Source organism: Pseudoxanthomonas sp. LH2527, assembly GCF_022539275.1.
In the GTDB taxonomy this organism is placed as follows: domain Bacteria; phylum Pseudomonadota; class Gammaproteobacteria; order Xanthomonadales; family Xanthomonadaceae; genus Pseudoxanthomonas_A.
Genome location: NZ_JAKZBW010000003.1, coordinates 1 through 174,301, shown reverse-complemented (window position 1 = coordinate 174,301; position 174,301 = coordinate 1). Strand labels below are relative to the sequence as shown.

At 68.5% G+C, this 174,301-nt stretch carries 169 protein-coding genes, 1 other RNA gene and 2 pseudogenes; 88 read left to right on the top strand and 84 right to left on the bottom strand.

What is annotated here, in order from left to right; all coding sequences use genetic code 11:
• Nucleotides 1-190: 190 nt before the first annotated feature.
• The 3 genes from MMG85_RS03570 (at nt 191) to MMG85_RS03560 (ending at nt 5,991) form a co-directional block, all read left to right on the top strand.
• Nucleotides 191-1,549 (top strand): DUF11 domain-containing protein, encoded by a 1,359-nt coding sequence (locus MMG85_RS03570; protein ID WP_241044762.1) that lies wholly within the window; start codon nt 191-193, stop codon nt 1,547-1,549.
• A gap of 452 nt (nt 1,550-2,001) precedes the next feature.
• Nucleotides 2,002-3,933 (top strand): DUF11 domain-containing protein, encoded by a 1,932-nt coding sequence (locus MMG85_RS03565; RefSeq protein WP_241044761.1) that lies wholly within the window; start codon nt 2,002-2,004, stop codon nt 3,931-3,933.
• Nucleotides 3,934-4,248: 315 nt separating this feature from the next.
• Nucleotides 4,249-5,991 (top strand): DUF11 domain-containing protein, encoded by a 1,743-nt coding sequence (locus MMG85_RS03560; RefSeq protein ID WP_241044760.1) that lies wholly within the window; start codon nt 4,249-4,251, stop codon nt 5,989-5,991.
• 264 nt (nt 5,992-6,255) lie between these two features.
• On the opposite strand, the gene MMG85_RS03555 is transcribed toward MMG85_RS03560, so the two are convergent.
• Nucleotides 6,256-6,453 carry a hypothetical protein gene (locus tag MMG85_RS03555; RefSeq protein ID WP_241044759.1) on the bottom strand — a complete coding sequence of 66 codons (198 nt, stop codon included), beginning with the start codon at nt 6,451-6,453 and terminating at the stop codon, nt 6,256-6,258.
• A gap of 72 nt (nt 6,454-6,525) precedes the next feature.
• Between MMG85_RS03555 and MMG85_RS03550 the strand changes: the two genes are divergently transcribed.
• Both MMG85_RS03550 and MMG85_RS03545 read left to right on the top strand, forming a co-directional pair.
• Entirely contained in the window at nt 6,526-8,985 is a 2,460-nt protein-coding gene (locus MMG85_RS03550; protein ID WP_241044758.1) for a hypothetical protein, read from the top strand.
• Nucleotides 8,986-9,192: 207 nt separating this feature from the next.
• Complete coding sequence (locus MMG85_RS03545) at nt 9,193-11,853, top strand: GEVED domain-containing protein (RefSeq protein ID WP_241044757.1); 2,661 nt, start codon at nt 9,193-9,195, stop codon at nt 11,851-11,853.
• A 148-nt stretch (nt 11,854-12,001) separates the two neighbouring features.
• Here MMG85_RS03545 and MMG85_RS03540 read toward each other — a convergent pair whose 3' ends face one another.
• On the bottom strand, nt 12,002-12,388 hold the full coding sequence (locus MMG85_RS03540) for a DUF6165 family protein (RefSeq protein ID WP_241044756.1): 387 nt from the start codon (nt 12,386-12,388) through the stop codon (nt 12,002-12,004).
• An 82-nt stretch (nt 12,389-12,470) separates the two neighbouring features.
• Between MMG85_RS03540 and MMG85_RS03535 the strand changes: the two genes are divergently transcribed.
• From MMG85_RS03535 to MMG85_RS03525, 3 genes are all read left to right on the top strand, one after another.
• Entirely contained in the window at nt 12,471-13,760 is a 1,290-nt protein-coding gene (locus MMG85_RS03535; RefSeq protein ID WP_241044755.1) for a glycoside hydrolase family 2 TIM barrel-domain containing protein, read from the top strand.
• Between the two features lie 61 nt (nt 13,761-13,821).
• Nucleotides 13,822-15,063, top strand: coding sequence for an MFS transporter (locus MMG85_RS03530; protein WP_241044754.1), 1,242 nt, complete (start codon nt 13,822-13,824; stop codon nt 15,061-15,063).
• Between the two features lie 150 nt (nt 15,064-15,213).
• Nucleotides 15,214-17,340, top strand: coding sequence for a methyl-accepting chemotaxis protein (locus tag MMG85_RS03525; protein WP_241044753.1), 2,127 nt, complete (start codon nt 15,214-15,216; stop codon nt 17,338-17,340).
• Nucleotides 17,341-17,355: 15 nt separating this feature from the next.
• On the opposite strand, the gene MMG85_RS03520 is transcribed toward MMG85_RS03525, so the two are convergent.
• Entirely contained in the window at nt 17,356-17,934 is a 579-nt protein-coding gene (locus tag MMG85_RS03520; RefSeq protein WP_241044752.1) for a mechanosensitive ion channel family protein, read from the bottom strand.
• A 316-nt stretch (nt 17,935-18,250) separates the two neighbouring features.
• Here MMG85_RS03520 and MMG85_RS03515 point away from each other — a divergent pair, with 316 nt between their 5' ends.
• Entirely contained in the window at nt 18,251-19,087 is an 837-nt protein-coding gene (locus MMG85_RS03515) for a hypothetical protein (RefSeq protein WP_241044751.1), read from the top strand.
• Nucleotides 19,088-19,176: 89 nt separating this feature from the next.
• Here MMG85_RS03515 and MMG85_RS03510 read toward each other — a convergent pair whose 3' ends face one another.
• The 3 genes from MMG85_RS03510 to MMG85_RS03500 form a co-directional block, all read right to left on the bottom strand.
• Nucleotides 19,177-19,632: a hypothetical protein gene (locus tag MMG85_RS03510; RefSeq protein ID WP_241044750.1), complete on the bottom strand. Its 456-nt coding sequence runs from the start codon at nt 19,630-19,632 to the stop codon at nt 19,177-19,179.
• A gap of 134 nt (nt 19,633-19,766) precedes the next feature.
• Complete coding sequence (locus MMG85_RS03505) at nt 19,767-20,024, bottom strand: hypothetical protein (RefSeq protein WP_241044749.1); 258 nt, start codon at nt 20,022-20,024, stop codon at nt 19,767-19,769.
• A 166-nt stretch (nt 20,025-20,190) separates the two neighbouring features.
• Complete coding sequence (locus MMG85_RS03500; protein WP_241044748.1) at nt 20,191-20,853, bottom strand: ECF-type sigma factor; 663 nt, start codon at nt 20,851-20,853, stop codon at nt 20,191-20,193.
• A gap of 270 nt (nt 20,854-21,123) precedes the next feature.
• Between MMG85_RS03500 and MMG85_RS03495 the strand changes: the two genes are divergently transcribed.
• Nucleotides 21,124-21,603, top strand: a complete 480-nt coding sequence (locus tag MMG85_RS03495) for a transposase (RefSeq protein WP_241044747.1) — start codon at nt 21,124-21,126, stop codon at nt 21,601-21,603.
• A gap of 355 nt (nt 21,604-21,958) precedes the next feature.
• Nucleotides 21,959-22,168: a hypothetical protein gene (locus MMG85_RS03490; RefSeq protein ID WP_241044746.1), complete on the top strand. Its 210-nt coding sequence runs from the start codon at nt 21,959-21,961 to the stop codon at nt 22,166-22,168.
• A 39-nt stretch (nt 22,169-22,207) separates the two neighbouring features.
• Here MMG85_RS03490 and MMG85_RS03485 read toward each other — a convergent pair whose 3' ends face one another.
• Nucleotides 22,208-22,726 (bottom strand): adenine phosphoribosyltransferase, encoded by a 519-nt coding sequence (locus MMG85_RS03485; RefSeq protein WP_241044745.1) that lies wholly within the window; start codon nt 22,724-22,726, stop codon nt 22,208-22,210.
• 159 nt (nt 22,727-22,885) lie between these two features.
• On the opposite strand from MMG85_RS03485, the gene MMG85_RS03480 reads away from it, so the two are divergent.
• Entirely contained in the window at nt 22,886-23,404 is a 519-nt protein-coding gene (locus tag MMG85_RS03480) for a DUF1993 domain-containing protein (protein WP_241044744.1), read from the top strand.
• Nucleotides 23,405-23,438: 34 nt separating this feature from the next.
• Here the strand turns inward: MMG85_RS03480 and MMG85_RS03475 are convergent, their stop codons facing one another.
• From MMG85_RS03475 to MMG85_RS03455, 5 genes are all read right to left on the bottom strand, one after another.
• Entirely contained in the window at nt 23,439-24,704 is a 1,266-nt protein-coding gene (locus MMG85_RS03475) for an RNA polymerase sigma factor (RefSeq protein ID WP_241044743.1), read from the bottom strand.
• Between the two features lie 91 nt (nt 24,705-24,795).
• On the bottom strand, nt 24,796-25,209 hold the full coding sequence (locus MMG85_RS03470; protein ID WP_241044742.1) for a VOC family protein: 414 nt from the start codon (nt 25,207-25,209) through the stop codon (nt 24,796-24,798).
• A 131-nt stretch (nt 25,210-25,340) separates the two neighbouring features.
• Nucleotides 25,341-25,727, bottom strand: a complete 387-nt coding sequence (locus tag MMG85_RS03465; protein ID WP_241044741.1) for an MmcQ/YjbR family DNA-binding protein — start codon at nt 25,725-25,727, stop codon at nt 25,341-25,343.
• Between the two features lie 171 nt (nt 25,728-25,898).
• Complete coding sequence (locus MMG85_RS03460; RefSeq protein WP_241044740.1) at nt 25,899-26,375, bottom strand: transposase; 477 nt, start codon at nt 26,373-26,375, stop codon at nt 25,899-25,901.
• Nucleotides 26,376-26,822: 447 nt separating this feature from the next.
• Complete coding sequence (locus MMG85_RS03455) at nt 26,823-27,713, bottom strand: TIGR01777 family oxidoreductase (RefSeq protein ID WP_241044739.1); 891 nt, start codon at nt 27,711-27,713, stop codon at nt 26,823-26,825.
• Between the two features lie 119 nt (nt 27,714-27,832).
• On the opposite strand from MMG85_RS03455, the gene MMG85_RS03450 reads away from it, so the two are divergent.
• The 6 genes from MMG85_RS03450 (at nt 27,833) to MMG85_RS03425 (ending at nt 31,286) form a co-directional block, all read left to right on the top strand.
• On the top strand, nt 27,833-28,531 hold the full coding sequence (locus MMG85_RS03450; RefSeq protein WP_241044738.1) for an alpha/beta hydrolase: 699 nt from the start codon (nt 27,833-27,835) through the stop codon (nt 28,529-28,531).
• A 37-nt stretch (nt 28,532-28,568) separates the two neighbouring features.
• Nucleotides 28,569-29,477, top strand: a complete 909-nt coding sequence (gnd, locus tag MMG85_RS03445; protein ID WP_241044737.1) for a phosphogluconate dehydrogenase (NAD(+)-dependent, decarboxylating) — start codon at nt 28,569-28,571, stop codon at nt 29,475-29,477.
• Between the two features lie 58 nt (nt 29,478-29,535).
• Nucleotides 29,536-30,213: a type 1 glutamine amidotransferase domain-containing protein gene (locus MMG85_RS03440; protein WP_241044736.1), complete on the top strand. Its 678-nt coding sequence runs from the start codon at nt 29,536-29,538 to the stop codon at nt 30,211-30,213.
• A gap of 62 nt (nt 30,214-30,275) precedes the next feature.
• A complete protein-coding gene (locus MMG85_RS03435; protein ID WP_055939928.1) occupies nt 30,276-30,563 on the top strand; it encodes a DUF3247 family protein in 288 nt (95 codons plus the stop codon).
• Nucleotides 30,563-30,757 carry a CPXCG motif-containing cysteine-rich protein gene (locus MMG85_RS03430; RefSeq protein ID WP_055939930.1) on the top strand — a complete coding sequence of 65 codons (195 nt, stop codon included), beginning with the start codon at nt 30,563-30,565 and terminating at the stop codon, nt 30,755-30,757. The genes MMG85_RS03435 and MMG85_RS03430 overlap by 1 nt, the downstream gene beginning before the upstream one ends.
• Nucleotides 30,758-30,845: 88 nt before the next feature.
• Nucleotides 30,846-31,286 (top strand): hypothetical protein, encoded by a 441-nt coding sequence (locus MMG85_RS03425; RefSeq protein WP_241044735.1) that lies wholly within the window; start codon nt 30,846-30,848, stop codon nt 31,284-31,286.
• 247 nt (nt 31,287-31,533) lie between these two features.
• On the opposite strand, the gene MMG85_RS03420 is transcribed toward MMG85_RS03425, so the two are convergent.
• Both MMG85_RS03420 and MMG85_RS03415 read right to left on the bottom strand, forming a co-directional pair.
• Complete coding sequence (locus MMG85_RS03420) at nt 31,534-33,381, bottom strand: ABC transporter ATP-binding protein (RefSeq protein WP_241044734.1); 1,848 nt, start codon at nt 33,379-33,381, stop codon at nt 31,534-31,536.
• Nucleotides 33,382-33,434: 53 nt separating this feature from the next.
• Complete coding sequence (locus MMG85_RS03415; protein WP_241044733.1) at nt 33,435-34,007, bottom strand: NAD(P)H-dependent oxidoreductase; 573 nt, start codon at nt 34,005-34,007, stop codon at nt 33,435-33,437.
• A gap of 66 nt (nt 34,008-34,073) precedes the next feature.
• On the opposite strand from MMG85_RS03415, the gene soxR reads away from it, so the two are divergent.
• From soxR to MMG85_RS03395, 4 genes are all read left to right on the top strand, one after another.
• Nucleotides 34,074-34,538 carry a redox-sensitive transcriptional activator SoxR gene (gene soxR, locus MMG85_RS03410; RefSeq protein WP_241044732.1) on the top strand — a complete coding sequence of 155 codons (465 nt, stop codon included), beginning with the start codon at nt 34,074-34,076 and terminating at the stop codon, nt 34,536-34,538.
• A gap of 75 nt (nt 34,539-34,613) precedes the next feature.
• Complete coding sequence (locus MMG85_RS03405; RefSeq protein WP_241044731.1) at nt 34,614-34,844, top strand: hypothetical protein; 231 nt, start codon at nt 34,614-34,616, stop codon at nt 34,842-34,844.
• 44 nt (nt 34,845-34,888) lie between these two features.
• Complete coding sequence (locus MMG85_RS03400) at nt 34,889-35,392, top strand: DUF2059 domain-containing protein (protein WP_241044730.1); 504 nt, start codon at nt 34,889-34,891, stop codon at nt 35,390-35,392.
• 10 nt (nt 35,393-35,402) lie between these two features.
• The gene (locus MMG85_RS03395) at nt 35,403-35,996 is read left to right on the top strand and encodes an HAD-IB family hydrolase (protein WP_241044729.1); all 594 of its coding nucleotides are present in this window, start codon (nt 35,403-35,405) and stop codon (nt 35,994-35,996) included.
• A gap of 146 nt (nt 35,997-36,142) precedes the next feature.
• On the opposite strand, the pseudogene MMG85_RS03390 reads toward MMG85_RS03395, so the two are convergent.
• Nucleotides 36,143-37,196: pseudogene (locus MMG85_RS03390) on the bottom strand (oxidoreductase).
• Nucleotides 37,197-37,376: 180 nt separating this feature from the next.
• Between MMG85_RS03390 and MMG85_RS03385 the strand changes: the two are divergent.
• Together MMG85_RS03385 and MMG85_RS03380 are read left to right on the top strand one after the other, a co-directional pair.
• On the top strand, nt 37,377-37,730 hold the full coding sequence (locus MMG85_RS03385) for a BON domain-containing protein (RefSeq protein WP_241044728.1): 354 nt from the start codon (nt 37,377-37,379) through the stop codon (nt 37,728-37,730).
• Nucleotides 37,731-37,848: 118 nt separating this feature from the next.
• On the top strand, nt 37,849-38,400 hold the full coding sequence (locus MMG85_RS03380) for a lipocalin family protein (protein ID WP_241044727.1): 552 nt from the start codon (nt 37,849-37,851) through the stop codon (nt 38,398-38,400).
• Between the two features lie 152 nt (nt 38,401-38,552).
• On the opposite strand, the gene MMG85_RS03375 is transcribed toward MMG85_RS03380, so the two are convergent.
• From MMG85_RS03375 to MMG85_RS03345, 7 genes are all read right to left on the bottom strand, one after another.
• Entirely contained in the window at nt 38,553-39,131 is a 579-nt protein-coding gene (locus MMG85_RS03375) for an acyloxyacyl hydrolase (RefSeq protein ID WP_241044726.1), read from the bottom strand.
• Nucleotides 39,132-39,215: 84 nt separating this feature from the next.
• Complete coding sequence (locus MMG85_RS03370; RefSeq protein WP_241044725.1) at nt 39,216-40,634, bottom strand: efflux transporter outer membrane subunit; 1,419 nt, start codon at nt 40,632-40,634, stop codon at nt 39,216-39,218.
• Nucleotides 40,628-41,377: an SDR family oxidoreductase gene (locus MMG85_RS03365; RefSeq protein ID WP_241044724.1), complete on the bottom strand. Its 750-nt coding sequence runs from the start codon at nt 41,375-41,377 to the stop codon at nt 40,628-40,630. The genes MMG85_RS03370 and MMG85_RS03365 overlap by 7 nt, the downstream gene beginning before the upstream one ends.
• Nucleotides 41,378-41,408: 31 nt before the next feature.
• Nucleotides 41,409-44,579 (bottom strand): multidrug efflux RND transporter permease subunit, encoded by a 3,171-nt coding sequence (locus MMG85_RS03360; RefSeq protein WP_241044723.1) that lies wholly within the window; start codon nt 44,577-44,579, stop codon nt 41,409-41,411.
• 180 nt (nt 44,580-44,759) lie between these two features.
• Nucleotides 44,760-45,959, bottom strand: coding sequence for an efflux RND transporter periplasmic adaptor subunit (locus MMG85_RS03355; RefSeq protein WP_241044775.1), 1,200 nt, complete (start codon nt 45,957-45,959; stop codon nt 44,760-44,762).
• A 134-nt stretch (nt 45,960-46,093) separates the two neighbouring features.
• Nucleotides 46,094-46,900 (bottom strand): SDR family NAD(P)-dependent oxidoreductase, encoded by an 807-nt coding sequence (locus MMG85_RS03350; RefSeq protein ID WP_241044722.1) that lies wholly within the window; start codon nt 46,898-46,900, stop codon nt 46,094-46,096.
• A complete protein-coding gene (locus tag MMG85_RS03345; RefSeq protein ID WP_241044721.1) occupies nt 46,897-47,364 on the bottom strand; it encodes a hypothetical protein in 468 nt (155 codons plus the stop codon). The genes MMG85_RS03350 and MMG85_RS03345 overlap by 4 nt, the downstream gene beginning before the upstream one ends.
• A gap of 355 nt (nt 47,365-47,719) precedes the next feature.
• Between MMG85_RS03345 and MMG85_RS03340 the strand changes: the two genes are divergently transcribed.
• Both MMG85_RS03340 and MMG85_RS03335 read left to right on the top strand, forming a co-directional pair.
• On the top strand, nt 47,720-48,748 hold the full coding sequence (locus MMG85_RS03340) for a LysR family transcriptional regulator (protein ID WP_055939975.1): 1,029 nt from the start codon (nt 47,720-47,722) through the stop codon (nt 48,746-48,748).
• A gap of 408 nt (nt 48,749-49,156) precedes the next feature.
• On the top strand, nt 49,157-49,699 hold the full coding sequence (locus MMG85_RS03335) for a hypothetical protein (protein WP_241044720.1): 543 nt from the start codon (nt 49,157-49,159) through the stop codon (nt 49,697-49,699).
• A gap of 226 nt (nt 49,700-49,925) precedes the next feature.
• On the opposite strand, the gene MMG85_RS03330 is transcribed toward MMG85_RS03335, so the two are convergent.
• Together MMG85_RS03330 and MMG85_RS03325 are read right to left on the bottom strand one after the other, a co-directional pair.
• On the bottom strand, nt 49,926-50,261 hold the full coding sequence (locus tag MMG85_RS03330) for an OmpA family protein (protein WP_241044774.1): 336 nt from the start codon (nt 50,259-50,261) through the stop codon (nt 49,926-49,928).
• A gap of 60 nt (nt 50,262-50,321) precedes the next feature.
• A pseudogene (locus MMG85_RS03325) lies at nt 50,322-52,349 on the bottom strand (sodium-translocating pyrophosphatase); the annotation flags it as partial.
• 260 nt (nt 52,350-52,609) lie between these two features.
• Here MMG85_RS03325 and MMG85_RS03320 point away from each other — a divergent pair.
• Nucleotides 52,610-53,131, top strand: coding sequence for a hypothetical protein (locus tag MMG85_RS03320; RefSeq protein WP_241044719.1), 522 nt, complete (start codon nt 52,610-52,612; stop codon nt 53,129-53,131).
• A 54-nt stretch (nt 53,132-53,185) separates the two neighbouring features.
• Here MMG85_RS03320 and MMG85_RS03315 read toward each other — a convergent pair whose 3' ends face one another.
• The 5 genes from MMG85_RS03315 to MMG85_RS03300 form a co-directional block, all read right to left on the bottom strand.
• Complete coding sequence (locus MMG85_RS03315; protein WP_241044718.1) at nt 53,186-53,689, bottom strand: DUF2846 domain-containing protein; 504 nt, start codon at nt 53,687-53,689, stop codon at nt 53,186-53,188.
• Between the two features lie 5 nt (nt 53,690-53,694).
• Complete coding sequence (locus tag MMG85_RS03310) at nt 53,695-54,342, bottom strand: hypothetical protein (RefSeq protein WP_241044717.1); 648 nt, start codon at nt 54,340-54,342, stop codon at nt 53,695-53,697.
• 110 nt (nt 54,343-54,452) lie between these two features.
• A complete protein-coding gene (locus tag MMG85_RS03305; RefSeq protein ID WP_241044716.1) occupies nt 54,453-54,824 on the bottom strand; it encodes a DUF4440 domain-containing protein in 372 nt (123 codons plus the stop codon).
• Nucleotides 54,825-54,867: 43 nt separating this feature from the next.
• Nucleotides 54,868-55,002 (bottom strand): hypothetical protein, encoded by a 135-nt coding sequence (locus tag MMG85_RS18410; RefSeq protein WP_277399712.1) that lies wholly within the window; start codon nt 55,000-55,002, stop codon nt 54,868-54,870.
• 117 nt (nt 55,003-55,119) lie between these two features.
• Nucleotides 55,120-56,376 (bottom strand): 6-phosphofructokinase, encoded by a 1,257-nt coding sequence (locus MMG85_RS03300; RefSeq protein ID WP_241044715.1) that lies wholly within the window; start codon nt 56,374-56,376, stop codon nt 55,120-55,122.
• A gap of 121 nt (nt 56,377-56,497) precedes the next feature.
• On the opposite strand from MMG85_RS03300, the gene MMG85_RS03295 reads away from it, so the two are divergent.
• Nucleotides 56,498-57,076, top strand: a complete 579-nt coding sequence (locus MMG85_RS03295) for an adenylate kinase (RefSeq protein WP_241044714.1) — start codon at nt 56,498-56,500, stop codon at nt 57,074-57,076.
• A 73-nt stretch (nt 57,077-57,149) separates the two neighbouring features.
• Here the strand turns inward: MMG85_RS03295 and MMG85_RS03290 are convergent, their stop codons facing one another.
• Nucleotides 57,150-58,334 carry a S1 family peptidase gene (locus MMG85_RS03290; protein ID WP_241044713.1) on the bottom strand — a complete coding sequence of 395 codons (1,185 nt, stop codon included), beginning with the start codon at nt 58,332-58,334 and terminating at the stop codon, nt 57,150-57,152.
• A 185-nt stretch (nt 58,335-58,519) separates the two neighbouring features.
• On the opposite strand from MMG85_RS03290, the gene MMG85_RS03285 reads away from it, so the two are divergent.
• The 4 genes from MMG85_RS03285 to MMG85_RS03270 all read left to right on the top strand — a co-directional run bounded on the left by MMG85_RS03285 (nt 58,520) and on the right by MMG85_RS03270 (nt 63,991).
• Nucleotides 58,520-60,229: a cellulase family glycosylhydrolase gene (locus tag MMG85_RS03285; RefSeq protein WP_241044712.1), complete on the top strand. Its 1,710-nt coding sequence runs from the start codon at nt 58,520-58,522 to the stop codon at nt 60,227-60,229.
• Nucleotides 60,230-60,314: 85 nt separating this feature from the next.
• Complete coding sequence (gene mpl / locus MMG85_RS03280; protein ID WP_277399711.1) at nt 60,315-61,682, top strand: UDP-N-acetylmuramate:L-alanyl-gamma-D-glutamyl-meso-diaminopimelate ligase; 1,368 nt, start codon at nt 60,315-60,317, stop codon at nt 61,680-61,682.
• A 239-nt stretch (nt 61,683-61,921) separates the two neighbouring features.
• Nucleotides 61,922-63,307: a S8 family serine peptidase gene (locus tag MMG85_RS03275; protein ID WP_241044711.1), complete on the top strand. Its 1,386-nt coding sequence runs from the start codon at nt 61,922-61,924 to the stop codon at nt 63,305-63,307.
• 105 nt (nt 63,308-63,412) lie between these two features.
• Complete coding sequence (locus MMG85_RS03270; RefSeq protein ID WP_241044710.1) at nt 63,413-63,991, top strand: LON peptidase substrate-binding domain-containing protein; 579 nt, start codon at nt 63,413-63,415, stop codon at nt 63,989-63,991.
• 104 nt (nt 63,992-64,095) lie between these two features.
• Here MMG85_RS03270 and MMG85_RS03265 read toward each other — a convergent pair whose 3' ends face one another.
• Entirely contained in the window at nt 64,096-66,105 is a 2,010-nt protein-coding gene (locus MMG85_RS03265) for a bifunctional DedA family/phosphatase PAP2 family protein (RefSeq protein WP_241044709.1), read from the bottom strand.
• Between the two features lie 69 nt (nt 66,106-66,174).
• Between MMG85_RS03265 and MMG85_RS03260 the strand changes: the two genes are divergently transcribed.
• The 4 genes from MMG85_RS03260 (at nt 66,175) to MMG85_RS03245 (ending at nt 68,746) form a co-directional block, all read left to right on the top strand.
• Nucleotides 66,175-66,831: a phosphotransferase gene (locus MMG85_RS03260; protein WP_277399720.1), complete on the top strand. Its 657-nt coding sequence runs from the start codon at nt 66,175-66,177 to the stop codon at nt 66,829-66,831.
• Nucleotides 66,832-66,907: 76 nt separating this feature from the next.
• Entirely contained in the window at nt 66,908-67,726 is an 819-nt protein-coding gene (locus tag MMG85_RS03255) for an NAD(P)-dependent oxidoreductase (RefSeq protein WP_241044708.1), read from the top strand.
• Between the two features lie 21 nt (nt 67,727-67,747).
• Nucleotides 67,748-68,185, top strand: coding sequence for a VOC family protein (locus tag MMG85_RS03250; RefSeq protein ID WP_241044707.1), 438 nt, complete (start codon nt 67,748-67,750; stop codon nt 68,183-68,185).
• A gap of 24 nt (nt 68,186-68,209) precedes the next feature.
• The gene (locus tag MMG85_RS03245; RefSeq protein ID WP_241044706.1) at nt 68,210-68,746 is read left to right on the top strand and encodes a cysteine hydrolase family protein; all 537 of its coding nucleotides are present in this window, start codon (nt 68,210-68,212) and stop codon (nt 68,744-68,746) included.
• A 9-nt stretch (nt 68,747-68,755) separates the two neighbouring features.
• On the opposite strand, the gene MMG85_RS03240 is transcribed toward MMG85_RS03245, so the two are convergent.
• On the bottom strand, nt 68,756-69,640 hold the full coding sequence (locus tag MMG85_RS03240; protein WP_055940005.1) for an ion transporter: 885 nt from the start codon (nt 69,638-69,640) through the stop codon (nt 68,756-68,758).
• A gap of 105 nt (nt 69,641-69,745) precedes the next feature.
• On the opposite strand from MMG85_RS03240, the gene MMG85_RS03235 reads away from it, so the two are divergent.
• On the top strand, nt 69,746-70,969 hold the full coding sequence (locus MMG85_RS03235) for an acetylornithine transaminase (RefSeq protein ID WP_241044705.1): 1,224 nt from the start codon (nt 69,746-69,748) through the stop codon (nt 70,967-70,969).
• Nucleotides 70,970-70,981: 12 nt separating this feature from the next.
• Here the strand turns inward: MMG85_RS03235 and MMG85_RS03230 are convergent, their stop codons facing one another.
• The 6 genes from MMG85_RS03230 to thiE all read right to left on the bottom strand — a co-directional run bounded on the left by MMG85_RS03230 (nt 70,982) and on the right by thiE (nt 76,797).
• On the bottom strand, nt 70,982-72,262 hold the full coding sequence (locus tag MMG85_RS03230; protein WP_241044704.1) for a HAMP domain-containing sensor histidine kinase: 1,281 nt from the start codon (nt 72,260-72,262) through the stop codon (nt 70,982-70,984).
• Complete coding sequence (locus MMG85_RS03225; RefSeq protein ID WP_241044771.1) at nt 72,259-72,933, bottom strand: response regulator transcription factor; 675 nt, start codon at nt 72,931-72,933, stop codon at nt 72,259-72,261. The genes MMG85_RS03230 and MMG85_RS03225 overlap by 4 nt, the downstream gene beginning before the upstream one ends.
• Before the next feature lie 18 nt (nt 72,934-72,951).
• Nucleotides 72,952-74,067 carry a DJ-1/PfpI family protein gene (locus tag MMG85_RS03220; protein ID WP_241044703.1) on the bottom strand — a complete coding sequence of 372 codons (1,116 nt, stop codon included), beginning with the start codon at nt 74,065-74,067 and terminating at the stop codon, nt 72,952-72,954.
• 70 nt (nt 74,068-74,137) lie between these two features.
• On the bottom strand, nt 74,138-74,767 hold the full coding sequence (locus tag MMG85_RS03215) for an HAD-IA family hydrolase (protein ID WP_241044702.1): 630 nt from the start codon (nt 74,765-74,767) through the stop codon (nt 74,138-74,140).
• The gene (gene hemL / locus MMG85_RS03210) at nt 74,764-76,056 is read right to left on the bottom strand and encodes a glutamate-1-semialdehyde 2,1-aminomutase (protein ID WP_241044701.1); all 1,293 of its coding nucleotides are present in this window, start codon (nt 76,054-76,056) and stop codon (nt 74,764-74,766) included. The genes MMG85_RS03215 and hemL overlap by 4 nt, the downstream gene beginning before the upstream one ends.
• A gap of 102 nt (nt 76,057-76,158) precedes the next feature.
• Nucleotides 76,159-76,797, bottom strand: a complete 639-nt coding sequence (thiE, locus tag MMG85_RS03205; protein WP_241044700.1) for a thiamine phosphate synthase — start codon at nt 76,795-76,797, stop codon at nt 76,159-76,161.
• 35 nt (nt 76,798-76,832) lie between these two features.
• Here thiE and MMG85_RS03200 point away from each other — a divergent pair, with 35 nt between their 5' ends.
• On the top strand, nt 76,833-77,054 hold the full coding sequence (locus tag MMG85_RS03200; RefSeq protein ID WP_241044699.1) for a rubredoxin: 222 nt from the start codon (nt 76,833-76,835) through the stop codon (nt 77,052-77,054).
• A 188-nt stretch (nt 77,055-77,242) separates the two neighbouring features.
• On the opposite strand, the gene MMG85_RS03195 is transcribed toward MMG85_RS03200, so the two are convergent.
• The 3 genes from MMG85_RS03195 to MMG85_RS03185 all read right to left on the bottom strand — a co-directional run bounded on the left by MMG85_RS03195 (nt 77,243) and on the right by MMG85_RS03185 (nt 79,072).
• On the bottom strand, nt 77,243-78,091 hold the full coding sequence (locus MMG85_RS03195) for a SirB1 family protein (protein ID WP_241044698.1): 849 nt from the start codon (nt 78,089-78,091) through the stop codon (nt 77,243-77,245).
• A gap of 38 nt (nt 78,092-78,129) precedes the next feature.
• A complete protein-coding gene (locus MMG85_RS03190; RefSeq protein WP_241044697.1) occupies nt 78,130-78,576 on the bottom strand; it encodes a DUF192 domain-containing protein in 447 nt (148 codons plus the stop codon).
• 61 nt (nt 78,577-78,637) lie between these two features.
• Nucleotides 78,638-79,072 (bottom strand): hypothetical protein, encoded by a 435-nt coding sequence (locus MMG85_RS03185; RefSeq protein WP_241044696.1) that lies wholly within the window; start codon nt 79,070-79,072, stop codon nt 78,638-78,640.
• A 149-nt stretch (nt 79,073-79,221) separates the two neighbouring features.
• Here MMG85_RS03185 and MMG85_RS03180 point away from each other — a divergent pair, with 149 nt between their 5' ends.
• A complete protein-coding gene (locus MMG85_RS03180) occupies nt 79,222-79,611 on the top strand; it encodes a hypothetical protein (protein ID WP_241044695.1) in 390 nt (129 codons plus the stop codon).
• Nucleotides 79,612-79,638: 27 nt separating this feature from the next.
• Here MMG85_RS03180 and rpiA read toward each other — a convergent pair whose 3' ends face one another.
• From rpiA to MMG85_RS03145, 7 genes are all read right to left on the bottom strand, one after another.
• Nucleotides 79,639-80,289, bottom strand: coding sequence for a ribose-5-phosphate isomerase RpiA (gene rpiA, locus MMG85_RS03175; RefSeq protein WP_241044694.1), 651 nt, complete (start codon nt 80,287-80,289; stop codon nt 79,639-79,641).
• A 114-nt stretch (nt 80,290-80,403) separates the two neighbouring features.
• Nucleotides 80,404-80,871 carry an EVE domain-containing protein gene (locus MMG85_RS03170; protein ID WP_241044693.1) on the bottom strand — a complete coding sequence of 156 codons (468 nt, stop codon included), beginning with the start codon at nt 80,869-80,871 and terminating at the stop codon, nt 80,404-80,406.
• On the bottom strand, nt 80,868-81,467 hold the full coding sequence (locus MMG85_RS03165) for a 5-formyltetrahydrofolate cyclo-ligase (RefSeq protein WP_241044692.1): 600 nt from the start codon (nt 81,465-81,467) through the stop codon (nt 80,868-80,870). The genes MMG85_RS03170 and MMG85_RS03165 overlap by 4 nt, the downstream gene beginning before the upstream one ends.
• Before the next feature lie 205 nt (nt 81,468-81,672).
• Nucleotides 81,673-81,859, bottom strand: a non-coding RNA gene (ssrS, locus tag MMG85_RS03160) — 6S RNA.
• 84 nt (nt 81,860-81,943) lie between these two features.
• Nucleotides 81,944-82,240, bottom strand: a complete 297-nt coding sequence (locus tag MMG85_RS03155; protein ID WP_055940037.1) for a cell division protein ZapA — start codon at nt 82,238-82,240, stop codon at nt 81,944-81,946.
• Complete coding sequence (locus MMG85_RS03150; protein WP_241044691.1) at nt 82,237-82,458, bottom strand: TIGR02449 family protein; 222 nt, start codon at nt 82,456-82,458, stop codon at nt 82,237-82,239. The genes MMG85_RS03155 and MMG85_RS03150 overlap by 4 nt, the downstream gene beginning before the upstream one ends.
• Nucleotides 82,459-82,622: 164 nt before the next feature.
• Nucleotides 82,623-84,881 carry a GGDEF and EAL domain-containing protein gene (locus MMG85_RS03145; RefSeq protein ID WP_241044690.1) on the bottom strand — a complete coding sequence of 753 codons (2,259 nt, stop codon included), beginning with the start codon at nt 84,879-84,881 and terminating at the stop codon, nt 82,623-82,625.
• A 136-nt stretch (nt 84,882-85,017) separates the two neighbouring features.
• On the opposite strand from MMG85_RS03145, the gene MMG85_RS03140 reads away from it, so the two are divergent.
• Genes MMG85_RS03140 through MMG85_RS03130 form a run of 3 tightly spaced genes read left to right on the top strand, consistent with a single transcriptional unit; the run spans nt 85,018 to nt 87,150 of the window.
• Complete coding sequence (locus tag MMG85_RS03140; RefSeq protein WP_241044689.1) at nt 85,018-85,560, top strand: UPF0149 family protein; 543 nt, start codon at nt 85,018-85,020, stop codon at nt 85,558-85,560.
• Nucleotides 85,560-86,882, top strand: a complete 1,323-nt coding sequence (locus MMG85_RS03135) for an aminopeptidase P N-terminal domain-containing protein (RefSeq protein ID WP_241044688.1) — start codon at nt 85,560-85,562, stop codon at nt 86,880-86,882. The genes MMG85_RS03140 and MMG85_RS03135 overlap by 1 nt, the downstream gene beginning before the upstream one ends.
• Nucleotides 86,883-86,892: 10 nt before the next feature.
• Nucleotides 86,893-87,150: a hypothetical protein gene (locus MMG85_RS03130; protein WP_241044687.1), complete on the top strand. Its 258-nt coding sequence runs from the start codon at nt 86,893-86,895 to the stop codon at nt 87,148-87,150.
• Nucleotides 87,151-87,322: 172 nt separating this feature from the next.
• Here the strand turns inward: MMG85_RS03130 and arsJ are convergent, their stop codons facing one another.
• Genes arsJ through MMG85_RS03105 form a run of 5 tightly spaced genes read right to left on the bottom strand, consistent with a single transcriptional unit; the run spans nt 87,323 to nt 91,546 of the window.
• Entirely contained in the window at nt 87,323-88,558 is a 1,236-nt protein-coding gene (gene arsJ, locus MMG85_RS03125) for an organoarsenical effux MFS transporter ArsJ (protein WP_241044686.1), read from the bottom strand.
• Between the two features lie 5 nt (nt 88,559-88,563).
• A complete protein-coding gene (locus MMG85_RS03120) occupies nt 88,564-89,568 on the bottom strand; it encodes an ArsJ-associated glyceraldehyde-3-phosphate dehydrogenase (RefSeq protein WP_241044685.1) in 1,005 nt (334 codons plus the stop codon).
• A 50-nt stretch (nt 89,569-89,618) separates the two neighbouring features.
• Nucleotides 89,619-90,113 carry an arsenate reductase ArsC gene (locus tag MMG85_RS03115; RefSeq protein ID WP_241044684.1) on the bottom strand — a complete coding sequence of 165 codons (495 nt, stop codon included), beginning with the start codon at nt 90,111-90,113 and terminating at the stop codon, nt 89,619-89,621.
• A 21-nt stretch (nt 90,114-90,134) separates the two neighbouring features.
• On the bottom strand, nt 90,135-91,160 hold the full coding sequence (gene arsB, locus MMG85_RS03110) for an ACR3 family arsenite efflux transporter (RefSeq protein ID WP_241044770.1): 1,026 nt from the start codon (nt 91,158-91,160) through the stop codon (nt 90,135-90,137).
• A gap of 47 nt (nt 91,161-91,207) precedes the next feature.
• On the bottom strand, nt 91,208-91,546 hold the full coding sequence (locus MMG85_RS03105; RefSeq protein ID WP_241044683.1) for a metalloregulator ArsR/SmtB family transcription factor: 339 nt from the start codon (nt 91,544-91,546) through the stop codon (nt 91,208-91,210).
• 41 nt (nt 91,547-91,587) lie between these two features.
• On the opposite strand from MMG85_RS03105, the gene arsH reads away from it, so the two are divergent.
• The gene (gene arsH, locus MMG85_RS03100) at nt 91,588-92,304 is read left to right on the top strand and encodes an arsenical resistance protein ArsH (RefSeq protein WP_277399710.1); all 717 of its coding nucleotides are present in this window, start codon (nt 91,588-91,590) and stop codon (nt 92,302-92,304) included.
• Between the two features lie 61 nt (nt 92,305-92,365).
• Here the strand turns inward: arsH and MMG85_RS03095 are convergent, their stop codons facing one another.
• Complete coding sequence (locus MMG85_RS03095; RefSeq protein ID WP_241044682.1) at nt 92,366-92,761, bottom strand: YciI family protein; 396 nt, start codon at nt 92,759-92,761, stop codon at nt 92,366-92,368.
• A gap of 300 nt (nt 92,762-93,061) precedes the next feature.
• On the opposite strand from MMG85_RS03095, the gene MMG85_RS03090 reads away from it, so the two are divergent.
• On the top strand, nt 93,062-93,925 hold the full coding sequence (locus MMG85_RS03090) for a hypothetical protein (protein ID WP_241044681.1): 864 nt from the start codon (nt 93,062-93,064) through the stop codon (nt 93,923-93,925).
• A gap of 83 nt (nt 93,926-94,008) precedes the next feature.
• Here the strand turns inward: MMG85_RS03090 and MMG85_RS03085 are convergent, their stop codons facing one another.
• From MMG85_RS03085 to rph, 12 genes are all read right to left on the bottom strand, one after another.
• Nucleotides 94,009-96,171 carry a M48 family metallopeptidase gene (locus MMG85_RS03085; protein ID WP_241044680.1) on the bottom strand — a complete coding sequence of 721 codons (2,163 nt, stop codon included), beginning with the start codon at nt 96,169-96,171 and terminating at the stop codon, nt 94,009-94,011.
• 271 nt (nt 96,172-96,442) lie between these two features.
• Nucleotides 96,443-96,847 (bottom strand): MAPEG family protein, encoded by a 405-nt coding sequence (locus MMG85_RS03080; protein WP_241044679.1) that lies wholly within the window; start codon nt 96,845-96,847, stop codon nt 96,443-96,445.
• A 1-nt stretch (nt 96,848) separates the two neighbouring features.
• Nucleotides 96,849-97,172 carry a hypothetical protein gene (locus MMG85_RS03075; protein ID WP_345778832.1) on the bottom strand — a complete coding sequence of 108 codons (324 nt, stop codon included), beginning with the start codon at nt 97,170-97,172 and terminating at the stop codon, nt 96,849-96,851.
• A gap of 124 nt (nt 97,173-97,296) precedes the next feature.
• Nucleotides 97,297-97,578, bottom strand: coding sequence for a hypothetical protein (locus MMG85_RS03070; RefSeq protein WP_241044678.1), 282 nt, complete (start codon nt 97,576-97,578; stop codon nt 97,297-97,299).
• A 172-nt stretch (nt 97,579-97,750) separates the two neighbouring features.
• Complete coding sequence (locus MMG85_RS03065; protein WP_241044677.1) at nt 97,751-98,305, bottom strand: hypothetical protein; 555 nt, start codon at nt 98,303-98,305, stop codon at nt 97,751-97,753.
• A gap of 36 nt (nt 98,306-98,341) precedes the next feature.
• Nucleotides 98,342-99,682 (bottom strand): Xaa-Pro dipeptidase, encoded by a 1,341-nt coding sequence (gene pepQ, locus MMG85_RS03060; protein ID WP_241044676.1) that lies wholly within the window; start codon nt 99,680-99,682, stop codon nt 98,342-98,344.
• A gap of 79 nt (nt 99,683-99,761) precedes the next feature.
• Nucleotides 99,762-100,109 carry a PilZ domain-containing protein gene (locus MMG85_RS03055; protein WP_055940066.1) on the bottom strand — a complete coding sequence of 116 codons (348 nt, stop codon included), beginning with the start codon at nt 100,107-100,109 and terminating at the stop codon, nt 99,762-99,764.
• Complete coding sequence (locus tag MMG85_RS03050) at nt 100,106-102,646, bottom strand: DUF1631 domain-containing protein (protein ID WP_241044675.1); 2,541 nt, start codon at nt 102,644-102,646, stop codon at nt 100,106-100,108. The genes MMG85_RS03055 and MMG85_RS03050 overlap by 4 nt, the downstream gene beginning before the upstream one ends.
• Nucleotides 102,647-102,736: 90 nt before the next feature.
• Nucleotides 102,737-103,891, bottom strand: coding sequence for a radical SAM family heme chaperone HemW (gene hemW, locus MMG85_RS03045; RefSeq protein ID WP_241044674.1), 1,155 nt, complete (start codon nt 103,889-103,891; stop codon nt 102,737-102,739).
• A gap of 3 nt (nt 103,892-103,894) precedes the next feature.
• On the bottom strand, nt 103,895-104,491 hold the full coding sequence (gene rdgB, locus MMG85_RS03040; protein ID WP_241044767.1) for an RdgB/HAM1 family non-canonical purine NTP pyrophosphatase: 597 nt from the start codon (nt 104,489-104,491) through the stop codon (nt 103,895-103,897).
• Nucleotides 104,492-104,494: 3 nt separating this feature from the next.
• On the bottom strand, nt 104,495-104,917 hold the full coding sequence (locus MMG85_RS03035) for a VOC family protein (protein ID WP_241044673.1): 423 nt from the start codon (nt 104,915-104,917) through the stop codon (nt 104,495-104,497).
• Between the two features lie 74 nt (nt 104,918-104,991).
• Nucleotides 104,992-105,717 carry a ribonuclease PH gene (rph, locus tag MMG85_RS03030; protein ID WP_241044672.1) on the bottom strand — a complete coding sequence of 242 codons (726 nt, stop codon included), beginning with the start codon at nt 105,715-105,717 and terminating at the stop codon, nt 104,992-104,994.
• 110 nt (nt 105,718-105,827) lie between these two features.
• On the opposite strand from rph, the gene MMG85_RS03025 reads away from it, so the two are divergent.
• The 5 genes from MMG85_RS03025 (at nt 105,828) to MMG85_RS03005 (ending at nt 110,834) form a co-directional block, all read left to right on the top strand.
• Complete coding sequence (locus MMG85_RS03025) at nt 105,828-106,688, top strand: YicC/YloC family endoribonuclease (protein WP_241044671.1); 861 nt, start codon at nt 105,828-105,830, stop codon at nt 106,686-106,688.
• 132 nt (nt 106,689-106,820) lie between these two features.
• On the top strand, nt 106,821-107,435 hold the full coding sequence (gmk, locus tag MMG85_RS03020; protein WP_241044670.1) for a guanylate kinase: 615 nt from the start codon (nt 106,821-106,823) through the stop codon (nt 107,433-107,435).
• A gap of 217 nt (nt 107,436-107,652) precedes the next feature.
• Complete coding sequence (rpoZ, locus tag MMG85_RS03015) at nt 107,653-107,952, top strand: DNA-directed RNA polymerase subunit omega (protein WP_055940079.1); 300 nt, start codon at nt 107,653-107,655, stop codon at nt 107,950-107,952.
• 125 nt (nt 107,953-108,077) lie between these two features.
• Complete coding sequence (locus tag MMG85_RS03010; RefSeq protein ID WP_055940082.1) at nt 108,078-110,249, top strand: bifunctional (p)ppGpp synthetase/guanosine-3',5'-bis(diphosphate) 3'-pyrophosphohydrolase; 2,172 nt, start codon at nt 108,078-108,080, stop codon at nt 110,247-110,249.
• A 201-nt stretch (nt 110,250-110,450) separates the two neighbouring features.
• Nucleotides 110,451-110,834: a RidA family protein gene (locus MMG85_RS03005; protein ID WP_241044669.1), complete on the top strand. Its 384-nt coding sequence runs from the start codon at nt 110,451-110,453 to the stop codon at nt 110,832-110,834.
• Between the two features lie 311 nt (nt 110,835-111,145).
• On the opposite strand, the gene MMG85_RS03000 is transcribed toward MMG85_RS03005, so the two are convergent.
• Entirely contained in the window at nt 111,146-112,183 is a 1,038-nt protein-coding gene (locus MMG85_RS03000; RefSeq protein ID WP_241044668.1) for an AraC family transcriptional regulator, read from the bottom strand.
• A gap of 117 nt (nt 112,184-112,300) precedes the next feature.
• On the opposite strand from MMG85_RS03000, the gene MMG85_RS02995 reads away from it, so the two are divergent.
• From MMG85_RS02995 to MMG85_RS02965, 7 genes are all read left to right on the top strand, one after another.
• Nucleotides 112,301-113,533 (top strand): parallel beta-helix domain-containing protein, encoded by a 1,233-nt coding sequence (locus tag MMG85_RS02995; RefSeq protein WP_241044667.1) that lies wholly within the window; start codon nt 112,301-112,303, stop codon nt 113,531-113,533.
• Nucleotides 113,534-113,542: 9 nt separating this feature from the next.
• A complete protein-coding gene (locus tag MMG85_RS02990; protein WP_241044666.1) occupies nt 113,543-114,718 on the top strand; it encodes an SO2930 family diheme c-type cytochrome in 1,176 nt (391 codons plus the stop codon).
• 35 nt (nt 114,719-114,753) lie between these two features.
• Nucleotides 114,754-117,204: a TonB-dependent receptor gene (locus tag MMG85_RS02985; RefSeq protein ID WP_241044665.1), complete on the top strand. Its 2,451-nt coding sequence runs from the start codon at nt 114,754-114,756 to the stop codon at nt 117,202-117,204.
• Nucleotides 117,205-117,290: 86 nt separating this feature from the next.
• Complete coding sequence (gene recG / locus MMG85_RS02980; protein ID WP_241044664.1) at nt 117,291-119,396, top strand: ATP-dependent DNA helicase RecG; 2,106 nt, start codon at nt 117,291-117,293, stop codon at nt 119,394-119,396.
• A gap of 137 nt (nt 119,397-119,533) precedes the next feature.
• The gene (locus tag MMG85_RS02975) at nt 119,534-120,472 is read left to right on the top strand and encodes a nucleoside hydrolase (protein ID WP_241044663.1); all 939 of its coding nucleotides are present in this window, start codon (nt 119,534-119,536) and stop codon (nt 120,470-120,472) included.
• A 74-nt stretch (nt 120,473-120,546) separates the two neighbouring features.
• On the top strand, nt 120,547-120,789 hold the full coding sequence (locus MMG85_RS02970; RefSeq protein WP_055940095.1) for a type B 50S ribosomal protein L31: 243 nt from the start codon (nt 120,547-120,549) through the stop codon (nt 120,787-120,789).
• Between the two features lie 259 nt (nt 120,790-121,048).
• The gene (locus MMG85_RS02965; RefSeq protein WP_055940097.1) at nt 121,049-122,338 is read left to right on the top strand and encodes a citrate synthase; all 1,290 of its coding nucleotides are present in this window, start codon (nt 121,049-121,051) and stop codon (nt 122,336-122,338) included.
• 52 nt (nt 122,339-122,390) lie between these two features.
• On the opposite strand, the gene MMG85_RS02960 is transcribed toward MMG85_RS02965, so the two are convergent.
• Nucleotides 122,391-122,891, bottom strand: coding sequence for an isochorismatase family protein (locus MMG85_RS02960; protein WP_241044662.1), 501 nt, complete (start codon nt 122,889-122,891; stop codon nt 122,391-122,393).
• Between the two features lie 106 nt (nt 122,892-122,997).
• On the opposite strand from MMG85_RS02960, the gene MMG85_RS02955 reads away from it, so the two are divergent.
• Nucleotides 122,998-123,402 carry an Lrp/AsnC family transcriptional regulator gene (locus tag MMG85_RS02955; protein ID WP_241044661.1) on the top strand — a complete coding sequence of 135 codons (405 nt, stop codon included), beginning with the start codon at nt 122,998-123,000 and terminating at the stop codon, nt 123,400-123,402.
• Nucleotides 123,403-123,411: 9 nt separating this feature from the next.
• Here MMG85_RS02955 and MMG85_RS02950 read toward each other — a convergent pair whose 3' ends face one another.
• On the bottom strand, nt 123,412-124,068 hold the full coding sequence (locus MMG85_RS02950) for a hypothetical protein (protein WP_055940103.1): 657 nt from the start codon (nt 124,066-124,068) through the stop codon (nt 123,412-123,414).
• Nucleotides 124,069-124,172: 104 nt separating this feature from the next.
• The gene (locus MMG85_RS02945; protein ID WP_241044660.1) at nt 124,173-126,596 is read right to left on the bottom strand and encodes a penicillin-binding protein 1A; all 2,424 of its coding nucleotides are present in this window, start codon (nt 126,594-126,596) and stop codon (nt 124,173-124,175) included.
• Between the two features lie 216 nt (nt 126,597-126,812).
• Between MMG85_RS02945 and MMG85_RS02940 the strand changes: the two genes are divergently transcribed.
• From MMG85_RS02940 to MMG85_RS18525, 14 genes are all read left to right on the top strand, one after another.
• Entirely contained in the window at nt 126,813-127,871 is a 1,059-nt protein-coding gene (locus MMG85_RS02940) for a pilus assembly protein PilM (protein WP_055940108.1), read from the top strand.
• Complete coding sequence (locus MMG85_RS02935; protein ID WP_241044659.1) at nt 127,871-128,626, top strand: PilN domain-containing protein; 756 nt, start codon at nt 127,871-127,873, stop codon at nt 128,624-128,626. Before MMG85_RS02940 ends, MMG85_RS02935 begins: the two co-directional genes overlap by 1 nt.
• Complete coding sequence (gene pilO, locus MMG85_RS02930) at nt 128,623-129,315, top strand: type 4a pilus biogenesis protein PilO (protein ID WP_241044658.1); 693 nt, start codon at nt 128,623-128,625, stop codon at nt 129,313-129,315. The genes MMG85_RS02935 and pilO overlap by 4 nt, the downstream gene beginning before the upstream one ends.
• Complete coding sequence (locus MMG85_RS02925) at nt 129,312-129,836, top strand: pilus assembly protein PilP (RefSeq protein ID WP_241044657.1); 525 nt, start codon at nt 129,312-129,314, stop codon at nt 129,834-129,836. Before pilO ends, MMG85_RS02925 begins: the two co-directional genes overlap by 4 nt.
• 14 nt (nt 129,837-129,850) lie before the next feature.
• Nucleotides 129,851-131,764, top strand: coding sequence for a type IV pilus secretin PilQ family protein (locus tag MMG85_RS02920; RefSeq protein ID WP_241044656.1), 1,914 nt, complete (start codon nt 129,851-129,853; stop codon nt 131,762-131,764).
• Between the two features lie 168 nt (nt 131,765-131,932).
• The gene (locus tag MMG85_RS02915; RefSeq protein ID WP_241044655.1) at nt 131,933-132,922 is read left to right on the top strand and encodes a MoxR family ATPase; all 990 of its coding nucleotides are present in this window, start codon (nt 131,933-131,935) and stop codon (nt 132,920-132,922) included.
• 19 nt (nt 132,923-132,941) lie between these two features.
• On the top strand, nt 132,942-133,838 hold the full coding sequence (locus tag MMG85_RS02910; RefSeq protein WP_241044654.1) for a DUF58 domain-containing protein: 897 nt from the start codon (nt 132,942-132,944) through the stop codon (nt 133,836-133,838).
• A gap of 2 nt (nt 133,839-133,840) precedes the next feature.
• Nucleotides 133,841-134,296: a DUF4381 domain-containing protein gene (locus MMG85_RS02905; protein ID WP_241044653.1), complete on the top strand. Its 456-nt coding sequence runs from the start codon at nt 133,841-133,843 to the stop codon at nt 134,294-134,296.
• Nucleotides 134,293-135,315: a VWA domain-containing protein gene (locus MMG85_RS02900; RefSeq protein WP_241044652.1), complete on the top strand. Its 1,023-nt coding sequence runs from the start codon at nt 134,293-134,295 to the stop codon at nt 135,313-135,315. Before MMG85_RS02905 ends, MMG85_RS02900 begins: the two co-directional genes overlap by 4 nt.
• Nucleotides 135,312-137,051, top strand: a complete 1,740-nt coding sequence (locus tag MMG85_RS02895; RefSeq protein WP_241044651.1) for a tetratricopeptide repeat protein — start codon at nt 135,312-135,314, stop codon at nt 137,049-137,051. Before MMG85_RS02900 ends, MMG85_RS02895 begins: the two co-directional genes overlap by 4 nt.
• Nucleotides 137,048-138,724, top strand: coding sequence for a BatD family protein (locus tag MMG85_RS02890; protein ID WP_241044650.1), 1,677 nt, complete (start codon nt 137,048-137,050; stop codon nt 138,722-138,724). The genes MMG85_RS02895 and MMG85_RS02890 overlap by 4 nt, the downstream gene beginning before the upstream one ends.
• A 58-nt stretch (nt 138,725-138,782) precedes the next feature.
• Entirely contained in the window at nt 138,783-140,096 is a 1,314-nt protein-coding gene (locus MMG85_RS02885; protein WP_241044649.1) for a dicarboxylate/amino acid:cation symporter, read from the top strand.
• 100 nt (nt 140,097-140,196) lie between these two features.
• Entirely contained in the window at nt 140,197-142,194 is a 1,998-nt protein-coding gene (gene tkt, locus MMG85_RS02880; RefSeq protein WP_241044648.1) for a transketolase, read from the top strand.
• 13 nt (nt 142,195-142,207) lie between these two features.
• Nucleotides 142,208-142,774 carry a 2OG-Fe(II) oxygenase gene (locus tag MMG85_RS18525; RefSeq protein WP_241044647.1) on the top strand — a complete coding sequence of 189 codons (567 nt, stop codon included), beginning with the start codon at nt 142,208-142,210 and terminating at the stop codon, nt 142,772-142,774.
• 24 nt (nt 142,775-142,798) lie between these two features.
• Here MMG85_RS18525 and MMG85_RS02870 read toward each other — a convergent pair whose 3' ends face one another.
• The 7 genes from MMG85_RS02870 to MMG85_RS02840 all read right to left on the bottom strand — a co-directional run bounded on the left by MMG85_RS02870 (nt 142,799) and on the right by MMG85_RS02840 (nt 149,080).
• The gene (locus MMG85_RS02870) at nt 142,799-144,745 is read right to left on the bottom strand and encodes an acetyl-CoA hydrolase/transferase C-terminal domain-containing protein (protein ID WP_241044646.1); all 1,947 of its coding nucleotides are present in this window, start codon (nt 144,743-144,745) and stop codon (nt 142,799-142,801) included.
• Nucleotides 144,746-144,789: 44 nt separating this feature from the next.
• Nucleotides 144,790-145,350 carry a flavin reductase family protein gene (locus MMG85_RS02865; protein WP_241044645.1) on the bottom strand — a complete coding sequence of 187 codons (561 nt, stop codon included), beginning with the start codon at nt 145,348-145,350 and terminating at the stop codon, nt 144,790-144,792.
• Nucleotides 145,351-145,388: 38 nt separating this feature from the next.
• Complete coding sequence (gene modC, locus MMG85_RS02860; RefSeq protein WP_241044644.1) at nt 145,389-146,006, bottom strand: molybdenum ABC transporter ATP-binding protein; 618 nt, start codon at nt 146,004-146,006, stop codon at nt 145,389-145,391.
• Nucleotides 146,006-146,707 (bottom strand): molybdate ABC transporter permease subunit, encoded by a 702-nt coding sequence (gene modB / locus MMG85_RS02855; RefSeq protein WP_241044643.1) that lies wholly within the window; start codon nt 146,705-146,707, stop codon nt 146,006-146,008. The genes modC and modB overlap by 1 nt, the downstream gene beginning before the upstream one ends.
• Before the next feature lie 7 nt (nt 146,708-146,714).
• Complete coding sequence (modA, locus tag MMG85_RS02850) at nt 146,715-147,455, bottom strand: molybdate ABC transporter substrate-binding protein (RefSeq protein WP_241044766.1); 741 nt, start codon at nt 147,453-147,455, stop codon at nt 146,715-146,717.
• A gap of 125 nt (nt 147,456-147,580) precedes the next feature.
• A complete protein-coding gene (locus MMG85_RS02845; protein ID WP_241044642.1) occupies nt 147,581-148,396 on the bottom strand; it encodes a S1/P1 nuclease in 816 nt (271 codons plus the stop codon).
• A 63-nt stretch (nt 148,397-148,459) separates the two neighbouring features.
• Entirely contained in the window at nt 148,460-149,080 is a 621-nt protein-coding gene (locus tag MMG85_RS02840; protein ID WP_241044641.1) for an OmpW family outer membrane protein, read from the bottom strand.
• Between the two features lie 165 nt (nt 149,081-149,245).
• Here MMG85_RS02840 and gap point away from each other — a divergent pair, with 165 nt between their 5' ends.
• The 12 genes from gap (at nt 149,246) to MMG85_RS02780 (ending at nt 164,021) form a co-directional block, all read left to right on the top strand.
• Complete coding sequence (gene gap, locus MMG85_RS02835) at nt 149,246-150,250, top strand: type I glyceraldehyde-3-phosphate dehydrogenase (protein WP_055940147.1); 1,005 nt, start codon at nt 149,246-149,248, stop codon at nt 150,248-150,250.
• A gap of 222 nt (nt 150,251-150,472) precedes the next feature.
• Nucleotides 150,473-153,196, top strand: a complete 2,724-nt coding sequence (locus MMG85_RS02830; protein ID WP_241044765.1) for a DUF2339 domain-containing protein — start codon at nt 150,473-150,475, stop codon at nt 153,194-153,196.
• Nucleotides 153,193-154,542 carry a DUF3999 family protein gene (locus MMG85_RS02825; protein WP_241044640.1) on the top strand — a complete coding sequence of 450 codons (1,350 nt, stop codon included), beginning with the start codon at nt 153,193-153,195 and terminating at the stop codon, nt 154,540-154,542. Before MMG85_RS02830 ends, MMG85_RS02825 begins: the two co-directional genes overlap by 4 nt.
• Before the next feature lie 70 nt (nt 154,543-154,612).
• The gene (locus MMG85_RS02820; protein ID WP_241044639.1) at nt 154,613-155,788 is read left to right on the top strand and encodes a phosphoglycerate kinase; all 1,176 of its coding nucleotides are present in this window, start codon (nt 154,613-154,615) and stop codon (nt 155,786-155,788) included.
• Nucleotides 155,785-156,426: an HAD hydrolase-like protein gene (locus tag MMG85_RS02815; protein WP_241044638.1), complete on the top strand. Its 642-nt coding sequence runs from the start codon at nt 155,785-155,787 to the stop codon at nt 156,424-156,426. The genes MMG85_RS02820 and MMG85_RS02815 overlap by 4 nt, the downstream gene beginning before the upstream one ends.
• A 277-nt stretch (nt 156,427-156,703) precedes the next feature.
• Nucleotides 156,704-158,173: a pyruvate kinase gene (gene pyk / locus MMG85_RS02810; RefSeq protein ID WP_241044637.1), complete on the top strand. Its 1,470-nt coding sequence runs from the start codon at nt 156,704-156,706 to the stop codon at nt 158,171-158,173.
• Between the two features lie 130 nt (nt 158,174-158,303).
• The gene (locus MMG85_RS02805; RefSeq protein WP_241044636.1) at nt 158,304-159,308 is read left to right on the top strand and encodes a class I fructose-bisphosphate aldolase; all 1,005 of its coding nucleotides are present in this window, start codon (nt 158,304-158,306) and stop codon (nt 159,306-159,308) included.
• Between the two features lie 342 nt (nt 159,309-159,650).
• A complete protein-coding gene (locus MMG85_RS02800) occupies nt 159,651-160,124 on the top strand; it encodes a MarR family transcriptional regulator (protein ID WP_241044635.1) in 474 nt (157 codons plus the stop codon).
• A gap of 8 nt (nt 160,125-160,132) precedes the next feature.
• A complete protein-coding gene (locus tag MMG85_RS02795; protein WP_241044634.1) occupies nt 160,133-161,224 on the top strand; it encodes an HlyD family secretion protein in 1,092 nt (363 codons plus the stop codon).
• A gap of 140 nt (nt 161,225-161,364) precedes the next feature.
• Entirely contained in the window at nt 161,365-162,921 is a 1,557-nt protein-coding gene (locus MMG85_RS02790; protein WP_241044633.1) for an MDR family MFS transporter, read from the top strand.
• Nucleotides 162,922-162,947: 26 nt separating this feature from the next.
• Nucleotides 162,948-163,334, top strand: coding sequence for a VOC family protein (locus MMG85_RS02785; RefSeq protein ID WP_241044632.1), 387 nt, complete (start codon nt 162,948-162,950; stop codon nt 163,332-163,334).
• Nucleotides 163,335-163,568: 234 nt separating this feature from the next.
• Nucleotides 163,569-164,021 (top strand): DUF6265 family protein, encoded by a 453-nt coding sequence (locus MMG85_RS02780; protein WP_241044764.1) that lies wholly within the window; start codon nt 163,569-163,571, stop codon nt 164,019-164,021.
• A gap of 6 nt (nt 164,022-164,027) precedes the next feature.
• Here MMG85_RS02780 and cysK read toward each other — a convergent pair whose 3' ends face one another.
• Nucleotides 164,028-165,002, bottom strand: coding sequence for a cysteine synthase A (gene cysK / locus MMG85_RS02775; protein WP_241044631.1), 975 nt, complete (start codon nt 165,000-165,002; stop codon nt 164,028-164,030).
• A gap of 24 nt (nt 165,003-165,026) precedes the next feature.
• Nucleotides 165,027-166,475, bottom strand: coding sequence for a siroheme synthase CysG (cysG, locus tag MMG85_RS02770; RefSeq protein ID WP_241044629.1), 1,449 nt, complete (start codon nt 166,473-166,475; stop codon nt 165,027-165,029).
• A gap of 172 nt (nt 166,476-166,647) precedes the next feature.
• On the opposite strand from cysG, the gene MMG85_RS02765 reads away from it, so the two are divergent.
• The 5 genes from MMG85_RS02765 to MMG85_RS02745 all read left to right on the top strand — a co-directional run bounded on the left by MMG85_RS02765 (nt 166,648) and on the right by MMG85_RS02745 (nt 169,104).
• Nucleotides 166,648-167,631 (top strand): LysR family transcriptional regulator, encoded by a 984-nt coding sequence (locus MMG85_RS02765; protein WP_055940176.1) that lies wholly within the window; start codon nt 166,648-166,650, stop codon nt 167,629-167,631.
• 77 nt (nt 167,632-167,708) lie between these two features.
• Nucleotides 167,709-168,056, top strand: coding sequence for a hypothetical protein (locus tag MMG85_RS02760; RefSeq protein WP_055940178.1), 348 nt, complete (start codon nt 167,709-167,711; stop codon nt 168,054-168,056).
• A complete protein-coding gene (locus MMG85_RS02755) occupies nt 168,053-168,439 on the top strand; it encodes a DUF2809 domain-containing protein (RefSeq protein WP_241044627.1) in 387 nt (128 codons plus the stop codon). The genes MMG85_RS02760 and MMG85_RS02755 overlap by 4 nt, the downstream gene beginning before the upstream one ends.
• A gap of 99 nt (nt 168,440-168,538) precedes the next feature.
• Nucleotides 168,539-168,796, top strand: coding sequence for a type II toxin-antitoxin system Phd/YefM family antitoxin (locus tag MMG85_RS02750; RefSeq protein WP_241044625.1), 258 nt, complete (start codon nt 168,539-168,541; stop codon nt 168,794-168,796).
• On the top strand, nt 168,784-169,104 hold the full coding sequence (locus tag MMG85_RS02745; protein ID WP_055940180.1) for a type II toxin-antitoxin system RelE/ParE family toxin: 321 nt from the start codon (nt 168,784-168,786) through the stop codon (nt 169,102-169,104). Before MMG85_RS02750 ends, MMG85_RS02745 begins: the two co-directional genes overlap by 13 nt.
• A gap of 39 nt (nt 169,105-169,143) precedes the next feature.
• Here MMG85_RS02745 and MMG85_RS02740 read toward each other — a convergent pair whose 3' ends face one another.
• The 5 genes from MMG85_RS02740 to cysI form a co-directional block, all read right to left on the bottom strand.
• Nucleotides 169,144-169,512, bottom strand: coding sequence for a hypothetical protein (locus MMG85_RS02740; protein WP_241044623.1), 369 nt, complete (start codon nt 169,510-169,512; stop codon nt 169,144-169,146).
• A gap of 112 nt (nt 169,513-169,624) precedes the next feature.
• Nucleotides 169,625-170,395 (bottom strand): LytTR family DNA-binding domain-containing protein, encoded by a 771-nt coding sequence (locus MMG85_RS02735; RefSeq protein ID WP_241044622.1) that lies wholly within the window; start codon nt 170,393-170,395, stop codon nt 169,625-169,627.
• Nucleotides 170,392-171,654, bottom strand: coding sequence for a histidine kinase (locus MMG85_RS02730; protein ID WP_241044763.1), 1,263 nt, complete (start codon nt 171,652-171,654; stop codon nt 170,392-170,394). The genes MMG85_RS02735 and MMG85_RS02730 overlap by 4 nt, the downstream gene beginning before the upstream one ends.
• Before the next feature lie 170 nt (nt 171,655-171,824).
• Entirely contained in the window at nt 171,825-172,538 is a 714-nt protein-coding gene (locus MMG85_RS02725; RefSeq protein WP_241044621.1) for a phosphoadenylyl-sulfate reductase, read from the bottom strand.
• Nucleotides 172,535-174,238, bottom strand: a complete 1,704-nt coding sequence (gene cysI / locus MMG85_RS02720) for an assimilatory sulfite reductase (NADPH) hemoprotein subunit (protein ID WP_241044620.1) — start codon at nt 174,236-174,238, stop codon at nt 172,535-172,537. The genes MMG85_RS02725 and cysI overlap by 4 nt, the downstream gene beginning before the upstream one ends.
• Nucleotides 174,239-174,301 lie beyond the last annotated feature (63 nt).

The following is a 174,301-nucleotide window of genomic DNA, read 5'->3' as shown; positions in this document are numbered from 1 at the left end:
GTACAGGGGCGGGGCGCCGGGCCTCGGATGTCCTGTTGTTCTCCGAAACACCGATCAAAGCCCAGATTGAAAGTCACATTTCCGCAGCGCGAGGTCGCGCCAGGAGGCACCGGTCGGTCGGATCGGCGACGCCGCTGCCGGGAACCGCAGGAACAACCGCATGCAAGGGGGAACGATGGACGCAAGATCGATGCACAGGGCCGCCGCCGCGCTGGCCATGGTGGGGATGCTGCTGGTCATGGCGCCGGCACGCGCGCAGACGTGTCCGGCTGGCGCCGTCAATCCGCTGGCGGACTATGACGGCGATGCCGGCACCAGTCAGAGCAACATCAATCTCAACAACGTCTACGTCGGCACGTCCCGCCTGCAGGTGAGCCATGCCGTCGCCGGCAGCGCCAGCATCAGCACCAACACCATCGACGATGGCCACATCACCGGCGATGTCGGTGTGCGCATCGGCCACTCCGGCAGCGCCGACGCGCCCGGCGACAACATCCGGTCGACCTACGAGTTCCGCAATCCTTCCAACCTGACGCAGTACCTGCCGGTCGCGGGCCTGACGTTCCGCCTGCACGACCTGGACGCCGGCGACCATGTGATCGTCAACGCCTACGACCAGAGCGGCGCGTTGATCAGCCTGTCCACCGCCATTTACACCCTCGACAACAGCGATGGCACGTCGGGCTTGGTGTACATGGGCGGCAACCGCTTCAATGCCAATGGCGGCGACGTGGACGACCGCCGTGGCTCGGTGAGCTTCAACTTCGGCAGCCTGCTGGTCCAGCGCGTCGAGTTGATCTACTACGACGACCGCAGCTCGGGCAGTTACACGCTGGCAGGCCTGCAGGCCTGCAATCCCACGCTGACGCTGCGCAAGACCACCCAGCTGCTGGCGGGCGGTCCGTTCGGCTTCACTCTGACCAACACCTCGCGGAACACTGGCGCGACCGTCACCACCACCGCCGTCAACACGCCGACACAAGTGGACGGCAACGCGACCACGGCGGGCGTGCAGGTGTTCAGCATCACCACGCCGAACACGGCGGTGACCATCAACGAGAGCAGCCTGCCGACCAACTGGTCGCTGGTGGGCGCGACCTGCACCAACGCGGGCGGTGCGACGATCGGCAGCCTGTCGGGGGCGACCTACACCATTCCGGGCGGCACCACCGGGCACACCTTCCCCGGTGCCGCGATCACCTGCACGTTCACCAACATCGCGCCGCGCTCCGAGGTGCAGGTCAACAAGACGGTGGCACCGAGTCCGGTGGTCAGCGGCCAGGTGGCGACCTACACCATCGTGGTGCGCAACAACGGCCCGCAACCCGTGAGCAACGTGGTGCTGGCCGACGTGGCCGGTGCCGGGCAGAACTGCAGCGCGCCCAGCACCACCGCGACCTGTGTCGCCGCGGGTGGCGCAACGTGCCCCGCCTCGCTACCGGTGGCCACGCTGCTGGCCGGCGGCGTCACCATCCCGACCCTGGGTGTCAATGCGCAGGTGACGGTGACGCTTCAGTGCACGGTGACGGCGACCGGCCTGGCGCCGTAATCCGCACGGAAAGCATGCGCATCGATGCGCATGTTCTCGTGCGTCCAGTGATGCTGCGGGCGTCGCAGCGCCGGCGATGAGGGACCGAAGCGTGTCCCTCATCGCAAGCGCAACGTGAGCGATCACCCGTTGATCGTCTTGCACAAAAAGATCGGATACCGGAAACGAGGGATCTTTTCCCTCTTCGGTTGCACGCGTGCGCCGACACCTGCCGGCTGTCCTGCGACACGCTGAAACGACGACCTAGGTGGCAAGCCGCAGTGCGTGCCTGGTTCCGCCACGTCACCGACAACCACCGGCGTCAAGGTGGAACTCGGACCATCCTCGATGAGCGCAGTCGCGGTGCGGATCCCCTCGCTCGTCACACCCTGCATGCGAGGCAACGTGTTGCGGCGAGTCCGCCGCAAGGGAAAGTCATGAGCAAGCCGTTCGCAATCACGATGCGTTGCCGAGTGCTGGCAGTCCTCTTTCTGGGCCTGCTCGGGATGCCCGTTGCGCTGGCTCAGGTCGCGTTGGAGTCGGTCGTCAACGGCACGGGTGGCGTCGCCGGCAGCGGCCCCACCACCAATGGCCCGGCTGCAGGTGACCAGGTGGTGACGCTGCGCCACAACACCAACAATCCCGCCGGCAACGCCATGGTGGCGCGCACGCCCGCCATCGACGTGACCTACCGGCTCACCAGCCAGCAGTACACCGGCCTCACCGATGCACAGGGCTATACGGCCAACACCGGCCGCAATGCGGTCTTCTTCGGCGGTGGCGCCAGTTCCAGCCCCACCATCACGCCGTCGGCCGGCGTGATCTACCAGAACCTGAGCGGGCTGGGCAGCGCTTCAGCGAGCCATCTGACCTCGGTCAGCCCCGCGGCTGCCGGGCAGGGTATCGATCTGGTGGCCAATGCCGGCGTGCGTCTGGTCGTGTCGACCGACGCCATCGCCACGCGCGCGCCGGTACCGGCCACCAGCTCGCGCGTGCGCATGGCGGATCTGGAAATCCGCTTCAGTGCCGCGGTCGACAATCCCATCCTGCATTTCGCCGGCTTGGGCGCGGTGACGGGTTCGCCCAACGGTGTCACCCCGCTTTCGATCAGTGCCGAGTTCGATGTGATGACGCCCGGAGTGACACTGACGCGCCTGTCGGGCAACAGCGCGCTCGTGCTGTCGGGTAACCAGATCAACAACGGCGCAGCCAATCCTGGCGCCTCGTGCGCCACCGGCGTGGGCGCGTGCGGTTCGGTGCGCGTCAATGGCACGGGACTGACGGTGGTGACGTTGCGCGTCTACCTGCGGGGCAATGGGGCCTATTCCAGTTGGAACGGCAACGGCGATGACTTCAATGGCGACGGTCTGCTGATCGGCGTGTCGGTGGTCGAGCCCACGCCCACCGTCACCGTGCGCAAGATCAGCAATGGCGGCGCGGGCACGTTCAACTTCACCGGCACCAACGGCTATGCCGCGACCGCCGTGACCACGGCGGTGGCAGGCACGCCGGTGAACGGCACCACGCGCACCCTGGGGACGGTCGGCGCCAGCACCGACATCACCGAAGCCACCACGCCCGGCTACCGGCTGACGGGCGTCAGCTGTACGGGCTTGGGTTCGGGCGGGACGGCCACGGTCAGTGGACTGTCGGCAGGGGGCGTGGCCGGCGGCGGCACCGTCAGGCTGAGCGCGGCCGCGACGACGTTCAACAGCGACATCGTCTGCACCTTCACCAACGAGAAACTGCCCATCCTCCGCCTGCGGAAGTCGTTGCCGAACGGGCGCGTGCAGGCAACCGACCAGTTCAGCCTGTCGATGACCGGCCCCAATGCGCCGACCGCCATCACCACCACCGGCAGCGGCAGCACCGCGACGGGAATCCTGACCCACGCGGGTGCGACGACCGGCAGCCTCTACACCCTGGCCGAGGGGGCCGCCGGTACCACGGTGCTGGCCCAGTACGACAGCACCTACACATGCACCAACGCGCGTGCCGGCGGCCAGACGCCCAGTGGTACGGGGGTCAGTTTCGGCATCACGCCGGTGGCGGGCGACGACCTGACCTGCACATTCGCCAACGCGGCACGCCTCGCCGATGTATCGATTCTCAAGACCGCGAGTGACCCGGTGCGGCTGCCGGGCCAGGCCGTCCAGTTCACCCTGCTGGTGTCGAACGCCGGTGCAGCGGCCGCCAACGGCACGCAGGTGCGCGACCCGGTCGCAGCGGGCCTGGACTGCACCGCGCTCAGCTGTACGGCAGCCGGCGCTGCGGCGTGTCCGGTGTCGCCGACGGTGGCCGGCCTGCAGGCCGCACCGGGACTGACCATCCCCACCTTGCCTGCCGGGGGCAGCATCTCGCTGCTGCTGACCTGCACGGTGACCGCCAGCGGTTTCACGCCGTAGCGAGGGTCTTGCCGGGCGCCGCCCGCCCCGCCGCCGGGGGCGCATGGAGCCGGTGGCGGATCCCATGGCCGAGGACGCGGTCCCGGCGCGCGTGGCGGCCAATGTCCTGATGGTCGCCGTGAAGTCGATAAATTGTGCTGACCATCACATAATGGTGGCGTAGCGGGCGATGCAATAGGAGCCCCTGCAGTACGTCGCCGACCATCATGTAACGCTTGCCGTGCGTCCCGAGGACTCGGTGCCCATGCCTGCGTACTGGACCGCCAGCCCAACTGCCCGAGATCGCCTATGAGACAACGCCACTCCCTGCGCCTCGTGACGCTGATTGCATGCGGTCTGGTGGTCGGCGAGGCATCGGCGCAGGCCGGCATCTCGGTCGATCCGGGCGTCCTGACGGGCACGATCGGTACCAACAAGGGGTCGGTGGGGCCTGTGCAGTGCCCCGCCGGCACGGTGCTGAGCGGCGTGCGCCACGTGGACAAGGCGACCAATACCTTCGTGACCACCTTCGGCATGACCTCGCAGTTGGGGCTCTACTGCTCGCGCGTCGCCACCGACGGCACCACGGTGACGCTGACCCAGACCACGCCGTCCGGCACCCCGGAAGTGCCGGGCTTCGCCTATTCCAGTCCTGGTACGGTGCAGGAGGCCACCTGCCCGGCGGGGCAGGTGGTCCAGCGCATGGGCGGCAACGACCGCGTGACGTCCGGAACGTTCGAGTGGGTCTCGCAGGTGCAGCCGGCCTGCCGACCGGTCCAGCTGAGTGTCGCCGACTGGGTGCAGATCAACACGGCGGCGCCGCAGACGGTGCTGTCGGCGGGCGTGATCGAAAACAACGCCACGCACACCTTTCGTGGCTACTTCTGCGACAACCTGGCCGATACCGCCGTGTCCGGCTATCACCGCCAGGAGGGCGGGCAGGGCTACGACGGCATCAACATCTACTGCGGCGGCTTTTTGCAGGCGCGCTTCTCCACGGTCATGACGTTCAGCGACTTTGCGTGGTCGACCACGCTCGGGGGAGCGGGGTGGCTGGTCGACCTGCGGCGCGGGGGCGTGACGCTCAACGACGGCGGCGCGAACAACGGCGCCGGCCGCACGCCCCACGCCACGCCGGTGGCGAACATCAACCAATTCCAGTCCGGCCGCGAGATCTACGTGGTGCCCGGCACCGGCTATACGGCGCAGGTCGCGCAGCGGCCGGCGGGCATCGCGGCCAACACCTTCGTCACCAGTGGCACCTGCGCGGCCGGCATCACGCTGGCCAACCGCCAGGATGGGTCCTGCACACTGGCGGTGCAGGGCCTGCCCGATCTCGCGGTGGCCATCACCACGTCGCCGACCGCCTACACGCACCACGGGCAGCTGCAGGACGTGACCATCACCGCCACCAACCTGGGGCCGGGTGCGGTCGCCGCGACCGACGGGTTCACGCTGCGCACCACGTTGCCGGCGGGCTGGACAGCGACGGCGGTGCCGGGATGCACGGTGGTGGGGCAGGTCGTGACCTGCGCGCTCAACTCCGTGATGGCGGGTGCGCCCGCACCGGGAGCATCGGGCGGCAGCCGTTCCTTCACCTTCCCGGTCACCGTCAACGCACCCACCGCCAGCGGCACGTACACGGTCAGCCTCGCACTCGGCCGCACCGTGCCCGATGGCGATGCGGACCCGACCAACAACGACTTCAATACCGGCAACGACACGGCGACGGGGCCGCTGGTACTGGAACTCTCGACGGACGTGTCGATCGTCAAGACCGCGACGCCCGATCCGGCGCTGTCGCTCGGACAGGTCGCTTTCACGCTGGCGGTCCGCAACCTGGGTCCGGCCACCGCCAACAACGCGCGGCTGCTGGACCCGGCCAGCGCCGGGCTGGACTGCACCGCCGCCGGCCTGCCGGCGCCCACGTGCACCGCCACGGGCGGCGCGAGCTGTCCGTCGCCGCTGACGGCGGCGCTCATCCAGACCGCGCCCGGCGTCGCCATCCCGGCGTTGCCCGACGGAGGCGTGGTCAGCGTCACGCTGACCTGCAACGTGACGGCGACCGGCCTGCCCTGAGCCGGCGTCGCGCGTTCGCGGTGCGATCGCCGCGATGACACCCCGCACCCTGCCTGGCTCGGCGTCCGGCAGGGTTTTTTCGTGAATGCGCTCCGTGCGCCGGTGGCATGCGTGACCCAGCCCGTGTGACTGTCCGTTGCCCGCGCCGAAAGAGAGCATGTGGCGTCGTGCTGATGGCCGCGTTCGTCCGCAGCCGGCATCGGCAGCGCTCGCGCACAGTCACATCCCGCTGTGGAAGCCTGCGCAGCGCGAGTGTGGTGCCCATCAAACATCCGACACATGCGCCCCTGCGCCGTCGATTTGCTGTCCGTGCACGTCAGCGACCCCCGAACCTTCCAGCATGTCGTGCACCTGCATGCCGCGTTGATGTGCTGCGGCGCGCACGCTTCCGGTGGAAGCGCACGCGCCGCCCATCCACGTTGCACGAGCGGGATGCGTCGCCGCCATGGTGAACGTCGTCATGGGATGGCCGGCATGAGGTAACGGGACGGGCCACCTCTCCGGTGGGGCCCGACGACTCACGGGTGAGGGCGGATGCGCAACAGGGGTTCACGCCGGATCTGGCTCGGCATCGCCGTCGCGGCGATGTCGGGCAGTGCACTGGCGCAGGCGGGCATCACCGTGGATGCGGACGCGTACGAAGGCACCATCGGCACAGACAAGGGTGTCGAAGAGCCGTTGCAATGCCCGACGGGGACGATGCTGACCGGCATACGCCACGTGGACAAGGGAAACGGCGGCACGCCCAGCACCTTCGGCATGACCTCGCAGCTGGACCTTTACTGTTCCACGGTGACCAGCGATGGCAACTCGGTGATGCTCACACCGGTTGCCGGCGGCACGGCGCCGACGGTGCTGGGCCCGTCCTATTCGTTCCCGGGCACCCAGACCATCAGGAAGTGTCCTGCCGGCCAGGTCATCAAGGAGGCCAGTGGCTACGACCGGAACACGGCGGGTGCGGCGTGGATGTCGCAACTGCAGTCGATGTGCATACCGCTGGTGGTGGATTCCGCCGACTGGATCGAGTTCGCCCCCAGCGGGTTCACCGTCCTGACGACCGGTGTGCTGGAGGGCAATGCGTCGCACACGTACCGGGGCCCGTTCTGCGCCGCCAGCGAGGACACGCTCGTGTCCGCCTATCAGTTGCAACTCGGTGGCGAAGGCTACGACGGCGCCAACGTCCATTGCGGACGCCTGGCGCAGGCGCGCTTCTCCGCCGCGATAAGTTTCAGCGACTACCGCTGGTCCACGTGGCTCGGCGGCACCGGCTGGCGCGTGGACCTGCGCCGCGACGGCGTGCTGGTGGACGATGGCGGCGACAACGACGGCGCGGGTCGCACACCGCATGACGGTGTGGGAGCGAACATCAACGAGTACCAGTCGGCCCGCGAGATCTACGTGGTGCCGGGCAGCGGCTATTCCGCGGTCATCAGCCAGGCGCCCTCGCAGGTGGACAGCCGCCACTACACCGTGACCGGGGATTGTCTTGGCGACGGCATCGCGCTGGCCAACGAGCAGGACCGTTCCTGCACGCTCAACCTCAATGGACGCCCGGATATCGCCGTCAGCGTGGTACCGCCGGAGTCGCCGTACACCGCTTATGGGCAATCGCAGTCGCTGACCGTCATCGCACAGAACCTCGGGCCGGGCCAGGTGGTCGCCGGCGACGGCTTCCGGGTGGTTGTCTCGCTGCCGCTGCACTGGTCTGTGGCCGGTGCGTTGCCGGTGGGTTGCACGGCGTCGGACAGTCGCACCATTACCTGCGCGCTTACGACCACATTGGTGGGCTCCGCATGGCCGGACGAAGGCGGGGGCAGCCGCAGTTTCACGATTCCCGTGCGACCCAACAGTCCCGCCTCGGCGGGCAGCCATACGATCACCGCCACCTTGGATACGGCAGTGCCGCACGCCGGCAACGATCTGGGCAACGACGATTACGATGCCAGCAACGACACCGAGTCGGTCGCACTCGAACTGCAGGGCGTGGCGACGCTGACGGTGGCCAAGACCTGGATCGATGCCACGCCGACGCAAGCGGTGACCGTCAGTGTCACCGGTTCGCCGTCGCCGGCGGGCGGCGCTGCGCTGTCCTCGGTCGCAGACACGCCGAACGAAACCGATACCGGCCCGACGCCCTACGGCGTTGCACCCGGCAACAGCTACACCCTCACCGAGACCTTCAACAGCGGAGCGTCGTCCGGCTATGCCCGCCAACTGACCTGCACCGGCAACACCGGCACGGGTGCGGCGCTGGCCTACACCGCCAATGCCCTGAGCGGGGTGCTGACGGTGGGCAGCACGGCGACCAGCATCGTCTGCACGTTCGCCAACACCCGGCTTGTGTCGCGGCTTCGCTTGCAGAAGGCATTGCCCGACGGACGCGTTTTGCCGGGCGACCAGTTCGCGTTGTCGATGACCGGTCCGGGTTCGCCCGCCAACGTGACCACGACCGGCAGCGGGTCGACCGCAACCGGGACCCTGACCCATGCGGACGCAACGCCGGGCAGCGTGTACACCCTGTCCGAAACCGCCGCGGCGACCACGAACCTGTCGAGCTACGCGACCACCTACAGCTGCACGAACGCACTGCCGGGCGGACAAACGCCGAGCGGCAGCGGCACCAGCTTCAACATCACGCCGGTGGCGGGAGACGACCTGACCTGCGTCTTCAGCAACCGCCCGCGCGTGGCCGATGTCTCGATCCTCAAGACCGCCAGCGCGCCGACCGTGCAGAGCGGTCAGCAGGTGCAGTTCACCCTGCAGATCGACAACGCGGGTCCGGCGGCGGCGGACGGCGCCCGGATCCAGGATCCGGCCACGCCCGGACTGAACTGCAGTGCCCTCACGTGTTCGGCCAGCGGCAGCGCGGCCTGTCCGTCGTCGCCGACGGTGACCGGACTGCAGACGGCGCCAGGACTGGAGATTCCGGCGCTGCCCGACGGCGGCAGGCTGACGCTGGTGCTCACCTGCACGGTGACGGCAAGCGGCTGGTAACCGCGCGCGCTGCGGGAATGTGCCGTGACGCTCCGGTACATGGCGACCGCTTCCGGGGTCGACGGCGCGTCGGCCGCCGGGGCGATGTGTTCACAAATGTCCTCCACCCCGGCGCCAGCCCGACAACCTAGGCATCCGTTCGTCCCTGTCCTCGCGCGTTCGCGCACAGGGGGAAGGCGGGCCGAGGCATGAACCGAAGGGGATGGCATGAAGAACGGGGGCGGCATGCGCGCATGCGCGGGTCGGGAGCATGGGGCTGGGCAGGCATCGGTCACCCCCGGGAAGGCGCGCGGCCTGTCGGTGTGGCGGGTGCGGTTCGCCGCGCTGCTGGTCGCGACCTGCGGCCTGCAGGCGCAGGCGAACCAGCTGCCGACCACCTCTTCCGGTGGCACCGCCGCGGCGGATACCGTGGTCACCAAGACCTATCCGTCCGCGCTGACCTACACGCTCACGCTGTCCGGCGGCAACAGTGCACCGTTCCGCTTCGACGGACAGGGCGGGTTGAACCAGAGCGGCGATGCGGTCTCCGCGTATTACTCGCCCGTTATCGCGGTCGGTGCGGCCAACTCCGCCACGCGGGTGCGGGTCTACGGGCCGTGCACCGTGCCCTCCGGCGGCGGGGTGTGCACCAACCGTGGCACGGTGACCATCACCTTCAGCCAGCCGGTGACCAATCCGGTGCTGCACGTGGCGGGCTTTGGTGGCCGGAGCAACAACCTGGATCACTCGCCCATTTTCCGGCTCACATCCCCTGCCTCCGGGGTGACCCTGAGCAGCGTGGGCTCGCCCAGCAACATGAACATCACCACCACGTCGTTCACCAGTGGTCCACTCAACGGCGACAGCGATTGCAATGCGGCGGGCACCGGCGCGGGCTGCGGCAGCATCCGCGTCAACGGAACCGTTACCACGCTGGTGTTCGCGGTCGACCTGCGGGCTGAAGGATCGCTGGACAGCGGCCGGTACGACACCATCGGCATCACCGCGACGGTCGACGAGGATTTCAGCGACGCCCCGACCACCAGCTTCAATGCCGCGCAGGCGCCCAGCCACATCGTCGGCAACCTGAGGCTGGGCACGGCGCTGGATGCGGACCACGTCGGCGTTACCAATTCCATCACCAGCCCGTTCCCGGTGGCGGCGAATGCGGACAACAACGGCGGCAACGGCGACGGCGTGGATGAAGACGCCATCGGCACCTTCCCGGCGCTGACGTCCGCCAGTACCGGCTACAGCCTGACGGTGCCGATCAGCGGTGCGAGCAAGGCCGGCATCGTCTGCGGCTGGATCGACTTCGACCGCAGCAACGCGTTCGTCGTCGGCGAGCGCGCCTGTACCAGCTTCGCCAGCGGCGCCACCAGCGTCGTGCTCAGCTGGACGGCTCTTTCCGGCCTGACGCCCGGGCAGAACTACGTGCGGCTGCGGGCGGGCTACACCACATCGCAGATCCAGACCGCCGACGGCAGGGGTTACGCCGACAGCGGCGAGGTGGAGGACTACCGGCTGACCATCAGCGTGCCGCTGACCGTGGCCAAGACCTGGGTGGGCGCCACCATCAACGATGCGGCCACCCTCAGCGCCTCCGGCACGCCGGCCCCTGCGTTGCCGCCGGCGCCGGCCAGTGCGCCGCTGAGCGCGGTCGCCAACAGCGCCAACGAAACGGATACGGCAACCGGTGCCTACGGCGTCGTGCGTGGCAACACGTACACCGTCACCGAGGCGTTCACCGTCGGTGCGGCCGCCAACTACACCAAATCGCTCAGCTGCACCGGCAACACCGGCACCGGCGCGGCGCTCAACTACACGGCCAATGCCCTGAGTGGCACCATCACCATCGGCAGCACCGCCAACAACGTGGTGTGCACCTTCACCAACACGGCGCGGCCGCGGGTGACGATCAGCAAGGTCAGCCTGGGCGGCGTGGGCACGTTCGCCTTCACCGGCAGCAACGGCATTGCGGCGCAGAACATCACCACCACCGTGGCCGGCACCGCCGTCAGTGGCGCAACGCAGTTCCTCACCACCGCCGGCACCCAGACCACCGTCACCGAAGGTGTGCCGCCTGCCGGGTATGCGCTGACCGGCATCGCCTGTACCGGGTTGCCGGCAAGTGGGACGGCCACGCCGAACCTGTCGACCCGCACGGTCACCCTCAATGCGGCCGCCACGGCGGCGGGCGCCAACGTCACCTGCACCTTCACCAATACCCGCATCCCGATCCTGCGGCTGCAGAAGTCCCTGCCCAACGGGCGCGTGCAGGGCACCGACCAGTTCACCCTGTCGATGAGCGGGCCGAATGCGCCTGCCGCGGTGACCACCACCGGCAGCGGCAGCGCCGCGACGGGCACGCTGACGCATGCCAACGCGACGGCGGGCAGCGCGTATACGTTGTCCGAAGCAGCGGCCGGTACGACGGTGCCGGCGCAGTACACGAGCAGCTATGCGTGCACCAATGCACGGGCCGGCGGGCAGACGCCCACCGGCAGCGGCACCAGCTTCAGCGTGACGCCGGTGGCCGGCGACGACCTGACCTGCACGTTCGCCAACAGTGCCCGGTTGACCGACATCGCCATCGTCAAGTCCGCCAGCGCACCGACGGTGGCGAGCGGGCAGACGGTGCAGTTCACCCTGCTGGTCAGCAACAACGGCGCCCTGGCTGCCAATGGCACCCAGGTCGTCGACCTGCCCACGCCCGGATTGAGTTGCAGCACCGTCACCTGCACGGCCAACGGCGGTGCCGTATGTCCGGCTTCACCGACGATAGGCGCACTGCAAACCGCACCGGGACTGACCATCCCGACGTTGCCGTCCGGAGGCACCGCCTCGTTCCTGGTGACCTGCAACGTCACCGCCAGCGGAACACTCTGACGCCAAGCCCGCGCGCGCTGCGCGGGCGACGGCTACTGTTCGCGGGACACCGCAACGACGATGCCGGGACGAGCGGCCGGCGTGCAATCCGGTCGCGGATGGTTGCCCGTGATGCTTGCGGATCTTCCCGACCCGCGGGAGGACTCGCTCAGGCCTGGTACTGCTTCTCTTCGATGAAGCGCGAGCCGGCCAGGCGGTTGATGGCGTTCTTCACCGTGATGCGCTCGCCGTTGCGCTGGGCGACGGCGCGGGCGAGGGTGACGAACTCGTCGTCGAAGGTCTGCGCGGCTTCCTTCGCGCGCAATGCATCCTGCACGTCCCACATGCGCTCGTTGATCGCGCGCAGGTCCTGCTTCATCGCCGACAGTTCCGCCTGCGCGACCACCAGCGGTTTCCACAGCGTGCGCAGGCCGTCCAGTTCGACCTGCACGTGGGCGCGCTTGCCGGCGTCGCCGATGCGCTCGGCCTTGATCTCGAGGATGGTCAGCTTGTCGGCCAGTTCGCCGATGGAAACGGGGATCAGGATGGTGTTCATGCCGGCATTCTAGCGCTGCTGCCGTCGGCGACGCGGTGCGTGGCATGATGCCCCCCGTCCTCGATGACCGGAAAACGCCCGCATGCTGCAGCGCCTGTTCGTGTCCTTCCTCTTCCTGGCCGCGCCCGCCTGGGCCCTCGCGGCGCCGTCCCAGGTCCGCATCGCGCAGGAAGCGGGTGCGTACGTGATGCGCGTGGATGGCGAGCCGTTCCGGGTGAAGGGGGCCGGCATGAGTGGGGAGGGGCAGGAAGCGCTGGCGGTCCGCGGTGGCAATTCGTTCCGCACGTGGCGCACCGGCATGGACGAGGCCAGCGTGCGCACGATGCTGGACCGCGCGCAGCGCAACGGGCTGAAGGTGGCGATGGGCATCGAGGTGGGCAACGAGCGCCACGGCTTCGACTACGACGACGCGGCGGCGGTAAAGGCGCAACTCGCGCGCATCCGCGCCGAGGTGAACCTCTACAAGGACCATCCCGCCGTGCTGATGTGGGTGGTCGGCAACGAACTGAACCTGCACTACAGCAACCCGAAGGTGTGGGATGCCGTCGGCGGGATCGCCGACATGATCCATCGGGAAGATCCCCACCACCCGGTGATGACCACGCTGGCGGGCTTCGACAAGAAGCTCATCGACCTGCTGAAGGCGCGCGCGCCATCGCTGGATCTGATCGGCATCCAGCTGTACGGCGACATCGGCGCGCTGCCGGAGAAGCTGGCGAGCAGCGGCTGGACCGGACCGTATGTGGTCACCGAATGGGGCCCGACCGGGCACTGGGAAAGTCCGCTGACCACGTGGAAGGCGCCGATCGAGGACGACGCCTCGCGCAAGGCGGTGCTGCTGCGGCAGCGCTACGAACAGGTGATCGCCGCGGATACGAAACAGGGGCTCGGCTCGTACGTGTTCCTGTGGGGCGACAAGCAGGAGCGCACGCCCACGTGGTATGGCCTGTTCCTGCCCAGCGGCGAGAGCACGCCGGCGGTGGATGCCATGCAGTACGTGTGGACCGGGGCCTGGCCCGCCAATCGCGCGCCGTCGATCCAGCCGCTGCGGCTGGACGGCCGCGTGGCGATCGACAGCATCGTGCTGGCCCCCGGCGGCTCGTATGCGGCGCAGGTGGAGGCCCGCGATCCCGAGGGCGATCCGCTGCGCTATCGCTGGACCGTGCTGCACGAGAGCACGGCGACCAGCATCGGCGGCGACCGCGAGGACGTGCCGCCGCAGGTGGCGCTGGCCGTGCAGGAAGACGGCAACGGCGGCATGACCTTCACCGCGCCGGCGGCGCCGGGCGACTACCGGCTGTTCGTCGAAGTCCACGACGGCCACGGGCACGCGGCGTACGCCAACCTGCCGTTCCGGGTGGCGCCACGCTGACCCGGCCGCTGCGTTCCACCCGCGGCGTCGACGCTGCTGTTGCGGCGCAGCATAATGGCGCATGGATGTCGCCCCGCCCCCCGTTTCCCTCCCTTCCGTCACCGCACCGCTGACCCCGCGCCAGGTCGGCCTGGTCCTGTTCGCGCTGACGCTGGGCGGCTTCGCCATCGGCACCAGCGAGTTCGCCAGCATGGGGCTGATGCCCAACATGGTGGCGTCGCTGGGCGTGACCGAGCCGCAGGTCGGCCACCTGATCAGCGCCTACGCGCTGGGCGTGGTGGTCGGCGCGCCGCTGCTGGCCATCCTCGGTGCGGGCTGGAAGCGCAAGACCCTGCTGCTCGCGCTGATGGGCTTCTATGCCCTGGGCAACCTGGCCAGTGCGCTCGGACCGACTTATGAAAGCCTGCTGGTGTTCCGCTTCATCGCCGGCCTGCCGCACGGCGCGTACTTCGGTGTCGCGGCGCTGACCGCGGTGGCGATCAGTCCGCCGAACCGGCGCGGCCGCGCGATCAGCCTGGTGATGCTGGGCCTGACGCTGGCCATCCTGATCGGCAATCCGCTGGCCACCTGGCTGGGCCAGTTGATCGACTGGCGCTGGGTGTTCGCGGTGGTGGCGCTGGTCGCGCTGGTCACGGCCATGCTGCTGGCGATCTGGCTGCCGGCGGGCGTCGACGGCCCCAAGCCGAAGCCGCTGGACGAACTGCGCGCCTTCCACCGTGTGCCGGTATGGCAGGCGCTGGCGATCGGGGCGATCGGCTTTGCCGGCATGTTCTCGGTCTTCAGTTACCTCGCGCCGACGATGCTGGAAGTGACGCGCGTGTCGCCGGCGTGGATCCCGCTGGGCCTGGCCGGCTTCGGCGTGGGCGGGGTGATCGGCAACTTCGTCGGCGGCTGGCTGTCGGACCGCTTCCAGCTGCGCGGCGCGTGGATGGTGCTGGCGTGGGCGATGGTGGCGCTGCTGCTGTTCCCGTTGCTGGCGAACAGCCTGCCGACGATCCTGCTGGCCACCGTGATGATCGGCCTGATGGGCGCACTGGGGCCGATCCTGCAATCGCACCTGATGGACGTGGCCGGCGATGCGCAGACGCTCGCCGCGGCTTCGCACCATGCCGCGTTCAACACCGCCAACGCGCTCGGCCCGTGGCTGGGCGGCATGGCGATCACCGCCGGCTACGGCTGGACGTCCACCGGTTACGTCGGCGCCGCCATGGCCGTGGCTGGCCTGCTGCTCTATGCGTGGGCGCGGCAGACCTTGCGTGCGCACACCGGCGTTGGCGATATCGTCTGCGAATCGCAGCGCTGACAGCGTGCCGCGCCGCAGGTTCGGCGCTGTCATCAAAATGAAATAAAGAGGCGGCCGTTCCCGAAACGAAGAGCCGCAGCCGCGCTTCGTCAATTTCCGGCGTGGCGCGCCGTTATGACGATGCCTTCTCCTCATCGCCGTGCCATCGCCATGTCTTCGTCACCTGCCTCCCGTTCCCTCAGCCTGCAGACCAAGCTGCTGGGCGCCCTGACCCTGGGACTGACCGTCATCCTGCTGGGCGCGCTGGCCGGGCTGGGTTCGGCCTGGCTCAGCCTGTCCACCGACGTCCCGGTGCAGGTGGCGCAGGCCGCCGACGGCGAGCGCCTGAGCCGCGATTTCCGCGTGCAGGTGCAGGAGTGGAAGGACATCCTGATCCGTGGCCACGACGATGAGCAGCGGACCAAGTACGTGGCCGCCTTCGATGCCAGGGGGCGCGATGTCGCCGCGCTGGCGCAGGACCTGTCGAGCGGAATCGCCGATCCGCAGGCGCGCCGTCTGGCGGCGGATTTCGCCGCCCAGCACCGCGAACTGGAAGGCAACTACCGCGCGGCACTGGAGCAGTTCGCCGCCGCCGGTTACGACACGCAGACCGGCGACGACCTGGTCAAGGGCATGGACCGGCAACTGGGCAAGACGTTGGAAGCGCTGGTGGCGCGGACCAAGACGATCGCCGACGCGGCCGTGGTCGCGCGCTCGCAGGAAGCACGCCGCACGCTGGTGACCTGCGCCGTGCTGTCGGTGGTGGCGGCCGTCGTGCTGGTGCTGCTGCTGGCATGGTGGATCCGTCGCTCGGTCATCCGCCCGGTGATCGACGCCGCCGCGTCCGCGCGCGCGGTGGCGGCCGGCCGCCTGGACCTGGCCGTGGCGGTGCGCAGTGGCGACGAGATCGGCCAGCTCGGCACCGCCATGCAGGTCATGACCACCACCTTGCGCGACGTCATCGCCGAGCAGGGCGAAATGGCGCGGCAGCACGACGAAGGCAGGATCAGCTTCCGCATGGACGACGCCCGTTTCCCCGGCGAGTACGGCCGCATGGTGCGCGACACCAATGCGCTGGTGGCCTCGCACCTGGCGGTGATGCAGCGGCTGGTGGAACTGATGCAGCGCTACGCCGTGGGCGACCTGTCGGCGGAGATGGAGCCGTTGCCGGGCGAGAAGGCGGCGCTGACCGACGCCATGCGCACCACCAAGCAGAACCTGTCGGCGATCAACGACGAGATCACCGGCCTCGCGCGCGCGGCCGCGGCCGGCGAGTTCGGCCAGCGCGGCCATGCGGAGCGCTACCAGTTCGACTTCCGCGCCATGGTGGAAGGCCTCAACCGCCTGATGGAAACCACCGACGGCAACCTGGCCGAAGTCTCGGAACTGCTGAAGGCCGTCGCCCGCGGCGACCTGACCGCGCGCATGGAAGGCGACTTCCATGGCGTGTTCGCCCGCATGCGCGATGACGCCAACGCCACCGTGCAGCAGCTGACCGGGATCGTGGGCCGCATCCAGCAGGCCTCCGGCACCATCAACACCGCCACCAGCGAGATCGCCGCCGGCAACGGCGACCTGGCGCGCCGCACCGAACAGCAGGCCGCCAACCTGGAGGAAACCGCCGCCTCGATGGAGGAACTGACCTCCACCGTGCGCCACAACGCCGACGCGGCACGCCAGGCCAATCAACTGGCCGTGAGCGCGGCCGCCGTGGCGTCCGATGGCGGCAGCACCGTGGAGCGCGTGGTGGAGACGATGGCGCAGATCGAGCAGTCGTCGCGGAAGATCGCCGAGATCATCTCGGTGATCGACGGCATCGCCTTCCAGACCAACATCCTGGCCTTGAACGCGGCGGTGGAAGCGGCGCGCGCCGGCGAACAGGGCCGTGGCTTCGCCGTGGTCGCGTCGGAAGTCCGCACGCTGGCGCAGCGCAGTGCGAACGCCGCCAAGGAGATCAAGGGCCTGATCGAGAACTCGGTGGACAAGGTCGCCGATGGCTCGGTGCTGGTGAACCAGGCCGGCGCGACGATGGCCGAGATCGTGGCCAGCGTGCAGCGCGTCACCGACATCATGGCCGAGATTTCCGCCGCTTCGCAGGAACAGAGTGCCGGCATCGAGCAGGTCAACAAGACCATCGTGCAGATGGACGAGACCACCCAGCAGAATGCCGCGCTGGTGGAGGAGGCGTCGGCGGCCGCACGTTCGATGGAAGAACAGGCGCAGGCGTTGTCGGCGTCCGTTGCGGTGTTCAGGACGGAGCTGCGGACACCGTCCCGCCCGCTGGCCGCCGCTGCCTGAGCGCGGCAGCGCGCGCTACTCGGGCGAGGACGCCGTCGGCGGCGCGCCCGAGCGCCAGCGCCGCGTGGTGCGCTGGAAGAACTGGCTGTTGGGAATCTGCAGCACGGTGTCGCCGCGCAGGGCATCTTCTTCCAGCAGCGTGGTGTAGAGCAGGTTGATGTCGATCACGCGACCGCGCAGCCCCGGCTTGTCGCCGTTCTCCAGCACTTCGATGTGGTCGTGCACGCGGAACGGCCGCGTGGTCAGGATCAGCACGCTGCAGAAGATGTTGGATAGCACGCTCCATGCCGCGAAGAACGCGACGGCGGCCACGGCGGTGAAGCCCGTGAGCGCGGTCCACAGCACGCTGCCGGACACCCCCAGTTGGCCCAGCGCCGCCATGAACGCCGACACGTAGACCAGCACGCCCAGCAGCCGTCGCGCGCTGACCGCCACTTGCGCCGGCAGCTGGTAGTGCTCGCAGATGCGCCGCACCACGATGCGCAGCACCCGCAGCAGCAGCCAGGCGGCGACCAGGATGGCGAGCGCCTGCGCCACCGGGACGGCCATGACCGCCCATTCCTGCAGCCATGCGGGCAGGGGATGGCGGCTCATCGGCCGGAGGACGGAAGCAGGCGCGTTGACGCGAGGGGCGGGTGTGTCATGCGGAAAGGGTCGCCCGGCGCGCCCGCAGGGTCAACCGGGCGTACGCCTCGCTGCCCTGCATTTGATGGTTGTTTCACGGACATGCGGAATGCTGGGGCACACGTCGCCCCCTGAAAACCCGTCTGCTTCGTGTCCGGCAAAACGAGACGGCGCTTGTGAGATGGCGTTCCTGCTTGCCAGAATGGCGCGGGCACGGACGCTGCCAGGCGGGAAGCGCCACGCGAGTAATCCGGGATGCCCGCTACTTCCACTATGTGAGGACCACATGACTTACAAGCTACTTGCCGCCATCGCGCTCGCCCTGTCGAGCGTGGCGCCCGCCGCCATCGCGGGTGAATGCGAGGACAATTTCAGCAAGTCCGGCAGCATCTTCTCCGGCACCGACTTCTCCAGCCGCGTCACCGTGCAGGACCTGTCGCTCAAGGACGCGATGGGGCAGGTGCGTGGCGTGATGATCAGCGAGAAGATGGACGTGATCACCGAGGACGCCGACACCGGCACGATGCTGGTCGAGCAGCGCTCCACCGGCGCCACGCGCGCGATTCCCACCCTGATCAACGTCAGCGAAGAAGGCGGCGCTGCCGTCGTGCAGATGACGGTGAAGACCGAGAAGGGCCAGATCGCCAAGGCGGACGCGATGCGTCCGTACATGTGCCAGATCCTCGCCAGGATCAAGGGCGGCAAGGAGGGTCGCGCGGCCGCGGCACAGGGCGCGAAGACGCAGAACAACGCCGACGTGACGGTGAAGGACGTCTACGTATTCTCGCGCGAGATCGCCCGCGAGGCCAAGGGCAATGCGGTGGCGGTGACGGCGCGGCACAAGGGGCGCCACTATGCGCTGCGCGGGCGCGTGGACTACATCCAGGAAGACGGCGAGGACTACAACGTCTCGTTCGAGATCCCGCAGCAGGGTGCGGGTCTTCTGCAGGTGCCCGGCGACAACGAGCCGCGCGTGGGCGTGGCATGCCTGTTCAAGCCCAACCAGCTGGCCAACGTGCTGACCTTCCGCAAGGGCGACAAGGTCACGTTCAAGGGCCAGTTCCTGCGCTACGACGACGCCAAGCGCGTGCTGTGGCTGCAGAGCTGCGTGCAGACGCGTTGAGTCGCGGCGGTGCCGAGGTGACATCGGCACGGCCGTGAAACGAAAAGGGCGCCTGCGGGCGCCCTTTTTCTGGTGCCGGGACGCGTGGGTCAGCTGTCCTGCCGGCGGAACACGCCGACGTTGGTGTAGCTGCGGCCATCGCTCAGGTGGCCACGCATGCGGATGACCAGCGTATCCGCGTCGACCAGTTCGCGTTCGGACCATTGCACTTCCTGGCCGTCGTGCCAGGTGGTCGAGTGCAGCTGCGTGGGCGACACCGACTCGAAGCTCAGGGCGTCGGCGTGCGGCGTGCCGTGGTACGGGTAAGGCACGCCGTCGGCGCGGCCATCGAACGCGGCCTGGTGGCGCTTGCCGTTCCTGCCGAACCATTCGGACGCGATCGACAGCGCGCCGTCGTCGGCGCAGGCGAGCCGGTAATGCCCGCGCCGGGGCGCGTGCCCGAGCTGGTAGTCGCACTGCTCGGGCAACAGCTGCCAGAGGCCGGCGAAAGCGGCGGCGGCTGCTAACGCCGTCGCAGTTCCGCGCGCCGGCGTCACATTCAGCACGGGACAGTGATCGAGTGCCTTCCTGAATGTGATACGGAATGCGATGGCCGGCACAGTGCGGCAGGCGGGCGCAGGGTCGGATGACCGGTCTGCGCGTCCGGATGACGGCGGTTCAGAGGGTCCCTGACGCCGGGTCAGCCGCGGCTGTCGTCCGACAGGCCCGGCGTGTCCTGTGCCGCGTCTTCACTGGCCAGGGCTGGGGTTGCCGCCCCGAGCCAGGGCGGTACGTCGAGGTCATGCGCCAGCGCGTCGGCAACCAGCAGCTGCACCAGGGCGTCGTGGACGGCCGGATCGACCGTCTGCAGGGTCGCCAGGGCCGAGGCCTGGTCCTCGTCCGCCATCTCGGAGTAGGTGTCGAACAGGAACATCGCCAAGGCGCGGGCCTGCTTCATTCGCGCCCCATCGCCGTCGTCCGGGCCCTTGCCGATGCCCGTCGCGGCAGGTCGCCGAAGGCGGGCCGGGGGCATGGGAGGCGGGCGTAGTGTTCGGGCACATCAGGAGGTTTCGGTTCCCGATGACATTTCAGGACGCGCCGTCGTCCCGAAATGGCGGCATGTCTCAGAGCGGGTCGGGCAACTCGCCGTCACCGAGGTGGCTGAACAGGAATGCGCGGGCCTTGCGCCAGTCGCGGCGCACCGTGCGTTCGGTCACCTTGAGCACGCCGGCGATCTCGAGCTCGCTCAGGCCGCCGAAGTAGCGCATCTCCACCACCTGCGCCAGGCGGGCATCCAGGTTGGCCAGATCGTTCAAGGCCTGGTCCAGGATCAGCAGCTGTTCCAGCCGCGGGCTCTGGCCCGGTTCGGTGGTTTCATCCAGCGGCAACAGGTCCATGCCCTCGCCGCGTTTTTCCGCAAGCGCTCGCCGGACCTCGTCCAGCAATACAAAGCGCATGGCGCGCGCGACCAGCGCCACCAGATGCGCGCGGTTTTCCACACTGAAGTCGGCGCTGGCCAGCTTGAGCCAGGTTTCGCTGATCAGCGACGTGGGCGAACGCACATGGCCGCGCCGCTGCTGGCGGATCTGCGATCGGGCGATCTGGTGGAGGTCCCGGTACAGCAGCGCGTAGATGCGGTTCCAGGCGCCGGGCTGCCCCTTCTCGACCTCGCCGAGCAACTGGGTGACGGAGTCCGGGTCCGGCGGCGGGATGGCGGCGACATCGAGCGGTCCCGGCATGGCGGTGGCCCCGGGACGTGTCTCGTCCGTGTCTCGCTGGTCCCTCATGTCCGGAGTGTGTCCGCTATCACGATCTCGTTCCTTACATATATGACCCGTCCGCGACCGTCATGCAAGCCGTAATCGCGGCTTCATGACGCTGTCATCGGAATGCACGGAGACGCACGGGCGAAGTGAATGGACGGCAAGAGTGTATCGAAGGGCAGGATCCACAAGAGGATGTCATGCGGAGTTTGAAGAAGGTCGGTTGTGCGGTGGCGTCGGCGCGGAAGCCGATGACAAAGGAAAACATCACGGCGGTCCAGTGGAGGTCGGCACATGGCGCATGAAGATGCGGTCGACCCCGTACGTGACAAGGACCCCGCGTCCCCTGAAACCCCGGGCATGGAGGGTTCGCCCGCGCAGTGGAACCTGCCGCAGGGCATCGGGCCGCGTGCGATCAGCCAGTGGCCGATCATGCAGCGGCTCACGGCCGAGGAATGGAAGCAGCTGATGCATGCGCTGCCCGGCCGCGTGGGCGCACGCGCCCGTCATGGCGGCAACGCACGCCGCTTCATCGAGGCGGTGCTGTGGGTCGCGCAGACCGGCGCCTACTGGTCGGACCTGCCGCGCGATTTCGGTTCCTGGCATGGCATCTACGTGCGCTTCATCCGTTGGGCGCAGGATGGCAACTGGAACCAGGTGCTGGCGCATTTCGACAAGCAGGATCAGCGCGCCCTCGACCTGCATGCACTGATCCAGCGCTACCTGCACCGCAACAACACCAAGCATCTCAGCCGGGCGATGCGCGCTTCGTGAGCGATGTCCTGTATCCGGCCTCGCGATGCGAATAGGGATAGAAGATTTTCGTTGAACACGTGGGGATGATCGGCGGCGGCACCACGCTGGCCGCCGAGCATTTCCCGCACCTGGCTATCCGTCGGCGTTCCCCCGTCGGCGGCTAGGTGGGCCGCTCCAACCCCATTGGAGCGCACCCATGGCCGTCCATGCCCGACACATGGCCGGCTTCGCGCTATGGCGCCAGAGGGGGAGGTGCAATGCCTCCCCCTCGTTTTTGTGCACGCCGCGTCACCGATCGCCTCGAGCGGCTTCCGGGCGCTTAACACGCGAAGGCCTATCCTCGTACGTCCTCTCTTCACACGAGGAAGTACTGATGACGACCCATGTCTTCATGGCGCAGGACGCTTCCGGCCGTCGCTGCCGCATCCAGCTCAATCGCGGCGATGACGCCGCGCCTGCCCACCGCGACACCCGGCAGGCGCCCGCCTACGTGCTGGAAGACGGCAGCCACGTGCGCCGCATCGACAACGACACCTTCCAGATCATCGCCACCGGCGCCTACGTCACCCGCGTCGCCGAGTGATCCGCCGCACTGGCGCTGCCACGTGATCGGCGGCAGGCGTCAGTACACCGCCGTGGCGTGCAACGGTGCGCCGTGGTCCCACGCGGCACGCGCGCCCAGGAAGCCCAGTTCCACCAGCACGCCCGTGCCGACGACCACCGCGCCCTGCCGCTCGACCAGCTGCACGGCCGCCTTCAGCGTGCCGCCGGTCGCCAGTACATCGTCGACCACGATGACGCGCGCGCCGGCCCGCATCGCATCGACATGGATTTCCAGGCGGTCGCGGCCGTATTCCAGTCCGTAGTCCAGCGACAGCGTGGCGCCGGGCAGCTTGCCGGGTTTGCGCACCGGCACGAAGCCCACGCCGAGCTCGCGCGCCAGTGCGGCACCGAGGATGAACCCGCGCGCTTCCACGCCCACCACCGCGTCGATGGGCACGTGCCGCCATGGTTGCGCCATCGCCGTGATCGCCCCGGCGAAGGCGGAGGCGTCCGCCAGCACCGGCGTGATGTCCTTGAACAGGATGCCGGGCTTGGGGAAGTCGGACACATCGCGGAGGAAATCGGTCCAGTCGGGCATGGCGGGCTCCAGGGCGGGGCGACGATGCTAGCGCAGGCGCGCGGAGCGGGCGCGGACCATCACGGCCTGCGGCGGGATGCACTCTCCCGTCGCGGACGGCTAATCAGCGTGCCGGGGCCGGACTATGCTCCCCGTCCCCGAGTCCGGTGATGCCTGCCCATGAGCGCTGCCCTGTCGATGTACGAAACCTCCGTCCCCGTCTTCCTCCGTGCGTTGCGCAACCTGCGCCATGCGCTGGAGAAGGGAGAAGCGCATGCGCGCGCGCAGGGCTACGAGCCCACCGTGCTGCTGCAGTCGCGCCTGTATCCGGACATGCTGCCGCTGGTGCGGCAGGTGCAGATTGCCACCGACACCGCCAAGTTCGGTGCGGCGCGGCTGGCCGGCGTGGAATCCCCCCGTTTCGAGGATGTCGAAACCACGTTCGACGAACTGTATGCGCGCCTGGAGGCGGTGGCCGCCTATCTGGGCACGTTCGACGACGCGGCGCTCGCCGGCAGCGAGACGCGCACCGTCACGCTGTCCACGCGCACGCGCGGCGACCTGAGTTTCGACGGCCGCGGCTACCTGCTCGGTTTCGTGTTGCCCAACCTGTTCTTCCACGCCGCCACCACGCACGCGATCCTGCGCCACAACGGCGTGCCGCTGGGCAAGCTGGACTATCTGGGTCCGGCCGACTGAGCGGGTGGCGTGCGCGCGGCGGGCGCGTGCCGGATCAGTCCGTCACGCAGTCGCGCGCACGCGCCAGCAGCAGCGCCTGTTCGCGTGCGTTGCGGGTCAGTGCCGCCGCGCGTTCGAACTCCGCACGCGCTTCCTCGCGACGTTCCAGCTTGAACAGCAGGTCGCCGCGCACGCTGGGCAGCAGGTGGTACTGCTTCATCGCCGGCTCGTCGAGCAGGCGGTCGACCAGCGGCAGGGCACTGGCCGGGCCCGTGGCCATCGAGACCGCGACCGCGCGGTTGAGCTCCACCACCGGCGAGGGCGCGATCTGCGCCAGCGCGGCGTACAGTGTCGCGATGCGGGTCCAGTCCGTCGCCTCGGCGGTGGTGGCCCGCGCATGGCAGGCGGCGATGGCCGCCTGCAGGGCGTAGGGGCCGAACGCGCCGCCCAGCCGTTCGGCGCGCGACAGCGCCTCCAGCCCGCGCTGGATCAGCAGGCGATCCCAGCGGCTGCGGTCCTGCTCCAGCAGCAGCACCGGTGCGCCGTCCTTGCCCACGCGTGCATGCAGGCGCGAGGCCTGGATCTCCATCAACGCGATCAGGCCGTGCACTTCCGGTTCGCGCGGGGCCAGCGCGGCCAGCATGCGGCCCAGGCGGAGCGCCTCTTCGCACAGCGCAGGACGCGTCCAGTCATCGCCGCTGGTGGCCGAATAGCCTTCGTTGAACACCAGGTAGACCACGCCCAGCACCGACGCCAGCCGTTCCTGCAGTTCGTCGCCGCGCGGGACCTCGAAGGCCACGTCGGCCTCGGCCAGGGTGCGCTTGGCGCGCACGATGCGTTGCGCGACGGTCGGCTCGGAGGTCAGGAACGCGCGCGCGATCTCGTCCGTCGCCAGGCCGCACAACAGGCGCAGCGTCAACGCGACGCGTGCGTCCATCGACAGCACCGGATGGCACGACACGAACACCAGCCGCAGCAGGTCGTCGTCGATGTCGTGGTCCAGCGCGTCCTCGTCGCGCGCGCGACGGTCTTCCTGCACGTCCTCCAGTTCCCGCGCCAGCTCCTCGTGCTTGCGGTCGAGCAACTGCAGCCGGCGCAGGCGGTCGATCGCACGGCGCTTGGCGGTGGTCATCAGCCACGCCCCCGGATTGTCCGGCACGCCGTCACGGGGCCAGGTCTCCAGGGCGGCGACCAGCGCGTCCTGTGCCAGTTCCTCGGCCAGGTCCAGGTCGCGCAGCATGCGCGCCAGGCCGGCGATCACGCGCGCCGATTCGATGCGCCAGACGGCATCGATCGCGCGATGGGTGGGGGACGTCGACATGCCGCGCATCACACCATGGCGCTGCGACCGGTGAAAGTCGCAGCGCAGCGAACAGGGGAGCCATCGCGTGCACGATGTCTCCGCGCGGGCATCACGCATCCTTCTCGCAGTTGATCATCCACGGCACGCCGAACTTGTCGACCAGCATGCCGAAGCGCACGGCCCAGAAGGTCTGCGCCAGCGGCATGGTCACCTGGCCGCCCTCGGACAGCGCGGCGAAGATCCGCTCGGCGTCGGCGATGCTGTCCACCGACAGCGACACCGAGCAGCCCTTCACGCCGTCGTAGGGATACGCCGGATGGTTGTCCGAGCCCATCAGCACGGTCTGCCCGAACATCACGTGCGTGTGCATGATCTTCTGCTTGTACTCGGCCGGCATGTCCTCGCAGCCTTCGGTGCCCTCGAAGCGCATCAACGGCCCCAGTTCGCCGCCGGTGGCCTTGGCATAGAAGGTGAAGGCGGCTTCGCAGTCGCCGTTGAGGATCAGGTAGGGATTGACGTTCATGTCGTGCTCCTTGGGTGGGTGATGAGGGCATACCGCGAAGCGGCATGCGGGTGCTCTTGCTGCAGGCGACGAGCCGGCGGGGCGGGAATCGACACGGCGGGCGACGGGATTTCATTCGGCAGAGGGGCGGCTCAGCGGACGCGACCGCCGGCACCCGGCGCCTCGTCCCGGATCGCCACGCGCTGGCGCTCGGTCAGCCGATTCCAGGCGTAGTCGTAGGACCATGCCACCAACGCCTTCAGCTCGACGGCCGGCATCGCTGACACGTCGACCACCGTGATCCAGCGGTGGTGCCCCAGCCAGCGCGCCGGCTTGATGCCGGGCTGGTCGGTCAGCTCCAGGAAACGTTCCGGTGCGACCTTGAAGCTGAAACGCCAACGCTCCGGCTCGCTGGTCTTGAAGTAGGCAAAGCGCTTGCCGCCCACGTCGTACACCAGGATGTTGGCGGGCGCGCCATGCAGCGTTTCAGCGCTGCCCGGCAGGGAACGGCAATGGCGTTTGAGCGCGGCGACATCCATGCACCGATGCTAGCGCCGCCACGGCGCCAACGGCGTGCCCGCAAGCGATGCCGAGGGCACAGGCTGTCCGCAAGCGCGCACCGTCGCCCGCTCACCATGATCCGTAGGCTGGGATGGAGCGAAGCGCAATCCCAGCGCTTCTTCTCACCGCCCGCCGCCCCCGTCATCCGCCTACACCCCGCGTGCGGCCCAGCGCCGGAAAGACGAATACGGCCAGTCCTGCGCCCTCGCGACATGCCCGTGCTTGACCGGGTTGTAGTGGATGTAGTCCATGTGCCGGGCGTGGTCGGCCTCGTCCCGGATGCGGTGTTCCCAGTAGCGGCGCTGCCATACTCCGCGCTCACCCCGGCGCCGACGGCTTGCGGTCGGCGATACGTCATCCGCTACACCCATCGCGAACCGCGCCTTGATCAGTCGCCATCGCAAGGGATAGTCGTCATCGTCCGGCGGTAATTGCCACAGGCAATGCAGGTGGTCCGGCAGCACCACGATGGCGTCGATGCGCACCGGATGGGCAGCGAGCGTGACGCGGAACGCTCGCCGCAGCGTATCGATGTGGTCGGTCAGGGTGCGACGCTGCCGGTCCGCCAGATTGACGGTAAAGAAGTAGCAGCCACCGGGCGTCCGGTCCCGTCGATAGGTGCGCATCGGGGGACGGTAGCTGGGATTCCGCTACGCTGCATCCCAGCCTACGGCACTGCGGGTCAATGCCTTACCCGAAGACAGGCAACATGCGTAGGCTGGGAGGGAGCACCGCGGACTCCCGGCATCGCGGAGCGGGAATGCCGGCTTGGGCGAAAAACAGCCGCTCTTCTGACACTAACGGTCTCGCGAGGCCCGAAAAGATCCGTTCTTCTCACACCAACGCCCTCGCGAGGCCCGAAAAGATCCGCTCTTCTCACACTACGGGTGTCGCGAGGCCGAAAAAGGTCCGTTCTTCTCTCACTAACGGCCTCGCGTGGCCCAAAAAGATCCGTTCCTCTGACACTAACGGCCTCGCGTGACCGAAAAACTTCCGTTCTTCTCACATCAACGGCCTCGCGAGACCCGAAAAGGTCCGTCGCCGTTCCGTCCGAAGGCGTGCAGGCAACGCCGTCAGTCGTGCAACAGATCCTCCAGCGCGCTTTCCAGCGTGGGGAAGCGGAACGCGAAGCCGTCCGCCAGCGCATGCGCCGGCAGCACGCGCTGGCCGGTCAGCAGCAGCTGCGCCATTTCGCCGAAGCCCGCCTTCAGGGCGAACGCCGGGGTCGGCAGCACCGCGGGGCGATGCAGCGCCTTGCCCAGCGTGCGGGCGAAGTCGCGGTTGGTGACGGGGGCGGGTGCGGTGCCGTTGTAGGCGCCGCCGGTGCGGTCGCTTTCCAGCAGCCAGGCGATCATCCGCACCAGGTCGTGGCGGTGGATCCAGCTCATCCACTGGCGGCCGTCGCCCATCGGCCCGCCGGCGCCCAGCCGGAACGGCGGCAGCATCTTCGCCAGCGCGCCGCCGTCGGGGTGCAGCACGATGCCGATGCGCACGCGGCAGGTGCGCACGTCCAGGGCTTCGGCCCGCATCGCTTCGGTTTCCCAGTCGCGGCACAGCTGGGCGGCGAAGTCGTCGCCGGGAGCGGCGGATTCGTCCAGCGCTTCGTCGTCGCGCGGCCCGTAGTAGCCGATGGCCGAGCCCGACACCAGCACGCGCGGGCGTACCGACTGCCGCGCCATCCACGCGATCAGCGCCTGCGTGGTGGCCAAGCGTGAGCCGCGGAAGGCCGCCTTGCGCGTTGCGTTCCATCGGCCGGCCATCAGCGGCTCGCCGGCCAGGTTGACCACGGCTTCCACATCGCGTGCTTCGTCGAGCGTGGCGAGCAGGCGCACCGGGGACGGCACGCGTGCGCGGGCCTGGGCGGGATCGCGGGTCAGCACCGTCAGCGTGTGGCCGCCCTGCAACAGGTGGTCGCAGAGGGCGTGGCCGATGAAGCCGGTGCCACCGGTGAGCAGGACATGCATGGGCGCGGTTCGTGGAAGGGCGATGCGCAGCATACGCAGCGGGGTGTGTTGCGGATGTGGAACGGACCGTGGGTGGCGATCGACGGTCAGTCCTGGGCGCGGCCACTACACTAAGCGCCATGGCATCGCTCCCCCTGCTCCTGCTGCCCGGCCTGCTGTGCGACGAGCGCCTGTGGCGCGATCCCGCCGAGGCGCTGGCCGATGTGGCGCCCATCCACCACGCCGACCTGACCCGCGATGACAGCGTCGCCGGCATGGCCGCACGCGTGCTGGCGTCGGCGCCGCCGGTGTTCGCGCTGGCGGCGCTGTCGATGGGCGGCTACGTGGCGTTCGAGATCCTGCGCCAGGCCCCGCAGCGGGTGGCGCGGCTGGCGCTGCTGGACACCAGTGCGCGACGCGATCCGCCCAAGCGCCAGCTGGTGCGGCAGGCGGGGCTGATGCTGGCCGAGGCCGGCCGCTTCGTCGGCGTCACCCGCAAGCTGCTGCCGCAACTGGTGCACGAAAGTCGAGTCGAAAGCGCGGTCGGTGAGGACGTGATGGCGATGGCGCAGCGGGTGGGCCTGCCGGCCTTCGTGCGCCAGCAGCGCGCCATCATTGATCGCCCGGATTCGGAGCCGCTGCTGCCCACCATCGCCGTCCCCACGCTGCTCGGCGTGGGCGAGGACGACCGCATGACGCTGCCCGAGGAGACCCACCTGATGCGTGAACGCATCCCCGGCGCGCGGCTGCACGTGTTCGCGCGCTGCGGCCACCTGCCGCCGATGGAAGTGCCGCAGGAAACCGCCGCCGTGTTGCGCGCGTGGCTGACGGCGGCATGACGCATCCTTTTCTTTCTGTTCAACCCACGGAGTACACATGGAACTGGCGATGATCGGACTCGGGCGCATGGGCGCCAACATGGCCGAGCGGTTGGTGCGCGGCGGCCATGCCGTGCGCGGCTACGACCCGGGCGAGGCGGCACGCCAGCAGGCCGAAGCGCGCGGCATCGTGCCGCACGCGAGCCTGCAGAATGCGGTGTCCGCGTTGCCGGCCCCGCGCGTGGTGTGGCTGATGGTGCCGGCCGGGCAGATCGTCGACGACACGTTGGCGCAGCTGCGTCCGCTGCTCACCGCCGGCGACATCGTCATCGACGGCGGCAATTCCAACTACAAGGACAGCCAGCGGCGCGCCATCGCGCTGGCCGATGCCGGCATCCATTACCTCGACTGCGGCACCAGCGGCGGCGTGTGGGGTCTGACCGAAGGCTACAGCCTGATGATCGGCGGCGATGCCGCGGCGGTGGACCGGCTGCGGCCCGTGTTCGCCACGCTCGCGCCCACGCCGGACACCGGCTGGGGACGCGTGGGGCCGAGCGGCGCGGGCCACTTCGCCAAGATGATCCACAACGGCATCGAGTACGGAATGATGCAGGCCTATGCCGAGGGCTTCGCGATCCTGCAGAAGAAGACGGCGATGGACTTCGACCTGGGCGCGCTGGCGGAGATCTGGCGGCACGGCAGCGTGGTGCGCTCGTGGCTGCTGGACCTGACCGCCGATGCGCTGAAGAAGAATCCGACGATGGCCGGCATTGCGCCGTACGTGTCCGATTCTGGCGAAGGTCGCTGGACCGTGGCCGAGGCGATCGACCTGGACGTGTCCGCGCCGGTCATCACGCTGTCCCTGCTCGAACGCCTGCGCTCGCGCGAGCACGATGCCTATACCGACAAGTTGCTGTCGGCGATGCGCAACGAGTTCGGTGGTCATGCGGTGAAGAAGGCAGACTGATCACCCGGTCTTATCGCCGTCGTCGCTAGGCTGGCGGCTTCCACGAAAGGAACCCCCCATGAAGATCCTGATGGTGCTGACATCGCATGACCGCCTGGGCGACACCGGGCACAAGACCGGCTTCTGGCTGGAGGAATTCGCTGCGCCTTACTACGTGTTCAAGGATGCGGGTGCGGACATCGTGCTGGCCTCGCCGAAGGGCGGCCAGCCGCCGCTGGACCCGAAGAGCGACGCGCCCGATGCGCAGACCGCCGCCACCGTGCGCTTCAACGCGGATGCCGATGCGCTGGCCGCGCTGGCGGCGACGCAGCGGCTGAAGGACGTGGTGGACGACGAGTTCGATGCGGTCTTCTATCCCGGTGGACACGGCCCGCTGTGGGATCTGGCCGAGGATGCCAATTCGATCCGCTTGATCGAACAGACGTTCTCCGCCGGCAAGCCGGTGGCGGCGGTGTGCCATGGCCCGGCGGTGTTCCGTCACACCCGCAGTTCGCTCGGCGAGCCGCTGGTGAAGGACAAGCGCGTGACCGGTTTCTCCAATGAAGAAGAAGCGGCGGTCGGCCTGACCGACGTGGTGCCGTTCTCGCTGGAAGACGCGCTGAAGAAGAACGGCGCCCATTACGAGCGGGGCGCGCTGTGGCAGTCGCATGTGGTGGTCGATGGGACGCTGGTGACCGGGCAGAATCCGGCCTCGTCCGAGGCGGCGGCCGAGGACGTGCTGCGGCTGTTGCGCTGAATGTTCACGGTGCTTTACTGCGAAGACGCTACGGTGCGCCCCTTATCGCGTGGGAGTGGACCATGACGGAAGCACCCCAGCACCTTTACACGCGGCAGGCCGATATCGCCCGCATGGAGGCCTTGATACAGCAGCTGCCCGACGAGGTGAGCGTGGAGATCCAGCTGGCCGACGGGGGTTCGATCACGGGCACCGTGCCTGCGCGCCCGACCGTGCAGGTGTTCCGGGATGCCGACGGCCACGAAGGCTTTAATGCCGTCGTGCGCATCGACGACAGCAAGCGGCCCAACGTCGTGCATTACCTGTGGCTGGACCGCATCGCCACGGTCACCGTGCTGGGCTCGTCCTGATGCCACATCTTCCCTCCGCCGACATCGCCTGCCCGTACTGCGGCGAAACCATCACGCTGGTGGTGGATGATTCGGCGGGCGACCAGCAGTACATCGAGGACTGCCATGTCTGTTGCCGGCCGATCGAAGTGCGCGTGAGCGTGGACGACGACGGCACGGTGGACGTGGCCGCGTGGGGCCAGGACGACGCCTGAGCTGCGCCGTCGACCGTAACGGCCGTATCGCGACCCGCGCCGCTATGCTCTCCCCGGTCCACACAACCGGCCCTGGGGAGGGAAGAAGATGACGACGACAACGACGGCTGCCAAAGGCTCGCTGGTCTACTGGATCATCGCGGTGTTCGCGCTGGTCTGGAACCTGGTCGGCGTGGCGTTCTGGTACCTGCAGGTCAGCATGTCCGCCGAACGGCTGGCCTCGCTGCCCGACGCGCAACGCGCGGTCTATGAAGGCACGCCGGGCTGGATCAACATCGCCTTCGCGGTGGCGGTGTTCGCCGGCGTGCTGGGCGGCGTGGGACTGCTGGCGAAGAAGCGCTGGGCAACCCCGCTGCTGCTGGTGTCGCTGCTGGCGCTGCTGGTGCAGATCATCGGCGCCTTCGCGCTCACGCCCGCCTGGACCGCCTACGGTCCGGCCGGCCTGGTGATGCCCATCGTGCTGGTGCTGATCGCACTGTTCCTGTGGCGCTACGCGAACAAGGCGAAGGCGCGCGGCTGGTTGGCGTGAGTGCTGCAGCCCTCTCCCTGCGCAGCGGGGAGAGGGTGCCGAAGGCGGGTGAGGGGCGACGGAGCCCGTATCGTGATGCGGACGGATCGCTTCCAACGCGGGGCGCACGCCGCACGCCGGCCTGCTACCGCGCACGCCCCTCATCCGGCCTCCGGCCACCTTCTCCCCGCCTCGCGGGAGAAGGAACAGCCACCGAGCGGAGCTGCGGATGCTTTTCCGTCTCCCCGCCGCGCGAGGAGAAAGGAAATCAAGCCTCCACGTCTTCCACATCCACCCCGATGAACCCCCCCGACTGCCGGCGCCACAGGGCGGCGTACAGGCCGTCCTGTTGCAGCAGTTGCTCGTGGCTGCCGCTCTCGATCACGCGGCCGCCGTCCATCACGATCAGGCGGTCGAGTACGGCGATGGTGGACAGGCGGTGCGCGATGGCGATGACGGTCTTGCCTTCCATCAGCGCGTACAGCTGCTCCTGGATGGCGGCTTCGACTTCCGAATCCAGCGCGGAGGTCGCCTCGTCCAGTACCAGGATCGGTGCGTCCTTCAACAGCACGCGGGCGATGGCCACGCGCTGGCGCTGGCCGCCGGACAGCTTCACGCCGCGCTCGCCGACCTGGGTGTCGTAGCCGCTGCGGCCCCTGGCGTCGGTCAGGCCCTGGATGAAGGCATCCGCATGCGCGCGCTGCGAGGCCTCCAGCAAGTCCGCTTCGGTCGCGTCCGGGCGGCCGTAGCGGATGTTGTCGCGGATCGAACGGTGCAGCAGCGAGGTGTCCTGCGTCACCATGCCGATGTTCCGGCGCAGCGATTCCTGGGTGACCTGCGAAACGTCCTGGCCATCGATCAGGATGCGGCCGCCTTCCACGTCGTAGAAACGCAGCAGCAGGTTGACCAGCGTCGACTTGCCGGCGCCGGAGCGGCCGACGATGCCCACCTTTTCGCCGGGCTTGATGGTCAGCGACAGGTCGTCGATCACCTTGGCCTCGCGGCCGTAGTGGAAGCGGACGTGGTCGAAGCGGATCTCGCCGTGCGCGACCTGCAGGTCCTTGGCGTCCTTCGCATCGGCGATGGCCAGCGGCTGCGCCAGCGTGCCCATGCCGTCCTCGACGGTGCCGATGTTCTCGAACAGGCCGGCCACTTCCCACAGGATCCAGTCCGACATCGAGCGGATGCGCATCACCAGCGCGATGGCCACGGCGATCGCGCCCATCGAGATCGACGACTGCAGCCACGCCCAGATCGCCACGCCCGCCACGCTGGCCAGCAGGAAGGCGTTGAGCGTGTGCAGGGCGACGGTCAGCTGGGTCACCAGCCGCATCTGCGCGTGCACGGTGACCATGAACTCGTCCATCGCGCCGCGCGCGTAATCCTGCTCGCGCATGGTGTGGGCGAACAGCTTGATAGTCTGGATGTTGGTGTAGCTGTCGACGATGCGGCCGGTCATCTGCGCGCGCGCGTCCGACTGCGCCATCGACACCTGCTGCAGGCGCGGCACGAAGTGGAACACCAGCAGCAGGTAGCTGGCCAGCCACACCACCAGCGGCAACACCAGCCAGATGTCCGCCTGCGCCACCAGCACCACGGTGCCGACGAAGTAGACGACGACGTAGACGAACACGTCCATCAGCTTCATCACCGTCTCGCGGATCGACAACGCGGTCTGCATGACCTTCTGCGAGATGCGGCCGGCGAACTCGTCCTGGAAGAAGCCCACGCTCTGCCGCAGCAGGTAACGGTGCGACAGCCAGCGGGCGATCATCGGGTAGTTGCCGAAGATGGTCTGGTGGATGACCAGCGACTGCACCAACACCAGCAGCGGATAGGCCACCAGCACCAGCAGGCCCATCCACAGCAGCTTCTCGCCGTGCACCTGCAGGAAGCTGTCGCGCCCGGTGCTGCCCATCCAGTCGACCAGCTGGCCCATGTAATCGAAGAAGGTGATCTCCAGCGCGGAGATCACCCCGGTCAGCACCGACATCAGCAGCAGCCAGGGCAGCAGCGGACGCGAGTAGTGCAGCAGGAACGGCAGCAGTTTCCGTGGCGGCGTGGTGGGCTCGCCCTTCGGATATGGATTGATGCGGGTCTCGAAGAATCGGAACATCGGGTCGGTCCATCGTGGGCGCGCAGCGGACGCGCCGGGAAAAAAGTACCGGCTCAGCCGGCGGGATAGGGCCAGGCCGCACGCGCCTGGCGGAGCGCATGGCCGTACCAGGCGAGCTGGTCCAGCATGCGGTGCGCGGCACGTGCGCTGGCATCGCCTTCGCGCGGCCTGCCGGTGGCGTCGAACCGGTCCCATGCCTGCGTGAAGTACACGCCATCGCGGACCGGTACCGCATGCAGGCCGGAAAACACCTGCCGCAACTGTTCCGCCGCGCGGATGCCGCCGCTGTGGCCCCCATAGGCGACGAACGCGACCGGTTTGGCCTGCCAGTGGGCCTGGACCGAATCGATCACGAATTTGAGCGCCGCCGGATAGCCGTGATTGTACTCCGGCACCACCACCACGAAGGCGTCGGCGCGCCAGACGCGTTGTTGCAGATTCACCAGGTCGGCACTGGGTGCGCCGCCATGGCGGGACGGAAGATCGAGCAGGGCGGGATCGACCGCATCGACGACGAAGTCGCGGCGCAGGTCGAGCTGCGTGCGCAGCCAGTCGGCAACGGTGTCGCAGAAGCGGCCTTCGCGTGTGCTGCCGTACAGCAGCGCCAGGTGCAGGGGATCGGGCATCGGCCAGGCTTGCAGGGAAACGGGAGGGCAGGGTAGAACCTCAAGCATTCTTGAGGTCAACCCGGCATGCCAGGAAAACAGCATCCTCCCATCGAAACGGAGCTCACCGTCGGCCAGGTCGCCGCACGCACGGGGGTCGCCGTCTCCACGCTGCACTTCTACGAGGCCAAGGGGCTGATCCACGGCTGGCGCAACGCCGGCAACCAGCGCCGCTATGCGCGCGATGTGCTGCGCCGTGTTGCCGTCATCAAGGTAGCGCAGCGCACCGGCATCCCGCTGGCGGAGATCCAGTCCGCGCTGTCGTCGCTGCCGGAGAACCGCACGCCCACCGCCGCCGACTGGAAGAAGCTCTCCGCGCGCTGGCATGCCGCGCTCGAGGCGCGCATCGCCAGCCTCACCCGCCTGCGCGACCAGCTCGACGGCTGCATCGGCTGCGGCTGCCTGTCGCTGAAGGCCTGCCCGCTGCGCAATCCGTGGGACGCACTGGGCGAGGAAGGGCCGGGCGCGCGCCTGCTCGATGGGGAGCGCTGAGGCGGTCGCCGTCATCGGGCGGCAAGGCTAGAATCGGGTCATCGCGCCCGATGGCGCTTGCAGGGAAGCACACGCATGGGCGGCATCAGCCTCTGGCACTGGATCATCCTGTTCCTGTTCTTCGTCCTGCCGGTCCTCGCCATCGGCGGGCTGGCGTGGTTCCTGATTCGCCGTTCGCGCGCAGCCGCGACACCGGCGCCCACCGTGGAAGCCCGCCTGCAGCGCCTGGACACGCTGCTGGCCCAGGGCAGCATCACCGCCGCCGAGCATGCGCGCCAGCGCGCCGAAATCCTGCGCGCTCTCTGATCCCCCGTGTTCCGTCATTTCCGTTCGCCCCCAAGGAGCTTCACATGAAGAAGTGGATGTTGTGCCTGCTGCTCGTCCTCGCGTCGCCGGTCTTCAATGCGGCCGCCGCGCCTGCCAGCGAGGCTTCGATACGCGAACTGCTGGAGGTGACCCGTGCGCGCGCCATGCTCGAGCAGGTCTACGGGCAGATGGAATCGATGTATGCGGGTTCGATGCGGCAGGCGTTCGGCGATGAGATGACGCCGGAGCAGGAAGCCCGCATGCAGCGCTTCAGCACCCGCATGACCGCCCTGATGAAGCAGGAGATGGGCTGGGACGTGATGGCGCCGATGTATGTGGACATCTACGGCAAGTCGTTCAGCGAGGACGAGATCCAGGGCATGCTCGCCTTCTACCGCACGCCGGCCGGCCAGGCCGTCGTCGACAAGATGCCGCTGGTGATGCAGAACACCATGCAGGCGGTGCAGGCGCGGATGGGCGCAATGATGCCCGCCATGCAGAAGATGATCGCCGAGGAAATGGAGCAGGCGCCGGCTGCGGCCGAGTGAGCGCGCGTACGTGCCCGACCTCGCGCTGTTCGACTTCGACGGCACGCTGACCACGCGCGAGACCTTCCCGGATTTCATGCGTTACGCCGTGCCCCGCTGGCGCCTGCTGGCGGGTGGTGCGTTGCTGGCGCCGGTGGTGTTCGGCTACCGGCGCGGCTGGGTGGCGGGCAATCCGACACGGGCCAGCATCGTGCAGGTGGGATTGCACGGCGTGCAGGCCAGGCGTCTGCGGGCGCAGGGCGAGGCCTTCGCGCGCGAGGTGCTGCCGGGCCTGCTGCGGCCCGAGGCGATGGAGAAGCTGGCATGGCACCGCGGGCGCGGCGACCGCATCGTCGTGGTGTCTGGCGGACTGGACGTCTACCTGGCGCCGTGGTGCGCCGCGCAGGGCCTGGAACTCGCATGCTCGGTACTGGCTGAGCGCGGCGGACGCATCACCGGCTATGCCGGTGCGCAATGCGTGGGCGAGGAGAAGGTACGCCGCATCCGCGCGCTCTGCGATCCGCAGGCCTATGCCGCCATCCATGCCTACGGCGACACCCACGAAGACATGGCGATGCTGGCGATGGCGCAGCACCGGACGTATCGCGGGCGAGCGGTGGCCTGAGCGGCAGGGTCAACGTGGGAGCGACGTGAGTCGCGATGAACCACCGCAGCACCGTCAACGTGCGAGCACGCCGGAATGCGAGGTTGCAGGCATGGCTGGTGCGTGGGGAAAAAGCTTCGCGACTTACGTCGCTCCCACACCGGTCTCTACCTTTGCCGGTCAACCCAGCGCAATCTCCCGACGCTCCGCGCTGCTCTGCAGCCCGCGTTCGATCAGCTGCATCACGTCGAGCGCCTGCTGCGGCGTGACGGGCGGTGCGGTGCCGTGCACGATCGCGTCGCGGATGGCGGCGTAGTAGCGACGGTAGTCGCCGGCTTCGGCGCGGGCGACTTCCGCTGAGAGCTGCCCATCGCGGTCAAGCACTATTTCGCCCGCGCGCGGATCGATGCCCCAGCCCGGTGCGCCGGGCACGACGCCGGCGCGCAGCTGGTCTTCCTGCGCATCCAGTCCGTGCTTCAGGTAGCTGCCCCGCGTGCCGTGCACGGCGAAGCGCAGGCCGTTGCCCGCGACCAGCGTGGACGCATGCAGGACGGCGCGGTGGTGCGGATAACGCAGGGTCACGTCGACGTAGTCCGCCGCGCGCGCACCCTCGCGCAGTCGCGCGATGTCGGCGTTGATCGCCAGAGGGGCGCCGAAAAGCTGCAGTGCCTGGTCCAGCAGGTGCGGGCCTAAGTCGTACCACAGCCCGCCACCGGGCTCGTCGCGTTCGCGCCAGCGGTCCTGCACCACCGGACGGAAGCGGTCGAAATGCGAATGGAATTCCGCGACGCGGCCCAGCACGCCTTCTTCGATCAACCGGCGGACGGTGAGGAAGTCGGCATCCCAGCGCCGGTTCTGGAACACGCTGACCACGCGTCCGGCCCGTGACGCGGTGGCCACCACCTCGCGCGCTTCGCTCAGCGTCAGCGTGAACGGCTTGTCCACCACCACATGCTTGCCCTGGTCGAGCGCGGCGATTGCCAACGGCGCATGCGTGTCGTTCGGCGACGCGATGACGACCAGATCCACCGCAGGATCGGCGAACGCCGCGTGCGCGTCGGCCGCCACCGGCATGTCCGGCCAGTCGGCCCGCACCTTGCCGGCATCGCGCGATACCACGGAGTGCAGCGTCAATCCCGGCGTGGCCTGGATCAACGGTGCGTGGAAGACCTTGCCGACGAAACCGTAGCCGACGAGGGCGACCTTGAGCGGGTTATCCATGCGCGACATGTCCGTGGGCAGGCGCCCATGGTAAGGGAAGCGCCGCGTTGACTGCCTGTGCACATGCATGAATGCACCGCGACGCTGCGCTGAACGGCGCGGATTCGTTCGCGCATGTTTTCACGCCTGTTGTACGAAGCGGCGCAGACACTCGACCCACACCACATCAGGAGAACGATCATGACCCATGTACGTACCCGCTCGCTGCTGGCCGCTGCGCTGTCGACCGCGTTGCTGTTCTCCGCCTCGCACGTGATGGCCGCCAACCCGCCGAACGAGCCGGAAGAGAATGCGCAGAACGATTCCAACCAGCCGGTGACCGACACCTGGATCACCACCAAGGTCAAGGCCGACCTGCTGGCCACCGAGAACGTCTCCGGCCTGGACATCAAGGTGGAGACCGTCGATGGCGTGGTGACGCTGTCGGGCGCGGTGGCCAATCAGGCGCAGAAGGACAAGGCGGTCACGGTCGCCAAGCAGATCAAGGGCGTGAAGAGCGTCGAGGCCAGCGGCCTGACCCTCGCCGCCAAGTAACAAGCAAGCCTCATTCCGAGGTGTGGCACGGAGCGGGTGCATCCCAGCGCAGGATGCATCCGCTTCTTTTTCCTTGACGTACGCGTGCCACCTGTCGCCACCGCAACCGAGTGAACCCATGACACGTCCCTCCCTTGCGATCCGCACGCTGCTCGCCGCCGCCCTGAGCGCGGGTGCGCTGGTCGCCCATGCCGCCGAACCGGTCACCTCGGTGCCGCAGCTGGACATATCGCGCTATGCGGGGCAGTGGCACGAGATCGCGCACTTGCCGATGTTCTTCCAGCGCCAGTGCGTCGGCGACATCACCGCGCGCTACAGCCTCGATGGTCCCGGCAAGATCGGAGTGCTCAATGCCTGCCGCACCAAGGACGGCAGCCTGGATCAGTCCGAGGGCGTTGCCCGACCGGTCGAAGGCCATCCCGGCCGACTGGAAGTGCGCTTCGCGCCCGACTGGCTGTCGTGGGCGCCGATGGTGTGGGCCGACTACTGGGTGATCGCACTCGATCCCGACTACCAGTGGGCGATGGTGGGCGAGCCCGGCCGCGATTACCTGTGGATCCTGTCGCGCGAACCGACGATGGACCGTGCCCTGTTCGAGCAGTTGAAGGCAAAGGCCGAGGCGATGGGCTACGACCTGGAGCCGCTGGTGATGGCGGCGCCGCTGCGGTGAGCTCGGTGGAGACTGTAGGAGCGACGTCAGTCGCGACCGCACGGCTTGCACGTCACGCTAGCTGACACGCATCGCGCGCTGGATGCGGCGTCAGGTACGCTTCTTGTTGGCGGTCGCGACTGACGTCGCTCCTACAGGAAGCGATCCGTCTTCTACAGCCGGTGCGTATAACGGAACTGCAGGAAGTTCTCGCCGGGATTCGGCCGCTTGATGCGGGCGTTGGAGAAGTGCTGGAAGCGCAGCGACCATTCGTGCTGGTCGTCGTTGCCGAAGCGCTTGCCCAGCGCGATGTGGTCGCCGAAGTTGAAGGTGGTGCTGAACTCCTTCTTCCGCGTGTCGTACTTGGGGAAGATCACGTTGACGCCGATCCCGCCCTCGACGAACCAGCCCTCGCTCCAGCCGTTGGGACGCCAGCGCAGCGCGGGGGTCACGCCCAGCTGGGTGCTGTTTTCGCTGTCGCTGTGCCAGCGGCCGACTTCGCCCTGCCACTGGCCGCTGACGTGGCCGTAGCGGTACTGCTTCTCCCAGCGCCAGTCGCGGCTGGCACCGACGGTCAGCGACTGCGCGTCTTCGGCCACGCCGCCCTGCACGTACCACGCGGTGCGCGGTTCGGCGGCGATGGCCGGGGTGCCGGCGATGGCCAACAGCGCGCCCAGCAGCCATCGGGGCGCCGCGCGGGAAAACAGGAAAGGAGAGGAGGCGTCGGTGGGAAGAGGATGTCCAGCAGGCACGGATGACACTCGATCAGGGGATGGGCTGCGCCCGTGGGCGCAGCATGCAAGGGGTTATCGGCAAGACGGCGTGAGGGGACGGGTTCAGGGCAGCGCCGCCAGGGCGGGCGCCACGTCCTGTTCGCCCCAGCCTCCCAGCGACTTGTAGATCGCCACGACACCGACATTGACGCCGGCCTCGGCCTGGGCGAGCGCATCGTCCGCCGCGAGCTGCGTGCGTTGCGCGTCCAGCAGGGTGAGGAAGTCCGAAGAGCCGGCACGATACCGGACTTCGGCCAGCTCTGCCGCGCGGCGGGCGGCAACGGATTGTTCCAGCCTGAGTTTCAGCTGGGCCTGCTGCTTGGCATAGGACAGCAGTGCGTTCTCCGTTTCCTCCAGCGCGCCCAGCACGGCCTGCTCGTACTGCGCGGCCACGCCGTCGGCCTGGGCTTCGCTCGCGCGCAGGCGCGCACGCACGCTGCCCATGTCGAACGCGGCCCAGCTGATCGAGGGCGTGACCTGCCAGGCGCGGTTGTCGCCGTTGACCAGGTTGCCCCAGCCGCCGGACAGGAAGCCGATGAAGCCGCGCAGGCTGACCCGCGGAAACAGGTCCGCGGTCGCCACGCCGACGCGCGCGGTGGCCGCGGCCAGGCGACGCTCGGCGGCGCGCACGTCCGGGCGCTGGCGCAGCAGCTCGGTGGTGTCGCCGATCGGCAGGGCCTTGGCGAAGGCCGGGGCCTCGCGCGGGGCGAGCAGGCTGTCCAGCTCGCCGGGCCGCTGGCCGACCAGCACGGCCAGGCGATGGCGCGACTGGCCTTCGACCGCCTCCAGCAGCGGCACCTCGGCCTCCACCGCGCGTACGCGGGCCAGGCTGCTCTGCACTTCCAGCTGGCTGCCGGCGCCGAGGTCGAAGCGCGACTCGGTCAGGCGCTGGGTCTCGCCCAGCGTCTGCAGGATGCGACGCGCCACGTCCAGCCGTTTCTGCGTGCCGCGCAACTCGAAATAGTTGCGCGCCACTTCCGCGGCCACCGTCACCTGCATGGCCTGCAGGTCGTTGCGCTGCGCCTGCAGGTCGGCATGTGCGGCTTCGGCATTGCGGCGCACGCGGCCGAACAGGTCCAGCTCCCAGGCGGCATCGAAGCCGGCGGAATAGCTGTCCGTCTCCACGCGGCCCTGCTGGCCCTCGACCGGCTGCTTCGTGCGCGTGCCTTCCACGCCCATCGTGACGTGCGGCGCGAGGTCCAGCCGGCGTTCGGAGAACACCGCGCGGGCCTCGTTGACGCGCGACACCGCGATGCGCACGTCGTGGTTGGCCAGCAGCGCTTCGCGCACCAGCTGGTCGAGCACCGGGTCGTCGAACTGGCTCCACCACGTGGCGACCGGATGGTCGGCCACGTAGTCGACGGCACCGGCCTGCTGCAGCGTGACCGGCGCGGTCTGCGGCGCCGCATAGTCGGGTCCCACGGTCACGCAGCCGGCCAGCAGCGCGGTGGCGACGCCGACGACGAGCGAACGGATCACCATGGCAGCACCTGGTCGAAGTAGTAGTAGCCGCCGGTGGGGCCGTCGTTGCCGATCAGCGCCAGCTGCACGCTGGTGCGCGCGCCCTCCGGCACCGACAGCTCGCCGTTCTGCTGGTCGCCGGCCTTGTTCATGTCGGTCTGCACGTAACCCGGGTGGATGGTGTTGACCTTGATGCCGGTGTCCTTCAGTTCGTGCGCCAGGTGGATGGTCCACGCGTTGACCGCGCTCTTGGACACGTTGTAGGCCGGGATGCCCTTGAAGCCGTAGATGAAGGATTCCGGGTTCTGGTGCTCGGACAGCGAGCCCAGCAGGCTGGACACGTTGACGATGCGGCCGGCGTCGGACTTGCGCAGCAGCGGCAGGAAGGCCTGGGTGGTTTCGATCACGCCGAACACGTTAGTGTCGAACGTGGTGCGCCAGGTATCGAGCGACTGGCCGGACACGCCCTTGGCCATGTCGTCGACCATGATGCCGGCGTTGTTGACCAGGATGTCGAGCCGGCCGTGGCGCTGCTCGACCTCCTTGACCGCGGCGGCGATGCTGGCCGCGTCGGTGACGTCGAGCGCGATGGCCTCGACCGGCAGGCCCTGCGACTGCAGGTCCAGCGCGGCTTCGACGGCCTTTTCGCGGTTGCGGCCGGCGAGGAGGGTGTGCACGCCGGCTTCGGCCAGCTGGCGCACGGTTTCGCGACCGATGCCGCGGGTGGCGCCGGTGACCAGGGCGATCTTGGAAGAAACGTTCATGGCATGACCTCGTTGGAATAGGGAAGGGAGTTCAATGGTGCGCCTGCGCGGCATCCGCCGCCGGCGCGTGGGAGACCAGCGGTCGGTTGGCCAGCTTGCGCAGCGCCACGTAGAACACCGGGGTCAGGAACAGGCCGAACAGGGTGACGCCCAGCATGCCGGCGAACACGGTGATGCCGGTGATGGAGCGCACCTCGGCGCCGGCGCCACTGGACAGCACCAGCGGCACGGTACCGGCGATGAACGCCACCGACGTCATGATGATCGGACGCAGGCGCAGGCGACAGGATTCCAGTGCTGATTCGACGATGCCCTTGCCCTGCAGTTCCAGCTCGCGGGCGAACTCGACGATCAGGATGGCGTTCTTGCACGCCAGGCCCATCAGCACCACCAGGCCCACCTGCACGAACACGTTGTTGTCGCCACCGGCCAGCCACACGCCGAACAGGGCGGACAGCAGCGTCATCGGCACGATCAGGATCACCGCCAGCGGCAGCGTCCAGCTTTCGTACAGCGCGGCCAGCACCAGGAAGGCCAGCAGCACCGCCAGCGGGAACACCACCAGCGCCGCGCCGCCCTGCGTCATCTGCTGGTAGCTCAGATCGCTCCAGCCGATGCCCATGCCGGTGGGCAGCACCTGCTGCGCCAGCTCGGTGACCTTGGCCATCGCTTCGCCGGAGGACAGCACGCGCGGATCGGCGTCGCCCAGCAGGTCGGCGGCCGGATACCCGTTGAAGCGGATCACCGGGTCCGGGCCATAGGTCTGCTTGACGCTGACCATGCTGCCGATCGGCACCATCTCGCCATTGCCGTTGCGGGTACGCAGGTTGGCGATGTCCTCGACGTTGTCGCGGAACGGACCGTCGGCCTGGGCGATCACCTGCCAGGTGCGGCCGAACATGTTGAAGTCGTTGACGTAGGCCGAGCCCAGGTAGGTCTGCAGCGTGTCGAACAGCTCGGTCAGTGGCACGCCCTGCGCCTTCGCCTTCACCCGGTCGACCTCGGCATCCAGCTGCGGCACGTTGGCCTGGTAGCTGCTGATCGGGAAGCCCAGGCCCGGCGTCTGCGACGCGGCGCCCTGGAACGCCTGCACCGCGTTCTGCAGTTCGCCATAGCCCAGGCGGGTGCGGTCCTCGATGAACAGCGACCAGCCGGAACCGTTGCCCAGGCCCTGGATGGGCGGCGGCATGAAGGCGAAGGTGAAGCCTTCCTGGATGGTGGAGAACTTCTGGTTGAGCTCGGCGGTGATCTCCTCGGCCGAGCGCGAGCGCTCACCGAAGGGATCGAGGGTGAAGAAGATCACGCCGTTGTTGGGCGTATTGGTGAACTGCAGCGGGTTCAGGCCGGGGAACGCGATCTCGCTGGCGACACCGTCCACTTCGTTGGCCAGCGCCGCCATCTTCTTGAGCACGGTGTCGGTGCGTTCGATCGACGCGCCTTCCGGCATCTTCACGCCGGCGATCACGTACAGCTTGTCCTGCACGGGAATGAAACCCGCCGGCACGGCCTTGAACATCAGGCCCGCGCCGACCAGCAGCACCATGTAGACCGCGAACACCGCACCGCGCTTGCCGAGTGCGCGCGACACCGCGCCTTCGTAGCGCTGCGAACTGCGGTTGAAGAAACGGTTGAACGGACGGAACAGCCAGCCGAACAGGCGGTCGATCAGTCGCGACGGGCCGTCCTTCGGCGCGTGGTGCGACTTCAGCAGCTTGGCGGCCAGCGCCGGCGACAGGGTCAGCGAGTTGATCGCCGAGATCACCGTGGAGATGGCGATGGTGACGGCGAACTGCTTGTAGAACTGGCCGGTGACGCCGGTCAGGAACGCCATCGGCACGAACACCGCACACAGCACCAGCGCGATGGCGATGATCGGACCGGACACTTCCTTCATCGCCAGGTGGGCCGCTTCCAGTGGCGTGGCGCCGAGTTCGATGTGGCGCTCGACGTTCTCCACCACCACGATGGCGTCGTCGACCACGATGCCGATGGCCAGCACCAGGCCGAACAGGGTCAAGGTGTTGATCGAGTAGCCCAGCACGTACAGCACGGCGAACGTACCGACCACCGACACCGGCACCGCCAGCAGCGGAATGATCGAGGCGCGCCAGGTCTGCAGGAACAGGATCACCACCAGCACCACCAGCAAGGTGGCTTCCAGCAGGGTCATGACAACGGACTTGATGGAGTCACGCACGAAGATGGTGGTGTCGTAGATCGACTGGATCTCCACGCCCGGCGGCAGCGTCGGGCGGATCTCGTCCATCTTGGCGACCACCGCGTCGCGGATCTCCAGCGCATTGGCACCGGGCGCCTGGAAGATGCCGATCGCCGAGGCGTTCTTGCCGTCCAGGCGCGCGCGCAGGGTGTAGTCGCCGGCCGCCAGTTCGATGCGGGCCACGTCGGCCAGCCGGACGATCTCGCCATCGGCACCACTCTTCAGCACGATGTTGCCGAATTCCTCGGTGGTCTCAAGACGGCCCTTGGCGTTGATCGGCAGCAGGAAGTCGCTGCCGTTCGGCATCGGCTCGGCACCGAGCTGGCCGGCCGAGACCTGCACGTTCTGTTCGCGCACGGCGCGCAGTACGTCGCCGGCCGTCATGCCGCGCGCGGCCACCTTGTCGGGGTCCAGCCACAGGCGCATCGCGTAGTCGCCGCCGCCGAACTGCTGCGCATCGCCGACGCCCTGGATGCGCGCCAGCTCATCCTTGACGTGCAGGCGCATGTAGTTGCGCAGGTACAGCGAATCGTATTTGCCGTCCTTCGAGGTCAGGTGCACGACCATCAGGAACACCGGCGACTGCTTCTGGGTGGTGACGCCTTGCCGGCGCACGTCCTCGGGCAGGCGCGCCTGCGCCTGCGCCACGCGGTTCTGCACGCGCACGGCGGCTTCGTCCGGATCGGTGCCCGGTTTGAAGGTCACCGTCAGCGACAGCACGCCATCGGAGCCGGCGACGGACTTGACGTACATCATGTCCTCCACGCCGTTGATGGCTTCTTCCAGCGGGGTGGCGACGGTTTCGGCGATCACCTTGGGGTTGGCGCCGGGGTAGACGGTGCGCACGACCACCGAGGGTGGCACCACTTCGGGGTATTCGCCGATCGGCAGCAGCGGGATCGAGATCAGGCCGGCGGCGAAGATCACGATCGACAGCACCGCGGCGAAGATCGGCCTGTCGATGAAGAAACGGGAGAAGTCCATGGGTGGATTTCCTGGAGGAAAGATGCAGGGGGCTGGCCACTGCCCCGGAGGGCAGTAGTTGGAATCGTGAATTGCGCTGGATGCCGCTACCGTCACCCCCGCGTAGGCGGGGGCCCAGTGACTTCATGCTTCAAGCGTGCGAGTCACTGGGTTCCCGCCTGCGCGGGAATGACGTCGTTGCTACTTCATGGCGACCGCAGCGGCCGGCGCCTCGGCTGCGCCCATTGCCACCGTCTTGGCCTGCACCGGCATGCCGGGGAAGAAGACCTTCTGCACGCCACTGACGATGACCTTGTCGCCGGCGTTGAGGCCCTGCTCGACGATGCGCAGGCCGTCGGCCATGCGGCCGACCTGCACGTCGCGGCGCTGCGCCTTGCCTTCCTTGTCGACCACGTAGACGTACTTGCGGTCCTGGTCAGTGAGCACGGCCTTGTCGTCGACCAGCGCGGCCTTGAACTCGCCGCTGCCCAGCAGGCGCACGCGGGCGTACAGGCCGGGGGTGAAGCGACGGTCGGCGTTGTCCAGCACGGCGCGCGCACGGATGGTGCCGGTGCCGCGGTCGACCTGGTTGTCGAGGAAGTCGACCACGCCCGTGTGCGGGAAGTCGGTCTCGTCGGCCAGCGCCACCTGCACCGGCACCTTGCCGTCGCGTTCGCTCGGGCGCTCGCCCTTGCGGGCCATTTCGGCGTAGCGCAGGAAGGCGCGTTCGTCGGCGTCGAAGTGCACGTGCACCTTGTCCAGCGAGACCACCGTGGTCAGCACGCTGGCGGCATCGCCGGCGCTGACCAGGTTGCCGGCGGTGACCAGTGCGCGGCCGGCGCGGCCGTCGATGGGCGCGCGCACCTGGGTCCATTCCAGGTTGAGGCGGGCGCTTTCCAGGGCCGCCTGCGCGGCCGCGACATTCGCCTGCGCCTGGTCGGCGTTGGCGCGGCGCTGTTCGTACTCTTCGGTGGACAGCGCCTGCATCTCCGCCAGGCGCTTGGCGCGCGCGGCCTCGCTGCGGCCCAGTTCGGCCTGCGTGCGGGCACGTGCCAGTTCGGCCTGTGCGCGCGCCAGTTCGGCGCGGTAGCTGCGTGCGTCGATGGTGAACAGCACGTCGCCCTTCTTCACTTCCTGGCCTTCGGTGTAGACGACGCGGTCGATGTAGCCGGACACGCGCGGACGCAGGTCGACGTGTTCGATGGCTTCGACGCGGCCGCTGAATTCGTCCCACTGACTGATCGACTTGACCGGCACGGCGGCGACGGAGACCTCCGGCGCTGGCGGCGCGCCGTGTTCGGCGGCCTGGCCGCTGCAGCCCGCCAGCACGGCGATGGCGAGGGCGCTGAACGCGCCGAGCGCCAGCAGGCGCCGCGAACGCGGAGAAGACGTGGGATGCATGTTCATGGGTGGTGGTCTCTTGGGGGAGAGGAGGAAAGGAAGAGGGCGGGAAGGGTGCGGCCTGAAGTCAGGTTGAGGTCAAGCGGCAAGGCGATAACGGAGCAGGGACGGCGGCGTGCGTGATGGCGTGACAGTCAGGCGGAGGTGCGGCCATTGCGCTTGGCGCCCGCCACGGCCCACAGCGCTTCCTCGAAGTCGCGCGCCAGGGTGTTCTCCGGCGGCTTGGCATCGTGCGCGGACCAGGTGACGATCGACTGCGCCGCACGGCCGTTGCGCGACAACAGGGCCACCGCGCTGCGTCCGACCGCCAGCGCATTGGGCCACTCCGCGCAGGCGTTGATCGCGTTCTCCGGCGTGCACACCGGCTTGTCGACCGACAGCAGCTGCACGCGTACGCCCAGCGTCTGCGCTTCCTCGTGCAGCACCTGCGTCAGCATGCGCATGGCGGCGCCGGTGACCGAGGCGTGGCCGTAGCCCGACCAGCCGCGTTCGGCGTACGGGCCGCCGATCAGCACGTAGTTCGCGGCGGTCTGGCTTTCGGACAGCAGCGGCAGCAGGTGGCGTGCAGCGGCGAGGTGCGGGATGAGGTCGGCTTCCAGCTTCTCCAGCAAGAACGACGCCGGGCGGTCCAGCAGGCGGCCGGCCTGCAGCGGCGTGCCGATGCTGGCGAACACGGCACGCAGCGGGCGTCCGCGCTCGCGCACGTCCTCGGCCAGGCGCGTGGCGTCGCGGTCGTCGTGGATGCATGGCGAGTACAGCAGTTCCAGGCCGGGCTCGTCGTCGAAGTGTTCGGCCAGCGCGCTCATGCGCGGACCGTCGCGACCGACGGCCAGCACCGGACAGCCGGCTTCGAGCAGTGCGCCGACCACGCCGAAGCCGACATTGCCGCTCGCGCCGAGGACGAGCGCGCCGGGGGTCAGCGTGTCCTTCTTCGTGCTCACGGCGTGCCCCGTCCCGGCAGCGAGCCGATGCGCGTGCTGACGCCGGCCGACTTCAACCGCAGGCGCAGCGCGCCGCCGTCGGCCAGGCGGCGCGGCAGGGTGAATTCGCGGAAGCCGGCACGCGTGCCGGCGAACGGCAGGCGCATGGCGGACCGACCCGTCGCGGGGGAGGAGGGCGACGGGGCGGCCAGCCTGCGGACGCGTTCGGCCAGCGAGCGGGCAACGGCCCGCAGCCAGCGCACGGCGGCATGGGGAAGGGAAGCGGGCATGGGCAGCAGTCTGGCGACCGGCGCGGTGCGCGCGATATCCGGATCCTGCTGCGCGCTTGCCTGATCCTGCGCGCCGTCGGACGTCGGCGCCACGAACGCGCGGCATGTGGCCAGGCGCAGGGCGGGCGCTGAGTGGCGGCCCGGGCCGCAGCCCATGCCGTTCGTCGGAACGCGTTGGGCAAGTGTCCCGCTCATGGGATGAATCCTCCCGTGGCCGGGATAATCCCGGATACCGATATCAGCCGTCCGATACGACGGCCCCCGCCCATCACGCCTCCACGCTGCGAGCGCGGCGCCGCGACATGACCGGAGAGGTCCTGTAACAGAAGGCTTTTCTCGCGCCGGAAAGCCCGAGGGTACGGGGATTCCGAGGGGTCTTCGCGGTGTTCCAGCGACTGGAAGATGCGGGCGAACAGCATGGGGGCGGTACCCGGTGGAGGACGATGGACGCCACGTTACGCCCCCAATGAGGACTTGATTAGTCCTGATTTAGGGGAATAATCATCCCGTCAGCGGGCCAATATGCCCTTCGCCTACCGGAGTCCCCACGATGAGCCACGATCTCAACGACACCCTGATCTTCGTCAAGGTGGTGGAGCAGGGCAGCTTCATTGCCGCCGCCAACGTGCTGCGCCTGCCCAAGACCACCGTCAGCCGCAAGGTGCAGGAACTGGAAACGCGCCTGGGTGCGCAACTGCTGCACCGGACCACGCGCAAGCTGGGCCTGACCGAGGCCGGCAACGTCTACTACGAGCACTGCCAGCGCATCGCGCGCGAGTTGAACGAAGCGGCCAGCGCGGTCAGCCAGCTGCATGCCGGCCCGCGCGGCTGGCTGCGCTTTACCGCGCCGTATTCGATCGGCATCGACAAGATCTCGCCGCTGCTCGGCGAGTTCCATGCGCAGTACCCCGAGATCCGCGTGGAGATGCTGCTTGCCAACGACACGCTCGACCTGATCTCCGGCGAGATCGACGTGGCGCTGCGCATCGGCAGCCTGCCGGATTCCAACCTGGTGGCCCGCCGCCTCACCACGTTGCGCACGCAGGTCTACGCCAGCCCGAAGTATCTGGCGCGTTACGGCGAGCCGCTGCATCCGGACGACCTGCAGCACCATCGCGTGCTGGCGATGCCGAAGAACCGTCGCGGCAACGCCTGGGCCATGGCGTTGAGCGACGCCAGTGGCGAACACGACTACCCGATCAATCCCATCCTGGTCGCCAACGACCCCGCCGCACTGAAGGGCGCGCTGCTGTGCGGCGAAGGCCTGATGCTCGGCGCCGACGTCATGGTCAAGCCCTATCTGGAGCAGGGACACCTGCAGCGCGTGCTCGCCGGTTGGACCGGACCGGAGTACGAATTCAACGCGGTGTTCCCGCGCGGCCACGTGCAGTCCCCGAAGGTGCGCGCGTTCGTCGATTTCCTGGTCGAGCGGATGACGTTCGACGTCGACTACATGATGGAGCACTGCCCGGTGTACCTGAAGCAGCAGGCCGAGGCCCGCGCGGCCGCCGAGGCGACGCCGGAAGTCGAGGCGGCCGCTGCGGTTGGGCGCAAGGTGTTGGCGGATGTGCTGAGTTGATGGAAGCACGCATGGCTGTCCGTCGTCATCCCAGCGAACGCGGGGATCCATCGGCTTTTCGTCGCTCAAGCACGGCGGAGCAAGATGGGTCCCAGCGTTCGCTGGGACGACGGTGTTGGGATGCAATCCAGGCAGCCGAGCGTCGGTGAGTGTGTGGGCGGCCGGATGACGAAAGTAGCCTCCGGGACGTCATCCCGGCGCAAGCCGGGACCCAGCGTCTTTCGCGCGGGTGGGCTCCACTGTGCAAGTCACTGGGTCCCGGCTTGCGCCGGGATGACGATCGACCCTAACGATTCCCGAACGCAATCGCGCGCCGGGCTGGCTAGGATGGGCCCGCATCGCCGGAGTTGGGTTGTCGCCATGGAATGGCTGCCGCGCCGCCTCTCCACCTGACCAGGAATCCGCACGATGAAGACACCGATCGCCGCCGTCGCGGTGCTATGGCTGGCGGCCTGCACGCCCGCTGCTCCCGATCCTGCCGCGCCCTCGACCGGCGCCGCGCCTGCGGCGGCAACGCAGGACGCAGACGCTGCGCCCGCACCAGCGTCGTCCGTCGCCGAGGCCGTCGATGATCCGCGCGCGGTCAACCAGGCCATCGACGAGGTGCTCGGCGACCACGCCCGCTACGAGGCGGTGATCCGCCAGCTGCAGAAAGCGGTGGTGGCAAACGATGCCGCCGCCGTGGCCGCGCTGGTGGACTACCCGTTCGCCACCGTGCGCGACGGGCAGCCGATGAAGCTCGCCGACGCCGATGCCTTCGTCCGCGAGTACGACCGCATCATGACGCCGGCCATCGCCGAGGCGATCAAGCGGCAGAAGTACTCGCAGCTGATGGTCAACTACAAGGGCGTGATGTTCGGCAACGGCGAGGCCTGGGTGAACGGCATCTGCAAGGACGACGCCTGCAAGGACGTCGACGTGCGCGTAGTAGCGCTGCAGCCGACGTCGTGATCCGTACGGCGCCCCTGTAGGAGCGACGTGAGTCGCGACCGCACAGCCTCGTATGTCATGAAGCGTTTGACAGGCAGATGGGCCGGAAGCCAAGCGCTTCCTTGTTCGAATCCTGGCATTGCTCGCGTACGCAGAAAGATCGCGGTCGCGACTCACGTCGCTCCTACAACAAGCGACGAAAAAGGGCGGCCACTGGCCGCCCTTCTTCGTTGCGCATCACGAATGCCTACTCCACCCGCACGTCCACGCGCCGGGCTTCGTCGGCGTCGCCGCTGCCGGTGGTCTGCGCCGGCTTGTCCAGCGTGATGCGCTCGACCGCCACGCCGTTGACCACCAGCCATTGCTGGATGGCTTCGGCGCGCTGCTTCGCCAGCGCTTCGTTGGCGGCGGCATCGCCACTGGCGTCATGGAAGCCGGACACACGGACCTGCGTGGCGGGATCGGTGCCCAGCGTGCCCAGCACGCCGGACAGGCGCACGCTGGTATCGGCCGGCACCACGGCCGAGCCGCTGTCGAACAGGATGCGCGCGCTGCGTCCTTCCACCAGTTCGCCGGTCGTCATCGGTGCGGCATGGGCGGCCACGGCCGGCGTTGTGGCACCGCCCAGCCAGCCGTTGACCGGCAGCACCGGCACCAGCAGCAGGGCGACGATGTTGATGATCTTGATCAGCGGGTTGATCGCCGGGCCGGCCGTGTCCTTGTAGGGATCGCCGACGGTGTCGCCGGTCACCGCGGCCTTGTGCGCCTCGCTGCCCTTGCCGCCATGGTGGCCGTCCTCGATGTACTTCTTGGCGTTGTCCCACGCGCCGCCGCCGGTGGTCATCGAGATGGCCACGAAAAGGCCCGTCACGATGGTGCCGATCAGCAGGCCGCCCAGCGCCTGCGGCCCGAGCAGCAGGCCGACGACGATCGGCACGATCACCGGCAGCAGCGAGGGAACGATCATTTCCTTGATCGCCGACTTGGTCAGCATGTCGACCGCCCGGCTGTAGTCCGGCTTGGCGGTGCCGGCCATGATGCCGGGGATCTCGCGGAACTGGCGGCGCACTTCCTCCACCACGCTGCCCGCCGCGCGGCCCACGGCTTCCATCGCCATCGCGCCGAACAGGTAGGGGATCAGGCCGCCGATCAGCAGGCCGACGATCACCAGGTGGTTGGACAGGTCGAAGGTGAAGATCGTGCCCGGATGCGCGGTCTGCAGGTTGTGCGTGTAGTCGGCGAACAGCACCAGCGCGGCGAGCGCGGCCGACCCGATCGCATAGCCCTTGGTCACCGCCTTGGTGGTGTTGCCCACCGCGTCCAGCGGATCGGTGATGGCGCGGATCTCGGGCGGCAGTTCCGCCATTTCCGCGATGCCGCCGGCGTTGTCAGTGATCGGGCCGTAGGCATCCAGCGCCACGATCATGCCGGCCATCGACAGCATCGCGGTCGCCGCGATGGCGATGCCGTACAGGCCGCCCAGCGCGTAGGCACCGAGGATCGCGATGCACACCGCGACCACCGGCCATGCGGTGGAGCGCATCGACACGCCCAGGCCCGCGATGATGTTGGTGCCGTGGCCGGTCGTGGAGGCGGCGGCGACGTGCTTGACCGGCGCGTACTGCGTGCCGGTGTAGTACTCGGTGATCCACACGATCACGCCGGTCAGCACCAGGCCCACCAGTGCGCAGAAGTACAGGTTCAATGCGCCGTACGACGAATCCGCCATCAGCTGCGTGGTGATCGGATAGAACGCGAGGGCGGCCAGCACCGCCGAGACGATCACGCCCTTGTACAGCGCGCCCATGATGGAGCCACCCGCCTTCACCTTGACGAACATCGCGCCGATGATCGAAGCGATGATCGACACGCCGCCGAGCACCAGCGGATAGAGGACAGCATGTTCGCCGGCCTGCGCGACCATCAGGCTGCCCAGCAGCATGGTCGCGATGATGGTGACCGCATACGTCTCGAACAGGTCGGCCGCCATGCCGGCGCAGTCGCCGACGTTGTCGCCCACGTTGTCGGCGATCACCGCCGGGTTGCGCGGATCGTCCTCGGGAATGCCCGCTTCCACCTTGCCCACCAGATCCGCGCCGACGTCGGCGCCCTTGGTGAAGATGCCGCCGCCCAGCCGCGCGAAGATCGAGATCAGCGACGAGCCGAACGCCAGGCCCACCAGCGCGTGCAGCGCGTCGGCTTCGGTGTAGCCAAGATGCAGGTGGAGCACGGCGAAGTAGCCGGCCACGCCCAGCAGGCCCAGGCCGACCACCAGCATGCCGGTGATGGCGCCGCCCTTGAAGGCCACGTCCATCGCCGCGCTCATGCCCTTGCTGGCGGCCTCGGCGGTGCGCACGTTGGCGCGGACCGAGACGTTCATGCCGATGTAGCCGGCGGCGCCCGACAGCACCGCACCGATCAGGAAGCCGATGGCGCTGGCCCACGAGACGAAGAAGCCGATCAGCACCAGCAGCACCAGCCCGGCGATGCCGATGGTGGTGTACTGGCGGTTGAGGTAGGCGCTGGCGCCTTCCTGCACGGCCGCCGCGATTTCCTGCATGCGGGCGTTGCCCGCGGGCTGTTTCAGGATCCAGCGTGCCGCGACGATGCCGTAGATGATCGCCACGCCGGCGCAGATCAGCGCCAGCGTCAAACCGTGTTGTTCCAGCATGACCCCTCCCAAGGTTGATGGATGTCGTCCAGCAGAACGCTTGAACACGCAACCCAATCCCGGTGGAGCCTGTTGAACGATTGAGCGCACTCGACCGCTGCGATGGACTGCAGCACGAAACCCTTGTTCAGACATCCCTGGAGCTGGCCCGAGTATGACCGGATGCGCTGCATGCCGCCAGCGGTGACGGACCGGTTCAGGCATTCCGTGCCAGCCTTGCCGCCCCGATGCTGTTTTCGTATCCGTTTCAAGGAGTTGCCATGCGTCCGACCGTCGCACGTCCGTTGCTTGCCGCCTGCCTGGCCATCGCGGCGCCCGCATGGGGCGCCGATCCGAAGCCCGAGATCGCGCGTCCCGCCGCGGCACCGCAGGCGGTCGGCGCCGTGCACACGCTGCGGCAGATCCCCGAGGCCTGCGCACGCCTGGAAGGCGCCTTCACCGGTGACGCGGTGCAGCCCTATCGCTACGCGCCGGTGCGGACCAGTCCGCAGTGCCAGCCGCGTGCGCGCTTCGTCGACTTCGACAAGGCGAAGCCTTCCGTCGCTGCGGGATGGAAACTCAATGACGTGATCCGCGTGCCGAACGCGGCGTGTCCGTCGCAACAGGCGGTCGTGCGCGTGTGGCGCAAGCCCGGCAGCGCCGCGCCGCCGCCGCTGGATGGCCAGGGCCAGTCGCGCATCTACCTGCAGGACGCGAAGCAGCAGGCGGGAGCCGCCGCGCAGGCGCCGTCGCTGACGGTGTTCGCGGCGAAGCTGGACGTGGAAGGCAAGGCCTGCAAATGACGACGGCGACGGCTCCGCACGGGAGCCGTCGCCGCGATGCATCGCGGCCCGGGGTTACTTCTTCGCGGGCTTGAGATCGTCGGCCATGCCGTTGAAGGCGGCTTCGTCGGAAGGCGACAGGTTCGGCCGTCCTGCCATGAAGCCCATGGTGATGGATCCCAGCACGTAGTACGTCTCTCCCGCTTCGACTTCGAGCGTCAGCACGTCCTTGGCTTCGGAGTGCACGGTGTACTGGTGCGTGCCCGGGGCGACGGAGGCGACGAAGTAGGTGCCGCTGCCGAGCTTGCCGAGTTCGGTCTCGCCTTCGCGGACCTTGTACTTCACCGCGGCGCCGGTGAACTTCTTCTCGCGGAAGAACACGACCTGTCCCATGCCCTCCGCCGGCGCACCGATCAGGCCGTTGCCGGCGGCCGGTGCGCTGGTGGCGTCCGTGGCGGGTTCCGCTGCAGCGGCTTCGGTGGTTGCGGGCGGGGCGGTGGCCGGATCCTGCGCCAGGGCGGCGGCGATCGGCAGCAGCAGGGCGAGGCAGAGCAAAGAGCGGTTCAGCGGGTGGCGCATGCGGGTTACTCCTGTTGGTCGGGTGGTGGGGTAGTGGAAGCGGCGTCCGGCGACGGGATCTCCGGCGCGGTCGGATCGGGCGCGATGGGATCGGCTGCGGAGAGCGGCGGGTCGAGCGGGAAGGGTTCGGCCAGCTTGGCGGTGGCGGCCGTCAATGCCGGAATCTCGATTTCCTTGCCGTGGATGAAGTGCGCGAACGGGCCGATGCCCAGTGCGACACCGATGGCGACGCCGCTGGTGTCGCGTCCCGCACCGCCGAGCTTGAAGCCGCGCAATCGCAGGCTGCGGTCGCCCACCTGCAGGCGGCGCGCGGCCAGGATGAGTTCGCCGGGTTTGCCGCCGCCGCGCGAGGGTTCCGCATGGACGACTTCGCCCACGCCTTCGACGCCGGCCGCGAGGACGGTCGTGCCGTCGACCACCACCGGTTCTTTCAGTCGCAGGCGGAACGTGTCGCCACGCTTCGTGCGTGCCGAGCTGATGGGGTCGATGATCTCGATGACGAGTGGCGTCCCGTCCGGCAGTACGCAGCAGGTGGCCGGCGAAGGCGCGGTATCCGCGACGACGGGCAGTGCTGCCGCATCCGGCGCCGGTGCTTCCTGCGCAGCGCTTGGCCAGGCACACAGCATGACCAGCAGGCCCGTGCCCAGGCACATCCATGGTGTCCGCATACTCCCCCCTTGCCGCTCACGCTAGCGCAAGGTCCGGGCGCCGCCAAGCGGGGGAATCGGCCAATCTGTCGCGGCGCGATGCCGCGACGATCACCTCACGATTCTGCTGACGGCGTGCCCTGGTGGTACGACAGCTGCCAGCCCGTCGCGGTGCGTCGCCATAGCGATGCGCGCAGGGCGGCATGACAGGGGACGCCGTCGCTGCCGAGTTCGTGCGAACGGAAGTGCAGCAGGGCGATGTCCGATGCCAGCGATTCGACACGATGGTCATGGGCGACCACGTTCGGCACCTGCGTGCGCGTGGCCAGGAAGTCGATCACCACCTGCCGGGTGTAGCGCACGCGCGAGCGGCCGACTTCGTGGAAGTCGGGATGCAGCAGTTGCTCCAGCCGTTCGCGCGTGCAGGGCACGCCGGGGTGGTGGAGTTCGCTTTCCAGTGCAGTGAGTTCGGCAAGCAGGGGGTCCATGCGGCAAGCCTAGCGCCGTTCCCGGCATCGCGCCCGCACGGGTTCAGGCCTCGGCGGAAGCCGTCGGACTGTTCGCGTTGTCCTTCTGCGCCAGGTACTGGCCGAAGCGGTAGCCGGCGCCTGCGATGGCCAGGCCGAGGGCAACGGCCAACAGGCCGATGAGCACTTTGCGGAACATGCGCGCCTCCGGTGGCGGGGTGACAGCGGGCACGCTAGCACCGCCACCCAGGCGGCGACGGTGCCTGAAGTCATCCCGCCTGGAGCACGGCCCCACGCTCGCCCAGCAACGCGTACCTCAGCCTTCCCACGCCGGCAGCTTCTTCTTCACCGCCACGTTCTTCAGCGCCACGTACTTCGGCAGGCCGTCGGTGCCGTAGGGCGGATAGGCTTCGCCGCGGATCAGCGGCTGCAGGTACGCGCGCGCCTTGTCGGTGATGCCGTAACCATCCTTGCGGATGAAGCCCGGCGGGAATTTCTTCTCGTGATTGGCGACCTTCGACAGCGGCGCGGCTTCGATCTTCCAGCGGAACGGCGCATCGGAGGTGCGCACGATCACCGGCATCACCGCGTTCTGGCCCTTCAGTGCGTACTGCACCGCCGCCTTGCCGACTGCCTGCGCCTGTTCCCAGTCGGTCTTCGAGGCGATGTGGCGCGCCGAGCGCTGCAGGTAGTCGGGCAGGGTCCAGTGCACCTTCAGGCCCAACTGGTCCTTCACCCGGCCAGCCAGATACGACGCCACGCCGCCGAGCTGGGTGTGGCCGAACGAATCCTTGCCGCCGCCGGCATCGGCGACGAAACGGCCGTCGGCGTACTGGATGCCTTCGCTGGCCACCACCACGCACCAGCCCACGCGGTCCACCGTCTTCTTCACCTGGGCGAGGAAGTCGGTTTCATCGTACGGGCGCTCGGGGAACAGGATCAGGTGCGGTGCTTCGTCGCGCGACTGTCCGGCCAGGCCGGCGGCCGCGGCCAGCCAGCCGGCGTGCCGGCCCATGGCTTCGTAGACGAAGACCTTGGTGGACGTCTCCGCCATCGCGGCCACGTCCAGCGCGGCCTCGCGCACGGAGACGGCCGTGTACTTGGCCGCAGAGCCGAAGCCCGGGCAGGTGTCGGTGACCGCGAGATCGTTGTCCACCGTCTTCGGCACGCCGATGCAGGTCAGCGGGTAGTCGAAGGCCTGCGCCAGCTGCGACACCTTCCAGGCGGTATCGGCCGAATCGTTGCCGCCGTTGTAGAGGAAGTAGCGCACGTCGTGCGCCTTCAGCACCGCCAGCAGGCGTTCGTACTTGGCGCGGTCGGCGTCCAGCGACTTGAGCTTGACCCGGCAGCTGCCGAAGGCGCCGCCCGGCGTGTGGGCCAGCGCGCGGATGGCGGCGGCCGACTCCTTGCTGGTGTCGATCAGCTCCTCGCGCAGCGCGCCGAGGATGCCGTTGCGCGCGGCCAAGACCTTGATTTTGCGGGCGCGCGCTTCGGTGATGACCGCCGAGGCGGAGGCGTTGATGACGGCGGTGACACCGCCGGACTGCGCATAAAGTAGGGTGCCAGACGCCATGTGGGGTTCGTTCCGGGGTGCGGGGATGCGGTAAGCTTCACACAGATGACGCGGTGCAGCGCGGCGCCCGGCGCCCGGCGCGGTCCACCGCCCGCAGGATTCCAGTTTCGGGAGTTACAGCATGCGATTGGTTCTACTGGGCCCACCCGGGTCGGGCAAGGGCACTCAGGCGGCGCGCCTGAAGGACTACCTGCAGGTACCGCATATTTCCACCGGCGACCTGCTGCGCGCCGAAGTGGCCGCCGGCAGCCCGCTGGGCCTGCAGGCCAAGGAAGTGATGGCGCGCGGCGAACTGGTCAGCGACGACATCCTGCTGGGCATGCTGGAAGACCGCCTGTCCCGCGACGACACCCGCTCCGGCTTTATCCTCGACGGCTATCCGCGCAACCTGGTGCAAGCCGCTGCGCTGGGCCAGCTGCTGGCCAAGCTGGGGCAGAAGTTCGATTTCGCCGTGCAGCTGGACGTGCCCACCGACCTGCTGGTCGAGCGCATCGCCGGCCGCGCCCAGGCCGAAGGCCGTGCCGACGACAATCCCGAATCGGTGCGCAAGCGCCTGCAGGTCTACACCGACCAGACCGCGCCAGTGATCGATTTCTACCGCCAGCAGGGCGAACTGACCGTCGTCGATGGCGTCGGCTCGCTGGACGAGGTGTTCACCCGCATCACCGAATCGATCGCGCCGGAGAAGGCGGTCGGCTGAGGCCGGCGGCGGTATCCGCACATGAAAACGCCCCGGCTTGCCGGGGCGTTTTCGTTGGCGCATGGGTTGGCGGTCAGGGCGTGGTCGAGAGCGTCAGCCCGTACGCCTGCAGCAGCGGATTGAGCGGCTGGAAGTAGCTGGTCGCCAGCTTCGCCTGCTTGCCCTTGCAGCTGTAGTTGCCGCCGGACAGCACGCCCTGGCCCTGGCCGGCGCTGGTGATGAAGGAGCCGCCGGAGTCGCCACCCTCGGCGCAGACCTTCACCTGGGTCGTGCCGTTCACCGTGCCGTCGGCGCCGTAGCTGACCGAGACGTTCTTGGCTTCGATGACGCCGCACTTCCAGCCCGTGGTGCGGCCGGAGCGGCAGACCGCCGCGCCCACCGGCGCTTCGAGGCTGCCGCGCACGGCGACATCGCCCGCCCCATAGCCGCTGACCGAGGGCAGCAGCGTATGCGCCGCATCCACCTGCACCCAGGCCATGTCGTTGTTGGGGAAGCTGGACGCCTGGAAGGTGCCGATGCGGCTCAGCGAGCGCCTCACCAGGACGGCGGCGCCATCGCCGGCGTCGCCGCAGTGGCCGGCGGTCGCGAAGCCCTTGGCGCCGTTGCGCGTCACCGAGAAGCCGACCGAGCAGTAGTAGGAGCCGCTGGTCGTGGTGGACAGATACTCGCTGCCGCCCTGCAGCGTGGCCAGCGGGCGCGGCGCATCGGCCATGGTCTGGAAGCGCAGGGTCGACGCATCGGCGCCGCTGCGGGCCACGAAGTCCACCGCCGCCTCGTCCGCCCCCGGCGCCACGTTGACCGTCACGCTGTTGGTCTTGACGTCCACGTACCAGCCGTAGACGCCGGCCGGTGCGCGACCGCCCTGCGCCAGGACGTCGTCGAGCCGCGCCTTGGCGTTGCCCAGCGCGTCGAGGCTGTGGCGCACCTGCCGCATCTCGGCGCCGGCGACGGCGCGACCGCTGGCGGAGGTGGTAGCGACGACCCAGCGGAAATCGCCCGAGGGCGAGCGCTCGATCCAGCTGCCGGCGAAACCTCGGCCCTGGGCCTGTGCCGCGATCCTTTCCTGCTGCGCGGTGAGGCGCTCGACCTTCAGGTACTGGCCGAGTTGCTGTTCGGACAGGCCGAGGTCGCGCTTCATCGCCGATGCGAGTGCGGAATCGGGCTCGGAGGCCATCGCCGGGCCGATGGCCAAGGCGAGCGCGGCGGCGAGAGCGAACGGGGCCGAGGCGGGACGTGCGGAGGAAACGATCTGACGCATGCAGGTGCTCCTGGGATGGACGGGTGGCGCGGTTCGCACCTGGGGCTGCCTGGGGACGGCGTGGGGGACGCCTCCTTCGGTTCTCGTAACCGCCGCCGCAACCTACCACTTTCCGCACGCGCGGATTGTGAGTTGATGGCGTCCTCTGTAACGTCCGGTACGCGCCTGTTTTCGGAGCTGTTTCGATGAAGAGAATCGTCCTCGTGCTGCTGGCCGCCCTGCTCGCGTCGCCGGCATGCATGGCCAAGGATTTCCTGCGCACGCAGGGCACGCAGATCGTCGATGCCAGCGGCAAGCCGGTGATCCTGCGCGGCATGGGCCTGGGCGGCTGGATGCTGCAGGAGGGCTACATGCTGGACATCGACGGCGTGGGCACGCAGCGCAGCATCCATGCGCGCATCGCCGACCTGATCGGACCGGAGAAGGCCGACGCGTTCTACCAGGCATGGCGCGACAACCACACCACCAAGGCCGACATCGATGCGATGGCGCGCTGGGGTTTCAACTCGGTGCGGCTGCCGATGCACTACGCGCTGTACACGCTGCCGGTGGAACAGGAGCCGGTCCCCGGCCGGCAGACGTGGGTGGAAGAAGGCTTCCGCCGTACCGACGAACTGCTGGTCTGGGCCAAGGCCAACGATCTCTACGTGATCCTCGACCTGCATGCCGCGCCCGGCGGGCAGGGCAACGACCACAACATCGCCGACCGCGATCCCGCCCAGCCGTCGCTGTGGGACGACCCGCGCCACCAGGACAAGATGGTGGCGCTGTGGAAGAAGCTCGCGCAGCGCTACAAGGACGAGCCCTACATCGCCGCCTACGACATCATCAACGAGCCGAACTGGGGCTTCGCCGACAAGACCGACACCAATGGCTGCAAGGATAACGGCAACGCGCCGCTGAAAGAGTTGCTGGTGCGCACCACCCGCGCGATCCGCGAGGTCGACACGCGCCACATCATCGTCATCGAGGGCAACTGCTGGGGCAACAACTACCGCGGTGTGCTGGATGACGGCCCGTGGGACGACAACCTGGTGATCAGCTTCCACAAGTACTGGAACGTCACCACCCGCGACAGCATCGCGGACTCGCTGGCGCTGCGCGACAAGCACCGGATGCCGCTGTGGCTGGGCGAGACCGGCGAGAACTCCAACGACTGGTTCGCGCGCACCGTGGCGCTGGTGGAAGGCGAGGGCATCGGCTGGGCGTGGTGGCCGCTGAAGAAGATCCGCTACAACAATCCGCTGCAGGTCGTCCCCAACGACGGCTATCGCCAGGTGCTGGCGTACTGGAAGGGCGAGGGTCCCCGTCCGTCGGCGGAGGCCGCCGAAGACGCGCTGATGCGCTTCGCCCGCGAGGACGTGCGCCACGAGAACAACGTGCAGCATCCGGACGTGATCGACGCGCTGTTCCGCGCGCCGCATTCGGACCAGTCGGTGCCGTTCAAGGCGCACGCGATCGGCGAGGCGGGCGGTACGATCGCCGCCATCGATTTCGACATGGGCCGCAACGGCGTGGCCTATCACGACCTGACGCCGGCCAACCACCACATCTCCGATGGCGGCGAGCGGGTGGTGTGGAACCCGGCGATGACCTACCGCAACGACGGTGTCGATCTGGGCAAGGGCGACAACGGCACGCTCCACGTCGCCGGCCTGCAACGTGGCGAGTGGCTGAAGTACACCTTCGACGCCGAGAACGGTGGTCTCTACCGTTTGGCGCTGGACGGGCGAGGCGAGGGCCGGCTGTCGCTGGTCCTCAATGGCGTGCCGGTGCCGGCGGTGGAGCGTGCGCAGGGCTTCGGTAGGCTGGTGCTTGCGCCCGGGCGCAACACGCTGGTGGTGAAGGCCGAAAGCGATGGCCTGGATCTGCAGGCCCTGCATTTTTCCCGTTGAACCCGCGTCACGCCCGCGCCCGGCGGAACGTGCCGAACCGGGCGCGCTCGGATAAAGTTCGCCGACCCCTTCCGGAAGCGCAGTCTTGAAGATCCACATCCTCGGCATCGCCGGCACCTTCATGGGCGGCGTGGCCGCCCTGGCCCGCGAACTCGGCCACACCGTCGAAGGCAGCGACCAGGCCATCTACCCGCCCATGTCGACCCAGCTGGAAACGCTGGGCATCGCGCTGGCGCAGGGCTACCAGCCGCAGAACATCGCGCCGGACTGCGACGAGATCGTCATCGGCAACGCGTTGTCGCGCGGCAACCCGGCCGTCGAGGCGGTGCTGGACCAGGGGCGGCGCTACATCTCCGGCGCGCAGTGGCTGTCCGAGCGCGTGCTGCCCGGCCGCGACACGCTGGCCGTCGCCGGCACGCACGGCAAGACCACCACCACCAGCATCCTGACCTACCTGCTGGACGCGGCGGGCCGTTCGCCGGGCTTCCTGATCGGCGGCGTGGCCGAGGACTTCGGTGCGTCCGCGCGCATCGGCGGCGGGCGCGAGTTCGTCGTCGAAGCCGACGAATACGACACTGCGTTCTTCGACAAGCGCAGCAAGTTCGTCCACTACCGCCCGCTGGTCGCCATCCTCAACAACCTGGAATACGACCACGCCGACATCTTCCCCGACGTGGCCGCGATCCAGCGCCAGTTCCACCACCTGGTGCGTACGGTGCCGCGCCGTGGCCGCCTGATCGTCAACGGCGAGGATGCCCGTCTGGCGGAGGTGCTGGCGATGGGTTGCTGGACGCCGGTCGAGCGTTTCGGCTTCGACGCCTCGCTGGAGTGGAGCGCGCGCCTGATCCGCGAGGATGGCAGCGCGTTCGCGGTGCGCCACAACGGCGTGGAGGTCGGCGAAGTGCACTGGCCGATGCTCGGCCGCCACAACGTGCTCAACGGCCTGGCCGCGCTGGCCGCCTGCCATGCGGTCGGCGTCGACATCACCACCGTGCTGCCGGCGCTGGCGGCGTTCCGCAGCGTGAAGCGGCGGCTGGAAGTGATCGGCCAGCACGATGGCGTCACCGTCTACGACGACTTCGCCCACCACCCCACCGCCATCCACACCACGCTCGAGGGCCTGCGTGCCCGGGTCGGCAAGGCCCGCATCCTGGTGGCGATGGAACCGCGCAGCAATTCGATGCGCTCCGGTGCGCACGCCGAAGCGCTGGCGCCGTCGCTCGACATCGCGGACGCGGTCGTCTTCCTCCACCGCCCGGAACTCGCCTGGGATGCCGGCAGGATCGTCGCGGCCATCCGTGGCGATGCGCGCACCGTGCCCGATGTCGATGCGCTCATCGCCGCGTTGAAGACCCAGGTGCGCCCGGGCGACCACGTGGTGTTCATGTCGAACGGCGGTTTCGACGGCGCGCCGCGGCGCTTCCTGGCGGCGCTGTCGGCGACACGCGCCTAGCCGTACGCTCGCGCGGGATACTGCGGCGGCGCAGCATGGGCGTTGCCCTCCCTGCGGCCGCCATGCGGTCTCGGCGGTGTGCGGAATGCATTGCGGCGCGGCTTTCCAGATGAAGCGTGATCTGACCAGTGCGTGGCCGTTCCTGCGCTGCCTTACGTGGGCGGCAAGCGGCCGAGGGGCGACCTAGAGTGGTGCGGCACGGGGGACACCGTGCTTTCAACCACACTCGGAGGTTTTCCATGCAGCAGATTGCCCGCGCCATCGTCGTGGCGCTCGGTGTGTTCGGCTATGCCGGCGCCGCCTACGCGACGACCTACGTCGTGACCGCCAACTCGAACAGTTTCGACGGCCAGCTCTCACGCAAGGTGGAGGCGGCCGGCGGCCGCATCGTGGCGACGCTGCCGCAGATCGGCGTGGCGATCGTCGAGTCGGACAACCCCGCCTTCGCATCCGTCGCCGGGCGCATTCCGGCCGTGCGCTCGGCCGTGCCCGACGTGGCGATCACGTTCGATCTGCCCGTCGCGGCCGAACAGGTCACCGCCGACTATGCTAATCCGCCCGCCTCCGGCGACAACGACAGCTTCTTCGACTTCCAGTGGGGCCACGCGGCCATCGACGCCGCCGGCGCATGGAACGCCGGCTACCGCGGTCGCGGCGCGACGGTCGCGGTGCTCGACTCCGGCGTGTACTGCGCGCACGTGGACATCATCCCCAACCTCAACGTCGCCAAGTCGGCGTCGTTCATCGCCGGGCAGACCTACTGCAACACCAGCGGCAGCACGCACGGCACGCACGTGATGGGCACCATCGGCGCGGCGGACAACGGCATCGGCACGATAGGCGTTGCGCCGGAAGCCGAACTGATCGCGGTGAAGGTGCTGAATCCCGTCACCGGGAGCGGTTCGTTCGCCGGCATCATCCAGGGCATCGTGCATGCGGCCGACGTCGGCGCCGACGTCATCAACATGAGCCTGGGTGTCAACGGCGGCCTGCAGGTGGGCGGCAGCGAGGTGGCCGAACTGGTCAACGCCACCGCGCGCGCCGTGCGCTATGCCAACAAGCAGAACGCCACGGTGGTGGCCTCCGCCGGCAACGACGGCCGCGACCTGGACCAGGACAGCGGCCGCGTCTGCGACACCGACGGCACCTGCACGACGGTCAACCTGCGTTCGTTCCCGGGCCAGCTGCCGGGCGTCATCACGGTAAGCGCGCTGGGGCCGATCGCGTGGCTGAAGGACACCGCCGGTGCCGACTTCGACATCCGCGCCAGCTACAGCAACTACGGCCAGTCGGCGATCGATTTCGGCGCCCCGGGCGGCAACTTCGATTACCCGGGCACCGAGAACTGCACCTTCAAGGGCATCACCCGCGCATGCTGGGTCTGGGACATGGTGTTCAGCACCACCTCCGGCACCGGCGGCTACGGCTGGTCCGCCGGTACCAGCATGGCGGCGCCGCATGTCGCGGGCGTGGCGGCGCTCATCATCGGCAAGCACGGCGGCGAACTGTCGCCGGCGGCGGTGGAACGCATGCTGCGCGCGTCGGCGGACGACCTGGGCAAGCCGGGCAACGACGAGACATTCGGCGCCGGGCGCGTCAATGCACGTCGTGCGGTAACGCAGTGACGCACTGACGTTCCGCGCCCGCAGGCAGACGGCCACGTCGGCAACGGCGTGGCCGTCTTCGTTGCAGGCTTCCCGGTCCCGAAAGCCGCTCGGTACACTGCGCGCATGACGACGGTCGAATCGCTTCCGCTGTTTCCGCTGCACAAGGTGCTGTTGCCCGGCGCCGCGATGGACCTGCGCATTTTCGAGCGGCGCTATCTGGACCTGGTGCGGGATTGCGGACGTGCCAGCACGGGTTTCGGCGTCTGCCTGATCCTCGACGGCAACGAGGCGGGCGGGCCGGCAACGCCGGCGGCGTACGGCGTCGAGGCGCGGATCGAGAACTTCGACATGGGCGAGGACGGGCTGCTGTCGCTGCGCGTGCGCGGCCATCGGCGCTTCCACGTGATGCGCACGCGCGTGCGCGACAACGGGCTGGTCGTGGCGGACGTGGAATGGCTGCGTCCGGATGAGGACTTCGAGATCCTGCCCGAGCACGCGCTGCTGGGCACCCTGCTGCAGACGATGATGGAAAAGGTGGGTACCGACATCAGCAAGCTGCCCGCCCGTGTGTTCGAGCATGCCGGCTGGGTCGGCTGGCGGCTGGCGCAGGTGTTGCCGATCACCCCGCAGCAGCGCGTGTCGCTGCTGCAGGAGGACGATGTGAACGCGCGGCTGCAGCGGCTGCTGGAGTGGATCGACTGACGCCATCCTGTAGAGCCGAGCTTGCTCGGCTGCGTAGTCTTCGAGCTCTCGGGTCGCCGACAGGCAAGCGGAGCAAGCTCCGCTCTACGTTCTCTTCGGAAGGTTCAGGGTGTCGGGATCTGCTCGCCGCCCGTACGCAGGCGCAGCACCGGCAATCCGGAATCCGGATGCGGCGCGATGGCGTGGTCGAGGTCCGAGGTCGCCTGCGTCACCGCGTCCAGCGCCGTGCGCGCCTCGCGCAAGGGCCGCCACAGGCGGATCAGGTTGAACGCGCGCTGCTGCTGCAGCACCTGCGCGCTGCCGATCCACAACGGCATGTCGCCGGGCTGCAGGCGCGTGTCGGCCGGCCACAGGCGCAGCACCAGCACCTCGCCGGGCTGCGCGCCCTTGCGCAGCATCAGCAGGCTTTCGGCGCGCGTGTCCAGCGTGGCGGGCAGCACGGGCTGTTGGTCGTCGGGCAGATCGCTGTCGAGCAGGTTCAGCGCCTCTTCCCAGCCGGCCTGCGGCTGCTCGCGCCAGCCGTCGGCGGCCAGGCTGGCTTTCAGCGGGGCCAGCGGACCGGCGACCTGCACATCCAGCGGCCAGCGCTGTTCGTCGTCGAATTCGTTGCGGCGTCCCGGCAGCGATTGCCAACCCTCGCTCCACCACGCCTGCAGGTCGACGCTGCGTTCGGTCACCGGCGTCTGGAACTGCGCCAGCATGTGCCCGACGTTGCGCGGCGCATGCCACAGGCCGGCCAGCACGAAGCTGCCATAGAACAGCCACGCGATCGGCTTGATCCAGAACGAGCGCACCATGCGGCGGCGGTAGGCGATGCCCAGCACCAGCAGCCAGACCAGGCCGAACAACATGCCGCCGACCACGTCGCTGAGCCAATGCGCGCCCAGGTAGATGCGGGCGAAGCCGATCAGCGCCACCACGATGCCCGACACCAGGTAGGGCCAGACGCGCGTGCGCCCCGGCAGTTCGCGCGCGATCAGCACGGCGAAGAAGCCGAAAGTGATGGTCGACATCGTCACCGCGATGGACGGGAAGCCGAAGCCGCTGCTGACGCTTGGCGGCTTGGGGATGTCCACCGAGGCACCCAGCCATGCCGTCAGCGCCAGCCCGAAGGCGATCGCCGCCAGCCAGTGGGCGGCCGCCATCCAGCGCTTGCGCCAGCACAGGTAGCCCAGCACCAGCAGCGAGGCCGGCGCCAGCACCTGCTCGTCGCCCAGCGAGGCCAGCGCGGCCAGCGGATGGTCCGCCAGCGGGTTGCGCAGCGCGCGCATCAGTTCGTAGACCCACAGGTCGACCGCCAGCGGTTCGCCGTGGCCGATCACGATGACCAGGAACGCGAACCACACCCAGACGATGGCCAGCAGCAGGATGGCCAGCAGGGCCAGCGGCACGGATTCGCGCCGCGTCGGCTCGAACACCGCGGCCGTGTAGCGGCCCAGCACCGGATGCGCATGCGACCACGCCAGCGCACGCGCCAGCAGCGCATCGGCGTGCGCGGCGAACCAGCGGTAGGTGTACAGCACCAGCGCCCACGCCAGCGCGATCACCACCACCAGCAGCCCCAGCACCAGCGCCAGGCGGCCGGCGACGGCGGCCACGGCGTCGTAGGCGTGGCCCAGCACCCAGCCGGGCAGCAGGAACGCCGCCGCCCACGCGATGCACGCGGCGGCACTGGCCACGGCATAGCGCCGCAGCGGCATGCGCGAGATGCCGGCGACGGCGGGCACGAACGGGCGGATCGGACCGACGAAGCGCGCGATGAAGATGCTCTTCCACGCGTTGCGGCGGAACAGCAGTTCGCCGCGGTCCAGCAGTTGCGGGTACTTGCGGAACGGCCACACGGTGCGCAGCTGCTGGCCCCAGCGATGACCGATCCAGTAGCTGGTCGCGTCGCCGACCAGTGCACCGAGCGTGGCGCAGGCCACGGCATAGGGTCCGGAGATCTCGCCCAGCCCGATCAGCACGCCGACCGCGAACAGCAGCGGCAGCGCCGGCACGATCGCGCCGATGATGATCACCGCATCGCAGAACGCGATGGCGAAGATCACCAGGCCCGCGGCCACGGGATGCGCGCTGATCCAGGCCAGCAGGTTGTCGAACCAGGAGGCTTCCATCGACGGATTATAGGCGGCGGGAGCTGACCGGCGTCTGCGACCTATGGACGGTAGAATGCCGCCGTGGATCTGCGCTCGCCTTCCGAAATCGCCGCACTCAAGGCCGACAGCTTCGGCCGCATCTCCTTGATGCAGGGGCCGCAGGGTCCGTTCGTAAGGCGTGACCTCGCGCACGTTCCGTTATGGCTGCGGTTGCCGGCGTGGTGGCTGGCGCGGCGCGAGGCGCTGGCGCTGCGCCAGGTCGCCGGCATGGCCGACGTGCCGCAGCTGCTCGACTGGACCGGCCGCCGGCTGGACCGCAGCTACATGGAAGGCGCGGCGATGTACCAGCGCCCCCCGCGCGGCGACCTGGCCTACTTCCGCAGCGCGCGCCGGTTGCTGCAGCAGTTGCATCGTCGCGGCATCGCCCACAACGACCTGGCCAAGGAAGCCAACTGGCTGGTGCTGGAAGACGGCCGCCCGGCGATCATCGATTTCCAGCTCGCCACCCGTGGCGATCCGCGCTCGCGCTGGATGCGCCTGCTTGCACGCCAGGACCTGCGCCATCTGCTCAAGCACAAGCGGATGTACTGCGGCGCGTCGCTGACGCCGGTGGAGAAGCGCGTGCTCAAGCGCACGTCGTGGTTGCGCGATCTGTGGTTCCGTACTGGCAAGCCGGTCTACCGCTTCATTACCCGTCGCCTGCTGAAGTGGGAAGACAACGAAGGGCAGGGACCGAAACCCTAGGAGCGAGGGGTGAGGGAAGAGGAGCGAGTAGAATCCGGCACACGGACTTCACCCGTTTCCTGGATGCGTTCCCCACATGACGACCCTCGCCGGCAAGACCCTCTTCATCACCGGCGCCTCGCGCGGTATTGGCCTGGCCATCGCCCTGCGCGCGGCGCGCGATGGCGCCAACGTGGCGATCGCGGCCAAGTCGTCCGTGCCGAATCCGAAACTGCCCGGCACCATCCACACCGCCGCGCAGGCGGTCAACGAGGGCGGCGGCCGCGGGCTGGCGCTGAAGTGCGACATCCGCGAGGAGGACGAGGTGAAGGCGGCGATGGCCGCCACCGCCGATGCCTTCGGCGGCATCGACATCCTGGTCAACAACGCCAGCGCCATCTGGCTGGCCGGTGCGCTGGACACGCCGATGAAGCGCTTCGACCTGATGCAGCAGGTCAACGCGCGCGGCAGTTTCCTCTGCGCGCAGGCTGTGCTTCCTTACCTCAGGCAGGCGGCCAACCCGCACGTCCTGACGCTGGCGCCGCCGCCCACGCTGGACCCGAAGTGGTGGGCGCCGCATACCGGCTACACGCTGGCGAAAATGGGCATGAGCTTCGTCACGCTGGGACTGGCTGGCGAGTTCGGTCCGCAGGGCATCGCCGTCAATGCGCTGTGGCCGCGCACCATCATCGCCACCGATGCGTTGAACATGATTCCCGGCGTGGACATCCCGCGCTGCCGCACCCCGCAGATCGTCGCCGATGCCGCGCATGCGGTGCTGGTGCGCGAGGCCCGCGGTTTCCACGGGCAGTTCCTGATCGACGAGGACGTGCTGCGCGAGGCGGGCGTCAGCGACTTCGCGCCGTATGCGGTCGATCCGTCGCAGGCGCTGCTGCCCGACCTCTTCCTTGACTGACCACCCCACCGAGCCGACGCCATGAAATACCTGCACGCGATGATCCGCGTCCACGATCTTGACGCCACGGGCCGTTTCCTCACCGAAGGCCTGGGCCTGACCGAAACCCGTCGCATGGAGAGCCCGCAAGGCCGCTTCACGCTGGTGTACTTCGGCGCGCCGGCCAATCCGGAGGCGGAGATCGAGCTGACCTACAACTGGCCGCCGGAAGACGGCACGCCGCCCGAGCAGTACGGCAGTGCGCGCAACTTCGGCCACCTCGCCTTCGAGGTCGACGACATCTATGCGCTGTGCGCGCACCTGCAGTCGCAGGGCGTCACCATCAACCGTCCGCCGCGGGACGGGCGCATGGCGTTCGTGCGCACGCCGGACCTGATCTCCATCGAACTGCTGCAGAAGGGCGCGGCGTTGCCGCCGCAGGAGCCTTGGCTTTCGATGGCGAATACGGGAAGCTGGTAGGCAGCCGAACGAGGAGCCCGCAAGATGAATCTCGCCCTGGTCGTGATCGACGTGCAGCGTGGCCTGTTCGAGCCGCAACCGCCGCCGGCCGATGCCGATGCGGTGATCGCGCGCATCAACGCGCTGGCGGACAAGGCGCGCGAGGCGGCCGCCCCGGTGGTCTTCGTCCAGCACGAGCGGGCCGGCGACCTGGAAGCCGAATCGACGGGCTGGGCGCTGCACCCGGGCCTGCGGGTCGTCGAGGGCGACCACCGCATCCGCAAGACCACGCCGGATGCCTTCCTGCGCACCGGGCTGGATGAGGTGCTGTCGTTCTGTGGCGTGGAAGGCGTGGTGCTGTGCGGTTACGCCACCGAGTTCTGCGTGGACACCACCACGCGCAGCGCCGCCGCGCACGGCTACCACGTGGTGCTGGCGTCGGATGCGCACACCACCCATGACAAGGCGCACGCCGACGCCGCGCAGATCCGTGCCCACCACAACGCCACGCTGCCTGCCATCCGCAGCTTCGGCGTGGGCATCCGCGCGCTGCCGGCGGCCGAGATCGCCTTCGCCGGCTGAGCGCCGGCGTCAGCCCATCGGGGCGTGCAGCCGCGAACCGCAGTTGCGGCAGTGCAGGGCGTCGGGATCGTGGCCTTCCAGCCCGCATTCCGGGCAACCGCGACGGTCCAGGTGGCCGCGCTCGTGCGAGGCCTCGCGCAGGCTGCTGGCCAGTTCCGCCGTGTAGATGCCGGTGGGCACGGCGATGATGCTGTAACCGATCAGGATCAGCACCGAGGTGATCGCGCGGCCGGCGGTGGTCTGTGGCGCGATATCGCCAAAGCCGACGGTCGCCATCGTCACGATGGCCCAGTACATGCTGGTGGGAATGCTGGTAAAGCCGTGCTCGGGGCCCTCGACCACGTACATCAGGGCACCGAAGATGACCACCAGCGTCAGCACCGCGCAGACGAAGACGAAGATCTTGCGCCGGCTGCGCCACAGCGCGCCCACCAGCTGCCCGCTCTCTTCGACGTACTGGGTCAGCTTGAGGATGCGGAACAGCCGCAGGATGCGCAGGATGCGCACCACCAGCAGGCTCTGCGCCCCCGGCACCAGCACCGACAGGTACGTGGGCAGGATGGAGAGCAGGTCGATGATGCCCCAGATGCTGACCGCGTAGCGCAGCGGTCGCCGCACGGTCGCCAGGCGCAGCGCGTATTCGGCGGTGAACAGCAGCGTGAACGCCCATTCCAGCGCGTAAAGCACGCCGGCGTGGCGCGCGTGGAAGGACTGCACGCTGTCCAGCATGATGACGATGACGCTGGCGAGGATGGCCAGCACCAGCACCAGGTCGAAATTGCGCGATGGCGGCGTGTCGTGCCGGTAGATGATGTCGAACCAGCGCCGTCGCCAGCCGTCCTCGGTGGCGGGATTGAGCTGGGGGTCCGAGAACAGGCGCGGCTGGAACTTCATGGGGCGCCATGATGCACCAACGCGTCGCTGCCTGCCTTGCGGCCCGCCTGCGGCGCCTGCCCGCATGCGTCACAATACGTTCCCCGTCCTGCTGCCCGCCTGCTCATGAGCGCCACGACTTCCGACCTGCTGTCGAACGGACAGCGCTACTACCTGCCGGTCTACCGCCCGCGCGAGGTGATCCTGGAGCGCGGCCAGGGCGCACGGGTGTGGGACAGCGAGGGCCGCGAGTACCTGGACCTGTCCGCCGGCATCGCCGTCTGCGGCCTGGGCCACAACGATCCTGACCTGGTCGCCGCGCTGACCGAACAGGCCGGCAAGCTGTGGCACACCAGCAACGTCTTCTACAGCGAGCCGCCGCTGCGGCTGGCCGAGGAACTGGTCACCGCCTCGCGCTTCGCCGAGCGCGTATTCCTGTGCAATTCCGGTGCGGAAGCGAATGAGGCGGCGATCAAGCTGGTGCGCAAGTGGGCGTCCTCGCAAGGACGCGCGCCGGACCAGCGCGTCATCGTGACCTTCCGCGGCAGCTTCCACGGTCGCACCCTGGCCGCCGTCACCGCGACCGCGCAGCCCAAGTACCAGGAAGGCTACGAACCGCTGCCGGGCGGTTTCCGCTACGTCGACTTCAACGACCTGACCCAGCTCGAGATCGCCATGTCCTGCGGCGACGTGGCGGCGGTGATGCTGGAACCGGTGCAGGGCGAGGGCGGCGTGATGCCGGCCGCGTCCGGCTTCCTGCGCGGCGTGCGCGAGTTGTGCGACCACCACGGCGCGCTGCTGGTGCTGGACGAGATCCAGGCCGGCATGGGTCGCACCGGCACCTTGTTCGCGCACTGGCAGGATGGCGTGGTGCCGGACATCGTGACGCTGGCCAAGGCGCTGGGCGGTGGTTTTCCCATCGGCGCGATGCTGGCCGGTCCCAGGGTGGCCGGGGTGATGCAGTTCGGCGCGCACGGCACCACCTTCGGCGGCAACCCGCTGGCGGCGGCGGTGGCGCGCGTCGCGCTGCGCAAGCTGGCGTCCCCGCAGATCGCCAACAACGTGGCGCGGCAGTCGGCGGCGCTGCGCAAGGGACTGGACGCGATCAATGCCGAACTCGGCCTGTTCTCGCAGGTGCGTGGCCGCGGCCTGATGCTGGGCGCGGTGTTGAATGCGAAGTACGCAGGGCGTGCCGGCGAAGTCCTGGACCTGGCCGCGGCGCAGGGCCTGCTGATGCTGCAGGCCGGCCCCGACGTGCTGCGCTTCGTGCCGTCGCTCAACATCACCGACGCGGAAGTGGCCGACGGGCTGGCCCGCCTGCACGCGGCCTTGCGTGCCTTCGCCGCCTGAGCGGTGATGCGGTCAGGTCGCCGGCAGGGTAAGCCGCGCGACCGTCTGGCCGGACACGCCGTCGATCCGCAGCGCGATGCCGTGCCGTTCGCACAGGCGCCGCACGATCGACAGCCCCAGTCCGAAGCCGTTGCTGTCGGCGCCCTTGGCGAAGGGCGCGAAGTCCTCCTCGCGCACGCCGTGGCCGGGGTTGGCGATGCGCAGCGTGCGGTCTTCCATGTCGATGACGATGCGCCCGTCGCGGGTGTGGGCGAAGGCGTTGCCGACCAGGTTCGACAGCAGGATGTTCAGCACGGTCGCCGGCAGCGTGGCGACGACGTCGGTCGCGACATCGACCTGCACCTCGACGGGCTTGTGCTCCAGCAGCGGCGACTGCTCGACGATGACGCGTTCCAGCAGCGGCAGCACCGGCACCGACAGCGCCGCTTCGGTGGAGGTCTGCTCCCGCGCCAGCGAGAGCAGCAGCGCCACGGTCTGCTCCAGGTGGAGTGACGACTGCGCGATGTGATCCACGTGGCGCCGCGCCGCGTCGGAGAGGCCGGATTCCATGCCCAGCCGCTCCGTCGCGGTGCGGATCACCGTCAGCGGTGTGCGCAGTTCGTGGCTGGCATCGCGGGTGAATTCCCGCTCGCGCTCGACGAAGTCGCGCACGCGTGCGATCAGGTCGTCGAGCCGGCGCGCGACCACGCCCACCTCGTCGTCCGGGAAACCGGCGGCGAAGCCCGGCGGCAGCCGCTCCGGCGTGGCGTCGCCCACGGCATCGGCCAGCCGCGACAGCGGTGCGGTGGTGCGGCGCGCCAGCCAACCGCCCAGCAGCAAAGCGAGCGCCACCATCGCGATGCCGGACCACGCCAGCAGTTGCAGGATCTGCGCGCGCATCGGCCGGACGACGAGCAGCGTGCTGACTTCGGCGACCAGCCACGCGGGCTGAACATCCGCAGTGGGCGAACGCAGCGGGCGCAGGTGGTAATGACGGCCGTCGGCGCCGGCGAATTCGCGTCGGCGCGGCTCCGCGCGCAGCACGTCGCCGATGCCGTCCGGCAGGGCCGACGTCGTCGCCACCACCGACATGAAGCCGTCGCGCGGCGTGGTCCAGCGGCCGTGTTCCCGGTGGTAGGCCTGCTGCGCGGCGACTTCGCGGTCCAGCATGGTCTCGAACAACTGGTCTTCCACCGCGTACACGAACAGCAGCAGGTACAGCGCGAACACGGTGGCGACCAGCACGGTGAAGCCGGCGAACGCCAGCATCAGGCGATTGCGCAGGCGACGGCGCGGCAGGCGGGACGTCGTCATGCGTCGGTTTCCAGCCGGAAGCCGACGCCGTGCACGGTCTTCAGCATCGGCGTGGCGAAGGGTTTGTCCAGCACCTGCCGCAGCAGGTAGAGATGGGTGCGCAGCGGATCCGACTCCGGCGGCGCGTCGTCCCACAACCGCTGCACCAGGTCGCTGCGGGTCAGCGTGCGCGGCCAGGCTTCGGCCAGCGCCAGCAGGATCTGGTAGCTGGTAGCGTGCAGCTCCAGCTCGCGTCCGTCGCGGGTCGCGCGGCCGTGGCGTCGATCGATGTGCAGCGTGCCGATCTGCAATACGTGCGTCTGGCCCGCGCGGTGCCGCTGCGACAGCGCGATGCAGCGCGCCAGCAGTTCCGCGCCGGCGAACGGCTTCACCAGGTAGTCGTCGGCACCGGCGCGGAACCCCTGCAGCTTGTCGTCCAGCGCATCGCGCGCGGTCAGCATCAGCACCGGCACGTGGCGGTCGGCTTCGGCGCGCAGGCGCTCGCACAGGCGCACGCCATCCAGGCCCGGCAGGCCGAGATCCAGCACCAGCACGTCCGGCGGCGAGGCCAATGCCATCTGCAGCCCGCTCAAGCCATCGCCGGCGAAGTCGGCCTCGATGCCTTCCGCCGACAGCAGCCCGTGCAGCTGTGCGCGCAGCAGCGGGTTGTCCTCGATCACCAGGAGGCGCAGCGGGGAAGGCGTCACGGTTCAGCCGTCGATGCGTTGCAGGAGGGCCTTAGCTTCCGCCATGTCGGGCGTGGCGGCCAGCACGCGTTGCACCAGGGCCCTGGCCTGTTCCCGTTCGCCCAGTCGCAGGTGGGCCTCGGCGGCGCCCAGTTTCAGCTGCGGCTGCGCCATGTACGGCATCGCCAGTTGCATCAGCTGCAGCGCATGCCGCACGTCGTCGTCGCCGGACGCGGCCTGCGCCTGGTAATAGCCCAGCAGTCCGAGCAGGTCGACGTGGTAGCGCGCCGTGTCCTTGGCCAGGGCTTCGGCGACATCCTGCGCGCGCCCGTCGCGCGCCTGCGCCGCGAGCGCCATCGTCAACTCGTCGCGCCAGGGCGTGCGGGCGACCGGCGTGCGGCCGGTGGCGCGCACGATGGCTTCGGCGACGGCCGGTGTGGAGTAGGGGTTCTGGCCGGTGACCAGGCGCCCGTCGACGACCACCTTCGACATCATCAGCGGCGCCTCCTGCCAGCGCGCGCCGCGCTCGCGCAGCCTGTCTTCCAGCAGCCACGGGAATTCCTTCGCCCAGCGCTTGCCGAACAGGGCTTCCTCTTCGTTGGTGAAGCCGGTGACGTTCCTGCCGTGCACCAGCGAGGCGCCATTGCGCAGGCGCACGTCGGCCAACGCGGCCGGACCATGGCAGACCGCGCCGATCACTGCGCCGCCATCGTACGCATCGGCCAGCAGCGATTGCAGCGCCGGGTCGCGCGGCAGGTCGAACATCGCCCCCTTGCCACCGACCACGTAGACGGCGGTGTAGTCCGTCGCCTTCACGTCGCCGGTCTTCCGCGTGTCGGCCAGCACGCGCATGGCGTCGGCGTCGGCGAGCAGGGCCGCATTGAACGGTTCCTGTGGGTTGTACTTGTCGGCTTCCACCCCACCGCCCTGCGGACTGGCGACGTCGACCGCGAAGCCGTTCGCCTTGAAGATCAGCCAGGCCTGCGAGAGTTCATCGAATTCGTAGCCGGGACGCGTCTTGCCCTGCTCGCGGCCTTCGCCACTGACGACGATCAGGAGGCGGCCGGCCTCGCCGGCGTGGAGCGGTGCGATGGCGGCGAGCAGCAGGCCGGCCAGCAGGATGCGTGCGGGGAAGGACATGACGGCAGGTCTCCGGTGAGTGGCCACCAGTGTCCTGTCGCGGCATCAATCAAGCGTCAAAAGGTGCGGCTCACCAGCCGGTCTGCGGCCCGAACACGTACCGCTTCAGCGCCTTGCCCAGGCTGCGCCCGTCGGACACGGTCTCCGCATGCAGGCCGGCCTCGCGTGCGCCCTGCACGTTGGTGAACAGATCGTCGACGAACAGCGTGCTCGCCGCGTCCCAGCCGAGCAGGTCGAGTGCATGCGTGAACGTGGACGGTGCCGGCTTGCGCCGCTGCAGGCCGCCGCTGGTCAGCACCCGGCCTTCGATGCGGGTCGCCAGCGGCGCGACGATGCGCGGAATGGCCTGCGCCATCAGCGCGCCGTTGTTGGTCAGTACGCCCATCGTCACGTCCGCGTGCAGTGCGGCGATGCGTGCCAGCACGTCGTCGAGCGCGGTGCTGGCGGCCATCCGCGCAGCGATCCAGGCGGCTTCGTCGATCGTCGCGCCGAGACCTTCGCCCAGCCGTCGCAGGTAGGTCGCGGTGTCGATGGCGCCGCTGTCGTACTCGGTTTCCAGCCCGGAGACGAACAGCGTCGTACGCACATGCTCGTGTTCGCAGCCGGCGTGCGCCGCGAGGTGCGCGATGCGCACCTCGTGCCGGTAGTGCGCCAGGACGCCGTCGAAATCGAACAGCACCTGGTGGATGCGGGGCTTCATGCCGCGGCGACGACCTTGAAGGCTTCGCGCGCGGCGGCCAGCGTCGCCTCGATCACCTCCGGCGTATGCGCGCTGGACATGAAGCCGGCCTCGAACGCCGACGGCGCCAGGTACACGCCGCGCTCCAGCATGGCGTGGAAGAAGCGGTTGAACGCGGCGGTGTCGCAGGCCACGGCCTGGGCGTAGGTGTCGACCTGCTGGTCGGTGAAGAACAGGCCGAACATCGCGCCGACGCGCGTGGTGGTCAGCGGCACGCCGGCCTCGCGCGCGGCGGCTTGCATGCCTTCGCACAACGTCGCCGTCGCGGCGGCGAGACCGTCGTGGAAGCCCGGCGCCTGGATCAGCTCCAGCATCGCCAGACCCGCGGCCATCGCCACCGGATTGCCGCTCAGCGTGCCGGCCTGGTAGATCGGGCCGGCGGGTGCGATCTGCTGCATCAGGTCGCGGCGGCCGCCGTACGCACCCACCGGCATGCCGCCGCCGATGATCTTGCCGAAGGTGCTGAGGTCGGGGGTGATGCCGTAGTGCGCCTGCGCACCGCCGAGGGCCACGCGGAAGCCGGTCATCACTTCGTCGAAGATCAGCAGCGCGCCATGCTGCGTGCACAGCGCGCGCAGGTGCTGCAGATAGCCTTCGCGCGGCGGCAGGCAGTTGGCGTTGCCGACGACGGGTTCGATGATCAGGCAGGCAATCTCGCTGCCGCACTGCTCGAACAGCGCGGTCGCGCCCTCGAAGTCGTTGTAGCTCAGCGTCAGCGTCAGTTCGCTGAGGCCGGCCGGCACGCCGGGCGAGGTCGGCACGCCCAGCGTCAGCATGCCGCTGCCGGCCTTCACCAGGAACGAATCACCGTGGCCGTGGTAGCAACCCTCGAACTTGACGATGCGGTTGCGGCCGGTGGCGCCGCGCGCCAGCCGGATCGCCGACAGCGTGGCTTCGGTGCCGGAGTTGACCATGCGCACCATCTCGCACGACGGCACCAGCCGCGTGATGGTCTCGGCCATCGTCACTTCGGCCGGGCAGGGCGCGCCGTACGACAGGCCGTTCTGGATGGCGGCCTGCACGGCGTCGCGTACGGCCGGATGGTTGTGGCCGACGATCATCGGGCCCCACGAGCCCACGTAGTCGATGTAGCGGTTGCCATCCACGTCATGCAGGTACGCGCCATCGGCGCGCTGCACGAAGAACGGCTCGCCCCCGACCGACTTGAACGCGCGCACCGGCGAATTGACGCCGCCGGGCAGCAGTGCTTGGGCGCGGGTGAAGAGGGCGTGGGACTGGTCGTGGTTCATGGGGATTCCGGGAAGTAAAGGGGGCGTCTTGTGGGAGCGACGTCAGTCGCGATGAACCACCATCGGCCCATCATCGCGACTGACGTCGCTCCCACAGGAGCATCAGGCTCGGTCAAATTCGGCTCGGTAGGCCTGCGCAGCAACCACCGGATCGGCCGCCTCGAACACGCCGCCGATCACGGCGACCAGGTCGGCGCCGGCGGCGACCAGCGGGCCCATATTGTCCGGCGTTATGCCGCCTATCGCCACCCGCGGGACCGCCAGCGTCGTGGCATTGGTCAGCAGGGCGGGCATGGCGCGTCGCGTCGTGACCTTGCTGGTGGTCGGGAAGAAGGCGCCGAACGCCACATAGCTGGCGCCGGCGGCCACGGCGCGTTCGGCCAGCACGGCTTCGTCGTAGCACGAGGCGCCGACGATGGCATGCGGGCCCAAGCGGCGGCGCGCCGCGGCGAGATCGCCATCGTCTTCGCCCAGATGGACGCCGGCGGCGCCGACGGCCTCGGCCAGCGCGACATCGTCGTTGATGATCAGTGGCACGTCCGCCTGCGCGCACAGCCCCTGCAGTGCCGTGGCCTGTGCATGGCGGAGGCCGGCGTCCGCGTTCTTCTGCCGGTACTGCAGCCATGTCGCCTGCGGCAGCACCGCCGCCACGCGGGCCAGCAGGCGCGCGGTGTCGGGTTCTTCCGGGGTGATCAGGTACAGCCCGCGGGCACGGCGGACGGACGGTGGCAGCGAGGTCATCGGCGAACTTCCGGTGCGTGGGCGGCGATGGGACAATGGCCGCTCCTTCCAGCCGGCATTATCCGATGACCGACGCCACCACCACCATCTTCCGCACCTGGATGTGCGTGGTCTGCGGTTTCATCTACGACGAAGCCGAGGGCCTGCCCGAAGAAGGCATCGCCCCCGGCACGCGCTGGCAGGACATCCCGGACGACTGGACCTGCCCCGATTGCGGCGTGGGCAAGGACGATTTCGAGATGGTGGAGCTGGAGTAGGCGGCTTCCTGCATTCCCTGTAGGAGCGACGTGAGTCGCGACCGGGGCAGTCGGAAGTCCACGCCTCAACGCAGGTGCAGGATGGACCTATGTCGGCGATGGAAGGCCTGCGGCCAGAGGGAAGGTTGCGACGCCTTGCGGTCGCGACTTACGTCGCTCCTACAACAGCGCCAGTAGCTGCCCTCGCCTCAATGCATCCGCGAGGTACGCACCGCGCTGAGCTCCACCAGCTGTTCGCGCATCGCCGCCGCATCGTTCGCTTCCGGCGACAGTTGCAGGTAACGGGCCAGGTCGCGTTGCGCGCCCGCCCTGTAGTCCATCTTCAGGTAGGCCAGGCCGCGGTCGCGCAGCGCTTCGGGCTGGTCGGGCGTCAGCTTCAGCACGCGGTCGGCACTGCGCGCGGCGCGATCCCATTCCTCGCGCTCGGCGTAGACGCCATGCAGGTTGCGCAGGGTGCGCACCAGGATGGCGCGCGGCGAGGCGGGGTTGAGGATATGCAGCAGCGCGTTGTCGTCGGGCACATCGCCGCCCAGGTGGGGCTTGGCGCGCTCGCGCAGTTCGTCCACGCCCAGCGGACGGCCGCCGTTGAACGGGTCCATCACCAGCAGGCCATCGTCGACCGGCAGGCGGACCAGGAAATGGCCCGGGAACGACACGCCGTCCAGTGGCACGCCCAGACGGCGCGCGACTTCGATCTGCACCATCGCCAGCGATACCGGATTGCCGAGCCGGCGCTCGAACACCTGGTTGAGATAGCTGTTGCGGGGGTCGTAGTACTCGTCGTGGTTGCCGGTGTAGCCCAGCTCGTCGAACAGATGCCGGTTGATCGCGGCCATCTTCAGCGGCCACGGCTCGATGGTGTCGATCTCATGGCGCAGGTGCCCGGCATGGCTCTGCACCAGCGTGTCGTACAGGTCGGCGTCGAGATCGGGGTATTCGTCGCGCGCGATCAGCAGCGCGGTCTCCAGCAGCGGCACGGTGTCATCCGCCAGGCCGGCCAACGCATTCCATTCCGGCAATGTCAGTCGATCCCCCATGGCCACAGACTGCGGCCATTCGCCGCCACAATCAAGCCTCAGCGGACGGGCGGAATGCCCTTTCCGAGACCCAGTTCCGCACCGTCCTGCAGCTTCAGGCGTTCGGCTTCGCCGGCATTGAGCTCCAGCACGTAGCGGGCCGGCTGGGCGCTGGGATAGGTCGGGCAGCTGTCGCCGCCGGAACAGGGCGGCACGTTGCGCTGCTGGCTCACCAGCTTGCGCGCATTGTCGAAGTACAGGATGTCGAGCGGGATGCGCGTGTTCTTCATCCAGTACGCCAGCGGTTCTTCGGCGTCATGGATGAACAGCATGCCGGTGCCGGCCCCCAGTTCATCGCGGAACATCAGCCCGCGCGCGCGCTCGGTATCGTCGTCCGCGATCTCCACCGTGAAGCGTTCGCCACCGACTTCGACCCAAGGGCCGCCGTTGGCGCAGGCGCTGAGGAGGAGGGTAAAAGCGAGGACGGACACCTGGGAAAGACGCATGTCGAAATCCGACGGCAGGAAGAAGCCCCTAGTGTAGCGCCGGCGTCATCGGCCACCGTCGTCAGCCCAGCGGCAATCGCGCCGCCACGCGCTCGGCCACCTGCCGGTTGTCGCGGTAGTACGCGGCGTTGTCGGCCAGCGCCTGCCAGCGTTGCTGGTCCTCCACGTGGTGGCGCAGCTGGCGGACGACGCCCGTCAGCAAGCGGCGATGGCTGGCATCTTCCGCGCGCTGGGCGAGGTGCAGCAGGTCGAGCAGCAGCAGGATGCCGTCGTGGTTGCGTTCGGCCTGGCGTCGGGCGGCCAGGAACAGGCGATCGAGGCCTGCGGGCGGCAGGCGCGCGAGGCCGGGGTCGGCGAGGCTGTGGCCGGGATCCGCCTGCAGCAGGTGCAGGGCATCGTCGAGCGGTGGTGGCGACGCCTCGCGCGGCAGCAGCGGGAGGCCGTCCGTGTCGTCGGGCGGGAGCAGGTCCTGGGTGTCACGATCCTTCGAGGTCATCGGCGTCTTCCTGTGTCCGTGGGTGGCCTTGCATCGCGCGAAGGTCCGGCTGTGCGCACGGTGCGGGGCCACTCTATGAACTCAAAAAGTGCGCGTCAATTAACTTAGATAGTGAATAAGTGTGATGTCGCGCCGCTAACGTGGCCGGCATGGGCAATGAGCGCGAAAAATTCTCGCAACGGCTGGCGAATGCCATGCAGCAGGCGGGTTACGAAGCGCGTCCCACGGTGCTGTTCCACCTGTTCAACACCCACTACCGCGGTCGCTCGGTCACGTTCCAGACCACATCGCGCTGGCTGGCGGGTGGCGCCATTCCGGCGCAGGACAAGCTGCAGGTGATTGCCGATGTGCTGGGGGTGGAACCGCATGCCCTGCGCTTCGGCATGCCTGCACGGTCGCGCGTGGCGGAGACGCGCGCGACCTGGCCTGCCGGCGTCGGCAGTCGCGAACGCCAGGTGATCGACGCCTACCTGAAGCTGCCGCAGAAGAAGCGCGAGGTGGTCGGCGAGCTGGTGAAGATGCTGGCCGACGACGCGTAGGCGCGGGCCTGCGCCCGCGCGCCGCACTCAGCGCAGCACCACCGGCGGTTCGCCGCCGACGATCACGATGTCCGCCGGCCGGCGGGCGAACAGGCCCACCGCGACCACGCCTGGAATCTGGTTGATCTCGCGCTCCATCGCCACCGGATCGGTGATCGACAGGTTGTGGATGTCCAGCACCACGTTGCCGTTGTCGGTGGTCACGCCGTCGCGCCACACCGGCTGGCCGCCGGTCATCGCCAGGATCTCGCGCGCCACCAGGCTGCGTGCCATCGGGATCACTTCCACCGGCAGCGGGAACCTGCCCAGCACCGGCACCTGCTTGCTCGGGTCGACGATGCAGACGAACTGCCTGCTGGCTTCGGCGATGATCTTCTCGCGCGTCAGCGCCGCACCACCGCCCTTGATCAGCCGCTTGTGCGGATCGCACTCGTCGGCGCCGTCGACATACAGCGACAGCGTGCCGGTGTGGTTGAGGTCGAGCACCTCGATGCCGTGCTGCTTCAGGCGCGCCGTGCTCTGTTCGGAACTGGACACCGCACCCTTGATGCGGTCCTTGATCGCGCCCAGTGCATCGATGAAATACGCCACGGTGGAACCGGTGCCGACGCCGACGATCATGCCGTCCTCGACGAACTCGATGGCCTTCTCGCCGGCCAGACGCTTTGCTTCGCTCATGGGGTCATCTCAACAGGGAAAAGTCTGTAGGAGCGCCCCATGGGCGCGATGCTCTTTCTGGGACACGTCAGAAGCATCGCGCCCATGGGGCGCTCCTACGGGGTAAGGGGAAGGTCACTCCAGCGCCAGCAGGTACTTCCACTGCGCGGCGGTGACCGGCAGCACGGACAGGCGGCTGCCGCGCTGGATCAGGGCGAAGCCTTCGCCCAGCTCGTCGGCGTGCTGCTTGATCTCGTCCAGCGTGATGGTGCGCGTGAGCTTGCGCTCGAACTTCACGTCCACCAGCGACCAGCGCGGGTCTTCGCGCGTGCTCTTGGGGTCGTGGTAGTCGGACTTCGGATTGAATTGCGTCTCGTCCGGATACGCGACGCTCGCCACGGTCGCGGTGCCGACGATGCCCGGCTCCTTGCAGTTGGAGTGGTAGAACAGCACGCCGTCGCCCACCTGCATGCTGCGCATGAAGTTGCGTGCCTGGTAGTTGCGCACGCCGTTCCACGGCTCTGTGCCGACCTTCTTCAGGTCGTCGATGGAGAAGGCGTCCGGTTCGGACTTCATCAGCCAGTAGTGCTTGCGTGCCGTCATGGCGGGGCGTCCTGCAGGGAAGGAGAAAGCAGTGTGTCGCGCTCGGTGCAGACGGCGTCCAGCGGCACGTCCCAGGCCTGCGCATCGATCGTGTCGACACGCTGCGCCTCGAAGCCCACGCCCACCAGCCACGGCGGCGCGGGGCGCTGCAGGCGCGGCGCCAGGGTGCGGTCGTACCAGCCGCCGCCCATGCCGAGACGATGCCCGGCAAGGTCGAAGCCGACCAGCGGCACCGCGATCAGCGCCATCTCGGCGGCGGCAAGGCCCGAGCGTGGATCCACGTCGGGCTCCGGAATGCCGTAGCGGTTGGTCACCAGCCCATCGCCCGGTCGCCACGGCGCGAAGCGCAGCGTGGCGTCGTCCGAGAGCAACGGCAGGCAGTAGACCAGCGCCGGCGGCAGCCGCAGCTGCCAGCTGTGCAGGCCGATCTCGCCATCCATCGCCCAGTAGCCGGCCACGTAGCCGGTGGTGGGGAAGAACGGCAGCGCCAGCAGGCGCGTGGCCAGTGCATCGGCGCCGGCGATCCGTTCGGCGGCGGGCAGCGCACGACGACGGGCACGCAATTCTCGCCGCAGCGCATCGCGCTCGACGGTCATGGCGAAGAAGGGGAAGAAACAGGCATGCGCGAATTTTACGGCATGCGCACCGGCGTTGCCGGTGGGACCGCGGGAGCGGCGTCAGTCACGGCCCTGTGCGTCGGATCCCTTGTGCAATCGGCTTCGTTTCGAAGTCATCCCGCTCAAGGGCGGGTGCGACAGGACCGGCCGGGTCGCGGCTGATGCCGCTGCCGCGGGAAAAAATACGTCCTCCGCCATGCACGATGTTCGCGAAACGACCTTGAACCCGGGGTTCAAGTGGGAAGGTTGGGCAACCATCGGGCTTTCCGCTGCGAGGCAGACCTGCACTCCCGGTAACCGTCACCATCCCGTGGTCGTAATTAAGGGACAAGGCGAATGTTTGCGCTCACTGTCGAGTACAGCAGAGGACGCGAGGCCAGTATAGCGAGTGGGGATTTTTTGCCTAGCCCGTTCGTCGGCGGATTCAGTGCGCAGTCGGCGACGTGCGCACGGCGTTACGGTGTGCCGAGCACGCTGTCCAGTTTGCGGTGCAGATCCTGCAGCGTGCGTTCCACGTCGCGGTTGCGCGCGTGCTGTTCATCGCGCAGCTGTTGCAATTCGTGTGCCAGATTGAGCGCGGCCAGCACGGCGATGCGGTCCACCGCCGCCATGCGGTTGCTGCCGCGCACTTCGCGCATGCGGCTGTCCAGCAGCTTGGCCGCCGCCATCAGGCTGGAGCGCTCGTCGGGCGCGACGCCGACGGTGTATTCGCGGTCCAGCAGGTGGACGCTGACCGGCTCGTTGGCGCTCACGTGTGCTGCTCCAGGGATTTCAGGCGGCTGATCATCGCTTCCACCCGCGAACGCGCCTGTTCGTTCTTGGCCAGCAACTGCGAGCGCTCGCCGATCAGGTGTTCCTGCTGCTGGCGCAGGCTGCGGTTCTCGTCGGCCAGCCGCTGGCAGCGGTCCGCCACCTCCTGGATACGCGTGCTGAGCGCGCGGAGCTGGTCGAGGAGTTCGGCGGTATCCATGGCGGCCACGATAGGCATGCGGTCGGTGGCCGGTCAAGCGGCCGGGGCAGCTTACCCCCGTAGGAGCGGGCCATGCCCGCGATGCTTTTCGGTCGGACCGCGCAAGAGCATCGCGGGCATGGCCCGCTCCTACAGGCGTGTCCGTGCCCTGGCTGGCGCCGGATTCAGGAAGCGACGCGGATCCCCGAGCCGGGGTAGTAGTCGCGGATGAAGCGCAGGCACTGGTCGGCGCCCAGCGCCTGCGAGACCCAGTGCCCCTGCACCTCGTCGCAGCCATGGTTGCGCAGGAACTCGTACTGGTCCCAGGTTTCCACGCCTTCGGCCACCACCTTCAGCGCCAGCGACTGGCCCATGGTGATGATGGTGCTGGTGATCGCTTCGTCGTCAGTGTCGTGGGTCAGGTCGCTGATGAACTCGCGGTCGATCTTCAACGTGGTGAGCGGCAGCCGCTTCAGGTAGGCGAGCGACGAGTAGCCGGTGCCGAAGTCGTCGATCGCCAGCGAGATGCCCAGCCGGCGGCAGGCGCGCAGGGTGTCGGCGTTCTGCTCGGGGCTGGCCATCACCACGCTCTCGGTCAGCTCCAGCTCCAGCCGGTTGGCCGGCACGCCGGTTTCCTCCAGCGCGCGCGCCACGACCGTTTGCAGGTCGCCGCGCTGCAACTGGGTGGCGGACACGTTCACCGCCACGCTGAGCTCTTCCAGGCCGGCGTCGTGCCACTCGCGCAGGGTCATGCAGGCATTGCGCAGCGCCCAGGCGCCGAGTTCGAGGATCATTCCCGACTCTTCGGCCAGCGGGATGAACTGCGCCGGCGAGACCATGCCGAATTCCTTGCTGTCCCAGCGCAGCAGCGCCTCCACGCCGGTGATCCGCTGGCGCGAGATCGACAGGCGCGGCTGGAACACCAGCGACAGCTCGTTGCGGTCGATCGCGCGGCGCAACGCGCTGGCGAGGATGGCGCGATGGCGGTTCTTCTCGTCCATCGACTCCGAATACACCTGGTAGGTGTGCCGTCCCATCGCCTTGGCCTGGTACATGGCGGTGTCGGCGTGCTTGAGCAGCTCGGTGGGCACCTGGGCATGTTCGGGATACAGGCTGATGCCGATCGACGGCGACACCGCCAGCTCCAGCCGCTCGCCGAAGTTCAGCGGCGTGCGGAAGGCGTGGATGATGCGCTGGGCCACGTCTTCGGCATCGGGCATGCCGTTGATGTCCTCCAGCACCACGGTGAACTCGTCGCCGCTCAGGCGGGCCACCGTGTGCTGGGTGCCGACGGTCTGCTGCACGCGCGCGGCGGCCGAGCGCAGGATGCGGTCGCCGGTGGCGTGGCCGAGCGAATCGTTGATGTCCTTGAAGCGGTCCAGGTCGATGAACAGCACCGCGACATGCCCGTGCTCGCGGCGTGCCCGCACGATCGCGCGCGACAGGCGCTCGGACAGCAGCGAGCGGTTGGGCAGGCTGGTCAGGGTGTCGTAGTTGGCCAGGTAGCGCAGTTCCTGTTCGGCGCGCTTCTGCTCGGTGATGTCGGTGAGCACCTGCACGTAAAGCGGGCGCTCGCCGCTGGCGTCCGGCACCACGTTGGTCTCGATGCGGCAGAGGATCTCCTCGCCGTCCTTGCGCACCTTCCAGATCTCGCCCGACCAGCGCCCGGTCAGGCGCAGCTCGCGGTGCATGCGCTCGAAGAACGAATCCTCGTGCTGGTCGCTGTCCAGCATGGTCATCGGTTGGCCGATGACTTCCTCTTCCGCATACCCGGTGATGCGGGTGAAGGCCGGGTTGATGGTGATGAACTGGTGCGCCCAGTCCAGCACGGCCACGGCCTCGTTCATGCTGCGCATCACTTCGCCGGCGATGCGGTGCTCGTACTCGGCGTTGCGGCTGGCGGTGATGTCGCGGGCGGTGCCGGCGATGCGGATCGGCTGGCCTTCGCCGTCGCGCTCGACCACGCGGCCGCGCGCGCGCACCCACACCCAGGTGCCGTTGCCCTGCATGTCCATGCGGTGTTCGGACATGAAGAGCGGCGTCTTGCCCTGCAGGTGCTGGCGCAGCCGTTCCTGCACCAGCGGCAGGTCTTCATCGTGGATGGTGGGCACTTCGCCCTGGCGCGTGAGCACGGTGATGTCGGCGGTCTGCACGGCGGTTTCGTCCGCGCGCATGCGGTAGAGCCGGCGCTGCACCAGGTCGTAGTCCCAGAACTGCTCGCCCGAGGCCCACAGCGCCAGCTTCAGGCGCTCGTCGCGGTTGCGCAGGGTTTCGCTGCGCAGCGGCTCCTGCGGCGCCTGCCGGCTCGCCAGCCAGGCCTGCCACCAGCGGCGCGTGCCGATCACGATCACGCCCACCAGCACCACGCCCGCCAGTCCCATGGCCAGCCGGGACGACAGCGGGGACGCCGTTGCCAGAATTGCAGCGACAGGAAAGGCGTGCATGGAGGGGGACGATCGTCCGCGGTGTAGGCAATACGCGAGTTTAGGCATGCGCAGACACGCACAACAAGGAGGGCGGCGGGTTTTCGTTGGTACACTTGCACGGGTGTCCGAAACCCTTGGCGGATTGCGTTCTCTTATGCCCGACCTTCCCGAAATCGCCGATGTCGCGGCCGTGTCCCGCCAGCTTGGCCTGGCCATGGACGCGTCGGAACTGCATGGTGCGCTGTGCGGCTGGCTGGCCGGCGGCGGCACCGCCGACGACACCTGGCTGGCGCGCGCGCTGGCCGACGACCAGTTGCCGGCGCCCACCTCCGGCAGTGCGTTGGACCAGTTGCGCCAGTGCGCCGTCGCCCAGCTGGAAGACCGCAGCTTCGCCTTCGATCTGCTGTTGCCTGCCGCGGACCGTCCGCTGGACGAGCGCGCGGAGGCGCTGTTCGCGTGGTGCCAGGGATTCCTGGGTGCGTTCGGACTGGCCGCGGGCGCCTCGCCGCCGCTGTCGGAGGAAGGTCAGGAGGCGTTGCAGGATCTCGCACGCCTGGCCCAGGCCTCGCCCGAGAGCAGCGATGACGAGGAAGATGAGGACGCGCTGGCCGAACTGGAAGAATTCGTCCGCGTCGCCGTCCTGCTGCTGCATGGCGACTGCGTGCTCGGGCCCCGGCATCGCCGGAGCCTGAACTGATGAAGGCGGTCGCCGGCATCGGCGCGGCGGAGTTCGCCCGCCGCCGCAGGCAGCTGATGCGCCTGGCCGGCAACGACGCCATCCTGGTGCTGCCCGCCGCCGCCGAGCGCGTGCGCAGCCACGACACCCATTACCCGTACCGGCAGGATTCGGACTTCTGGTACCTCAGCGGCTTTCCCGAGCCGGAGGCCGTGCTGGTGCTGGTGCCCGGCCGCAAGCATGGCGAGACGATCCTGTTCTGCCGCGAGCGCGATCCCGAGCGCGAAGGCTGGGACGGCCCGCGCGCCGGCCAGGACGGCGCCGTCAACGACTACGGCATGGACGATGCCTACCCGATCGACGACCTCGACGAGATCCTGCCCGGCCTGCTGGAAGGCCGCTCGCGCGTCTACTACCACTTCGGCCGCGATGCCGACTTCGACCTCAAGCTGATCGGCTGGGTGCGCCACGTGCGCGCGCACATCAAGCAGGGCGCGCAGCCGCCGCACGAGTTCCTCGAACTGGGCCACCTGCTGCACGACCTGCGGCTGTTCAAGTCGAAGGACGAGATCAAGCTGATGCAGCGCGCCGCCGACATCAGCGTGGACGCGCACCGCGCGGCGATGCGTGCAGCGCGTCCCGGCATCCGCGAGTACGAACTGCAGGCCGACCTGGAGCGCGTGTTCCGCGCCAACGACGCCTGGCCGGCCTACAACAGCATCGTCGGCGCCGGTCGCAACGCCTGCGTGCTGCATTACCGCGCCAACACGGCGCAGGCGCGCGACGGCGAGCTGGTGCTGATCGACGCCGGCGCCGAGTACCGCGGCTATGCCGCCGACATCACCCGCACGTTCCCGGTCAACGGCCGCTTCACGCCGGCACAGCGCGCGCTGCACGACCTGGTCGGCGAGGCGCAGAAAGCCGCACTGGCCTGTGCCCGCGTCGGCGTGCCGTACGAGGCCGGCCACGTGGCGGCGGTCGAAACGCTGACCGAGGGCCTGCTCAAGCTCGGCCTGCTGAAGGGCAAGCTGGAAAAGAACCTGGCCGAAGGCAGCTACCGCCGCTTCTACCGCCACAAGACCGGCCACTGGCTGGGCCTGGACGTGCACGACGTGGGCGACTACCGCATCGACGGCCAGTCGCGCCTGCTGGAAGCCGGCATGGTCTTCACCATCGAGCCCGGCCTGTACGTGGGCCACGACGACGTGACGGTCGACGCCAAGTGGCGCGGCATCGGCATCCGCACCGAAGACGACGTGCTGGTCACCGCCGGCAAACCGGTGGTGCTGACCGACGCGCTGGCGCGCAGCGCCGACGAGATCGAAGCGGCGATGGGGGGGTGAGAGGTGAGCCATGGATATGCACGACGCTGACGGAAAACTCATGGTTCTCGGACAGAAGGTTCTCGTTCTTGAGCTGGACTCCAGGATCCTCGAGTCTCTTGATCCTGAGGAGCGCGCGGTCGTTGATGAGATGCTATCGGGGCCCTTTGAGGTTTGCGAGTTCAGCGAGAGATATGCGTACGTAGAAGCGGGAAAGGAATTCCCTCAAGGGTGGGAATTTCATAAGTTCGCCGTGCCTCCCGATAAGCTAAGGATCGTGCCTGTTTGACAATGGCGCTTGGGGGAGGAATTCCAGATGGCCACCGTCGGCGAGGCTGCCACTTTAGTCCCGACGTTCCCCCGGTTTCGTAGACACCTGCAAGCCTGAAAGTGGTCGGTTTCTCACACAAGAGGCCTGAGAGCCCTGCTCGCCATGACGCCGGCGTGCCGGTCGGGTCAGGCTACGTCGCCCCATCGGGCTGGCCCGGCGTGCGCGAGGCCGCGGGCAGCGCCAGGGACACGACTGCCGCCAGCAGGATCAGCACCGCGGAGATCGCCAGGCATGCCGTGAGGCCCCACGTCTGGAAGACCCAGCCCGACAGCACGGTGCCGAGCAGGCGGCCCATCGCGTTGGCCATGTAATAGAACCCGACGTCGAGCGACACGCCGTCCTCGCTGGCGTAGCTGACGATCAGATAGCTGTGCAGGGCGGAGTTGAGTGCGAACAGCACGCCGAACACCGTCAGCCCGACCACCAGCACCCCGCTGGGCGAGCTGCCGTAGGCAAGCAGCGCCGCCATCACGGCGGGAACCGCGGCCAGCACGAACGCCCACCCGGTCGCCGCGCGTCCGTCGGGCACCTTGCCCGCCTTCCGGCCGGTCAGGTAGGGCGCGAACGACTGGACGATGCCGTAGCCGATGATCCACGCGGCCAGGAAGCCGCCGACCTGCCAGAAATCCCATCCGAGCGTGGCGGCCAGGAATACCGGCAGGGCGACCACGAACCAGACATCGCGCGCGCCGAACAGGAACATGCGCGCCGCCGACAGCAGGTTGATGGCGCGGCTCTTGGAAAAGATGTCGCGGAACTTCGGCTTGGCCTTCGCCTTGCCCAGGTCGCGCTTGAGCAGCACCAGGCTGAGCATCCACACCAGCAGCAAAGCACCGGCCATCACGGCCACGGCGGTCGCAAAACCGAGCGTGGTCAGCAGGGCGCCGCCGAGAAAGAAGCCGATGCCCTTCAGCGCGTTCTTCGATCCCGTCAGCGCCGCCACCCACCGGTACAGCGTGCCTTGCTGCCCGCCAGGCACCAGCAGCTTGATGCTGCTCTTGGCGCTCATCTTGTTGAGGTCCTTGGCGACGCCGGACAGCGCCTGCGCCGCCATCACCCACGGCACCGTCAGCCACACCGCCGGCACCAGCAGCATGGACAGCGCGATGACCTGCATGGCCAGCCCGATGTTCATGGTCCGGTTGAGCCCGATCCGGGCACCCAGCCAGCCGCCGACCAGGTTGGTGATGACGCCGAAGACTTCGTAGAACAGGAACAGCATCGCGATCTGCAGCGGGCTGTAGCCCAGCTGGTGGAAGTGCAGCACCACCAGCATGCGCAGCGCGCCGTCGGTCAGGGTGAAAGCCCAGTAGTTGCCGGTGATCAGCAGGTACTGGCGGACGTCGGCCGACAGGCGCGCGAGCATCGGGGTCAGCCCGCCTTGCCGACCAGCTGCACGAGTTCGGCGGTACGGTTCACGTAGCCCCACTCGTTGTCGTACCAAGCGTACAGCTTCACCTGCGTGCCGTTGATCACCATCGTGGACAGTGCATCGATGATGCTGGAGCGCGGATCGGTGCGGTAGTCGATGGACACCAGCGGACGCGCCTCGTAACCGAGGATGCCGGCCAGTTCGCCCTCGGCCGCGCGCTGCAGCAGCGCGTTCACTTCCTCCACCGTGGTCGCACGTTCCACTTCGAACACGCAGTCGGTCAGCGACGCATTGGTCAGCGGCACGCGCACGGCGTGCCCGTTCAAGCGGCCCTTCAACTCGGGGAAGATCTCGGCAATGGCCGTCGCCGAGCCGGTCGAGGTCGGGATCAGGCTGCTGCCGCACGCGCGTGCCCGGCGCAGGTCCTTGTGTGGCGCGTCCACGATCACCTGGGTATTGGTCAGGCTGTGGATGGTGGTCAGGCTGCCGTGGCGGATGCCGATGCCTTCGTGGATCACCTTGACCACCGGCGCGAAGCAGTTGGTCGTGCACGAGGCGGCGGAGACGATGCGATGCTGCACCGGATCGAAGCGGTGATGGTTCACGCCGACCACCACATCAAGCACGCCGGGCGACTTCACCGGCGCCGTCACCACGACGCGCTTCACCCCCTGGTCCAGGTACGGCTGCAGCACGTCCGGCTTGCGGAACTTGCCCGAGGACTCGATGACCACGTCGCAGCCGGACCAGTCGGTGGCCGCGATGTCCGTGTTCCGCGTCACCGGGATGCGTTGGCCCTCGATCACCAGCGCGTCGCCGTCGGCGTGGATGTCGCGGTTCCAACGGCCGTGGATCGAATCGAACGCCAGCAGATGCGCCAGCGTGGCGGCATCGCCTGCGGGGTCATTGATCTGGACGAACTGGAGGTCTGGGTTTTCCCAGGCCGCACGCAAGGTGAGGCGGCCCATGCGGCCGAAGCCGTTGATGCCAACGCGGAGGGTCATGAAGGAGGCTTTCGTTCAGTGGGGAAGAGGAAGAGGGAAGTGGATCCGGGTCACGACGCCGTGCCGATCTCGCGGACCCGGGTTTCCAGCGCCAGGCGATCCAGCGCCTCCGGCTTCAGCGCCATCAGCAACGACAGGCGATGCTGGAGCAACTGCAGTGCCTTGCCGAAGGCCTTGTGCACCTGCTCCTGCGAGCCGGCCACGGAGGCGGGATCTTCGATGCCCCAGTGCGCCGTTACCGGATGGCCGGGCCAGAGCGGACACGCCTCACCGGCGGCCTTGTCGCAGACGGTGATGATCAGGTCCATCGGCGGCGCATCCGGCGTGGCGAATTCGTCCCAGGGCTTGCTGCGCAAGCCGTCCGTCGCGATGCCCGCTTCGTCCAGCACCTGCAGCGCCATCGGGTGCACGCGCCCGCGCGGATGGCTGCCCGCGCTGTAGGCGCGGAAGCGGCTCTTGGCCAGTTGGTTGGCCAGGGCTTCGGCCAGGATGCTGCGGGCGGAATTTCCCGTGCACAGGAACAGCAGGTTGTAGGGGCGGTCCATGGGATGTCCTGAAGGGTGGGATTAGGCGCGGCGTTCGTACCAGGGCTTCGAGGCGTTGACGATGCGCACGACGGACAACATCACCGGCACTTCCACCAGCACACCGACGACGGTGGCCAGTGCCGCACCCGAGTGCACGCCGAAGACGCCTACCGCGGTGGCGACCGCGAGCTCGAAGAAGTTGCTGGCGCCGATCAGCGCCGAGGGGCCGGCCACGCAGTGCGCGACGCCGAGCTTGCGGTTGAGCCAGTAGGACACGCCCGCGTTGAGATACACCTGGATCAGGATCGGCACCGCCAGCATCGCGATGATCAGCGGCTGGTCGACGATCTGCCGGCCCTGGAAGCCGAACAGCAGCACCAGCGTGAGCAGCAGCGCACCCAACGACACCGGGCCCAGCCGTTTCAGCAGCGTCTGCAGCGCCGCGTCGCCGCCGGTGCGCAGCACCCAGTGCCTCACCAGCACGGCCACGATCACCGGCACCACGATGTACAGGCCCACCGAGATCAGCAGCGTGGACCAGGGGACGGTGATGGAGGAGATCCCCAGCAGCAGCCCCACGATCGGCGCGAACGCCACCACCATGATCGCGTCGTTCAGCGCGACCTGGCTCAGGGTGAAGCGCGGCTCGCCGTCGCAGAGGTGGCTCCACACGAACACCATCGCCGTGCACGGCGCCGCCGCCAGCAGGATCAGTCCCGCGACGTAGGAATCGATCTGCGCGGCCGGCAGATGGTCGGCAAAGACATGGCGGATGAAGATCCACGCCAGCAGTGCCATCGAGAACGGTTTGATGGCCCAGTTCACGAACACCGTGACGCCGATGCCTTTCCAGTGCTGCCGGACCTCCCCCAGCGCGGCGAAGTCGATCTTCAGCAGCATCGGGATGATCATCAGCCAGATCAGCAGCGCGACCGGCAGATTGACCTTGGCGACTTCCAGCGCGCCCAGCGTTTCAAAGGCAGCCGGGAAGAGGTAGCCCAGGCCCGTGCCGACCACGATGCACAGCGCGACCCACAGCGTCAGGTGGCGCTCGAACGCGCCCATCCGTTGCGACAGGGGCACGGCCCCGGACGACGCGGCGGGCGCTGCCGTCATCTGCGCGTCTTCCTGGTCTTGCTCGCGGCGGGCATGCAGGCCATGTCGGCCTTGCCGCCACAGCAATTGTGGGTCAGGAATTCGATCAGCGCGTTCATTTGCCCGAAGTCCGCGCGGTAACAGATGTAGCGGCCACGCTGTTCCCCTTCGATGAGACCGGCATTGCTCAGTTCCTTCAGATGGAACGACAGCGTGGCGCCGGGAAGCGCCAGCGCTTCGGCGATCTCCCCGACCATCCGGCCCTCGGGCCCTGCCTCGACCAGCAGGCGGAAGACGGAGAGACGGGTGGTCTGACCCAGGGCGGCCAGGGCTGCGGTTGCGGTCTTTATTTCCATTAAACTAGAATATTGGAATAAACGAAGGGTAGCAATCTTCCATGACAGAAATGCGACTGCCCCATGTGGTGCCGGCGGCCCTCGAGATGCCGGACGGCGAGAGGCTAGGCCTGGCCGGTCCCGGTCATCCGCCGCGCATCCTGATCCTCTACGGCTCGCTGCGTCCGCAGTCCTTCAGCCGCAAGCTGGCGCTGGAAGCCGAGCGTCTGTTGCAGCACTTCGGGGCGGAGACGCGGGTGTTCGATCCCCACGACCTGCCGCTGCTGGACAGCGTGGGCAAGGACCATCCCAAGGTGCAGGAACTGCGCGCGCTCTCCGAATGGTCCGAGGGGCAGGTGTGGGTCAGCCCGGAGCGCCATGGCACGCTCACCGCCGTGTTCAAGAACCAGATCGACTGGCTGCCGCTGGAAGAAGGGGGCATGCGTCCCACGCAAGGCCGCACCCTGGCGGTCATGCAGGTCTGCGGCGGTTCCCAGTCATTCAACGTGGTCAACGCGCTGCGCGTGCTGGGCCGCTGGATGCGGATGGTGACCATCCCCAACCAGTCCTCCGTACCGAAGGCCTGGCAGGAGTTCGACGACGAAGGACGGATGAAGCCTTCTTCCTACTACGATCGCGTGGTCGACGTGATGGAAGAGTTGGTGAAGTTCACCCTCATGGTGCGCGGCCACAGCGCCTACCTGACCAGCCGCTACAGCGAGCGGAAGGGCGACCTGGCTGCAAGGGAGCTGGCGTCCGCATCCGCGGCCGTCGAATGACGCAGCGGTCGTCCTGGGCTGATCCATCGCCGGACGTCCTGCGCAGCCGCGGCAACGCGCGTCAGTGCTCGCCCTTGCGCCAGGCTGCCGGCGTTTCGTTGGTCACGTCCTGGGCGCGGGCGGGCGCGGCTTCCAGCGGCCGGATTTCCAGCGTCAGCCCGTAGGCGAGACAGGGATTCTGCGCCGCGATCCGCGCGGCGTCTTCCAGCGACGCGGCGACGATGAACCAGTAGCCGCCCACCAGTTCCTTCGCCTCGGTGAACGGGCCGTCGGTGATCCCGTCGCGTGAGACCTGTTTGCCGCGATTCTCCAGCCGGCTGCCGGGCTTGAGCACGCCCTCGGCCAGGCCCTTCTCGTACCACGCGTAGAAACGGTCAATGGCGTCCTGCACGTCTTCTTTCGAGGCGGTCTCGTCCCACTGGCCACGGGAGAGGAGGAGGTAGTCGGAAGTCGTCATGGATCACTCGTGAGCAGGAGGCGCTGGTAAGCGCGCGAGGAAGGGTTACCTCATGCCTGCGGGCACATCGCGCCCGCCGCATGCTACGCGTTGCCGCGTGTCGATGATGCACCGGGACCACGTGCGCGCCATGACGGCGGCTTGCCTTGCCAGCCGCGAGGCGATAGCGTCGGCGCGGCGCAGGGAGAGCATCGCATGGGCATACGCAGCAGGATCGTCGTCCTCATCGCAGGGGCATGCATGGCCGGGGCGCAAGCCGCGACCCCACCCACGACACTCGGCGGACCAGAACCGGAAGCCATGGAAGCACTGCTGGATCGCGAGGCACCGCCTGCGGCGCGCGACCGCGCCATGCAGCAACTGGTTGCCAGCGCGCAGGCGGGCGACGGCCATGCGGCGTTCTACCTCGGCGCGCTGTACCGCCATGGTATGGACCATCCCGCACGCCGCGTGGAACGCGATGTGGAAACAGCGCGCTTCTGGCTGGAGAAATGCGTGGCATCGCCACGGTGCCCGCTGGTCGCATTGGCCTCGCTGGCGGAACTGGAGCTCGCCGTCGGCAACGCCAAGCCGGCGATGCAGTGGGCACAGGCCTGGGTGGTGCTCGATCGCGAACAGGAAAAGCGCACGCGTGGTGATCGTCCGCAGGACAACACCCATGACATGCCTTACCGGAACACCGCGTACCACGCCTTCCTGATCGACCGCTGCTACAAGGCGATGGCGCCGGCCCGCGATGTCGATGCGCTCGGCCGCAGCTGGTTCCAGGAACTGGCCCGCACGCACGGTGGCCATCTGGACCGCATGTTGCAGGCCTCGCTGGAGGACACGCCTGCCGGCGGCGAAGACGGCGGCGATGTCCGCCCGCGCCTGCAGATCGCCACCGAGGCGCAGCGCACGAAGATCATGGGCGGCGACGCGCGCATTCCCCTGGGTCCGTCGCTGGGCCTCTTCCTCTACCGCGGGAATCCCGCTGGCGGTCGTGCCGACGGCCTCTGGATGATCGAGGCGCTGCCCAATCCCGCCGGCGCCCGCGGCCTGGAGGCGCAGGCGCGCTCGGTCCGCACGCTGCCGTACACGCCCGCCGCCGATGGTCGCCGCGCGTATGCCTATCTGCCCATGACCTTCAACGATGGGGTCTGGTCGCTGACGCCGCAGCGGTGAGTGGCTGGCCGTCGCTCGCCTTCAGGCGAACCTCAGCGCATCAACCGGCACGCACCCGTCGGCAAGGCCTTCCGCCTCCCGCTTCAGACTGTCCGCTTCAACAGCCTGATCGGACGGATGCCATGCCGTTGCTCGGCCGCATGGGCCGTGGCAGCCAGTTCCGCGAGATTCAACTGGTACAGCTCCAGGAAGGCGTCCTCCAGCGGCGAGGTGACCTGGATGAACTGGATATCGTCGCCACCCGCACTGGAGAGCCGGCCACAGCGACCGCGCAGATGCTGTCCCAGCGACGGCCCGTCACGCAGCAGGATGCCATCCAGATCGGCGAGCAGTTGCAACGTCTGCTCGCGATAGCGCACGCCCAGGCGACTGACATGCTGGCGCAGGGAAGGATCGTCGCCGCGCATGCCACCGTGCAGCCACAGGCAAACGCGCCCCTCGTTGAAGATGCGCTGCAGGCGGGGCCAGACATCGTGCAGGTGCTGCAGTACGCCGAGGCGTGCCCGGGCGTCACTGCGCGCAGACTCGTCCAGCGCGGCGACGGCGTGTTGCAGGCGGCGCGCAGACACGGCAAGGATGCGCGCGGCCAGCTTGCGGTCGGGCGTGTCGTCCGCCACGCAGGCGGCATGATCCTCGCGCAGCCTGGCGCCATCGGGTAGCGACGCGTCGGGCATGAGGAAGTCGACCTGCAGGTCGATCAACGTCACCCACAACGACAGCTGCCCGGCTTTTTCGCGCCGGCGCTCCAGCCGCTGCCAGAGACCGCTGGCGTCGGGTCCGAGCCGGCGGAGCTCATCCACGCAGCCCTGCCAGTCGAGGGCTGACGCCGGCAGCCGCGAGCCCTCAGACGGATCGAGCAGTGGGGCCACGCCGATCATGCCGTTGGTGTAGCCGTCCCAGACCCGTGCCAACGTTTCCGGGAGCCGGCCCAGTCCCAGCAGCTGCGCACCGTCGACCAGGTTGCGCGGGCCGAATTCCAGCTCCAGACCCCGGTAGAAGTGCTCGGTCACGCTGCGGCACAGGGCGGGGAAATCGGCGAAGAGCGCGGAGGCGGGGCGTTCGTCGCGGAACAGGCCCGCCGCCCGCAAGGCCTGTGCGTTGGCGATGCGGGCCTGGTCGGCGGGATGCGAATCCCAATAGCGCGTTTCATCGTCCGCATCGAGCTGCTCGGCCACCCTGCGCCAGTCGTCATCGGTCCACTGGGCGAGCCGCAGGCCTACGGTCGCCGGCAGGTCGCCGACCAGCTTGCCCTCGCGCCAGATCTTGCGATTGAGCTGGTCCACTTCATGCAGCGAGCGCGCAAGCGCGCGCAGGCGCAGCGCCGTATCGGCGAAACCGTCGCTGCCCACCACGATGGCCTCGTAGCGGTCGGCATCGAACTCCATCTCCTGCGACAGCCGTTGGCTCATGCGGAAGCTCACCTGGAACAGGCCGCGCATCAGCATCCGCGTCAGCCACAGGCACCAGAGCGTGAAGGCGCAGGTCAACTGCACGTAGCCGCCATTGCTCTCATCCGCGGCCCAGCGGCGCAGTCGTTCATCCCAAGCGTCGGGATGGTAGGCACGCGATTCCAGCCAGCGGTTCACGCCGTGGATGAGCACGGCGGCGCGCATGCCGCCCTGTTGCGCGAAATGCCCGAACTCGTGCGCCAACACGCCCACCAGTTGCCGGGCACTCATGCCCGCCACCAGCGGCAGGCCGATGGTCAGTGTCTTGTGCCCACGCAACAGGCCCGCCAGGCCGGGACTGAACTGCACCCAGGCATTGGCCTGGTGGCTGAGGCGAATCTGGTGCGGGGGCCGGATGCCGATGGCCTGGCTGAGGGCATGGACCGCGCCGGTGAACTGCATGTCGTCGTGGGGCGAGAGCGGTACGGCATCGGGTTCCTGCGCGCGGGGCGCGAACAGGGGCTTGAGCATGAACAGGATCATCACGCTGACGGCGAACCCCGGCACGATCCACGCCAGTGCCACGAGCAGGTTGAAGCGTCCGCGGGGTGCCCAGTCTGCGTAGTAGTGGTAGCCCAGCGACGCCAGGCCGACGATCAGGCCGAGATAAAGCAGCGGCATCAGGCAGGAGAGCAGCGCGACCAGCCAGAGGAAGAACGTGTACAGCGGTTTTGTGGGTGGTCGCGGGATCGAACCCGGTGGCAGCCGCTGCAGGGAATGCGCGGGGGTATCGTCGTTGGCGGAGGAAGGAACGGCAGTGGACACAGGCGCGGCAAGCGACATCGACTCGACTTCCATGGCAAGTGAGGTATCGCAGGATCACAGCAGTCGGTCGAGGCTTGCGTCCCCACGCATCACCTCGTCTTCCCCGCGTGCCACTCCTGCGCGGCGGCACGCGAGGAGCATATCAGTCCGTGGGAGCGCGAAGCAGGTCCCCGGCGGTGCGCATGGGCAAGGCAACCATCACTGTTGCATGTCTCACTGTTCCGGCGTGATTGCACGCTTGCGATCGACCCCGTCGGGGAGTGAGCGCGTACCGCCCTGTCGAACGGCAGCCTGCGTCTACGGACTATGCGCGTGCCAGTGCCATGACCAGCAACACGCCCCACAGCCCCAGCACCGCCAGGAAGTTCACGGTGAACACCAGGCCACGCAGGCGCACGTTCGTGGTCAGTATCTGCACGGCGCTGTGCAGCAGGCGGCCGCCGACGAAGAGCCACGCCAGCGCGATCGCCATGGCGCTGGTGCCGAGCAGCATCAGCAGCACGCAGGCCACATGGAAGAACAGCGGCCACTCGAACTGGTTGGACAGGTTGGCGCCGATGCGGGGTTCCAACGAGGCGAACGGATTGCTGCCGTCGGCGCGTCGGCCGATGCCCCAGATCGCCGGCGCACGCGCGACGGTCAGCAGCACGTAGAGCAACGCCGCCAGCGCGACGTGCGCGGTCATCGGCAGGAGCAGGGCGGTGTCCACGTCAAATCACCGCCTGCGTCGCGAGATAGGCCGCACCGAGTGCGGCGAATAGTCCCAGCAGGAGGATGAGACCGAAGCGCAGGCGGAACGGGATGTCTGGCTTGCCGTAACGCTGCTCGGCCTGCCGCCGGTCCAGTCGCCAGCCGTGGTGGCATTCGGTGCAGGCGAGTTGGTAACGCCGCCCGTAGACGAAGCCGAACAGCAGATCGAACTCGCCGTACTTGTAGGCGAGCTGCGGCTGGAAGTCGCGCTCCTCATCGCAATGCGGGCAATGCTGCGGCTCCGGTTCGCCCACCGTTACCACGCGTTCGCCTTGGCCGATCATGAGCATCATGGGCGGTGTCCCATTGCCGGCATGCGCATTCTCCTGCGGATCGGAAGGATTCTGTGGTGGCATCGGGACAACGTCAAACCGATGCCGCAGTGCCTGTATCCAAGACGGTGCCGACTCAATCCCCGTCACCGCCGCCGCACTCGCCGATGCCATGGTCGTCAGGCCTTCCATCCACGGCACACGGGCCATCAACGAACGCGGTCTTGTCCACCGTCATGGCTTCGTCACGTGATTGCGACGCCACGAACGTCAGGCAGACAATGGCGCCGACGATGGGAATCAGCCAGACGACGAGCAGTTGCAGGAAGCGCTGCGTGCCGTTGAAGCTGGGACTTCGCAGGACGACGACGGTGCTGATGGTGTTCAGTGTCGCCACGAGCAGCAGGCCCAGGATCACAAGCGATGTCATCGAATCCCCTTCATCACTTCGGTGACCGGAACCTGGAACTTCATGAAGCCCTCAGGCGTTCAGCAAGCGTAGCCCGGGTAAGCGTAGCGCACCCGGGACGCTTTGCAGGCGAAGATATGGAGTCCCGGGTGCGGCCAATGGCCTTGCCCGGGCTACGACATTACGTGTCCAGAATGATCGTACCTGTCAGGTCGGCTTGGCGGGGGCGGTAGCCGCGATCAATCAGTGCGCAGGCCAGCGCCGCCGTGCGTTCCTGCCTACGCGAACCTTGGCCAGCAAAGAGCGCCAAATCCCCCTCCTGCAGGGATTGCGCGATGTCCGGTCCTGCGATGCCGGAGACGAGACGCGAGGCCTCATCCATTTCCTGTGGCTCGGGGTGCTCCGGCAAATTGGCGAGGGCGGCGGGATGGCTGAAGGCGAATTCGTGCGCGTGGTTCGAAGCGAGCAAGGTGTCGATGTCTGCCGCACTGGCGCGGTCGTTGAGAGAGCTCGCCTCAATGTCCAGGGCACCCCTGAGCAGATTCGCGGTCACGCAGGTATCGCGAGCGCTTCCCTTGGCCGCGTCCACCAGTCTGATCTTGACGTAATGAGGCGAAGTGGACATCGAACGCATGGCGTCGAGGAACGCGTCATGGTCCTGCATGCCAACATCCTGGCGCGCGCAAGACGCAACCAGGAAGGCGCACAACCCGAGCTTCACGCGATATCCGGCCATGGCTCCCCCTGCTGACGTGCCATTCCTGGCGCTACGCTACTTTGCTTCCGCAAACGCTGGCCGCGTCAGGTTGTCGGCATCTCTATCGGTGCACAGCACTTCATCCTCGATGCGGATGCCGCCGTAGGGACGGAACACATCGACGCGTGCCCAGTCGACGCTGGCGGCGTGGCCGTTTTTCTTCACCTCGTCCAGCAGCAGGTCGATGAAGTACAGGCCCGGTTCGATGGTCACCACCATGCCGGGTTCCAGCACGCGGGTCATGCGCAGGTAGGGATGGCCGGCGGGGCGTTCGATGCGGCCGCCGCGATCGCTGGCGGCGAAGCCGGCCACGTCGTGCACCTGCAGGCCGATGGGATGGCCCAGGCCGTGCGGGAAGAACGCCGCGCTGACGCCGGTGGCCACGGCCGCTTCCGGCGACACGGTGATCACGCCGAAGTCCTTCAGGATGCCCATCAGCGTGTGATGCGCGTCCACGTGCAGCTGCTTGTAGTCCACGTTCGCGCGCACACCGGCGCACATGCGCTGTTGTGCGGCGTCGACGGCGTCGATCATCGCCTGGAACTCGCTGCCTTTGTCGTAGGCGTAGGTGCGGGTGATGTCGCTGGCGTAACCATGGAAGCTGGCGCCGGCATCGATCAGGAAACTGCGTAGCGGGTCGGGCGCAACGCGCTGCAGTTCCATGTAGTGGAGGATCGCCGCGTGCTCATTGAGGCCGATGATGTTGCTGTAGGGCAGGTCGTTGGCGTCCTGGCCCACCGCCGTGCAGTAGGCCATATGGATGCCGAACTCGCTCTCGCCCGCGCGGAACGCGGCTTCGGCGGCGCGGTGGCCGCGCACGGCCAGGCGCTGTGCCTGCCGCATCAGCGCGATCTCGTACGGCGTCTTGTACGAACGCTGGTACTCCAGGTACTGGATCACCGGTTCGGGATTGTTCGGCACATGGTCGCCGAGCGCGCTTTGCGGCTCGCCGAGGATCGCGCTGCGTGCGGCCGGTGGCAGCAGGGCGCTGGCCTCTTCCGGCTTGCGGATGATGTGGATGTCGACGTGGTCCACCCACCAGCCGCTGGGCGCGCCCGGCACCACGTGCCAGTAGTCGAACGGCTGGTAGAAGATCACCTTCGGCCGCTGGCCCGGCGTGTACACCAGCCAGCTGTACGGCAGGCGCGTGAGTGGCAGCCAGGCCTTGAACTGCGGGTTGACCGCATACGGATAGTCGCGGTCGTCGAAGACCTGCCAATGCTGCGTGCCGCTGGGCACGACCAGATGGTCGAAGCCGCCGCGCGCCAGCGCTTCGTCCGCGCGCCGCTTCATCGTCGCCAGGTGGTCGGCGTACAGCGGAACGAGGTCGGTGTCGAAGGAGGCGGGTGCGTTCATGGCGGCGGCTCGTACGAATGAGCCGCCATTCTGCCGCAATCGTTCCGCGTGGGCCTTGCGGCGATGGTCGCCTGGCGTGCTATTCGGCCTCGGGACCGGCGGCCACCCACTGCCGCAGACGTTCCAGCGGCTCGCGGTCGATGGTCAGGAACCGCAGGCCGGCGAAGGCCTGGCCGGGGGTGTTGGCCGGCGCCGACCAGACCAGGTGTGCGCCCACGTCGATGGGCTGGTCCTGGCCGCGCGCATCCTGCAGGTGGAAGCGCAGCTGGTACAGCGCGTCGTCCACCACCGGTTCGGTGGCGACCAGCAGCATGCCCGATTCGGACAGATTGCCCAGCCGGCCGATCACCTGTTCGGTCATCAGGTCGAACACGGCGACCGGCTTGGCTACGGCGCGCCGGCGGGCACGGCGGAACTCGCGCATCATGCGGCGTCTCCTGCGGGTTCGCCGCCGCGGCCGGTGAGGCTGCGCAGCGCGCTGAGGGTAGCGTTCCAGGCACGGTCGATCAGGCGGCCGCGATCCTCGGTGACCACCTGCGCCTGGCCCTTGGCCATCAGGTGGGCGAGCGTGTCCAGCGAGTGCTCGCCGACGCGCTGGCCGCGCTGGTTGACGAACAGGGCATTGCCGGTGACCGGGCTGAACCACGACAGGCGCTGGCGCTGCACGTCGCCCTGCTGGTTGCGGGTGAACTCGAACCAGGTGCCGAACGGCAGCGTGCGCAGGTAGTCGTAGCACTCCTGTTCCTGCGGTGTGCGCGACTGCACGGGCTTCTTCTTCACCTCGCCCTGGCCGCCGAGGCGCGCGCGCGCCTTGAGGCGTGCGGTCAGCTCGGTGCGCGAGGTGCTTTCGTCTTCCTCGGCGCTGGACAGCCGGCGCGCGATCGCCGCGGCTTCGTCCTCGTGGTATCCCACCTGGACCAGCGATTTTTCGATCTTGCCCGCCAGCGCCGGGTCGGGCGCCTGCGCGGTGGTGGTGGCCGCGACGATCTCCAGCGTGGTCTGCAGCTGGTCGGCCCATTCGGTGGACGATTCGCCGTTGCGCAACTGGGTGAGCGTCAGCACGTCGGCCCAGGCCTGGCTGAGCAGGGCCTGCACGAATTTCTGCGGCTTGGCCTCGGCCATGGCCGATTCGATGGTGTCGACGGCCCGCTGCTTGGCGATCTCCAGCCGGTCCTTGCCGCGCGCGGCTTCGATCTGCCGGCGTTCGGCCAGTTCGGCCTTGCGCGCCGCCGCCTGCAGGTGCTGCTGCACGTCGCGGTTGGCGTCCTCGAAGACCGCTTCGTCGCCTTCGTAGGTCTCCACGACGGTCTCGACGGCCTTGTGCAGGCGCTGCACCAGGTGCGGATCGACGTCGTCGTCGCCCAGCCAGGTGGCACCGGACTCGGCGACCGTGTTGAGCAGGTCGCGCGCGGGATGCTGCGCGCGCAGGAAGAAGTTGCGGTCGCGCAGCGCGGCCTGCACGACCGGCACCTGCAGCCGCACCAGCATGTCGGCGGCGGGCGCGTCGTGCTGCACTTCTCGCTCGATCTCGTTGTACAGCAGGTCGAGCAGCTCGAAGGTGTCCGAATCCGCGCTGGCCAGCGTGGCGCCGGGGCCGTGCGTGGCGCGGACCTGGGCCAGCATGGCCTGCTGCAGGTCGGCGACGGTGCGGCGCGGCTGGTCCGGCGTGCGCGCGGGCAAGGGTGCCTTCTGCAGCGTCTGCAGCGTGCCCAGCACGTCGGGCGTGGGCAGCAGACGACGCGGGGCGGGCGTGTCGGAGGATCCGTCGCCTTGTGTGCCGCCCGATGCGCCCCCGCCACCGCCGCGACCACTACTGCCGCCGCCGCTGCCGCCACCGGCGCCGCCACCGGGCGCGCCGCCGCCGTCCCCGGAGCCCGCCGCGCCGCCGCCGGTGTTTCCGCTGGCACGATCGGTGAGAGGAGCAAGTTCGCCCGCCTGGGCCAGCGCATCGGCCTGCAGGCCGCCGCGGCGGATGGAGAGCAGTTTCTGCAGTACCTCGAACGAGCCGGCCATCGCCTGTGCCGGCGCGCCGCTGGCGGCCGCGTCGGCAGGCGCTGCGCCCGTGGCGGCGCTCGCCGAAGACGCAATCTGGCCGTCACCGTCGTTCGTGCCGGTCAGTGCGCCGGCCACCGCGTGCAGCTGTTCGGGCGACAGCGTGGCCCAGTGCGAGCCGCCGGATGGGCTCTGCCAACTGGTCATCGGCCGCGCGCCACCGCGTGCCTCATCGCTCGGCGGACGCACGATCTCGAGGTTGCGCGCACGTCGCGGCGTGTAGGCCAGGCCGGGCAGGATGCCCTCGCGGGCCAGGAACTGGTTCACCGTGTTCGCCCACTCGGTGTAGTTCAGCATCACCTTGTGGTCGAAGCTGCGATACAGCACCAGTTGCGCGTCGATGGACAGGTCGAGGCACTGGGCCGCGTCCTTCAACAGGTGGCACAGGCGGTACGGCCCCAGCGGCAGCGTCTCGGCCTCATAAGCCGGGCGGCAGGCGAGCACGCCGAACCGCTGGCCGAGCATCATGATCTGCGCATTGCCGCGCTGCTCGTGCCGGCGCGCGACTTCGCGCAGCACGATCTCCTGGTCCATCACCGCGTCCTCGACCAGGGTCAGCGTCTGGTAGTCCAGCCGGACCTGCGGCTGCTCGCCCGTCGGCCGCGTGCTGCGGATGCCGGCCAGCGTCGCCTCCAGCGCGAACATGTAGTGCGGCACCAGGTCGCCGCGGTTCTTCTGCAGCGAGCGCAGGTCCACGAAGATCTGCGCCTGCGCGTTGTTGCTGCGGGCCTGCTCGGCCTGCTTGAACAGTTGCTGCTCGAACTCCACCAGCATGCCGTTCAGCGCCGACACGAAATCCGTGGCGATATGGTCGAGCAGGTTCTGCAGCACGCGCCGCACGCGCGGCGGCAGGGCCGACGATGCGATCGTGGTCGGCGCGGCAGCGGACGTAGGCGGTCGTGTCGCGGTCATCGGTGCAGTGGGCTCCCCTGTAGCCGCATCATTATCACACCCGGTGTTGCCTGCGCACCCCTCCGTCGGCGTGTGCGGGCCAGGCGCGGATCAGGACTCCAGGAACAGTTCGATCACATCGTTGGTGAACCGCCGTCCCAGCGCCGTGGGGCGCACATGGGTCGCGGACAGGTCCAGCCAGCCGCGCTGCAGGGCCTGTTCCAGTGCCGGGGCGATGCTCGCCAGCGGCAGGCCGGTGGTGGCGGTGAAATCGGCCAGCGCAAAGCCTTCCTGCAGCCGCAGCGCGTTGAGCATGAACTCGAACGGGCGGCGATCGGGACTGATGTCGTCGTCGCCCCCGATGGCCTGGGCGGTACCGGCGGTGGCCAGGTAGGTCGCCGGATGCTTGACCTTCCAGCGCCGCAGGATCTGCTGCGTGGCGCCGACGGTGATCTTGCCGTGCGCACCGGCGCCGATCCCGATGTAATCACCGTAACGCCAGTAGTTGAGGTTGTGCGCGCAGCGCCGGCCTGGGCGCGCATACGCGCTGACCTCGTAGTGCGCGTAGCCCGCATCCGCCAGCAAGGCCTGGCAGTGCTCCTGCATGTCCCAGGCGTGGTCGTCGTCGGGGATGCCCTGCGGCGGCCGCGCGAAGAACACCGTGTTCGGCTCCAGCGTCAGCTGGTAGTGCGAAACATGCGTCGGCTGCAGGGCGAATGCGCGTTGCAGGTCGTGTTCGGCCATCGCCAGCGTCTGCCCGGGCAGGGCGTACATCAGGTCGAGGTTGAGGTTGTCGAAGCCGGCATCCTGCGCCAGCTTCACCGCATGCTCGGCTTCGCGGCTGTCGTGGATGCGGCCGAGTTTTTCCAGGCTCGCATCGTCGAAGCTCTGGATGCCGAAGCTGATGCGGTTCACCCCGGCCGCGGCGTAGCGGTCGAAGCGGCCGTGCTCGGCGGTGCCGGGATTGGTCTCCAGGGTGATTTCCAGCCCGGGCGCGAAGCGCAGCCGGCTGCTGGCGCCTTGCAGGAACCGGTCGATCGCCTCCGGCGGGAACAGGCTGGGCGTACCGCCGCCGAAGAACACGCTGTGCACCGTGCGCCCCCAGACCAGTGGCAGGTCCTGGTCCAGGTCGCGCAGCAGCGCATCGACGTAGTCGTCGAACGGCAGCGCGCCGTTGCCCTGGTGCGAGTTGAAGTCGCAGTACGGGCATTTGCGCACGCACCACGGCAGGTGCACGTACAGCGACAGGGGCGGCGGGATCAGCATGGGTCAGGGCAGGTCGCGCAGCCGCTGTTTCAGTCCGGCCAGCGCCTTGCCGCGATGGCTGATGCGGTTCTTTTCGTCCAGCGGCATTTCCGCTGCGGTCTGTCCACGCTGCGGGTCGAAGAACACCGGGTCGTAGCCGTGTCCGCCGCTGCCGCGACGCTCGTGCAGGATGCGCCCTTGCCATTCGCCTTCGACGATCAGCGGTTGCGGATCGTGCGCGTGACGCAGCAGCACCAGCACGCAGTAGAAGTGCGCACCGCGCTGTTCGCCGGCGACGTCCTTCAGCGCGTCCAGCAGCTTGTCGATGTTGCGCCCGGCGTTGCCGTGCTCGCCGGCGTAACGCGCCGAGTACAGGCCGGGCGCGCCGTTCAGCGCATCCACGCAGATGCCGGAGTCGTCGGCCAGTGCGGGCAGTCCGGTCTGCAGGCTGGCGTGGCGGGCCTTGATCAGCGCGTTCTCGACGAAGGTGGTGCCGGTCTCGTCGGCATCCTCCACGCCCAGGTCGGACTGCGCGACGAGTTCGATGCCGGTGTCGGCCAGCAGGCCGCGGAGTTCTTCCAGCTTGCCTTGATTGGAGGAGGCGAGGACGAGTTTCATGATCGATCAGCCCTTCGGTTGCAGCAGGTCCCAACGGTTGCCGTAGGCATCGCGGAACACCGCGACGGTGGCGTACGGCTCCTCGCGCGGGGTTTCGAGGAATTCGACGCCGGCGGCGGTCATGCGCGCATGGTCGCGCCAGAAATCGTCGGTCTGCAGGAAGAACCCCACGCGTCCGCCGGTCTGGTCGCCGATGCGCGCACGCTGTTCGTCCGTGCTTGCGACGGCCAGCAACAAGTCGGTGCTGCCGTCGCCGTCCGGGGCCATGCGCACCCAGCGCTTGCCGCCGCCCAGGTCGGTGTCCTCGCGCAGCGCGAAGCCCAGCGCATCGCGGTAATGCGCGATGGCGCGGTCGTAGTCGTCGACCAGCAGGGTGACCAGGCTGAGGATCTGCATGAGGATTACCGGATATCCGTAGGAGCGCCCCATGGGCGCGATGCTTTTTCTCGAATCCACCTCAAGAGCATCGCGCCCATGGGGCGCTCCTACAAGGGAGATGGAACTCAGCCCGCCAGCGCCGCCCGCTGCGCGGCGAACAGCTCGCCGATGCCCTTCTCGCCCAGGGCGAGCAGCGCATCCAGTTCGTCGCGGCGGAAGGCGTGGCCTTCGGCCGTGCCCTGCAGCTCGATGAAGCCGCCGCCGTCGTTCATCACCAGGTTCATGTCGGTGTCGCAGTCGCTGTCCTCGGGGTAATCCAGGTCCAGCACCGGCACGCCGCGGTAGATGCCCACCGAGACGGCGGCCACGGCGCCATGCACCACGTCGCGCTTGATGTCGTTGCGCGACTTCAGCCAGTTCACCGCATCCACCAGGGCCACGTAGGCGCCGGTGATGGCCGCCGTGCGGGTGCCGCCGTCGGCCTGCAGCACATCGCAATCCAGGGTGATGGTGCGCTCGCCCAGTGCGCCGCGGTCCACGCAGGCGCGCAGGGTGCGGCCGATCAGGCGCTGGATCTCCAGCGTGCGTCCGCCCTGTTTGCCGCGCGAGGCTTCGCGGTCGCTGCGGGTGTGGGTGGAGCGCGGCAGCATGCCGTACTCGGCGGTGACCCAGCCTTCGCCCTTGCCGCGCAGGAAGCCCGGCACCTTGTTCTCCACGGTCGCCGTGCACAGCACGCGGGTGTGGCCGAAGCTGACCAGCACCGAGCCCTCCGCGTGGCGGGTGTAGTTGCGCAGGATGCTGACATCGCGCATCTGGTCGGGCTGGCGGCCACTGGGGCGGGAGAAGGACATGGGGACATCCGCAATGAGGGGGTCGAAGTCTACCAGTCCGCCCGTCCGCGCCCGGCCGGCGCCGTGCAGGCTGCTAAGATGCGCCGCTCACTGATCCGATGGGCACCTGCATGATCCGCAGCATGACGGCATTCGCCACCGGCGAACGCGCCACCGAGGGCGGCACGCTGGCGGTCGAACTGCGCGCGGTCAACCACCGCTTCCTGGAACTGGGCGTGCGCCTGCCGGACGAACTGCGCGCGCTGGAGCCGGCCCTGCGCGAACGCGTGGCGTCCCGCGTCTCCCGCGGCAAGCTGGACCTGACCCTGCGCCTGCGTGCCCCCGAGGGCGAGGGCGCCCTGCAGATCAATCCGCGGGTGATCGCGCAGCTGTCGGAACTGGCGCTGGATCTGTCGCTGCGCCTGCCCAACCTGCGCACCGAACTGACCGACCTGCTGCAGTTTCCCGGCGTGCTGCAGAGCAAGGGCGTGGACATGGAGGCGTTGCAGGCCGAGGCGCTGACGCTGCTGGACGCGGTGCTGGACCAGTTCGTCGCCGCGCGCGAACGCGAGGGCGGCAAGCTGGTGGCGGCCATCCTGGAGCGCGTGGACGGCATCGCCGCGCTGGCGGCCGACGTCCGCACGCTGATCCCGCAGATCCGCGCCGGCCAGCGGCAGAAGCTGCAAGCGCGCCTGGCCGACGTGGCGCAGAACATGGAACAGGGCCGGCTGGAACAGGAACTGGTGATGTGGCTGCAGAAGCTCGACGTGGACGAGGAACTCGACCGCCTCGACAGCCACGTCAAGGAGATCCGCCGCGTGTTCACCCAGAAGGAACCGCAGGGCCGCCGGCTGGACTTTCTGCTGCAGGAATTCAACCGCGAAGCGAACACCCTGGGCTCCAAGTCCGTCGACGTCCGCACCACCAATATCGCGGTGGAACTGAAAGTGCTGATCGACCAGATCCGCGAACAGGTGCAGAACATTGAGTAGCGGCGGGAATCGGGAATGGGGAGTGGGGAATGGGAAGGGCATGAAGCTTCCCGTTCGCCGACTCGTGTCCTGCGTTCACGGTGCCACGCTTCTACAATTCCCCAGTCCCCATTCCCGATTCCCGGTCCCCTGATGCGCGGAACCCTCTACATCGTCGCGGCCCCATCGGGTGCAGGCAAGAGCAGCATCGTCAACGCGGTGCTGGCGCGCGATGCCGACATCGCGCTGTCCATCTCGTTCACCTCGCGCGGCGCGCGCCCAGGCGAGCGGCATGCGCAGCACTACCACTTCATCACCGCCGACGAGTTCAAGGCGATGATCCGGGCCGGCGACTTCTTCGAGTACGCCGAAGTCCACGGCGACTGGAAGGGCACCGCGCGGCAGTCGGTCGAGCCGCAACTCGCGGCCGGCAAGGACGTGCTGCTGGAAATCGACTGGCAGGGCGCGCGGCAGGTGCGCGAGAAGGTGCCAGAGGCGGTCAGCGTGTTCATCCTGCCGCCCTCGCGCGACGCGCTGGAGCAGCGCATGCGCGCCCGCGGGCAGGACAGCGAGGAGGTCATCCAGCGCCGGCTGGCGGCCGCCCGCGAGGAGATGTCGCACTACGCCGAGTTCGACTACGTCATCGTCAACGACGTGTTCGAGGCCGCCGTCGAGCAGATGCACGCCATCTTCACCGCCAGCCGCCTGCGCCGGGAGGCACAGGACATGCGCCACGCCGGCCTGATCGCGGCGCTGCTGGCCGAGTAGCGGCCGGCCGCCCCGGAGCCGAGTTCGCCTGGCTGCGCGCGCTGGAAACTGGCGTGGGGGAGACGCGGGGCAAGCCCCGCGCTACGGTTCGCGCAGCCGACCTGGCCCTTAAATCCTTGATTTTGAAGGAAAGGCTTGCATTGTCCGGGCCGGCTGCCTACAATCCCGGCCCCTTTCCGTATTCACTGCGCGGCCTGTCTGGTCGCCGGGAGCCCGCATGGCCCGCATTACCGTCGAAGATTGCCTGGAAGTCGTAGATAACCGTTTCGATCTGGTCACGATGGCCGCCAAGCGCGCCCGCCAGCTGGCGAACGGCGTGGAGCCGACCATCGACAACAGCGAACACCAGGACAAGCCGACCGTGCTGGCGCTGCGCGAGATCGCCGCCCGCAGGATCGACAACGAACTGATCGACCGCGTCGAGAAGGCCGAGCGCGAGCGCGCCGAGCGCGAGGCGCTGGAGTGGGCCGCCGCTGAAGTGGTGGCCGACGACGACCTGTCGAAGGGCGACGACTGATCGCTCTCGACTAACGTTCCGATCGGAACGGATGATCGACGGAAGGCCCGCGCAAGCGGGCTTTCCGCGTTTCAGGGCGCCGCAAGCGCGTTGCCGTGGCGACGTGACTGGCATAGTCTGGCGGCATGAATTCAGGTCGTACCGCCAAGGCACTCCGCAGCCCCGCGTCGTCGCGTGACGAGGGTGTGCCCGAGTACGTCGCCCAGTTCGAGAAAACGGCCTCGTACCTGCCGAAGGAGCAGCTGCCGCTGCTGCGGCGCGCCTGGGAGGTCGGTGCCGCCGCGCACGCCGGGCAGACCCGCAAATCCGGCGAGCCCTACATCACCCACCCGGTCGCCGTGGCCGGTGTGCTGGCCGAACTGGGCATGGACGCCGAGACGCTGATCGCGGCGATCCTGCACGACACCATCGAGGACACGCCGTTGACCGGCGTCGACATCGCCGCCGAATTCGGCGAGTCGGTCGCCGAACTGGTGGAAGGCGTCACCAAGCTGGACAAGCTGAAGTTCCGCGACCGCCAGGAGGCGGCCGCCGAGAGCTTCCGCAAGATGCTGCTGGCCATGTCGCGCGACCTGCGCGTGATCATGATCAAGCTGGCCGACCGCCTGCACAACATGCGCACGCTGGGCGCGCAGAGCGCCGAGGCGCGCGGACGCATCGCCCGCGAGACGCTGGAGATCTACGCGCCCATCGCGCAGCGGCTGGGCATGAACCTGGTCAAGTCGGAGCTGCAGGACCTCGGCTTCCGCGCGCTGCACCCGTGGCGGCACGCGGTGATCGAGAAGCACATCCGCAGCCAGCCGGTGATGCGCCGCGAGTCGATGGCGCAGATCGAAGCGCACCTGTCGCAGCGTCTGGCCAAGGAAGGGATCGAACATCGCCTGGTCAGCCGGGTGAAGACCCCCTGGAGCATCTACAACAAGATGCTCGGCGAGGGCAAAAGCTTCGACCGGGTGATGGACGTGTTCGGCTTCCGCGTGGTGGTCGACTCGGTGCCGGACTGCTACCACGCGCTCGGCGCCGCGCACGCGCAGTACAAGCCGCTGGACGGGCGCTTCCGCGATTTCATCGCCATCCCGAAGGCCAACGGTTACCAGTCGCTGCACACGGTGCTGTTCGGTCCGTACGGGTCGCCGATCGAAGTGCAGATCCGCACCACCGAGATGGACCTGATCGCCGAGCGCGGCATCGCCGCGCACTGGACCTACAAGTTCGGCACCGATTCGCCGAACAGCGCGCAGAACCGCGCGCATGCGTGGATCGTCGAGCTGATCGACAACCAGCGCGCCGCCGGTTCGTCGCTGGAGTTTCTGGACAACGTCAAGGTCGACCTGTTCCCGGACGAGGTCTACCTGTTCACGCCGAAGGGCAAGATCCTCTCGTTGCCGCGCAACGCCACCGCATTGGATTTCGCCTATGCGGTGCATACCGACGTGGGCAACCAGGCGGTCGCCTCGCGCGTGGACAAGAAGCTGGTGCCGCTGCGCACCAAGCTGGTCAGCGGCCAGAGCGTGGAGATCATCACCGCCAAATCGGCGGCGCCGAAGCCGCAGTGGCTGGAGTTCGTGGTCACCAGCAAGGCGCGCACGGCGATCCGCCACCAGCTCAAGCAGCTGGAACACGAGGACGCCGTGCAGCTTGGTCACCGCATGCTCGACCGCGCGCTGGAGGACCTGGACAGCTCGCTGGAACGCCTGCCGCAGCAGCGCCTGGAGGCGTTCCTCAGCGAGCACAAGTATCCGCGCTTGGAAGCCTTCCTGGCCGACGTGGCGCTGGGCAACTGGATGCCGTCGCAGGCGGCGCAGGCGCTGACCGCATTCGCCGAACTGCGCGCCGGCGGGCATTCCAAGCATTCGCAGGAAAAGATCCTGATCACCGGCGGCGAGCGCGGCGTAGTCAGTTTCGCGCAGTGCTGCCAGCCGATCCCCGGCGACGAGATCATGGGCTACCACACGGCCGGCAAGGGCATCGTGGTGCATCGGCTGGATTGCCCCAACGTCACCGAGTTCCGCAAGTCGCCCGAGCGCTGGGTGCCGATCGCGTGGGATGCCAAGGTCACCGGCGACTACGATGCCGCGCTGCTGATCGACGTGGAGAACCGCCCCGGCGTGCTGGCGCAGGTCGCCGCCGCGGTCGCCAAGAGCCTGTCCAACATCGAGCGCGTCGAATACCTGGAGCGCGACATCAACGTCGCCGTGCTGCGCTTCTCGATCCAGGTGCGTGATCGCAACCATCTGGCGGAAGTGATGCGCCGGCTGCGGCGCCTCAACGTCGTGCATGGCGTGCGGCGGCAGTGATTGGGGATTCGTTGTTGGTGATTCGTGATTGGGCAGTGACGTAGGGCGGGCCTTGGCCCGCCGTCTTCATGCCCGTGCCTGCGACGATGGCGACTCATGTCCATCGCCTGCACCGATCAATGCCATCGCGATCCGAGTGATCGCGATGGCGGGCCAAGGCCCGCCCTACGTAGAATCCGGGTATCCACACAGGAGTCACGAATGAGCAAGCAGATCATCCATACCGAGCAGGCACCCGCCGCCATCGGCCCGTACTCGCAGGCCGTGCGCGCCGGCAATACGGTGTACTTCTCCGGGCAGATCCCGCTCGACCCGGCCACCGGCAATCTGGTCGACGGCGACATCGCCGCGCAGGCACGCCGCGCCTTCGACAACCTCAAGGCGGTGGCGGAAGCGGCGGGCGGCTCGCTCGACCGCATCGTGCGGCTGGGTCTGTACCTGACCGACCTGTCGCAGTTCGCGGCGGTCAACGCGGTGATGCAGGACTATTTCGCCGCGCCGTATCCGGCGCGTTCGACCATCGAAGTGTCCGGCCTGCCGAAGGGCGCGGCGTTCGAGGTCGACGCGGTGATGGTGCTGGAGTGATGGCCGGGTCTCCGTAGCGCCAGGGCTTGCCCGGCGCCGGAGGCATCCGGAAGTTGGGCACGGGAGCGAACGCCAGCGGAGCAAGCTCCGCTCTACGTTGAGAGCCGGCACCGCGCTACGAGGGACAGATCGTTCTCCAGTGGCCGTTCGTGGTGAGCTCGTCGAACCACGCTTTTCGCCGCAAGGCAGGACTGCCGTGGATGGTCGAGCCATCGCAAAGCGCGTGGTTCGACAGGCTCACCACGAACGGGGCACGGGTGCGCGGACTCCGCGGCGGGGAAGGCGCCAGGGCAAGCGGAGCAAGCTCCGCCCTACGCGGGGCGTCGTCGGGTTTCGCTGGGGGTGTGGCCGGTCCAGCGCTTGAACGCGCGGCGGAACTCGCGCACGTCGTTGAAGCCGATCTGGCTGCCGACGGCGGCGATGGTGGTTTCGGCATCCTGCAGCAGCTCGAGTGCCCGTTCGGTGCGCACGCGATCGTGGATGGCGCTGAACGTGGTGCCTTCCTCGGCAAGCTGGCGGCGCAGGGTGCGCTCGCTCAGGTGCAGCGCCTCCGCGACATCGGTCATCTGTGGGTTGTCGCGCAGACGCGGGCGCAGCTGGCGTTCGACCGCCGCGGTGGTTTCGCCGCGCAGCGACATCGCGGTGAGCTGTGCGCGGCACAGGGCCAGCGCCTGCCGCGAGGTCACCGGGTTGTAGCTGGCGAACGGCAGCTCCAGCCAACGCCGGTCCACCACCATCGCGTGCTGGGGCTGGTCGAAGCGGACCTCGCAACCGAACAGGTCGTCATAGCGCGCGGCATAACGCGGTGCCGGATAACCGAGTTCCAGCCGCAGCGGACGGAACGCCGGCCCCGCCAGTTCGCGGGCCAGCATCAGCGTGCTGGCGAACATCTCCTCGCACAGGAACGGCAGCAGGTCGGTGGCCTCCTCCGGTGCGGTCGCCACCACGGCGAGGCTGCCGTCGTCGCGGTCCTGCAGGTCCAGGTCCATCAGCGGGCCGAGGTTGCGCTGGTACTCCAGGCCGATCTGCACGGCGTCGCCGAACGTCGGCGCGGTCTTCATCGCCAGTCCGAGCAGGCCGAAGTTGCCGCCGTTCTGCTTCTCGCCCATCGCCAGGCCCACGCCGTCGATCGGCAGCGTCGGCAGGGCACGGCGGATGATCTCGCTGGCCTGGCGGTAGGACACGCGCGCCTGCGGATCGTGGATCTCCTGCACGTTCAGGCGCATGCCGGCGAACCAGCTGTCCGCCTTCACGCCGAATTCGCCGGCCAGCAGCACCAGGCCGCACAGCATATTGGTGGGCAGGTTGGCGATCGACAGGCGATGGCCCAGTCCGGTCTTCCAGCGCATCGAAGCCCTCCAGCTTGTCCGCTTTACCCCCCGTAGTATGCCGCTCCCGCCCTCCGTGCGGCACCTGCCCGCGCACCAGACTGCGGGGCACTACGCAGGCGTATGGGAGGGGACCTCATGCAACGCACCATGTCCGTGGCGGTGGCCGGCGCGTTGGCGCTGCTGACGGGCGCCTGCCAGAAGGCGCCGGAAGCTGAACCCGTCGCGGCCGCCGACGCCGCCTTCGCGACGGCCCTGCAGGAGCGCCTGCTGGACGCCAAGCCCGGCGACGTCATCGAGATCCCGGCCGGTCGCCATGCCTTCGACCGCAGCCTCAGCCTGCGCGCCGACGGCGTGACCATCCGCGGCGCCGGCATGGACAAGAGCGTGCTGAGCTTCAAGGGACAGAAGGCCGGCGCCGAGGGCCTGCTGGTCAACGGCGACGACTTCACCATCGAGAACCTCACCATCGAGGATTCCAGGGGCGACGGGCTGAAGATCAGCGAGTCGTCGAACATCACCATCCGCGGCGTCAAGGTCCAGTGGACCGGCGGTCCCAGCACCAAGAACGGCGCCTACGGCATCTATCCGGTACTGACGAAGAACGTGCTGATCGAGGACACGGTGTCCATCGGCGCGTCCGACGCCGGCATCTACGTGGGCCAGTCCGACGGCGTGATCGTACGGCGCAGCCGTGCCGAGCAGAACGTGGCCGGCATCGAGATCGAGAACACCATCAACGCCGATGTCTACGAGAACGTGGCCACCGGCAATACCGGCGGCATCCTGGTCTTCAACATGCCGGGCCTGTCGCAGCAGGGCGGCAACATCCGCGTCTATGCGAACAAGGTGATCGCCAACAACCACGAGAACTTCGGCGCGAAGGGCACGCCGGTGGCCAGCGTGCCGGCCGGGTCGGGCATCGTCATCAATTCCAACGACGACATCGAAGTGTTCGGCAACGAGATCCGCGACAACGCGACCGCCAACATCATCGTCTCCAGCGTCTATTCCACCGGCTACAAGGACAGCAGCGCGTCGCCGAACTTCGATCCGTATCCCGAGCGCATCTTCATCCATGGCAACACGCTCTCCGGCGGCGGCGATTCGCCGGACGGCTTCGACCTGAAGGCGCTGAAGGTGGCCACCTACGGCCTGCGCGGCACCTTTCCCGATGTGCTGTGGGATGGCTACTTCAACAACGAGCGCGTCGTCGACGGCAGGAAGATCGGGCCGCAGATCTGCCTGCGCGATGTCAGCGGCGTGGTCAATGCGGACGGTCCGGGTGGCTACAAGAATCCGAACAAGGACGCCAGGCTGCACGACTGCGAACTGCCGCGCCTGCCGGCGGTCGATCTGAAGCGCGGTTGAGGCGAGCGCATGCGGCTCAGCGCGGCGGTGCTGCTGGTGGCCCTTGCGGCCGGGATGGCGCTATCCGCCTGCCGACCGGCATCGCGCGTGCAGTTCTTCGCCGAGGGCCAGCCGGCCACGCTGGACGAATGGGGCGTGCTGCGGATCGAAGACGGTCGCCTGCGTCTGAACGAAGGCGTCGTGCCCTACGACCTCAACACGCCGTTGTTCAGCGACTATGCGCACAAGCTGCGCACCGTCTGGATGCCGGCCGGCACCTCGGCGACGTACCAGCCGGAACAGAGCTTCGACTTTCCCGTCGGCACCATCCTCAGCAAGACGTTCTACTACCCGCTGCCGGAAGGAGAAGCGTGGGACGGCACGTCGGTCGCACGCACGCCGCCGTCGCAGTCGTCGCTCGAAGGGGAATCGCTGGACCTTGCGGAGGTGCACCTGATCGAGACGCGGCTGCTCGTGCATCGCGCCGAAGGCTGGGTCGCCTTGCCCTACGTGTGGAACGACGCGCAGACCGCCGCCACGCTGAAGCGCACGGGCGAGCTGGTCGAACTCGAGCTGGTCGATGCGCAGGGCCAGCGCCAGCCCGTGAGCTACCAGGTGCCGGACCAGAACCAGTGCGGCGGCTGCCATATCACCGACAACAAGTCGCGCAAGCTGCTGCCGATCGGGCCGAAGGCGCGGCATCTGAATCGTGATTTCGACTACGTGGGCGGCAAGGAAAACCAGCTGGCGCATCTGGTCCGCATCGGTTACCTGACGGGCATGCCGGCGAATGCGCCGCGTCTTGCCGATGCGATGGATGCCGAAGCCCCGCTCGATGCCCGCGCCCGCGCCTATCTGGACATCAACTGCGGCCACTGCCACAGCGCCACCGGCCCGGCCATCACCTCCGGCCTGTGGCTGGACGCGCACACGCAGGACAAGCTGAAGCTCGGTTTCTGCAAGCAGCCGATCGCGGCGGGCAAGGGCACGGGCAACCGTTTGTACGACATCGTCCCGGGCCGCGCGGCCGATTCCATCTTCGATTACCGGTTGGACAGCGATGACCCCGCGATCATGATGCCGGAGCTGGGGCGCTCGGTGGTGCATCGGGAGGGGGTCGAACTGATCCGCGCCTGGATCGATGCGCAGCCGGGCAGTTGCGACACGGCGACTACGACAGGCAGTGAACCACCGCCGGCCCGCTGAGGCCGGTATCCGTACAACGCTTCCGGGAGGGCGTGATGAAAGTGATGCAACGGAATCTGGTCGTGGGACTTCGGCGGGCGCTGTTCGGCAGTTGCGTGGCGCTCGGTGCGAGCGGCACGGCGTGGGCGCAGGCGACGCCCGAGGGCGAACAGCAGGCCACCAACCTCGACACCATCACCGTCACCGCGCAGAGCCGGCAGCAGGAGCTGCAGGACGTGCCGATCGCGCTACAGGTCGTCGACCAGCAACTGCTCGACGATGTCGCGGCGGAGAACCTGGGCGACATCGACGCGTTCGTGCCCGGCCTGGTGGTCGACGCCGCCCAGCCCACGCAGCCGTCGTTCCGCCTGCGTGGCGTGGAAACCAGCGACTTCGGCATCGGCACCGATCCAGCGGTGGGCATCTTCGTCGATGGCGTCTATGGCGGTCGCGGCGGCGGCGTGCTGCTGCCGTTCCTCGACGTCGAGCGCATCGAGGTGCTGAAGGGGCCGCAGGGCACCTTGTTCGGCCGCAACACCGCCGCGGGTGCGATCTCGCTGGTGACGCGCCGGCCGCAGGATGAGACCGAAGCGCGTCTGCGCCTGCGGCTCGGCAACTACGGCAAGCAGTACGTCGACGCGATGTGGAACATCCCCGTCAGCGACGTCTCGGCGTTCCGCGTGAACGCGCTGTTCAACCACAGCGACGGCTGGTTCCAGGACGGCGCCACCGGCAAGGATCTGGGCGGCGAGAACGTGTGGGCCGCGCGCGCGGCGTGGCAGCTGCGCATCGGCGACAACACCACGGCGCTGCTGAGCTGGGACCACGAAAGCCTGGACCAGAACGGTCGCGTCACCACCGGCATCGTGCCGTTGCCGGCCTATCCGCAGCGACCGCCCGTGCCGGTCGATCCGGACGACTACTTCGACCCGCGCAAGGTGCCGACCTACAGCGACGCGGAGAACGCCGAGTGGCGCACCTTCGATGGCGTCACCCTGATCTTCGATCACGCGTTTTCCTGGGGCAACCTGACCTCGACTTCGTCCTGGCGCGAATACGATTCGCTGAACCAGACCGAAGAGGACGGCACCAATCGCGCCGACCTGTACATCGATTCGGTCAACACCGAGAGCAACGAGACCTTCTACCAGGAGCTCAAGTTCGCCGGCAGCAACGCGCGACTGGACTGGGTAGCCGGCGCGAGCTTCTTCAAGGAGGACGCGCGCCAGACCAGCGAGGTAAACACCAACACCGAGGCGGTGGACAACATCGTGCGCAATCTCGGCATCGCGCCGACGCCGGACGGCAGCCTGTTCGGCTTCACCTCGCTGCTGGCGCAGATGAACGGCATCCCGGTGTCGCTGGTGGGCGACCGCTGGAACGAGCGCTTCAACAACACGCTGTCGACCACCGCCTACGCGGCGTTCGGCGATGTCATCTGGCGCGCGACCGATCGGCTCAATCTGACCTTCGGCCTGCGCTACACCCGCGACGAGAAGGATTTCACCTGGCTCAACACGCCGCGCAACGCGCCGGAGCTGGAAGCCAAGCTGGCGCTGCTGGAGTCGCTGGGCTTCTTCGCCGCGCTGGGGCAGCTGGGCATCCCGATCAGCCGCGAGACGCTGACCTTCGACATGGCCTTCATCGACCCGCCGGCGATCGTCAACAAGGGCGTGCTGGTGCGCGACAAGCGCAGCTGGAGCGATGTCAGCCCGCGCTTCGTCGTCGACTACCACCTCGACGACAACACCATGGTGTTCGGTTCGCTGGCCAAGGGCTACAAGGCCGGCGGCTTCAATGCGCTGCAGATCGGTCCGGCGTTCGAGAACGAGGACGTCTGGAACCTGGAAGCCGGCATCAAGCAGTCGTTCGGGCGCTTCGCCTGGAACGCGTCGCTGTTCCACTACCGCTACGACAACCGCCAGTCCGTGCGGCTGATCGATCCCGATCCGAACAATCCGGTCGATATCCCGCGTTTCGTGTTCGACACTGGCGACCTGGAGGCCACCGGCCTCGACGTGGACCTGCGCTGGAAGGTGACCGATGCCTTCACCCTGGATGCCCAGGCCGAGTGGATCGATTCCAAGTACAAGGACTACATCACGCCGGAAGGCGTAGACCTGGATGGCGAGCCCACCGGCGAGCCGCGTTTCACCGCCTCGTTCGGTGCGGCCTACCAGGTCGACCTGGCCGGGCGCGGCGAGTTGCGCTTCTCGGCGCGGCACGCCTATCGCGGCCGCAGCCGCTGCAATGCCGGTTCGGACCTGCAGGGCGATTGCGGGGTCAACGCGCTGCTCGACATCGGCGAGGCGCGCGACCGCACCGACCTGCGGATCGGCTGGACCGCGCCGCAAGGGCACTGGAGCTGGGCGATCTACGGCAACAACGTGTTCGACAACCAGTACGTGAAAGGCCTCAACACCTACGGCCGCGGACCGCTGGGGCTGGTGGGCGCCACCATCACCGAGCCGCGCACCTACGGCATGGAAGTGGCCGTGAAGTTCTGAGCCGCGCGGCGACGCGCTGGACGTGGGCCCCGGCATCGTGAGGTGCCGGGGTTTTTGTTTGGCGGCGTTCCCGGCATCCTTGTGCGATGCCTGCACGTCGCGACACGCCTGCCATCGAACTTTCCGCCGAACCGTTGAGCCGCCTGCCCGGCGTGGGACCCCGCGTGGCGGAGAAGCTCGCGGCGCGCGGACTGGCGACGATGCAGGACCTGTGGCTGCACCTGCCGCTGCGTTACGAGGACCGCACGGCGATCACGCCGATCCGCCTGCTGCAGCCCGGTGTGCCGGCGCAGGTGGAAGGGCGGGTGGAAGCGGTGGAGCGCGGCTTCCGCTATCGGCCCGTGCTGCGGGTGGCAGTGGCCGACGACGGGCATGGCTCGCTGGTGCTGCGCTTCTTCCATTTCCGCGCCGCACAGGTGGCGCAGTTCGCGGTCGGCACGCGCATCCGGTGCTACGGCACGCCCAAGCCCGGCCAGAACGGTCTCGAAATCATCCACCCCAGCTATCGCGTGCTCGGCGATGACGACGACGCGGCGTTGGGCGAGGCACTGGATCCGGTCTATCCGGCCATCGAAGGGCTGGGGCCGGCGAGCATCCGCAAGCTGGTCGGACAGGCGCTGGAACGGCTGCCGGACAACGATCAGCTCGAACTGCTGCCCGCCACGCTGCTGGAAGGCCTCGGCTTGCCCTCGCTGCGCCAGGCCCTGCTCACCATGCACCGGCCGCCGCGCGATGCGGATGTCGCGGCGCTAGCACTCGGCACGCATCCCGCGCAGCGCCGACTGGCGATCGAAGAGCTGCTTGCGCACCACCTGAGCCTGCGCCGGCAACGGCTGGCGTTGCAGAAGCATCGTGCGCCGGCACTGAAAGGCAAGGGCGCGCTGGTGAAGGCACTGGTCAAGGCCTTGCCTTTCACGCTGACGGGCGCGCAGCAGCGCGTGTTCGCACAGATCCGCGAGGACATCGGCAAGCCAACGCCGATGCTGCGGCTGGTGCAGGGCGATGTGGGCAGCGGCAAGACCGTGGTCGCCGCGCTGGCGGGCATGCTGGCGGTCGAGGCGGGCAAGCAGGTGGCGCTGGCCGCACCCACCGAACTGCTGGCCGAGCAGCACCTGGCCAACCTGCGCGCCTGGCTGGAGCCACTGGGCGTGCGCGTGGCCTGGCTGGCCGGCAAGGTCACCGGCAAGGCGCGCGCGACGGTGCTGGCACAGGTCGCATCGGGCGAGGCGCAGGTGGTGGTGGGCACGCACGCGCTGATGCAGGAGGCGGTGACCTTCCACGACCTGGGCCTGGCCATCGTCGACGAGCAGCACCGCTTCGGCGTGCACCAGCGACTGGCGCTGCGCGACAAGGGCGCGGGCGCCAACCGCGTGCCGCACCAGCTGGTCATGACCGCCACGCCGATTCCGCGCACGCTGGCGATGGCCGCCTATGCGGACCTTGACGTGTCCGCCATCGACGAACTGCCGCCGGGCCGCACGCCGGTGCAGACCGTGGCACTGAGCGCGGAGCGCCGGCCGGAACTGGTCGAACGCATCCGCACGGCCTGTGCGGAGGGCCGGCAGGCGTACTGGGTCTGCACGCTGATCGACGACAGCGACGAGGTGGTCGCGCAGGCGGCACAGACCACGTTCGAGGCGCTGTCGGCGTCCCTGTCGGAGGCGCGCGTGGCGCTGGTGCACGGGCGCATGAAGGCGGCCGACAAGCAGGCCACGATGCGCCGCTTCAAGCAGGGCGAGATCGACCTGCTGGTGGCCACCACGGTGATCGAGGTCGGCGTCGACGTGCCCAACGCCTCGCTGATGATCATCGAGAACGCGGAGCGCCTGGGCCTGGCCCAGTTGCACCAGTTGCGCGGTCGTGTCGGCCGCGGCGCGACCGCGTCCACCTGCGTGCTGATGTACCAGCCGCCGTTGTCGATGATGGCCAAGCACCGGCTGGCGACGATGCGCGAAACCAACGATGGCTTCGTCATCGCCGAAAAGGACCTGGAACTGCGCGGCCCCGGCGAACTGCTGGGAACGCGACAGACTGGCCTGGCGGCGTTCCGCGTGGCCGACCTCGCGCGCGATGCGGGCCTGCTGCCGCAGGTGCATGCGCTGGCAGAACGCTTGCTCGCCGACGCGCCCGCCACGGCGGACCGCGTGATCCAGCGCTGGGTCGGTGGCGCTGCGCGGTATGCCTCGGCGTAGCGTCGCGTAGAGCCGAGCTTGCTCGGCTGAACAGGTCCGTCGCAGCGGAGCAAGCTCCGCTCTACGCAAACGCCTAACGCTTCCCTGTCGCTGCCGGCGATGCGAGACTCGACGACCAGGAACACGAAGAGAAGAAGATGACGGACAGGATTCCCCTGCTGATCGACACCGATCCCGGCGTCGACGATGCCCTGGCGTTGCTGATGGCGTTCAACGATGCGCGCCACGACATCGTCGGCCTGACCATCGCGGCGGGCAACGTGGGCCTGCAGCACACCGTGCGCAATGCATTGAAGCTGTGCGAAGTCGCGGGTCGCGACGATATTCCCGTGTTCGCCGGTGCGCCGGCGCCCTTGCTGCATCCCTCGCCGGATGCGGGCTACGTGCACGGACAGGACGGCTTCGGTGATGTCGGCTTCCCACCGGCCGCGCGGCAGGCAGAGGCCGAACATGCTGCGTTGGCGATCCTGCGCCTGTCGCACGAACACGCGGGCCGGCTCGTGCTGGTCGCGCTGGGGCCGCTGACCAACATCGCGCTGGCGCTCAAGCTGGACCCGACGCTGCCGCAGCGGATCGCGCGCCTCGTGGTGATGGGCGGGGCGGTGACCTGCCACGGCAACATCACGCCGGCCGCCGAGTTCAATTTCTACTTCGACCCCGAAGCCGCGCACCTGGTCCTCGAGGCCTTCGACCGCTACGACCTGGCCGACTGGGAGGCCACCATCGCCCACGGCCTGCATCACGAGCGCGTGGCCGGCTGGCTGCAGGCCGATGCCGACCGCGCCCGGTTCTACGACCGCATTTCCGAGAAGACCCGCCTGTGGTCTGCCGACCGCCGCGGCGATCACTGGTACGCGGCCGATGCCCTGGCCATGGCCTTCGTGCTGGCGCCCGAGGGGGCCCTGGAACTGGCCGAGCGACCGCTGGCCATCGAACTGCAGGGCGCCCATGCCCGCGGCGCCTCGATCGTCGACTGGCGCCGGGAGGGTGGCCGGCCCGACAAGGCCAACATCCTGCTGCGCTACGACCAGGCCCGCTTCGAGGCCCTGATCGAGGCGGCCCTGGCCGCCGGCTGAGGGCAGGCTTGCACGGGCTTGGCGGGGCGGTTTACAATGCCGCTCTTCCATTTCCGCTACACGGTGTTACCGCCATGAAGGCCGACATCCATCCGAATTACCGCGAAGTCGTCTTCCACGACGTGACCTCCGATTTCAAGTTCCTGACCCGCTCCACGCTGGGCAGCAAGGAAACGACGAAGTGGGAAGACGGCAACGACTACCCACTGATCAAGGTCGAAATCTCCTCGGCTTCGCACCCGTTCTACACGGGCAAGCACAAGGTCATCGACACCAGCGGCCGCATCGACAAGTTCCAGAAGCGCTACGCGCGCTGATCGAACCGTCGTTCGCCTGATCCGCCTGCGGCCGCGCCTAGTGCGCGGCCGTTCGCGTTTGCGCGCGCACGATCGTGCAGCGTGCCGGAACGCAGGGTTGCGTCGGCGACCTCATTCTTTGGTCTGACTTTGGTGCGGTATCGAGCGACGGCTCCAGAGCGCTGTGCGATAATTCGGTTCATCCAAGGCTCATCGCCTGGACTCCCGTCACGCGCCGACCGGACCTCCGGCGGCGTTACCCCACGAAGGAGCGCACACTGTGTCCGAACTTGACCAGGTCACGCTGAATGCCGGCGACAAATCCGTCGTCCTGCCAGTCCTGAAACCCACGCTTGGCAACGACTGCGTCGACATTTCCAGGCTGACCAAGGAAACGGGTCTCTTCACCTACGACTCCGGTTTCACCGCCACCGCCAGCTGCAAGTCGGCCATCACCTACATCGATGGCGACAACGGCGTGCTGCTGTACCGCGGCTACCCCATCGAGCAGTTGGCCAAGCACTCCAGCTTCCTGGAAGTGTCGTACCTGCTGATGAACGGCGAACTGCCCACCCCGGCCGAATTCGCCAAGTTCGAGCACGAAGTCACGCATCACACGATGATGCATGAGTCGCTGAAGAACTTCCTGCACGGCTTCCACTACGACGCGCACCCGATGGCCATGCTGGCCGGCACGGTCGCCTCGCTGTCGGCGTTCTACCACGACACGCTGGACCAGGAAGACCCCGAGCAGCGCCGCCTGGCCGCCATCCGCCTGCTGGCGAAGATGCCGACCCTGGCCGCCGCCGCCTACCGCTACTCGATCGGCTGGCCGATCCGCTACCCGCGCAACAACCTCGAGTACGTCGACCGCTTCCTGCACATGATGTTCGAAGTGCCGAGCGAGCCGCTGGAAGTGAATCCGGTGGTCGCCAAGGCGCTGGACCTGCTGTTCATCCTGCACGCCGACCACGAGCAGAACGCCTCCACCTCGACCGTGCGCCTGGTGGGCTCGACGGGTGCCAATCCTTACGCGTCGGTCGCCGCCGGCATCACCGCCCTGTGGGGCCCGGCGCACGGCGGCGCCAACGAGGCCGTGCTGAAGATGCTGGAAGAGATCGGCACGCCGGACAAGGTGGAAACCGCGATCGCCAAGGCCAAGGACAAGGAATCGGGCTTCCGCCTGATGGGCTTCGGCCACCGCGTCTACAAGAACTTCGATCCGCGCGCCAAGATCATCCGCGAGATGACCCACAAGGTGCTGGGCGAACTGGGCGTCGACGATCCGCTGCTGGAAGTGGCGATGAAGCTGGAAGAAGCCGCGCTGAAGGACGAGTACTTCATCCAGCGCAAGCTCTACCCCAACGTCGACTTCTACAGCGGCATCATCTACAAGGCGCTGAAGATCCCGACCGAGATGTTCACCGTCATGTTCGCCATCGGCCGCACCGCCGGCTGGGTGTCGCACTGGCTGGAGCAGCAGGTCGACCCGGAAGCCAAGATCGGCCGTCCGCGCCAGATCTACACGGGCTACGCGCCGCGCGATTACGTGCCGACCGACAAGCGCTGATCCTGCAGCGCAAGCAGAAAAGGCCCCGCAAGGGGCCTTTTCTTTGCGCGCATCAGGCGTCGGCTTGCACCGCGACGCGGGTCGACAGGCCATGCAGGGCGAAACCGTGGATCGCCTCGTTGAGGGTGGTCGTGCAGTCCGACACGACGCTGACGCCGTAGCGCTCGGCTGCCGGCGACAGCGCGGTGAACACCACGCAGTTCTGCGTCATCATGCCCGCGATGCGCAGGCGGGTGACGCCCAGGTCCGCCAGCACATTGGCAAGTCCGGTCTGGTGGAAGCTGTCGGCATGCTGCTTCACGACCACGGGTGCGCCGGGCGCCGCGGCCAGGATGTCCGCGTGGATGCCGGCGCCGTGCGTGCCGGGCCGGAACAGCGGGCTGTCCGCGGAGGCGGCAACATGCTGGACCAGCACCACGGCCTCGCCACGGGCGCGGGCCCGACCGATGGCGGCGACCGTGGCGTCGAGGGTGGCCTCGGCATTCCAGAGCGGGAATGCGCCATGGGCGAAGTAATCGTTCTGGACATCGATGATGAGCAGGGCGGTGGTCATGCGTTACCTTCAAGGGAAAGGGACTGCGTCATGCTATGGACGGGCCGCCTCGGCTGTAATTGCAGCCCGCAAGAAGCGGCACCGTTTTCCTTGAGGATCGAAAGACATGCCCCTCGACAAGATGGACCGGACCATCCTTGCGGCCCTCGGGCACGATGGCCGCATGACCTGGCAGGCCGTCGGCCGCCAGGTGCACCTGACGGGACAGGCGGTGGCCACACGGGTGCAGCAGATGGTGGACGACGGCACGATCCGGGGATTCACGGTGCTGCGCGGCGACCTGCGGCGCTACTTCATCACGGTGTTCATGGACAGCCCGCAGTTCGATGCGTTCGAGGCGTTCCTGCAGGCGCATGCCGACGTGGAGAGCGCCAGCAAGATCGCCGGCGAGGGTTGTTATCACGTCACGCTGGCCTGCGGGAGCGACGCGGACCTGGAGGCGTTCACCCAGGCGCTGCTGCGCTATGGCCGCTACAAGGTCGCCAGCGAGATGCGCTGCGTCAAACCGTAAACGCACGCCTCAGCGGCGCGCGATTTCCTGTTCGTAGCCGGCGATGTCTTCTTCGGCGAGCAGCTGGCGCAGTTGCGTGGCGGATGCCCGCCGCATCGGCTTCTCGTCGACACTGGAAAGCGGCGCCTGCCGCAACGCGTCGTGTGGCAGCACCGTCAGGTCGAAGCTCAGCTCTTCGGCGCTGAACACCCACACCGGCAGGTCGGCGACGCGCTCCCGGTCGATGCGCAGCCGACGCTCGCGCGAGTCGGCGGGGATGCGATGTTCCTCCAGGAAGCGGGTCACCGCGTCCGGATCATCGCTGTGGACATGCAGGTGGACGGGCGTGCTGGCATCGGCCGTGCCCTCGAGCACCGGACCGACCAACCGCGGCGAGAATCCCGAGAGGAAGTCCAGCGCGCGCAAGGCGGCCTCGCGTCGCTGCCGCAGACCCGCCACGTGCGCCTCGCCGGCGAACAGGCGCTGGTACTCGCGCAATGCGTCTTCGATCTCGCGGTTGCGGGGCAGGGACGCGTCGTCGTGGATGCCCAGCCGGCTGGCGGCCTTGAGCTTGGCCTGGTGGAAGTCGCGGATGCCGCCTTCGGCCATCAGCCGGGCGGCTTCGTGCGCCAGGCGCTGGCGGCGTTCGCGGGTGCGTGTTTCGGCGTGCTGACGGGCGTGGTGCATGGGGAGCCTCCGCGTCGAAACTGACCGCGAATGTACACCATGTCCCCGACGTGTCCATGACGGCGCAGGCGCGCCGTCATGCGGTCTTCAGCGGAGAGGCGCGATCAGAAGATGTCGAAGGCTTCTTCGTCCGGCACCGCGTCTTCGGGGCCGTACAGGTCGTAATCCTGGATGCGGTCCATGTCCTCGATCTTCACCCATTCGGTCACCCCGTTGAGGGTGGCCTGCACCATGCCGTCGGGCGGATCGTTCGCCGCGACCGGCGCGTCCTTCAGCGCCGCGCGCATGTACTCGATCCAGATCGGCAGGGCGGCCTTGCCGCCGTACTCGCGATAGCCCAGCGACTGGAAGTTGTCGCGACCCACCCACACCACCGTAGCGTAGGTGCCGCCGAAGCCGCCGAACCAGGCGTCGCGATGGTCGTTGGTCGAGCCGGTCTTGCCGCCCACGTCTTCGCGCCCCAGCACCTTGGCCGCCGTGCCGGTGCCGCGCTGGACCACGTCGCGCATCATCGACACCAGCTGGTAGGCGGTGCGCTCGTCGATCGCACGCGGTGCGGTCACCGCATTCGGGTCGGCCGGCTTCTCTTCGGCCTTCGGCGTCTGCGTCGCGGCAGCCGCGGGCTTCGGTGCCTGCGCAGGACCGAAATTGAAGCCGTCCACCACCTGTGCGGTCGCCGTGCTGGTGCCGGCCTGGCCCGCGCCGCAGCCACGGCAGGCGACGGCCGGGTTCTCCTTGAACACCACGTTGCCTTCGCGGTCCTTGACCTGGTCGATGAACCACGGCGTCACGCGCGAGCCGCCGTTGGCGAACACCGCATAGCCGCGGGCCACCGACAGTGGCGTCAGCGAGGCCGTGCCCAGCGACATCGACAGGTTGGGCGGCAGTTCGGCCTCGTCGAAGCCGAACTGGCTGATGTAGGTGCGCGCGAACGGCACGCCGATGCCGTCGAGCAGGCGCACCGACACCAGGTTGCGCGACTGCACGAGCGCCTCGCGCAGGCGCATCGGGCCGCGGAAGCCACCGCCGTCGTTCTGCGGGCGCCACATGTGGCCGCGGCGGTCGCGGAACACGACCGGGGCGTCCAGGACGATCGAAGCAGGATTGAAGCCCTTCTCGAACGAGGCCGCATACAGGAACGGCTTGAAGCTGGAGCCCGGCTGGCGTCGCGCCTGGGTGGCGCGGTTGAACTTGTTGCCGGCAAAGCTGTAGCCGCCGACCAGTGCACGGACGGCGCCGTTGTTGGCGTCCAGCGAGACCAGTGCCGCCTGCGCACGCGGGACCTGGTCGATCACGTAGGTGCCTTCGTCCTTGCCCGCCTTGATGCGGGTCAGGTCGCCGCGCTTGAGCAGCTTGGCGGGCGAGCGCCCGGTCCACTTGCTGGCGGCGACCGGCAGGGTGATCTCCTTGCCGTCGGCCATGACCACCGTCGCGCTGCCATCGTCGGCGACGCGGGCCACCACCACCGGCAGCAGGCCGTTCTGGGCGGGAATCCCGCGCAGATGGGTGGCCAGCGCTGCGGCATCGGCGTCGGCAGCCACGTCGAAATGCTGTTCGACGCCGTTCCAGCCATGGCGATGGTCGTACAGGCCCAGGCCATCGCGGACGGCGTCGTTGGCGGCGGTCTGCAGGTGGGCGTCGAGCGTGGTGGTGACGTGGTAGCCCTTGGTCAGCGCCTCCGGGCCGAAGCGCGCGATCATCTCCTGACGCACCATTTCGGCCACGTACGGCGCGTAGACCTCGATCGGCCGCTCGTGCGGCTTGGCATGCATGGGTTCGGCCTTGGCCTGCGCGGCTTCGGCGGCGGTGATGTAGCCGTCCTCGCGCATGCGCTCGACCACGTAGGCGCTACGCTGCTGGTTGCGGCCCGGGTTGCTGATCGGGTTGCCGCTGGAGGGGAATTTCAGGGCGCTGACCAGGGTGGCGGCTTCGGCCAGGGTCAGCTGGTCCAGGGTCTTGCCGTAGTAGTACTCGGCGGCGGCGGCAACGCCGTAGGAGCGGTTCCCGAAGAAGCTCTTGTTGAGGTACAGCTCCAGGATCTCGTCCTTGGTCAGCATGTTCTCGATGCGCATGGCCAGCATCATTTCCACCAGCTTGCGGGTGTAGCTGTACTCCGAGCTCAGGAACCACTGCCGGGCGACCTGCTGGGTGATCGTGCTGCCACCGGCCACGCGGCCTTCCTTGCGGCTGACGATCTGCCACACGGCCCGGGCGATGCCGGTCGGGTCGATGCCGTTGTGTTCGTAGAACTTGCTGTCCTCGGCGGCGATGAAGGCCTGCTTGACCCGGGCCGGGACCTGGTCGATCTGTACCGGATAGCGCCGGATCTCGCCGTACAGGCCCATCAGCCGGCCGTCGCTGGCATAGATGTAGAGGGGTTCCTGCAGCTCGACGCTGCGCAGGGACTGGATGTCCGGGACCTTGGCCGAGACCGTGTAATACAGCACCCCCAGGCCGACCGCGCCGGCGAGGGCAAGTATCAGGAACGTGATGAGGGTCCAACGGAGAAGACGACGGAAACGGGACATCCAGTGCTTTCCGATTGCAGAATTCGTAACGGCAGAGTATAGATGACCGCTGGGATCGCCACAGGTGATCCCAAGGGGAACAGGGACTTGGGGAACAACCCTCGTGAAACGTGACAAGCCGCACAGCCACGTCATCGTCGGTTGCCAAGCGTAAAAAGTTGGTTATTAATGTCGGCGCACGTCATGCGCCCAGTGCCCGTCGGAAGGGGAAAGACCGTGGGGCTAATCCCAAAAAGCCAGTCGCCGCTGATCGGCGTCGACATCAGTTCGACTGCGGTAAAGCTGCTGCAGCTGTCGCGTGTGGGCAACCGTTACCGGGTTGAACACTACGCGGTCGAGCCGTTGCCGCCCAATGCCGTGGTCGAGAAGAACATCGTCGAAGTCGAGGCGGTCGGCGAAGCCATCCGCCGCGCGGTCAACCGTGCGGGCAGCAAGGCGAAGTACGCCGCTGCGGCCGTCGCCGGGTCGGCGGTGATCACCAAGATCATCCCGATGCCTGCCGACCTCGACGAGAACGACCTGGAAGCCCAGGTCGAACTCGAGGCCGTCAACTACATCCCGTATCCCATCGAGGAAGTGAACATCGACTTCGAGGTGCTGGGCGCCATGCCCAACAACCCGGAGATGGTGCAGGTGCTCCTCGCGGCGTCGCGTTCGGAGAACGTCGAGCTGCGCCAGTCGGCGCTGGAGCTCGGCGGCCTGACTGCGCGGGTGATGGACGTGGAAGCCTTCGCGGTGGAGAACGCCTTCGCCCTGATGGCCACCGACCTGCCGATCCCTCAGGACGGCGTGGTGGCCCTGGTCGACATCGGCGCCACCATGACCACGCTCAACGTCCTGCGTCGCGGCCGCAGCCTGTACAGCCGCGAGCAGGTGTTCGGCGGCAAGCAGCTCACCGACGAAGTGATGCGCCGCTACGGCCTGACCTACGAGGAAGCCGGCCTGGCCAAGCGCCAGGGCGGCCTGCCGGAAAGCTACGAAGTCGAAGTGCTGGAGCCGTTCAAGGAAGCCACCGTTCAGCAGATCAGTCGCCTGCTGCAGTTCTTCTATGCCGGCAGCGAGTTCAACCGCGTCGACCAGATCGTGCTGGCCGGCGGTTGCGCCGCACTGCCCGGCCTGCCGGAGATGGTGGAAGAACAGCTCGGCGTGCCGACGGTGGTCGCCAACCCGCTGGCCCAGATGACCCTCGGCCCGCGCGTGCAGGCGCATGCGCTGGCGCAGGACGCGCCCGCGTTGATGATCGCCACCGGCCTGGCTTTGAGGAGCTTCGACTGATGGCAAAAATCAACCTACTCCCATGGCGTGCCGAACGTCGTGTGCAGCGCCAGCGCGAGTTCTACGTCATGCTGGGCGCTGCCGCGATCGCCGGCCTGCTGCTGTCGTTCCTGTTGTGGTTCCACTATGACCGCCAGGTGTCCGGCCAGACCGAGCGCAACGACTTCCTCAAGGACGAGATCGCCAAGGTCCAGGCGCAGAACAAGGAAATCGAGAAGCTCGACGAGCAGAAGCGCCGCCTGCTGGCCCGCAAGGAAGTGATCGAGAAGCTGCAGGCCAACCGTTCGCAGATGGTCCACCTGTTCGACTCGCTGGTCCGCACCATTCCCGATGGCGTGATGCTGGCCAACATCAAGCAGGATGGCGAGGTGCTGACGCTGCAGGGCCGTGCACAGTCCAACGCGCGCGTCAGTGCCTACATGCGCAATCTCGAGACCTCCGGCTGGATGACCAAGCCCGAGCTGTCGATCATCGAAGCCAAGCCGGAAGAGGTCAAAACGCTGACCAACACCGGTGCCGGCAGTGCGCTGCCGTACGTGTTCACGCTGCAGGTCAGGCTGGCCAATCCGACCGCCGAGCAGGAGGCCGAGTCCGCCGCCGCCGGCGAGGCACCCGCCGATCCGAATTCACCGGCCGCAGCACCGGCACCCGCGCCCGCACCGCTGGAAGGCCAGCCTTCCGCGCCGGTACCCGCCGCCCCCGCGCCCGCCGCTCCGGCAGGCGCCACTCCCCCGGCTTCCGGGAGCAACTCATGAGCCAGAAGACCTCGCTCAAGAACCTGGACATCAACAACATCGGTGCCTGGCCCAAGAACGCCAAGATGGGGTTCTGCGTGGTGCTGGCGATCTTCATCCTCGCCATGTCCTACTTCCTCTTCGTGAGGGGCAAGACGCAGACGCTGGAGTCGCTGGAGCAGGAAGAAGTCCGCCTGCGCCAGGATTTCGAGAAGGAGCAGGCCAAGGCCGCCAACCTCGAGCCGCTGAAGCAGCAGTTGGCGCAGATGGAGCAGGTGCTGCAGCAGATGCTGCGCCAGCTGCCCAGCAAGACGGAGATGCCGGACCTGATCATCGACATCTCGCAGACCGCTCTTTCCAGCGGCCTGACCAACGAGCTGTTCCAGCCGCAGCCGGAAACGCTCAAGGAGTTCTACGCCGAGAAGCCGATCCAGCTGCGCATGGTGGGCAATTACCACCAGTTCGGCGCCTTCGTCAGCGGCGTGGCGTCGTTGCCGCGCGTGGTCATCCTGACCATGCACGACATCTCGCTGCAGCCGAAGGAAGGCAAGGGCGGCATCAACCGCGGCGCCCTGGAGCTGTCCGGCACGGTCAAGACCTACCGCTATCTCGATGAAACCGAGGTCGCCGAGCAGGAGGCCGCGGCCGCCGAAGCGGCGAAGGCCGACGGCAAGAAGGGCGCGGCCAAGAAGTCGGGAGGAGCCCCATGATGCGCAGCAACTGGCACTGGATGATCCTCGCCGTCCTGGTGACGTCCGGCTGCGCACGCGGTGTCACCAGCACGCCGGGCGATGCCCCGAACCTGGAGAAGTGGGTGGAGGACGTGCGTGCACGCCCCGCGCCGCCGCTGGAGCCGCTGCCGGTGATGCAGCAGTTCGAGACCTTCGAGTACGCCGCACAGACGTTGCGCGATCCTTTCAGCAATGCCTGGAGCAACACCGATACCGGCGGGCTTCGGCCCGACCCGGATCGCCGCAAGGAAACACTGGAGCAGTACCCGCTGGACAGCCTGGACATGGTCGGTACGATCGGCAAGGGGGCAGGTCTGGTGGCACTGGTGATGGGACCCGACAAGGTCACCTACCGGGTACGTCCGGGGAACTATCTGGGCCAGAGCGATGGCCGGGTCACCTCGGTCCGCGAAGATGGCGTCGAACTTGTCGAACTAGTGCCGGATGGCGCGGGCGGCTGGCTGGAACGGCCGGCATCGCTGGCGCTTGAAGATCAATGATTGGGGGATACACGATGACCGCTACGAATGCCTACCGCCTGCGGCCGTCCCGGCGCCTGGCTACCTTCCGGCTCTGCTCTCTGGGGCTGGCCATCGGCCTGTTTGCCGCGGCAAGCGCTGCAGGTGCCGTCTCGCCGACGACGCACGCGACGTCCCCCGCCACCCAGTCCGCCTCGGCCGTGTCGGTGTCCAACATCGACTTCCGGCGCGGGGAAGACGGGGCCGGCCGCCTCGTGATCAAGTTCGACGGACAGGGCGCTGCGCCCGACCTGCGCAACCAGGGTGACGGCGTGGTGGTCAGCGTCGGCAATGCCACGCTGCCGGCATCGCTGCAGCGCGCACTCAACGTGGTCGACTTCGCGACCCCGGTACAGCGCGTCGACGCACAGAGCAAGGGCGGCGGTACGCAGCTGGTGCTCAGCACGCGCGGTGACTTCGAGTCGCTGGCCTACCAGTCCGGCAACGAGTACGTCGTCGAGATCGTGCCGCGCGCGGCGCAGAAAGCCATGGGCGGCGCCAGCACGAGCTCCGGCACCAGCGCCTCGGCGGTGGTGGCCGCTGCGCAGAAAGTGGCGGCCGAAGCACGTCGCTACAGCGGTCGCCCGGTGACGTTCAACTTCCAGGACGTGCCGGTACGCACGGTGCTGCAGCTGATCGCCGAAGAATCGAACCTCAACATCGTCGCGTCCGACACCGTGCAGGGCAACGTCACGCTGCGGCTGGTCAACGTGCCGTGGGACCAGGCACTGGACATCGTGCTGCGCGCCAAGGGCTTGGACAAGCGCCGTGACGGCGCCGTGGTCTGGGTCGCGCCGCAGCCCGAGCTGGCCAAGTTCGAGCAGGACAAGGAAGACGCCCGCATCGCGATCGAGAATCGCCAGGACATGGTGACCGACTACGTCCAGGTCAACTATCACAGCGCCGCCGCGATCTTCAAGGCGTTGACCGAGGCCAAGGGCATCGGCAACCAGGGTAGCGGTGGCGGCGGCGGCGGCAACAGCCAGAACGAGAACGGCTTCCTATCCCCGCGTGGCCGCATCGTCGCCGACGAGCGCACCAACATGCTGATGATCAGCGACATCCCGAAGAAGGTCGCGCAGATGCGCGAGCTGATCTCGATGATCGACCGTCCGGTCGATCAGGTGCTGATCGAAGGCCGCATCGTCATCGCCAGCGACACCTTCGCGCGCGACCTGGGCGCCCGCTTCGGTGTGCAGGGCCGTCGCTTCGGTGACCGCAGCCAGGGCATCGGCGGGTCGCTGGGCGGCAACGCAGGCAACATCGCCGATCCCTCCCGCCCGATCACGCCCGGTGCGCTGAACGTCAACCTGCCTGCGGAGACCTTCACGGAAGCGGCCGCTGGCGCGCTGGCGTACACCCTGCTGGGGCGCAACTTCTCGATCGATCTTGAGCTGTCGGCGATGCAGGAGGAAGGTCGCGGTGAGGTGATCTCCAACCCGCGCATCGTCACCGCCAACCAGCGCGAGGGCGTTATCCGCCAGGGCAGGGAGATCGGTTACGTCACGATCACCGCCGGCCAGGGTGGCGTGGCCACGCCGAACGTGCAATTCAAGGAAGCACTGCTCGAACTGAAGGTGATGCCGACCATCACCAACGACGACCGCGTCTTCCTGAACCTCAACGTCAAGAAGGACGAAGTGGCCGAGTTCATCGTCCTCGAGGGTTACGGCAGCGTGCCCACGATCGACAAGCGCGAGATCAACACCGCCGTGCTGGTCGAGGATGGCCAGACGGTCGTGATCGGCGGCGTCTACGAGTTCACCGACCGCACCAGCGTCGCCAAGGTACCGTTCCTGGGCGACATCCCGTTCCTGGGCAACCTGTTCAAGAAGAAGGGTCGCAGCAAGGAGAAGGCGGAACTGCTGATCTTCATCACGCCCAAGGTGTTGTCGGTCGCAAAGCGCTGATCCAGGGTGTTGCAGTACACGAAACGGGCCGCTTCTGCGGCCCGTTTTATTTTCGGGGCAAAGCGTCGCGAACTCGGCGCTGAACCCCTGCCGTTCCGCACGGGGACGACGGGAACCCGCGTGGCACACTGACGGTCCCACGCGCACCACCCGGACCGTCCCGAGCCCATGGATAGCATGCCGCCCGATGCCCGCCTGTTCGATCGCTTTTCCGCCCTGCGCGAGGATCTGTCGCAGACCATCGTCGGGCAGTCGGCGCTGGTGGAGCGCCTGCTGATCGCCCTGCTGGCTGATGGCCATCTGCTGGTGGAAGGCGCGCCGGGGCTGGCCAAGACCACCGCCATCCGGGCGCTGGCGTCGCGGTTGCAGGCCGAGTTCGCGCGCGTGCAGTTCACGCCCGACCTGCTGCCGGCGGACCTGACGGGCACCGAAGTGTGGCGTCCACAGGAAGGGCGCTTCGAGTTCCAGGCCGGGCCGATCTTCCATCCGTTGCTGCTCGCCGACGAGATCAACCGTGCGCCGGCCAAGGTGCAGTCGGCCCTGCTGGAGGCCATGGGCGAGCGGCAGGTGACGGTGGGGCGGCACACGTATCCGCTGCCGGCCCTGTTCCTGGTGATGGCCACGCAGAACCCGATCGAGCAGGAAGGCACGTTCCCGTTGCCGGAGGCGCAGCTCGACCGCTTCCTGATGCACGTGAAGATCGGTTATCCGGAAGCGGCGGCCGAGGCCGACATCCTGCGCCTGGCACGCGACCGGGCGCGCGAGCAGATGCAATCCGTTCCCGCCGCGGTCGCGCGGATGCCGTTGGAAGATGTGTTCGAAGCGCGGACGCAAGTGCTGGACCTGCACCTTGCGCCGGCACTGGAGCGTTATCTGATCGAACTCGTGCTCGCCTCGCGCGATGCGTCCCGTTATGACGCGTCGCTGGCGCGACGCATCGCCTGGGGCGCGAGCCCGCGCGGCTCCATCGCCCTGGAACGATGCGCGCGCGCGCGCGCCTGGCTGGCGGGCCGCGATTACGTCACGCCCGACGACATCCGCGCCATCGCGCCGGACGTGTTGCGTCACCGCGTGCTGCCCAGCTACGAAGCCACCGCGGAAGGCTGGGATGGCGACCGGCTGGTGAAGGCGTTGCTCGACGTGGTTCCGTTGCCCTGAGCCCGGACGGCACGGCGCCATGAGCGAAGGCATCACGCCCACCCTGGCCGAGCTGATCGCGTTGCGCGCGCTCGCGCAGCGGCGTCCGCCAGCGCGGCGCGGACGTCACTCGATCACCGGCCCCTCCGCGTCGCCATTGCGCGGGCGCGGGATGGAATACGCGGAGTCGCGCGAATACGTCGCCGGCGACGACGTCCGCCACATCGACTGGCGCCTGACCGCGCGCAGCGGCCGCACGCATACCAAACTGTTCCAGGCCGAGCGCGAGCGGCTCACGCTGATCGTGTCCGATACGTCGCCGCTGCTGTACTTCGGCACGCGCACGCGCTTCAAGTCGGTGCAGGCCGCGCGTGCGGGCGCGGTTGCCGCCTGGCAGGCGGTGCGCGAGGGCGATCGTCTCGCCATCCTGCGTGGCAGCATGACGGAAGCGCCCGTACCTCCCGCCGGTGGCACGCGGGGTGCATTGCGGGTGCTGGACGCGCTGGTGCGCTGGTATGCGATGCCGCCCAAGGAGGACCTCGGCCTGGCTTTCGCGCTGGATCATGCGGCGCGCCTGCTGCGGCCGGGGTCGCGCCTGCTGGTACTCGCCGATCCGCACAGCCTGGCGTCCATCCCCGAATCGCGCTGGCCAGCGCTGGCCGCGCACCACGACGTCATCGTCCTGCTGCTGACCGATCCGCTGGAAACGTCGCCGCCATTGCAGCGTCTGCCGTTCGCGCTGGGCGGCCAGCGCGTCGAACTGGACCTGGCCAGCGACGCGCAGCGCGAGGCGTGGCGTGCCGAATTCCAGCAGCCCCTCGAACGCGCGCTCGATCGCCTGCCGGCACGCGGCGTGCAGGTGCGCACGCTGTCGACCGAGGCCTCCAGCGATGCCTGGCTGGTCGCGCTGGGTCGCGCCCAGCCGCAGGTGGCCTGAGCATGGCCTTGGCCACGCTGGTGTTGCGCGATGTGCACGTGCCTGCGTCGCCGCCGTGGTGGCCGCTCGCGCCGGGCTGGTGGCTGGTGGTGGCGGCCGTGCTGCTGGTGGTGGTTGGCGTGGTGGCCTGGCGCGTGCACCGGCATCGCCGGCGCCAGACGTGGCTGCGCTGGTTCGATGTGGCGAGCGAGGCCGGCACGCCTGCCGACCGGGTGGCTTCGATGTCCGAACGGCTGCGCCGGGCCGCACGTCGACTGGATCCTGCCGCCGACCGGCTGGAAGGCGAAGCGTGGCTCGCGTTCCTCGATGGCAGGCGAGGCGGCCACGCGTTCTCGCAGGGTCCCGGCCGGCTGTTGCTCGACGGTGGCTATCGCCGCGACGTCGCTCCTGCCGATCTTGCGTCGGCCACGGCGGTGGCGCGCGCGCGATTCCTCGAACTGATGGCGGGCACGCGATGAGCCTGTCGTTGCCCGCCCTGCAGTGGCTGCAGGATGGCTATGCCGGCTTCGCGTGGCCCTGGCTCTGGCTGGCGTTTCCGTTGCCGTGGCTGGTCGGCTGGCTGCTGCCGGCGCGACGCACCCAGACCGATGCGTTGAAGGTGCCTTACGGATCTTCGGTGCAGGCGATCGCCCGCCAGGGCGGGCGCGGATTGCCCAGGCGTGCCGCCGCGCTGGCGTGGCTGGCGTGGTTCCTGCTGTGCGCGGCCGCGGCGCGGCCCCAGCAGTTCGGCGAAGCAGTGACGCCGCCGGTGAGTGGGCGCGACCTGATGCTGGCGGTAGACCTGTCGGGCAGCATGACCGAACCCGACATGGAGCTGGGCGGCGCCGTGGTGGATCGGCTGACGGCTGCGAAGGCGGTGCTTGCCGACTTCCTCGACCGTCGCGATGGCGATCGCGTCGGCCTGCTGGTGTTCGGCCAGCGTGCGTACGCGATGACACCGCTGACGCGCGATCTGCAGACCGTGCGCGAGCAACTGCGCGACGCCGTCGCCGGCCTGGCCGGACGCGAGACCGCCATTGGCGACGCGATCGCCCTGGCCGTTCGCCGCCTGCGCATGCAGCAGGAAGGCCAGCGCGTACTGATCCTGCTCACCGACGGCGTCAATTCCGCCGGCGTGCTGACGCCGCAGAAGGCGGCGGAGCTGGCGAAGGAAGAACGCGTGCGCATCCACACCATCGCCTTCGGTGGCGATGGCGGCATCAGCGTGTTCGGCATTCCCCTGCCGATGCCGGCGAGCTCACCGGAGGCCATCGACGAGGCGACGCTGCGCGATGTCGCCGCGCAGACCGGCGGGCGTTTCTATCGCGCACGGGACACCCGCGAGCTGGCGGGCATCTATGCCGAACTGGACCAGTTGGAGCCGGTCGAACAACCCGGCAAGGCGGTGCGTCCGCGCATCGAGCGCTATGCTTGGCCGCTCGCGGCGGCGCTCTTGGTGGCGCTGCTTGCCGTCCTGCTGCCACGGAGGCGGGCATGACGTTCGACTTGACCGCGCTGCATTTCCTGCGTCCGCACTGGCTGTGGGCGCTGGCGGCATTGCCCGTGCTGGCCTGGGCATGGCGCGCGCAGCGGCAGCGGCGCAGCGCGTGGCGCGGCCATGTCGATGCACACCTGTTGCCGCATCTTCTGGTGACCGGCGGCAGCGGCGCGCGCGCAGGCGTGGTGGTCGCGGCGATGGCGTACGTGCTCGCGGTGCTGGCGCTGGCCGGTCCCAGCTGGCGGCAGGCCGATCAGCCGCTCTGGCAGACGCAGCGTCCGCTGGTCGTCGTGCTCGACCTCTCCAGCCGGATCACTGCTGCCGATCTGCCGCCGTCGCGGCTGCTGCAGGTGCGGGCGAAGTTGGCCCAGGTGCTGCAGGTGCGCGCGGGCAGTCCCGTCGCGCTGGTGGCGTATGCGGACGATGCCTTCACGGTGACGCCGCTCACCGAGGACACCGCCAACATCGGCCTGTTCCTCGACGAACTGTCGCCCGAGATCATGCCGCGGGATGGGCAACATGCGGATCGTGGCATCGCATGGGCGGCGCGCTTGCTGGCGCAGGCGGACGCGCGTCGCGGCGACATCCTGATCCTGACCGACCGTGCGGACAGCGCGGCGGTGGCCGCGGCGGCGTCCGCCCGCGCGCAGGGCTACACCGTGTCTTCGCTGGGACTGGGTACCGCGTCCGGTGCCGCCTACCGCGGCAGTGATGGCGTGATCGGACGCGCGGCGCTGGATGCCGCGTCGCTGCGCGGACTGGCGACCGCAGGCGGCGGACGCTATCACGCACTGACCGCCGATGACGGCGACATCGCTGCGCTGGGTATGCGGTCGTCCGCGTTGGCGACCGAAGGCACCACGTCGAGCGGCGGCAAGGCGTGGCGCGACGAAGGCTACTGGCTGCTGATCCCGCTGATGGCGCTCGCGTTGCTGGGATTCCGTCGCGGCGCGGCACTCGCCCTGGTCGGCGTGTTGTGGCTGCCGATGGCGTCGCCCGCGTCTGCGGCCGGCATCGACTGGTGGCGGCGCGCCGACCAGGCGGAACACGCGCGCGTCGTGCAGGGCGTCGATGCGTACCGGCAGGGCGACTACGCCGCGGCCGAGCAGGCCTTCACCGGCGTCGACAGCGCCGAAGGCTGGTACAACCTCGGCAATGCGCTGGCGAAACAGCAGCGTTACGACGACGCCATCGCCGCGTACGACCGCGCGCTGCGTGCGCAACCCGGCATGCAGGATGCGGTGGCAAACCGCGCCGCCGTCGACGCCGCGCGCAAGCGACCCCCGTCATCGGGCGAAGGGCAGGGCAAGCCGGGACAGCAGGGAGCGGGCAATCAGGACGCCAAAGGATCGCAGGGCGACGCGACGTCCGATCCGGGTAGCAAGCAGGAGACGCCGCCCCCGCCGGCAGCGGACAAACCTGCATCGCAGCGTCCCGGAAAGACACCGCCTGCCCCGTCGCCTGCTTCCTCCCGCACGCCACCGGACGCCGCCACCCAGTCCGCCGCCGATGCGGCGCAGCGCGAGCGCATGCGCGACGCGATGGCGCGCGACTCCGCGCAGCGCGCAGGGCAGCCCGCACCGGGCGAGCCGGTCGTGCAGGCGGAAACGGCCGAACAACGCGAGCGCCGGCAGGCGGTCGATGCGTGGCTCAAGCGCGTGCCGGACGAGCCCGGTTCGCTGCTCAAGGCGAAGTTCCGGCTCGAACAGGAACGCCGGCAGAGGGAAGGACGATGAAGCATCGGGTGTGGTGGCTGGTGTGCGTGCTGCTGGCGTGGCCGCTGTCGTCGCTGGCCGCGACGCGTGCGTGGCTGGAACAGTCGCAGGTGACGCTGGGCCAGGCGGTGACGCTGAACGTGGAGACCGACGCGGTGTCCGCCACACCTGATCTCACGCCGCTGATGCGCGACTTCGAGGTGGAAGGCCAGTCCGACAGCCGCAGCGTGCGGTTGGTCAACGGGCGCGTGGGCAGCAGCACGACGTTCGCGCTGACCTTGCGTCCGCGTCGCGCGGGAACGCTGGCGATTCCCGCGTTGCAGGTGGGCAACGAGCGCACGGTGCCGCTGGTGCTGGAGGTCAGCGCGACGGCGACGGCGAGTGCCGCGTCCAACGGCCTGGTGTTCGTCGAAACCGAGGTCGACGATGCCCGTCCTTACGTGCAGCAGTCGGTCGGTGTCACCGTCCGGTTGTTCTACGCCACGCCGCTGGTCTCCGGCCAGCTGGACCTGGATCCGCCCGAAGGCGCGCTGCTGCAGCGGGTTGGCGAGATCGTGCAGTCGAGCCGCGAGATCGACGGGCGCCGCTACAACACGGCCGAGCGCCGCTTCCTGCTGGTGCCCGAGCGCAGCGGTCCGCTGACGCTGCCGGGCGCGCGCTTCAGTGGGCGTGGCGCGGGCGGCTGGATGGACGACCTGCTGGGGGGCAACAGCCGCGAGGTCAACATCACCGGAGCGCCACGCACGCTGCAGGTCCGACCGCAGCCGGCGGACGCGCCGCAGCCGTGGTTGCCGGTGCGCGACCTGCGGCTGCGCTACACCGCCGTGCCGGAACAGATGCGTACCGGCGAAGCGGCCACGTTCGCGGTCGAGACCACGGTCGTCGGCGCCACCCAGGCGCAGTTGCCGGAGCTGCCTGCGCCCACGGTGCCCGGCGCGCAGGTGTTCGCCGAGCCCCCGCAGTACGACGAGAGCTTCGTGGGTGGCACGCCGCAGGTGAAACTGACGCGCCGCTATTCCATCGTGCCGTCGCAGCCGGGCCCGCTGACCGTGCCCGGCGTGGCGATGGCCTGGTGGGACGTCCGCGCCGGCGCCGCCAGGCGTGCGACGTTGCCCCACATGACGATACCGGTGGTGGTCGGCAGCGGACCGGCTGCGCGTCCGGCCGCGACGGACCTGTCGTCCGCGACATCGCAGGACGCAGTGGAGGACGGCGTCATCGCGCTGGCCGGCGAGCGCCGCATCCCGGCACGGATCTGGCCATGGCTGGCGGCAGGGTTCGCCCTGCTCTGGCTGGCGACGTTGCTGTGGGGGCTGTCGCGCCGGCAGGGCGGTGCGCGCGTGGCGCGTCCCCGGGCGCCTGCGATGGAGGCTGCCCTGGTCACGGCGCCGCCTGCGACCCATACCGCCGCCGACCTGAAGCGCGTGCTCGATGCCGGCGATCTGGACGACATCGAGCACGTGCTCTCCGGCATGGCGCGGCCGGCGGCCACCGACCTGGACGACCTGCAGCGTCGCCTCGACGTGCCCGCACAGCGTGCTGCCGTGGATCTGTTGCGGCGTGCCCGCTGGGCCGGCGGCGATCCGGCGCAGGCCCGCCTGGCGCTGCGCGAAGCCTTCCGCGGCGGGCCGCAATGGCGGCGCGCGGGTGCGATCGCCGCGACCGAGCCCCTGCCGCCCCTGTATCCGCGTTGAGCCGGTCCGTCCGGCCGGGTTTGCTAAGCTCCGGCCTTTGTCTCCGCAGGACCGCCTGATGACCGACGCCACGCCCGCCACCCGCGCCAAGCTGCCGCTGCACTGGAAGATGGCCATCGGTTTCGCGGTCGGCCTGATCGTCGGGCTCATCGTGCACGCCACCGGGCAGGGCGACGCGGGCTGGGTGCAGGACGTCACCAAGTACGTCACCACGCCCTTCAGCAAGATCTTCCTCAACCTGATCTTCATGCTGATCGTGCCGCTGCTGTTCTCGGCGCTGGTCTGCGGCATCGCCGAGATGGGCGACATCCGCGCGCTGGGGCGGATCGGCTGGAAAACGCTGGCCTACACCATCCTGCTGTCGGCGGTGGCGGTGCTGCTGGGTCTGGTGCTGGTCAACGTGCTCAAGCCGGGCGTGGGCGTGGACCCGGCGATGGCGCAGCAGCTGATCGCGGAGAACGCCGAGCGGACGAAGGAGATCGTCGCCAGCGTCGGCACGCAGGCCACCGGCATGGACATGCTGCTGTCGATCGTGCCGGACAACGTGATCGGCGCGGCTTCCAGCAACGCGGCCATCCTGTCGCTGATGTTCTTCGCGGTGATGTTCGGCATCGGCCTGGTGCTGTCGCCGTCGGAGAACACCGGCATCCTCAAGCGCGGCATCGAGGGCGTGTTCGAGATCTCGATGACGCTGATCGGCCTGGTCATCCGCCTGGCGCCGTACGCGGTGGCCTGCTTCATGTTCAACCTGGCCGCGATCTTCGGCTTCGACCTGCTGGTGCGCTTGGGCGCCTACGTCGGTGTGGTCGTGCTGGCGCTGGCGCTGCACCTGCTGGTCAGCTATTCGGTCGCGCTGAAGCTGGCCGGCTACTCGCCGCTGGCGTTCTTCCGCGGCGCGCAGGAAGCCATGGTGATGGCGTTCTCCACCGCTTCCAGCAACGCCACGCTGCCGACCGCGCTGCGCGTGGCCGACGAGAAGCTGGGCCTGCCGCGCACGGTGTCGCGCTTCGTGCTGACCGTGGGCGCCACCGCCAACCAGAACGGCACCGCGCTGTTCGAGGGCGTGACGGTGATCTTCCTGGCCCAGTTCTTCGGCGTGGACCTGTCGCTGGGCCAGCAGGTCATGGTGATGCTGGTGTGCATCCTGGGCGGCATCGGCACGGCCGGCGTGCCGTCCGGCTCGCTGCCGGTAGTGGCGCTGATCTGCGCGATGGTCGGCGTGAACCCCATCGGCATCGGCCTGATCCTGGGCGTCAACCACTTCCTCGACATGTGCCGCACCACGCTGAATGTCACCGGTGACCTGACCCTGGCCTCGCTGGTCGCCAAGGGCGAGAAGGCGGACGTGAAGCTGCCGGCGTCGTCGGGCTAACACCCTCGCCGGGGTCCCGCAACCGCGACAGGGCGGGCGGGGGGTGGGACAATGGGCGGCCCGCAGCCCGCCGGGCGCCGCCCCCTCTGCCCCGACCGCCATGACGACGCCCACCCGCCGCCAGCTCGCCAACGCCATCCGTTTCCTCGCCGCCGACGCGGTGCAGGCCGCCAACTCCGGCCATCCCGGCATGCCCATGGGCATGGCGGACATCGCCGAAGTGCTGTGGAACGATTACTACCGCCACAGCCCGTCCAACCCGCACTGGCTGAACCGCGACCGCTTCATCCTGTCCAACGGCCACGGCTCGATGCTGCAGTACGCGTTGCTGCACCTGGCCGGCTACGACCTGCCGTTGCAGGAATTGAAGAACTTCCGCCAGCTGCACAGCAAGACCGCCGGCCACCCGGAGCGCCATGAAACCCCGGGCGTGGAGACCACCACCGGTCCGCTCGGCCAGGGCTTCGCCAATGCGGTCGGCTTCGCGCTGGCCGAGAAGCTGCTGGCCCAGCGCTTCAACCGCGAAGGCCACGCCATCGTCGACCACCGCACCTTCGTCTTCATGGGCGATGGCTGCCTGATGGAAGGCGTGTCCCACGAAGCCGCCTCGCTCGCCGGCACCTGGGGCCTGGGCAAGCTGGTCTGCTTCTGGGACGACAACAAGATTTCCATCGACGGCAACACCGACGGCTGGTTCACCGACGACACGCCGGCGCGCTTCGAGGCCTACGGCTGGCAGGTGGTGCGCAACGTCAACGGCCACGATCCGGTCGAGATCAAGACCGCCATCGACACCGCGCTGAAGGCGGTCGACAAACCCACGCTGATCTGCTGCCGCACCACCATCGGCTTCGGTTCGCCGAACAAGGCCGGCAAGGAATCCAGCCACGGTGCACCGCTGGGCAAGGACGAACTGGACGCCACCCGCGCGGCGCTGGAATGGCCGCATGGCGCGTTCGAGATTCCCGCCGACATCTACGCCGGCTGGAACAAGGTCGACGCCGGCAAGGCGCTGGAAGCCGACTGGAACGCGCTGTTCGACGCCTACGCTGCGCAGTACCCGGAACAGGCCGCCGAACTGAAGCGTCGCGCCGCCGGTGAACTGCCGGCCGACTTCGTCGCGCAGGCCGATGCGTACATCGCCAAGGTGCAGGCCGAAGGCCCGGTCATCGCCTCGCGCAAGGCCTCGCAGAACGCCATCGAAGCCTTCGCGCCGCTGCTGCCGGAACTGGTGGGCGGCTCGGCCGACCTGGCGCATTCCAACCTCACGCTGTGGAAGGCCAGCAAGTCGGTGTCCACCACCGACCCGAACGCCAACTACGTGTACTACGGCGTGCGCGAGTTCGGCATGACCGCCATCGCCAACGGCCTGGCGCTGCATGGCGGCTTCGTGCCGTTCGACGCCACCTTCCTGGTGTTCAGCGACTACGCACGCAACGGCGTGCGCATGAGCGCGCTGATCCCGGCGCACGCGATCCACGTGTACACGCACGACTCCATCGGCCTGGGCGAAGACGGCCCGACGCACCAGCCGGTCGAGCACCTCGCCTCGCTGCGCTACATTCCCAACAACGACGTGTGGCGTCCGTGCGATGCGGTCGAGTCGGCGGTGGCGTGGAAGCAGGCCATCGTGCGCCAGGACGGCCCCAGCTGCCTGGTGTTCTCGCGCCAGAACCTGCAGCACCAGCCGCGTACCGATGCACAGGTGGGCGAGATCGCGCGCGGCGGCTATGTGCTGGCCGATGCCGACGGCACGCCGGACGTCATCCTGATCGCCACCGGTTCGGAAGTCGGCCTGGCCACGCAGGCCAAGGCCACGCTCGACGCGCAAGGCGTCAAGACGCGCCTGGTGTCGATGCCCTCGACCGACGTGTTCGACCGCCAGGACGCCGCGTACCGCGAGTCCGTGCTGCCGAAGGCCGTACGCAAGCGCGTCGCCGTCGAGGCCGCGATCAGCGACTTCTGGGGTAAGTACGTGGGTCTGGACGGTGTGGTGGTCGGCATGACCACGTTCGGCGCCTCCGCGCCGGCCGACGCGCTGTACAAGCACTTCGGCATCACCGCCGAGGCGGTGGTCGAGGCGGCGAAGGCGCTGTAGGCGGGTCACGCCCGTGACGGTCACGCCCGCTTATACGCAGCAGGTCGACGGACGCCGCATCTCGGTGTTCGACGGCCTGCTGGAGGCGCCGCAGCTGGCGGAACTGCACCGCGTCCTGCTGCAGGCGGGTTACACGCGCTCGGAGATCGCGCGACCGGACACCGCCGAGTACCGCCATTGGGCCACCGAGATCCCGTTGGCCCGACTGCCCGCCATGCCGTTCACCGCGCCCACGCTGGCGGCGGTGGCGGTGCATGCGCCGGCCATGGCGTATCGGCCCTACCGCAGCTACGTCAACGTCGCGCACTACGGCGACATGCTGTTCAGTCATGTCGATTGCGTGGAAGGCGCGGGCGAACTGACCGCGTTGTGGTACGTGTGCGAGCACTGGGACCACGAATGGGGCGGCGAGACAGTCTTCTTCGATCAGCAACGCGATGTGCGTGCCGCGGTCAGCCCGCGGCCCGGACGGCTGGTGATATTCGACGGCGACATCCTGCACGCCGGTCGCCCACCCAACCGCAACTGTCACGCACCGCGCTTCACCCTGGCGGTGAAGCTGGAGCGCGCGGCGGGCTGATCGAAGTCCGCTGTGCCCGGCGCGTCACTGCGCCATGCCCTCACGCAAGCCCAGCGCGAGCAGCTTCGCTCCGATCCGCTCGTTGAGGCTTCCTGGTGCTGACAGTTCCATGCGCGCCATGGCTTCCTCGTCGTCGGTTCGCGCCCCCAGCGCGCGCAGCACGGTGCCGATCCTCTTCCACGGCATGGCGGTGTTCGCCTTCAGCCAGCCGAGCGCGCCGACGATGCGCTGCTCCACCTCGGTGAAGTCGCTGCCCAGCGGGTAGTCGGGGAGGGTGCCGTCGTGGCGGAACACGCGCAGCCGGGCGGACAGGTGCACGGGCGTGTTGTCGATCCAGTGGCCCGGAGCATGGAAGCCGCTGCGAAGTTTGCCGGCGCGTTGCGCCCTATCGACAAGGGCCTGCTGGAAGCGCGCATCGGTGATGCCACCCATGGCGATGATGCAGTCCTCGTCGTTCTTGCCGCGCACGTCGGCGATGCCGTACTCGCTGACGTACAGGTCGCGCAGGTGGCGCGGAATCGTCGTGTGGCCGTAGTTCCAGCGCACGTTCGACGCGGCGCTGCCGGCCTCCTCGCGCACTGCGCGGAACATCAGCACGCTGCGTGCGCCGTCCAGCGCATTCGACATGTCGACGAAGTTGTACTGGCCGCCGACGCCGGACACCACGCGGCCGTCTTCCAGGCCGTCGGACACCGCCGCGCCCAAGGCGGTGGCCATCATGCAGGAGTTGAAGAAGCGTGCGTCGCGGCGCTGCAGGCGGGCCAGCGACTCGCGTCCGCGCTCCAGTTCGTTGATCAGGCTGATGCGGCGCATGCCGATGGCGCGACGCTGGTCGTCCGGCAGCTTACGCAGCCAGTCGTAGAACGCGGGCGAACCCAGGTAGAACGCGCCGTGCAGATACTCGCCGTCGCGCTCCAGCCGCGCCTGGTCGCCCAGGTTGGCGGTGCCGTCGGCTATGCGTTGCATCAGCGCTTCGTCGTCCGCCACCTTGCGGCGGATCACGCCGGTCTCGACCAGCCGCTTGAAGCCCTCGTTGACCATCTCGCTGCAGCCGTACAGGCCTATGGCGAACGGGTCGAGTCCACCACAGGCGACCACGGCGGGGTGCCGTTCCAGTTCAGGGTCCAGCGCCGCCAGCGCGCGCCGATAGGTGGCATTGTCGGTATGGCGCAGCACCAGCGCGTGGCACAAGGCATCGGCCAACGCGCCGATGCCGATCTGCAGCGTGCCGCCATCGCGCACGAGGGCGCTGGCATACAGGCCGATGGCGTAGTCGACGTCGGACACCGGCTGTCGTGGCAGGCCGAACAGCGTGGGGTACGGGCCGGGCGGGGACAGCACGAGATCGAAGTAGTCCTCGTTCACGGCGGCGGTGCCACCGATCCACGGCAGGTGCGGATCGACTTCGGCCACCATCAGCGGACGCGGCAGCCCGCGCGCGACGATGGCGTCCACGGTGTCCAGGGTGAGGTCGTTATTGCACGAGAACGACAGCCGCGTGCCACCCGGCTCGCGCGCGACCTTCTGCACGATGACGTTGACCTCGCGATCCGCCAGTGCGCGGGCGACATGGGTGTAGTTGAGGCTGGCGTAATGACGTTGCGCGCTCGTCGAACGCAGCAGCGCGCCGCCCTGCATGTAGAACTCTTCCACTTCGATGTTCGGAGGCAGGGCGTCGCGCTTGATCGCCTGCACGTAGGCCAGTCGCGGGAAGTCCTCGCCGAAGTGGCGCGCGGCGAAGGGTTTCACGAAGCGCGCCTCCAGCCCCTTGCCGCCACCGGGCGGATCCAGCGACAGCGCGGTGTACAGCGTCCATCTGCGCGAGGGGTCGGCGGCGATGCGTGCGTACAAGGCATTCAGCAGCCGGTGCGGCTTGCCGATGCCCAGCGGTGCGCCCATCCGTAGCGGGCCGTGGATGCGCGACAGGATCAGTTCGACGGCGTCGTCGAGGTCGGTGAGGTGCTTGGCCATGCGCCCAGAATACGCAGGCCGGCGTTAACCGGCCATGGGCTGGATCACTGCTCCAGCATGTCCGGGCGGAACAGTCGCCGCCGTGAGACTTCATGGCCCGACACCATGAAACGGCCCTGGCCCCGGTAATGCACGGTGCGGGGCACACGGGGTGATGGCGCCACGTGGGCCGCCACGATGCGCCATACGAACAGCGGATAGTCGGCCGTGATGCGGGTTTCATGCAGTCTGCATTCAAAACGCGCATGGCACTCCGCGATGCCGGGCGCGTCCACCTCGCGCGACGGCAATGCGGTCAAGGCGAAGCGCTCGAACTTGTCCTGCTCGGTGCTGCTGCAGTTGCCGATCCGGACCACGGTATCCAGCAGCTCTTCGGTCGGCAGGTTGATCACGCATTCACGGCTGGCGCGGGCCAGCGCATGGCTGCGATTGGCCTGCCAGATGTACGTACCGACCAGGTCGTAGCCCAGCATCATGTGCCAGCCCAGCGTCATGATGGCGCGCTCGCCCTTTCCTGCCGTGCTGAGCAGTACGACCGGACCGGGTTCGAGATAATGCCGTGCCTGCTCGACCGGCAGGTCTTTCCAGCGCTTCGTCTTGCTCATCGGTTCGCTCCGGTATCCGGAAGCAGCGTACGCGTGGCTCAGTCGAGAGCATGTATGGAGTCGGCGACCCGCCGCACCTCGTCCGGATGATGGCTCACGTAGACGATGGGCAGGCGGATCTCGTCGCGCACGCGCTGCAGGTAGGGGATCAGTTCCTCCCTGCGCGCCTGGTCCAGCGCCGACAGCGGTTCGTCGAACAGCAGCAGCGAGGGTTGCGACAGCAGGGCGCGGCCGATCGCCACGCGCTGCGCTTCGCCACCGGACAGGTTGCGCGTGCGCCGCGCCAGCAGCGGCGCGATGCCGAGCAGCTCGACCACCGCATCAAAACCGAAGCGTGGCGCGCCGCGCCCACCATGCCGCCCGTACTGCAGGTTGCGCCGCACATCGAGGTGCGGAAACAGGCGCGCATCCTGGAACACGTACCCCACGCGCCGGCGATGCACGGGTTCGTCGATCCGCCGTGCGCTGTCGAACAGGCACTGGCCATCCACCTCGATCCGGCCCGCCACGGGCGTGATCAAACCGGCGATGGCGTTGAGCACGGAGGTCTTGCCAGCACCCGACGGCCCGACCAGCGCGATCACGCGTGCGTCGTCGTCGATACGCACGTGGCGATGGAAGTGGCCGCGCCGCAGTTCGATGTCCAGCTTCAACATCAGCTGTCCTCCCCGTGACGCGTGTAGTGGCGACGCACCAGCCATTCCGAAAACAGCAGCGCCGCCAGCGAGATCACCACGGCCACGGCGGCCAGGCGCCAGATGCCGGCCTCGCCGCCGGGGACCTGCATCAGGCCGTAGATGGCCGAGGACAGCGTCTGGGTTTCGCCGGGGATGTTCGACACGAAGGTGATGGTCGCGCCGAACTCGCCCAGCGCCTTCGCGAACGCCAGCACGCTGCCGGCGACCAGGCCCGGCCACGCCAGCGGCAGGGTGATGGTGAAGAACACGCGCCACGGCCCGGCGCCGAGCGTGGAGGCGGCCTGTTCCAGTCGCCGGTCCGTCGCTTCCAGCGACAGCCGGATGGAACGCACCATCAACGGGAACCCCATCACCGCACAGGCGAGCGCCGCACCGGTCCAGCGAAACGCGAACACGATGCCGAAGCGCTCCTGCAGGAAGGCGCCGACGGCGCCCTGCGTGCCCAGCGTCACCAGCAGCGCGTAGCCCATCACTACCGGCGGCAGCACCAGCGGCAGGTGCACAATGGCGTCGAGCAGCGCCTTGCCGGGGAAGCGCGTGCGCGCCAGCAGCCAGCCCACCAGCACGCCGAACGGCAGGCTGGCCAGCGCCGCCACCAGCGCCACCTTCAGGCTGAGGCGGATGGCGGTGAGTTCTTCCGGCGAGAAGGCGTCGAACATGCGTGGTTCACTTCTTCACGGCGAAGCCGCGGCGCTGGAAGACCGCCTCGGCAGCGGGCGACGCCAGCCACTGCACGAACCGCGTGGCCTGCACCGAGCGCGGACCGCGCAGTGCTGCCACCGGATAGACGATGGGCGGATGCGAATCCGTGGGGAACGTCGCCAGCACGCGCACGCCCGGCTCGGCCTTCGCATCCGACGCGTACACGATGCCCAGCGGCGTTTCGCCGCGCGCCACCAGCATCAGTGCCGCGCGCACGCTCTCGGATTCGGCCAGCCTGCTCCTGACGCCATTCCACAGCGACAGCGATTCCAGCGCTGCCCTGGCGTACTTGCCCGCAGGCACGGTCTGCGTCTGCCCCACGGCCAGGCGACCGCTGCCCAGCGCGGCCAGCAGTGTCGCCGGACGTTTTAGGTCGACTTGCGCCTTGCTGGTCTTCGGCGCCACCAGCACCAGCTGGTTGGCCAGCAGGTTGCGCCGCGTGGCGACCTCCAGCTTCTGCCGCTGTTGCAGGTAGTCCATCCACTCCAGGTCGGCGGAGAAGAACACGTCGGCCGGCGCGCCCTGTTCGATCTGGCGCGCGAGTGCGGAGCTGGCGGCGTACGACACGCGGACCGGAACGCCGCTCTGCGTCAGGTAGGCCGCCGCGGCTTCGTCCAGTGATTCCTTCAGGCTGGCGGCGGCGAACACCGTCAGTCCTGCATTGTTCTGCGCCTGCACGGCCGTGGTCGCCAGTGAGGCGAGCATCGCGATCAGTGCGCAGAGTACGTGGCGGAGCAGCGTGGGCAAGGTCATGCGAACGACTCCTGGGCTGGGCGATTCGATGAGGATGGCGTGCGGGCTCGCCGCTGCCGTAAGGCGCCCGTATCGCTTCAGCGCTGCGCCAGCGCCTTGTTCAACACCGCGGCCAGCGCCACGCCACCGGCGCGCAACTGGCGCTCGGCGATGGGCAGGTGCTTGTCCACGTAAGCCTGTTCGAGTTTCGCGCGGCGCGGATAGAAGTCGGGTTGGGTCACCACGCGGCACGACTGTTCAGCCCATGCCGCCGCCGGCGGCGGCAGGGTCATGGCGGCGATGGCGGGGCGCGGCAAGGTGCGCAGGTGCGCCAGGTAAGCCTGCTCGCTGCGGCCGGTGGACACCAGCATGCGGCTGTCCCACAGCGTGTGCATGTTGGTGCCGCGCCCGTTCCAGTTGATCTGCGCATCGTTGCCGCCCTTGTCGTGCGCGTAGCCCGCGTGCAACGGCTGGTGCGCGTCGCCGACGAAATGCACGACGAACTTCAGCGCCAGCAGCCGCTCGGCACGCGTGCGTCGCGGATCGGCCAGGATCGCGGTCTGCGTGCGGATCGCTTCCACCACGCAGTTGCCGCCCGGGCAGTCGCGGCGCTGCAGGTAGGTGCAATCGTGCTCGCCGAGGTTGACGAAGTGCCAGTTCGCGCTCTGCTTGCCCAGAACGGGATCGTTCCTGCGCAGGTCGTCCGCCCAGCCGGCGATGCCGGCCAGCGTGGGGTCCGGTTCGCCCTGCAGCAGCGCGTCGATCTGGCGGCGCGTGTCCGGCGTCAGGTCGTCCCAGGCCAGCAAGGCGACCAGGCGATGGCCGAGCAGGCCCCATGCCTGCGCCGGAACGGGCAGCAGGGCGAGCGCGAGCGCGGCGACGAGGGTGAGTACAGAAAGAAGGGGACGGACCATGCCGGTACTTTACCCGACACGGGCCGTCCCCGATTTTGCATCAGCCGACGGATCGTCCGCAGCTCAGAACGTCAGGACATAAGCCACGCCGTAGACCAGCGGGTCGATGTTGGCGGTGCCCAGGTCCGCGCCATCCACCTTGACGTCGGTGTCGATGTCGATCCAGCGCGCATCCACGCGCACCGCGCCGCGCTCGCTGACCTTGATGTCGAGGCCCGCATGCGCGGCCAGGCCCCAGGAGTCTTCCAGCTTCAGGTCCGTGCCGGCCAGCGCGCCCTGCGTGTCCTCGCTGAAGAAGGTGGTGTAGTTCAGGCCGGCACCGAGGAACGGCGACACCTTGCCCTGGCGGTTGAAGTGGTACTGCAGCGAGACCGTCGGCGGCAGGTGCTTGGTGCTGCCCACCGTGCCGACACCGTCGACGGCGATGTCGTGCTTGAACGGCAGTGCGGCCAGCACTTCCAGGCCCAGGTTGTCGCGCAGGAAGTACTCGAAGGTGATGGTCGGCTTGACGTCGCTGTCGATGTCCAGCGGCAAGGTGCCGCCCGCTAGCGAACCATTGCCGGAGGTCGGGTTGACCTGGTGCGCACCAATGCCCAGCGTCCAGTCGCCCTTGGACTGGGCGAGGGCGGGAACGGCGGCGCCCATGGCGAGGGCGATGGCGATCGGGATCAGCGTCTTCTTCATGGTGATGGGGCTCGTGGGAAAGTGGCGCCAGTCTCGGCCCCCGTTCCGGCCCCTGCCTTGATCCTGATCAATGCCCGCGGGGCTTCGCGGCGGGGGCGGCCTGTTAGAATGACGGCCCCCGTCAACCCCGCCGCGCCGCGCGCGTGGCCGCAGGAGTCCTGAGCAATGTCGATCAAGGTGGGTATCAACGGCTTCGGCCGCATCGGGCGCAACGTGCTGCGTTCCGCCGTGCAGAACTTCGGCAACGACATCGAGATCGTCGCCATCAACGATCTGCTGGAGCCGGACTACCTGGCCTACATGCTGCAGTACGACTCCGTGCACGGCCGCTTCGACGGCGACGTGAAGATCGAAGATGGCGCGCTGTTCGTCAACGGCAGCAAGATCCGCCTGACCCAGGAACGCGATCCCGCCAACCTGAAGTGGGACGAAGTGGGCGCCGAAGTCGTCATCGAGTCCACCGGCCTGTTCCTCGACAAGGCCACCGCGCAGAAGCATCTGGATGCCGGCGCGAAGAAGGTCATCCTGTCGGCGCCGTCGAAGGACGACACGCCGATGTTCGTCTACGGCGTCAACGACAAGACCTACAACGGCGAGGCGATCATCTCCAACGCCTCGTGCACCACCAACTGCCTGGCGCCGATCGCCAAGGTGCTTCACGACAAGTGGGGCATCAAGCGTGGCCTGATGACCACCGTGCATGCAGCCACGGCCACGCAGAAGACCGTCGACGGCCCGAGCAACAAGGACTGGCGCGGCGGCCGCGGCATCCTCGAGAACATCATTCCGTCCAGCACCGGTGCGGCCAAGGCCGTCGGCGTGGTGATCCCGTCGCTCAACAAGAAGCTCACCGGCATGTCGTTCCGCGTGCCGACCAGCGACGTGTCCGTGGTCGACCTGACCGCCGAGCTGGAAAACCCGGCCACCTACGAGGAAATCAAGGCCGAAATGAAGGCGCAGAGCCAGGGCGCGCTGAAGGGCATCCTGGGCTACACCGAAGACAAGGTGGTGGCGACCGATTTCCGTGGCGATACCCGCACCTCGATCTTCGACGCCGAGGCCGGCATTGCGCTGGACCCGACCTTCGTGAAGATCGTCAGCTGGTACGACAACGAGTGGGGCTATTCCAACAAGTGCCTGGAAATGGTCCGCGTGGTCGCCGGCAAGTAAGCCGCACGCTCCGGTGGTAGAGCACGGGCGCCCTGGGGGCGCCCGTGTCGTTTGCGGGTATCGCGAAGTGATACGGAGCGGGCGGGATGGCGCCACCGGCGCATCGAATCTTGCAAATCCGGCCGCCTTGGCCGAGGCTGCGGCGAGGCTGAATGGACGGCCGGGGAGCGGAGCGTCCGTTCCCGCACCGAACACGCAAACACGGGGTAGGCGATGGATGATCTGGCGGGAGTGCTGGTGCTGCTCGGCCTGGCGGTACTGGCCGTGCCGGTATTGCTGATCGTGGCGCTGGTCGCGATCAGCGGGCTGAAGCGCCGGGTGGGCGAGCTGGAGCGGCAGGTGGTGCAGCTGCGCAGCGCGCCGGTGGCGCCTGCCACGCCGCAGGCAGCGGCGGATGTCGCGATGTCCACGCCGGCCGATGCCGAGCCGACGTTGGCCGAACTCGTGCGCTCGCCGCCGGTGCGTGTGGAGACACCGCCTCCCGCGCCAGCGGCGGCGACGCCGCCACCGATTCCCCCGCAGCGCCCCGTGCCGGCGGCAACCCCTGCGGAACCCGCGCCGGCCGTGCCGCCGCGTCCGCCGCGCCCGGAAGCGCCGCCACGTCCCGCCAGGCCCGATGTGTTCACCGTCGCCCTGCGAGCGGTGCAACGCTGGTTCACGGTCGGCAACGTGCCGGTGAAGATCGGCGTGCTGGTGCTGTTCGCCGGCGTTGCGGCGCTGCTGAAGTACGGCGCTGACCAGGGCTGGTTCACCTTGCCGCCGGAACTGCGGCTGGCCGGCATCGCCGCGGCGGCGCTGGGCGCGCTGGTCTTCGCGTGGCGCAAGCGCGAGAGCAACCGTACCTTCGCGTTGAGCGTGCAGGGCGGTGCCATCGGCGTGCTGCTGCTGGTGGCGTTCGCGGCGTTCAAGATCTTCGGCGTGATGCCGGCCGGCGCGGCCTTCGCGCTGAGCATCGTGCTGATTGCCGGTGCTGGCATGCTGGCCGTGCTGCAGGATGCGAAGTCGCTGGCCGTGTTCGCGCTGCTGGCGGGCTTCCTGGCACCGATCTGGCTGTCGACCGGCAGCGGCAACCACGTGGCGCTGTTCTCGTACTACGCGGTGCTCAACGCGGCCATCGTCGGCATCGCCTGGTACAAGTCATGGCGCGTGCTGAACCTGCTCGGCTTCGTCTTCACCTTCGGCATCGGCACGGCGTGGGGCCTGTTCGACTATGCGCCGGAGAAGTACGCGAGCACGCAGCCGTTCCTGGCGCTGTTCTTCGCCTTCTACCTGCTGATCCCGCTGCTGTTCGCGCGCCGCCAGCCGGCCGGTCGCCGCGACTTCATCGATGGCTGCCTGGTGTTCGGCATGCCGCTGGTCGCGTTCTCGCTGCAGGCGGTGCTGATGCAGGGTGGTTCGTTCGAAGACAGCCGCCTGCCGCTGGCGTTGTGCGCGCTGGGACTCGGCGTGCTGTATGCCGCGCTGTCGTGGTGGCTGCGTCGTCGTCAGGGCTACGACGTGCTGATGCAGTCGTATGCGTTGCTGGCGGTGGGCTTCGCCACGCTGTCGGTGCCGCTGGCGCTGTCGGCGCAGGCGACGGCTTGCGTGTTCGCCCTGGAAGGTGCGGCGTTGGCCTGGCTGGGCCTGCGGCAGTCGCGGTTGTTGCCGCAGCTGACCGGTGCCGGCCTGCAGCTCGCGGCGGCGGTGGCGTTCTTCATCGCATCGAGCGATGTCGCGTCGTGGCAGACCACGGCGACGGCCGTGCCGATGTTCGCCAACGCCGCCTTCATGAGTGCGCTGCTGATCGCGGCCGCCGGGTTCGCCAGCGCATGGGCGTATCGCGGGCGTAGTGCAGGCGTGGCGCTGCTGTACTACCTGTGGGCACTCGCGTGGTGGCTGGGCAACGGCATCGCGGAGATCAATGCCCATCTCGGCCATCGCGACGAACCCGATGCAATGCTGGCCTTCATCGCGTTGACCGGGTGGCTGGCAGCGGAAGTGCATCGCCGGCGTCCGTCCACGGCGCTGGCCTGGACCACGCTGGCCGCGCTGGCATCCGCTGCGCCGCTGGCGCTGTGGCAGTCCGGGGCGCACCAGCAGCCCTTTGCCGGCAACGGCGTGTGGGCATGGCTCGCCTATGCGGCGCTGGGCGTGCGCAGCCTGATGTGCCTGCGCGACAGCGACCACCGCCTGGCCGGTGCGGCGCAGTTCGTCTGGTGGCTGGTGTGGCCGCTGGTGGCCAGCCTGCTGCTGGCCTGGCTGCCCGGGCATGTGCAGGGCATGGGCAGCGGTTGGCAGGCCGGCCTCATCGCGTTGCCGTGGCTGGTGGTGGTGGCGCTTGCGCTGTTCCGGTGGCACTGGCTGGCCGCGCCGCTGGGCGAGCGCTTCGCGGCATGGCGCACGCCGTTGTTGAGCGTGCTGTTCGTGGCGCTGGGCCTGTGGTGGCTGGTGTCGCTGTTCGTCTCCGGCGGCACCCGGCCGCTGCCGTGGATTCCGGTGGTCAATCCGATGGAACTGGCGCAGCTCGCCGTGCTGGTCCTGCTGCTGCGCTGGTGGATGCCGGACGCGCGCGTGCTGCCGCCGGCGCGCATCGTGCTGCTGTCGTCGCTGGCCTTCGTGTGGATCACCTCGGTGGTGCTGCATGCCGTGCATCACTGGGGCGGCGTGCCGTGGAACGAAAGCCTGCTGTCCGGCAGCCTGGCGCAGACCAGCCTGACCATCACCTGGAGCGTGCTGGGCGTGCTCGGCTGGGTGATCGGGTCGCGCCGTGGCCAGCGCATGCTGTGGCTGGGCGGTGCGGTGCTGATGGGCGTGGTGCTGGCCAAGCTGGTGTTCGTCGATCGCCAGCACCTGGGCAACCTGCTCGGCATCGGCTCGTTCATCGGCTACGGCCTGTTGTGCACCGTGGTGGGCTATCTGGCGCCGGCACCGCCGCGCCGTATCGACAACGAGGAAGCACCCGCATGAAGAAGTGGCTGATGGTCCTGTGCCTGCTGCCCGTGCTTGCCGGCGCGCAGGCGCCCGCACCGTATGCGAAGCGCTGGCCGCTGGTGTTGTCGGCCGAACAGGCGGGCGCGTACCGCGTGGTGCTCGACCGCGAGATCTACACCACCACGGCGTGGCCGGATCTTCGAGACATCGACGTGCTGGATGCGCAGGGCAAGCCGGTGGCCGCCGCGTTGTTCGGCCCGGAGCAACCGACGGCCCTGCCGGCGCGGCGCATCGTGGTGCCGTGGTTCCCGCTACCCGCCCAGCAACAGGATGCAGAAGGTCCGTCGCGCGTGTCGGCGCAGTTCGGCGAGAACGGACGCATCGTCCGCATCGAAGCCGATGGCGGCACGGCCGCCTCGGGCCCTGCGCGTGCCTTCCTGGTCGACCTGAGCGGTATCCGCGACAACGCCGAAGCGCTGGAATTCACTTGGGACACCGGCACGCCGCGCGAGTCGCGCTATCGGGTCGAAGGCAGTTCCGATCTGCAGCAGTGGGAGGTGGTGCAGGAGCGCGTGACGCTGGTAGAACTGCAACGCGGTTCGCAGCGCCTGTTGCGCGACGAGGCGCCGATCCGCGGCGGCCTTCGCTACATCCGCTTCGTGCCGCTCGATGCCTCGCCTGCCTTGCCGATCCGCGAAGTGCGCGTGCGCCTGGATGCCGTACACCAGCGGCAGGACGTGCAGTGGTCGGAACTCCAGGGCCGTCGCGTTTCCGCGCAGGGCGTGGACAGCTACACCTACGAAAGCGATGGACGCTATCCCGTGGCCTTCGCCGACCTGGCGATGGACGACTACGCCGTCGGCGAATGGACGCTCGAGAGTCGCGACAGCACGGATGCCCCGTGGCGGCTGCGCGCGGGGCCGTGGGTGGCGTACCGCGTGGCCGGCGAACAACCCAGCGCCTCGCCGGCGCAGCCGCTGTCGAGCGGACCGGCGCGCGACCGTTACTGGCGGCTGCGCAACAACGGCACGCTGCCGGACCAGGCGCCCACGTTGCGACTCGGTTACCGGCCGGAGGTGGTGGTGTTCGTGGCGCAGGGCACGCCGCCGTACGCCCTGGTCGCCGGCAGTGCGAGCGCGCGCCGCGCCGCCGTACCGATGCCGGCCCTGGTCGATGCGCTGCGCCGCGACCGTGGCGAAGACTGGCAGCCCGCGCCGGCCTACCTGTCCGCGTCTGCGGTACTGGCCGGCGACGCGGCGCTGGTCGCACCGCCCACGCCGCGCGACTGGAATACCTGGCTGCTGTGGGGCCTGCTGATCGCCGGCGCCGCGCTGGTGGCGGCCTTCGCCTTCAGCCTGTTGCGCAGCCGGCCGCCGGCATAGGCCACCGTCGTTTGCGGCATGCGGGGGCAGGCGGGACAATAGCGGTCTTTCCCGCTGCCCAGGACTTCCGATGCCCATCGTCCGCATGACCGACCTCGACCTCGCAGGCAAGCGCGTGCTGATCCGCCAGGACCTGAACGTGCCGATCGACGCGGGCCGCATCACCTCCGAGCAGCGCATCACCGCGTCCCTGCCGACGCTCAAGCTGGCGCTGCAGAAGGGCGCGGCGGTGATGGTGACCTCGCACCTGGGTCGTCCGAAGGAAGGCGTGTGGAGCGAAGCCGATTCGCTGGCGCCGGTCGCCGCGCGCCTGTCCGAACTGCTCGGTGTCGACGTACCGCTGGTGAAGGACTGGGTGGATGGCGTTGACGTCGCGCCGGGCCAGATCGTCCTGCTCGAGAACTGCCGCATGAACGTCGGCGAAGGCAAGGACGACGAAGCGCTGTCGAAGCAGTACGCCGCGCTGTGCGACGTGTTCGTCATGGATGCCTTCGGTACCGCGCACCGCGCGCAGGCCTCCACGCATGGCGTGATCCGCTTCGCGCCGGTCGCGGCCGGCGGACCGTTGCTGATGGCCGAACTGGATGCGCTGGACAAGGCGCTGGCCAATCCGGCCCGCCCGCTGCTGGCCATCGTCGCCGGCAGCAAGGTGTCCACCAAGCTGGAACTGCTGACCAGCCTGGTCGGCAAGGTCGACCAGCTGATCGTCGGCGGCGGCATCGCCAACACCTTCATCGCGGCGGAAGGCCATGCGGTGGGCAAGTCGCTGTACGAAGCCGACCTGATCGACACCGCCAAGAAGATCGACGCCGATGCGAAGGCGCGCGGCGCCGAGATCCCGCTGCCGACCGATGTCGTGGTCGCCACGGCGTTCGCCGCCGACGCCCCGGCCACGGTGAAAGCCGTCGATGCCGTCGCCGCCGACGAACTCATCCTCGATATCGGTCCGCAGACCGCGCAGCGCTATGCCGAACTGATCAAGTCGGCCGGTACGGTGGTGTGGAACGGCCCGGTGGGCGTGTTCGAGTTCGACGCCTTCGGCAAGGGCACGGAAACGCTGGCGCATGCGATCGCGCAGTCGTCGGCGTTCTCCATCGCCGGTGGCGGCGACACGCTGGCGGCCGTGGACAAATACGGCATCGCCGAAGAGGTCAGCTACATCTCCACCGGCGGCGGCGCCTTCCTCGAGTTCCTCGAAGGCAAGACCTTGCCGGCCGTCGCGGCACTGGAAGCGCGCGGCCAGTGAGCCGCGCCACGCTGTTCTTCGACCTCGACGGCACGCTGATCGATTCGGCCGTCGGCATCACCCGCTGCATCGCGCATGCGCTGACGCAGCTCGAGCATCCGATCCCGTCAGACGCCGCGCTGCGTGGCTGGATCGGTCCGTCGCTGCGCACCAGTTTCCTGCCGCTGCTGCGCGATCCGGCCAAGGTCGAGGCCGCCGTCGAGCACTACCGCGAGCGCTTCGAGTCGCACGGCTGGCGGGAGCACCAGGTCTATGCCGGCATCGGCGAGGCCATCGAAGCCTTGCATGCGGACGGGCACCGGCTCGCCGTGGTCACCGCGAAGAACGAGCCGCATGCGCGCAAGATCCTGGCGCACCTGCCGTTCGGGCCTCATTTCGAGGACATCATCGGCGCCACCGCCGATGGCCGCCTGAGCCACAAGAAGGACCTGATCGGCGAAGCCCTGCGGCGCCTCTCGCTGACGCCCGATGCGTGCTGGATGATCGGCGACCGCCACATGGACATCGACGGCGCGCGTCATCACGGCATGCGCTGCGTCGGCGTGCTGTGGGGATTCGGGGGAGAAGAGGAGTTGCGCGACGCAGGCGCGACCCGGCTTGCCGCGGCGCCCGACCAATTGCGGCCACTGTTCGCCTGAGTGGCGACACTGACGATCAAACGCGCGTTTCATCGCGATGGTTTTTTGCGCAGTCGGGTGTGCGTGCGCAGCATCCGGCGCATGGGCAGAGACCAAAAAAATACCAGTCGCACGGTCGCTGCGATGCTCATGAAAGCACTTGAAAACAGCGCTTTGCTTGCGTCCCGACAGGCATCCGCCATGCTGTCCCGGGACAGTGCCATGACATGAGGCAGGGCGGTCGCTACGCGTCCGTATCGCTGTGGTAGCGTTTGCGCGATCACAGGGAATCCGCACCATGACCGAACGCCAGCGCCGCACCAAGATCCTCGCCACCCTCGGACCGGCGACCGACCCGCCCGGCGTGCTGGAGGACCTGTTCCGCGCCGGCGTCAACGTGGTGCGCCTGAATTTCTCGCATGGCGATCCTTCGGGCCAGGCCAAGCGCGCCGCTGCCGTTCGTCTCGCCGCACAGCGCGTCGGTGCCGAGGTCGGCATCCTCGCGGATCTGCCGGGACCGAAGATCCGCGTCGAGCGTTTCGCCGAAGGCAAGGTGGTGCTGAAGACCGGCGACCGCTTCGACCTGGTCGCCCGTGTCGACGCGCCCCCGGGCGATGCCTCGCAGGTGGGCGTCAGCTACCTCGGCCTGCCGGGCGACGTGGAAGCCGGTGACGTCCTGCTGCTCGACGATGGCCTGATGCAGTTGCAGGTGGTGAAGGTCGACGGCGAGCGCATCATCTGCACCGTGCTCAACGACGGCGTGCTGTCCGACCGCAAGGGCCTGAACAAGCAGGGCGGCGGCCTGTCGCTGGGCGCGCTGACCGAGCGCGACCGCGAACTGATCGCCTACGTGGCGGAGAACATCGGCGTGGACTTCATCGCCGTGTCGTTCTGCCGCAACGCCGACGACATGAACGAAGCGCGCCGCATCGCCCGCGAGCACGGCTGCGACGCCGCGCTGGTGTCCAAGATCGAACGCACCGAGGCCATCGAGAACCTGGCCGAGATCGTCGACGCCAGCGATGTGGTGATGGTGGCGCGCGGCGACCTGGGCGTGGAGATCGGCGACGCCGAGTTGCCGGGCCTGCAGAAGAAGATCATCCGCGAGTCGCTGGCGCGCAACAAGGTGGTCATCACCGCCACGCAGATGCTGCAGTCGATGGTGGACAGCCCGATCCCCACCCGCGCCGAAGTGCTGGACGTGGCCAACGCCGTCATCGACGGCACCGATGCGGTGATGCTGTCGGCCGAAACCGCGGCCGGCAGCTACCCGGTGCGCGCGGTGGAAGCGATGGCGCGCATCTGCCTGGGCGCCGAGAAGCAGTTCGAGATGGACACCGACTTCGAGAAGGCGCCGCGCAACCTGGAGCGCGCCGACCAGGCCATCGCGATGGCGACGATGTTCCTGTCCGAGCACATCGGCGTGCGCGCGATCGTGGCGATGACCGAATCCGGCGGCACTGCGCGCTTCCTCTCGCGCTTCCGTTCCAGTGCGCCGATCTATGCGTTTTCGCGCCACGACGGCGCGCGCCGCAAGATGGCGATGATCCGCGACGTGTTCCCCATTGCCTTCGATAGCCGCGGCCTGGCGCCGCGCGAGGCCGCCCGCGATGCGATGCGCGTGCTGCACGACCGCGAACTGCTGGCCGAAGGCGACCGGGTGATCTTCACCAGCGGCGACCACATGGAACGGCACGGCGCCACCAACACCCTGCGCCTGCTGCAGATGGGCGAGCGTGGCAAGGCCGAGGGGCTGGGCGAGCTGTAACCGCTTTCCCCGGACCTCCCGCCGCGCCCGGATGCGGGCGCGCGGCGGCGCGTCCATCGACGTGGTTGCCCGCTGCCGGCGTGGCGCGGGCTACAATTGGTATCTTTCCCGCCGCTTCCCCAGGAACCCCATGAGCATCGAACAGCTTGCCGAAACCGCCCAGGCCATGGTGGCCGCCGGCAAGGGCATCATCGCGATCGACGAGTCCACCACCACCATCGCCAAGCGGTTCCAGGGCGTGGGCATCGAGAACACCGAAGAGAATCGCCGCGCCTACCGCGAGCTGCTGCTCACCACGCCGAAGCTGTCGGACTACATCTCCGGCGCCATCCTGTTCGACGAGACCCTGCGCCAGTCCACCAAGGACGGCGTGCCGTTCGCCAAGTACATGGCCGACCACGGCATCATCCCCGGCATCAAGGTCGACAAGGGCACGCACGCCCTGGCCGGCTGCCCGGGCGAAGTGGTCACCGAGGGCCTGGATGGCCTGCGCGACCGCCTGAAGGAGTACTACCGCCTGGGCGCGCGCTTCGCCAAGTGGCGTGCGGTCATCACCATCGGCGAGGACATTCCGTCCGGCACCTGCATCGAGGCCAATGCGCATGCGCTGGCCCGTTACGCCGCGCTGTGCCAGGAGTGCGGCCTGGTGCCGATGGTGGAGCCGGAAGTGCTGATGGATGGCGACCACAACATCGAGGTCTGCTACGAAGTGACCGAAGCCGTGCTGCGCTCGCTGTTCGGTGCGCTGTACGAGCAGAACGTGCTGCTGGAAGGCACCATCCTGAAGGCCTCGATGGTCATCGCCGGCAAGGACTGCGAAGAGCAGGCCGATGTCGACGAAGTGGCCGAGTCCACCGTGATGTGCCTGAAGAGCACCGTGCCGGCGATCCTGCCGGGCGTGGTGTTCCTGTCCGGCGGCCAGACCGACGAACAGTCCACCGCCCACCTCAACGCCATGAACCAGCTGGGCAGCCTGCCGTGGCCGCTGAGCTTCTCCTACGGCCGCGCCATGCAGCAGGCCGCGCTGAAGCTGTGGTCGCAGGACCTGGTGGGCAACTTCGCCAAGGCGCAGGCCGTGGTGTACGAGCGCGCCAAGGAAAACGGCCTGGCCGCGCTGGGCAAGTGGGAAGGCTGATCGCGCCACGCCACCCGTAGTGATTCCGACGCCGGCCTCGTGCCGGCGTCGTCGTTTCCGGGGTTCGCATCCGGAATCGAGGGGTTGCATCCGTCCCCCCGAACCGTCATTCCCGCGCAGGCGGGAACCCAGCGCCTTCCGCTTCGGCGATGAAAGTCGCTGGTTTCCCGCCTGCGCGGGGATGACGGCGCCATGCATACGTACTCCTCTGCGCTGGGCGTTGCAGCCCGCTATTCCTGCCCACCCTCTAGCCGTCACGCCTGCGGCTCCTGCCAAAAGCCCGCCTGAACAGAATTTCCTGCCTTGAACATTGATGCCTAAGCATCTATATCATAGGCACCCATGAGCGCAGCCAACGGCAAGAGCACCATCGGTTACCTGATCGCCGACCTCAGCCGGTTGTTCGGCCGCGTGTTCGACCGCCGTGCCGCGCACCTGGGCCTGACCCGCGTGCAGTGGCGCGCGCTCAAGCGCATCCATCAGAGCGAAGGCATCACCCAGTCCGCGCTGGCCGACCTGCTGGACATGGAGCCGATCGCGGTCGGCCGCGTGCTGGACCGCCTGCAGAAGGCCGGCTTCATCGAGCGCCGCAGCGATCCGGACGACCGCCGCGTCTGGCGACTGCACCTGCTGCCGCAATCGGACGCGGTGATGCATGACATCGAAGCCGTCGCGACCTCCGTGCGCGAGGACTGCCTGGCCGGTGTCGACGCCGACGAACTGGCGACGACGCTGAAAGTGCTCGGCCAGATCCGCGAAAACCTCTCCCTGCTCGACCGTGCCAGTCGCGGCGAGTCGTCCCTCCGCAAGAGCTGACCCCCACCATGACCAGCAAGATCAACGCCGCCGGCGAAAGCGCGGCACAACCCTCCGCTTCCAAGCGCCGCCGCGTGCCGGTGTGGCTGTGGATCGCCGGCCCGCTCGCCGTCGCCGGCTTCTTCGGCTGGGAATACGTCGCCTCGCAGCGCGAGGTCAGCACCGACAACGCCTACATCAAGGCCGAGCGCATCCTGATCGCGCCGCAGGTCGGCGGACGCGTGGTCGAAGTCGCCGTGCAGCAGAACCAGCCGGTGAAGAAAGGCGACCTGCTGTTCCGCATCGACGCCGATCCGCTGACGATCGCCGTGGCGCAGAACGAAGCGCTGGTCGCGCGCATGGCCAACAGCGCCAGCGCCAGCCGCGCCAAGGTGGTCGGCACCGGTACCTCGATCCAGGCCGCGCGCGAAACGCTGGCGTGGGCGCAGCGCGATTTCCAGCGCATGCAGCAGCTGGCCGGCCAGCAACTGGTCTCGCGCAAGATGCTGGACGACGCGCGCCACGCGGTCGCCGAAGCGCGTACCGACCTGGCCGACGCCATCGCCACCCAATCCGAAGCCACCGCCTCGCTGAGTGGCAGCCCGGGCACGCCGACCCAGGATCTGCCGGAATACCGTGCCGCCGCGGCCATGCTGGCGAAAGCCAGGCTCGACCTGGCGCATGCCGAGGTCCGCGCGCCGGTGGACGGTATCGTCGGCCTGCACGACCTGCAGGTCGGCGAATACATCAACGTCGGCCAGTCGGCGATGCCGCTGGTCGCCACCTCGCCGATCTGGGTGGAAGCCAACTTCAAGGAAACCGAGCTGGAAAAGATGCAGGTCGGCCAGCCCGCGACCATCGAAGTGGACAGCTATCCGGGCGTGACGTGGAAGGCGCACGTGGCCTCCATCGCGCCCGCGTCGGGTGCCGAGTTCAGCGTGCTGCCGCCGCAGAACGCCACCGGCAACTGGGTGAAGATCGTGCAGCGCATTCCCGTGCGTCTCGAAATCGATGCCGCCGCCGCCGATGCGCCGCCGTTGCGTGCCGGCATGAGCGCCGACGTGCATGTCGAACTTCGTGACGGCGGGGCCGCCGCCAGCCGCGCGACCGCCGCGCGCTGAGCGCCTGTTTCCATGTCATCCCGGGCGTGCGCGGACGCGGGCGAGGGCACTGTGGTGGGGCCCGGCCCCGCTGACGCCGCGCCCCGGGTGACCTCTGGATCGTCGCACGCCGCGTGCGCCGGTCCGTTCCGGAATTTCCCATGAGCACAACCGCCGTTCCCGCCGCTCCCGCGCAGGACGACACCGGCAAGCGCACGCTGCTGGTCGGCTCGGTGATGCTGGCCACGCTGATGCAGGCGCTGGACACCACCATCGCCAACGTCGCGCTGCCGGACATGCAGGGCTCGCTGTCGGCCACCCAGGACCAGGTGTCGTGGGTGCTGACCAGCTACATCGTCGCGGCCGCGATCCTGACCCCGGTCACCGGCTGGCTGGCCGGGCGGCTCGGGCGTCGCCGCCTGCTGATCATCGCGGTCAGCGGCTTCACTGTCGCATCGCTGCTGTGCGGCATCGCCAGCGGCATCGGCGAGATGGTGATGTTCCGCATCCTGCAGGGCGTGTTCGGCGCCTCGCTGGTGCCGATCTCGCAGTCGCTGCTGCTCGATGCGTTCCCCAAGGAAAAGCATGGCGCGGCGATGGCGATGTGGGGCATGGGCATCATGGTCGGCCCCATCCTCGGCCCGCCGCTGGGCGGCTTCCTGACCCAGAACTACAGCTGGCACTGGGTGTTCCTGATCAACCTGCCCATCGGCATCCTGGCGCTGGTCGGCATCATGGCCAGCGTGAAGAAGGACGTGGTGCAGGAGCGCAAGCTCGACGGCATCGGGCTGGGCCTGCTGGCGCTGGGCATCGGTGCGTTGCAGCTGTTCCTCGATCGCGGGCAGAGCGAGGACTGGTTCGGCAGCGTCGAGATCCAGATCGAAGCCGCACTCGCCTTCCTCGCCCTGTACATGTACGGGCTGTGGTGGTGGCGCAAGCGCGAGCACGCGCTGCTCGACCTCGGCCTGCTGAAGAACGCGAACTTCGCGGTCGGCTGCGCGCTGATCTTCGTGGTCGGCATCGTGCTGTTCGCCACGCTGGCGCTGCTGCCGCCGTACCTGAGCACGCTGATGAACTACCCGGTGCTGACCATCGGTCTGGTGCTGGCGCCGCGTGGCGTCGGCACGATGTTCAGCATGATGGTCGTGGGTCGTTTGCTGGGCCGGATCGACGCGCGCTGGCCGATCCTGGTGGGCATGGCGCTGATGGCGTTCTCGCTGCATGGCATGACCCAGTTTGGGCCGAATGCATCGATGGAATCCATCGTCTGGCTGGGCGTGGTGCAGGGCATGGGGCTGGGCCTGGTGTTCGTGCCGATCTCCACCGTTGCCTACGCCACGCTGGAGCCGCACCAGCGCACCGAGGCCGCCGGCCTCTTCAGCCTGGTGCGCAACATCGGGTCGTCGGTCGGCATCTCGGTGGTGATGACCATGCTCTCCCGCGCGATGCAGGTGAACCACGCCGAGATCGGTGCGCGCATTCCGGCGTTCGGTGCCGAAACCACGCTGCTGCCGGCGGCGATGGATCCGTCCACCGCCACCGGTCTGGCCCTGCTCAATGCCGAGGTCAACCGGCAGGCGGCCGCCATCGGCTACCTCAACGACTTCAAACTGATGATGCTGCTGACGCTGGTGTCGATGCCGCTGGTGCTGCTGATGCGGGGCGGCAAGGCGCCTTCGGGCGGCAACGCCGGTGCGGATGCCGCGGCGGCCCATTGAGTTCCGATGCCACAGGACTTGCGCGCATGAAGATCGAAGGCCTGCACCACGTCGCCATCATCGCGTCGGACTATGCGCGATCGAAGCGTTTCTACACCGAAGTGCTGGGCCTGCGCATGCTCGCCGAGCACTACCGCGCCGAACGCGATTCGTGGAAGCTCGATCTCGCCCTGCCGGACGGCACGCAGGTCGAGCTGTTCTCGTTCCCGTCGCCACCGCCGCGCGTGTCGCGGCCGGAAGCCTGCGGACTGCGCCACCTCGCGCTGCGCGTCGCCGACCTGGATGCCGCCGTCGCACACCTGCACGCGCATGGCGTGGCGACCGAAGCGGTACGCGTGGACGAATACACCACCCGCCGCTTCACCTTCTTCGCCGATCCGGATGACCTGCCGCTGGAGCTCTACGAGCCGTGATCCGGCTTCTGTAGGAGCGACGTGAGTCGCGACCGCTCGCTCTCGCGCGCACGCATCTACCGGGAATCCATGGAAGGGAGTCGCTTGTCGTCTTCTGCCGACTCCGTGGCAGACTGGATTCACGGTCGCGACTCACGTCGCTCCTACAGAGGCACCGGGATCGCGGGTTTGACTCGGGCCTGCTAACTTCGCGTACCGACAGCGAAGCGAGTCGAACCCATGAAACACTTGGCGATGTTTTTCTTGGCCGTGTCCACGGCATTGATGGTCAGCCCCGCACTGGCCAACGATCTCGACTGGCTTGCCGGCCACTGGTGCGGCCAGCGCGGCAAGACGTTCAGTGAGGAAACCTGGATGGCGCCGCGGGGTGGGCTGCTGGTCGGCATGCACCGTGACACGCGCGACGGCAGGGCGGCCGGCTTCGAGTTCATGCGCATCGCGCAGCAGGACGGACGCTGGGTGCTGCTCGCGCAGCCCGGGGGTGGGGCGGTGACCGCGTTTCCCGCGCAGAGCGTGGCGCAGGATCGCGTGGTGTTCGCCAATCCGGCGCATGACTTCCCGAAGCGCGTGATCTATTCGCGCTCCGACGCCGACACGCTGCACGCGCGTGTCGATGATGGCCGCGATGACGGCAAGGCACTGGAATGGACCTGGCGGCGCGACTGCGTGGCGCCGCCGTTGCCTTGAATCGCGTTACGGCAGCTCGGCCTCGCCCAGCGAGGCCAGCCATTCGTCGTCCGAGCCTTCGTTGACGCCTTCGAACAGCGGCGTGGAGAAATAGCGCTCGCCGGTGTCCGGCAGCATCGCCAGCAGCACGTCGCCGGGCTTGGCCTTCTGCGCGACCTGCAGGGCCGCCGCGACGGTGGCACCGCCGGAAATGCCGACGAAGATGCCTTCCTCCGCCGCCAGCCGGCGCGCGGTGGCGATGGACTCCACGTCGTTGACCGGCAGGATCTCGTCGGCGACCTCGCGGTTCAGTACGTCCGGCACGAAGTCCGGCGTCCAGCCCTGGATCTTGTGCGGCTGCCATTCCTTGCCCTGCAGCAGCGAGGCGCCGGCGGGCTCGGACGCGGTGATGCGCACGTCCGGACGCGCGACCTTGAGCACTTCACCCACCCCGGTCAGCGTGCCGCCCGTGCCCCAGCCGGTGACGAAGTGGTCGAGCCGCTGGCCGGCGAAATCGCGCAGGATTTCCGCCGCCGTGGTCTGCCGGTGGTAGGCCGGGTTGGCGGGATTGGCGAACTGGCGGGCGAGGAACCAGCCGTGCTGCTTGGCCAGTTCCTCCGCGCGGCGCACCATGCCGCTGCCACGCTCGGCGGCCGGCGTCAGGATCACCTTGGCGCCGTACGCGCGCATCAGCTTGCGGCGCTCGATGGAGAAGGTTTCCACCATCGTGGCGACGAACTTGTAGCCGCGCGCGGCGGCCACCATCGCCAGTGCCACGCCGGTGTTGCCGGAGGTCGCTTCGACGATGGTGTCGCCCGGCTTCAGCAGGCCCTTGGCCTCGGCATCCAGGACGATCGCCAGCGCCAGGCGGTCCTTCACCGAGCCGCCCGGGTTGAACGACTCCACCTTGGCATAGAGCGTCACGTGCTCGGGCGCGATGCGGTGCAGTTTCACGACCGGGGTGCGGCCGATGGTGTCCAGGATGCTGTCGTAGAGGGCCATGGGATGTCCTAGGGGAGCGAAGGGTCAGGCGGCCTGCAGTGTGGGCACGGGCAGGTTGCGGGAATGTGTGGGAGCGCCGACGGGCGGCGCGCCGAACCAGTGCAGCGTGTCGGCCAATGCGGCGACGTCGCCCAGGATCAGCAGCGCGGGCGAGCGTACCTGGTGGAAACGCGCGGTTTCCGCCAGATCGGCCAGCGTGCCGCCGATCACGCGCTGGTCGCGGCGCGATCCGTTCTCCACCAGCGCGAACGGGGTCGACGGCGCGCGGCCATGCTGGAGCAGCCGGTTGCTCAGGCCTTCCAGCCCGGCCACGCCCATGTACACGGCCAGCGTCTGCCGTTCCTGCGCCAGCGCCTGCCAGTCGAGGGTGTCGAAGGAGTCCTTGCAGTGTGCGGTCACCAGCTTCAACGACTGTGCATGGTCGCGATGGGTGAGCGGAATGCCGGCATAGGCCGCGCACGCCACGGCCGCGGTGATGCCGGGGACGACTTCGTACGGAATGCCATGGGCGCGCAGGAACTCCAGCTCTTCGCCGCCGCGACCGAACACGAACGGATCGCCGCCCTTCAGCCGCACCACGCGATGGCCGGCCCGGGCGTGTTCCAGCATCAGCGCATGGATGTCGTCCTGGCGCGTGCTGTGGCCGCTGGCCGACTTGCCTACTTCGATGTAGGTCGCATCGCGCCGGCCCAGGCGCAGCACGTCCTCGCTGACCAGGCGGTCGTGCAGGACCACGTCGGCTTCGTTCATCGCCCGCAAGGCGTTGAGCGTCAGCAGGCCGGCGTCGCCCGGGCCGGCGCCGACCACGGCGACCGAGCCGCTGCGCACGACCGTGACGTGTTCATCCAGCATCGCCTGGAAATGCTGTTCGGCCTGCACGTGCAGCTGCTGGCGGAACAGGCGGGGCAGGGGGCCGGCCAGCAGCTTCTCGAAGAAGCGGCGACGCTCGGCCGGCTGCGGGAAGCGCTGTCGGATGCGCTGGCGCTGGCGGGTGAACAGGTGCGCCAGCGACGCCCAAGAATCATCCAGCAGGGTTTCCAGCTGGCGGCGCAGGTGACGGGCCAGCATCGGTGCGCCGCCGCCGCTGGAGATGGCCACCTGCAACGGGCCACGCTCGACGATGGCGGGCACCTGGAAGGTGGACAGTTCTGCATCGTCCACGACATTGGCGAACAGATGGCGCGCCTCGGCGGCGGCGGCGACGGCCTGATTGACGTGGCTGTCGTCGGTAGCGGCGACCACCAGCCAGGCATCGGCCAGCCAGGCGACATCGAAGCGTCCGGCGATCCAGTCGATCCGGCCCTGCTCGTGCCAGGCCCGCAGGCGCGGGGTCAGTTCCGGCGCGCCGACGCGCGGGCGGGCGCCGGCATGCAGCAGCGCCTCGGTCTTCCGCTCCGCCACCGGGCCACCGCCCACGACCAGTACCCGGCGGCCTTGCAGGTCGGCGAACAGGGGAAACAGCGGAGCGCTCACGGGCGTGTGGGGGTGGTGGCTGGGCTGTCGACCGTACTGCTGGCCCAGGACGGTCGGAAATGACATCCCACCAACACCATATAGCTTGCGGTTATAAGTGGTGCCGGCTACGGTCCGGGCAAATCCTCTACAGTCCAAGGCCCCTCCCGGTGGGCCCCCACGCCCCACGCCGATGACGCTGACCCAACTCCGCTACCTGGTGGCGATTGCCGATGCCGACCTCAACATCACGCTGGCGGCGGCCCGCGTGCACGCCACCCAGCCCGGTTTGTCCAAACAGCTGAAGCAACTGGAAGACGAACTGGGCTTCCTGCTGTTCGTGCGCAAGGGACGCAGCCTGGAAGCGGTGACGCCGGCCGGCCACGAAGTGATCGACCGCGCCCGGCTGGTGCTGGCCGAGGCCAACAACATCCGCACCTACGCCGCCAACCAGCGCCGCGAAAGCCAGGGCCAGCTGGTGCTGGTGACCACCCACACGCAGGCGCGGTTCGTACTGCCGCCGGCCATCGCGCAGATCAAGCGCGATTTCCCGCAGGTCAGCGTGCATCTCCAGCAGGCCCCGGAAAGCCAGGCACTGGACCTGCTGACCCAGGGCGACGCCGACATGGCGGTGGTCAGCACCGCCGGCGATCCGCCGCAGGCCGGCATCGCCGTGCCGCTGTACCGCTGGCGGCGACTGGTGCTGGTGCCGCGCGCCCATGCGCTGGAACAGCTCGGTCGCGTGCCTACCATGGCGGACCTGGCCGACCAGCCGCTGATCAGCTACGAATCGTCGACGCGCCCGGGTTCGTCATTGCAGCGCGCCTTCGCCAAGGTGGGGCTGGAACCGAACATCGCCCTGACCGCGCTCGATGCCGACCTCATCAAGACCTATGTGCGCGCCGGCCTCGGCGTGGGCCTGCTGGCCGAGATGGCGGTGAATGCATCCGACACCGACCTGCGCGCCTGGCCGGCACCGCCGGAGGTGAAGGAGTGCATCGCCTGGGCGGTGCTGCCGCGCGAGCGGGTATTGCGCGACTACGCGCTGGACCTGGTGCGCGCGCTGGCCCCGCAGATCGACCGCCGCGACCTGCGCCGGGTGATCGACGGCAACCAGGATCCGGACTGGCCCGAGCCGCCGACGTGGCAGTCGCTGACCCAGACGATCACCAGCTGAGGCTCCCCCGTTGGCGTGATTGACGCGGCCTGCCTGCACGGGCGAGCCTGCATCCCTCCTCCCGATCCCCGATCCCGATGAACCGCATCTCCCGCATGGTTGCCCGCATGTATGCCCCGGCCGTGGTCATCGCGGTGGGCGGCTTCGCCACGGCGGAAGTGGTGACGCGGACCGAGCGCGCCTTCGGCGACATCACGCCGCAACGGCTGGCCTCGCTGTCGTTCCTGCTGGCCATCCTGCTGGGCACGGCGTGGGCGCTGCATTCCAGCTGGCGGCTCTACCGCTGGGCGCGCGGCCGGGAACTGCGCTGCGCCTGCGGCGGCATGATGTCGCGCATCCGCTACAACCGGCAGCGGCAGAAGTACCGCAAGTGCCTGGCCTGCGGCAGCAAGAGCCTGGAAGGCGCGCATTGCGGCAGCGCATGAGGTGGCGGTTCGACCTGGCGGCGGCCGGGTGCGCGCTGGTCCTGTTCGTACTGCTTGTCCTGCTGGCGACCGCCGGCGCGGGGCTGGGCTGGATACGCAGCTTCGCCGGCGATGTCGTCGCGGTTGTCTGGGTGTATTGCCTGCTGGCTGCCGGGGTGTGGCTGCGTCCGCCCATACGGCCGTTGCTGGCGCTGGCCGTGGGACTGACGGTCGAGGCGGCGCAGTACGTCAGCCAGCAGGCGGGCTGGCAGGTTTCCTCGCCGGTGCTGCGCATCGTGCTGGGCAGCACGCCGGACCTGCTGGACGTGGTTGCCTATCTGATCGGCTTCGTGTTGGCCTGCGCGGTCGAGCGTCGCGACAACGTCCGTGCCGCGCGTGGTTGAGGTGCGCGCGTCGAGGTCGTCGGACCTGACGGCGTGATGCAGGGCTTGCGGCCCGCCGCACGGCTTGTGAGGGCGTGAGTGATACTGTAGTGTCACTTCATGCGCACCGAACTCGTCACCACGCTGAAGCGACAGGCCACCGACTTGCTGGCTGACATCGAGCGGAAGCGCGAGCCCATCCTCATCACTCAGCACGGGCTGCCCAGCGCCTACCTGGTGGATGTGGAAACCTACGAAGCGATGGTGGCGCGCATGTCCCTGCTGGAAGGCATCGCGCGTGGTGAACAGGCCGTCGCCGAAGGGCGCGCCGTCTCCCATGAACAAGCCAGGGAACGGCTTGCCAGATGGTTGAAGTAGTCTGGTCCGAACCCGCGCTGAGTGATCTCGACGCCATCGCGGATTACATCGCGCTGGAGGATCCGGGCGCGGCGGCGGAACTGGTGCGTCGGGTGTTCGCCCATGTCGAACAACTCGCCGACCACCCGGACAGCGGCAGCCGCCCCGCCGAGTTGAAGCGCGGACGCTACCGCCAGGTCGTCGAGCCGCCGTGCCGCGTGATCTATCGCCATGAAGGTGGGCAGGTGGTGATCCTGCACGTCATGCGCAGCGAGCGGCTGCTGCGGCCGGGCATGCTGAAGCCGCGCGCACCAGGTAAAGCGCGCTGACGCCATTGCGATTGAAGCGGCGTGGCATGCAGTGGCCCCTCAGCTGCCGCAACGGCGACCGGCATCGGCCTCCTTCGCCACGCATTGCCGGAAATCCTCCGGCAAGCCACGGATCTCATGCGTCTTGCCGGGTGCCAGCGCAAAGTCCTCCAGCGTGGTGCGGGTGCAGTCCGCGGGATTCGCGCCGGTCGCGGCAACTGCGCAGCGCTCGGTGTAGACGCGGTAGTGGCACTGGCCGCTCTCGCTGGCGAAACACTCGAAGGTGGCCACGCCTTCCTTCAGCGTGCTCTTGCTGAAAAGCGTATCCACGCCGTTGGCGCTGCTGTGGTGGATGGTGGTGACGCTGGGCTTGTCGTCGCATCCTGCCAGGGCCAGCAGGCAGGACATCAGGGACGTGATGATGCGCATGGCGATTCCTTTGTCGTTTCGATGGGCAATGACATGCCCTCCACGACGCGTGTGCGTCGTGCCGGCGATGCCACGTTGGATGCCGCGCGGGGCGGACGGGTTTAGAGCGGTGCTACATGTTGCGGAACAGCGTCATGAAGGGCTGGCTGACGGTCAGCACTTCCGGTCGCGTCTTCAGTTTCAGGCGGCCGCGACCGGCGTCGTCGCGACTGACCGAGGCGACCGCCTTCATGTTGACGATGGTGGAGCGGTGGATCTGCTTGAAGGTGGTCTGGTCCAGCGAATCGAGCAGCTCGCGCAACGGCGTGCGCAGCAGCGATTCGCCCTCGGCCGTCATCACCGTGGTGTACTTGTTGTCGGCCTGGAAGTAGGCCACGTCGTCCACCAGGATCAGCCTGGTGTCCTTGCCGACGCTGGCGGTGAGCCATACCAGCGCCGGTTTCGCCGGTGCCGACGACACCGCGGACAGGCGGCGCAGTAACGCGTCCAGCGTGGCGCCGTCGGGATGGCCGGCGGTGGCGCGCGCCTGGATGCGTTGCACGGTGGCCAACAGGCGCTCGCGCGTGATCGGCTTGAGCAGGTAGTCGATGGCGCCCTGCTCGAATGCATCGATCGCGTACTGGTCGTAAGCGGTGACGAACACCACCTGCGTGCGCGGGCAGGCATCGGCCATGCCGCGCGCGACCTCGATGCCGGTCAGGCCGGGCATGCGGATGTCGAGGAAGGCCACGTCCGGCTGCAGCTCGACGATGGACTCCAGCGCGCTGGCGCCGTCCTCGCATTCGGCCACGATGTCCAGCTGCGGCCAGGTTTCCTTGAGCAGCGAGGACAGCGCGGTGCGCAGCAGTTCCTCGTCTTCGGCGATCACGCCCCGGAAGTTCATGCGGCACCTGCCTTGCCGGGAAGCGGCAACGTCAGCGTGGCGGCCACGCCGCTGGGGAAGTTGGAGACGATGGCGAACGAGGCGTCGCCGCCGAAGGTCAGGCGCAGGCGCTCGCGCAGGTTCTTCAGGCCGATGCCGGTGCCGCTGCTCTGGCCGCCGAAGCCCTGGCCGTCGTCGGCGACGGTCAGCGTCGCGTGGTCGTCGTGCTGGCGGGCCAGGATCCAGACGGTACCGCCGCCGGTCTTCGGCTCCAGGCCGTGCTTGATGGCGTTCTCGACCAGCGTCTGCAGCATCATCGACGGCATCGGCACCGGCTTGAGCGCGTCCGGCACTTCGATCTGCAGCGACAGGCGGCTGCCCATGCGGATCTTCAGGATCTCCAGGTAGGCCAGCGTGCGTTCCAGTTCCTCGCCCAGCGTCGACAGCGCGTCGTCGGTGCGCGGCAGCGAACTGCGCAGGTAGTGGATCAGGTGGCCCAGCATGATGTCGGCGCGCGGCGGATCGGTGCGCGTCAGCACCTGCGCGCTGGCCAGCGTGTTGTAGAGGAAGTGCGGCTCGACCTGCGCGTTGAGCAGGTTCAGGCGCGCGACCGTCAGTTCCTTCTCGCTGACGGTCTTCACCACATCGGCCTGTTCCTGCCGGCGCTGGTCGGCGACGCGACGGGTGATGGCGCGGGTGACGGCCTCGACGTTCTCGACGTTGACGCCATCGTCCAGCACGAACAGGTCCAGCCATGCGCTCGCGTCCGGGCCGACCATCAGGGTGATGCTGCTGGTGCCGTTGCCGGGCGTGACCGTGGCCTGGACGAGGTCACGCTTCACCGCGAAGCGCGCCATGATGTTGAAGCGCGACGGCTGGCTGGGGCCGTCGAAGCTGTCGATACGGCGCACCTTGACCCGTACCTGCAGGCTGTCGGGCGCGCTTTCCGCCTCCTCGGCGCGCGGCAGTTCGCGCAGCGCACCTTCGATCAGGGCGAAGGCGTCGGCGGTGTCCAGCGGTACTTCGATCTGCCGGCGCTGGCGGCTGGCCAGCGTGGTGCTGTCGAGCCGCCCCGTGATCAGCCAGATCCGCCGCAGGTGGCTGATCAGGCCGATCAGTACCGACAGCATCACCAGCGTCGAGGCGAGGTTGAACAGCCACTCGGCCGCACCCGACAGCATGGTCCGTTCGAAGATGCCGTTCCAGATGAAGCCCGCCATGAGGATCGCGCCGAACCAGGCGACGAGGATGCGGATGATCAGCAGCAGGCTGGGGAACACGTTGGATACCACGGCTTGGGAAGTGCCGTGGAGGATAGCCCGCCGATCCGGGGAGGGAAGGGGGCGGGCGATGGAAGCGGTCTTCGGGCGATGGAAGACCCCTCGACCGGCGCGAATTTCCGCGGGGCGCGGCTACCGGCCGTCGAGGGCGTGGACGCCCGCGCGGCGCGTCAGACGTCGATGTGGATGCCGCACTCGCGCTTGAGCCCGTTGAAGCGGGTGTCCTCCTCGCGCATGCCGGGTTCCCAGCGGCGGGTGGTGTGGAAGTCGCCGATCGACACGTAGCCCTGCTCCCACAGCGGGTGGTAGGGCAGGTCGTGCTGCTTCATGTACTGCCACACGTCGCGGTCGGTCCAGTCGACGATGGGGTTGATCTTCCAGCGCTCCTCGCGCTGCTGCAGCACCGGGGCGTTGGCGCGGCTGGTGGCCTGGACGCGGCGCAGGCCGGTGAACCAGGTGCCCACGCCCAGTTCCTTGAGCGCGCGCTTCATCGGCTCGACCTTGCGCAGGCTGTTGTACTGCTCGATGCCGACCAGGCCCTGCTCCCACAGGCGGCCGTGGCGCGCCTCCATCCAGGCGCGGCTGACCAGCGGGCGGAACACCTGCAGGTTGAGCTGCAGGCGCTCGGTCAGTTCGTCGGCGAAGCGGTAGGTCTCGGGGAACAGGTAGCCCGTGTCGATCAGCACCACCGGGACGTCCGGCTTCTGCCGGGTGACCATGTGCAGCAGCACCGCCGCCTGCGCGCCGAAGCTGGACGACATCGCGGCTTCGGCAGGCCCGTGCTTCAGCGCCCAGGCGATGCGCTGCTCGGCGGTCTGCGTTTCCAGCCACGCGTTGTGCTCGGCGATCCGGTCCGTGTCCAGTGAAAGGGCGAGGGCGCTCATGCGTGCAGTTCCAGGGCGATCTGTCGGTGGGTGGGATAGGCGGGCAGGGCGACCACGCCGCTGCGATGCAGGAAGTCGCCGAAGCCTTCATCGCCGTCGCGACCGGCCGCATAGCGCGCGAACAACTCGTCCAGCGTGGCGAGGATGGCGGCTTCGTCGATGTTCTCGCGGTACAGCGTGTTGAGCCGCTGGCCGCGCGCGTCGCCGCCGAGCATCAGGTTGTAGCGGCCCGGCGCCTTGCCGACCAGGGCGATCTCCGCCAGGTACGGCCGCGAGCACCCGTTCGGGCAGCCGGAGATGCGCAGCACGATGGGCGCATCGCGCAGGCCGTGCTTGTCCAGCAATGGCTGCAGCTTGTCGGTGAAGTCTGGCAGGTAGCGCTCCGCTTCGGCCATCGCCAGCCCGCAGGTCGGCAGCGCCACGCAGGCCACGGCCGCGCGCTGGAGGGCGGTGCCGAGCCGTTCGCCGGCATCCAGCCCGTGCGCCTTCACCAGCGCATCGATACGCGCGCGCTCGCCGGCCGGCACGCCGGCGATCACCAGGTTCTGGTTCGCGGTCATCCGGAACTCGCCGCGATGGACGTTGGCGATCTCGCGCAGGCCGGTGAGGTGGGTGGCCTGCGCGGTGTCGGCGATGCGGCCCGCATACAGATGCAGGGTCAGGTGCCAGTGGCCGTCTTCGCCCTCGACCCAGCCGTAGCGATCGCCGTTGTGCTGGAAATGGAAGGGACGAACCGGCTGCAGCGCCACGCCGCTGCGGCGCTCGATCTCCGCCACGACCGTGTCCAGGCCATGGTCGTCGATGGTGTACTTGAAACGCGCACGCTTGCGCTGCTCGCGGTTGCCCAGGTCGCGCTGGGTGGTGACCACGGCCGTGGCCACCTCCAGCAACTGTTCCGGCGTGATGAAGCCGACCACGTTGCCGACACGCGGATAGGTTTCGGCATCGCCATGGGTCGCACCCATGCCGCCGCCGATCACCAGGTTGAAGCCGGCCAGCGCGCCGTCGTCCAGCACGGCGATGAAGCCCAGGTCGTTGGCGAACACGTCCACGTCGTTGACCGGCGGCACCGCGAAGCCGATCTTGAACTTGCGGGGCAGGTAGGTGGCGCCGTAGATCGGTTCTTCTTCCTCGCCGCTGCCGGCCACGCGCTCCTCGTCCAGCCAGATCTCGTAGTACGCGCGGGTGTTGGGCAGCAGGTGCTCGGACAGCTTCGCCGCCCACGCCTGCACGTCGGCGTGCGCGCGCGATTCCAGCGGGTTGGCCGCCACCAGCACGTTGCGGTTGACGTCGCCGCAGGCCGCCAGCGTGTCGATCAATGCGGCGTTGATGGCCTGCATGGTCGCCTTCAGTTCGCGCTTGATGACGCCGTGGAACTGGAAGGCCTGCCGCGTGGTGATGCGCAGCGAATGATTGGCGTACTGCGTGGCGATGGCGTCCAGCTTCAGCCACTGCGCCGGCGTGACCACGCCGCCCGGCGTGCGCGTGCGGATCATGAACTGGTAGGCAGGCTCCAGCTTCTGCCGGCGGCGCTCGTCGCGCAGGTCGCGGTCGTCCTGCTGGTAGCTGCCGTGGTACTTGATCAGGGTCTGGTCCGATTCGCGCAGCGCCCCGGTGACCGGATCGGCCAGGCTGTCGAGCAGGCTGCCACGCAGGCGGTGGCTCTCGGATTTGATGTCTTCGACGGAGTGGTTGGACATGTTGGTGTGATGGCTTCGGGGTGTGCTCCCTCCCCCGCTTGCGGGGGAGGGAGCACACCCCGA

What these genes read in the sequence shown, in the direction of transcription:
- MMG85_RS03570 (WP_241044762.1), top strand. Translation starts at nt 191, where the DNA reads ATGCACAGGGCCGCCGCCGCGCTGGCCATGGTGGGGATGCTGCTGGTC.
- MMG85_RS03555 (WP_241044759.1), bottom strand. Translation starts at nt 6,453, where the DNA reads ATGACGACGTTCACCATGGCGGCGACGCATCCCGCTCGTGCAACGTGG.
- MMG85_RS03550 (WP_241044758.1), top strand. Translation starts at nt 6,526, where the DNA reads ATGCGCAACAGGGGTTCACGCCGGATCTGGCTCGGCATCGCCGTCGCG.
- MMG85_RS03545 (WP_241044757.1), top strand. Translation starts at nt 9,193, where the DNA reads ATGAAGAACGGGGGCGGCATGCGCGCATGCGCGGGTCGGGAGCATGGG.
- MMG85_RS03540 (WP_241044756.1), bottom strand. Translation starts at nt 12,388, where the DNA reads ATGAACACCATCCTGATCCCCGTTTCCATCGGCGAACTGGCCGACAAG.
- MMG85_RS03535 (WP_241044755.1), top strand. Translation starts at nt 12,471, where the DNA reads ATGCTGCAGCGCCTGTTCGTGTCCTTCCTCTTCCTGGCCGCGCCCGCC.
- MMG85_RS03530 (WP_241044754.1), top strand. Translation starts at nt 13,822, where the DNA reads ATGGATGTCGCCCCGCCCCCCGTTTCCCTCCCTTCCGTCACCGCACCG.
- MMG85_RS03525 (WP_241044753.1), top strand. Translation starts at nt 15,214, where the DNA reads ATGTCTTCGTCACCTGCCTCCCGTTCCCTCAGCCTGCAGACCAAGCTG.
- MMG85_RS03520 (WP_241044752.1), bottom strand. Translation starts at nt 17,934, where the DNA reads ATGAGCCGCCATCCCCTGCCCGCATGGCTGCAGGAATGGGCGGTCATG.
- MMG85_RS03515 (WP_241044751.1), top strand. Translation starts at nt 18,251, where the DNA reads ATGACTTACAAGCTACTTGCCGCCATCGCGCTCGCCCTGTCGAGCGTG.
- MMG85_RS03505 (WP_241044749.1), bottom strand. Translation starts at nt 20,024, where the DNA reads ATGAAGCAGGCCCGCGCCTTGGCGATGTTCCTGTTCGACACCTACTCC.
- MMG85_RS03500 (WP_241044748.1), bottom strand. Translation starts at nt 20,853, where the DNA reads ATGAGGGACCAGCGAGACACGGACGAGACACGTCCCGGGGCCACCGCC.
- MMG85_RS03495 (WP_241044747.1), top strand. Translation starts at nt 21,124, where the DNA reads ATGGCGCATGAAGATGCGGTCGACCCCGTACGTGACAAGGACCCCGCG.
- MMG85_RS03490 (WP_241044746.1), top strand. Translation starts at nt 21,959, where the DNA reads ATGACGACCCATGTCTTCATGGCGCAGGACGCTTCCGGCCGTCGCTGC.
- MMG85_RS03485 (WP_241044745.1), bottom strand. Translation starts at nt 22,726, where the DNA reads ATGCCCGACTGGACCGATTTCCTCCGCGATGTGTCCGACTTCCCCAAG.
- MMG85_RS03480 (WP_241044744.1), top strand. Translation starts at nt 22,886, where the DNA reads ATGAGCGCTGCCCTGTCGATGTACGAAACCTCCGTCCCCGTCTTCCTC.
- MMG85_RS03475 (WP_241044743.1), bottom strand. Translation starts at nt 24,704, where the DNA reads ATGTCGACGTCCCCCACCCATCGCGCGATCGATGCCGTCTGGCGCATC.
- MMG85_RS03470 (WP_241044742.1), bottom strand. Translation starts at nt 25,209, where the DNA reads ATGAACGTCAATCCCTACCTGATCCTCAACGGCGACTGCGAAGCCGCC.
- MMG85_RS03465 (WP_241044741.1), bottom strand. Translation starts at nt 25,727, where the DNA reads ATGGATGTCGCCGCGCTCAAACGCCATTGCCGTTCCCTGCCGGGCAGC.
- MMG85_RS03460 (WP_241044740.1), bottom strand. Translation starts at nt 26,375, where the DNA reads ATGCGCACCTATCGACGGGACCGGACGCCCGGTGGCTGCTACTTCTTT.
- MMG85_RS03455 (WP_241044739.1), bottom strand. Translation starts at nt 27,713, where the DNA reads ATGCATGTCCTGCTCACCGGTGGCACCGGCTTCATCGGCCACGCCCTC.
- MMG85_RS03450 (WP_241044738.1), top strand. Translation starts at nt 27,833, where the DNA reads ATGGCATCGCTCCCCCTGCTCCTGCTGCCCGGCCTGCTGTGCGACGAG.
- gnd (WP_241044737.1), top strand. Translation starts at nt 28,569, where the DNA reads ATGGAACTGGCGATGATCGGACTCGGGCGCATGGGCGCCAACATGGCC.
- MMG85_RS03440 (WP_241044736.1), top strand. Translation starts at nt 29,536, where the DNA reads ATGAAGATCCTGATGGTGCTGACATCGCATGACCGCCTGGGCGACACC.
- MMG85_RS03435 (WP_055939928.1), top strand. Translation starts at nt 30,276, where the DNA reads ATGACGGAAGCACCCCAGCACCTTTACACGCGGCAGGCCGATATCGCC.
- MMG85_RS03430 (WP_055939930.1), top strand. Translation starts at nt 30,563, where the DNA reads ATGCCACATCTTCCCTCCGCCGACATCGCCTGCCCGTACTGCGGCGAA.
- MMG85_RS03425 (WP_241044735.1), top strand. Translation starts at nt 30,846, where the DNA reads ATGACGACGACAACGACGGCTGCCAAAGGCTCGCTGGTCTACTGGATC.
- MMG85_RS03420 (WP_241044734.1), bottom strand. Translation starts at nt 33,381, where the DNA reads ATGTTCCGATTCTTCGAGACCCGCATCAATCCATATCCGAAGGGCGAG.
- MMG85_RS03415 (WP_241044733.1), bottom strand. Translation starts at nt 34,007, where the DNA reads ATGCCCGATCCCCTGCACCTGGCGCTGCTGTACGGCAGCACACGCGAA.
- soxR (WP_241044732.1), top strand. Translation starts at nt 34,074, where the DNA reads ATGCCAGGAAAACAGCATCCTCCCATCGAAACGGAGCTCACCGTCGGC.
- MMG85_RS03405 (WP_241044731.1), top strand. Translation starts at nt 34,614, where the DNA reads ATGGGCGGCATCAGCCTCTGGCACTGGATCATCCTGTTCCTGTTCTTC.
- MMG85_RS03400 (WP_241044730.1), top strand. Translation starts at nt 34,889, where the DNA reads ATGAAGAAGTGGATGTTGTGCCTGCTGCTCGTCCTCGCGTCGCCGGTC.
- MMG85_RS03385 (WP_241044728.1), top strand. Translation starts at nt 37,377, where the DNA reads ATGACCCATGTACGTACCCGCTCGCTGCTGGCCGCTGCGCTGTCGACC.
- MMG85_RS03380 (WP_241044727.1), top strand. Translation starts at nt 37,849, where the DNA reads ATGACACGTCCCTCCCTTGCGATCCGCACGCTGCTCGCCGCCGCCCTG.
- MMG85_RS03370 (WP_241044725.1), bottom strand. Translation starts at nt 40,634, where the DNA reads ATGGTGATCCGTTCGCTCGTCGTCGGCGTCGCCACCGCGCTGCTGGCC.
- MMG85_RS03365 (WP_241044724.1), bottom strand. Translation starts at nt 41,377, where the DNA reads ATGAACGTTTCTTCCAAGATCGCCCTGGTCACCGGCGCCACCCGCGGC.
- MMG85_RS03360 (WP_241044723.1), bottom strand. Translation starts at nt 44,579, where the DNA reads ATGGACTTCTCCCGTTTCTTCATCGACAGGCCGATCTTCGCCGCGGTG.
- MMG85_RS03355 (WP_241044775.1), bottom strand. Translation starts at nt 45,959, where the DNA reads ATGCATCCCACGTCTTCTCCGCGTTCGCGGCGCCTGCTGGCGCTCGGC.
- MMG85_RS03345 (WP_241044721.1), bottom strand. Translation starts at nt 47,364, where the DNA reads ATGAGCGGGACACTTGCCCAACGCGTTCCGACGAACGGCATGGGCTGC.
- MMG85_RS03340 (WP_055939975.1), top strand. Translation starts at nt 47,720, where the DNA reads ATGAGCCACGATCTCAACGACACCCTGATCTTCGTCAAGGTGGTGGAG.
- MMG85_RS03335 (WP_241044720.1), top strand. Translation starts at nt 49,157, where the DNA reads ATGAAGACACCGATCGCCGCCGTCGCGGTGCTATGGCTGGCGGCCTGC.
- MMG85_RS03330 (WP_241044774.1), bottom strand. Translation starts at nt 50,261, where the DNA reads ATGACGACCGGCGAACTGGTGGAAGGACGCAGCGCGCGCATCCTGTTC.
- MMG85_RS03320 (WP_241044719.1), top strand. Translation starts at nt 52,610, where the DNA reads ATGCGTCCGACCGTCGCACGTCCGTTGCTTGCCGCCTGCCTGGCCATC.
- MMG85_RS03315 (WP_241044718.1), bottom strand. Translation starts at nt 53,689, where the DNA reads ATGCGCCACCCGCTGAACCGCTCTTTGCTCTGCCTCGCCCTGCTGCTG.
- MMG85_RS03310 (WP_241044717.1), bottom strand. Translation starts at nt 54,342, where the DNA reads ATGTGCCTGGGCACGGGCCTGCTGGTCATGCTGTGTGCCTGGCCAAGC.
- MMG85_RS03305 (WP_241044716.1), bottom strand. Translation starts at nt 54,824, where the DNA reads ATGGACCCCCTGCTTGCCGAACTCACTGCACTGGAAAGCGAACTCCAC.
- MMG85_RS18410 (WP_277399712.1), bottom strand. Translation starts at nt 55,002, where the DNA reads ATGTTCCGCAAAGTGCTCATCGGCCTGTTGGCCGTTGCCCTCGGCCTG.
- MMG85_RS03300 (WP_241044715.1), bottom strand. Translation starts at nt 56,376, where the DNA reads ATGGCGTCTGGCACCCTACTTTATGCGCAGTCCGGCGGTGTCACCGCC.
- MMG85_RS03295 (WP_241044714.1), top strand. Translation starts at nt 56,498, where the DNA reads ATGCGATTGGTTCTACTGGGCCCACCCGGGTCGGGCAAGGGCACTCAG.
- MMG85_RS03290 (WP_241044713.1), bottom strand. Translation starts at nt 58,334, where the DNA reads ATGCGTCAGATCGTTTCCTCCGCACGTCCCGCCTCGGCCCCGTTCGCT.
- MMG85_RS03285 (WP_241044712.1), top strand. Translation starts at nt 58,520, where the DNA reads ATGAAGAGAATCGTCCTCGTGCTGCTGGCCGCCCTGCTCGCGTCGCCG.
- MMG85_RS03275 (WP_241044711.1), top strand. Translation starts at nt 61,922, where the DNA reads ATGCAGCAGATTGCCCGCGCCATCGTCGTGGCGCTCGGTGTGTTCGGC.
- MMG85_RS03270 (WP_241044710.1), top strand. Translation starts at nt 63,413, where the DNA reads ATGACGACGGTCGAATCGCTTCCGCTGTTTCCGCTGCACAAGGTGCTG.
- MMG85_RS03265 (WP_241044709.1), bottom strand. Translation starts at nt 66,105, where the DNA reads ATGGAAGCCTCCTGGTTCGACAACCTGCTGGCCTGGATCAGCGCGCAT.
- MMG85_RS03255 (WP_241044708.1), top strand. Translation starts at nt 66,908, where the DNA reads ATGACGACCCTCGCCGGCAAGACCCTCTTCATCACCGGCGCCTCGCGC.
- MMG85_RS03250 (WP_241044707.1), top strand. Translation starts at nt 67,748, where the DNA reads ATGAAATACCTGCACGCGATGATCCGCGTCCACGATCTTGACGCCACG.
- MMG85_RS03245 (WP_241044706.1), top strand. Translation starts at nt 68,210, where the DNA reads ATGAATCTCGCCCTGGTCGTGATCGACGTGCAGCGTGGCCTGTTCGAG.
- MMG85_RS03240 (WP_055940005.1), bottom strand. Translation starts at nt 69,640, where the DNA reads ATGAAGTTCCAGCCGCGCCTGTTCTCGGACCCCCAGCTCAATCCCGCC.
- MMG85_RS03235 (WP_241044705.1), top strand. Translation starts at nt 69,746, where the DNA reads ATGAGCGCCACGACTTCCGACCTGCTGTCGAACGGACAGCGCTACTAC.
- MMG85_RS03230 (WP_241044704.1), bottom strand. Translation starts at nt 72,262, where the DNA reads ATGACGACGTCCCGCCTGCCGCGCCGTCGCCTGCGCAATCGCCTGATG.
- MMG85_RS03220 (WP_241044703.1), bottom strand. Translation starts at nt 74,067, where the DNA reads ATGTCCTTCCCCGCACGCATCCTGCTGGCCGGCCTGCTGCTCGCCGCC.
- MMG85_RS03215 (WP_241044702.1), bottom strand. Translation starts at nt 74,767, where the DNA reads ATGAAGCCCCGCATCCACCAGGTGCTGTTCGATTTCGACGGCGTCCTG.
- hemL (WP_241044701.1), bottom strand. Translation starts at nt 76,056, where the DNA reads ATGAACCACGACCAGTCCCACGCCCTCTTCACCCGCGCCCAAGCACTG.
- thiE (WP_241044700.1), bottom strand. Translation starts at nt 76,797, where the DNA reads ATGACCTCGCTGCCACCGTCCGTCCGCCGTGCCCGCGGGCTGTACCTG.
- MMG85_RS03200 (WP_241044699.1), top strand. Translation starts at nt 76,833, where the DNA reads ATGGCCGCTCCTTCCAGCCGGCATTATCCGATGACCGACGCCACCACC.
- MMG85_RS03195 (WP_241044698.1), bottom strand. Translation starts at nt 78,091, where the DNA reads ATGGGGGATCGACTGACATTGCCGGAATGGAATGCGTTGGCCGGCCTG.
- MMG85_RS03190 (WP_241044697.1), bottom strand. Translation starts at nt 78,576, where the DNA reads ATGCGTCTTTCCCAGGTGTCCGTCCTCGCTTTTACCCTCCTCCTCAGC.
- MMG85_RS03185 (WP_241044696.1), bottom strand. Translation starts at nt 79,072, where the DNA reads ATGACCTCGAAGGATCGTGACACCCAGGACCTGCTCCCGCCCGACGAC.
- MMG85_RS03180 (WP_241044695.1), top strand. Translation starts at nt 79,222, where the DNA reads ATGGGCAATGAGCGCGAAAAATTCTCGCAACGGCTGGCGAATGCCATG.
- rpiA (WP_241044694.1), bottom strand. Translation starts at nt 80,289, where the DNA reads ATGAGCGAAGCAAAGCGTCTGGCCGGCGAGAAGGCCATCGAGTTCGTC.
- MMG85_RS03170 (WP_241044693.1), bottom strand. Translation starts at nt 80,871, where the DNA reads ATGACGGCACGCAAGCACTACTGGCTGATGAAGTCCGAACCGGACGCC.
- MMG85_RS03165 (WP_241044692.1), bottom strand. Translation starts at nt 81,467, where the DNA reads ATGACCGTCGAGCGCGATGCGCTGCGGCGAGAATTGCGTGCCCGTCGT.
- MMG85_RS03150 (WP_241044691.1), bottom strand. Translation starts at nt 82,458, where the DNA reads ATGGATACCGCCGAACTCCTCGACCAGCTCCGCGCGCTCAGCACGCGT.
- MMG85_RS03145 (WP_241044690.1), bottom strand. Translation starts at nt 84,881, where the DNA reads ATGCACGCCTTTCCTGTCGCTGCAATTCTGGCAACGGCGTCCCCGCTG.
- MMG85_RS03140 (WP_241044689.1), top strand. Translation starts at nt 85,018, where the DNA reads ATGCCCGACCTTCCCGAAATCGCCGATGTCGCGGCCGTGTCCCGCCAG.
- MMG85_RS03135 (WP_241044688.1), top strand. Translation starts at nt 85,560, where the DNA reads ATGAAGGCGGTCGCCGGCATCGGCGCGGCGGAGTTCGCCCGCCGCCGC.
- MMG85_RS03130 (WP_241044687.1), top strand. Translation starts at nt 86,893, where the DNA reads ATGGATATGCACGACGCTGACGGAAAACTCATGGTTCTCGGACAGAAG.
- arsJ (WP_241044686.1), bottom strand. Translation starts at nt 88,558, where the DNA reads ATGCTCGCGCGCCTGTCGGCCGACGTCCGCCAGTACCTGCTGATCACC.
- MMG85_RS03120 (WP_241044685.1), bottom strand. Translation starts at nt 89,568, where the DNA reads ATGACCCTCCGCGTTGGCATCAACGGCTTCGGCCGCATGGGCCGCCTC.
- MMG85_RS03115 (WP_241044684.1), bottom strand. Translation starts at nt 90,113, where the DNA reads ATGGACCGCCCCTACAACCTGCTGTTCCTGTGCACGGGAAATTCCGCC.
- arsB (WP_241044770.1), bottom strand. Translation starts at nt 91,160, where the DNA reads ATGGGCGCGTTCGAGCGCCACCTGACGCTGTGGGTCGCGCTGTGCATC.
- MMG85_RS03105 (WP_241044683.1), bottom strand. Translation starts at nt 91,546, where the DNA reads ATGGAAATAAAGACCGCAACCGCAGCCCTGGCCGCCCTGGGTCAGACC.
- arsH (WP_277399710.1), top strand. Translation starts at nt 91,588, where the DNA reads ATGACAGAAATGCGACTGCCCCATGTGGTGCCGGCGGCCCTCGAGATG.
- MMG85_RS03095 (WP_241044682.1), bottom strand. Translation starts at nt 92,761, where the DNA reads ATGACGACTTCCGACTACCTCCTCCTCTCCCGTGGCCAGTGGGACGAG.
- MMG85_RS03090 (WP_241044681.1), top strand. Translation starts at nt 93,062, where the DNA reads ATGGAAGCACTGCTGGATCGCGAGGCACCGCCTGCGGCGCGCGACCGC.
- MMG85_RS03085 (WP_241044680.1), bottom strand. Translation starts at nt 96,171, where the DNA reads ATGGAAGTCGAGTCGATGTCGCTTGCCGCGCCTGTGTCCACTGCCGTT.
- MMG85_RS03075 (WP_345778832.1), bottom strand. Translation starts at nt 97,172, where the DNA reads ATGATCGGCCAAGGCGAACGCGTGGTAACGGTGGGCGAACCGGAGCCG.
- MMG85_RS03065 (WP_241044677.1), bottom strand. Translation starts at nt 98,305, where the DNA reads ATGGCCGGATATCGCGTGAAGCTCGGGTTGTGCGCCTTCCTGGTTGCG.
- pepQ (WP_241044676.1), bottom strand. Translation starts at nt 99,682, where the DNA reads ATGAACGCACCCGCCTCCTTCGACACCGACCTCGTTCCGCTGTACGCC.
- MMG85_RS03055 (WP_055940066.1), bottom strand. Translation starts at nt 100,109, where the DNA reads ATGATGCGCGAGTTCCGCCGTGCCCGCCGGCGCGCCGTAGCCAAGCCG.
- MMG85_RS03050 (WP_241044675.1), bottom strand. Translation starts at nt 102,646, where the DNA reads ATGACCGCGACACGACCGCCTACGTCCGCTGCCGCGCCGACCACGATC.
- hemW (WP_241044674.1), bottom strand. Translation starts at nt 103,891, where the DNA reads ATGCTGATCCCGCCGCCCCTGTCGCTGTACGTGCACCTGCCGTGGTGC.
- MMG85_RS03035 (WP_241044673.1), bottom strand. Translation starts at nt 104,917, where the DNA reads ATGGGGCGCTCCTACGGATATCCGGTAATCCTCATGCAGATCCTCAGC.
- rph (WP_241044672.1), bottom strand. Translation starts at nt 105,717, where the DNA reads ATGTCCTTCTCCCGCCCCAGTGGCCGCCAGCCCGACCAGATGCGCGAT.
- MMG85_RS03025 (WP_241044671.1), top strand. Translation starts at nt 105,828, where the DNA reads ATGATCCGCAGCATGACGGCATTCGCCACCGGCGAACGCGCCACCGAG.
- gmk (WP_241044670.1), top strand. Translation starts at nt 106,821, where the DNA reads ATGCGCGGAACCCTCTACATCGTCGCGGCCCCATCGGGTGCAGGCAAG.
- rpoZ (WP_055940079.1), top strand. Translation starts at nt 107,653, where the DNA reads ATGGCCCGCATTACCGTCGAAGATTGCCTGGAAGTCGTAGATAACCGT.
- MMG85_RS03010 (WP_055940082.1), top strand. Translation starts at nt 108,078, where the DNA reads ATGAATTCAGGTCGTACCGCCAAGGCACTCCGCAGCCCCGCGTCGTCG.
- MMG85_RS03005 (WP_241044669.1), top strand. Translation starts at nt 110,451, where the DNA reads ATGAGCAAGCAGATCATCCATACCGAGCAGGCACCCGCCGCCATCGGC.
- MMG85_RS03000 (WP_241044668.1), bottom strand. Translation starts at nt 112,183, where the DNA reads ATGCGCTGGAAGACCGGACTGGGCCATCGCCTGTCGATCGCCAACCTG.
- MMG85_RS02995 (WP_241044667.1), top strand. Translation starts at nt 112,301, where the DNA reads ATGCAACGCACCATGTCCGTGGCGGTGGCCGGCGCGTTGGCGCTGCTG.
- MMG85_RS02990 (WP_241044666.1), top strand. Translation starts at nt 113,543, where the DNA reads ATGCGGCTCAGCGCGGCGGTGCTGCTGGTGGCCCTTGCGGCCGGGATG.
- MMG85_RS02985 (WP_241044665.1), top strand. Translation starts at nt 114,754, where the DNA reads ATGAAAGTGATGCAACGGAATCTGGTCGTGGGACTTCGGCGGGCGCTG.
- recG (WP_241044664.1), top strand. Translation starts at nt 117,291, where the DNA reads ATGCCTGCACGTCGCGACACGCCTGCCATCGAACTTTCCGCCGAACCG.
- MMG85_RS02975 (WP_241044663.1), top strand. Translation starts at nt 119,534, where the DNA reads ATGACGGACAGGATTCCCCTGCTGATCGACACCGATCCCGGCGTCGAC.
- MMG85_RS02970 (WP_055940095.1), top strand. Translation starts at nt 120,547, where the DNA reads ATGAAGGCCGACATCCATCCGAATTACCGCGAAGTCGTCTTCCACGAC.
- MMG85_RS02960 (WP_241044662.1), bottom strand. Translation starts at nt 122,891, where the DNA reads ATGACCACCGCCCTGCTCATCATCGATGTCCAGAACGATTACTTCGCC.
- MMG85_RS02955 (WP_241044661.1), top strand. Translation starts at nt 122,998, where the DNA reads ATGCCCCTCGACAAGATGGACCGGACCATCCTTGCGGCCCTCGGGCAC.
- MMG85_RS02950 (WP_055940103.1), bottom strand. Translation starts at nt 124,068, where the DNA reads ATGCACCACGCCCGTCAGCACGCCGAAACACGCACCCGCGAACGCCGC.
- MMG85_RS02945 (WP_241044660.1), bottom strand. Translation starts at nt 126,596, where the DNA reads ATGTCCCGTTTCCGTCGTCTTCTCCGTTGGACCCTCATCACGTTCCTG.
- MMG85_RS02935 (WP_241044659.1), top strand. Translation starts at nt 127,871, where the DNA reads ATGGCAAAAATCAACCTACTCCCATGGCGTGCCGAACGTCGTGTGCAG.
- pilO (WP_241044658.1), top strand. Translation starts at nt 128,623, where the DNA reads ATGAGCCAGAAGACCTCGCTCAAGAACCTGGACATCAACAACATCGGT.
- MMG85_RS02925 (WP_241044657.1), top strand. Translation starts at nt 129,312, where the DNA reads ATGATGCGCAGCAACTGGCACTGGATGATCCTCGCCGTCCTGGTGACG.
- MMG85_RS02920 (WP_241044656.1), top strand. Translation starts at nt 129,851, where the DNA reads ATGACCGCTACGAATGCCTACCGCCTGCGGCCGTCCCGGCGCCTGGCT.
- MMG85_RS02915 (WP_241044655.1), top strand. Translation starts at nt 131,933, where the DNA reads ATGGATAGCATGCCGCCCGATGCCCGCCTGTTCGATCGCTTTTCCGCC.
- MMG85_RS02910 (WP_241044654.1), top strand. Translation starts at nt 132,942, where the DNA reads ATGAGCGAAGGCATCACGCCCACCCTGGCCGAGCTGATCGCGTTGCGC.
- MMG85_RS02905 (WP_241044653.1), top strand. Translation starts at nt 133,841, where the DNA reads ATGGCCTTGGCCACGCTGGTGTTGCGCGATGTGCACGTGCCTGCGTCG.
- MMG85_RS02900 (WP_241044652.1), top strand. Translation starts at nt 134,293, where the DNA reads ATGAGCCTGTCGTTGCCCGCCCTGCAGTGGCTGCAGGATGGCTATGCC.
- MMG85_RS02895 (WP_241044651.1), top strand. Translation starts at nt 135,312, where the DNA reads ATGACGTTCGACTTGACCGCGCTGCATTTCCTGCGTCCGCACTGGCTG.
- MMG85_RS02890 (WP_241044650.1), top strand. Translation starts at nt 137,048, where the DNA reads ATGAAGCATCGGGTGTGGTGGCTGGTGTGCGTGCTGCTGGCGTGGCCG.
- MMG85_RS02885 (WP_241044649.1), top strand. Translation starts at nt 138,783, where the DNA reads ATGACCGACGCCACGCCCGCCACCCGCGCCAAGCTGCCGCTGCACTGG.
- tkt (WP_241044648.1), top strand. Translation starts at nt 140,197, where the DNA reads ATGACGACGCCCACCCGCCGCCAGCTCGCCAACGCCATCCGTTTCCTC.
- MMG85_RS02870 (WP_241044646.1), bottom strand. Translation starts at nt 144,745, where the DNA reads ATGGCCAAGCACCTCACCGACCTCGACGACGCCGTCGAACTGATCCTG.
- MMG85_RS02865 (WP_241044645.1), bottom strand. Translation starts at nt 145,350, where the DNA reads ATGAGCAAGACGAAGCGCTGGAAAGACCTGCCGGTCGAGCAGGCACGG.
- modC (WP_241044644.1), bottom strand. Translation starts at nt 146,006, where the DNA reads ATGTTGAAGCTGGACATCGAACTGCGGCGCGGCCACTTCCATCGCCAC.
- modB (WP_241044643.1), bottom strand. Translation starts at nt 146,707, where the DNA reads ATGTTCGACGCCTTCTCGCCGGAAGAACTCACCGCCATCCGCCTCAGC.
- modA (WP_241044766.1), bottom strand. Translation starts at nt 147,455, where the DNA reads ATGCTCGCCTCACTGGCGACCACGGCCGTGCAGGCGCAGAACAATGCA.
- MMG85_RS02845 (WP_241044642.1), bottom strand. Translation starts at nt 148,396, where the DNA reads ATGGTCCGTCCCCTTCTTTCTGTACTCACCCTCGTCGCCGCGCTCGCG.
- MMG85_RS02840 (WP_241044641.1), bottom strand. Translation starts at nt 149,080, where the DNA reads ATGAAGAAGACGCTGATCCCGATCGCCATCGCCCTCGCCATGGGCGCC.
- gap (WP_055940147.1), top strand. Translation starts at nt 149,246, where the DNA reads ATGTCGATCAAGGTGGGTATCAACGGCTTCGGCCGCATCGGGCGCAAC.
- MMG85_RS02825 (WP_241044640.1), top strand. Translation starts at nt 153,193, where the DNA reads ATGAAGAAGTGGCTGATGGTCCTGTGCCTGCTGCCCGTGCTTGCCGGC.
- MMG85_RS02820 (WP_241044639.1), top strand. Translation starts at nt 154,613, where the DNA reads ATGCCCATCGTCCGCATGACCGACCTCGACCTCGCAGGCAAGCGCGTG.
- pyk (WP_241044637.1), top strand. Translation starts at nt 156,704, where the DNA reads ATGACCGAACGCCAGCGCCGCACCAAGATCCTCGCCACCCTCGGACCG.
- MMG85_RS02805 (WP_241044636.1), top strand. Translation starts at nt 158,304, where the DNA reads ATGAGCATCGAACAGCTTGCCGAAACCGCCCAGGCCATGGTGGCCGCC.
- MMG85_RS02800 (WP_241044635.1), top strand. Translation starts at nt 159,651, where the DNA reads ATGAGCGCAGCCAACGGCAAGAGCACCATCGGTTACCTGATCGCCGAC.
- MMG85_RS02795 (WP_241044634.1), top strand. Translation starts at nt 160,133, where the DNA reads ATGACCAGCAAGATCAACGCCGCCGGCGAAAGCGCGGCACAACCCTCC.
- MMG85_RS02790 (WP_241044633.1), top strand. Translation starts at nt 161,365, where the DNA reads ATGAGCACAACCGCCGTTCCCGCCGCTCCCGCGCAGGACGACACCGGC.
- MMG85_RS02785 (WP_241044632.1), top strand. Translation starts at nt 162,948, where the DNA reads ATGAAGATCGAAGGCCTGCACCACGTCGCCATCATCGCGTCGGACTAT.
- MMG85_RS02780 (WP_241044764.1), top strand. Translation starts at nt 163,569, where the DNA reads ATGTTTTTCTTGGCCGTGTCCACGGCATTGATGGTCAGCCCCGCACTG.
- cysK (WP_241044631.1), bottom strand. Translation starts at nt 165,002, where the DNA reads ATGGCCCTCTACGACAGCATCCTGGACACCATCGGCCGCACCCCGGTC.
- MMG85_RS02765 (WP_055940176.1), top strand. Translation starts at nt 166,648, where the DNA reads ATGACGCTGACCCAACTCCGCTACCTGGTGGCGATTGCCGATGCCGAC.
- MMG85_RS02760 (WP_055940178.1), top strand. Translation starts at nt 167,709, where the DNA reads ATGAACCGCATCTCCCGCATGGTTGCCCGCATGTATGCCCCGGCCGTG.
- MMG85_RS02755 (WP_241044627.1), top strand. Translation starts at nt 168,053, where the DNA reads ATGAGGTGGCGGTTCGACCTGGCGGCGGCCGGGTGCGCGCTGGTCCTG.
- MMG85_RS02750 (WP_241044625.1), top strand. Translation starts at nt 168,539, where the DNA reads ATGCGCACCGAACTCGTCACCACGCTGAAGCGACAGGCCACCGACTTG.
- MMG85_RS02745 (WP_055940180.1), top strand. Translation starts at nt 168,784, where the DNA reads ATGGTTGAAGTAGTCTGGTCCGAACCCGCGCTGAGTGATCTCGACGCC.
- MMG85_RS02740 (WP_241044623.1), bottom strand. Translation starts at nt 169,512, where the DNA reads ATGCGCATCATCACGTCCCTGATGTCCTGCCTGCTGGCCCTGGCAGGA.
- MMG85_RS02735 (WP_241044622.1), bottom strand. Translation starts at nt 170,395, where the DNA reads ATGAACTTCCGGGGCGTGATCGCCGAAGACGAGGAACTGCTGCGCACC.
- MMG85_RS02725 (WP_241044621.1), bottom strand. Translation starts at nt 172,538, where the DNA reads ATGAGCGCCCTCGCCCTTTCACTGGACACGGACCGGATCGCCGAGCAC.
- cysI (WP_241044620.1), bottom strand. Translation starts at nt 174,238, where the DNA reads ATGTCCAACCACTCCGTCGAAGACATCAAATCCGAGAGCCACCGCCTG.